The following is a 198,641-nucleotide window of genomic DNA, read 5'->3' as shown; positions in this document are numbered from 1 at the left end:
TCATAACCCGAAGGTCGCAGGTTCAAATCCTGTCCCCGCAACCAAATGGTCCCGTGGTGTAGTGGTTAACATGCCTGCCTGTCACGCAGGAGATCGCCGGTTCGACCCCGGTCGGGACCGCCATTTAATTCTGGCTCGGTAGCTCAGTCGGTAGAGCAGAGGACTGAAAATCCTCGTGTCGGCGGTTCGATTCCGTCCCGAGCCACCATTTTCAACTAAATACGCCGGCTTAGCTCAATTGGTAGAGCAACTGACTTGTAATCAGTAGGTTGGGGGTTCAAGTCCTCTAGCCGGCACCATGTAAGTTTCGGAGGGGTAGCGAAGTGGCTAAACGCGGCGGACTGTAAATCCGCTCCTTCGGGTTCGGCAGTTCGAATCTGCCCCCCTCCACCATTTACATAGGGGCATAGTTTAAAGGTAGAACTGAGGTCTCCAAAACCTCCAGTGTGGGTTCGATTCCTACTGCCCCTGCCAAAAACACAATATGGCGATTGTGGCGAAGTGGTTAACGCACCGGATTGTGGCTCCGGCATTCGTGGGTTCGATTCCCATCAGTCGCCCCATTTATTTAAAATATTTACAAATAAATTCAACTATGATAAGATATCTAATGTCTTAGTTAAATATTAATGGTAATAAAATGAATGATTCAAACATATAATGTATTAATAATTCGGTGGGCTATAGCCAAGCGGTAAGGCAACGGACTTTGACTCCGTCATGCGCTGGTTCGAATCCAGCTAGCCCAGCCATTTTTGCGGAAGTAGTTCAGTGGTAGAATACAACCTTGCCAAGGTTGGGGTCGCGGGTTCGAATCCCGTCTTCCGCTCCAAATTTAATATGGCGGCATAGCCAAGTGGTAAGGCAGAGGTCTGCAAAACCTTTACCACCGGTTCGAATCCGGTTGCCGCCTTTCTTAGCATGCCGATGTGGCGGAATTGGCAGACGCGCACGACTCAAAATCGTGTTCCTTCGGGAGTGTCGGTTCGACCCCGACCATCGGTATCAAATAACGTGATGAAATCAAGACTTTAACAGAGATGTTGGAGTCTTTTTTTTGTTTTTTCGACACGACAAAAAATAATCTAAAGATGACTTTTGACGTATTTTTAATCTACTGGCATTCCTTTGTTAACCGTTGTATTGTAATATTCATCGTACAAAATATTTAACAACTTCCATCTTTCCTCGTTGCTTAAATTTTGGATAATGTCCATAATTTTTTCCGCAGTTTTTAATTCATTCAAATTTTCTACCGCCTTTTTGAAGTTCAATTTCAATTCTAACTATTACTTGAAATAAACGGTTAATTTACCATCGTTACATATAGAATACATTTTTGGTATAATATTCTTAATATGGGGTATTAAATGAAATGTAAGATGGGGGAATAAGATACAAAAGAAAACAATAATTTGGTTGGGGTCAATCGTAGGATTAATAGCTCTTACTATCGGTATAACTTTCGGAATGCTTGAACTCGCAGACAATCCAGCAGATAAAAAGGCTAGTGCAGAGATAGACAAAGGCGAATATGCAGAAGTTCCAAGAGAAAAAGAATCGATGACTGGTGGAATACAAGGAGCAGATGAAAAACTTCGTATTACTAAAGATTCTACAGAAAATGATGTTATTGCAGCAATGCATAGTATGACTCACCAAAAAGTAGTAGCAGAACAAAAATGGGGCGCTATTCCAATGTCTAAGAAGAATGCTGAGACAGTAAAAAATATCGTAAGTCAAAGTAACTTTGAAAAGAAAGAAGAACTTTTAGCAATTGTTGAAAGATGGGTAAATAGAGATTTTAGTAAAATTGTAGATGACCATAACTACTTTTGGACATCACAAGAGGGGAATATTGGTAAAGCTACAGGAGTTATGGATCCAGTAGATGAACAAAATTTCTCTTTAAATAATTTCGGAGATGAAGTAACACGCCAGTTACACAACTCAGGAGACCTTAAGCATGTTTCAGGAAAATAAACATCCATAATTTATAGTTAGAAGCTTCCTTTTAGGGAGGCTTTTTTCATTGACACTGTCAAAGCATGTTATTTGAGTGTTAAACTCGTAATGAATTATAGAATTAAGGTATAATATAATTTGGTAAATGAACAAAATTATATCGATGTATATTATGTCAATAATGTGAGTCGATAATGAACTTTTTGTATTTCTTTTGAAAAAGTGTTGAATAAACATTATATTTCATATTAATATTTTTTATGTAGATTTTAACGTGAAAGAGAGTGGAACAGAATGGGTCGTAAATGGAATAATATTAAAGACAAAAAAGCATCAAAAGATGCAAATACAAGCCGTGTATACGCTAAATTTGGACGTGAGATTTATGTAGCAGCAAAACAAGGTGAACCAGATCCAGAATCAAACCAAGCTTTAAAAGTGGTATTAGAGCGTGCAAAAACATATAGTGTACCAAAAACAATTATTGATCGTGCAATTGAAAAAGCAAAAGGTGGTTCAGAAGAAAACTATGATGAACTTCGTTATGAAGGATTTGGACCAAACGGATCAATGGTAATTGTAGATACACTTACAAATAACGTGAATCGTACTGCAGCAGATGTACGTGCTGCATTTAGTAAAAATAGCGGTAACATGGGTGTGAATGGTTCAGTAGCATATATGTTTGATGCGACTGCTGTTATTGGACTTGAAGGAAAAACTGTGGATGAAGTGCTTGAAATTTTAATGGAAGCAGATGTAGATGCACGTGACATTTTAGAAGAAGAAGAGGCAGTTATCGTTTATGCTGAGCCTGATCAGTTCCATGCGGTACAAGCTGCGCTTAAGGATGCTGGTATCACTGAATTCACAGTTGCTGAATTAACGATGCTTGCACAAAGTGATGTAACACTTTCAGAAGATGCACAAGCACAATTTGAAAAAATGATTGATGCATTGGAAGATTTAGAAGATGTTCAACAAGTTTACCACAATGTAGATTTAGGGGAATAATATATGAAAAAGGGACCTTTTGTTATTTAGAACAAAAGGTCTTTTTTCTTAGATCATCTATAGCCTAAAGGAAAAGGACTTTTGCATCTTATATTGAATATTAATATATATTATATTTAAAATTTAATGAATGTTTCTTGGAGGCTATAAAATGGAATATAAAATACCTAAGCATATTGTCGCTGTTTCAGCATGCATAACGAATGAAAATAATGAAATTCTATTAGTAAAGGTACAGTGGAGAGCTGATACATGGGAAATGCCTGGCGGACAAGTAGAAGAGGGAGAACCTCTTGATCAGGCAGTTTGTCGAGAAGTACTTGAGGAAACAGGCCTCTTAGTGAAAACAGTTGGAATTACAGGTCTTTACTATAATGCCTCAAAGCATATTTTATCAGTGGTCTTTAAAGTGGAGTATGTGAACGGAGAAATAAAAGCCCCACCAGAAGAAATAAAAGAAGCAAAATTTATTACTTTGAATGAAGATAATATTGATGAATATATTACGCGTCCTCACATGAAATCAAGGACACTTGATGCTATAAAAGCAAAGAATTTCATTCCATATGAAACCTGGAAAGTAGATCCTTATGATTTGATAGAAAGATTATAGGATATGGTATTTATCTCGCTATTTACGGGCAGTAAGACCTTCGTCTCAAAATTCAGTGAAAGTAAAAGTTAGGTGGGGAGCGGGCTGTCCGTAAAAGCCCGATTGGTTTAATTAATAATCAGTGGAGGATGAAGAAAACCCCCATTGATTAAAGGTTCACTTTATGTAAAAGAACAAGTTATTTGAGGTATTACCAAATAACTTGTTCTTTTTTCTTATATTGTGTAAGGGAAAATGTCTAGTATGATGCGTAATCGGTGAAACTGGGTAATGTAGTAAGATAAATACATATGGTAAATAGATATTGATTGCAAGAACGTTTGTTTGGTATTATATCTATATTGTTCAAATTAAACTGTTATATTAATTTCTTTAGACATGCTGTAGAAAAAATATTAGGAGGGAAACAACTAAAACTGAAAAATATGCAGATGATATAATAGAAGAAGGGTATGTGATTTTTAAAGCAATTTATATGAATAGAAGCTTGCTACTTTTTCTGCTAGAATATGTATTTTATAGCTTACAACATTGTAAGGTAAGTGTAAGAGAAATCAATTGGAGATTGCTTTGAGAAACAGTATTCTAAATGTAAGGACTATATATGTTATAAGGAAAAGAGGTGTGTACGATGAAAGAACGAGTACTGTCTAGGGTCAACTATCATCAAAAGGTTTCATTCAATCCAATTACAAAGTTTCTTTATAAAGCTATTATTTTATTATTACTAATTACTTGTACATTATTATTGATTGGAAATGTAATGATTGAGCGAAGTGATATTAGCAAGCTACAGGTATCCGCTAAATTAGAAGTACCAGAACCTTTAGCTCATGCATTTATTGCGACAGAAGATAAAAGGTTTTATCACCATAACGGTTTAGATTATATAGCAATTGTTCGAGCCTCTATTGAAAATATAAAAGCTGGTGGTGTTGTACAGGGCGGAAGTACAATTACACAGCAGCTTTCTAAAAATGCTTTTTTATCTAATGAACGTACATTTTCCCGTAAGTGGAAAGAGATTTTCTATACAAAAAAAATTGAGCGCACATTTACGAAAGATGAGATTTTAAAATTATATGTGAGCAATATTTATTACGGAGAAGGTGCATGGGGGATTGAAAAAGCATCCCAGCTATACTTTGGGAAAAAGGTAAATCAATTAACATTAAGTGAAAGTGCAATGATGGCTGCTGTTGTGAAAGCCCCTGCTTATTATTCTCCTGCTCAAAATTATGATAAAGCAGTAGAAAGACGAAATGTTGTTTTGAAATTAATGGAAAAAGAAGGGTATATTAGTCATAACGAATATGTGCAAGCGATTAGTGAAAAATTAGTAATTCGTCATGATATTCCAACCCAGCATTCATTACAAAAAGTAGCTCGTGAAAAAGCGGTAAGCTAAAAGCGAAGTTCCATAGAGGGAACTTCGCTTTTTTTTGAATAGAATAGCCAAAGAAGAGACACAATATTGACACATTTGTCGTATTTTTGGAAATTATGTGAGCGTGTTCATTGCATGATGTATAAAAGTATTGATATCATGTGTAATGTGTACAACAATGTATACAGAATATGAATTTAAAGAGGAATGTATATGAAATCATCAAATAAAATCATGGCTCTTGGTATTGTTTTTTCTATCGCAGTATTAATTGTAATCGGGACAATTGCATACAGTATCATAAATGATAAAAAGGATAAAGGGGATGAGATGTTTGCTTATTCCACGCAGCAATCTTTAGGTAAAAAAGATGCTCCTGTTAAGGTTGTAGAATTTGGAGATTTTAAATGCCCAGCTTGCCGAACGTGGGATGCTACAGTATTACCCCGTTTAAAGGAAGAGTATATTAATAAAGGTAAAGTACAATTTTATTTTATTAACTTCCCGTTTATTGGAAAAGATTCTGATTTAGGTGCAGCGGCTGGCGAAGCGATTTATAAACAGGATCCAGAATCTTTCTGGACATTCTATGATGAAATCTATCAAAGCCAGAAGAAAGATACTGAAGAATGGATTACAGAAGAACTGCTTCTTAATATAGTGAAGGAAAAACTTCCAAAAGTTAATGTAGATCAATTTCAAAAAGATTTACATAGCAAAGAAATTCAAGATAAAGTACGCAAAGATTCAGACCGTGCACAAAAACTGAAAGTACAAGGTGCTCCTTCAGTATACGTAAACGGAAATCTTGCAAATCCAGATTATGATAGTATAAAAAAGGAAATTGATAAAGAATTGAAAAAGTGACGAGTATACTCATCACTTTTTCGACTTTTTTCGATAAAATTCTTGCTTAGGTTTTTGTGACGTGCTATACTATTTTACATAAGTTATTTGAATAGCTTCTCTTTTTTCACATTTGCGGGTGTAGTTTAGTGGTAAAACAAGAGCCTTCCAAGCTCTGGTCGAGAGTTCGATTCTCTTCACCCGCTCCAGATATTATTTATATTTTCATAATACATTGTGATCAACGCAGTGTTTCGTTTCTAAGATAAACGAGGCATTGCGTTTTTTAATGTTTGGAAATGAAGATTTTATGCGAAAATAGAATTAAGAACTATGATTACGAAGTGAATTGCTAACCATCAGTAGATGACTAAGTATATATATTCATCGTAGAAGGAGGCAAAGCGTGGATTTTGAGCAGTTAAAACAAGATGTAATTGCGTATAGTAAAACAATTGGAATAGATAAAATAGGTTTTGCAAGTGCTTCACCATTTGAAGAATTAAAGCAGCGTTTAATTCAGCAGCAACAATTAAATTATCAGTCTGGTTTTGAAGAGCCTGATATTGAAAAAAGAACAAATCCAAAGTTACTATTGCCGGGAGCAAAATCAATTATTGCAATTGCATTAGCGTACCCATCAAAATTGAAAAATGCACCGTTAAGTAAACGAGGAGAACGCCGGGGGATTTTCTGTCGTGCTTCTTGGGGACAAGATTATCATCTTGTTTTACGAGATCGTCTGCAAAAATTAGAGGCGTATTTAATTGAGCGGCTTCCAGATATAGAAGTAAAATCAATGGTGGATACAGGAGAATTAAGTGATCGTGCAGTTTCAGAGCGTGCTGGTATTGGATGGAGTGGTAAAAACTGTTCCATTATTACGCCAGAATTTGGCTCCTATGTGTATTTAGGTGAAATGATTACGAATGTACCATTTCCACCGGATCAGCCAATAGAAGATCAGTGCGGAAGCTGTACAAAGTGTATTGATATTTGTCCAACCGGTGCACTTGTACAGGGAGGACAGTTAGATTCAAAAAAGTGTATTGCTTTTTTAACACAAACAAAAGGATTTCTCCCAGAAGAATATCGAGATAAAATTGGAAATCGTATTTACGGCTGTGATACGTGCCAAACAGTTTGTCCAAAGAACAGGGGGAAGGATTTTCATAATCATCCAGAAATGGAGCCAGACCCAGAGCTTGTTAAACCACTATTAACCCCATTATTAACGATAAGTAACCGAGATTTTAAAGAAAAATACGGCATTATGTCTGGATCATGGCGCGGGAAAAAACCGTTGCAACGAAATGCGATTTTAGCCCTTGCTCATTTCAAGGAAACCACAGCAATTCCTGATTTAATTGGTGTTATGAAAGAGGATCCAAGACCTGTAATTCGAGGGACAGCCGCATGGGCTTTAGGGAAAATCGGTGGTGAAGGTGTAGGGGAAGCGATTGAAAAGGCGATGGAACGTGAAAATGACGAAGAAGTTCTTCATGAAATGAATCGCGGTCTTGAAATGTTAGCCGAGAAAAAACAGTAGATAATGTCTTCCTTTTTCATATTGTAATAATATGGGAGGGAGAGGGATGCTGGTAAAACAAAAGATTGAAAAACAGATGCAACAATTTTTAGCGTATATTACAAATAAACGTGTAGGTGTCGATGAGATTCCTGCTGATTTATTACAAGTAGTACAGCGAAAAAAAAACTTGTTTCAAAACCGTAATGCTGAAATTGTGAAGGCAACAGCAGATGTATCTTTTATAAGACAATGGAATAGTAAGCAATATCAAGAAGTAGATTATCAAGTTCATTTGAAATATTTAGTTCATCACCATGAATTATTCTATATGGAAGAAGAACAATTAGAACGACGTGTTTATTTGAAAGATGGGCATATTGTAGAAGATAAAGATATTGAAATAACAGAAGAAAGGTTCCAAGGTGAAACATTAGAGCGCGATGTAACAAAAGGAAAGTATGATTCATATCAATATAATCGCTTGGAAGCTGTCAAATATGCGGAGTATTGGTGGGATGGTCGGAATCCGGCATATCGTAATTTTCCTGATAATTGTACAAATTTTATTTCGCAGTGTCTGCATGCTGGTGAAACACCAATGACTGGGTATCCTAACATTCGTAAAGGATGGTGGCAACGGGAGAATCAGTGGAGCTGGAGTTGGGCAGTTGCTCATTCATTTTATTGGTATTTATCAGGAGCTACAACAGGACTACGTGCTAAAGCAGTAGAAAATCCAAAAGATCTTCTACTTGGTGATGTAATTGTTTATGATTTTGAAGATGATGGCAGATGGAATCATACAACAATCGTTGTAGCCAAAGATGCAGATGGTATGCCGCTTGTAAATGCCCATTCTGCTAATAGCCGCAGGCGATATTGGAATTATGAAGATTCCAGTAAATATACGCCACAAATGAAATATAAATTTTTTCATATTATTAATGGGTAGAGATTTTTCATTCAAGTGGTATAATACGTAGTAGACAAAAGATTGAGGTGAATATCACGTGGGAGTACATGTTGTTTTATATCAACCAGAAATTCCAGCAAATACAGGAAATATTGCACGTACTTGTGCAGCTACTGGGACAGAATTACATTTAATTCGACCGCTTGGATTTTCAACAGATGATAAAATGTTAAAACGTGCTGGTCTAGATTATTGGCAGCACGTAAAAATTACGTATTATGATTCAATTGAAGAGTTTTATGAAAAAAATAGTGACGGTGAATTTTTCTATTTAACAAAGTATGGTGAAAAAGCACATACAGCGTTTGATTATAGTAAGCCTGAGAAAGATTATTACTTTGTATTTGGTAGAGAAACAAATGGATTGCCAGCAAACGTAATCGAAGAAAACTTCGATCATTGCTTACGTATTCCAATGACTGACAAAGTACGTTCTTTAAATTTATCCAATACAGCAGCGATTTTAATTTATGAAGCATTCCGTCAACAAAATTATCCAGGTTTAGATTTAGAAATTGTATACTAAAGCCTGCATGTAATAAATAACAAAAATTGATGGGCCTAGGCCCATCAATTTTTGTTTGTACCTGGTTTATCATTATATCCTGAAGTGAAAATTGCAGTAAGAAATGTAAGTGATACACCTAAAATTAATAATAATTTCATATGAATCCTCCTTCTTCATATTTTATTTTAGCCAATTTGGATCTGAAGTTTATGTAGATTCTGTGGAAGTAAAGAAGAGATATCTGTAAGAATGAGGGAGAAGTTCCCTTATAACTTTATTATACCGAATTTTCTTTTAACTTTGGGATGAAATTTATAATGTTTGTAGCAGATTTCATTTGGATTTAAAGAATGTTTAAGGACATCCTCGCATACCTTTTATAATAATCCGATTGAACAAGGAGATGGGGGAGGAGCTATAATGGATATTCTAAAGAAAATTGAACAGCATCGAGAAGCAGAAGAACGTTTACAATGGGAAGGTACGTTTGCGGAATATTTGGAGCTTGTCAAAGAACGACCATGGGTGGCTCAAACTGCACACTCTCGCATTTACAATATGATTAAAGACGCTGGTATTGAAGAAGTAGAAGGGCGAAAAAAATATAATTTCTTTAGCAATCAGTTATTTGGATTAGAAGACGCATTAGAGCGTCTTGTGGAAGAATATTTTCATCCGTCTGCAAAACGTTTAGATGTTAGAAAACGGATTTTATTATTAATGGGACCAGTTAGTGGGGGGAAATCAACGTTAGTTACTATGTTAAAGCGAGGGTTAGAAACATACTCGCGTACAGATCGCGGAGCTATTTTTGCGATAAAAGGTTGCCCGATGCATGAAGACCCTCTTCATCTAATACCACATCATTTACGGGATGACTTTTACGATGAATATGACGTAAGAATTGAAGGAAACTTGTCACCATTAAATGTGATGCGTTTAGAAAAAGAATATGGTGGAAGAATTGAAGATGTAATTGTAGAAAGAATTTTCTTCTCGGAAGATCGCCGGACAGGAATTGGTACATTTAGTCCTTCAGATCCAAAATCACAGGATATTGCGGATTTAACAGGAAGTATTGATTTTTCTACAATTGCAGAATATGGTTCAGAGTCAGATCCACGTGCATACCGTTTTGATGGAGAATTAAATAAAGCAAACCGTGGCATGATGGAATTTCAAGAAATGTTAAAATGTGATGAGAAATTCTTATGGCATCTATTGTCTCTTACGCAAGAGGGGAATTTCAAAGCGGGAAGATTTGCGCTTATTTCAGCAGATGAATTAATTGTAGCCCACACGAATGAAACTGAGTATCGCTCCTTTATTTCTAATAAGAAAAATGAGGCGTTACATTCAAGAATTATTGTAATGCCGGTTCCATATAATTTACGGATTAGTGAAGAAGAACATATTTATGAAAAGATGATTCGCGAAAGTGATGTTTCAAATGTACACATTGCGCCGCACACGCTTCGCGTCGCAGCGATGTTTACAATTTTGACACGCCTGAAAGATCCGAAGCGTCCGGATATTGATCTAATTAAAAAGATGCGTTTATATGATGGAGAAATGGTCGAAGGTTATAATTCAATTGATGTGGAAGAATTGCAGCGTGAATATCAAGATGAAGGTATGAGCGGGATTGATCCGCGTTATGTTATTAATCGCATTTCTTCCACTATTATTAGAAAAGAAGTACCATCGATTAATGCGCTTGATGTGTTACGTTCGTTAAAAGATGGGCTAGACCAACATCCATCCATTAGTAATGAAGACCGCGAGCGCTATATGAATTTCATTTCATTAGCACGGAAAGAGTACGATGAGATTGCTAAGAAGGAAGTTCAAAAAGCGTTTGTGTATTCGTATGAAGAGTCAGCTAAGACGCTTATGGATAATTACCTAGATAATGTTGAGGCATATTGCAATAAGTCAAAATTACGGGATCCGTTAACAGGTGAAGAAATGAGTCCAGATGAAAAGCTTATGCGTTCTATTGAAGAACAAATTGGTATTTCAGAAAATGCGAAAAAAGCATTCCGAGAAGAAATTTTAATACGAATTTCTGCTTATGCTCGTAAAGGGAAGCGTTTTGATTACAACTCACATGAGCGTCTTCGCGAAGCGATCCAGAAAAAATTATTTGCCGATCTGAAAGATGTTGTAAAAATTACAACATCGACTAAGACACCAGACGAAAATCAGCTGAAGAAAATTAATGATGTTGTAGCACGCTTAATCGATGAACATGGCTACAATTCTTCATCAGCGAATGAATTGCTTCGCTATGTAGGTAGCTTGTTGAATCGATAGTTTGATAATAAAACGCTGTCTCTTATGAAACCAGAGGCAGCGTTTTTGTATCTATCTGATTGAAGTGAGGATAATATACCATATAAATCCATTTTTGTTTTCCAACATCTAAATTGTGACTATGAAAACAAAAAAGGAAATCCCCACTCATTTTTTCTTTTTGTTTTACATGACATGGGCTCGAAAAGGAACTGACAGCTTCTATGCTTGGCTGGATGCTCTCGCCCACCTAAAAATTAGGTTTGATGTCGGTTTTTCAAAGTGAATGTTTCATTTCATGTATGGACTTGTCCAAACAGAAGAAATTAAGATGCAATTTCATGAATTTATTGTCAATTATTTTCACAATATGCATATGATAGAGTAACCAACCATTCATACAGAAAAAGCCAACACAATACAATATGTTGCAGAGTGAAAAAGTGTGCAACAATGAATTGTGTTTCTTTCTTATCAGCGAAAGAAATTTCAAAGTAAAGTGGATATCAAAGTTTTGTTAAGGAAGTTCAGAGTAATACGTAAAAAAGCCATGGGTGCCATATGATTATGGAAAAAGTAAGTTCTAATGAACAGATACTTTTTTACTACTCTTGTTGCTACATTATAACCTCAAATTTATATATTACTGTTTATTAGAGAAAAATAAGGGAAATTACAGTAAGGAGGGAAAAGGATGGGCGAAGAAAATCAACCAAATTATACAATTTCACAGGAAAACTGGTCCCTCCATCGCAAAGGACATGACGATCAACAACGCCATCAAGAAAAGGTGCAAGAAGCAATTAAGAATAACTTACCAGACCTTGTGACAGAAGAAAGTATCGTTATGTCTAATGGTAGGGACGTTGTAAAAATACCAATTCGGTCTTTAGATGAATATAAAATTAGATATAACTACGATAAGAATAAACATGTTGGCCAAGGAAATGGTGATAGTAAAGTTGGCGATGTGGTTGCAAGAGATGGATCGGGTGGTCAAAAGCAAAAAGGACCGGGTAAAGGGCAAGGTGCGGGAGATGCAGCTGGAGAAGATTATTATGAAGCAGAAGTATCTATTTTAGAATTAGAGCAAGCGTTTTTTAAAGAGTTGGAGTTACCTAATTTAAAAAGGAAAGAAATGGATGAAAATCGTATTGAACATATTGAATTTAATGACATTAGAAAAACAGGGTTATGGGGAAATATTGACAAAAAACGGACGATGATATCAGCTTATAAACGAAATGCAATGAATGGAAAGCCTGCTTTTCATCCAATTCGTCAAGAGGATTTGAAATTCCGGACATGGAATGAAGTATTGAAGCCAGATTCAAAAGCTGTTGTATTAGCAATGATGGATACAAGCGGATCTATGGGAATTTGGGAGAAGTATATGGCGCGCAGCTTTTTCTTTTGGATGACAAGGTTTTTACGTACAAAGTATGAAACGGTAGATATAGAATTTATTGCCCATCATACAGAAGCAAAGGTCGTGACAGAAGAAGAGTTTTTCTCAAAAGGGGAAAGTGGTGGAACAATATGTTCTTCTGTTTACAGAAAAGCACTTGAGCTTATAGATGGAAAGTATTCACCAGAACGCTATAATATTTATCCATTTCATTTTTCAGATGGAGATAACTTAACATCAGATAATGCTCGTTGTGTTAAGCTTGTACAAGAATTGATGAAGGTATGTAATATGTTTGGATATGGAGAAGTAAATCAGTATAATCGTCACAGTACGCTTATGTCAGCCTATAAAAATATTAAAGATGAGAATTTCAGGTACTATATTTTAAAACAGAAAGCTGATGTATTCCACGCAATGAAGAGCTTTTTTAGAGAAGAATCAGGTGAGAAAATGGCGTAACCCCTTTTTTAAGGGGTTTTTTATATTCATTCTATTTTTCCTTTTTGGCATATAAAAAGCACCTCTATTTATTTAGAGGTGCTGAAAATTACATAACCTTTTTCATTTTTTGTGACATTTGCTTGGTTTGAACAGCAACGTCTTCCTGACGCAATTCTTTAAAGAGTGAAGTGACCATTAAAACAACAACAATAGAGAATGGTAAGGCTGCAATAATCGCCGCAATCTGTAAGGCATTTAATCCGCCAGCCTGCAAGAGAATGGCTGCGATCGCTGCAATAGTTAATCCCCAAATAAGTTTCAAATGGTTTTTGGGTGATAAATTACCATTACTTGTTTGCATAGAAACAACGAATGTTGCAGAATCCGCAGAGGTAACGAAGAACGTTGCAACTAAGATTATTCCGATAATGGTTAAGAATGTTGAGAATGGTAAATGTGAAATAACAGCGAATAATCCAATTTCTGTTCCATATTTAGCGATTTCATCAGCAATTCCAAGTGATTGGAACATTTCCATATGAATCGCAGTTCCGCCAAAAACAGCAAACCAAAATGTACAGATGAGTGTTGGAATCAAGACTACGCCAAAAATGAATTCACGGATTGTACGTCCACGGGATACGCGGGCGATAAATGTACCGACGAATGGCGACCAAGAAATCCACCAACCCCAGTAGAAAATCGTCCAATTTTCAATCCAAGAAGAGGACTCTTTACTAAAGGCTCCTAAGTTTAATCCCATACTTGGTAGTGCCCCAATGTAAGAACCTAGTGTAGAAGTAAAGTATTTCATAATAAAGACAGTTGAACCAAGAATTAAAAAGGAAACGAGTAATATTCCAGCAAGGGAGAAGTTTAAGTTACTCAAATATTTAATCCCACGATCTAAACCAGTTTGCGCACTAGTTAAATAGAGTACAGTAAAAATAGCAATGAGTACTAGCTGTGTGCTCATTGTATTGTTAATAGAAGGAAATAAGTAACTTAATCCTCCAGCAATTTGTTGTGCACCGATTCCTACGGATGGCACAATTCCGAAGACGGTTGCCAACACAGCTAAAATATCTACTGTTTTTCCAATAGAAGAATTTTTCGATTGATTAAATAAAGGAATAACTGTAGCACCAATTGTACTACCTTTTCGCTTTCTGAATGTAAAGTATGCGATTGTTAAAGCAACCATTGCATAAAGTGACCAAGGGAAGAGACCCCAGTGGAAGAAAGAATATTGCATGGCAAGTTTTGCGCTTTGCTCTGTTCCAGGTTTACCAGTAAGTGGTGCACCAAAATGTGAAATTGGTTCAGTAATTCCATAAAAGAGAAGGCCAATTCCCATTCCTGCTCCAAACAACATCGCAAGCCAAGAAAGGTAACTATACTTTGGCTGTTCATCATCTTTACCAAGACGAATAGACCCATATTTTGAAAATGCTAAATAAGCAGCTAAAACAATCATCGTGGTCATAAGTAGAGAGTAAAACCACCCAAACTTATTGAGGATAAAAGAATTTAAAGAAGAGGTAACACTTTGTAAATCATAGCCTTGTATCCAACTCGCTGGAATCACACCCCATATAATAAATAAGGTTGTGAGCAAGATGGAGATATAAAATACACTGTTTTCTTTTTTTATCATAGAATCCCACCTTTTATTTAATTTAGTTAATAATTATATTGATCATAACAATTATTGGTTTTAATGTCAAAAAATTCGATTTTTACAGAAGAGATACGTTAGTATAATTATTCATAAAACGTTCGAAATATATACAGAAATAATATGAAATATTGCATTTTATATTATTTTATCAAGATAATATGTTATTTTCTTGTTTGGAATATATAACTCAGGAGGATTTACCATGAACAAGAAGATAAAGTTTAATCCAATAATTCTTGGTATTAGTACAATAGCGCTATCGTTAGGAGGAGTTCAATTTGAAGCTTTGGCGGCAGAAAAAGATCAAAGTAACGTATTACAAATGAAGCCTATAGGTATAGAAACTTCAAAAGATGAAGTTGGACATACAACCAAAAGCGATGAAACATTATCATTTGAAAAGCGTTTAAAAGTAGGGGATTTTTCACAGCGACCAGCACCGATTGCGGAGCGGGCTGAAGTTAGACAATTCCAGCAAAGTTATTCTATGGCAGAGCTTAATAGAATGAGTGATAGTGAACTAATTGATACGCTAGCAAACATTCGTTGGAATCAAATTACAGATTTATTCCAATTCAATCAAGATGCGAAAGCTTTTTATCAAAAGAAAGAGCGAATGCAGGTTATTATTGATGAATTAGGTAGTCGTGGAAATGCGTTCACAAAAGAAGATACAAAAGGTATTGAAACATTTGTTGAAGTATTACGTTCAGCTTTTTATGTTGGATTTTATAATAAAGAGTTAAGTTATTTAAATGAGCGCAGTTTTCAGGATAGATGCTTACCAGCATTAAAGGCAATCGCAAAAAATCCAAACTTTAAACTTGGTACAGTAGAGCAAGATATAGTGATATCTGCATATGGTAAATTAATTAGCAATGCTTCTAGTGATGCTGAAACAGTGCAGTATGCGGCAAATATTTTAAAACAGTATAACGATAACTTCTTTACATATGTAAGTGACCGTATGAAGGGACAAGCTGTATATGATCTCATGCAAGGAATTGATTATGACATACAGTCTTATTTGTATGATACGCATAAAGAACCTAATGCGACAATGTGGTTTGGACAGATTGATAACTTTATAAATGAGATTAGTAGAATCGCACTCATACGAAATGTAACAACTGAAAATAGTTGGTTAATTAATAACGGTATTTATTATGTAGGACGTTTAGGGAAATTTCATAGTAATCCAAATAAAGGATTGGAAGTTATCACACAAGCAATGCATATGTATCCTCATTTAAGTGAAGCTTATTTTGGAGCAGTAGAGCAGATTACAACAAATTATGGTGGGAAAGACTCTAGTGGAAATACTGTTGATTTAGAGAAAGTACAGGAAGAAGGTAAACAGCGGTATCTACCGAAAACATACAAATTTGATGATGGATCTATCGTATTTAAAACAGGAGACAAAGTAACAGAAGAGAAGATTAAGAGATTATATTGGGCTGCCAAGGAAGTAAAAGCACAATATCATCGTGTAATTGGAAATGATAAAGCGTTAGAATCAGGGAACGCTGATGATGTATTGACAGTAGTAATTTATAATAATCCGGATGAATATCAGTTAAATAGACAGTTATATGGATATGAAACAAACAATGGTGGAATCTATATCGAAGAGAAGGGTACTTTCTTTACATATGAGCGCACACCGGAACAAAGTATTTATAGTTTAGAAGAGTTATTCCGTCATGAATTTACACATTATTTACAAGGAAGATATGAGGTTCCTGGTTTATTTGGAAGGGGAGACATGTATCAAAATGAACGATTAACTTGGTTCCAAGAAGGGAATGCGGAATTTTTTGCAGGATCTACACGTACAAATAATGTCGTGCCGCGTAAGAGTATAATTAGTGGCATAGCATCTGATACGGCGAGTCGTTATTCAGCAGAACGAACATTGTTTGCAAAGTATGGATCATGGGATTTTTATAACTATTCCTTTGCATTGCAGTCGTATTTATATAATCATCGATTTGAAACATTTGACAAGGTTCAAGATTTAATACGTGCAAATGATGTGAAAAATTATGATGCATATCGTGAAGCTTTAAGTAAGGATTTAAAGTTAAATCAAGAATATCAAGCATATATGCAGCATTTAATTGATAATCAAGATAAATATAATGTACCACAAGTATCTGATGATTATTTAGTAAAACACGCACCGAAGGCGTTAACTGAAGTGAAAAAAGAAATTGCAGATGTTGCGAATGTAAAAGATGCAAAAATTATAAAACATAAGTCTCAATTCTTTAACACATTTACAGTAGAAGGCACGTACATAGGTGGGGTATCAAAAGATGAATCAGAAGATTGGAAAGTGATGAGTAAGCAAATGAATCAGGTATTAGAACAGCTATCGCAAAAAGAATGGAGCGGCTATAAAACAGTTACAGCGTATTTTGTTAACCATCGTGTGAATGCAGCAAATCAGTTTGAATATGATATTGTATTTCATGGTGTTGCAACGGATGAAGAAGAAATTTCAACAACTAAAGTAAATATAAATGGGCCCTATCAGGGAAAAGTAAATGAAAAAATTCAGTTTCATAGTGATGGTACAGAAAGTACAGATGGAAAAATAAATTCGTATCTTTGGGATTTTGGAGATGGTAAAACAAGTACAGAAATAAATCCTACTCATGTATATGGGAAAGAAGGAAAATATACTGTGACATTAACAGTGAAAGATAGTAAAGGAAAAGAAATAAAAGAACAAACAATAGTCACAGTAAAACAGGATACACAAACAAATGCAGGCTCTGAAGAAACTAAGATACTTCCTTTTAATACGCTTATAAAAGGAAGTTTGAACACTCTAAATCAAACGGATGTTTATACGTTCGAGATCACATCACCAAAAGAAGTGGACATTGCTGTTATAAATGAACAACAAATTGGGATGACATGGGTGCTTCATCATGAAGAAGATATGCAAAATTATGTCGCTTATGGTCAAGCTGATGGAAATGTTATAAAGGAACAATATCAAGCAAGACCAGGAAAGTATTATTTATATGTATATAAATTTGATAATAAAAATGGGGCATATTCATTATTAGTAAAATAAATCCATTTCTAATGTATATACAACTTTACTTTTTATGTAAAATAGTATATTATATAAATATATAATACATCGGTTATTTTCTAGGAGGAGCCTGTCACAATAGGCTCCTCCTGTTCTTTTTTAAGCAGCCTGTTATACAGGTTTTTCTTTAAATATTAAATAACTGAAAATTATGAAAAAATAATCCTTGAAAGAGGTGAGGCATACATATAACAAAGAGAGAAGCAATAATGAGAGGGGGATAAGGCATGACATTATTTGGTTATCCGCTTGAAACAATTTATTTATATGGATTTATTATTGCTACTGTACTTACCGTTATTTATATCTTTTTTGGAGATATATTCGAATCCATATTTAGCTTCGGAGGTGGATCTACATCCATTGTAACGCTGCTGCTCAGTTTCCTTGCAATGCTTTGTGGGTTTAGTTATATAGGAGAGTATTTATTTTCTTTGAATAGTATTATTATTTTTAGTCTTTCTTTTGGCATATCCTTTATTGGTGTTTTTCTAATGAAGATATTGATTTTAAAACCAATTGCAGAAGCTGAACAAAATACAGTGCAGCGTATGGATGAATTTGTTGGCTGCAAAGGAGAAGTGATTATCACTATTCCGAAAGAAGGATTTGGAGAAGTATTAGTCTCTTCACAATTTGGAAGCAATGCGATACCAGCTAAGACAGTTGGAAAGACAGATATTACGCAAGGAACACAAGTTATGATTGAGGGAGTTCAAGATGGTGTTTTGCTTGTACAAAACATCGCTTATTCTTTAAAAAAACCAAAGTTATAAGGGGGAATTTGAATGATTCCATTAATTATCGGTGGCGTGCTACTAGCAATTTTACTTTTACTTATTTTGGTGTTTATTACAAAATACCGTACAGTTGGCCCAGATGAAGCATTGATTGTTACCGGGAACTGGCTTGGAAGCGGAAAGAACGTTGTTACAACAGATGATGGAAAGAAAATTAAAATTATTCGTGGCGGAGGTACTTTTGTAGTACCGATTATGCAACGAGCAGAACCTCTTAGTTTATTAAACTATAAACTAGAAGTTGGAACACGTGATACGTATACGAAGCAAGGGGTACCAGTTACGGTAAACGGTGTTTCCATTATTAAAGTAGGTTCAACAATTGAAGAAGTATCGACAGCAGCTGAACAATATTTAGGAAAAGAAACAGAAGAGTTAAAAGTGGAAGCGAAAGAGGTATTAGAAGGTCATTTACGTGCTATCTTGTCTTCGATGACAGTGGAGGATGCTTATAGTAATAGAGAGCAATTCGCCCAAAAGGTACATGAAGTCGCTTCAACAGATTTAAAGAAAATGGGTCTTCGAATTGTTTCGTTTACGATCAAAGAGATTATGGATAAAAATGGTTATTTAGATGCGCTTGGTCAGCCGCAAATTGCAACTGTAAAACGTGATGCACAAATAGCAAATGCAGAGCGTGAAAAAGAAGCACGTATTGAAAAAGCTCGCGCGGAAAAAGAAGCGAAAGAAGCTGAGTATCAACGTGATGCGCAAATTGCTGAAGCTGAAAAGCATAAAGAATTAAAGGTACAATCATATAAGAGAGAGCAAGAGCAAGCACGTGCAGATGCGGATCTTTCTTATGAATTACAACAAGCGAAAGCGCAACAAGGTGTTACAGAAGAGCAAATGCGAGTTAAAATCATTGAGCGTGAAAAACAAATTGAATTAGAAGAAAAAGAAATTGCGCGCCGTGAAAAACAATATGATGCGGAAGTAAAGAAAAAAGCAGATGCAGATCGTTATGCAGTTGAACAATCAGCGGAAGCGGAAAAAGTAAAACAAATGAAAAAAGCAGATGCAGATCAATATAAGATTGAAGCAGAAGCAAGGGCACGTGCAGAAGAAGTACGTGTAGAAGGTTTAGCAAAAGCTGAAATTGAAAAGGCACAAGGGGAAGCAAAAGCGGAAGTTCAAAAAGCACAAGGTACAGCAGAAGCGGATGTTATTAGGTTAAAAGGTTTAGCAGAAGCAGAAGCGAAGCAAAAAATTGCGGAAGCATTCGAATTATATGGGCAAGCGGCAATTATGGATATGGTTCTTAAAATGCTTCCAAGCTACGCAAAAGAAGTTGCAAGTCCACTTAGCAACATTGATAAAATTACTGTTGTTGATACAGGCGGCGGTGGAAAAAACAGCGGCGCTGGTAAAGTGGCAGGGTATGCGACTGATCTAATGGCAACGATGCAGGAGACATTGAAAGCCTCTTCTGGCATCGACTTGAAAGAACTATTAGAAGGATTTGCTGGGAAAGGTGCAGTGCAGCAAGCAGTGAGTGAGAAACCTGTTGTGCAAGTAGTGGAAGAAAAAGAGCAAAGTGAAAAGTAATGAAAGAAGGCCCCTTACAGTAGGGGCCTTTTGACATGCTATTTAGAATTGTATTTCATTTCTTCTAATCTATCTAACACCCTTCTTTTCTTATAAAGCATCTTACCTACTTCAGCAATTTCCTCAATTGTTTTTCGATTTAAATAAGCACCGAAAATCATTCCGGCAACAGGAATCATCTGAAAAAGTTTTTTCCAGCCGTAATTGTCACGATACACAGTAAACACTTCTCGCCATGATTTAACTTGTGACATACTGTCATCGTGATTGGCGCGAGAGTCAAAATGTTTTAATTCATGAAGAATTGTTTGTTTTCCTACAATATCAGATGAGGAAAATTGTAAGCATTTTACGATAAATAACCTCTCTTGCATATCTTCAGGATTATAACCGTAGCAAATGGAAATCTCTTGTAAAACATTTAGTGACATACTTAAAACAGCTGGAATATCAATTGCGAGGGTGAAAATACCACCAAATCCAGTTGTCGCTCCTTGGGCAGTTGCGACAGATTTTCTATTTTCAATGATTTTATCAACAATTGAATCCATCTCACTTAAAGGGAATTTTTGAACATCTGTTAAGGAAGCAGCATTTTCAAATTTCTCTATTGTTGTTTGTGGATGAATTAAATATTTACTTCCAGAATTGAGATATTGAATAAGCTCATCTAGTAAAAGATTAATTTTTTTATGAATAAACTTTGGCGTGAGCTTATCAAGAATAGCAAACGGAATTTTCCCCCACTTTTCAAAGAACCAAAGATCCTCCTGTTCCTTCTCCCATTGTTCAATCATTGCAATTTCTTTTAATAAAAGCTCCTTTGACTCCATTTTTTTACCCTACTTTCTTATAGACATATATGTTTATTTTACTTAACGGTTTTTAAATAATAAACAAAATTTAGTATATTTAGTTATAATGGATACATCATTTAAAAAAGACAATAGGTAAATTTCTTTTGAGAATGTATTGAAATCAATAATGTAATGCTTTATTTAAGAGAGCCTGTCTTATAGGGAAGTAGTCCTGTAATTCTTGTTGTTTTTTGTAAAAATATCGTAGTACGAAAGTGGTGAATGTATTGAACATATTGTTTGAAGCAATTAAAAACAAAAATCTCGATCAATTCATAGAGGCCATTCCGAGAGCTAATATAAATGAACAAGATCAGTTTGGAAGGACACCGTTGCATTATGTAATTGTCAAAAAAGCTCCTATTGAAATGTTTGAAAGATTACTAGCTGTTGGGGCAAAGACAACGATAAAAGACCGTTTACATGAGTCAGTATTTTCGAAAGCAATTAAATTTAGTAATAAACAGGCTGTGCAGTGCTTAATAAAAAATGGAGTAGAACTGAATCATCCAGCAGGGATAAAGAAAACAACTTGGTTTGCAGCAAGACATAATCCTGAAATAGCAGATTTATTATTAGAAACAAAAGGAGCGGTTCGACTGAGATTAACAGAAAGTGAACAGGAGATTATCGATGGTTGTTTATATGGAGAGGAAGTTGAAGCAGAAGCTTATTTTACTCAATTAAATACTCCTGAATTGTTACATGCGTTTGTATTAGATTTTAATTGGGATGCTGATTTACAGTCGATGAAAAGGGTATTACAAGATGCTAACTGTCAGGAAATAACTGCTATTGAAATGTTTGATTTGGTAGATGGGTATTATTGGATGAATCAGGAAAATAGCAGTGATGAGGAAAGTGAGTATGTAGATTTTGTACAACTTCTTTTAAGGAAATTTCCTAACATATTATAAGCTGCTGGAAGTATGTATTTCATAGGAAGGAAATACTTTCTTCACCTATGCTTCACAAAGTAATATGCAATGAAAGTTAGGGGAATCATTTTGAAGTTAAAAAAATTAAAATTAAAATTACAGCCAAGAATTACATTAACGATTGGTATACTTATTTTCTTTGTTATTGTTTTAACGAGTTTTCTTTTTTATTATATTGTATCTAAAACGGTGGAAGAGCAAATTGGCAAAAGAGCATTACACGTTGCGAAGACAGTCGCTGCCATACCTGAAATTCAAGAAGCATTTCAGAAGGAAGACCCATCTGCTATGATTCAACCAATTGTTGAGAAAATACGGATAGAAACAGATGCTGATTTTATCGTAGTGGGAAATAAAGATGGAATTCGTTATGCACATCCTTTACGTGAGAAAATCGGAAAAGAAATGGTTGGTGGGGATAACGAAGGGGTTTTAACGGATGGAAAATCATATATTTCTCAGGCAACCGGGACATTAGGGCCTTCTTTACGCGGGAAAGTGCCAATTCGTGATCAGACTAATCGTATTATCGGGGTTGTATCTGTTGGTTTTTCTATGGAGGATATTCATGAGGTGGCAGAAGCTTATGGTAAGAGAGTATTTTGGATTGCTCTTGTTGGATTGGTAATTGGGATATTGGGTTCTATATATTTAGCACGTAGTATAAAAAAATTAATGTTTGGCTTTGAACCAGAAGAGATTTCCTCTTTATATGAAGAGCATAGTGCTGTCATTCAATCTGTAAGGGAAGGAATTATGGTGATAGATAAAGAAGGTTGCATTCGTTTAGTCAATCAAGCGGCATATGAAATTCTTTCTCTTGAAAAACAGCAGAAGATCATTGGGGATTCTATTTTGAAAATTCTTCCGAACTCTTCGATACTAGAAGTGCTTCGAACTGGAGAAGAGCAATTTGATCGCTATTTAGATATAAGGGGACAAGCGGTTATTGTAAATCGATTACCTATTAAAGTGAATAATGAGGTAATTGGAGTTGTTTCTAGTTTTCGCTTAAAGTCAGAGATGGATCAGTTAACAGAAGAACTATCTCAAGCGAAACGTTATACAGAGGCGCTTCGGGCGCAGACACATGAGTATAACAATCTTTTGTATACGCTTTCAGGGCTGATCCAATTAGAGTCATATGATGAAGCGTTAGAGCTTATTCACAAAGAGACCGCTGTATATCAAGAGTTTGTTCAATTTATTATGAAACGTATACACAATCCGTGGTTAGGTGGAATTTTAATAGGATTTTATAATCGTGCTAGAGAATTGAAAATTGATTTTATTTTGGACCGTGAGAGTAGTTTACAAAGTTTAGGTTCGCATATTGATAGTAATCACATTGTCTCTATGTTAGGAAATTTAATCACCAATGCGTTTGAAGCAGTTGAATATAAGGAGGAGCATGAAAAGCAAGTTAGAATGTTTGTAACAGATATGGGAGGGGAATTTGTTATTGAAGTTGAAGATTCGGGTCGTGGGATTGATGATGAGGTAATTACATATATATTTGACAAAGGGTTTTCGACAAAAGAAGGAGAAAAGCGAGGTTACGGATTAGCAAAGGTAAAAGAGTTAGTTGAAGATTTAAAAGGGAGTATCGCGCTAGAAAAAGGGGATTTAGGTGGTGCACTGTTTATAGTTGCGTTGCCAAAGGAAAGAGGCGAATTGTAATGAACGAAGGGATTGAAGTACTAATTGTAGAAGATGATATTCGCATTGCAGAGATTCATCGTCGGTTTACTGAAAAGGTAGGAGGATTCAAGGTAATTGGAACTGCAACAACAGGAGAGCAAGCGAAAGAGTGGTTAGACCTTGTCTCACCACAACTTGTTTTATTGGATGTGTATTTACCTGATATGCAAGGAACGGAACTTGTGACATATATTCGGCGTAACCTACACGATACAGATATAATTATGATTACAGCGGCATCAGAAGTCGAAGTTGTCCGCCATGCATTGCGAGGTGGGGTAACGGATTATATTGTAAAGCCGCTTATGTTTGATCGATTTAAAAGAGGTTTAGAAAACTACCGAAAGAAGATACAACAATTACAGCAAAGTCAACAGTTATCATCAGAAGAAATTGAAAGTTTGTGGTTTAAGGAACGATTGGAAAATAATCAAAGCAGATATGCTCCAAAAGGTATTGATCCTTTAACATTATCAAAAATAAAAAAATACGTTTCTAAAGTAGGAAAAGAAGGAATTACAGCAGAGATGTTGGGCTTAGAAGCAGGGATAAGTCGATCAACAGCAAGGCGTTATTTAGAATATTTGATTTCTGAAAAGAGGATTTATGCGGAACTTATATATGGGAATGTGGGAAGACCAGAGCGAAGATATTTCCTAGTTTCTTCATAATTATGAGGTAGAAAAAAGTAGAGGTTCTTAGAGCCTCTACTTTTTTGTTCGAAGAAGTTGTTATCCTGTTTTATGAACATTAGATTTTTTACCATGCAAATATCCATAAAGGAATTTAAAGAAAATAGGAAGCAATCCAAGAATGGTAAGAACGCGTATTACTTGAACTGTGACTACAAATGTAGCATCTGTTTGTAAAATGATAGCGGTTGTTGTCATTTCTGCGATTCCGCCAGGTGCAAGAGCTAGTATAGAAGTAACTAGTGGAATATTTGTGACGGAAGAAACAAAGAATGCACACAATATAGAGATTCCAATCAGGCCAATAGAACTAAATAACCCTATTATGATTGTTTGTTTTACACCAATAAACATTTCTTTATTAAAACGACATCCAATGCTAGTTGCAATGAAAATTTGAGCTAAAACCATAGTCCATTGTGGCCACCAGGCTGTCGGACTATTACTAACATAGTGTGCAGATAAAGCTTGTATGAGTGCAACGCTTATCATGCTTCCGACAAGCCAAGGGGAAGGAAGTTTTAAAACTTTTCCGATTCGATAACCAATCCAAGCGATAAAAATTAAAAAGATTGTCCAAAATGGAGAGCTGGTAGGGGCGTTTTTTAGGTGAGATACAATTGGATTATGGGGAATCCAATAGACAGAAAGAAGCGGAATTGTACCAAGCACCAAAAAGACGCGAATTGTTTGAACAATACTAACTATTGCGGTATTCGCACCTATTTCTGAGGCGAGTGTAGGCATAACAGATAACCCGCCAGGAGTGGCGCTAAATAGGCTCGTAAATAAATCTACTTTCCCGAAACGCCATACAATCAAACCAGAACATAATGCAAGAGCAATGGAGCCAATAATCATCATCATAATGATTAGCCAGTATTGTTGAAACGTAACAAGAATATCAGTTGTTAATTTTTGTCCTAATTCAATACCAATGATACATTGACCAATATGTTGAAAGGAAAGAAGGATTTTTTCTTGGAGTGGTTGCTCTTCTAATGTTTGCATCCAGACTGGTTTGAAGTAAGCAAGGAGACCTGTAATACTTAGGGAACCAAGTAACCAACCAATTGACAAACCCGTTAAAGAAAGTAGGTAACCACCCAGGCTTGCGAATATTAATAATAAAAGATTGAATAATAGCATATTGTAGCCTTCTTTCTTATTTATATTGACTGAAAAAACGAAACTCCTTTCAAAGAAGTTTCGTTACGGATTATATCGGAATAATGCCAGTAATAATACCAACAAGTAACATGACCAGTGTTGTTCCAACTGCCCATAGTAATGTAAAACGTTGATGTTCACCAAAATCAACTTTTGCCATTCCGACTAATAAATAAGTGGAAGCAACGAGTGGACTTAGTAAGTGAACAGGCTGTCCGAGTAACGAAGCACGTCCCATTTCAGCGGCGCTAACTCCGTAAGCAGCAGCGGCTTTTGTCAAAATAGGTAGTACACCGAAGTAAAACGCATCATTGGACATGAAAAATGTGAACGGCATACTTAGAAGAGCTGTAATAATTGGAAGTTGTGGTCCAAGTGCATCTGGTATGAGGGTAACTACACTTTGAGCCATCGCATCTACCATTTTTGTTCCAGATAGAATACCTGTGAAAACTCCAGCAGCGAATACGAGAGAAACAACTGCTAATACATTTCCAGCGTGAGAAGCAATACGTTCTTTCTGTTGTTCTAAGTTTGGATAGTTGATCATCACGGCAATAGCAAAAGCGACTGTAAATAAAACTGGTAACGGCATAACTTCTAGTATGAGACAAACGAGTAAGGCAACTGTTAGTAAAAAGTTAATCCAGAGTAGTTTAGGACGTTTATATGATACAGCTTCGACTGTTGCAGCTTGCTCATCGATTGTTTGCATTTTCTTTAAATATTGTACATCCATAATTCCTAAACGTTTTCTTTCTTTTTTTCCGAGATAGTAGGCAACAAAAACAACCCAAATTGCACCAGCAATCATTCCTGGAATAAGAGGTGTGAAGAGTTCGGATGCATCAAGTCCAAGTGCACTCATAACTCGAGCGGTTGGTCCTCCCCAAGGTGTAAGGTTTGTCACTCCTGCTCCTAACATAACAACCCCAGCTAATATAAGTGGGTTCATTCCAAGGCGTTTATAAAGTGGATACATGGCAGAAACTGTAATCATATATGTTGTTGTGCCGTCACCATCCAAAGAAACGATAATCGTTAGAATTGCTGTACCGACAACAATTTTTAAAGGATCGCCTTTTACAAATTTCAAGATTTTACTAATGACTGGATCAAATAAGCCACTATCAATCATAATTCCGAAATATAAAATGGCGAACATAAGCATAATACCAGTTGGTGCTAATTTCTTAATTCCATCTAACATCATTGGTCCTACATTTGCATAAAATCCCCCAATTAATGCAAATATTATAGGAATTAATATTAATGCAACTAACGCTGACATACGTTTTGTCATAATTAAAAACATAAAGACAAAAACCATTGCAAATCCGAGTATCGCTAACATGCAATCTCCCCCTCAAAAAATGATTACGCTTTCAAATTATGTTGAAAATTCAGAAAAAACTTTTTTGTTTATCATAAAGGATGAAATATGGATGGTAAATAATTAGAGAAATAACGTTATTAAACGCATAATTGTCATTTTGCTCATTTTGTTCATGAGTTTTATTTTGAATTTTTAAAAACATAATGTGTTTATTACAGGAGTGGTAGAATAGATGAGAAAATAGAGAAGCGTGAAGTAGGGAGTAGATTTTGAATGAAAGCGATGTTTGAAGAGATTTATAGTTCATATAATGGGAGAGTAGAAGAGATTTTCGTTGATGAATCCTCTTACGTATATGAATGGGAAAAATTGATGGCGATTCGAAAAAACGACGGAACACTGGAGAAAGTAGCAGTGGGAATTAGTGGTCATATACGATCTGTAAATATAGAGGTTGGTCAGGAAATTAATGCGGATACATTGTTACTTAAGTTAGAAGATGATTTGTTAATTACTGGATGTGAATAAAAAAAGATGTGTAGAAATTGCTACACATCTTTTTTTATTAGTAATAGTTCTTCATATATAATGTAAACAGTTGTTTAATCATTTTTAACAGCTGTTTACATTATATACTTGTTCTCATTTTTGATAATATAGGCATAGGATAGGAAAGAAGACCGATTTGAACTATATATTATTCCTGAAAAACAGTGAGGGGAGAATAAGCATGGGGAAAGAACTGTTTGTGACGATGGAATGTGCGTATACACTTCAAGGAACTTTAACACTCCCTACATATTATTCTGAATCGTATCCAGCTATTGTAATAATTGGTGGTACTGGAAAAGGAAATCGGGATGGAAATACAAGTTGTTTACAGTTAAACTTATATAAAGAATTAGCGGATTATTTTACCTCTTTAGGTTTTGCAGTACTTCGCTATGATAAACGTGGTACGCATAAAAGTAAGGGGAATTATTATAAATCAGGGGTGACAGACTTTATTGATGATGCGGTTTTATGGATTAGGTTTTTAAAGGATCACCCACAAATAGACCCAAAACGTGTTATTATTGCTGGGCATAGTGAAGGAGCTTTACTTGCACCAGCTGTCTACGTGAGAGAATCAGTTGCGGGATTAGTATTACTTGCTGGTGCAGCAGAACCATCTAAATTACTCTTGGAAAGACAAATAGATAAAGTTGTCAACGAGTTAGAAAATAAATCAGGATTCATTGGTTGGTTATCTAAAATGTTGAAGATTCCACAGCGTATGAAAAAGCAGAATGAAGTACTTACGCAAAAAATCCAAGATTCAACACAAGCTGTTATATGGATAAAAGGGACAAAAGTGAATGCAAAATGGTTAAGAGAACAGTTACAATATAATGTAGTTACATATTTAGAGCAAGTATCATGTCCTGTTTTAGCAATTACGGGAGATAGGGATATACAAGTGCCGCCTGAGCATGCTAAACTGATTGCTTCATATGTGAATGGCGAAGCAGAATGGCATATCATTCCGAACATGAACCATATTTTAAGAAATTATGAACATAAGCATACAATGATTCGATTAATGAAGGAATATAAGGGGCTTATGGATAAATGTATTGAAGAAGAGTTGTTACATGTGATGAAGGGATGGTTAAAAAAACATTATCTTTCATAGGAGCTGTAAGTTGTGAGGAAACAAAAGTTTTTATTATTTGTGTTAGTAGGGCTTTTCATTATGATAGTGGCTTGTGAGAAGCAAGAAGAGATTGAATCTAAGCCGGTTCAAGTGAAAAATGAAAACAAACAAGAGAAGACACATAAAGAGGAAGAAGAGAACAAAGAGAAAAAAAGTATGAATTTAATGGATAAGCAATTATTACTTTCTGCGACACTAGGTGATACAGAAACAGCTATGAAATTAATAAAAGATGGAGCAAATATAAATGTATCAGGGGATAAAGGAGAAACACCTGTAATGGCAGCAACGTATCATAATCACGTTGAGACAGTAAAAGCATTGATTGACGCAGGTGCAGATATTGAATTACAAGATAAAAATAAAGAAAATCCATTCCTTTATGCGAGCAAAGAGGGTTATGTTGATATTGTGAAGCTAACAATCGATGCAGGAACGAATATTAGAGAAATAAATCATCGCGGTGGAACAGCACTCATTCCGGCAGCTGAAAGAGGACATGTGGAAGTTGTAAAAGAGCTAGTGGATCGTACTGATATTGATGTGAATTATAGAAATGACCTTGGTTGGACAGCATTACTAGAAGCAATTGTTCTTGGTAATGGCAGTGAAAATCATAAACAAATTGTTCAGTTGCTTATTGATCATGGGGCAGATGTAAATATGGCCGATCGAGAAGGTGTTACTCCACTAGAGCATGCGGAGAAGCGAGGGTTTAAAGAAATGGCCAATATGTTAAGGGTAGCAGGAGCAAATGAAACTATCGAACAAGCTACAGAATAATATAGGTTATGAAAAAAGAGATAAGCGGAAATCTTATCTCTTTTTTATGTTTAAAATTGATGTTTTTTTGCCATCGGTTCTATACATGTATTTAATATCCAACTTAATACTTTCCATACTTTTTGTTGATTAGGTGGCAAATGAGCATGATATATATAGCTGTATTCAATCTGTTGTTTTGCACCACGATTTCGTTTGAACTCTCCAGCTCCAGCACTACAATGACAAATTAAATTTTTTTCAATAGAATCCATTGTAATAAGAAGGGAAAGAATGCGATATAAGCCTTGTTGCTGATCAGAGTTTGTATCATAGCCGAGTATAGGAGTGGTCATAACTCCATTTCTAATAAAATAAGCAATGACACCATCAATCGTTCCCTCTTTTTTAATAACTTTTATCTCCAATAAATGGTGCTGAAGCGCATTCCATAAATAAGCTGGTGTAAACATTGGATTATGATCGGAATATTTCTCAATGTATAGTTGATTGTATAACTCGGAAATCTCTAAAATATCTTCTTTTGTTAATCGTTCATTCGTAATCACTTCATAATTGCTTTTCTTTAATAATCTTTTATCATTTAATAAGTCTTTTCGTTCTTTTCGGTTCATTTTCTTATAGTGTTTTGGATCAAATAAGTATATGGAACGAGACATAATTTTATTGTAACCTACTGTAGATAATGCTTGTGTAATTTCAGGATATAATTCGCTATTTAAAGAACGGAATAAAATCGTATGCTCTGGAAATCTTTCAACAAGTAAATTCGTAATCCGTTCGATTTGTTGTTGATTTATAGAATGATAAAGATTTGTTGACAGCATCCAATTATTTACTACAATTACTTTATTAATATTCGTTCGTCGTAGCCAGCTTCCGATAAGATGAATCGGATAGGTTAGTAACTTCTCTAACCACGGTTTCTTTAATTCCCATAACTCTTCTAGAGCATAGGATATGTAATGTGTATAGGGGGAACATACATAGGAGTTTTCAAACTCCTCATTATTAACAGTAACTGGCAATATAAGATCATCAATTTCTAATAGAAATAGCTGTGTGTTAACATTTTCAATAAATGCTGTAATACCATTTTGTAAAAGCGGAAGGAAGCTGTCTCTTACATATGTTCCATCTCGTTTTGTAGTCCAGTCGATGCTGTGCAAGGAATGAATATCATGTAACGTAGTCATACACTCTCACCATGCTTTATAAGGCTTTCTATTCTTTTTAATTTTTTATCGTATAATTGAATATCATAATGTGAAAAGAAAAAATGTGGCACAACACATTTTTTAGTAGACCATAGTGTATGTAGCTCCTGTATTAAGCTAGATTTACATGATTTGAAATGTTCCGGTAGTACTTTAAGTTTAATCTCAATTTTGTCTGTGCTGTGCTGAATCACTTTAAATTCTTGAATTTCATTAGATGCTAACATAATTGCTCTTCGAATGAAATCAGGAAAAATAGATATTTCGTTTTTATCCAATTCACTTATCCCGATAAATATATCATCGCATCGACCATCAATTCGTTCTAAGGCTAAGAAGGGAGAACCGCAGGCGCACGCTGTTTTTTTCTCAATTAATATGTCATTGAGACGGTAGCGGATTATAGGCTGTGTCTTCCTCATGAAATCAGTAATAATGGGAACGAATATCCCTCTTTCTTGATCTAAGTATTCTTTTTCAATATGAACAAGATCTTCATTGATATGTAATGTACCATGTTTACATGTTGTAGCAAGAAAGCCTTCTGTGCATTGGTAAACTTGGTGTACTGTCTGTTGGAAAATTGTACTGATAAACTCCCTATCAATATCTTCAAGTACTTCTGCTACAGAGATAATTTTTTTGGGAAAAATCATAATAAGTTCTTCTTGTTGCCAATGAGCGATTTTTCGCAACATAGAAGGAGGTGCAATTAAAATAGATGGATTTACTTCATTTAGTCGAGCGATATGTTGATGAAACGAATCTAGTAAATCAAAAAAATGAAACGAAATTCGCTTATTATTTGTCGCTTCATATAAATTGCTGTTCGCTCGTAGGAAAAAAGCGATAGTGTGTTTATGCAGAATGCTAGAAGGAAGGACTTTACCGATAATAGAACCGGCCCACATCGTTTGTTCTTCCTCAGAAACGAGAAAAACTCCGCGATTTCCACTAGTTCCTGATGACAGCCCAACAGTTATATTACGAATAGTTGGAGAAAAATTTCGGGTCTTTTCCGCTTCAAATGCTACATGAAAGGCTTCTTTTTTTGAAATAGAAACTGTATTTAATGTATCAAAGTTCTCCATCATTACTTCTTTATTAATGATGGGGAGTGAAGCCAAGTCCCCGTTTTCAATTTCTTTTAAAAAAGGTGTATATAATTGACGATAGAAAGGTGACTGATCTATAACAAACAAAAGGTGCTTTGTTATTTTTTGCTTATGAAATTGTTCTAATTGCTCACGAGTTGAAAATCGTAAGCGATATTTTGTTTTCAAATATTGCTGGAGAATTTGGAATTTATTCATAGTACACCCCTGCTTTAATTTGATTCCATGTACGTTCGCAATGGGTTGGAAGAATTTCAATTTCCGGTGATATTTGCGATAAATGATGTAACTTTTCAATGTTGTGGCGATAAGATTTTGCATCTCCGGTTAAAAGCCTGACAATCTTACTTGGAAAGACAAGGTTTTCATACGTTTTACTGAGCCACACTGCATCTGCACAAAGAAAGATAATTTTATCACTATGTAAATGGACGAATAAACCAAATTGTCCAATTGCATGCCCCGTTAAATCAACAGCGAGTAATGAACCATCACCAAATACATCATATCCCTCTTCAAACTTTCCATATGTAGGAGGTAAGCTAAGTGATGGAGTTTTATCAATAAATGTCATCCGTTGTTCTAAATCAATTGGTAATGTATCTTTTAAGCAACCTTTTAATAGGGCACCAAACTTACTTCTCTTTTTAATATCTTCATAAGCTTTTGCAAAGGTTAATATTTTTGCTTTTGGAAAGTCGGGCAGTCCCGCTGTATGGTCACCATGAAAATGAGAAAGAATAATATACTTGATCTCTTCTGGTTGAATACCATCAAGAAGTAGTTGCTGTTTAATAGATTGCTCTTCTGTAAAGTGAACAGGAGTAAGTTTAGCATATACAGAGTAAGGAAATTTTCTTGTTGCTTCTATAAAGTGCTGGGCATAACCGGTATCAAACAAAATATAACCTAAGCTTGGATGTTGAAGTAATCCTACTGTAGCTGGAAAGGAAATTTGTTTCCAACTGCCTTTGGAATATGCAATTTTTTCAGGATGTGTACAATATCCTGTATCGTATAGCTTTAAAGATTTGATTTTCATTGTGTTTCCCACCATTCCACAAATTTTGTGATTCCGTCTTCTATGCTAATATTTGGGATATAGCCTAGTTCTCTTTGAGCTTTATCAATACTTAAAGTCTGGCTTTTTGAAAGTACACTAACAGTATATTTTGTGAGAATAGGTTCTTTTCCGAATAAAATGTTTTTTGAAATGCTTTCTAGTATCGCAGCAATTGTAAAAGCGGTTTTGTAGGAAATCTTTTTATATTGGACCTCCTTACCAAGGCGTTTCATTACATTTTCAATGACTTCATATAAATTTACACGTTCCCCATTTGTTATATTGTATTTTTGGCCTAATGTATGTTTAGGTGAATGCATACAAAGAAGCAGGGAATCTACAACATTCTCGACATATGTAATATCGACAAGTACATCTTCTGTACCGATTCTTGGTAGGGCGCCTTTTTCACATACTTTAATAAGGCGTGGAAGAATAGCGTTATCTCCTGGACCAAATAAAGCACGTGGGCGTATCGTGATAACTGGTAAACCATGATTGAACGCTTGATCAATAGCTTGTTCGGCCATATATTTTGTTTTTGCATAATGGTTTACAAATGTATCAGGAAGCTTTGCGTTTTCTACTACATCTTGCCGTTCATCATAATAGAAATAAATACTCGGTGTTGATACATGGATAAGGCGTTTTATACCAGACTTTTGACTTCCTTCAATAATATGCTTTGTTCCTAACACATTTGCATTGTAAAAATCTTTATATTTGCCCCAAGGAGAAGAAAGGGCTCCACTATGAAAGATATAATCTTTGTCTTTACAAACTTGTAGAACACGATGTCTATCTTCAAGAGGACAATGTACAAATTCAATTCCATTTTGTTCTAATAATTTGCCGATTGTTTTATTTCTCCCGGTTGCTGTTACTTCATAGCCCATATTCGCTAATCGAAAAGCAAGTTTTTGTCCTAGAAAACCAGTTCCACCAGTTACTAGCATTTTCATAAATTTTCACCGTCCCATGATATGTCATATGTTGTTTGCTCCAAAATAGTCCGTTTATGTTTATTACTTTCACGCCATAATTTATACATGCTATAAAACTGATAAAAAAATGGTTTCCAATCAGAGTGACCATAAATGATATCTGGATAGGAACATAGAACTTTCAGCCAGCGCTTACGTGTTTGTTTATTTTTTAAGTAAGGAGGTCCATATAAAAGCATTGCTAATCGAATTGCACACTCAGAATTTGGTTTAGGAATTAGCATATGGTTCACTTTTGTATCAAAAAAAGCTGATAATATTTCCTCATCGAATAAATGTAACCCACTTGTAGTACGTGGATTACATTCAATCGGAATAACATCTCCGTCCTCTGTAAGGATAAAATCAAAGGCAATTTGCCCAGAGAAATTGAGCTCCTTTACGATATGCCCAACAAACTCGTCAATTTTTGGGAGATTAATATGCTCAAACGCAATGGTAGCGCCTAAACCTGCTGTGAATTCTGTTTTGTAGACAGAATGTGCTAACACTTTCCCTGATTTTACAATACTGTAGGAGCAATGCTGTGTTCCTTTTATAAACTCTTGCATAATATAATTTTGTTTATCTATCGTAATTCCTTTTACCACATCTTCTTTTGTAATAAACGCTACTTTATCAGAAAAACGCGAGAAAATAGGTTTTAGTACAAAAGGAGTGGATGTTGATGTTCGCTGAATCATTGCCAGTATGGATTGCTCGTTGTTTGTTCTATATGTTGCAGGAACTCGCCAACCTAATTTCGTTACGAACTGAATAAACTCCCACTTATTATGAAGTAATGAAAGTTTGTGAAATTCGTCTACTAATACATGACAAAATCGGCTTAATTTCTCTTTATACCTAGATATATAAAATACTTCTTCACAAGTAGGGATAAGTAAATCGACATCATGTTTTTGGATAATTGATTGCAGTGCATCGATACTTTCAATTGTGTTCCATTTTGGAGAAGGAATTTCATAAAAATAATCAGTGCTCGTTGAAACTTTGCTTAATGGATAAGGAGTACTATCTGCAATAATGACGGTATGGCCACTTTTCTTGAGCAGTCTACATAAATGTAATGCTGCTGGTGCGCGTGCCCCTGTAATTAATACCTTTTTCTTAGTACTCAAGAAGAATGCCTCCAATAGAAAGTCCTGCAGAAGTACCCAGTAATAATACTTTATTTCCGCGTTGCACTTTCTTTTGTTTCATTGCTTCGAAAAGAGCGACTGGAATAGATGCAGAAATCATATTCCCGTAGTCTTCAAAAATAGTCATAAAGCGATCCTCATCGACCCCTAATTTTTTACGAATCAGTTTCATAGCTGGACCACTTGCTTGATGAGGAACAATTAAATCAATATCATCTAGGGAATAACCAGTATGCATAAGTAGTTTTTCGATAAAACCTAACATATATTTAGAAGACAATTTGAAAATAGCTCTGCCATTCATATCGAACAAGAAGTCTTCTTTTCGTTCTTTGCTATATTCCCTAGGATGAATCATCGTTCCACCGCCACGAATTTCTGATAGATGGGCACCAGAGCTATATGTTTCCATATGGGAAGCTATAATAGAAGAAGTGTGATCACTTTTTGTTACCACAACAGCAGCTGCGCCATCACCGAATAAAATGCTACTTTCGTTTTGTCCCCAATTTAATCCTACAGAAGAAATTTCAGAAGAAATGATAACAACGTTTTTGTATCTCCCGCATTCAATTGCGTAAGAAATTGTATCAAGTGCTGTTACGAAACTTAAACATGTTGAGTTGATATCAAAACATGGAATACCAGAATGCTGTAGTCCAAGTTGTTCTTGAATAAGTGATGCAGTAGAAGGGATTGCCTGCTGGATTGTGCCACTTCCGCAGATGATACAATCTATATCTTTCCATGTTAGGTTAGCATCTGCTACAGCTTTTTTTGCAGCTTCAGCTCCCATATAAGAAGAGGTTTCATCATCAACAAAGTATCGTGTTTTTACCCCAGCTTTTTTTAATGTCCAGCCTTCTGGAGCACCTAACATACGATCTATTTCAAAAGAATCTACTTTTCGTTTTGGAACATATACACCAATACCTTTTATTTTAATATATCTTTTCATCCCATATCGCCTCTTAATCTTTTTGTAAATTTATCAAATTCTATTATATATATTATTATAGAAAAAATTTGGAAAAAAGTTTTTTTGTGAAATTTAGTATTTTTATAAATTATTTTTATTTCATTTGTATCGTTGTAAAAAAGGCATCACTAAATTTATCCAGCTATTTGAGGGCTAATAATCAGTGGAGGATGAAGAAAACCCCGCTGATTTATTTTATGAATAAGGTTTCGGAATTGTAATCTGAAAATTTAGATATAACTAGTTATAATATGGAGTAAATCACTCTAGAAAGAAGGGAAATAGATGAAGCGAATTCTTGTGATAAGTGATATTCATGGAGAGATAGAGAAGTTTGAAAAGCTGTTAGTAGAGGCAAAATACAATGCGAAAGAGGATCAGTTAATTTTAATGGGGGATTATGTGGATCGTGGGTCAAGTGCAAAGGCTGTACTTGAAAAAGTGATGCAATTAAAAGACGAAGGTGCTTTTGTTTTAAAAGGGAATCATGAAGATATGATGATTAAAGCATTAACGACTAACGAAGAAAGATCATGGAATCATTGGGTGAAGAGAAATGGCGGGGATAAAACGTTATATAGCTATGGTTTTTCAGAGAGCGATATTGCTGTAAATAAAGAGGTATTTGAAAAAACAGTTTTAAAGTCTGGTATATTAGAAAATCATTTAAAGTTTATACAAGAACTAGATCATTATATCGAAACAGAAGATTACATATTTGTTCACGCAGGTGTAGAACCAACAAAAACAGTTGCTGAATCTGAACCATACACGTTAATGTGGATACGGAATGAGTTTCATCATGGATATAATGGTGAAAAAACTGTTGTTTTTGGACATACAGTAACCAACACACTCCATGGCGACGAGGAGAATTGTAATGTGTATTTTGGAAGAAATCGAATTATCGGAATCGATGGGGGAGCCGTATATGGTGGTCAGTTAAACTGTTTAGAATTACCAAGTCAAAATGTATATGTGGTGAAAGAATAATATAAAAAGAGATAAGGGATCAAAACAAAGATCAAAACTTATCTCTTTTTATGAGTTTACATAATTTGTAAAATCATTACCGCGATTCATTATTGATTTAACTCCATTGCAACTTGTTTCCCATTTACGAAAACCTCTACCACCGCTACCACAACTTCAATCATTTTTTCATCTCTTATCTCTCCTTTGTTTGTTGTCTCATTTCTTACTGTAAGTATAGCGGGCAGCAAGTATTGTAACTATCGAATTAGGTAACATAAGGATTACAGTGTTGTAAGGGTACAATTTTTCTGTTTTTAAAGCTTTTTATTAAGGGGAAGTTAAGAAATAAATTTCATAATAAATCCTATATGCAGAACGTTAGATAGTGGAATAAGTGTGGAATTTATTAAGGCTATGATTACGTATGGTTTAGTAAGCAAGTCGAATTGTTTGTACACAAGACGGACAAGTATGTCGAAGGCTCTTTTTTTGTTATGATGAAAATGAATATAGGTGAATAGAAAAGATTTTTATGTTGGATGAAAGGTGAGAAAGTGGTATGCGCTTATTAGTTGTAGAAGATAATGCACCTTTATTAGAATCAATTACACAAATTTTATGTGATGAGTTTGAAGTTGATACAGCAATGAATGGAGAAGACGGCTTATTTTTGGCACTGCAAAATATTTATGATGCAATTCTTCTTGATGTCATGATGCCAGAAATGGATGGATTTGAAGTAATTCAAAGAATACGGAATGAGAAGATTGAAACTCCTGTTTTATTTTTGACTGCTAAAGATTCTTTGGAGGATCGTGTGAAAGGCTTAGATTTTGGGGGAGATGATTATTTAATAAAACCATTTCAAGCCCCTGAGTTAAAAGCAAGAATTCGTGCTTTATTAAGAAGAAGTGGTAGTTTAACAACAAAGCAAACTATTACTTACCGTGGGATCGAGTTGTTTGGAAAGGATAAGGATATTCAGGTGAATGGGGAAGCGATTAAATTAACATTAAAGCAATATGAACTTTTAGAGTATCTCGTTCAAAATAGTAGAAAGATTTTAATGCGTGAACAAATTTTTGACCGTATTTGGGGCTTTGATTCAGATACAACGGTAGCAATTGTTGAAGTGTATATTCATCATTTACGAAAAAAATTAGAGCCATTTGGTTATCAAAAAGATATTCAAACCGTTCGCGGGATTGGATATATGTTAAAAGAGCTATGAAGAGGAGAAGTATGTTTCAAAAAACACGCATTCGCCTTACAATATTAAATTCATTGGTGTTTATTATATTAATTGGAGTTCTAGGGAGTATTATCTATGGTTATACATATAATCGTATCTATAGTGGAGTAGATACTTCACTAGAAATGTTTAAAGCAAAAGAAAAGAAACATTCTAAGTCTAACCCAAAAGGATCAGTAAAGGATATTCGTATTGGAGATCCAAGGATTACTGTACTGTTATGGCATGGAAAAAAAGTAGCCCTAATAGATAAGAATCCTAAATTTGTTGATCCTACTTTTGAAGAAAATACTTTAGCTTTTTTTCCGGAAAAATTGGAGGGATTTCAGGATATTGAAATAAAAGGGAAGAGTTTCCGAGCATTGGCTTTTCAGCGTAATACTGAATTTGGAGAAATGACGGTTCAATTTGTACGTGATACAACTGCAGAAAGAGATATGTTGCATACGTTATCACTAATTCTGATAGTGGGGTGTAGTGTAGGAAGTTTATGTGCAATTGGAATGGGATTTTTCTTAGCTGGAAGAGCTCTTGTACCAATTCGAAATTCTTGGGAAAAGCAGCAACAGTTTGTTTCCGATGCATCTCATGAGTTAAGAACGCCACTAGCTGTCATTCAATCTAAAACAGATGTATTGTTTCAGTCTCCTTCCGCCACGATAGAGGAAAAGGTAATGGATATTTCTACAATTTCAAAGGAGTGTAGAAGGTTATCAAAGCTTGTTGCTAATTTATTACTATTAGCTCGTTCGGATTCGAATCAAATTGAAATGGATAAAAAGGAATTTGCATTAGACGAATTATTAACAGAAGTAGTAGAGCCTTATACGGAAATTGCTGCGTATCAAGAGAAAAAGATGACACTAGAAATAGAATCTCAAGTATCTTTTATTGGTGATAGAGAACGAATTCATCAAATGGTTGTAATTTTATTAGACAATGCAATGAAATATACTGATGTTGGTGGAACAATTCAAGTATCATGTACGCAAACAAATCATTCCATTATGATTCAGGTGAAAGATAATGGAATTGGAATAAAAGAAGAAGAGATTCCAAAGTTATTTGATCGTTTTTATCAAGGAGATAAAGCAAGAACGAAATCAGAAGGTGCAGGATTAGGGCTTTCAATTGCTAACTGGATTGTAGAGAAACATTACGGGAGAATAAAAGTAGAGAGTAAAATGAATGAAGGTTCTTGTTTTGAAGTAACTTTACCAAAAAATCAAAGAGTATAAAGAAATTAGAGGCGATCTTGTTTTTACAAGGTCGTCTTTTTTTAAGGGAAAGTTAAGAAATGTTTTTCATAATAGATTCTATACAGAATCAAAAGGACAAAAGAAAGAAAAAGTAATCACTTTATATTTTATTTAAGAATAGCTAAATCGTTATATTCATGGATGATTTTAATAGGAACCGAATAGAGCATATTTTTCACGATAATATGGAAAAAATGGAAGAGGAAGCGTCAAAAAAAATAAAGAGTAAGAAACATAAAGGGGAGATGAAATTTGGAAAAGAAAAAGATAGCATCATTATTTGTTATTGGAATGTTGAGCTTAAGTGTAATGGGAGGGGCATCCTCTTCTACGATGTCAAAAGGAAAAATTGATTTTGCTCAGCGCAGTAAAGAACAACTTAATGATGGGAACATGCATGCGGCACAGACAGAGGAAAAAGCAAGAAAACTAGGAATTGAAACAGATGGTAAAGAGCAAATTACGTTAGAAAAAGAAATTCATGAAACAGAAGTTGATCAAGAGGCGAAGCAGCTAGGGATTTCTACTGAGGGAAAAGATGTAGGGACTCTTTCAGAAGAAATCTATGAAACAAAAGTAAAACAAGAAGCAGTGAATCTAGGAATAAAAATAGATCATGCATCTATTGTGGATTTAATAAAGCAAATTAATACAATTAAAATCAATGATGAAGCAGATAAACTAGGGGTTTCAACGGAGGGAAAAGAAATAGATGAGATTGCGGCCGAGATTTATGGAACGAAAGTAAAAGAGGCAGCGGAAAAATTAGGTGTTTCTCAAAAAGGGAGAGATATAGAAGATTTGGCACAAGAAGTATATGAGAAGAAAATTCAGGAGGAAGCCAAAAAACTGCATATTGATTTATATGGTAAAGATATTTACCAAGTGCTAAGAGAAATAAATGAACAGAAAGTCATACAAATTGCAGAGGAGCTTGGTATAGATAGTGCAAATTCAAATATCCAACAGTTGAAAGAGAAAATAAAAAAAGAACAGCCTGAAAAGGGAAATGAACTTGTCTTTTTACCTATGGTTCAAACAGATGCGGATGCATTTTATTCGTATTTAACGAAGTGAAAAGGGCCGTGAAGATAAGAGAATGATGCGAAATTGGAAGTTGTATATATGTTTGATTGATTGATTGTATTAGCGATATGTATCTGTAGTGTGTATATGAAAAGGAGCGACATAATTCCTGTTACTAACCATGTAGAAAATGTAAAAAGAATTGTCTCAAACAAATGTATCCAAGAGGAAAGCGGTAAGAATCAGCTTGTCGTTCCAATGTGCAACGTTCAAATTGAACTAGGGCTGAAATTACATTTATATATCGAGTAATATAATAAGAGGAATTCAGCAGATGCTGAGTTCCTCTTATAAGGGAGATAAGGGATCAAAACAACGATGAAGCCTTATCTTTTTTTATGCGATGATACAATTCATAATGAATGTTCCTCTTTTCATTATTTGTTCAACTCCATCGCAACTTGTTTTCCGTTTACGAAAACTTCTACTACTGCCACTACAACTTCCATCACTTTTTTCATCTCTCATCTCTCCTTGTTTGTTGTTTCATTTCTTACTTTTAGTATAAAAGAGATCATGTGATACAACTATCGAAGTAGATGACATAAGAATTACATTATTGTAAGAATAAAAAAGTGGATAGAAAATTTTGTGAGAGAATGAATGAAGGTAGATGTCCTTATTTTGTGAAATTGTTGTATTTCTAAAAAAGAATAAGTAAGATAGATTTCGCATGCAGTAAAGAAGAAATAAGGGAGACAATAAAGGGATGAGGAAAAGAAAAAAGCTGTTAAGTTTATGGAAAACGATTACATTGCTAGTGTGTACTGTTATTTTACTTTCTTTACTTGTAACAGATATTTTAATTAGTCATAATGTCGAACGCACGACTGAAGAAAGCCAAGCTGAAAAAGCAAAAACAATTGCGCGTATTGTAGCGAATTCACCACTTGTCATTGATGCTTTAGCAGGAAGAAAAGATATATCTGAAATTCAAATGTATACAAACCGATTATTAAAAAATACAGATGTACAATTTATTGTAGTCATGGATATGAATGGTATTCGAAAATCTCACCCTGATCCTCAAAAAATCGGTCATCATTTTGTAGGAGGGGATGAAGGGGTAGCTTTGAAAGGGAAAGAACATGTATCGATGGCAGAAGGAACATTGGGAATCTCTATGCGCGTGTTTGTACCTATTTTTTCTGAAACGAGAGAACAAATGGGAGTTGTAGCTGTCGGTATTTCAGCTGATAATGTATATGAGAGGGTAAAAGAGAGTAGACACATTATTTATATTGGTATCAGTGTTGGAATCTTAGTTGGAATTATAGGTGCTATTTTATTAGCTAGACATATTAAGAAAATTTTATTTAATCTTGAACCTAGCGAAATCGCAAAAATTTTAGAAGAACGGAATACGATGTTACAATCTGTTAAAGAAGGAATTATTGCTGTTGATAAAAATGCGAGAGTTACTTTAATTAATAACGAAGCGAAACGGTTATTTAAGAAAAGTGGTCTCGAAGAAGATTTTATTGGCAAAGATGTTGAGAAGTATATGCCTAACTCATGTATAAAGGAAGTGTTACAAACGGGGGAAGCACAATTGTATGAGGAACAAAATCTTTATGGAATTACCATTGTTACAAACAGAGTTCCTTTATATGTTAAAGGAGAAATTGTTGGTGCGATTGCAACATTTCGTGATAAAACAGAGATTAGGCAATTAGCAGAACAATTAATGGATATTCGACTTTATGCAGAAGCGCTTCGGGCGCAATCTCATGAGTTTATGAATAAGATGCATGTTGTATTAGGGCTTACACATATGAAGCATTATGAACAATTAGAGACCTACATTAGTAACATGGTCTCGGAGCATCAATATGAAATTGGTGGTGTGATGCGAAAAATAAAAAATCCTGTATTTGCAGGATTTATGCTTGGTAAACTTAGTTACGCAAGGGAAAAGAATATACAACTTATTGTAAGCGAAAATTCTTACTTACCAGAGCCATATGATGAACATATTATTCATGAACTCATTACAATTGTAGGAAATTTAATCGACAATGCATTAGATGCGGTAGTGAATTGTGAATATAAACGAGTAGATATTTCTATTCAATATCAGGATACGTTGATTATCACAGTTAAAGATACAGGAGTTGGAATTCAGCAAGAAGAAATTGACAAAGTATTTATCAAAGGGTATTCCACAAAAGGAGAGAATCGAGGGTATGGCTTGTATCTTGTAAAGGATAGTTTAAAGCGAATAAATGGAAACATGCAGGTCGAGTCATTATTAGGGAAGGGAACGACCATAACCATTGAAATACCATACAAAAGTAGGGATGAGATAGGAACATGATCAAAGTTTTGATTGTAGAAGATGATCCGATGGTAGCGATGTTAAATAAGCATTATTTGGAGCAGGTAGGAGGATTTGAACTTGTCCAGGCAGTTAATTCTGTGAAAGAAGCAGTAGATATACTAGAGAAAGTACATATAGATTTTATCTTGCTGGATATTTTTATGCCTGGTGATACAGGATTTGAATTGTTAATGCACATTCGGAATCAGAAAAAAGAAATTGATGTTATGATGATTTCAGCTGTGCATGATATGGGGAGTATAAAAAAAGCGCTGCAATATGGAGTTGTTGATTATTTAATTAAACCGTTTACATTTGAACGGTTTAAGGAAGCATTAACGGCATATCGTGAGAAATTTATGTTCATGAAAGAACAACAAAATATTAGTCAATCTGAATTAGATACATTGATTTTACAAAAAGAAAAAGTAGAAATTCATGCAAATAAGGAACTGCCAAAAGGGCTAACAAAGCAAACATTACAGTTAATTTGGAAGCAAATAGAATTACTTCATGGACAAGTGTTTACAACAGATGAAATGGCGCAATTAGTTGGAATTTCAAGGGTTTCTATTCGAAAGTACGTCATGTTTTTAACTGAAATAGGAGTTTTAGAAAATGAAATGGTCTATCAACATGTGGGGAGACCGGTAAGTAAATTACGATGTATCGATGAAAGTAAAATACGTTTTTATGTATAAGCGGCTTATGTAAGCCGCTTATACTTTTTTTAATTACAAAATTAGTTACAAAACTTACAAAAACTATTTTTATTATTGAAAGCGTTTTAATATTGTGAATAGGAATATAAGGGGGTGCCTATATGGGGATTCAAAAAGAAGTGGAAGCGGTATCATCCGTGAAAACAACAGAGATGGAACAAAAAACTTTTGTACAGAAAATTATGAATATTAAAATTGGTGTTATACCTTTACCGTTATATATCGTATTAGCAGCTATTATTTATGGAGCATCTGTATATAACAAATTACCTGCTGATATGATTGGTGGATTTGCAGTCATTATGATTATGGGGATTTTCTTAGGTGATATTGGAATGCGGATCCCGATTTTAAAAAATATTGGTGGACCAGCAATTCTCTCATTATTTATTCCATCATTACTTGTATTTTTTAATTGGATGAATCCAGCTTCAATGGAAGCTGCTACTACATTAATGAAAAAGTCGAACTTTTTATATTTATATATTTCTTGTTTAGTAGTCGGAAGTGTTTTAGGAATGAACCGTAAAGTGTTAGTACAAGGGTTTGTTCGTATGTTTATTCCATTAGTTGTAGGAACAATCGCTTCTATTGTAGTTGGATTATTAGTTGGATCATTATTTGGATTTGAAATGAAGCGAACGTTCTTCTTTATCATTGTACCGATTGTGAGCGGTGGTATCGGAGAAGGGATTTTACCACTTTCTTTAGCCTACAGTGATATTTTAAATGAATCTTCTGCGACATTTGTATCACAGCTAATTCCAGCAGCTATTATTGGAAATATGTTTGCGATTGTAAGTGCAGGATATATGAAACGTCTAGGTGAAAAAAGACCCGAGCTTAGTGGTAATGGTGTATTAGTAAAAACAGATAATCAAGCAGAGTTATTAAAAGAACAAAATACAGAAAAACCAATTGATTTCTCATTAATGGGAGCAGGTTTATTAATCGCATGTACATTCTTTATCTTTGGCGGATTTGCTTCTAAATTTATTGGTATTCCAGGGGCAATCATTATGATCTTCTCTGCAGCGATTGTGAAGTACTTTAAACTAATGCCGGCAAAAATGGAGCAAGGAGCATATCATTTATATAAATTTATTTCGAAAAACTTAACCTGGCCATTAATGGTTGGTTTAGGATTGTTATACATTCCATTAAAAGACGTAGCAGCTGTTCTTTCAGTTGGATATGTTGTTGTATGCGCGTCAGTAGTACTTACAATGATAGCGACTGGCTTTCTTGTTGGGAAAGTAATGAAAATGTACCCAGTTGAATCTGCGATTGTAACAGGATGCCATAGTGGATTAGGTGGAACTGGAGACGTTGCGATTTTATCAGCTTCAAATCGTATGGAATTGATGCCATTTGCGCAAATTTCTACGCGTTTGGGCGGAGCTGCAATGGTCGTAACAGCAACGATTTTGTTAAAAATGTTTTCTTAAATTACTTACTATCAGACAAGCTAGCTATATAAAGATGTAGCTAGCTTGTCAAATTAAAGGGAGATTGTAACTATGTTAGAAAGTCAAATTAAAGAGCGTTCATTATTACTTCATAAAGAATTGGTAGGGAAAATTGAAATTACAAGTAAAGTAGAAGTAAATTCAGCAGATGATTTAAGTTTGACATATACACCAGGAGTGGCTGAGTCTTGTAAAGCAATCGCTGCAGATGAAGAAACAGCTTATGATTATACAGCGCGCGGTAATATGGTTGCAGTTGTTTCGGATGGAACAGCAGTACTCGGATTAGGTGATATTGGACCAAAAGCAGCTATGCCTGTTATGGAAGGGAAAAGTATTTTATTTAAAAAGTTTGCGAATGTAGATGCATTTCCGCTTTGTCTTGGAACGACTGATGTAGATGAAATCGTAACCATTGTTAAAAATTTAGAACCTACATTTGCTGGTATTAATTTAGAAGATATTGCCGCGCCGCGCTGTTTTGAAATTGAAAAGCGCTTAAAAGAAGAAATAAATATTCCAGTGTTCCATGATGATCAGCACGGAACAGCAATTGTTGTTTTAGCTGCAGTTATTAATGCTTTAAAAGTTGTAAACAAACAGATAGATGAAGTGAAGATTGTCATTAATGGTGCCGGTTCTGCAGGGATTGCAATTGGTAAATTGTTATTAAATGCAGGCGCACAGCATATTACACTAGTAAGTTTAGAAGGGATTGTTTGTGAAGGCGAATCATGGATGAATCCGGCACAAATCGAGATTGCGAAAGAAACAAATCGTGAATTTGTATGTGGAACATTAAAAGAAGCGATTGACGGTGCAGACATTTTTATCGGTGTATCTGCTCCTAACGTATTAACAAAAGAACTTGTGCAGACTATGAATGAAAAACCGATTGTGTTTGCAATGGCAAATCCAATTCCAGAAATATTCCCAGAAGATGCACTAGAGGCCGGGGCAGCGGTTGTTGGAACAGGACGTTCTGATTTTCCAAACCAGGTAAATAATGTGTTAGCGTTCCCTGGAATATTTCGCGGTGCACTAGATGTACGTGCGACAGATGTTACAGAAGAAATGAAGTTAGCTGCAGCATATGGAATTGCAAACATCATTACTGATGAGGAACGGAATGAGAACTATGTAATTCCAAATCCGCTAGATAAAAGAGTTGTACCAAGTGTGGCTGCTGCAGTAGCGAAGGCAGCAATCGAATCAGGTGTAGCACAAATAAAAAAGATACCAAGTTATTTGAAATAGTAAGAAACAGTACCTTTTTTTAGAAAAGGTACTGTTTCTCTGAGGAGATAAGGGATCAAAACAGTGATGAAGCCTTATCTCCTTTTATTGTCTTATACGATTCGTAATGAATTTTTTTTGTTTCATTATTTGTTCAACTCCATCGCAACTTGTTTTCCGTTTACGAAAACTTCTACTACTGCCACTACAACTTCCATCACTTTTTTCATCTCTCATCTCTCCTTGTTTATTGTTTCATTTCTTACTTTTAGTATAAGAGAGAGAGGGAGATACAACTATCGAAGTAGATGACACGAGAATTACATTGTTGTAAGGAAGAGATTAAGCTTTGTCACTTTTTTCTACATGAATAACAATTTGTTCATAATATTTCTCACCAATATATACATTTAATAACCATAATCCAGGAGAAGGCAGTGACATAAGGAAAGGAAGTTCTTTTATATTTGAATGAATGGGAGTAGGAGCAGTCCAAGTTTGTTCGGAAATTTCATCTTGGAAGAGTACGGGAGTGGGTGTTGTAGACCCTTGTTTTAAAGCAATAATAGATAGTTTTCCAGATGGTATTTGCGGATCGAGGAAGAACCACATCTGTTTATTTTTCTCACCAGCAATGAAAGTACTATCTGCAATTGCAATTTTTCCTTCAATGCCTCGTAACGGTGTTTTTCCATCAACAAAGGAAGGACTTTCTTCCCAGTTAACATCTTTTAAGACGCTTAAATGAAAAAATGAGGGTGCATTTGTTTGAGGGTTTGAAGTCTCTATTATTTCTTTTCTTGGTGCTTTGGAATCTTGTTCGATTGAGGTACATCCAGTGATGAGACAGGAGAAAAGTAGCGCAGTTCCAATTTTTTTCATCTTGCCACACTCCTATTTTTCGTTGTTAGTGTAATTGTATTTGTTAGAAGAGCGGCCAATTCCTTTTCATTCATAAAAAAGAGGTCATAAGTTTAGTATGACCTCTTTTGACATTTTGTACTATATTTGTTCCGGTGTGAATGTAGGCTCTGCTTCTTTTTCTGGCATTGTTAAGAAAATAACAGCGATGACGATACATACACCGCCTAGTAATTGGTATGCTCCGAAAGATTCTTTTAGCCAAGTGATGGAAATAACAGCTGCCACAAGCGGTTCAATACTAGATAAAATACTAGTCTCTGTTGCTGATAAATATTTTAGACTGCCAATGTAAAGAAGAAAAGAAAGTGTTCCACTTATAATAATTAAAATTAGCATAGAAAATGTTTGTAACGTAAAGGTTTGCGAAAGTTGTTTCCATTCAAAAGAGCGATTATAAATGAATAGTGCAATACCTCCTATTAGCATCCCCCAACCAATAATAAGAGTCGTCCCCCATTGTTTAATAAGGGAAGCTGGGTGAAGTGTGTAAAAGGCAAATCCAATTGCTGTTAAGAGACCGAATAAAATAGCTTCCTTCGATAAAACAATATTTTGAACGGATCCATTGGTAATGATAAAGTATGTGCCTGTTAGAGCAGCGACAATTGCTAATACTTGCATAGTGGAAGGAAGTTTTTTATGCCGCAGTGCAACATAAACAGTAATGAGAACTGGCCCTAAAAACTGGAATAAAGTAGCGGTAACTGCGTTGCTAATATGCACTGTTTCAATAAAAGCATACTGGGCGCCAAGCATTCCAAGAATAGAGAAAATGATCAGTTGTAAAAGATGGCGCGGGCTTTGCCAAATGCGAAATATATTTTGTTTTTTTAAAAGTAAGAACCATAAAATAAAGACCCCAGCAAGTAATAGACGAATGACTAAAAAATCGATAGATGATATTTTCGTATGTTGAAAAAGCCACTGAATCATCGGACCTGATAATCCCCATAAAGTAGCTCCTGTAATAATCATAATGAGGCCGAGTCGTCTGCTATTGTTCATCATCATGATGCTCCTTTCTAAGATTGATTTTTCAAAGTTTACATGATAAAAGGAATTATATATAACTTCTGGTACTATAAAAAGTATCAATAATTAATTTTATAAAGGGGTCAGATTTCATGTTAGAATTAACACCAAATTTGAATATGGAGGAAAAAATCCCGCTGTATGTACAGTTATACGAATATATAAAAGCAGAAATAAGAAGTGGAAAAATTCCTCCTTTGACGAAGCTCCCAGCAAAAAGAAAGTTAGCGGCGCATTTAGAAGTGAGTAAAAATACGGTGGAATCGGCATATGAACAGCTTCTTGCAGAGGGATATATTGAATCGATGTCACGCACAGGCTATTTTGTATGTGAAATAGAACAAATGATGCATACAGTGCAAAAAAGAGAAGTCGTGAAAGAAGTATTGTACAGGGAACAGAAATATAAATATGATTTTACACAAACTGGTGTAGATGCAAATTCATTTCCGTTCTCTGTATATCGAAAGATTTCAAACGAGGTATGGCAACTAGAAAATAAGGACCTACTATTTCTTGGTCATCCCCAAGGTGAATTGAGTTTACGTGAAGAGATGGCGAAATATTTATATGAATCAAGAGGTGTGAGATGTTCAGCAAGCCAAATTGTAATAGGAGCTGGCACACAGTTTTTAATAAGAATGTTGTTTCAGTTGCTAAAGAGAAGCTATTTTGCAGTTGAAAATCCAGGATATCACCGGAAATTAGTTGTCTTTGAGAAAGGTGAAGAAAATGTCCAGATGCTCTCGCTTGATAAGGATGGGATTTGTATTTCAGATTTAGAAGGTAGTAATGCAAATGTTGTGTTCGTTACCCCATCTCATCAATTTCCGTGTGGAATGATTATGCCAATTAAAAGACGGATGCAACTATTACAATGGGCACAAGGAGAGAGTGGGCGTTATATTATTGAAGATGATTATGATAGTGAGTTTCGTTACTCTGGAAAGCCGATTCCCGCATTGCAAGGACTTGATACAGAGGGAAATGTAATTTACATGGGAACACTTTCAAAAGCATTGCTCCCATCATTACGAATGAGCTATATGGTATTGCCAAAACAATTAATCGAGTTGTATCAAACACAATATTTATTTTATACACAAAGTGTTTCAAGAATCGATCAAGAAATTATTAGAAGATTTTTAAACGAAGGACATTGGGAAAAACATATTCATAAGATGCGAGTTGTTTATCGAAAAAAGAGAGATGCTCTTGTCTCAGCGATAGAAAGGTACTTTTCTAATAAGGTGGACGTGATAGGAGAAGATTCTGGCTTACATATTTTATTAAAGGTTCACAATGGGATGTTGGAAGAAGAATTAATAGAAAGAGCGGCTGAAAATAGCATAAGGGTATATCCAGTGTCTATGTATTATAAAGAAGGGACTACTTCAAAAAATACAGTTTTACTTGGGTTTGCTATTTTATCGGAGGAAGAGATTGAAGAGGCCACTCAATTGCTATATCAGGTGTGGTTTTTGGAAAAATAGGAGGAGTTTGGTGAAAGAAGTTATTGTAAAGTTACAACGGGATAAAAGAATACAAAATATCATTATTATTGCTGGATTAATAAGCATATTATTGGGACCAGAGAAGTTAAATATATACACTGGGATTTTGTATGGCATCATACTGACAATTATTGTGTATGTTTCGAGTTATGTGTACCTAGAGCCAATATGTAAAGGGGGTCTCTATTCAGTAAGCGCAGTATTAATACTAGCTGTTCTTTATGGAATATTTACTATATTTTTTCCATCTGTTCATTATATAGTGGTTATAATTATCATTGGAGTAGTGTGTTTTACATTTACATATCTTGTCGGAAAATAAAAAACATCCTCATGCATGTGAGGATGTTTTTCTTATTTCTCTTCATCTAAGAATAAAACCATATGCTCTTCATCCCAGTACTGACCGTTATATTTTAAAGAACGCTCTTGTACACCAAATGTTTTGAAGCCTAATGATTCATAAAGTTTTTTTGCACCATCATTTCCGACCACAACATCAAGCATAACTTGTTCTACTTCTAATGTTTTTGCAAGTTCAATACACTCTTTAATAAGAGATTTTCCTGCTCCAAGTCCACGTGCTTTTGGCGATACATATACCGAACCAATTTTTGCTTTATGCTCTTGTTTCACGTATGGTTTCGTTTCTAAGGTTGCAACCCCGATTAAGTTTCCGTCTTTAAACGCACCTAGCGTATAGTTTTCATCTTGCGCTAATTTTTGTGCTTTATACTCAATCGGGCATTCTTTATTAATAATATCTTCATAAGAAGAACTGAAAGCCTCAGGATTTTGCTTTAATCCTTCTACACGAAGCTCTAAGTAAATTTCTGCTTCATCCTTTGTTAATACATGGATATCCAATTATATCACCCTCCAAATCTTTGACAGATGTAATTATATTTTATATTGAAATAAGAATAATTTCAAAAAGCTAGCTTTTGTTAGTAGTATTTTATTGAGTTTGTAAATGAAATTCCAATAAATAGTAGCTATTAACATAATATCACCAGTAGATTTTTCGTAAAGATACTACTGGTGATAGACGAAAAATTATATTATTCGATTGGTAATGTAATAATAAATTCTGTTCCCATTCCAAGCTTACTTTTTACTTGAATGGAGCCGCTATGTAACTCAACAATTTCTTTTACAACAGCTAGACCGATTCCTTTACCACCCGTAGCCCGCGTTCTTGATTTATCAACCCGATAAAAACGATCAAAAATATGTGGAATCTCTTCTTGCGGAATCCCTTCTCCTTCATCTTGCACACTTATAGAAAAAGTATTCCCATTTTGATAGGCGTGTACAGTAATAACAGACTGTTCATAAGAATGCTGATAGGCGTTGTGTAATAAATTTAGCATCACTTGTTCCATGCGGCGTTCATCCATACAGACATTAGGATTATCTGCGCAGTAAAATTTAATTTTTATTTGTTTCTTAACAAACGTAGTCTTTGTTTTTTCAATCATCCGTTCCAGAAAAGGCAAGAGTGGCATTTTCTGTTTTTTAATAACAAATTGATGTTGTTCTAATTGCACAAGGTCAAATAAATCTTGAACAAGTTCTGTTACACTATCGGTTTCGTCTTCGATAATTTGCAAGTATTCTTCACGCTCCTCTTTAGATAAAGACTCTCGTTTTGCAACTTTGGCATAGCCTTTCATATAGGTGAGTGGTGTGAGAAGTTCGTGAGCAACGCTTGCAAGAAATTCATTTCGTTCTTTTTTCATATAGGTTAATTCGCTTGATAATTCTTCAATGGTTTTAGCTAAACTACCAAGTTCATCATTTCGTGTAATTCCCAATTTAATTGGTTTATTTAGCTTTAACATTTTTTCTGTTGCTCGTTTCATTTTAATAAGTGGATCAGTAATGACGCGAGAAAAAATAAATACAGAAATTGTTGTTAAAAGAAGCGTTAATATACCGATAATCATAAATTGACGTGTTAAACGAAGGATCATTTTCTCTAAGAAGGCTGTATCTAAAAACATATGTACATATCCAATAACTTGCCTGTGAACGATAATTGGAGTTGCTGTTGAAATAAACTTTGATGTTTTCCAGTTTTGTTCAACCATCGTTCCATCTGTTGAAATAGATTGTATTTTGTAGTCAAGCTGCTTTTTCATTTCGTTTGTGACAGGATCAGAGGCGGAAAGAACTTGCCCATTCGTATCTGTTATGACTAATTTTGTATCTGAATCAGAGTGGGATTCCATTGCTGCAGCATGCTCCAAAGCGCGTGTGCTATAACGTCTAGCAATAAATTTACTATAGCGCTTGCCTTTTTCTAAAAGGGCTGTTTTTTCTTCATCGATGCGCATGTTCGCAAGACTCGTATGAAAAGATAAAAAGGCAATTGTTTCAATACATAGAGCTAAGATTAAAAAGTATGTACCAACCTTGAGGGATAGTTTATTCATTTTGTCACCATACCTTTATTTCACATTAATGGCCAGCAGAAAGAAACTCACTACCGACCAGAGTTTTATTATGCTTGTTTAACGAGTTTTAAGTGGGAGAAGTCAATTCTCATTCACTTTTCCACTTATATCCCACTTTATAGATAGTCTCTAAGTATTTTTCAACAGGAAAATCTTTTTTTCGTAATTTATCACGGATATTGCGGATATGTGAGTCGACAGTACGGTATTCAATATCGGTTTGATATCCCCATATTTTTTCAATTAAATCATCACGGCTATATGCTCGATTCGTATTTTGTAAAAACAGTCCTAGTAACGAAAACTCGATAGGTGTAAGTGAAATTTTTTCGTCGTAAACAGTGACAGTATGTTTGGTTTTATCCCATTCAATACCATTGAAGCTAATAAAACCATCCTTTCTTGTTCGGCGCAGTACAGCTTCAATTCGTGCAACGAGTACTTGTTCGTCAAAAGGTTTTGTAATATAGTCATCGGCCCCCATTGTGAGTCCCTTAACCATATCGTAGTTTTGATTACGAGCTGTTAACATTATGATTGGAACATTGCAGATTTGGCGGATTTGATAACATGTATCCCATCCATCCATATTTGGCATCATGACATCTAACAAAATGATATCGAAGTTTTTTTGCTGAATTAGTTCAAGAGCTTCTATGCCAGACGTGGCTTTCATACAAAAATAACCGCGTGGACTTAAAAATAAATCTAATAATCGTAACATGCGTTCTTCGTCGTCTACTAATAAGATTTTTATCATGGTCTTGTGCACCTCAAAACATTCATTTCTACTTTGTATAGTTTACATGAAAATAATAAAAAACTCTGTTTATGTGATTGAATTGTAGTGTATTTTTTCTACTAAGGCAATTGACATAAAAAATGCACTACTTTTGCACAACTCTTTTTTATAATAAAAGGCGTAGCGACACAAAATACCCTATGTTGCGACATAACGTCATGTCATTTTATTTATAAAATGACAATTCCATTCTATTGTGTATGTGAGATAGCGAGAAATTTCGTATTCACCTCGCATCGGATAAGGAAAATTTCCTATCTCACACTTTTTTTAAAAGGGGAATATACACATGAGTAAAAAAGAAGAACGTTTCCAAAAGGATAAACAAGATCGCAATGCTGTTGTAATGTGTGTTGCCGTATCTATGCTAATCATTGTAACGTGTGCGAATAAATTTTTCGGAATTCTATAATAGATGTATAAGCTCGTTGTTTCGTTTGGAGAAACAATGAGCTTTTTTTATTTGCATAGGGAGGAATTAAAAGGTGATAGAAGTTTTATATAAACCAAGGAAGAATTGCTAATCCTGAAGTGACGATTATTGTGCCACAAATTAAAAAAATAAGATGTTTGTGCTGTTTCATATCTGTTGTTCCTCCGGTTACTGATTTTTATGCTATTACTGCTATTATTTTTTTATCTTTTATTTCTTTTGGGTGTGATTTCGTACTTTTAGTATAGGGAAGAGGAGGGAAGAGAACCATTCAATTAGATGACATGAATATTACATTGTTGTAAGAAAAAAGCACCTTTGTATCAAAAGGTACTTTTGTGAAAATCTATCATTAGCTATTTAAAAATAAAACCATATGTTCTTCATCCCAATACTGTCCATTATGTTTTAAGGAACGCTCTTGTACACCGTATGTTTGGAAACCAAGTGATTCGTACAGCTTTTTCGCAGCTACATTTCCAACGACAACATCGAGCATGAGTTGTTCTACATGTAATTTATGAGCATTTTCAATAATGGCTTTTATTAATACACGTCCAGCCCCAAGACCGCGAGCTTTTGGAGAGACGTAAACAGATCCGATTTTCGCTTTATGTTCTTGTTTAATAAATGGTTTTGTTTCTAAAGTAGCAATTCCAATCAAATCGTTATCTTTAAAGACACCAAGGGTATACTTATCAGGGTTAGCTAAACGTTTTGCCATTGCAGCAACTGGATCCTCATGTTTTAGTACATCTTCATAAGAAGAACTAAAGGCTTCTGGATTTTGTGTTAATCCTTCCATACACACTTTTAAATAAATTTTTGCATCTTCTTTTGTTAATAAACGAATTTCCATATCAGTAACCTCCTCAGTTTAGCTCACTCTATAGGAAAATGAATACGCCGCTTTAGTGTTTAAAGCAGGGGGATCCGTAAGAGTATGATGATTATATTCATAGAATATCTACTGTGTATTCATAAACATATTCTTTACGTACTCATTCTTAATTTGTAAAAGAATAAGTAGATATATGCGAGAAAAACATGTATCTTCTTTTGTTTTTTGTCTCGCTTTATGTAATGAAATTATATATTAACTTTATTAACTATTCAACAATTAAGTATGTTACATTTTTATAACTAAAAAATGATTCCCTTGCTAGGAATCATTTTTGTCTGTTATATATCCTTCAATTCGTTCTGGGTGAGTATAAATATTACAAGAATCATTACGAATAAACCCGACTACTGTAATGCCTAAATCATGAGCAAGTTGCAAAGCTAATTTTGTTGGAGCTGATTTAGAAAGAACAATTTCACAACCGATTTTAGAAACTTTTAGTAAAATCTCAGATGAAATTCGGCCACTAAATGCAATGATTTTTCCTTTGATGGGGATATGGTTACGTAGACAATGACCATATATTTTATCTAATGCGTTATGTCTACCGATATCCATTCTGGATAGGAGAATGGTATTTCGATCGCAAAGAGCAGTATTGTGAACTCCTCCGGTTTGACGAAATGTAGTAGAAGAGTGTTGCAAGGTATTCATTAAATGAAAGCACTCTTCTGGAGTAACTGTTACATGTATATCATGTAAATTTTTTGCTTTTGCTGCATCATTTACAAACACAAAACCTTGTCTACTTTTTCCGCAACAAGAAGTGACATATCGTTTGTTATATAGTGTTTGATAGAGAGGATTGATTTGTGATGTTTTTACGTGGACAACCCCTTTGTCTTTCTGTATCCATAGCTCATCAATACCTTCATAAGAAGCGATAATTCCTTCAGAAATTAAAAAACCTATTACCATATCTTCAATATAATTTGGAGTACATACAACTGTTACGTATTCTTCCCCATTTAATTTAATTGTTACAGGATGTTCTGTGACAATTTTATCTTCTTGTTCAAGGAATGTTCCAGCTTGATAACGTACCATTTTACATGTTTCTTGGACAGGCCCCATCGTATTTTCCCCTTCATATGTATTTTTCTTACTATTTATCATAAAACATAAAAAAAATAAAAGCATCTGTTATGTATATAGTGAAACTTTCATCAGTAGGTAACTTCATTCCTTAGTTCTCTCTGAATCTTGAGGTGGAGGTCTTACTGCCCAGAAATAGCGAGATAAATTTTAAGTAATCTGCACTTTTTGTTTTACTTGGAATGGGGGAGGAAAGGGGAAAAAGGAATGTGTGTCTATGCATGGCCCAATGCTCTATTCCACCTAAAAAGACAGGTTGTACGTTTGTTCTTAGTTTCTATATATTATTTGGTTATTATTGTATATGTGAGATATAATAGAGTGGTAGAATAGTGTCATTTTTATACCTTATAGCATCAAGAATCGACTTCTAAGATAGGATTTCAGCAGAGCGTTTCAAAAAATGTACAACAATAAAGTTTTGAAAGCGGATTCAAAAATTTATTGTACAGTTAGTTGTAAGGAGAGGGGAACTATGGCAGAGCAAACGGTTCGTGTAACTATAGATGGAAAAGACTTTCTTTCATCTGGTGAAAAGACGATACTGCAATTATTTAACGAAAGTGATTTAGAGCATCCACAGATTTGTCATGTACCGGAAGTAGATCCAATTCAAACTTGTGATACATGTATTGTGGAGGTAGATGGAAAATTAATGCGTGCTTGTTCAACAAAATTAGAAAATGGTATGCACATTGAAAGAAAATCAGCACGTGCAAAAGAAGCACAAACGGAAGCAATGGATCGAATATTAGAGAACCATTTATTGTACTGTACAGTATGTGATAATAATAACGGGAACTGTAAAGTTCATAATACGGTACATATGATGGGGATTGAGGAACAGAAATATCCATATGAACCGAAAGTTAGTGCAAAAGAAGTAGACATGACTCATCCATTTTATCGTTACGATCCGAATCAATGTATTGCTTGTGGGCAATGTGTAGAAGTATGTCAGAATTTACAGGTAAACGAAACATTATCAATTGATTGGAATTTAGATCGTCCGCGTGTAATTTGGGATAGCGGCGTAAGTATTAACGATTCATCTTGTGTGAGTTGCGGGCAATGTGTAACGGTGTGTCCTTGTAACGCATTAATGGAAAAATCTATGCTTGGGGAAGCTGGGTTTATGACCGGATTAAAACCGGATGTGTTAGACCCAATGATTGATTTTGTAAAGGATGTAGAACCTGGATATAGTAGTATTTTAGCAGTTTCAGAAGTTGAATCTGCAATGCGCAAAACGAAGATTAACAAGACGAAAACAGTTTGTACATTTTGCGGTGTAGGTTGTTCGTTCGAAGTTTGGACGAAAGACCGTCAAATTTTAAAAGTACAACCTGTATCAGATGCGCCAGTAAACGGAATTTCTACATGTGTGAAAGGAAAATTCGGCTGGGACTTTGTAAACAGTGAGGACCGCATTACGAAACCGTTGATTCGTCAAGGAGATATGTTCGTTGAAGCATCATGGGAAGAAGCTTTAGAGGTTGTTGCATCCAATATGCAGCACATTAAATCTGAATATGGTAGCGATGCATTTGGATTTATTTCTTCTTCAAAAGTAACAAATGAAGAAAACTATTTAATGCAAAAGCTAGCTCGTCAAATATATGGAACAAATAATGTAGATAACTGTTCCCGTTACTGTCAATCACCAGCAAGCGATGGGTTAACAAAAACTGTTGGTATAGGCGGAGACGCAGGAACAGTGAAAGATATTGCAGCAGCTGGCCTTGTCATTATTGTGGGAGCGAATCCAACGGAAGGACACCCGGTACTTGCTACTCGTGTGAAGCGTGCTCACAAATTACAGGAACAAAAGTTAATTGTGGCAGATCTTCGTAAACATGAAATGGCAGAGCGTGCTGACCTGTTTATTCATCCACGTCAAGGAACAGATTATGTCTGGCTTGCGGGTATAACAAAATATATTATTGATCAAGGCTGGCATGATAAAAAATTCTTAGACGAAAATGTGAAAAACTTTGATGAATATAGCAAGATGTTAGAGAAATACACACTTGATTATACAGAAAATATTACAGGTATTTCTAAAGATACATTAAAAGAAATAGCTCGTATGGTATATGAAGCAGACGGTACTTGTGTACTTTGGGGTATGGGTGTTACGCAAAATACAGGAGGAAGTACAACATCCGCAGCGATTTCAAACTTACTTCTTGTAACAGGTAACTATCGCCGACCGGGTGCAGGTGCATATCCACTCCGTGGGCATAATAATGTACAAGGTGCTTGTGATATGGCAACATTACCAAACTGGCTTCCGGGTTATCAAGCAGTGTCGGATGATACGCTTCGTGCGAAATTTGAAAAAGCATATGGAACTACCATTCCGAAAGAGCCAGGACTGAATAATATTGCGATGCTTGCTGCAGCAGAAGAAGGAAAACTACGTGGTATGTATGTAATGGGAGAAGAAATGGCGTTGGTCGATTCTAATGCGAATCATGTGCAACACATTTTAAGTAATCTTGATTTCCTTGTAGTTCAAGACATGTTCTTATCAAAAACAGCTCGTTTTGCTGATGTTATTTTACCAGCGGCACCAAGTCTAGAAAAAGAAGGAACATTTACGAATACAGAGCGTCGTATTCAGCGTTTATATGAAGCTATGAAACCACTTGGTGATTCTAAACCGGACTGGTGGATCCTACAAAAAGTAGCTCGTGCCCTCGGTGGTGATTGGAATTATGAAAGCCCAAGTGAAATTATGGATGAAATTGCATCACTCGCGCCGTATTATTCCCAAGCCACATACGACCGCTTAGAAGGATGGAATAGTTTATGTTGGGGTAGTCATGATGGTAGCGACACACCACTATTATATGTAGATGGCTTTAATTTCCCAGATAAAAAAGCACGTCTATCATTGGATGAATGGATTCCGCCGGTTGAAGCACCAGAAGAATACGATTTATTATTAAATAATGGTCGTTTACTCGAACATTTCCATGAAGGGAATATGACAAATAAATCAGTAGGAATTTTATCTAAAATGTCTGATGTGTTTGTTGAAATTTCACCAGAGCTTGCTGCTGAGCGGAATGTGAAAGATGGCGGACTTGTCGAGTTAGCATCACCGTTTGGGAAAATTAAAGTACAGGCACTTGTTACAGATCGTGTGACTGGAAATGAGCTATATTTACCGATGCACGCGACAGTAAATGAAGAAGCGATTAATATTTTAACAGGAACAGCGACAGACCTGTATACTTGCACACCAGCTTATAAACAAACGATGGTGAAAATGCGTGTGTTGCGCGAAAAAGGAAATCGCCCACTTCCTGCTTCGAACCCAAGAGATAAAAAACGTCATCCGCAAAATGGTGTTGAAATTCAGCAGAAATGGCAACGAAAACAATATGTATCACTTGTGGATCAGAACTAGGGGGCGAAGAAAGTGGCAAAAGAAATTACATTGATTCAAAAAAAGGTAGTTACAGAAGAAGAAAAGAAACAACAGTTATCAGATGAACTGTTAACACAATTAGTGGAAAATCGTGAGGCGGTAGAAGAAACGATGCAGTTGTTAGCAGGGTTGCAGCAAGCTGGTATTTTAGATGCGGCAATCAGTCTACTTGCTGCCAAAGAAGATGTTTCTAAAATTGCAATTGAGCAATTAAACCGTGAACCAGTCAAAAATGCATTAAATAATATGATGGGGGCAGGAGAGGCTTTATCTTCAGTCGACCCAGAAATGACAAAACAGATCACATCTAGCTTAGTTACAGGATTACAGTTTGCAACAGATGAATTGAACAAAGGAAAGAAAACAAAAGTAATGGACTTTTTTAAAGTGCTGAAAGACCCGGATATTAACAGAGCCATTACTTTTGGATTTAGCTTTTTAAAAGCGTTTGGACAAGGATTAGAGAAAAAATAAAAACAAAAAGGGTGATGAGAAAGTACTCATCACTCTTTTTTGTGAATGTATAAGAGTGTTCATGTTAAGCGGAATATATTATTATAAAAAGATGACTGTGAAATGGAATCCATTTCAAATATAGTTTTAGAATTTGGAGGAATTTATGCAACACCGTAAAAGATTATCTATACCAGGAGTTATGAGACATTCCTTTCAAACGGTACAATTTGCTTTTTGGAATGTATTATCATTTCAACTCGCATATAAATTAGTAGCGGCTATTGTGTTTATACCGCTATTCGGTATGATTTTTAACAAGTTATTATATTGGGGTGGCTATGCAAATGCAACAAATGATGAATTGTTAGCCTTTCTAAAAACGCCATATGGAATCGCGGCTATTGTCATTTTATCGATATTGGCACTCTTCCTCATTTTTACGGAATTTGCAGTTCTTATTATTATTTCATATTTTGCTCATAAACGGCAAAAGGTGAGGTTACGTCCGATTTTGTATAAAACAGTAACGTATTTACCTTCTCTTTTTACATATTGCTTGCCAGGATTCATTTTATATGCAGTTGTACTATTACCTCTTTTAAGCTTGGGATATAAATCTGCGCTAATCCCAGAAATTCAAATTCCTAATTTTATTACAGGTGAATTGTTTAAAACAACAATGGGACAAGTAGGTTATTACACGTTCTTTGCTGTAGTTGCATACTTGAATCTTCGCTGGATCTTTGTTTTACCTATTATTGTATTAGAAGAAAAACCGTTTCGCACAGCTGCACGTAAAAGTGCAAACTTGGTAAAAGAAAGCTTTTTTAAAGTTTTGTTCTTTTTAGTTGGATTTTTTATCTCGATAGGGATTGTATTTGTCTTATTTATGGGTGTATATTTCTTAATTTTATGGGGTGTGTATGAATTTACGAATCCAAAAGGGACATTTGCCCTACTAGCAGAATCTACCTTATCTGTATTTTTGACGAGTACATTGTATCTATTTAGCTTTATTATAACTCCGTTTTATATTATGGCATTGACAAGACTTTATTTACAAAAGGTCCCAGTTGGAGATGTTTTATTAGAAGAAGGCTTAGATTATTCCAAAACGAAAGCGGATAAATGTTTCTTTAAAAAACATCGCCTGAAGTTTATTGGCGTATATATTGTCGGTGTTTTTACAGTCGGTATGGTTGTAGCTTTTATTGTAACGTTTATTACGAACTCCTATAAAGAGCCGATTATTATGGCGCATCGTGGATATGTTTCCAAAGGAGTAGAGAACACGAAAGAGGCTCTGCAAGGTGCGATTGATGCGAAAGCGGATTATGCTGAAATTGATGTGTTGCAAACAAAAGATGGTGAATTGGCAGTGATACACGATTTAAAGCTAAAGCGTCTTGCGAATGCGAATGTACAAGTTTCAGATTTAACGATGGATGAGCTTCGAAAACTGACTCTTAGTCAAGATGGATTCACAGGGAAAATTAGCACACTTGATGAGATGATTAAGCTTGCAGAAAACAAGATAAAACTGAATATAGAAGTGAAATTGCACGGAAATGAAAAAGATTTTGTAAAGAAAGTATTAGACACAATTAAAGAAAATGACTTTGAAAAGCAATGTGTCATTCAAACATTGCACTATCCGCTCATTAAAGAATTTAAACGTGCAAATCCAAATATAAAAGTAGGATATATATTATATGCAAGTAGGGCTAACTTAAAATATGTGCAAGCCGATTTCTATGTAGCGGAAGAATATATGTTAAACAAACGCTTAGTAAAATCAGCCCGTAAATTAAATAAGCCGATTTATGTATGGACTGTAAATGATATGGAAAGCTTAAAAAAATATTATAAACTGAATGTCGATGGGATTATTACAGACTATCCTGTGGATGCGCAAGAAACCATTAAAATGATGAAAGAGCAAGAAGAAAGTGAAACAGATGTGTTTGATAAGATTACAGAAACAACGGAAGATTTATTTTCAAAGTTGTTTCTCAGTTATCCAGCTGCCGGTTAAATATCGGTAGCTGTTTTTTTATTATATAAATGCAAAGTGAAAAAAGATAAAAACTTTTTTTAGGTGGGAGAGAGCATCCAGCCATGGGGAGAAGAGGACAGAGCCCTTTTTGGCTTAGCCCCCTGCCGTGTGAAACCAAAAGGAGAAAACGAGTGCAAGTTACCTTTTCTTCATGGTAGCGTCGTGTATATTGAGAAAACAAAATGGATTTATATAAAAAAGAATATATCTCTAAAATATTACAGGAAAATTCGATTGTATATGTATGCGATTTATGTTGATTTTTCACATTGTTATATTATTGTCAAATAATAAAAGGGTAATATTGAATTACAAAGGTTATAATGAAAATAGAGTGTTAAATAAGCGAGATATAGGGAATCTCCCTAGGGAATAAAGTTCTTTATATTTACACTATTCTAAAAATATAAACTTTTAAAATTTGATATGTTAGCGTTTTCATAATTTCAAAGTTATGCTAGAATAAGGACATAAGTTATTAATTATTATAAAAAGAAAAAAGAATTTCTTTTTTCTGTTAATTATAAGGGGGCATTTCATTATGCGTATTGGGGTACCAACAGAAATTAAAAACAACGAAAACCGTGTGGCAATGACACCAGCTGGTGTTGTACATTTAGTTCGTAACAATCACGAAGTATTCATTCAAAAGGGTGCAGGTTTAGGATCTGGTTTTACAGATGCTGAGTATATTGAAGCAGGTGCGAAAATCGTTGACACAGCTGAAGAAGCTTGGAACATGGATATGGTAATGAAAGTTAAGGAACCAATTGAAAGCGAATACAAACACTTCAGCGAAGGTTTAATTCTATTCACATACTTACACTTAGCTCCAGAACCAGAATTAACGAAAGCTTTAATTGAAAAGAAAGTTGTAGCTATCGCTTACGAAACAGTACAATTAGAAAATCGTTCTTTACCATTACTTGCACCTATGAGTGAAGTAGCTGGTCGTATGGCAGCACAAATCGGTGCGCAATTCCTTGAGAAAAACAAAGGCGGTAAAGGTATCTTACTAGCAGGCGTTCCAGGGGTAAAACGTGGTAAAGTAACAATTATCGGTGGTGGACAAGCTGGTACAAATGCTGCTAAAATTGCAGTTGGACTAGGTGCGGATGTTACAATCATCGACTTAAGTGCAGAACGTCTTCGTCAATTAGATGACATTTTCGGTAACCAAGTGAAAACTTTAATGTCTAACCCGTACAATATTGCAGAAGCTGTAAAAGAGTCTGATCTTGTAATCGGTGCGGTATTAATTCCAGGTGCAAAAGCGCCAAAACTTGTAACAGAAGAAATGATTAAATCAATGGAACCAGGTTCTGTTGTAGTAGATATCGCAATTGACCAAGGTGGTATTTTCGAAACAACTGACCGCATTACAACTCATGACAACCCAACTTACGAAAAACACGGTGTTGTTCATTATGCAGTTGCAAACATGCCAGGTGCGGTTCCACGTACATCAACTCTTGCATTAACAAACGTAACAGTGCCATATGCAGTACAAATTGCAAACAAAGGCTACAAAGAAGCTTGCCTAAGCAACTCTGCATTATTAAAAGGTATTAATACATTAGATGGCTATGTAACATTTGAAGCAGTTGCAGAAGCTCATGGTGTAGAATACAAAGGTGCAAAAGAATTATTAGAAGCAGAAACTGTATCTTGCTAATTGAAGCATAATACAAAATAAAAATCGAACAATATTTAATACAACATGATAAGAGCTAAGAGAGAAGACCTCTTAGCTCTTCTTAGTAAAAGGGGGCATACATCGTGGCCAACCTATTTAAAAAGAAATCCGTTACGCAATTGTTAGGGGAAAGTAAAAGTAAGACTTTGTCTAAAACTTTAGGGGCATTCGACCTAACAATGCTAGGAATTGGTGCGATAATCGGTACAGGAGTTCTAGTATTAACTGGATTAGTAGCAGCAAGAGATGCTGGTCCAGCAGTTATTTTTTCATTTATGATTGCCGCAATTGTTTGTGGATTTGCAGCATTATGTTATGCCGAAGTTGCTTCTACACTTCCTGTTTCAGGTAGTGTATACACATACTCTTATGCAACAATCGGTGAGTTTGTAGCCCATTTAATGGGATGGACATTATTATCAGTATACGTTGTAACAACAGCAGCAGTAGCTGGTGGATGGACAGGTTATTTCAATAACTTGGTGAATGGATTTGGATTAGAAATTCCAAAAGAGCTGTTAACGATTCCATCACAAGGTGGTATTGTGAACTTGCCAGCAGTAATCATTACGCTCGTATTAACATGGTTGTTATCACGTGGTACGAAAGAGAGTAAACGTATAAATAACGCGATGGTATTAATCAAAATTAGTATTGTTATCTTATTTATTGCAGTTGGTGTATTCTACGTAAAACCAGAAAACTGGGTACCATTTGCACCATATGGTTTAAGTGGAGTCTTTGCCGGAGGAGCAGCAGTATTCTTTGCTTTCTTAGGTTTTGATGCATTAGCAACTTCAGCAGAAGAAGTGAAAAATCCACAGCGTGATCTTCCAATTGGTATCATCGCTTCGTTAGTTATTTGTACAATCATTTACGTTGCAGTTTGTCTTGTTATGACTGGTATGGTTTCTTACAAGGAACTAGATGTACCAGAAGCAATGGCTTATGTACTAGAAGTTGTAGGACAAGATAAAGTAGCTGGTGTAATTGCTGTCGGGGCTGTAATAGGTATCATGGCTGTAATCTTTGCTTATATTTACGCAACAACACGTGTATTCTTTGCAATGAGTCGTGACGGTTTATTGCCAGAATCTTTTGCGAAAATTAACAAAAAGACAGAAGCACCAACATTTTCAACTTGGTTAACAGGAATTGGTAGTGCTTTAATTGCTGGATTTATCGATTTAAAAGAATTGTCGAATTTAGCGAATATTGGAGCGTTACTAACATTTGCGATGGTTGGTGTATCAGTTATCATCCTTCGTAAAACACATCCGAAATTACAACGTGGATTTATGGTGCCACTTGTACCAATTTTACCGATCATTTCAATCGTATGCTGCCTATTCTTAATGGTAAACTTACCATTAACGACATGGATGTACTTCGGTGCTTGGTTAGCAATCGGAGTAGTTGTATACTTTGTTTATTCGAAAAAACATAGTCATTTAAAAGAAGATGGAAGTTCGCAAGATAGTTTAGAAAAAGCAAACTAAAGGGATATAATGAATTGTAAGCCTTGTGCGTCTAGGGAGCGCACAAGGCTTTTTCTTTTGATTAAAGGGTAGAGAAAAAAGGATGTACGAAAGGATGGAAACTTCCGTACATCCTTTTTGTATGAAGAATGTAACGGATGCGGAGAATAAGTGATGTGTTTTGAAATGTGAACAAAATGTTCGGAAAATTAATTAAGGATTTTATTGACACATATGAATAGGCGCTCATATAATAAAGGTATAAGATATATGAATGATTGTTCATATGTTCAAATAAAGAGGTGAGCTATAATGGCTGAAAATAAAGTGGAAACATGCCAAGAATCATGTTCTCAAACAATTATCCATGAAGAAGTTGTTGATCAAGTAAAACAAACAATCCCAGCAGATGAAAGTTTAAGTAAAGTAGCGGAGTTATTTAAAGTATTAGGTGACCGTACGCGGACACGGATTTTACACGCTTTATTCGAAGCGGAAATGTGCGTATGTGACTTAGCTTATTTACTCGGTATGACACAATCTTCTATTTCTCATCAACTTCGTGTATTAAAGCAAGCGAAACTTGTGAAAAACCGTAAAGAGGGAAAGGTTGTCTATTATTCATTGGCGGACCATCACGTAATCGGTATCTTTGAGCAAGCATTCGAACATGTAAACGAGGAAGAATAAAAAGAAATGCACAAGGAGGGAGAAAGATGGCAGAAGCACTAGTGAAACGGAAACTTGTGTTAGAAGGATTAGATTGTGCGAATTGTGCGATGAAAATTGAAAAAGGCGTTAGCGGATTAGACGGCGTTTCCTCTTGTTCTGTGAACTTTGCAACAAAGACGATGACTTTAGAAACAGAGCAAAATAAAGAAAATCATGTTGTTAATGAGGCGAAACAACTTGTTACGAAATTAGAACCGCATATTAAAGTACAGGAAGAACAAAAAACAAAAATTACAAAAGAAGTATTTGTATTAGAAGGATTAGATTGTGCAAATTGTGCAATGAAGATTGAGACAAAGGTAAAAGAAATGCCTACAGTTTCAAATGCGACTGTTGATTTTGTATCAAAGAAACTAAAAATAGAAGTGGCAAACGAAAAAGAGCTCGAAACGACGGTGCAAGATATAAAAAATATTGTTCAAAAGTTAGAGCCCGATGTAAAAGTTGTCCGTGAAGAAAAAACAGGACATGATCATGGTCATAGACACGATCATGGTGAAGGAAATGTGAAGAAAATGATATGGCGCTTAGCGATTGGTGGTGTCTTAACAGGAATCGCTGCACTTGCAGGATTACCACAAATGATGACTATTCCACTTTTCGTTATCGCATATTTATTAATTGGTGGAGATATCGTTTGGCGAGCTGTGAGAAATATAACACGCGGCCAGGTTTTTGATGAAAACTTTTTAATGGCGATTGCGACACTTGGTGCATTTGCAATCGGACAATACTCAGAAGCGGTTGCAGTTATGTTATTTTACCAAGTAGGAGAGTTATTCCAAAGCATTGCGGTAAACCGTTCTCGAAAATCTATTACATCGTTAATGGATATCCGCCCTGATTATGCCAACGTTAAAGTTGGAAATGAAACAAAACAAGTTTCGCCGGAAGATGTACAAATTGGAGATTACATCATTGTTAAACCAGGTGATAAGGTACCGTTAGATGGAAGAGTAGTTGAAGGAACATCAATGATAGACACTTCAGCATTAACAGGTGAATCTGTACCACGTGAAGTAGAAGTTGGGAATGATGTATTAAGTGGTTTTGTGAATCAAAATGGTGTATTAACAATTGAGGTAACAAAAGAATTTGGTGAATCCACAGTATCGAAAATTTTAGATTTAGTACAAAATGCAAGTAGTCGAAAAGCGCCGACAGAAAACTTTATTACGAAATTTGCGCGTTACTACACTCCGGTTGTCGTTATTACAGCAGCAGCATTGGCGTTTATTCCCCCTCTTATTTTAGAAGGTGCTACATTCTCAGATTGGATTTATCGTGCGTTAGTATTCCTTGTTATTTCTTGTCCGTGTGCGTTAGTAGTATCTATTCCGCTTGGATTCTTTGGTGGTATTGGCGGAGCATCGAAAAGTGGTATTTTAGTAAAAGGTAGTAACTATTTAGAAGCATTAAATGATGTGAAACATATTGTGTTTGATAAAACAGGAACATTAACAAAAGGTGTATTCAAGGTAACAAAGATGGAGCCAAACGGCAAAATAACAAAAGAAGAACTCCTTGAATATGCTGCGTTTGCAGAGGTTTATTCAAACCATCCAATTGCGCAATCTATTCGAACTGCATATGGAAAATCAATTGATGAAAATAGCATGGAAGATTACAGTGAAATTTCTGGTTACGGTACAGTTGTAAAAGTACAGGGTAAAGAAATTTTTGCGGGTAATGCAAAATTAATGAAAAAAGAAAATATCGCATTTGAGCAACCACAAACAGTAGGCACACTTGTTCATGTTGCTGTAGATGGTGCATACGCTGGTTATATTGTTATCTCAGATGAGGTAAAAGAAGATTCAAAACAAGCGATTCAAAAGTTAAAAGAACTTGGTATTAAGAAAACAGTTATGCTAACAGGCGATGCAAAGCTAGTTGGAGAAGCTGTCGGTAAAGAGCTTGGTTTAGATGAAGTTCATGCTGAATTATTGCCACAGCAAAAAGTAGAAGAAATTGAAAAAATTGATGCGGCAAAACAAGCAAAAGAAAAAGTCGCTTTCGTTGGTGATGGTATTAATGATACACCAGTATTAGCAAGAGCAGATGTTGGAATCGCAATGGGGGGGTTAGGGTCTGATGCAGCGATTGAAGCAGCAGATATCGTCATTATGACAGATGAACCTTCTAAAATTGCAACGGCTGTTAAAATTGCCAAACGTACACGCAATATTGTATGGCAAAATATTATCTTTGCACTTGGTGTAAAAGGACTTGTCTTATTACTTGGTGCATTTGGAATTGCAACAATGTGGGAAGCTGTTTTCTCCGATGTGGGTGTTACGCTACTTGCTGTATTGAATGCGATGCGTGTATTACGAGTGAAAGATTTATAAAAAACCTATACTAAGCTTTTTTATCAGAAAAATAGACGTTTTACCTTGCCTTGCGTAAAGTGTCCATTTAGCGAAAGAAATGACGTACAATTTGTATTTTGCGACGCTTTAACAGACCTTTCGATTAATAAAGCTTTGGAAACTTGTGTTACCCTGTATGAACTGCTCGTAAAAGCTTGATTGGTGAGGGCTAATAATCAGTGGGGTTTTTCTTCATCTCCCACTGATTAAAGTTTTACTTTATCGGAAGTTCACGCAACATGTCCAAACCATATGGTTTTACTTAGCATATGATATATGAGATATATATGTATAGTTTGCCTTATACGTACAAACATCTCCACTCTACATGGTATCAATATTCGAACAAGCTTCCAATCTTGGAGGCGTTAGAACCTTTCTCGTTTACGGGAAAGTTTTTTTACTTTGGTATAAAAATCAACACTATTCGAACTGTACTACTAATAAAACAAAAGACTCTAACATATTAGTCATATACAATATGTTAGAGTCTTTATTTTTTAAAAATATTTTTAAATTTAGATCTTGATAACAATTGTATTTCTTTTTATTTTTGAATATTATTTGAAACCTGATTCCGCACAGTTTGAATATAATTCATTTTATGATCCCAGCATTCTTGGCTTAAATCGACCGGGTATTCTTCAGGATTAAGAGTTCGTTTATATTCTTCCCAAAATACATGTAAACTATCATGTGCATACTGCTGAATATTTTGTATTTCAGGCAGTTTATATGTGCGTTTACCTTTTACGAAAATAGTATGGTGTAGTTCTTTTGCTTCAAAATTTGTGACAAATTTACTGATGTATGTATGGACAGGATGGAACATTTTTAAACGTTCCTCCTGCTCTGGTACTTCAGTTTCTAGCGCAATATAATCCCCTTCGGAGTGTCCGTTGACGCGATTAATAATGCGATATACACGTTTTAACCCAGGTGTTGTAATCTTTTCAGGATTGGAAGAAATTTTGATTGTATCGTTTAGTGTCCCATTCTCATCTTCAATCGCAACTAATTTATAAACAGCACCTAATGCAGGTTGTTCAAAGGAAGTGATGAGCTTTGTTCCAATGCCCCATACATCAATTTTTGCTCCTTGGGATTTTAAATGCATAATTGTATATTCATCTAAATCGCTAGAAGCGATAATTTTTGTATTGGTAAATCCAGCTGCGTCAAGTAGTTTTCGTGCCTCTTTTGATAAATAAGCCATATCACCGCTATCAAGACGAATACCATAAAAATCAATGTGGTCGCCGAATTCTTTAGCAACGCGAATCGCATTTGGTACACCGGATTTTAACGTATCATATGTATCAACGAGAAAAACACATTTCTTATGTGTTTCGGCGTATTTTGTAAATGCAACATATTCATCACGATAAGCTTGGACAAAAGAATGAGCATGCGTCCCAGCAACAGGAATACCAAATCGTTTTCCAGCACGGACGTTGCTAGTAGAAGAAAAACCACCAATAAAGGCTGCGCGTGTACCCCATAGGGCAGCGTCGAATTCGTGAGCACGACGAGTGCCAAATTCTAATAGTTCATCATTGTCTGCTGCATGTTTCATACGAGCAGCTTTTGTAGCGATTAATGTTTGGTAATTCACAATGTTTAACAAAGCGGTTTCAATAATTTGAGCTTCACCAAGAGGAGCGTCAACACGTAGTAATGGTTCGTTATTAAAAACAACCTCTCCTTCTTGCATACTGCGAATTGTTCCCGTAAACTTCATGTTTTGTAAATAATGCAGAAATTCCTCCTCGAACTCCAATTCTTTTAAATAAGTGATGTCACTATCAGTAAAAAGAAAATTCTCTATGTATTCTATAATTTTTTCAAGACCAGCAAAAACAGCATAACCATTTTTGAATGGAAGCTTCCGGAAATATAAATCAAAAACAGAGCGGCGATTATGAATACCGTCTTTCCAATATGTATAAGCCATGTTGATTTGATATAAATCTGTATGTAAGGCGTAACTATCGTCTTTATAATGATTCATTGCGAAAACACCTCCGTAATTTTGTTATAGTATAACAATTTTTACTAGTTTATGCCAAAGGAGGCGATCTTAATAAGAAGAGAATTTTTTTCGTTTATTATATTAAAAAGATAAATAATGATAATTAATGGTTATTGAATAGGGAAAACTCAAAGTTTAGGCAGTTCAGCAGATTTTTTTAGCATAAAAATTAATTGAAGAGAGGGAAATGAAGTTGATAAATGAAAAATTCTTTAGAAAATTTACATTTATTAATTTATATTTTTCTGATTTTTATGTATTATTAAAGTAGTGAGGGTAAATGAGAATGGAGGAGGGCAATGCAACAAACACTAGAGAAAATTGGCAAACAAGTTTTTTATAAGCGATTACAGCAAAAAATGACACAAGAAGAATTATGTCAGGGCATTTGTTCCGTCTCATATTTAAGTAAGATTGAAAATGGAAAGATAGAAGCATCGGAGGAAATTTTGCAGCTGCTCTGCGCGAGGTTAGAGATTGCTGTGTCGGATTTGAGAGATGTGGAAGAAGATGTGAAAGAGAAGTTAGATGATTGGCTAAACGCATTAGTCCATTTGGACAAAGGGCAGGTTGAACGCATATATAACGAATTACAGGATGAGATGCAACAAGTTTCAGATTTTGAAATTATAAATTATTATAATCTGCTGTATACACGTTATTTGATTATGAAAAGAGATCTTCCGGCGCTTGAAGAAGAACTAGAGAAATTAAAGAAGATGTATAAGAAGTATTCTCCGTTTCAGAAGTTGTTGTATACGTATAGTAAAGGTTTGCTGTATTCTTTGCAGTATAAATATAAACAGGCACTGGAGTACTTACTAAAAACAGAATCTATGGCAAAAGAACAAGGATATTATGAAACAGGAATATATTATAATTTAGCACTCACGTACAGTCAGATAGAAATTGATCATATGACATTGTATTTTGCTAATGTTGCGTTAGAAGGATTTCGAAATGAATATAAGTTTCGACATGTAATTAATTGTCAACTTTTAATAGCTTTTAGTTATATACGGAAAACACAGTACAGTGAGGCTATGGGGATTTTTAATCATATTTTGAGAGAGGCAGATTCTTTTGCAGATAAAGATAATATCATGTCGATTGCTTTAAATAATATTGGTTATTTATATTATCGTCAAAATAATTATGCAAAAGCAAAAGAATATTATTTGAAGAGTCTCCAGTATAAAGAAGAAGAAGATTTAAATTATATTGATGCCATGTATGAAATTTCTCTGCAGTGTGTTCAGTTAAAGGAGTTTGAAGAGGCGAGAGGCTGGATTGAAAAAGGTATTTCGGCTGCAAGAAAAGAAGATAGGTATAAAAGTATATTGTACCTGTTATTAATGCTACAATATAAATATTTTGAGAAAAAAGAAGTATATAAGCGGTTTTTGGAAATGGAAGCAGTGCCTTTCTTTAAAAACGAAAAGAATGTTAAGGATTTAAAGAAAGTATATTTAGAGCTAGCGGAATACTTCGAAGAATCATTGGAATTTAAAGAAAGTAATCGATATTATAAATTAGCGATTATGTTGTTAGAAGAAGAAGGAGGAGTTATAGGATGAAAAAAGTGATTTTAGGAACATTTGTAATGGTGGCGATTTTAGCGGTAGTATTCGATGTGCAGTATGCTTGGAAGCCAGATAATTATGGTCAAGAAGTTAATTCATCTCAATCAGTAAACCTATAATAACAATTGAGAAAGGCCCTTTCCAAAACGGAAAGGGCCTTTCTCAATAATTGTTCTCCAAAATTCTACAAAACTTGAGAAATGAACTTTTTGAATTTTTAGTATATTAATAATGGAAATCTAATGCTAATATAAAACTACTCTTTTTCAAAAAAAATTTTTATTAGGGGGAAGGTTATATGAAAAAGAAGAGTTTAGCATTTGCGTTAGCGGCAGGAATGGCAGTTACAACGTTTGGAGGGACAAGCTCTGCGTTTGCAGATTCTAAGAATGTGCTCTCTACGAAAAAGTACAACGAAGCAGTACAGTCACCTGAATTTATCTCTGGTGATTTAACTGGAGCAACTGGAAAGAAAGCGGAGTCTGTTGTGTTTGATTATTTAAATGCAGCAAAAGGGGAGTATAAGCTAGGGGAAAAGAGTGCAGAGGATTCTTTCAAAGTGAAGCAAGTGAAAAAGGATTCTGTAACGAATGCAACAGTGGTACGTATGCAACAAATGTATGAAGGCACACCAGTATGGGGGTCTACTCAACTAGCCCATGTTAGTAAAGATGGTTCATTGAAAGTACTATCTGGAACCGTTGTGCCTGATCTAGACAAAAAAGAAAAGTTAAAAAATAAAAATAAGATTGAAGGTAAAAAAGCGATTGAAATTGCACAGCAAGATCTAGGGTTAACACCAAAGTATGAGGTAGAGCCATCAGCAGATTTATATGTATATCAAAACGGTGAAGACACAACTTATGCATATGTTGTGAAATTAAACTTTTTAGAACCAAAACCAGGAAACTATTATTATTTCATTGAAGCAGATAGCGGTAACGTGTTAAATAAATACAACACAATTGATCACGTAACAGGTGAAGATAAATCACCGCTTAATAAAGAAGCTGTAAAGCAAGAGGGAAAAGCAGTTATAAAACCTGTAACAGGAACAAATAAAGTTGGAACAGGTAAAGGGGTATTAGGAGATACAAAATCTATTAATACAACGTTATCTGGATCTTCTTATTATTTGCAAGATAATACGCGTGGAGCGCAGATTTTCACATATGATGCGAAGAATCGTACTACGTTACCAGGAACGTTGTGGGCCGATACAGATAACGTTTTCAATGCAAGCCGTGATGCAGCAGCAGTAGATGCTCATTACTATGCGGGAGTAACATATGATTATTATAAAAAGACGTTCAATCGTAATTCATTTAATGACGCTGGAGCACCGTTAAAATCAACGGTTCATTACAGTAGTGGTTATAATAATGCATTCTGGAATGGCTCGCAAATGGTATATGGAGATGGAGATGGTTATACATTTACTGCCTTATCCGGTGGATTAGATGTAATTGGACATGAATTAACACATGCGGTTACAGAATATAGCTCAAATCTTATTTACCAAAATGAGTCAGGTGCATTAAATGAAGCGATTTCTGATGTTTTTGGTACTTTAGTAGAGTACTATGACAATCGCAATCCGGATTGGGAAGTAGGAGAAGACATTTACACACCTGGTACAGCAGGGGATGCACTTCGTTCTATGAGTAATCCGGCGAAATATGGCGATCCAGATCACTATTCTAAGCGTTACACAGGTTCAAGTGATAATGGTGGTGTTCATACGAACAGTGGAATTATTAATAAAGCGGCTTATTTACTAGCAAATGGTGGTACACATTATGGTGTAACAGTGAACGGTATTGGTAAAGATAAAGTAGGAGCAATCTATTATCGTGCAAATACGTTATATTTCACTGAATCTACTACATTTAGTCAAGCTCGTGCTGGTTTAGTACAAGCTGCAGCAGATTTATATGGTGCAAGTTCTGCTGAGGTTACAGCGGTGAAACAATCGTATGATGCAGTTGGTGTAAAATAAGATTTCTTCATAATATAAAAATAAAAAAAGGGAGCGAATGCTCCCTTTTTTTTATTTTTTCTTCCACTTTCTCCATATATACAATAACCCGATACAACCTGCAATTGTTATAATCCACTTTGCTTCATTTGTTCCATTCATAACATGATATGCCGAATACACTTCAATGAGTAAAGCTGGGATTTTTCCTAGTGTACTGGCAATACTGAAAGAGAGTAGGGACATTTTCCCTAAAGATGCGAATAAAGTAACAATACTTGATGGAATAAAGGGAACGAAGCGGAATGATAAAACGAGCAAAAAAGCTTCTTTTCCTTGAACATAAAGGAGTTTCTCTACCCTTGGGTAATGATTTATCTTGTTTTGTGCGAATTTCTGAAGACCTAACCGATAGAAATAAAAAGAAATAATGGCCCCTAATGCTTCGCCTGCGATCGAAATGATTGTTCCAGCTGTTAAACCGAAAAGTTGTATGTTGATTGCAGTTAGAAAAATACTTGGAATGAAACCAGCAAAGCTAATGATGATATTAAATAGAATACTAAGTGGAATTGCTAGCGTGTAATGTTCTGTAAGTACATCATGAATCAGTTCTTGCATATCATTATAGTCCTTTGTCTTTTTTAGCATTACACCATATTTAATCAATATAGGCAAGCGTAGATTTTTACTTAAAATGAATGCTTTTATCTCGCTATTTTAGGGCAGTAACACGCTAACTTTAAAGTGCAGTAAAAATGAAGGCATGTAAAAGCTTAATCCGTGGAGAAAATATGGATTAAATTTACATATAGTGATAAAAATGAACCTTTATACCCTTTATGGGTATATGGTATATAAAAATAGGGGTATATTTTAAGTGTGTAAATGTTATTAAAATAAGGTTTTTTTAAAATTTATTAAATATACCCCTTAAATAAAAGGTTTATTGCATAGATTATGGCTCTCAGCTAGAGAAAATGGTTCTGTGAATGGGAAGCAATATGAAAAAATAAGAAAAAGCATGTAGAATTTTAGAATGCTACATGCTTTTCTATCCAAAATTGACTTTTGATGAAGTTCCGATAATAATCATGAAAGAGGTGATTTGATGAAACGATTATGGAGTATTTTTTTGAGCAGCTTACTTGCGATGATTCTTGTTTTAAGTGGGTGTGCAGGACAAGAGCAGAAAAAAGAAAGTTCAAAAGGAAGTAATTCAACATCAGTAGAGAAAATAAATGATAATATTTTAGACGAAATGGAAGGGCCACCTAAAAATGGTCATACGATAGAACGTCATGTAGGAAAGACAGAAGAGGATCTAAAAAAACGATTACGCACAGATAAAGTATCCGCAGCAAGTACATACTACGATAAAGAAGTGGCAACCAAAGCTGTTAAAGATAGTTTAAAGCAACATGAGCAGGAAATTGAGAATTGGTTAAAGAATTCCAAAGAAAATCGTCTCGTATTAAATACGAAGCATTCATTTCCTGTTGGAAAAACAGTATTAAAGAAAGATATGAGTGTGAAAGATAAGCTGATAAATACGATCACTGTCTTAGCACGAGATAAGTCAGGAACATTAGGATTTAAAATCATTACTTCCTATCCATCTGATAAATAAGAAAGGGAGAGTAACATGTATCCGACATTTCAATATTTCCTAAAAGCATATTGTACGTTAAGTGTACATGAGGAAGAGATTATAGATGTAATGACGGAGTTTTTAGAGCAAGAGGATCAAGAAACGATTGCGAAATTACAACATGAGTTATTACATATACAAAAGGAAAATTCTTGGGAAGACGGTTGTTTATTGGCAACTAAACAAGGAAATCGTATATGGTCATTAGAAGAGACCAGAGAACATATACAGACATTTATACATGTATTGCAAAACAAAAAGGCGTGAATAATCACGCCTTTTTGTATACACTTTTTGAAATTTGGCCATTTGATATAACTTGACCGTTTTGTGTTACCTTTTTATAAGTGACAGCAGTAATTTTATTTTCCGTATTACTAATTACTTTTGATGAAACTTCTACATTCTTGCCAGTAGGTGTGCCGAAAATACGTGTAGTTATGCTACTGCCATTAGAAAATGCTTGAATATAAATATGCTTTCCGGTATTATTTTTAAATTTTAAATCTGGACCATAATCTGCTACAGCAGCATCTTGACCAAGTGGTAAATAGTTAACAGGCATAGAATGGTTACTACGAGCAACAACTCCTAAGTCAGCACGTAATGCTGCTCCATATAGAGTACTACTCACTTGGCAAACGCCGCCCCCAGCACTTTGGATCACTTTACCTTGTGAAAATACAGCAGCAGATTTATAACCATGGGCTGCATCGGTAATACCGACGCGTCCATTAAAGCTAAATGTTTCATCGGGTGCCACGATTGCACCACTTAAAGTGTTTGCAGACTTGTTTACATTAAAGGATTGGTTGCCATTTCGACCAGCCATAGGAGTAGAATATTCAGCAATAACTTCTGTAATCCCCATATTTTGTATATCTTCTGTAGAGCGTTCTGGTTTTATGGAGGCAATTGGCAGCTCAATATCTTGTGTACCAGCAGTAATTGCTTTTGCTGTTAATTGTTTTAATTTTTCTTTATCGACTTTTTCACCATTGTGACTTTGACTAATATTTACTGTTGTCCCTGAAACACTTAATTCAGCATTTACAGGTTCTTTTAAGGTTTCATTATATTTTTCTTTTATAAAGATTTCATAAGCTGTTGGATTTAGCGTTGGTGTTAATTTATATTCACGTTTCAGCTCACCATTTTCAGCTTGTTTTCGCATTTTATAGCGATCCATAATGTTCCCTTTTTGTTCTTTAAAGATTTTTTCTACAATGTCTTTTTCCTTATATTCAATACCTAAATCTTTCCACGTATAAGTTTGTGTCTTACCTTGGAATGCATAGTTAAGGGACTTTTTATTGGATTCATCAATTTTTTGTTGAATAATTTTTTGGACATCTTTTTTACTTTTACCATCAAGAGAAGTGCCTTCAAATGTAGTATGTGGTAATACATTTGTATCGAGCTGTTTATTTAATTTAGAGACGTATTGATAACCACCAATCCCACCTGCACATAGTAATATTCCACCAGTGACAGCAGAACCAATAAGTAATTTACGTAGCTTCATTTACTTCCCCCCAAAAAGTTAATGTATAAGGTCATATGTATTCGTTTTTTATGTATGAATGATAAAAATAGTATTATGTATGTACTAGTATACTATTATTTTCCTTATCGGTGTAATGTTTTTATAAAAAACGTTACAATTCTGTAACATTTGTCTCTTTTTGTCATTATTTGCGTAAGAAAATGGAAGTATTTTGTTGAAAATTATAATAAAAAGACTGCTGGAAAAATCCTAGCAGCCTTTTTATTATAATTTTTTGTGCTCTGTTTTATTCGTGACACCGAGATGTTGTTGTACTGTTGTAGTTATATCTTGTACGCTTTTTTTATCCGGAATGTAGTAGTAAGTACCACCTATATATTTATCTTCACCTTTTACTTGCAGTTTATCCATTTTTAAGTTTGAGCCCATAGTGTTCTTTGTAATTGTCATCATGTCATCAAAAGTTAAGTTTGTTTTTAAATCACGATCAACAGCATCTAATAGGCTACCAATTTTATTAATGGAGTTGATAGATAACGCTTTTTGAGCAATTGCTTCTAAAATAAGCTGTTGGCGCTGACCGCGCATATAATCGCTATCGATATGACGAGTTCTTGCTAAAGCAAGTGCTTCTTCACCATTTAAATGTTGACGTCCTTTTTTAAGGTGAATTGCACCTGGTTCGTCCTTACTATTTTGCTCTGTAAATTCAACAGGAACATCTACATCGATGCCACCCAGAGAATCGACAATTTTTATAAAGGATTTAAAGTTAAATTTAACATAATAGTCAACAGGAACATTTAAAAAGTTCTCAACTGTATCAATTGTACTATCTACGCCTCCAAATACGTGAGCGTGTGTGATTTTATCTTGTTTATCACGGGATTTAATATACACACGTGAGTCACGTGGTATGCTAACAAGCTTTACTGATTTATCATTTTTATTGATTGTGGCAAGTAATAATGCATCTGTGCGTGTTGCTTTACCATAAGATTTTTCGCGAAGATCACTTTCATCAACCCCCATAATCAGGACAGAAACATTATCGGTCATCGGCTTAACAGCTTTTTCTCGTTTATCGGATTTATCGCCTCTATCTAGTTTAGAATAGGCATTATTTATAATTGATTTTGCTTTACTGTATATGTGGAAAGAATAGCTTCCACCGCCAATTGTTACAATGAGTAACGGAATGAGAACAAACCATAGTAGGCGTCTTTTTTTAAATCGCCTCTTTGAGGTTCTATTATTGTTTTCTAAGTCTGAGTTCATTGTTTAGTTCTCCTTTAAATCATTCAATTTGTATATTTCTTATAATGTGTAAATGAGACACATAAAGGACATTGTACGCTAGATATCGTTGTACATGTATAAAAAATAGATGTCTCGATTATTTATGAGACATCTATTCGTATTGTATACAAAAAGGATGAATAAGGAAAGGATTAAATTTTACCTCCTTATAGCATAATGCTTACAATAATTGCAGATAAAATGCTGACGAGTGTTGCACCGTACAACAGTTTTAAACCGAAACGAGCAACAACATTACCTTGTTCTTCATTTAATCCTTTAACAGCACCGGAAATAATTCCGATAGAAGAGAAGTTGGCAAAGGATACAAGAAAAACGGAAATAATGCCTACCGTACGAGGAGAGAGGCTATTTGCAAGCTTGCTGAGATCCATCATGGCTACAAATTCATTCGTTACAAGCTTTGTAGCCATAATGCTTCCTGCAGTGACAATTTCGTTACCGGGCACACCAATAAGAAAAGCGATAGGAGAGAAAACATAACCAAGTAACTGTTGAAATGTAATTCCAAAAATAAGATGGAATAAATCATTAATACAGCTAATTAAGGCAACAAATCCAATCAACATGGCACCAACCACAATAGCAACGCGAAATCCATCTAGAATATATTCTCCAAGCATCTCAAAAAAGGTTTGTTTTTCGCCTTTAATTTCTAAAATATCCTCTTCTTCTTTAACCTTATATGGATTAATAATGAGTACGATAATAAAACCACTAAATAAATTTAAAACGAGAGCGGTTACTACATATTTGGGCTCAATCATTGTCATATAAGCCCCGACGATTGACATGGATACAGTTGACATAGCGGAAGCGCAAAGTGTATATAGGCGATGTTTGGGAATTTGGGCAAGCTGTTTTTTTACGGTAATAAATACTTCTGATTGACCTACAATAGCAGAGGCGACAGCGTTATAAGATTCTAGCTTGCCAAGTCCGTTTATTTTGCTGAGAAAAAAACCAATCCAGCGAATAAAGAATGGGAGTATTTTGAAGTGCTGTAAGATACCAATTAAGACAGAAATAAAGACAATTGGTAACAGTACATTGATGAAAAACGGCATTTCTCCTTTATTTGCAATCCCACCAAATACAAAGTTTATCCCAGATGCAGCGTAGTCCAATAATTTCGTAAATAAATTAGAAATCATGGTTACGAGTATGAGACCAATTTCTGTATTTAGTAGTAAATAGGTTAAAATTAACTGTATAATAAGCATAATGAAAATCGGTTTGAATTTAATATGCTTTTTATTATTACTTGCGATGTAGGCAAGAAAGAAAACAACAACAAGACCGAGAAAAAAAGTAACAAATCGCATAATTAGCCTCCTAAAAGAGATATTCTGTTACATAGGTTTTTCATTTCGAGGGAGAATATGCATGTTTGGTAAAGAGAGGAATGAAGTAGAGCGTGAATATATCTGGAATGCATCATGTTGCAATCATTTGTTCTGACTACAAAACATCTAAAAACTTCTATACTGAAATTTTAGGATTTAATGTGTTAAATGAAGTTTACAGGAAAGAAAGGGATTCTTATAAATTAGATTTATGTGTAGGAGGGCAGTATCAAATTGAGTTATTTTCATTTCCAAATCCCCCAAAGCGCCAAAGTTTTCCAGAAGCAGCTGGTCTGAGACATTTAGCATTTGCAGTTACAGATATACAAGAGGCAGTTAGACATTTAAATCAATGCGGAGTAGATACGGAACCAATACGTGTTGATGAAATAACAGGGAGACGATTTGTATTTTTCCAAGATCCGGATGGTTTACCGTTAGAATTATATGAGGATTGAAAATTGGGGAATTTTATATAGGTTTGCTTTTGGACAAATGAAGAAAATAAGAACAAAGTGAAGCTTCCATTCGTTTTCCATTCAATCAGCTACTTTGATGGAGAGAAAACTTCTTTTAAAAAGGAGGTGTAACTTTAGCTAAGAAAAAGCTAAAGGTGTTCTTTGGAAATTGCGAAATTAATCATGGTTGTTATTCTCATTGCATTAACTGGTTTTTTTGTGGCAATCGAATTTGCGATTATAAAAGTTCGTAGTAGTCGTATTGATCAACTTGTAGGAGAAAAGAAACGAGGGGCACTAGCAGCTAAGAAAGTGATTTCGAATTTGGACGAATATTTATCAGCGTGTCAGCTCGGAATTACAATTACAGCTTTAGGACTAGGATGGTTAGGTGAACCGACAATAAAGCATTTGTTAGAGCCGTTATTTTTAAAAATTGAAATTTCACCTACAATTGCGAGTACAGTTTCCTTTATTATTGCATTTGCTGTTATTACATTTTTGCATGTTGTGATTGGAGAGTTAGCACCAAAAACATTTGCTATTCAAAAAGCAGAACAAGTAAGCTTATTACTATCCAGGCCGCTCATTTATTTTTACCGGATTATGTATCCATTTATTTGGACTCTAAATGGTTCTGCTCGCCTGGTGACAGGTATATTTGGATTGTCCCCAGCTTCTGAGCATGAAGTTGCACATTCAGAAGAGGAATTAAGACTTATTTTATCAGAGAGTTATGAAAGCGGAGAAATCAATCAGGCTGAGTTTAAATATGTAAATAATATTTTTGAATTCGATAACCGGATAGCAAAAGAAATTATGGTTCCGCGTACTGAAATTGTCGGTTTATATGAAGATGAACCGTTTGAGACACATATCAAAGTGATTGGGCAAGAAAAGTATACAAGGTATCCTGTATTTGGAGAAGATAAAGATGAGATTATTGGGATGGTTAATGTAAAAGACTTATTTATTCGTTATATGGATGGTGGTCGAAATGAAGAATGCTCCATTGTTCCTTATACAAGACCTGTTATTGAAGTATTGGAAAACATCCCAATTCATGATTTATTATTGCAAATGCAAAAAAGACGCATTCCACTTGCAGTTTTATATGATGAATATGGAGGAACGGCAGGAATTGTAACGCTTGAAGATATTTTGGAGGAAATTGTTGGTGAAATTCGTGATGAATATGATGAAGATGAATACCCTCCTATTGAACATATAAGTGAAACATATAAAATCCTTGATGGAAAAGTACTCATTAGTGAAGTGAATGACTTGCTCGGTTTACATTTAATTGCTGATGATGTAGACACAATTGGTGGTTGGATTATGATGCAAAAACAAATCATTACTGAGGGAGATATTATTGAGACAAATGGTTGGATGTTCAAAGTTCTCGAAAAAGATATGCATCAAATTAAACGGGTGGAAATAAAGAAAGTTGAAGAAGAAGATCCAGCAATTGCCTAACCTTTATAAATCAGTGGGAAGGGGGAATTCCCACCGGTTCAAATTTAAATAGGTGATTTGGTAAAAAAGTAATAATGTTTGCGCTTTCAAGAAAGGTGACTATAGTGAAGAAGGATATGAAAATATATATCTCACAAAATTATATTTTCATAGAAAATGTTTTTAGGTCATCGATTAGAATGAAAAGTATAGGTGATAAAAAATGATAGCAACGAAAGACGTACGTATAGAAAAAGATTTTTTAGGTGAAAAAGAAGTGCCACATGCAGCTTATTATGGTGTTCAAACATTACGTGCTGTAGAGAATTTTCCTATTACAGGATATCGTATTCATGGGTCATTAATTCAAGCAATGGCAATGGTTAAAAAAGCTGCGGCACTTGCAAATATGGAGACAGGTTATTTGCAAGAGAATATTGGGAAAGAAATTGTAGAAGCAGCTCAGGAAATTATTGATGGAAAGTTTTATGAGCAGTTTATTGTAGATCCCATTCAAGGCGGGGCAGGAACTTCCATTAATATGAATACAAATGAAGTTATTGCAAACCGTGCATTAGAACGATTAGGTTATGAAAAGGGAAATTATGCAATAATTAGTCCAAATACACATGTGAACATGGCACAATCAACAAATGATGCTTTTCCGACAGGAATTCATATTGCGACGCTTATAATGTTAGAAGAGCTTCTTATTACAATGGATGCACTTCATCATGCGTTTGCTGATAAGGCAAAAGAATTTGATCATGTAATTAAAATGGGACGTACACATTTGCAAGATGCAGTTCCCATTCGACTTGGTCAAGAGTTTGAAGCCTATAGTCGTGTGCTTGAACGTGATATAAAGCGAATAAAACAATCTCGTCAACATTTATACGAAGTAAATATGGGAGCGACAGCTGTTGGAACAGGTTTAAATGCAAATCCAACTTATATTAAGCAGGTTGTAAAACATTTATGCAGCATTAGTGGGTTTCCGCTTGTTGGCGCCGAACATTTAGTGGATGCAACGCAAAATACAGATGCGTATACCGAAGTATCAGCAGCTTTAAAAGTATGCATGATGAATATGTCTAAAATTGCAAATGACTTGCGTATTATGGCATCTGGTCCACGTGTTGGATTAGCTGAAATTCAATTACCAGCTCGTCAACCTGGATCATCTATTATGCCGGGAAAAGTAAATCCAGTTATGGCAGAAGTTATTAACCAAGTTGCCTTCCAAGTGATCGGAAATGATCATACAATATGTTTAGCATCAGAAGCAGGACAATTAGAACTAAATGTAATGGAGCCAGTGTTAGTATTTAATTTAATTCAATCCATTAGTATAATGAATAATGCATTCCGCGTATACCGTGAGTACTGTATTAAAGGGATTACTGCAAATGAAGAGTTGTTAAAACAATATGTTGAGAAAAGTGTTGGTATTATTACGGCAGTGAACCCTCATATTGGATATGAAGCAGCTTCTAGTATTGCACGTGAGGCAATTAAAACAGGCAAATCAGTCCGTGAACTTTGCTTAGAGCATGGTGTATTAACAGCTGAAGAGTTGGATATTATTTTGGATCCATATGAAATGACACATCCTGAGATCGCAGGAGCGTCGCTATTAAAAAATAAAAAATCCTGATACTTTGTGTATCGGGATTTTTTCATACAAAGGTATGATGTATTCTCATCCTTATTGATGGTGGTTGAAATCGGAAAACTTTTTATAATGAAGGAAAGACTTCACTATAAAAGGAGGAATAAAAATGATTCAATCTATTTATGAAACGCATGTGCAGGTCAAGCAGTTAGAAAAATCAATTGAATTTTATAAAGGATTAGGAATTGTTCTTGCGTATAAAATAGAAGAAAGAAGATGCGCGTTTTTCTATGTGGGAGAAAAGAAACAGATGTTAGGGATATGGGAAGTTGCAGAGGGAGAAAAGATAAAAACAAATCATTTTGCCTTTGGAGTAACGTTAGAAGATTTAAAAAGGGCAAATGAGTGGTTACAAGAAAGAGGGATAAGACTAAGAAAAAGTTTTGAAAAAGAACCAATTGAACCAATTGTACATGATTGGATGCCGTCGGCGGCTGTTTATTTTTATGATTTAGATGGAAATAGTTTAGAGTTTAACGCAAGGTTAGATGAAGAATCAATTGGAATTAGTGAAGTACTGTATCTTAGTGAATGGTTAGAGAGAAAAATAAAAAAAGCTGATGAAATATAGAGATCTTGGTATGGGGGGTAATGATAAATAGTAAATGAAATTTTATCAGCATAAATTCAAATATATCGGCCATTTCTCATTATATATCGGCGATTCGACAAAGGATATCGACGTTCCAACAAAGAATGACATAAAAAATAGAGTGTGGAGAAGACTTTCACCACACTTTTAAAATAAAAAGGCTGATGAACGAGTCATCAGCCTTTTTATTTTAAAAGATATTAAATATAGCGTTAAGTTGAAGTAAGCTAATGATAGCTAAGAAGATTAAGCTATATTTCATTGCTGTTTTAAATAAAGCAGATTCTTTACCAACTAGTCCAACTGCTGCACATGCAACCGCTACGGATTGTGGTGAAACCATTTTTGCCATTGTACCGCCGACTACGTTTAATGCAACGAGTGTAGATGGTACGATATCTAATTGTGCTGCAGTTACTGCTTGAAGTGGTGCAAATAATGAACCACTTGATACTACAGAACCAGTTAAGAATACGCCGATCCAACCTAAGATTGGAGATAAGATTGGGAAGGCATTGCCTGTAGATGATAAAGCTAGTCCAAGAGTAGAAGACATACCAGAGTAGTTTGTTACATATGCTAATGCAATTACACTACAAATTGTATAAATTGGAGCTTTTAGCTCTTTTAATGTTTCAATAGTTAGTTCCTTAACCAATTGTCCTTTTGCACGATATACAAGTAAGGATACGATAATTGCTAGTACAATTGCAGTAGTTGTAGATGAAAATACATCTAGTTTGAAGATTGCTGCAAATGGTGTATCTGCATTTACAATTGGTGTTGTTTTAATAACGTGATTGTGTAAACCAGGAACCTGGATGTTCCATACTAAGCTCCCTAATGCGCCATCTGGAGCGAATAAACCTTTAATTGCTTTTAAATTGAAAATTGTTACGAATGCTGTTAAGAAAGCAAATGGTGACCAAGCATATAAAATTTGTTTCATTGTGTAATTATGTTTTTCAGCTTGCCCAGCGTTAGTTTCATCCGAAGATTTTGGTTGCCATATGCGTAAGAATAAAGCTAATGCAACCATGCTGACAACAGCTGCGAAAATATCAGTTAGTTCGGCACCAAGGAAATATGTTACAACAAATTGTGTGATAGCAAAAGAACCACCACTTACAAGGATACCTTGCCAAGTTTCTTTAATTCCTTTGAAACCGTCTACCATTACCACAAGTAAGAATGGTAATACAAAGCTGATGAAAGGTAATAATGTTACAGTTTGACGACCAACAATTAATGCATCCATTTGTGTTAATTGAGCAGGTACTGTAACTGGAATACCCATTGCTCCCATTGCGCCACCAGCAATATTTGCAACTAAACAAATACCCGCTGCTTTTAATGGATTAAAGCCCATACCTACAAGTAATGCTGCTGTAATTGCAACTGGTACACCAAAACCAGCTGCACCTTCTAAGAAAGCACCGAAAGAATAAGCGATTAATAAGACTTGAAGACGACGGTCATTTGTAATACTGGAGATGCTGTCACGAATAACGTTAAATTGTTCAGTTTTTACTGTTAATTTGTAAAGGAAAATTGCTGCAATAACGATTGTACAAATTGGATAAAAACCAGCAGCTACTCCAAATGCAGCCGATGATACTGCCATAGTTGCAGGCATTTTGTAAACAAATATAGAAAGAATGATTGCTAGAATTACGCTATAAAGTCCTGATAAATATCCTTTGATTTTAAATACTGTTAAACAAAGAACAAAGAATAAGATTGGAAGAGCAGCGACAAGTGCTGATAACCAAATGTTGTTTAATGGATCATAAATTTGTGTCCAAGTACTCATAATAATGACAACTCCTATCTATAATATGTGAATATATTCACATTATTTGTGAAATAATTCACAATCAATTTACATTGCTAAGTATATTCCTGTTCAACACTATTGTCAACGTAAAAAAGTATAATTATTCCATAATAGTGTCAACTGTAAAAATTCCGCTACATTTTGTTCATAAACTGGACAAAAAGAGGAACCGTGTATGTGAAAGTACACGATTCCTATATAAAACCAAACTCTTTCTATTTAGGTGGGAGAGAGGCTCCGGCCATGTATAGAAGCGGTCAGAATTTCTTCCTGTCATTACCAAGTTAGAGCGAGAACAATGCAAGTCATTTTTTTCGTAGCAGTGACTTATGTGTCGAAAGATCCAAGGGGATTTTTATTTTCCTTTATCTTTTATATAGGAAGTTTTGGATAATTATATAACCAAGTGCAATATTAATGAAACTTATGAAAAACTATCTATTTTACCAAAATTTAACTATATCCATCGTAACAAGGCGATTTTTATAGGTCAAATAACTTAAAAAGATTACATTCGCATATCATTTCAGAGTAATATTTTACAATATCATTACAGGGAGTAGTGTAAGTGAAAAAATATAACAAAAAGGTTGATAAATCAGCATTTAGAAGCAAAGTATACCTATCTGTATGTTTTGCTTTTTCACTAAACCGTGTAGTATAATATTCAAAATCAGCAGGGGTTTTGTCCTTAATTGTGTGTTGATAAAAGGAGGAAATAATTTTTTTATTTTAGGTTGATAAAGTTGTGTCGTAACAGGAAATATAAAAACAAATATATAAAGATAAATAAAGAGAAAATAAAAATGAAAAAATGAGGGGAACTTTATGAATCAAAATCAATTTGATTGTTGTATTTCAGAAGAGGATGTACAAATGCTACGAGCGTTAGCTCACCCGCTCCGCCTTCGCTTAGTAATGGAGCTGATGGGTCGTGGAACTTGTAACGTAACACAATTGCAGGAAGTATTAGAAATTCCGCAATCGACTGTTTCGCAGCATTTAACGAAATTAAAGCAAAATAAGGTTGTTCGTTTTGAAAGACGTGGCTTAGAAGTATATTATCAAGTGCATAATGAGAAAGTAAGTGAAGTTGTAAAGACATTATTTTCATAAAATTTGAATATTATGGGAAAATCTGTGTAGAAATACACGGATTTTTTTGTGGAATAGAGTTTTGAAAATATGGAAAGCTAGGAGGTGTAATATATAGAAGGAGGAATAAATAATGGATGTAAAGCGTGTGAAACAAATTTTGTCGTCTTCAAGCAGAATTGATGTTACGTATCAAGGTGTACCAGTGTGGATTGAAAGTTGTGATGAGGGAAGTGGAATTGCAAATGTACATGATATAAAAACACCACATGAAACAGTGCAAGTGGACGTTACAGCGTTAGAAGAGCAATAAAAAGCGAAAGTTAGCTTTCAGTAGCTAACTTTCGCTTTTTATTTATAAAAGTGATAAGAAGTATGCAATAGCTCATAATTTATGCATATTGGTATATTTTTTGAAATACCCGTCTTCATGTTTTTTCATCGCAAAACATGAAAAAACAAGATTTTTTCTATGTAATGACAAATTGGAACATAATTTGCATAGAGTAAGTAGCAATAAGAAGGGGGTTGAAAAGTGAAGAATGAAATGAAACTAAAACGTTCGTTGAATTTTTTTCAGTTAGTATTACTAGGTCTAGCCTACATGGCGCCATTAACTGTATTTACTACCTTTGGAGTTGTAGAATCTTTATCTAAAGGTGTAATACCAACCGCGTATATACTTGCCCTATTTGCAATGTTGTTTACGGCTTATAGTTACGGACAAATGACAAAGGCTTATCCGATTTCTGGATCTGCTTATACGTATACGCAAAAATCTTTGAGCCCAGGGTTAGGTTTTATGGTTGGTTGGATAATTTTAATGGATTATTTGTTTATTCCTATGATTAATTTCCTCATAATAGCACTCTACCTGTCTGAATATTTCCCTTCTATTCCTTCTAGCATATGGATTGTTGCAATGATTGTCATTGTTACTGTAATCAATATTATAGGGACAAAATTAACGATCACAATGAATATGATTTTTTTAGGATTCCAATATTTTGTATTGTTTCTGTTTTGCATATTATGTGTAAACTCTCTCCTCAATGGGAATGGAGAAGGAACTATATTTTCGTTAAAACCATTCATAAATTCTGAATCATCAATTTTAGCTGCATTTTCTGGCGCTGCAGTTCTTTGTTTATCTTTCTTAGGCTTTGATGCATTAACAACTTTCGCAGAAGAAACGATTAATCCCAAAAAGACGATTCCAAAAGCAATATTTTTTGTAATTGCTTGTTCGGGTATCTGCTATATTCTTGTTTCTTACCTTGCACACTTAATACATCCGGATTATGCATCTTTTAAAAATCTAGATACAGCAGCTGCTGAAATTGCGAGAATGATAGGCGGGAATTTATTTAATGCCATATTTCTTGCAGGAATGATAGTAACTTCTTTTACTTCAGCTTTGACTTCTCATGCTAGTGTTTCACGTATCTTATATGCAATGGGAAGGGATTCGGTATTGCCGAAGACATTCTTTGCCTATATACATCCACGCTTTCACACACCTATCAAGAATATTATTTTAGTGAGTATTTTTGCTCTAGCTGCGCTATTTACCGACCTTGTTACCATTACTTCTTTCATTAATTTTGGTGCACTAATTGCATTTACATTTGTAAATATCTCAGTTATTGCTCATTACTTTGTTAAAGGGCGTCAGAGATCTTTAAAATGTACAATTTTATATTTTGTGATTCCGTTTATTGGTGCGAGTATAACACTCAAGTTATGGAGCGATTTGGATAAGATGTCTATGATACTAGGAGGAATATGGGCCTTTGTTGGGATTGTTTATTTACTCTATATAACGAAATTATTTCGAGTTCAACCACCACAAATGAATTTTGATGAATCACAGAAAGAAGATGGACAAGAATTATCGATTTAGGAGGAACATGATGACGAAAAAAGCAGATGTTATTTTAAGTAGTGATGCTGTGTTTACAGGAACGAAAGAAATTTCTATTCCGGCTTCTATTGTGGTTAAAGATAATAAAATTATTGCTCTTGTTCAAAAAGATAACATTCAAGATTATGTTGATACGCACACAAGGATTTATGATTTTGGAAATCAACTTATTATGCCTGGGTTTCATGACTTTCATATTCATCTTATGCTAGGGAGCTTAGTAAATGAGGGAGTACAGCTTATTCATGCACGTTCAGCTAAGGAAGTTGCAAGGCTTGTAAAGAAACATGCTGATGAAAATAAAAATGCACCTTGTGTGATTGGAAGTAGTTGGGAACAGAATTTGTGGGAGTCGGAGGAAGAACCCCACCGGAATATATTAGATGAATGTATTGCAGACCGACCAGTATTTTTATATCATGCTGAATTTCATTGTGCATGGCTAAATAGTAAGGCTTTAGAAATGGCGGGGATTCATAGAGGAACAAAAAATCCGCCGTATGGAGAAATTGTGAAAGATCAAAATGGCGAGCCAACAGGGATTTTAAAGGAAAATGCAGTAGGGTTAGCAACAAATATATTACAGTTTACTCCCAAACGAAATAGAGCGTTGCTTCAGAGCTTTTTAATAGAAACTGCAAAATACGGTGTAACGTCTGTACATGATTTATTAAGAATACCTGAAATGGGTGTGGAAGAAGCAGAGCTATACGATGAATTTGAGAAGGAGGGGAAGTTAACAACAAGAATTCATTTTGTGGCTCCTCTGAATGGTGATTTAAAATTAGCAAAACATTTAAATGAAACATATAACTCTAATATGGTTCAATTTTGTGGGTTTAAACAATTTATAGATGGTGTTACAACAAGTTATACAGCATATTTATTAGAACCATATTGTACTCAAGAGACAAGCGGCTATACAACTTATCCTCCAGAAATAATAAAAAAGTGGACAGTCGATGCGGATAAAGAAGGATTTCGTGTAAGGTTTCATGCGATTGGAGATGGAGCTGTACGTTTAGCGTTAGATGCTTTTGAAGAGGCGCAAATGCGGAATGGTAAAAGAGATGCAAGACATGCAATTGAGCATGTTGAAATGATTCATCCAAGCGATATTGAGAGATTCCAAAAACTAGGGGCGCTTGCTTCTATTCAGCCAGAACATATTAATCTTACAAGTAGAGAAGTATATAAGAATTTAATTGGATTAGAAAGAATGCAGCACAATTATTTGATGAAAACATTAATGGATGCAGGTGCAATGCTTGTATTTGGAAGTGATTATCCGGTAGTTACATTAAATCCGTTACCGGAAATCTATAGGGCAGTAACAAGGTTAGATGATGAAGGAATAGAGTGGAATTCGCAGGAGAAAATTTCTTTGGCTGAAGCTTTATGGGCCTATACATACGCTCCCGCATATGCTTCATTTCGTGAGGATGAACTTGGAACAATAGAAGAAGGAAAGTTAGCAGATATTGTTGTATTGGATCGGAATTTATTTGATGTGCCTGTGACAGAAATTAAAGAGGCTTCAGTTATTTTCACAATGGTAGATGGAAAGGTTGTCTACCAGGCTGAAAAACAAGTTGTCCAAAATGAATACTAGGAGGAGAAAGGATAATGAGTACGATTACAATTGGTCTAGTTCAATTAGCATGTGGGGAGAATATCGAGATAAATATAGAAAAAACGATTGAGAAGATAAGAGAAGCAGCAGATAAAGGTGCCCAAATCGTTTGTTTACAAGAGCTTTATCATGCCGAGTACTTTGCTCAAAATGTCTCGGTTCATAATTATGAATTAGCTATTTCTTTTGAGCATGATGCATTACAAGTGATGCAGAAATTAGCGGAAGAATTACATGTCGTTTTAATTGTTCCTTTTTATGAAAGGGTAGCACAGGGAATTTATTTTAATAGTGCAGCAGTGTTTGATGCGGATGGTAAATATTTAGGGACAACACGTAAAAATCATATTCCAGATGGACCTAATTATCATGAAAAATATTATTTTACACCAGGAAATACGGGTTATCCCATATATAGTACAAAGTACGGGAAGATAGGAATCGGGATATGCTGGGATGAATGGTTCCCTGAAGTAGCACGAATTTTGACATTAAAAGGTGCAGAAATATTGTTTTATCCGTCAGCAATCGGTTCTGAGCCGGATCATCCAGAGTTGTCTACAAAACCAGTTTGGACAAAAGCTATTTCAGCTCATAGTATTCATAATGGTGTATTTGTTGCTGCTGTAAATCGAGTAGGGAAAGAGAAGGATATGAGTTTTTATGGAGGGAGTTTTATCAGTAATCCAATGGGAGAAATTATTTGTTCCTTAGAGGAAGAGGAAGGGGTGTTAATTCAAAAAATTGATACGAAAGAAATTAAAGCGGCACGTAATCTATTGCAGTTCTTAAGAGACCGTCGTACTGATACGTATTCACCATTGTTAGAAAAAGAAGCTTTAGGATCAGTGAAAATACAATAGGGAAAATGTTAAATAGAAAGGACCCTCATATTTGAGGGTCCTTTCGTATTGAATTTGTTATTCCATCATACGTGCAATTTTTTTAGAGAACATAAGAAGTACTAAGCCAAGTACAATTACGATAATACCAATGCTTGCGAATACTTCCAGGTATCCTAAAGATTGTGTGAAAGCAGCTAGTGCACCAGCTAGATAGTTCGCCATACCAGAACCTGCTAACCATACTCCCATTAATAGAGATGCTAATTTTACAGGAGCAATTGCACTTACCATTGATAGACCGATTGGTGATAAGAATAATTCACCAATTGTATGGAACATATATGTGAAGACGATGAATAGTAAGTTTGCTTTCGTAGCAATGTTTGCTTCATCACTTCCAGTTTTCAAAACAGCTAATGTTAAAACAAGATAACCAATTCCTAGTAAAATCATACCAAGTGCCATTTTTGTTGGAACTTTTAAGTCGCCATTTTTTGTTTTAGATAGTTTCATCCATAACATAGATACGAATGGTGCGAATAGTACGATAAATGCTGGGTTAACAGATTGGAACCAAGATGTTGGAACTTCCCATCCGAAAATTGTACGATCAACAAAAGTGTTTGTATATAGTGTTAAAGAACTACCGGCTTGTTCGAAACCTGCCCAGAAGAAAACAACGAAGCAAGTTAAAATAACGATCGCCCAAGTACGGTTCTTTTCTTGTTTTGTTAAAGGTTTCTTTTCAACTACTGCAGCGTTTTTATCTTTTGATTTTTTTCCTACAACTGTTGTTCCTGCTTTACCAAGGTAACGTGGAGCTAATAGGTTAAAGAAAATTTGACCGATAATCATACCGATACAAGCTGCAAGGAACCCGTATTTATAACCCATAACCATAACGCCATCAACGCTTGTTTTAAAGAAATCTTCTGCTAGGAAACCACAAATAAGTGGTGCAAAGAAAGCTCCTACGTTGATACCCATGTAAAAGATTGTGAAAGCACTATCACGACGTGAATCATTTTCGCCGTATAGTTCACCTAAAAGGGTAGAAATATTTGGTTTAAAGAATCCATTACCAATAACTAAGAGTGTTAATCCTAAAAAGAGTCCAGTTTTTGTATTCATTGAAAATAGTACAAAGTTACCAAGTGCCATGATAATACCGCCAAGAGTAATTGCATGACGTCTTGTAATAAAGTGGTCAGTTAACCATCCACCAATAATCGGTGTGAAATATACTAAAGCTGTGAAAATTCCGTATAATTGCACTGCGAAAGCCTTGTCAAATCCAAGTCCTCCACTTACAACAGTTGTTGTTAAATAAAGAACTAAAAGACCACGCATTCCGTAATAACTAAATCTTTCCCACATTTCTGTTAAGAACAACAAATATAATCCAGGTGGATGTTTTTTTGGTGATTGTTGCCCTCCAGCTTTTTCTACTTTTAAAGCTGCATCCATATTGTTTCCCCCTAATCCTGTATAACGGATATTTATGTAATCATTTTAATTTACAAAATATTTAGAAGTCAATAGAATTATATGGGAATAGCAAAAAAATTTCTTAAATAATCTATTGAGTGTTTATCCGTTACTGTATTTTTCCCTGAAAAATTAATAATAAGCGTTTTCAAATGTAGTATTTGAATTTCAAAAGAAACCAAAATAATGATAAATCAGAAAATTTAGATTATAAAAACTTTTCTGGTATATAGAAAATACATTTTATTTACTTTTATAATATAACATATAGGGAATAAAAATACAAAATACAAAATGAAATAATGTGACACTTTCGTGAAGGTGAAATAAAAACAGCTTCCGAAAGGGAAGCTGTTTTAGAAAAGTATTATTTTATAAAACGTTTTTCAATGTCATCTAGCATTAAGTTTGCAGCCATTACACCGCCAGCTGTATTCCAAATTATATCGTCAACTTGATATACTTTGTTGTTTTTTGCAGCATTTAAGTTTTTGAATAGAGGATCATTGATATATTCTTTCTCTAATTCAGAACCCTTTTTCTCATTTCCTTGATTGTAAGTGAAGTAGAAGATGATATCGCCATCCATTGCAGGAATGCGTTCTTTAGATACGTTACGTTCTGCAAAGTCATTTTTGTTTTGATCGCCAGGGCGTTTGAAACCAAGTTCTTTTAAAATAATCCCAGAGAATGTATCGCCATGATAAATACGAACGTCACCAGGCATAAAGCGTACCATAGAAATCTCTTGGTTTACTTTATCTCCAAGCTTACCTTTTATATCTTTGATACGTTTGTCGTAATCAGCTAATACTTTTTCGCCTTCTTTTTCTTTATTTACTGCTTTTGAATAGAATTTAAAATTATCTTTCCATTCACCACGTAATGTTTCTGCAAAGACAGTAGGAGCGATGCCATTTAGCTGCTCGTACACTTTCTCTTGACGCATTTTGTTGCCGATAATTAAATCAGGTTTTAAAGCAGCAATTGCTTCGATATTGACTTGACTTTCGTTACCGACAGATTTTACATCTTTCATTTTATCTTTCATATGTGGATACCATGAGTCGCTAGTAGGCGGATTTACAGCACCAACTGGTGTAACACCAAGAGTAAGTAAAGCTTCTGCTCCTTCATTTGTTAAAATAACAACACGTTTTGGATTTGCAGGAACTTCCGTTTTGCCCATCGCATGTTCTACAGTAACCATTTCTTTCTTTTCTTCTTTTTTCGGCTCAGCCTTGTTATCAGATTTACCACATGCCCCTAAAAGAAGTGAAAATGATAACACGAATACAAATAATACAAATGATTTTTGTTTGATGAAATTCATTATGTATCCCCCTAAATATTGAGAATAATTTTCATTGTCGAAATTGATATTACGGTTTTGAAAATATAATGTCAATAGAAATAATTGACATTAATAATTATTATCATTGACAACGTAAATTAAGTTGCAATACACTAACAACGTATCATTATACATTGAAGGAGAAACACTGCATGTTATTAAAAACAAATCAAGCAAAATGGGTTGGACTATTTGTTGGAATCATTGCAGTTATCGCTTGTATTTGGGGAAGTATTATTTTTGGATATACAAATACAAGTGGGAAATTAGCGTTGGATGCTTTTTTTCATTTTAATGGTTCGAATGAGCATATCATTATTCAAAACGTACGGTTACCTCGTGCGCTAATTGCTGCTAGTGTCGGTGCTAGTTTAGCCATCGCTGGTTGCTTAATGCAAACTTTAACAAAAAATCCACTTGCTGCTCCAGATTTTATCGGATTAAACTCAGGTGCTGCCTTTTTCATTGTTGTAGCCATTGTTGTTTTTTCGATTTCATCTTTGTCAGCGTTTACGTGGATCGCTTTTTTAGGTGCAGCAGTTGCTGCAGCACTTGTATTTGCATCTAGTTCCTTAGGTAAAGAAGGGACAACCCCACTTAAATTGACTTTGGCAGGGGTAGCCATTAGTGCTTTATTCTCGTCTTTAACACAAGGTTTGCTCGTATTAAACGAGAAAGCATTGGAAGAAGTATTATTTTGGTTAGCTGGTTCTGTGCAGGGGAGAAAGTTAGAAATATTACAGTCTGTATTTCCTTATTTATTAATAGGATGGATTGCCTCTCTTCTAATGGCAGGAAAAGTAAATACATTAATGATGGGAGAAGATGTTGCAAAAGGGTTAGGACAGCGAACCATTTTGATGAAATCACTGGTATTGCTCATTATTGTGTTACTGTCAGGTGGTTCTGTTGCAGTTGCTGGTCCAATTGGATTCGTGGGGATTATTACACCTCATTTTGCAAGGGCGCTTGTTGGCGTAGATCATCGCTGGAGAGTACCGTATAGTGGGTTGTTAGGTGCTATATTATTACTTCTTGCAGATATTGGAGCGAGATATGTGATCATGCCACAAGAAGTACCAGTAGGGGTTATGACAGCATTTATTGGTGCACCATTCTTTATTTATATCGCACGTAAGAGAGGGCTTAGCAAATGAAGAAGTATATTCCGTTTCGTATAGGAAAAGACGGCCTCTCGTTTTTAATGTATAAACGAGCTTGTCTCGTCTTATTAGGTTTATTCATTGTTTTAATTGGATTGTTTTTTGCAAGCGCAGGTATGGGGGAGATGAAGATTGCCCCATATGATGTATGGCAAGCAATTACTGGAAACGGTGATGCGATGTCTAATATGGTTGTAAATAAGTTCCGCATGCCGCGTATTTTAATTGCAATTCTTGTAGGAATAGCTCTTGCTGTAGCTGGATGTATTTTACAAGGGCTCGTTCGAAATCCGCTTGCTTCTCCTGATATCATTGGGATTACAGGTGGTGCAAGTGTAGCAGTTGTACTATTTCTTGCTTTATTTAGTGATAAAAATAATGCATTAACAGTAAGCATTCATTATATGCCGCTAGCTGCCTTTATTGGTGCAACCATCGTTGCCTTTTTTGTATATTTATTCGCATGGAGAAACGATGGATTATCGGCGATTAGTCTTGTTTTAATCGGTGTTGGATTTTGGGCACTAACAAAGGCAGCGACAACATTATTCATGCTGTTAGCACCAATTTATCAAGCGAGTCAAGCGAATGTGTGGATTACCGGTACTGTTTATGGATCTTCTTGGCAAAATGTAGGGGTGTTAGCACCTTGGGTTCTTATTTTAACAGTGATTGCATTTATAGCAGCGAGACATTTAAATGCACAAGAGCTTGGTGATGATATTGCTACCGGACTTGGTATTCGTTTAACGAAGTCACGCTTTTTCCTCTTGCTCCTTAGTACAGCATTAATTGGTGGAGCGGTTGCTTTTGCAGGTGGAATTGGATTTGTTGGTTTAATGGCACCGCATATTTCAAGAAGATTAGTTGGTTCTTTATATGGGGCACTACTTCCAGTAGCTGCTGTTGTTGGGGCAATTTTAGTACTTGCTGCTGATTTGATTGGGCGCACAGTCTTTGCTCCTCTTGAAGTTCCAGCAGGTGTATTTACATCAGCAATCGGTGCTCCGTATTTTATTTATTTACTTTATAAAAGTCGAAATTCATAAAGGTAAAGAAGTACATAAACGATTTCTTGTCTACTAAGAAAACGGAGTAAAGGGAGATGAACATGCAAAAAGCATTAGAGACGAAAACGCTAACATTGTCTTATGGTGAAACAATTATTATTAATGAGTTAAATCTAGAGATCCCAAAAGGAAAAATTTCGATTTTTATCGGCTCTAACGGTTGTGGAAAATCAACTTTATTACGCTCGCTTGCTCGTTTATTAAAACCGACATCAGGTGATATTTTATTAGATAATAAAGCAATTCAAAATATGCAAACGAAGCAAATTGCTCGGCAAATGGCAATTTTACCCCAAGGACCTCAAGCTCCAGAAGGGCTGACTGTGCTTCAACTTGTAAAACAAGGGCGTTATCCATATCAAACGTGGCTCAAGCAATGGTCAGAAAAAGATGAAGAAATGGTACAAAAAGCGCTTGCAGCAACAGGAATGACTGAATTTGCTGAACGTGATGTTCATGCCCTTTCAGGGGGACAACGTCAGCGTGCTTGGATTGCTATGACGCTTGCACAAGATACAGATATTATTTTGTTAGACGAGCCAACAACCTATTTAGATATGACACATCAAATTGAAGTACTTGATTTGTTATTCGAATTAAATGAAACAGAACAAAGAACAATCGTTATGGTATTACATGATTTAAACTTAGCTTGCCGCTATGCAGACAATATTGTAGCCATTCAAGATAAACAAATTTATGCGCAAGGTAAGCCAGAAGAGATTATTGACTGTAAGCTAGTTCGTGATGTATTCCGCATGGAGTGTCAAATTACAACAGATCCTTTATTTGGAACACCGCTGTGCATTCCGCAGGGAAGAGGAAGATGTTTACTTCCGCAGGTAGCGCAAGTAGTGAAATGAAAAAAGCGATGAAATTTCATCGCTTTTTTCATTTTTTTGCAAGAAAATAAAAGAAAGAGGGGAATGCGCAATCGGCGTGTATCTTCTTCTTCGCTTTGAAAATGTTTTCGCTGTGGTGTTGCTTCTCGCAAGTCTGTAATTATAAATCCAGCTTGTTGTAAAAGAATGAAGTATTGTTCGATGGTACGATGGTATTTGATTACTTCTTGGTCAATCCACGGTTCTACACGTTTCCCGCTCTTAAAATAATCATCAATGAGCCAACTTGTGCGTTTGCCACCAGATTGTAGGCTTTCAAAGGAAGAAGTAATAACGGGATGCTGTACACTAAATGTGAAAGTTCCATCGGTTTTTAAAGTTTGATGGATGTTTTTAAAAATCATATCGAGATCTTCAATATAGTGAAGGGCGAGTCTAGATGTAACGAGATCAAAAGTAGAAGGAGGGTATGTATAGTCTTTGAGGTTCATAAAATGGACGGTACCATTTTTATTTTCTAGTTGTTTTACAGCTTCTGTATACATAAGGTGAGAGCCTTCGATACCTGTGTAAGAAAGACATCCTTTTTGCAATAATTCCACACCAAATTTAGCATCACCGCATCCTAAATCAAGAATGTTCTTCTCTTTCATATCCCCGATGAGCTGCAATAAGGCAGGTTTTTCAATTACTTCATTTGGATTATCTTTTCGATATCTACGCTTCATGTACTGTTCAAAAAAAGAGTCATTATTATATACTTCAGATTCTGTAAATGCCATTTTCTCAGCTCCTAAAAATATTTTTTTCATTCTATCAAACAATTGAAGTAAATCATAGATTTCTTGTATGTAATCCTATATAATTAAAATTTGTAAGCGTTTTCTTTGAACTATTTTTCTATAATAAATTCTGAAAACGTGTTAAGCTAGTAGAGGGATTATTGGAATTATTAAGACAATAATTCGCTTACATGAACGATGGGGAGGCTTCACGATGTCTAGTAAAACACTTGCAAACTTTTTAGAAGAAAATTTAGAGGATTTAAAAGCAAAGGGGCTTTATAACGTAATCGATCCGCTGGAAAGTCCAAATGGACCAATCATTACAATTGGCGGGAAAGAATATATTAACTTATCTTCAAATAATTATCTTGGTTTAGCAACAGACAATCGTCTGCAAGAAGCAGCAATTGGTGCGATTCATAAGTATGGTGTTGGTGCAGGAGCGGTTCGTACAATTAACGGGACTCTTGATTTGCATATTAAATTAGAAGAAACAATTGCCAAGTTTAAACATACAGAAGCAGCAATTGCATATCAATCAGGATTTAACTGTAATATGGCAGCGATTTCAGCTGTTATGGATAAAAACGATGCAATTCTTTCTGATGAATTAAACCATGCGTCTATTATTGACGGTAGTCGTTTATCAAAAGCAAAAATTATTGTTTATAAACATTCTGATATGGAAGACTTACGCAAAAAAGCAACTGAGGCCAAGGAATCAGGCCTTTACAATAAATTGATGGTTATTACAGATGGTGTCTTCTCAATGGATGGTGATGTTGCGAAACTACCAGAAATTGTTGAAATTGCAGAAGAGTTAGATTTAATGACATATGTGGATGATGCACATGGTTCAGGTGTACTTGGAAAAGGGGCAGGTACTGTAAAACATTTCGGCCTTTCCGATAAAGTAGATTTCCAAATCGGTACATTATCAAAAGCAATTGGGGTAGTTGGCGGATATGTAGCAGGAAAGCAAAATTTAATTGATTGGCTAAAAGTTCGTTCACGTCCATTCTTATTCTCGACAGCGCTAACACCAGCAGATGCAGCGGCTTGTATGAGATCAATTGAAATTTTAATGGAAAGCACGGAATTACATGACCGCTTATGGGAAAATGGTCGCTATTTAAAACAAGGTTTAAAAGAGCTTGGCTTCAACATTGGAGAAAGCGAAACACCAATCACACCTTGTATCATTGGCGATGAAGTATTAACACAAGAGTTCAGTAAACGTCTAAATGAAGAAGGTGTTTATGCGAAATCGATCGTATTCCCGACTGTAGCAAAAGGAACAGGTCGTGTTCGTAATATGCCAACAGCGGCTCATACGAAAGAAATGCTGGATGAAGCGATTCGTACGTATGAAAAAGTGGGTAAAGAAATGGGAATTATTTAACTTACATCTTTTGAAAGCTTGCAAATGAGGAGTGGGAAAAATGAAAAAAATTCTAGTAACCGGTTCTTTAGGGCAAATTGGTTCTGAACTTGTAATGAAACTTCGTGATGTATACGGCGCATCAAACGTTATTGCAACAGATATTCGCGAGACGGATAGTGATGTCGTAAAATCTGGTCCATTTGAAACGTTAGATGTAACCGATGGTCAGAAACTACACGACATTGCGAAACGTAATGAAGTAGATACAATTATTCATTTAGCAGCTTTACTTTCAGCGACTGCAGAAAAGAATCCGCTATTTGCTTGGAATTTAAATATGGGCGGACTTGTAAATGCATTAGAAGCAGCACGTGAACTTGACTGTAAATTTTTCACGCCAAGTTCTATCGGTGCATTTGGTCCAACAACACCAAAAGATAATACACCGCAAGATACAATTCAGCGTCCGACTACAATGTATGGGGTAAACAAAGTAGCAGGAGAATTATTATGTGATTATTATCATCAAAAATTTGGTGTTGATACGCGCGGGGTTCGTTTCCCAGGTTTAATTTCTTACGTAGCTCCTCCAGGAGGCGGTACAACGGATTATGCCGTTGAAATTTATTATGAAGCAATTAAAAATGGTACTTACACCTCATACATTGCAGAAGGTACGTACATGGATATGATGTACATGCCTGATGCCTTGCAAGCGATTATTTCATTAATGGAAGCTGATTCAAGTAAACTGGTCCATCGCAATGCTTTCAACATTACAGCAATGAGCTTCGAACCAGAACAAATTTCAGCAGCAATCCGTAAGCACATTCCGACGTTTACAATGGATTACGCTGTAGATCCAGCTCGTCAAATCATTGCTGATAGTTGGCCAAACTCAATCGATGCGACAGCAGCAAAAGAAGAGTGGGGCTTTAAAGCGGAGTATGATTTAGATAAAATGACAGCAGATATGCTAGCAAAGTTAAAAAAAAAGTTAACAGCTGAGCTAGTGCTTAGTTAATGAAGGGAACCGATTCAATTGAATCGGTTCTTTTTGTCAGCATATCTAAACATAGTCTAGAGAAGAAATAAGGTTTCTCGTTATATAGATTTTACCTTATTCGTATCTACGCTTCTTGGTTCAGTGCTAGCTTCAGGATATTGCTGCTCTGTTTCTTCATATTGTTTTTCATATTCGTAACTAAATGCTTTATGTGTTTTTTGATCTTTCTCCCAAGGAGTCGATTTTCCTAACTTTCTGTTAATGGAAGAACCGTAAGGACCCTCGGGAAACTCTTCGGGAATGACATATTCATGTCTTGCTTCAGCGGCTGTAACATCCGTATATTGTTCATCCTTTTTTGTGGACAAATGAAACATCCTTTCAAATATATTTGATAGTAGAATTCTTTCTTAATATACCCAAAACGATTTCTAAAAATTTTTCATTATTCAGAGAGAGATAAGCAAGATAGGTGGGGGCGGGCTGCCCATAAAAGCTTGATTGGTGTGGGCATTAAAGTTTCACTTTATCGAAAATTGAACCAGAATTAGATACGTAAAAAATATAATAGGAGGGAATACATATGAAAAGAGTCGATGTTGTATATTCATTAATTTATAATCAAGAAAAGGACCAAGTATTAATGGTACATAATGTTGAACAAGATGCTTGGTCATTGCCAGGAGGAGCAGTGGAAAAAGGAGAAACATTAGAAGCTGCAGCTGTAAGAGAGGTAAAAGAAGAAACGGGATTAACTGTAGAGATACAAGGGATTGCTGCAATAAATGAAAAATTTTTTACTGAGGTAGGTAACCATGCATTGTTGATTACTTTTCACGCCAATGTGATAGATGGGAATATTGCTGTGCAAGATGCAGATGAGATTTCAGTAATAGAATGGGTCGATGTTAAAATAGCGAACACACGCTTTCCATATTATGATGGGGGAATTGAATCATTATTAAAAGCATCTATTCCATATACATTTCAAAAGGAAACAAAATAGTAAATAAAAATTTTATCGACGCAAATTAAAATATATCAGCGATTCCACATAGGATATCGATCGCTCGACAAATAATGATTAAAAAACAGGAGCCAAATGGGCTCCTGCTTGCTATTCAATCGTCTTCAATAATAATTTCTTCAATAGCGGCTTAATCTTTAAGCGTAAATCTTCAGCATGATTGGCAACTAAGAAATGATGGTTATAAATATTTTTCATTAATTGATATGTCGCTTCTTTTGCTTCGCCTTCTTCGATGAAAATCCCGATAACTTCCATACCGCTTTTTCGAGCGAGTTTAACAGCTTCGTGTGTATCTAAAATACCATCTTGTTGATAGTCTAAAGCAGATGGTTCACCGTCTGTAAAGACAAGTAAGAATTTGTGCTTCTCTGGTCGTTTTGCAAGCTTTTCAGAAACGATGCGAATAATGTAACCGTCGCGATTGTCTTCTTCTTCGCGAAGTTGTATAATTTCTGGTCCAACGTTTGGAAGCGTTGAGTTTTTGTATGTTACCACTTCATGAATGACGTTTGGTTTATCTTCTGGTGTCGCACTAGAAGCATCTTCCCAGAATCCACTAATTGCATGTGGAATCTTTAATGATTTTAATGCTTCATGGAATAGAACAACACTTTTCTTCGTTTCTTCCATTTTGTTATACATAGAACCAGAGCAGTCGACTAATAGTTGGAAGGCAACGTCAAGTTCTTGTGATTCTTGTCCCTTTTTATAAAACATGCGCGGCTGTTTTTCTGTATAAATACGAAGGAATTTCTTACGAAGTCTTCCGTAATATTTATCACTATTTGCGTTTGTTTTATTTTCAATTGTTTTCTCAATGATTTTCTTTAATTCTTTTACGTCTTTATTAATGAGTGACTTAATGGCTTGATAGTCCTTTTTCTCATCAGAGTTTGGCTTGCGAGCTTCTTTAAATGTATGAGAAGCACCGACATTATATTTACCATATATGCCTTCATTTTGGCTAGAAGCATGAGAGGCTCTGGAATCTTCTGCATCAGCCACATCAAAGTTAGATTGCGTACTTTTTTGAGAAGTACCTTGTACAGAACCAAGCGCTTGATCGCCATCCTCTGATTCACGAGCAGTATCACCCATCATATTTGTTTTTGTTCCGCTTTCTAATTCAAAGCGTAAAAAGTTCTCGTTTTCGTTATTTTTATTTTCACGATGCCATGTCGAGAAGCTTTCATTAATTTTATTTTTATTCTCATCATCTACGATTTGAGTATCATCATTTGCTAATTCTTCGACACGACAGTTTTTTTCATCTGCAATGACAGATAAGTAGAGTGGGGCGTGTCCGAAATAGTTATTGATCATATCATTTTGCAGAAGACCTTCTAGACGATAGCGAATTTTTTCAACGACGTACATAATATCTTCCGTATTACGTGCTTGGAATGTTTCGTGTAAAATCGTTTCAATTTGCTCGAAATATTCATTGTTGAACATTTCATATTTATCGCTCGTTAATGAAAGGTAACATAAACAAAATAGACGATCACCGTGATAATTACGAACGCGGTTTATTTCATTTTGTGAGCCGAAGTAATTACGATACATTTCTTTTCGGCGCTTAAAAATATATTTTGTGCCAGGACGTAAGCTTTTCACGATTTCCTCAACACGTAAATCTTCTAATAAAACAAATAATTGTGTTAAAAACTTTTTAAGAGGAGATTCTTGTAATTCAATTGCATAAGAGCGAATTAAAGTCATGTCCGAGTAGTGTTTATTACCAAGTGCTTTTAAAAACACTTCGCTTTTTAATCCGATTATGGTATCTTCTTCTTTTCGATCATCCCAAAAGTGACTAATGACAACCTTTTTTTCTATTTCGTCGTAGTATGCTTTATAGCCATACTCAAGGTAGGCATCGTCTTCCTTTAGAAGGGCATACATTAAGTTTTCCATTTGAAGAAACAGCGACGCATCAATTTTTTTGTCACTAAAAATTTGTCTCATGAATTATCCCTCAAAGAAGTAGCTTTCTGCTAATTCACGGACAGTCATTTGTTCTGTTTCATCATTTAATTTTGCAATAATGCTTCGCTCAATTGCGCGCATAACAGGAATATATACGCCTAAGTCACATGCGTCGATAATGCCGCGAATACTTGCTGCTTCTTCACTTACACGTCCATCACGGGCAAGTGGCATGAGGTCACTTGCGAATGCTACAAACTTTTCAATCGTTGCAACGTCATTTAATTTGGATTCAGATAGTAATAACTCTTTTAAAGTATCACCTTGAATATAAGGAACTTCAATGATAACAAAGCGGTTTTTTAATGCTTCATTTAGTTCGCTCGTTCCAACGTAACCTTCGTTAATTGCCGCAATAACGCGGTACTCTTCATCACCATATACAACTTGTTGTGTAAATGGGTTTGTGATCATTTTACGGTAATCTAATGCACCATGAAGAAGAGGAAGTGTTTCAGGTTTTGCCATATTGATTTCATCGATATATAAGAAATGTCCGTTTTTCATTGCTTTCATAAGAGGACCGTCAACGAAGGAAACTTCAGATGCTCCATCTTTTGTTTTTAAAGTATTGTATCCTAAAATACCTTCGACATCTAAATCAACAGAACAGTTAATACTGTGCATTGGTTTTTGGAATAAAGAAGATAGTGTTTCTGCAAGTACAGTTTTACCGCTTCCTGTCGGCCCTTTTAATAAAATGTTTTTGCCAAGTAGAAGTGCTGTAATCGCATCTTCAATAATACTGCTATCTGATGCTTTATACATTTTTGTACCGATTAAATGTGCATTTTCACCAGCTGCTTGCTTATTTTTGTCGTGAATTGTTGCTAATTGCTGTTTTAAATCAGCATGTATATGAAATTGTTTTAACATGTATTTCCCACCTAACATTATTTTCGTAAAGTAAACAATACATCTTATGATAACTTGTTTTAATATGGTATGCAAAGAAAAGGAAGGGAGAGGAATGTACCATTATAAAAGAAAAAGTAATCAAGTTTATCTTGATTACTTTTTAAAGCAAAGGGGAAATTAGCCGCATAAGTGATTCCAGTGTTCGCTTTCCAATAGGGCGTTTTTTGAATGAATCCCATCTAATCTCGATGGAGTCTTTAAAATCTTGTTCAAAATCACGTTTTATATCTAAAACTGTTTTTGATTCATATAGCACCGCAATAATTTCATAATTAAGCTCAAAGCTACGAATATCCATATTTGCGGTACCAATCGATGCAATCTCATCATCAACAAGTACAATTTTAGCATGCATAAATCCATCTTTATAGCGATAAATGGAAGCTCCTGCTTTTAAGAGTGGTGTAAAGTAGGATTGAGATGCTTGATCACTAATGATACTGTCACTTTTTCCTGGATATAGAATACGGACATCAATACCAGCGGTGGCGCTTAAACGCAGTAATGTTAATGTTTCTTGATCTGGAATAAAGTAGGGCGTTGCGATCCAAATTGATTTTTTGGCAGACCCTATAGCTGCTAATAAAGCATTGCGAATACTTGTATCATCGGAACTTGGACCACTTGCGACAATTTGAACAGCACCTTCTGCTTGGTGAATACCTTGTCCTGGAAAGTATCCTCTATTCATAAATGAATCCCAGGAATAGTTATTTAAACCGCTAGAAGCATATAGCCAATCTTCTAGAAAAACAGCTTGCAGTTTATATAATGCTTTTCCTTCTATTTTTAAATGACTATCGCGCCAAATAGGGAACTTTTTCGAACGGCCAAGATATTCATCCCCAACGTTAAGCCCACCAGTAAAACCAATGACTCCATCTACAATAACAATCTTACGATGGTTCCGATAATTTACTGTTTCTAGTAGCCATGGTGAAAGAATGGAATCGAATTCGACAATTTCAATTCCGGCTTCTTTCATCGGTCGTAAGAAGCGATTTCGTAGTGTATTACTTCCAAGTCCATCGAAAAGAAAACGTACGATGACACCGGATTTTGCTTTTTTTATTAATGCATCCCGAATTTTTGTACCGATTTCATCTGAACGATAAATATAGTATTGAATATGAATATGATGCTGTGCATTTTCGATAGCTTGTATGATTTCAGTAAATGTTTCCTCTCCGTTTGTTAATAGCGTTGTTGTTGTTTGATCTGCAACGGGACCACCACCAAATTTTTGTACAACTTTGGTTAAATAGGTAGACCGTTCACTTAGTGAGGAAGGAAATGCTACATCTAAACGCTTCCCTTCTAAAATCTGACGGAATACATTTCGCTGTTCCTCTGCACGATGTAAATGTTTTTTTCGTCTCCAGCGACTTCTTCCAAAAAGTGCATACAATAATACACCAATAACAGGAAGAAGTGCTAATACTAAAAACCATGCTAGTGTGCTTTGTGGAGAGCGATTTTCGATAAAAATAACGAAGGAAATTCCTATAATCGTAATCGACCATAGTACACCAATAAATTTATATAAAGATATGACCTCTTTATTTAAGAGCGTGAGGACGATCGCTACAATAGTCAACACAAATAATAGTTGAACGACACGATTTTTCATATGTATATATTTCACCTATACTTTCTTGCGTATTGCTTTATAGAAATTTAGTATAATACCCTCATTATAAAACGTTTTGTTTTATCTGCACAAATGTAGATAAAATGCTCAAGCTTTCCGCATTTTTCCTGCATATAGTGATAATACAATTCGGAAAAAAATAACAATGGGATTTTATTTGTAATCGTACACAATAGGAAAGAAGCATTTTAATATGAAATGGAGTTAGAGTTATATATATGCAAAAATATGTGCAATTGTATAAACTACTTTTTGTTTTTACAGTATTATTTGGGAGTTGTTCTCCGGCAAGTAAGAAGTCTTCTCAACCAGTAAAAATGGATGGGAAAGCAAGTCAATATAAGATTCAACAAGTGAAACAAGAAACAGCAAAACCTTTACCAGAGAAAATTGTCTTATCACATGTTCCGTTTATCAGACAGCTTCCTGAATTAAAAAGGGGTTGTGAAGTAACGAGTTTGGCGATGCTACTTCAGTCAGCCAATATTCAAGTAGATAAAATGAGGTTAGCAAAGGAAATACATAAAGTTCCGTTTTGGATTGGAAATAAACATGGGCATCCAAACGAGGGGTTTGTTGGGAATATTTACACGTATTCTTATCCTGGATATGGGGCATATCATAAGCCAATTTATAATTTGGCACAGCAATATTTAGGAGAACGAGCAATTGATTTGACGGGAGAAGATATAGAGAGCATTTATACACAAATTCGTTCGGGGATACCAGTTTTAGTCATTACAAATTCTACTTTTCGGCGTCTTTCCGATGGTCATTTTCGTAATTGGGAAACGCCGCAAGGAATGGTTCGTATTACGTACTATGAGCATAGTGTACTCGTAACCGGATATGATAAAGAAAAAGTATATCTTCATAATCCTCTTGGAACAGAACCACATATCGCTGTTTCCAAAAATGAATTTCAAGCGGCTTGGGAGCAAATGGGGAAGCAAGCGATTAGCTATCAAAAGGAGCTTAAGTAATCGTATTCACTATGTAGATTCAAGTGTCGTTGGTTTATTTAACAGTTAATTTTACATACAAGAGGAATCCACAATTGCTAAAAGTACAATTGATAAAGGGGAATCAAAGTTTCACCTTATTAGCATAGAAAGAGTTTCATGTGAAACTTTAATTAGTGGTGGTTTTCTTCATCCTCCACTGATTATTAATTGAAAGTTTCTTAGGAATACAAGAAGCTGTGAGGGAACAATCCAGTATATTTTGGAATGTAGCTCACAGCTTCTTATTGTATTAGCTAGCTTTATTATTAGGCTGTTCTGAAGGAGAAGTAGATGAATTTTTCATTAGAATTGGATAGAGAACGAGTCCTAATACAAATAATCCAATACCTAAGAAAAATGTTTTTAAATCAGTTGTTCCTGTTTTAATTACCCAAATAGAGTATAGGAGTGCAAGTACTGTAATGATTCCATCCTTTACTCGAGAGCCTGGTGTTATATCGTATGTTTCTCCTGTTACAACAAGTTTTAATTGGTATAGGGTAGAAACAAGATAGGGAATTAAATAAGCTAATGTTGCGACAACAATGGCGAAATTATAAGCTTCTGAAACAGTCCCAGATATTGTTGAGAACAAGAAAATTTGCGTCATAATATTTGTAACAAGGAGTGACTTTGAAGGACTCCCTTTTTTATTAGTTCTTCCAAAAAATTTCGGGAAAAGTCCATTCTTTGCTGCTTGATAAGGTACCTCTGAACTTACAACAATCCAGCCAACAGTAGATCCGAATAATGATACAAGTGCAAGTAGTGCCATGATATAAGCACCTTTATTACCAATGGCTAGGTTTAAAGCATCTACTAAAGGTTTTTGCGACTCTTTTAAAGCGTCTTGTGGAAGAGCACCCATTGTTAGTAGTGTAATTGCCATGTAAATAAGAAGAGCAATAATTAAACCGAAAATTGTTGCCTTTTTTACATCGCGCTGTGATTTTGCGCGATTCGATAGCATAACTGCTGACTCAATTCCTATAAATGCCCAAAGAGTTGCAATAGCAGCGGCATTAACTTGTCCACCTAATGGAATTGATTTGCCAGCCTCATTCATAAATGTTTGACCATCGCCAAAGTTAGAAGTATTGAAAATAAATAGTGTAATGACGATGAACATTGTAAATCCGATAATCTTTGCAATCGTTGCAAGCAGGTTCATGTTGCCAGCTCTATCAATGTTTTGAGAAAGAATATATTGAATGCCCCATAGTATAATGCTACATACAGCAAAAGTTAACCCTTTTCCAAGTTCTAATGAAAATCCGTTTAGTGAAAAAAGAACTTGCTTACTTTGTAAAACTGGGAAGAATGTAGATAGGTATCCTGCAAATGAAATAATAACAGAAGCAGTCGCAGCCCAGTTCGCAGCCCAGTATCCCCATGCCATACTATATCCAGCAACTTTACCTGCCTTTTGAGAAGCAAACATTGCTTGTGCGTAACTTTGTGGACCAGCTTTTAACTCCGGCTTACGTACTGCAAGGTTTCCAAATACAAGAGCAATCATAAATACGCCAAGTCCTGTAATACTCCAAGCAAGCGTAGATCCCATTGGACCCGATACTTGCGCTAAATTTGCTGGAAGCATAAACACGCCACCGCCAACCATATTTCCAACAACAAATGCTGTTAAAATCCATAAACCCCATTTTTTCGTTTCCATGTTTGTTTATCTCCTTTGTAGTAGTTTTGCTTATTCATCATCTTTTTACTAGCGTTTTTGAAAACAAAAAAAGAGCCATGTAGATAAAAAATACCTACATGGCTCTTTGCCTAACGTAGGTACAACGGGAATAACCCTTGTACCTACGCGTGAATTTTTCCGCTAGGTTTCAAGGGTTAAGTATGATGATGATGTTTTTGTGCAAATGTAACTACAGTTGTATTCGTAAGCATAGTTCTTTGCTCCCTTTCTCCTCTGATTTTGAAGTTAGTATACTACATGTTTTTTAGAATGAAAAGGGAAATATGAAAAAAATTATAAAAATTCGTATTGTTGACTAAATATTTATATAGATATTTCTTGTGCTGGAAAATTAGTAAGAGATTGGCATGATTTTCTGTCATGCTATAATACAAGTAGAAATAGAAGGTGACAAGGGGTTATTCAAAATGATGAGTAAGTATGAACAGATTTATACGGAGATAAGTAATTCAATTGATAATCGTAAGTTAACAGAAGGGTGTAAAATCCCATCTGAAACAGAATTGATGAAGCAGTATGAAGTGAGCCGTGGGACGGTAAGGAAAGCTGTCGATTTATTACAGGAACGTGGATATGTACAGAAAATACACGGTAAAGGCGTTTTCGTTTTAAAACGAAAAAACATTGAATTTAATTTTGGTGGGATTGTGAGTTTTCAAGAGGAAAATGAACGATTAGGGCGCCAATGTATAACAAATGTGGTAGAGATGGAGCAATTGTCAGCACCGAAAGAAATGGCCAAATTATTAAATGTGAAGGCGAAAACGAAGGTAGATCATATTAAACGCGTTCGAAATATTGACGGGGAAAATGTAATTTTAGATGTAAACTATTTTGTATCTGAATATATTCCTGGATTAACAAAAGAAATTGCTGAGAAGTCAATTTATAAATACATTGAGAAAGAATTAGAATTACATATTAGTTATTCACAGCGCGTTATTGAAGTGCAACCTTGTACAGGTGATGATCGGAAGTATTTAGATTTAAATGGAACAGATTATGTTGTTGTTGTGAAAAACTTTACTCATCTTTATGATGGTAGTCAGTTTGAATATACAGAATCACGACACCGACTTGATATTTTTCATTTTTCGGATGTGGCGCGGAGAAAATAAAGAGATGAAACGATAGATGTTTCATCTCTTTTTGTATTGTTTGATAAAAAATAATAACAACTCGTATATACGAGTATTGACTAACTTATATATACGAGTTAATATGTAATTGTAAACGGTATCAAAAAAGAAAAGAGGGACGGATATGGGGAAAGATTATCGTAAAACAGCAGAAGAAGTGCTGAAATATATTGGTGGTAAAGAAAATATTGAACAAGCAGCTCACTGTGTAACGAGACTTCGTATCGCTTTAAAGGATGAAAGTAAAATAGATAGTGATAAACTGCAAGAAGTTTCCTTAGTAAAAGGAGCGTTTCATAACGCTGGTATATTTCAAATTGTGATTGGTCCAGGAGATGTAGATCGAGTATATGCAGAATTGATAACGCTTGCAGGTATGAAGGAGTCGACAGTAGCAGATGTGAAGGATTCGGGAAATCAAAAATTAAATCCGATGCAAAAATTTGTAAAGATATTTTCTGATGTATTTATGCCGATTTTGCCAGCAATTGTTACAGCTGGTTTACTTATGGGGATTAATAATTTATTAGGTGCTAAAGACTTATTTTTTGAAGGGAAAAATTTATTAGAAGTATATCCAAATTTAGGCGGGCTATGGGATTTAATTAATATGATGGCAAATACGGCATTTGTATTCTTACCAGCACTTGTTGGTTGGTCTGCGACGAAACGTTTCGGCGGCAGTCCAATACTCGGGATTGTAATGGGGTTAATGCTTGTACATCCTGATTTATTAAATGCATGGAATTATGGAAAAGCATCGGCAGGACTAGATGGACAAAAAATTGAGTACTTTAATATTTTAGGATTGTTCCAAATTGAAAAAGTAGGGTATCAAGGACAAATTTTACCGATTTTAGCAGCAGCATTTGTGCTAAGTAAAGTTGAGATTTTCCTGAAAAAACGTGTACCAAATGCGATACAACTATTAGTTGTACCGATTACAACAATCGTTGTGACGGGGGTATTAGCGTTAGGTATTATTGGTCCAGTTACACGTCATATCGGAGATTTACTAACAACTGGATTAGTGGGAGTATACGAAACAGTTCCAGCAATCGGTGCGGTTCTATTTGGAGCACTATATGCACCATTAGTTATTACAGGTATGCATCATATGTTTATTGCAATTGATTTACAATTAATTTCACAAAGTGGTGGTACATTTATTTGGCCAATGATTGCACTTTCTAATATCGCGCAAGGTAGTGCAGCGCTAGCAATGTTTTGGATTTCAAAAAATCAAAATGATAAAAGTATGGCATCAACATCAGCTATTTCAGCGTACTTCGGTATTACAGAACCAGCAATGTTTGGTGTGAATTTGAGAAATAAATTTCCGTTTTATGCAGCTATTACGGGATCGGCACTTGCGGCAGTATTTATTACGTTAAATGGCGTATTAGCACCAGCGATTGGAATTGGTGGTTTACCGGCATTTATTTCTATCATTCCGAAATCGATTCCGATGTTTGTAGTTGGGATGATAATCGCAGTAGTAGTTCCATTTGTTTTAACGTGGTTATTTGCAAAGCAAGTAAAACAGAAGTAGGAGGCAATTTAGCATGAAAGATTGGCATAAAAGTGTTGTCTATCAAATTTATCCGAAAAGCTTTAATAGCTATTACAATACAGAGACAGGCGATATAAAAGGTGTAACAGAGAAATTAGATTATTTACAAAAACTTGGTGTTGATTATATTTGGCTTACGCCAATGTATCGTTCACCACAAAATGATAATGGTTATGATGTTAGTGATTATTATTCAATAGATCCATCTTATGGAACAATGGAAGAATTTGAAGAACTTTTAGCAGAAGCGAAGAAACGTGAGATGGATATTATGCTTGATATCGTTGTGAACCATAGTTCGACGGAGCATAAGTGGTTTCAGGAAGCGCGCCATGATAAAAATAGCCCGTACCGTGATTTTTATATATGGCGTGATGAAAAGAATAATTGGCAGTCTAAGTTTGGTGGTTCCGCTTGGGAATATGATGAGAAAACAAAGCAATATTATTTGCATTTGTTTGATAAAACGCAAGCTGATTTAAATTGGGAAAATGAAAAGCTTCGGGAAGAAGTATACGAAATGATGCGCTTTTGGCTTGAAAAAGGGGTCAAAGGATTCCGGCTTGATGTCATTAACTTAATTTCAAAAGATCAACGTTTTCTAGATGATGAAGGAACAACTGCTACTAGCGATGGTCGGAAATACTATACAGATGGCCCTCGTGTTCATGGATATTTACAAGAAATGAATCATGAAGTATTTGAAGGAAAAGACGTAATTACAGTTGGAGAAATGTCATCTACAACAATTGATAATTGTATTAAGTATTCAAATCCAGAGCGGAAGGAATTAAGTATGACTTTCAGCTTTCACCATTTAAAAGTAGATTATCCAAATGGAGATAAGTGGACAAAAGCTGACTTTGATTTCAGGCAGTTGAAAGAAATCATGTCAAAGTGGCAAACTGAAATGCAAGAAGGTGGGGGCTGGAACGCTCTGTTCTGGTGTAACCATGATCAGCCTCGCATTGTATCCCGTTTTGGTGATGATAAGCGGTACCGAAATGAATCGGCAAAGATGTTAGCAACGGCGATGCATATGTTGCAAGGCACACCTTATATTTATCAAGGTGAAGAAATTGGAATGACAAATCCAGGATTTGAAAGAATTGAACAGTATCGAGATGTTGAATCTTTAAATATTTATGAAATGAAGCAGGGAGAAGGGATGTCAAATGAAGAAATCATTGGTATCCTAAAACAAAAATCTCGCGATAATTCACGGACACCTATGCAGTGGAATGAAGAAGAAAATGCTGGTTTTTCAACAAATACACCTTGGATTTCAGTTGCAGAAAATTACAAAGAAATTAATGTGGAAAAAGCATTACAAGATAAAGAGTCTGTGTTTTATCATTATAAAAAGTTAATTGAACTTAGAAAAACATATGATGTGCTTACAGCTGGTAAATATGAAATTATAGATATGGATGATCCGAATGTTTGGGTATATACTCGTACGTTAAATGATGAAATGCTACTTGTGATAAATAATTTTTATGGAGAAACAATAACATATTCTGTGCCAAAAGAGATTAAAGTAAATGGGATGAAGCAAGAAATATTAATATCAAATTATGAGGATTCAGGTGAAGATATTAGAAAGCTTATCCTTAGACCGTATGAATCCATTGTGTATCGATTTACTAAATAATTGAAATAAGAGGTTGGATGCCCATAGCATTCAACCTCTTATTAATTTAAAACGCCACTATATAACATTTTTACTTCTACTTCAGGGTTAAACTGCACCTTTGGATAATCTTTTTTCAAATTTTAAATTATGTTTGTGTTAAAGATTTTATAGGGGATATATAACATCAACAGTTTCTTGCTTTACATGTACAAAGAAATTTACAAGTGAATTACAACTCTACTAGATTAACGATATTAATATACATCTTTTGTACTATAAAGATTACGTCCAATAGTATGTACAATTACATCATTTGATGAATAGGAAATTTATAAAAATCAACTTATACTAATATTGTGTCTTGCCTGTTTAGGTGTAGTACACAGCCGGTGATTGGCTAGTGGAAGTTCTTCCATTTTGCCAGTGCCGGTTTTTTGTTGGATAATAGAGAAAATATATTTTTATAAAGAAAGAAGGGGCTGTTTTGAAAGATGTAGATTCTATTTTTATGAGAGAAAAAGTTGCTAGTTATTATCTTTATTTCATTTCTTTTCTTGGTTTGATTACTATAACTATATCTTTACTTGAAATTAAAATCCCTTCTCATCCAACAATACTAATATTGTTATTAATATTTATGGGGATTGCAGAGTATTTTCCTGTACGATTTTGGAGAGGAACTAGCTCGCTTACCTTTCCGATTATTTACGCTATGAGTTGGCAGCTTGGAATACATATAACTATTATTGCAATTGTGTTTGTTACGCTAATTATTCATCTGCATCGTCGTTCGCCAGTGCAAAGAATGCTATTTAATAGTACACAGCATGCTCTTAGTTTGATCTTGGCAGAATGGTTTTCCAATGAAGGTCTGTCTTTATTTATTAGCAGGATCGACATGTCAGTCCTGTATGAGAAATTAATATTTCTGTTATTGTTTTGCGTGTTTTTTTGTTTTTTCAACAACCGTTTTTACGATTTGTTAATGGTACTCCTTCCTCAGCCGTATTCAATACATCAATGGTATAAAAAAACCACAACGGTATTTCTTTGTGAAACTTTTGGTTTATTTTACGCTGCTCTGATGCATCTCTTAGTTAGTGCATATAGTGTGGAGATAAACGAGATTACAGTATTGTTTTTCTTTTTTCCACTTGTAGCAATTTCAGTTATCAGCTCTTTTTCTGTGCGAATAAGGATCGAGAAGGAACGATTATACGAACTGTTTCTTATTACAACAGAAATAAGTCGTGGACTAACCGGAGGGAACTTGAAGCATATCAAACAAGCACTTAAAGGTTTTTTTGGAATACAAGCATATGCAATATGGACAAAAGATGATGGAAACTGGAATCTTTTATTAAAAGATGGGAAAGTGCATCCGAATTTTTCTGATCATTCTGATATATATAAGGGGTTTGAGGAAATCTCCAAAAATCTTGTTTTTAATGATTGGAAAACTGGTATGGCTCCTGGAGATGATGTATTTGATGATATCATACGCTCGCTTGTATATTTTCCCCTTATTGTAAATGATGAATTAGTTGGAATGTTTGTTGCAGGAAAAAGTAGAAATGCGGGTTTTTTTCCAGAAGATATACAGTCTTTAGCTACGTTTTCTAACCAATTAGCTAACGTAGTTAAAACAAGGATATTGATTTCTGAACAGGAAAAAAGAATGATTTTAGAAGAAAGAAATCGAATTGCACGCGAAATTCACGATGGTATCGCGCAAGCGTTAGCCGGGGTAATATTCCAACTAGAATCCGTCCAGAAAAAATATCGTGATAAACCAACCGATATGCAGCAAGTAGTGGAGAAAAGTATAAAAAAATTAAGGGGAAGCTTAGGAGAAGTTCGCTATTCTATTTATGCTTTAAAGCCATATCCAACGCAACAATTAGGACTTAAGCAAGCGATAGCAAGTAAAATAAAATCTGTAAAACAAGAATATGAAATAGACATTACATACCATGAAAGGGGTCATGCTCGTACAATCAGTTTTTCTAAAGAAAGAGTTATTTTTGATACATTTCAGGAGAGTTTGCAGAACATTGTTAAACATGCACAAGCAGAAAAAGTTGATGTGCTGTTAAGCTATCAGCGTGAGCACGTACTTTTAAAGGTGAAGGATAATGGAATTGGTTTTTCACTATTTGAGTCTATGGTTAAAACGAAGTGTGAGCCGCATTATGGTATATTACATATGAATGAACAAGCTGAACAGCTAGGGGCTACTTTACAGATTGATAGTTCTGTAGGGAAGGGGACAGAAATTACATTATTAATTCCAGATTCACAAACAAGGGGTGCGTAAAATGATTAAAATATTAGTAGTGGATGATCATGCTTTTTTACGAGACGCAATTCGCAGTATACTAGAGGTTGAATCTGATATAAGAGTAGTTGGGGAAGCGATCTCTGGGGACGAGGTATTAGAGAAAGTCGAGGAATGCAGACCGGATTGTATTTTAATGGATATTAATCTTCCTGGGAAAAATGGAATTGAAGCTACGGCGTTAGTGAAAAAACAGTATCCGACTTGCCGAGTGCTTGCTTTTACTATGTATGAGCATGACGAGTATTTAATGGATGCACTTCAGGCGGGTGCTGATGGCTATTTGTTGAAAGATTCATCATCAGAGCAAGTAGTAGCAGCAATTCGAATGTTATATCAAGGTGATTCCGTTATTCATCCGCGTATGACGAAAAAATTAATTACGTATCATCAGCAACAAATGAAAGTAGAATCAAACGAAAATGAATTGACAGAGCGTGAAAAGGAGATTCTCTTTGAATTGGTTAAGGGGCTTAGTAATAAAGAAATTGCTGAAGCTCTATATATTAGTGACAAGACAGTTAAAATTCACATCAATAAAATTTTTAAAAAGCTCAATGTAAAAAGTCGTTCGCAAGCAGTGATTTATGCAGTTCGAAATCAATTGGTTCCGTTGGACTAAATAAAAAATTCCTAAGAGAACTATCGTGTTTCTTTATTCTCTATTCCAAAGAATAAAGAGCAAGATAGTTCTTTTGTACTATTTAGGTGTAGAATCATTAGAACAAAAATTACTCCTTTTGTTTAATGTTCAGAAAAATCGGAATATGGAATAATGAAAATAGAATTATCGTTTCATTGTATTAATAATTCATTTTGTGAAAATTTGGTATTGGAAATAAGTTGTAGGGGGCGTTTATAGAAAAAATTAAAGTGGACGGTCAGCTAGATGAAATGTGGGGATGGTAGCAGTGTTGGTTATTCTCAATCATACAAAATAAAGGTTCAAGATTGATAGAATTGCCAATGCTGAACAAGGTTTTGAGAATCAATTCGTCTCGAAAAAATAACTTTGTAATTATAAGGGGATGCCATATGAAGAAAAGAAAATTTGGAAAGATTCTTATTGGAACGTTGACTGTTGGTATGTTATTGTCTCAAGGAATTCCATATAACGTATTGGCAGAAGAGGTAAATACATCTACTTTAACTGGTATTGATGATGCAAATTCTGTATTGAAAGGACTTACAAAGGAACAACGTAATGCTTTAAAAACATTAGATACAAAACCAGGTTTTGTTATTTCACCAGGTATCAATACAGCAAGTCCTGATAATGTGAATGTAATTGTAGAGTTCAAGCAAGCTCCTGCTAAAATTGAGGTGCTAAAACAAGCAGCTAAAGGGAAAAAATTAGCTCTTTCTAATGCAGAACAAAAGGTGGAAGCATCTCATAAAGGATTTAAATCTGAGCTCGAACAGCTTCGAAAAAAGAAAGATAAAGGGGAAAACTTTAAGTCTGCCAAAATAACAAGAGAATATAAGAATGCTTTTAATGGTGTGGCAATGTCGTTACCTGGGAATATGATTGAAGACTTAGTTCGCACTGGTATCGTTAAGCGCGTATGGGAAGATCAGGAGGTCAAAATTGATTTGCCGAAAGAAACAGCTAAGACTGCTGCCCAGCCAAAAATGGCAGATAGTGTACCACAAATCGGTGTGGACAAGCTTCATGATGAAAAAATAACAGGTAAAGGAATTAAGGTGGGGGTGCTGGATACAGGTATCGATTATAACCACCCTGATTTAAAAGATGCATATAAAGGATATCGTGCAACACAAGGGGAAGATCCAACAAAGGTAGATCCAAACTCTATAAAAGGATGGGACTTCGTTAATAACGATGCTGATCCAATGGAAACAACATATAAAGACTGGCAAAACTCTGGAGGTTATCCTGAGATTTATAATGGAAATGCATATTATACATCTCACGGTACACATGTAGCTGGAACTATTGCTGCAGACAAAAAAAATAACGTAGATTATGCGGTTAAGGGAGTCGCTCCTGATGTAGATTTATATTCGTATCGTGTATTAGGACCATATGGAAGCGGACAAGTAAATGGTATTCTTGCTGCGATTGATAAAGCAGTGAAAGACGATATGGATGTTATTAATCTATCACTAGGTGCCTCTATTAATGATCCTTTATACCCTACTTCTGTGGCAGTAAACAATGCTATGTTAGCTGGTGTTGTCACAGTTGTAGCGGCAGGAAATAGTGGACCAGAAGAAGGAACTCTTGGATCACCTAGTGCGGCAGCACTTCCGATTACAGTTGGAGCGAGTGACGCTGCGATGACTATCCCGACGTTTTCCGCTACTGCAGGTGATTTACATGTGGATAAGATGATGCTACTTGGAAAAAGCTTTGCTGATAAGCTTGAGGACTTAAAAGGACAATCCTTATCTGTTGTATATACAGGCCTTGGAAAATCAGATGATTTTTCAGGGAAAGATGTAAAAGGAAAGCTAGCGCTCATCCAGCGCGGTGAGATTACTTTTGATGAAAAAATTAAAAATGCGAAGGAAGCAGGCGCGAAAGCTGTCATTGTGTACAACAATGTGGATGGTGACATTACAAGTTATCTTGGAGAAAGTACTTCATCTATTCCATCTTTCCGCTTAACAAAAGCAGATGGTGAGAAATTACAAGCAAAAGCTGCCCAGGGGGATGTGTCCTTAGCATTTGGAGAACTGAGTAACACAAAAACAGAGGGAGATCACCTAGCTGATTTCAGTTCACGAGGTCCTGCAAGTAAAACAGATGATATTAAACCAGATATAGTAGCGCCAGGTGTGTCTATTTTCTCTACTGTTCCTGAATATATTAATGATCCAAAGGATGGCGAAAATTATCCAGTAGCGTATGGACGTATGTCGGGTACATCTATGGCAACTCCTCATACTGCGGGGGTAGCAGCATTAATTTTACAAGAACATCCAAACTATAGTCCATTTGAAGTAAAAGAGGCGCTTATGAATACAGCGGTAGATTTAAAAGAAGAGCGCTCCGTATTTGAGGTGGGATCAGGACGAATTGATGCTTATCGTGCAGTTCATACGGATACAGCGATTGAGGTTATCGATAAAACGACAAACGTGGTAAATGATGAAGAAGTAGAAATTGAAGAAAAAACTGGTTCTATTGCATTCGGTTATAAAACGCAATTAGCAAATGGACCAATTAAAGATAATCGAAAAGTTCTGATTAAAAACAACAATAAAACAGAAGAAAAAGAGTTCAAACTAGAAGTAGAGTTTTCACCAACAAGTGTAGGAGTGCAGGATGCAGCGAAGAATGGTGTGAAGTTGAATGTACAAGATTCTATTAAAGTAGCTCCTGGTACATCTGGGGAAATTAGTCCTGAAATTATCATTCCAGAAAACGCGGAATTCGGTAGATATGAAGGATATATTCATATTTCAAATAAAAACAATGAAAAAGAAACATATCAAGTGCCATTTGCAGTGAAATTCACAGAAAAAGGGATTGCATCTGTAGATTTGCTTAGAGATGCAATGGCGACAGATACATCTAACTTCCATCCATTTATGGGAAGACCGAGTTCACCGTTGACATTTAAATTAAATAGTCCACTTGAAACCATTGATGCGGTTGTGAAGGATCGAAAAACAGGAAAGGCATTAGGAATTGTTGGCACACTTAATGCTAGTAGTCTAACACCGAATACTGAATATATTATGTTCGATGGTATGGGAGGATACGTGTTCCCGTTTACAGGAGATCCGAATCATCCAATTGGAGATAAACGAGTTACGCTACCTGATGGAGATTACCAACTGGATTTCATTGGATATGATAAAGAAGGAAAACCTTATACAAAAGGAGATAGCGTAATTATTGATAATGTCAAACCTGAAGTGAAATTTGCTGATGTACAACCTGGTGTTCATGAGGTAAATGAATCTATGTTCACAGAAGAAGATGGTCAAAGGGCATTGTGGGTCCATGGTAATATTTATGATTCTACGATAGATGCATTAAAGGCAAAAGGCCTTCAGTATGATCAAAAGGCTAATGAAATTGTATATTACCAAAACTCTGCCTTTCCATCAGGTTGGTTGAATACAATTCAAGCCAATGGTGATTTTAAACTTGGCGTACTTCCAGAGGAAATAAATGAACCGCTTAATTTAAGATTATTTGGATATGACCTTGCAACTGCAGCGAATATGGCGAATGGGTTTAAAGATTACGTCTTTGTTAAAGAAGGAACAGAATACGCTATTCCAAGTTATGACAAAGACAAAATAAAATTAGGAGACAAAATTACGTTAACTTTAAATCTCAATAATGTAAAACAACTTATGTCAGGTACATTTGAGATTCCTTATAGTAAACAGCTATTTAAATTTACAGATGTGAAATCAAATCCAGCGCTTACGGAATATGCGAAACAACATGGATTAAATATCAAGTTAGAAGATCCGGTGATAAATGAAGAAGGCACTTGGGAAAATAAAGTAAAAGTTGGCGCATCTGTAGAAGGAGCAGAATTTAAGGGATTAGATGGAGACACACCATTTTTAGATGTTACATTCGAGATGACGAGTGATGAATATTTTAATAGTTTGGCTGTATTTGGAGTAGATAAATTCTCTTATACAAAAGCTGGTGTATCAGAAGGTGCTGAGATTCCTGTGTTTAAAGATAAATCCTTTTCTATTGTTTCAAAACATTCAATGGTTACAGGATATATTGGACCAGAAGCATTCTTGACTGAAGAGGGGTATGTAGGTAAGAACGACTACACAAAACTGGGAGCAAAAGTGTACGTGGTTGGCAAGGATGGAAAGAAATACACAGGGAAAATTGATAATAACGGCCAATTTGAAATTCACAATGTTCCTGTGAGCGATAAAGAATACGATATTTTTGTAGAAATGCCGGGTCATTTAAATAGTAAATTAACAACAAAAATAGGGAAAATGCAGGATGGGGAATTAGTAGGTCAATATTTTAGAGCTGATATGGATGATAACCTTGCTGGTGACGTCAACGGCGATAAAATGGTGGATATTCAAGATGCTAGAATAGCAGCTCTATCATATGAAAAAGGAAAAACTGTTAAAGATGGTGACATCAATCAAGACGGCGTTGTAAATGAAACAGATATACGTTTTATCGAGAAGAACTTCTTGAAAAAGGGTCCAGATGCTAAAGAGAATCAGAAACCAAAAGAAAATGTTGGACCAGTGACGTTAGAGAAAATCTTGCGCTCGATTGGATTGGAACCGAAAAAATAAGTAAGTACAAATTTGGAATGCAGTATGCCATTAAATAACTACAATAAAACGAATTAGGGATGTGCTTCCATGATTAATGAGGACCGGTAATGCTTCATTGTAACGTTACCGGTTTTTCTTAAAGTAGTTTTATAGTGAAATGTATTTTGGTACTTGAATTTTCACATTGAGTAATTAAAATTGGTTAGTTTTTAACGTGGAATAGTTTACTAGCTTGTTTATTATTTTTCGTGCAATTGATACGTGATCTATAACTTGAACTTTTAAAATAGGGGGATTATTGAAATGGGTCTTAAGAAAAAGCTTGGTATGGGTGCTATGACTGCGGTTCTTGGTTTATCTTTAATTGGGGGAGGAACGTATGCGTATTTCAGTGATAAAGAAGTGTCAAATAACACGTTTGCAGCTGGTACTTTAGACTTGAGTGTTGATCCTAAAGTCGTTATTGATGTAGATAATCTTAAACCAGGTGACGAAATGGAGCGTGGGTTTCAACTAGTTAACAAAGGTACATTAGCGATAGGAGATGTGAAGCTTCTTACTGATTACACTGTAATTGATGCCAAAGGAGATAATGGAAATACTGATTTTGGGGATCATATCCGCGTTGATTTCTTGTGGAACTTGGACAAAAATACAGTACCTATATGGTCTACTACATTATCTGAATTGAAGGAAGCTACACAAAATGGAAATATTCCTGATCTTGTGCAAAAAGGTATTGTAGATCGAGAAGAAAACGGACTTGCTCCAGGTGATGACGATACTTTCTATGTGATGTTCACATTTGTAGATAACGGGGAAGATCAAAATGTGTTCCAAGGAGATGTATTGAATTTGAATTGGACTTTCAACTCAATGCAAACAGAAGGTGAAGAAAAGTAAATGCATGTGTGGGCTCAAAGTAAAACTTGATTAAAAGGATGTTGAGAACATTCATTTCATTATGAAAAGATTCCCTTATATTTTGAATAAAGATTAATTAAAATATAAGGGATTTATAATGTATCGCTGCTTTATAGACTTAGAAATGCTATACTATTTTGTGCGAAAAGAATGGTAGTAGGTCGCCATTAATGTCATTAACATGGGAACAGTAATGACAAGTGAACATAAAAAGATTGTTGAAAATATTGTACTTAATAATCCAGAGCTTACTGAATGAACGATATAGCTTATAATAAGCAGAGCCATACTAATCGCGACTGTTAATAGAACTGGTTGTCTAAGTTTTTTTATTTTTTCCTGCTTTGTTTCTTTATCTGTATAAATTGGTTTTGTGCCAGGTTGCGCTTTAAATAGGTGCATATTATAACTTGAGCAAATATATTCCCAACCTGCCAGTTCAAACATTTCGATATATTCTTCTAATTCGTTTGCTGCTAATTCTCTTATATCAAGACTAAAAATAACATCTTCAGCAATACCTTTTTCCAATTCATATCCCATTTTTTTGAAGCGTTTCACGATCCAACCTTTTGTAGCATACTTCCTTAGCTTCTGTAAGTCCCTTTTTTCTGAAAAAGCAATTCCGTTTGACATCATGTATTTTGTTTTCCCCATTTTACTTCTCCCCCTTTAATCCATTTTCAGCGAAATCAAGCATCGTTTTACGTCTCAAAATATCTTGTTCTAACACTTCTTTCCCTTTTTCTGTTAAAACATATACTTTTCTACGTGAATTTGAATCATCAAATAACTCAATGTAAGATTCGGTTATTAACTTTTTAATAATTGTGTACAGTGATGCAGGTCCAATTACTACTTGACCTTCTGTTAATTCTTCAATCAAACTCATCACTGCATAGCCATGCCTTGGTTTTGTAAATCCTGCCATAATATAAAATACAGAATCAGTTAACTGCTCTAATGATTTCATTTTATCCCTACCTTTTATATCACTTTATGATATATCTGAAAAAAATATATCATAAAGTGATATAAACAACAAGAAAAAGATGGAATTATTATCAGATTTTAGTTTGAATTCACATTTAGGTATAGGTTTCTTATTTACAAAATGCTGAGAATCTCTAAAGAATGTTCCGGCACCTTGAACAAAAAAGTTGATTGAATAAGCAATCTTTTTATTTTTTGATCCCTTCTATTTATAAAATTTGAGCTCGTGCATTCTGTTCATAGCAGTATTTTTCACGTTCATGTCGAATTAAATAAAGGATACGTAAAGGAGGAGCTAAATATGGAAATAGCTGTAGAGAGAGTTTTCACCAATGAAATTTTGGAGGAAGCGGCAAATCTATTTAACGTTACAGTGGAAAAAAATCCACTTGGAGATTTTGAAAACTATATTTTTCATGCAAAGGATGAAAAGGGGGTATCTTACGTATTAAGATTAACGCACTCTTCTCATCGATCTGAAAAACAAGTAGAAACAGAATTAGATTTTTTACAGTATCTAGGGGAGCATGGAGCTAAGATTGCTAGACCATATTATTCAAAATCTAGAAAACTTGTAGAAGGGATACAAGCAGTAGATGGAACTTTCTTTTACGCTTCTTTATTTGCATATGCCAAAGGAGAGAGAGTAAAAGATTCAACATCTATTTATTGGGGAGATGATCTTTTTGAAGCATGGGGAAAAGCGATTGGTCAACTTCATCGTCTTACAATAAGTTATCCTAATACAGGATATCGTGATACATGGGAGATAGAAGAGAAAGCGATTATTGATCAGTTAGAGGATGAACAAGTAAAAAAGATTGCATATGTATTAATTGATAAAATAAAGATGCTTCCAATAGAAAAGAGAAATTTTGGTCTTATGCATGGTGATATTCATCAAGGGAATTTCCATTATGATGGGAAAGAATTGACGATTTTTGATTTTGATGATGCAACGTATAATTATTTTATTCATGATTTAGCAATGGTTATTTATTATTCCGTTCTTTCGAATGTATGGAAGACTGAACAAGAAAAAACATTGTTTGTGCGTAAACAATTACAAGTATTAAGAAAAGGGTATGAGTTAGAACATCAATTAGAAGAAAGTTGGTATGAATCACTACCACTATTTTTACGCCTTCGTGATATTGGTTTATATGGTACGATTCAGAAGAAGTTCAAGGGTAAAGAAATGCCAGTATATTTTCAAAAGCTAGCAGATGAACTGTATGTAAGGATTATAAAACAGGAAGCCATTGTGAATATATAATACAGATGTAATGTAACAAAGTATATATATCAAATATATACTTTGTTTTTTTATACAAAAATATGTTTGTTTTATCAAAATAATATTGTCATAGACTATAGATACATTTATACTTTTTATATATTCTGAATATTCTTTATAAAGAAAAGGAGGGGAAATAGATTGGAAGCTTTCGTTACTTGGCTAAATAGTATTGTATGGAGTCCCGCACTTGTTTATTTATGTTTAGGCGTTGGTTTATATTTTTCGATTCGAACGAGATTTTTACAAGTTAGACATGTGGGAGAAATGGTAAAGCTTACATTTCAAGGAGAAAAGTCAGAAGCCGGTGTTTCTTCTTTCCAAGCGTTAGCGCTTTCTCTATCAGGGCGCGTTGGAACAGGGAACATCGCCGGCGTTGCAACAGCAGTTGCATTTGGTGGACCAGGAGCAGTCTTTTGGATGTGGGCTGTGGCATTTTTAGGAGCGGGATCTGCTTATGTAGAATCAACACTTGCCCAAATATATAAAACAAAGCATCAAGGGCAATTTCGTGGTGGCCCAGCGTATTACATTGAAAAAGGATTAGGAATTAAGTGGTATGCACTTGTGTTTGTCGCTGCTACAATCCTTGCAACAGGGATGTTGCTTCCAGGTGTTCAAGCAAATAGTATTGCCTTAAGTTTGGAAACTGCTTTTGGCATTAATACTTCTATCTCAGGAGCAGTATTAGTCGTTGTATTAGCACTTATTATTTTTGGTGGGGTTAAGCGTATTGTTAACGTAGCACAAGTTGTTGTGCCATTTATGGCGGTTGGATATATACTTGTTGCTTGCGTAATTGTGTTTATGAATATTGAAAAGTTACCTGAAGCATTTATGTTAATTATAAAAAGTGCATTTGCATTAGAAGCGGCTTTTGGTGGAATTATTGGTTTAGCAATTTCTTGGGGAGTAAAACGTGGTATTTATTCAAATGAAGCTGGTCAAGGAACTGGACCACATGCTGCAGCAGCAGCGGAAGTATCACATCCAGCAAAGCAAGGACTTGTGCAAGCATTTTCCGTTTACATTGATACATTATTCGTTTGTTCAGCAACAGCGTTTATGATGATTATTACAGGAATGTATAACGTATTTGATGCAAGCGGAAAAAACTTCATTGTAAACAAATTGAATGGTGCAGAACCGGGTCCTGGATATACACAAGCTGCAGTAGAATCTGTATTCCCTGGATTTGGAAACGGTTTCGTTGCCATTTCTCTATTATTCTTCGCTTTTACAACAATTATGGCGTATTACTACATTGCAGAAACGAATATTGCCTATTTAAATCGTGATAAAGATCGTCCATGGATGTCACTTGTTTTAAAAATTGTTTTCTTAGGTGTTGTATTCTACGGCTGTATAAAAACAGCAGCAACCGCTTGGGCTCTTGGTGATATCGGTGTAGGGATTATGGCATGGGTGAATATCATTGCAATTTTATTCCTACAAAAACCAGCACTCCTTGCATTGAAAGACTATGAAAAACAGAAGAAAGAAGGAAAAGATCCTGTATTCGATCCTCGTGAACTAGGAATTAAAAACGCCGATTTCTGGGAGCACGAATACGGAAAAGATAAGAAAGAAGAAGTGTCATAATAGAGTATTTGTAAAACAATAACGGGCAGTATATCTGTCCGTTATTGTTCAAATAATGGGAATTTCTATTTGCGTGGTCGAATAAAATTTGAATCAGGTAAGCTTCATTTTATTAATAATTGGGCCAAGTTAAAATACGATAAAATTAGGGTGGAAAGGGGGAAAAAGATTGATTGCTTTTCGTGATGTAAATAAATTTTATGGTAACTTTCAAGTTTTGAAAAATATTAATTTACAAGTTCAAAAAGGAGAAGTAGTTGTAATCGTCGGACCATCTGGATCTGGAAAAAGTACATTACTTCGCTGCATTAACCAATTGGAAACAATTACAGAAGGAGAATTAGTAGTACAAGATGTTGAAGTACATAATCCGAAAACAGATATGAATAGATTACGCCGGAATATTGGAATGGTATTTCAACATTTTTATTTATATCCACATAAAACAGTACTTCAAAACATTACACTTGCACCAATAAAAGTAAGTAATGTCTCGAAAGAAGAAGCAGAAAAAACAGCGAGATACTATTTAGAGAAAGTAGGAATTCCAGAGAAAGCGGATGTGTATCCGCAGCAATTATCTGGAGGACAACAACAACGGGTAGCAATTGCAAGGGGATTAGCAATGAAGCCAGAAATCATGCTATTTGATGAGCCGACTTCAGCGCTCGATCCAGAGATGATTGGAGAAGTACTTGATGTAATGAAAACTTTAGCAAAAGAAGGGATGACGATGGTTGTCGTGACCCATGAGATGGGATTTGCGCGTGAAGTAGCAGACCGCATCATATTCATGGATGAAGGACAAATCATTGAAGATACAAAGCCAGTAGACTTCTTTGCAAATCCAAAGCAAGAAAGAGCACGATTGTTCTTAAGTCGGGTGTTAAACCATTAGAGGAGGGATTTCATGTTAAAAGCGAAAAAACTGTTTGTTTTAATTGTATTTTCATGTTTATTTACTCTTATCATAGCGGGTTGCGGAAGTAAGAAAGAGACGTCTAAAGAAGTGTCTAAAGAATCTTCTGGCGGGAATGTAGTAGATCAAATTAAAAAGCGTGGGAAACTAGTGGTTGGAGTTAAAAATGATACAAACTTATTTGGATTGAAAGATCCTGCAACAGGGAAGGTAGAAGGGTTTGATGTGGATGTAGCAAAAGCGCTTGCGAAAAAAATTCTAGGAGATGAGAGTAAATTAGAATTAAAAGAAGTAACTTCCAAAACGCGTATTCCAATGTTGAAAAACGGTGATATTGATGCGATTATCGCAACGATGACAATTACAGAAGAGCGTAAAAAAGAAGTTGATTTTTCAGATGTATATTTTAAAGCGGGGCAGTCGTTACTTGTGAAAAAAGGAAGCAAGATTAAGAGTATTGATGATGTGAAAAGTGGCGTGAAGGTATTGGCGGTAAAAGGGTCAACTTCTACACAAAATGTTCGTAAAAAATCACCAGAAGCAACGGTGCTAGAATTTGAAAATTATAGCGAGGCATTTACAGCGTTAAAAGCAGGAAAAGGTGATGTACTTACAACAGATAATGCCATTTTATATGGTATGGCAAAACAAGATGCAAATTATCAAGTTGTTGGAAAAATCTTTACAGATGAGCCGTATGGAATCGCTGTTCAAAAAGGAGCAACAGATTTGACAAAGGCAATTAATGATTTGTTAAAAGAAATGAAAGCAAATGGAGAATACGATAAATTATATGAAAAATGGATTGGTGAAAAGCCAGAGAAGTAAAGTATAGAAAGAGTAAGAGGATGAGAGATACTCATCCTCTTCTTGTAAAGAAAGAGGGGGGGCATTTGCCTGATTTTTCTATTCTTATAAACAATCTTGATTTGTATTTAGAAGGATTTAAATATACAGTGTTGTCCAGTATTGTTGCACTGATTGGGAGCTTTATTCTTGGCATTATTATGGCAGTGATGCGAATTGCACCCATTCGAGTTTTGAATTGGCTTGGCGCGACTTATGTAGAATTCATTCGGAATATTCCACTCGTTTTAATTGCATTTGTATTTTACTTTGCTTTTCCAGTAATGGGTGTAACATTAAATGGATTTGTTGCTGGTACAGCTGCACTTACAGTCTATACAGCAGCATTTATTGCAGAAGCAATTCGAGCTGGAATCTTGTCAGTACCGAAAGGACAGATGGAAGCAGCACGTTCTTCAGGCTTAACGTATGTGCAAGCCATGTATTATGTCGTTTTACCACAAGCTATTAAAATAGTAATTCCGCCATTAGGAAATCAATTTCTCAATTTAGTAAAGAACTCATCTATCCTTGGCATTATTGCAGGAGCAGATTTGATGTATCAAGGGGATTTAATCTCAACAAGAACATTTGTTACATTTGATGTATATATATTTGTTGGAATGTTTTATTTACTTTTAACTGTACCGCTTAGTATGCTTGTGCGTTACTTTGAGAAACGCTTAGCGAAAGGAGCGGTGTAAATGGACTTTCGAGGTGCTTATACAGGCGATCATATTTTATTTTTATTAAAAGGGCTACTTGTTACGTTAGAAATAGCTGTTATAGCAATTTTGCTTAGTTTTATTATTGGTAGTGTGGTCGGGACGTTGCGATATACAAAGATACCAGTCGTATCACAGTTACTAGGTTTTATCGTTGAAATCATTCGTAATTTACCGCTGCTTTTAATTATTTTCTTTACGTATTTTGCACTTCCAGAAGCTGGACTGAAATTAGAGATTACAACAGCAGCTATTGTTGCTTTAACGATATTTGAAGCAGCGATGATATCAGAAATTGTGCGAAGTGGCTTATTATCGATTGAAAAAGGACAAATTGAAGCAGCACGTGCCTCTGGATTATCATATGTACAAACACTGTGGCATATTATTTTGCCACAAGCATTGAGACGCATGGTACCACCACTTGTTAGTCAATTTATCTCTTTATTAAAAGATACGTCACTAGCAGTTGTTATATCTTTGCCAGAACTCATGCATAATGCCCAAATTATTAATGGACAAAACGTAAACTATATGATTCCTACGTTATTACTTGTTGCATGTATGTATTTTGTTGTTAACTACAGTTTATCGCTTGTGTCTAGAAAATTGGAAAGCCGTTAACTCTTACATGAAATAGGATGTAAGAGTTTTTTTATTTTTTACATATATAAATATAAGTTGAAAAATCGACATAAAACCTTTCTTTTTGGGTGGGAGAGAGGATCCGTCCATGGATAGAAGCGTTTTTCTGCCCCATGCCAAGTTAAAACAAAGAGAGAAAATGAGTGCAGTCCTCTTTTGTTTTCATAGCCCGCATTACCTGCCCGTAAAAGCCCGATTGGTGAGGGATGATTAAAGTTTCACTTTATATCTTGGAAAAATAAAATGGATTTATGTAGTATGGAAAATACCACTTGGAATATATTAACTTTTTAGTAGTGTAATTGTAAGAGGAATTAAAAAATATGATATTTTATCAGAAAAGTTTTAATTTTATATAGAAATTGTAACCGCTTTCGTGTATATTTTTATTATCAGAAAATTTTAAAAAGAGATAGAGGGTTTTTTATAGGGGAGGATTACGATGCAGCAAACAACGAACGAGAAATTACATCGTACGATGAAGAGTAGACATTTATTCATGATTGCACTTGGAGGTGTAATCGGAACAGGATTTTTTCTTGGATCAGGATATACCATTAACCAAGCAGGACCAGGAGGAGCGATTCTTTCTTATTTAGTGGGCGGATTTATTATGTATTTAACAATGCTTTGCCTTGGTGAGCTAACGGTTGCGATGCCAGTTTCTGGTTCCTTCCAAAAATATGCGACGAAGTTTATCGGTCCAGGGACCGGATTTATGATCGGCTGGCTGTACTGGCTTGGATGGGCAGTTACAGTTGGTTTAGAGTTAACATCGATTGGTTTAATGATGAAAAGATGGTTTCCACATGTCGATGTTTGGGTATGGTGTCTTGTATTTGGAGTTATTTTATATATGTCAAATGCTATCTCAGCAAAGAGTTATGCGGAATTAGAATTTTGGTTCTCAAGTATTAAAGTTATTACAATTGTTGCATTTGTTGTTCTTGGTGGTAGTGCGTTATTAGGATTTTTACCATATGACGGAAAAGAAGCAGCACCTCTTTTTTCTAATTTTGTAAGCGATGGAGGTTTGTTCCCAAATGGACTTGCTGCTGTACTTCTTACAATGATTACAGTTAACTTTTCATTCCAAGGTACAGAGTTAATTGGGATTGCAGCGGGGGAGAGCCAAGAGCCGGAGAAAACAATCCCGCGTGCAATTCGTAATACAGTATGGCGTATTATGTTGTTCTTTATTTTAACAATGACGATTTTAGTAGGTTTAATTTCTTGGAAAGACGCAGGAGTTATTGAAAGTCCATTCGTTGTTGTATTTGATAAAATCGGTATTCCATATGCAGCGGATATTATGAATTTCGTTATTATCACTGCGTTATTATCTGTAGCGAACTCAGGATTATATGCAGCGACACGTATACTATGGTCACTTGCAAATGAAGGAATGGCACCGGCTTCTTTCAAAAAGGTAAATAAGCGTGGGATTCCGATTACAGCATTAGTAGTTACAATTGCAGTAGCAGCATTATCTTTATTAACAAGCTTTTTAGCGGAAGATACAGTATATATGTACTTATTATCTATCGCTGGCTTATCAGCTGTCTCAAGTTGGATTATCATTGCCTTATCACAACTTCGCTTTAGAAGCCAGTATATAAAGGGTGGCGGGAAATTAGAAGATTTAAAATATAGAACACCACTATATCCAATTGTTCCAATTTTAGCGTTAATTACAAATAGTATTGTTGTAATTAGTTTAGCGTTCATTCCAGAACAGCGTATGGCACTATATTGCGGCATTCCATTTATCATTTTCTGCTATGTGTATTATTATATAAATAAGAAACGGCAGCAAATTACGAAAGTGGAGATGGGAACAACATATGAAACTAACAATCAAGCATGATGATATTGAAGCAGAATTTTCAAATGGTCGATTGTCTATTGGAAAAGAAAGTGGACATACGCCGTTAGAATTATTGGTTTCTTCTATTGCAGGATGCAGTGCAATTGTATTTCGGACAATTTTAGAAAAGAAGCGTATTACATATGATACGTTTACAATTGAAACTGAAATTGGAAGAAGTGAAGTTTTATCGAGACCGGTAGAAAGCCTTCATTTGCACTATAGGTTAAAAGCAGAGGGGATTACACAAGTACAATTAGAAAAAGCGTTAGAACTTGCGGTAAAGAATTGTACGATTGCTCAATCTGTGAAGGATAGTATAAAAATTACGGAAACAGTTGAATTAATTAATGAATAAAATTTTGTAAGTGGTATGTAAATGCGAGGGTAATGTCTTATAGACATTACCCTCGCATTTTTATTTTTTTACATACTGATTGGAAATGAAATAGTAAAGCAAGAACCTTGATTTACTTCACTTGTAACAGTAATTGTTCCGCCATGTAGTTCGACTATTTCTTTGACAATGGCAAGTCCTAATCCAGTTCCGCCAGTTGAGCGAGATCTTGCTTTATCGACGCGATAAAACCGTTCGAAAATATGCGGGATATCTTCTTTTGGAATTCCTTCTCCTGTATCTTGAATTGAGAGTTTAATGTGTGTGTTATGCTCTGTAACGGAAATTGTAATTTGAGAATGTTCAGGTGAATGTGCATACGCATTATTTAAAATATTGATGATCACTTGTTCAAATCGTTGTTCATCAAGAGTTATAGAAAGTGAAGAAGGGCATGTTGAAGAAACATTGATATGCTTTGCTTCATACATGATATTCACTTTTGTAACGATGCGAGAAAGAAAAGTTTGTAAGTGTACTTCCTTTGTTTGAATCGAAAAGTTATGCTTTTCCATTTGCGCGAGTAAAAATAAGTCTTGTACTAAATTTGTAATGTAGTCAGCTTCATCTTTTATAATCGATAAATATTTTTGGCGCTGTTCAGGAAGCGTGTCATTTTTCATAGCGATATCTGCATATCCTCTTACATAAGTTAAAGGTGTTCTTAGCTCATGGGCGACACTTGCTAGAAATTCACTGCGTTCTTTTTTCATATAATGTAAATCATTCGCAAGTGTTTGAATAGACTGTGCAAGTTCACCAATTTCATCATTTCGATTACTTGTTAAAGAAACGGATAAATCACCATGACTCATTTTTTCAGTAGCATGCTTCATACGAAGAAGCGGCTTTGTTAACAGACGCGATAGAAGAAATATCGTAATGACTGTTAAAATAAATGTAACAGCACCAACAACAAGGAATTGTTTCGTAAGACCTGCAATCATTTGTTTAATAGAACTTGTACCGAGAAACATATAAACATAACCTTGTATTTTTCCTTCTATTATTATCGGGCTAACTGTGCATATATAATTAGATGTTTTCCAGTGGTTTTCTATGATTGTTCCGTTATGATCTGCACTTGTTATCATTTCGACAATGTGCCTTTTTATAGTGGAATCTATATCATTAGATTTTGCTAATATTTCTTTATAGGAGTTTGTAATAACAACCTTTGTTTCAGCTTCTGACTCCATTAAAGCGACATGAGAGATTGTTTGGGAATCGAAATGTTTTTCAAGTACATCCCGATGGCTATTTCCTCGCTTTAATAATGCTGTCATTTCTTCATTTACTCTCGTATTGATAAGGCTGTAATAGAGCAATGCAAACAGGACGGTTTCGATTAAAAGCGTAACAATTAAAAAATAAAATCCGAGTTGAACAGAAATTCGTTTCATCGTGTAGCTCCTTGATTTTCAGTATCAATCCATCGATAGCCAACACCATACACGGTTTTTAAATGTTCATCAATTGGAAAATTAGCCTTTCGTAATTTATCACGTAAATTACGAATATGGGAATCCACTGTGCGATCCTCTGTATTTGTATCTAGCCCCCAAATTCGCTCAATAAGCTGATCACGGCTGAGTACATAGTTTACGTGACGCAAAAATAATCCAAGTAAAGAGAATTCAATTGGTGTAAGCAAAATCTCTTGTCCATGAACGGAAATAAAGTGCTTTGCTTCATCCCACAAAATCCCTCTATATTTTAGTTGTTCATGCTGATTGCTACGTCGCAATACGGCTTCAATTCGTGCTAATAGTTCATCTTCATGAAACGGTTTTGTTATATAATCATCAGCTCCGATTTTTAATCCTTGAACAACATCTATCGTTTGATCCCGAGCGGTTACCATAATGATAGGAACATTACTAAATGAACGAATCCTTTTACATGTTTCCCATCCATCCATTTTTGGCATCATAATATCGAGAAGAACAAACTTAAAACTTTGGTTTTCTATATAGGAAATGGCTTCTTGGCCTGAAGTCGCAGAAATGCAATTATATCCTCTAGGAGTAAGATAAAGTGCTAATAACTCCAGCATACGTGGTTCATCATCTACGAGTAGTATATTCATCATATAATATCCTCCGTATTTGTATTCACTATTAAAAGTGTAATGCAAAATCATGGAGAAATGGTGCAGATTATGATGCGTCTGCATAATTTCTTCAGATTTGGTTGTTATCGTATAGTTGAAATTTTCATTTTAGGTAAAGGATATAGGTTCAAACGATAAAGGTGAGGAGGCGTTTTTTTGAAAAAAACAGCTCGAATGTTAAGTGTGACAATAGTTGCTGCATTTGGACTTGCAGCGTGTGGGCAAGCCAATACAGAGCATAAAAATCACGAATCTGAAAAAGAGAAGAAAAATGAGCAGCAAAAGGAAATGAATCATGAGGCGATGACACCGAAAGAAATGAATGCAAAGGCATCTAGCGATTTATTAACAACAAGTTTAAAAAATATAACAAGATTAAATACAAATGATCCTGTGCAAATGGCAGTGTTAACATCACAAACAATCTGGCCAGCAACTCATAAAGAGAATCAACCAGGAGCGGTGATCTTAGTACCAGTTAATCAGTGGCAACTTGGGCTTGCTAGTGCGGATTTGATTCATCATCCGAACAATGGGCCTATTTTATTTACAAATAAAGAGGGAATTCCAGAGGCAACATTAAAAGAGATCAAGCGGTTAAATCCACTTGGAACAAAAGATGGAACTCAAATTATGGTAATGGGGGATGTAGGATCTTCTACATTAGATCAATTAAAAGAATTTAAAGTAAAACAAATAAAAGAAACAGATCCAGCTATATTTGCGAAAGACGTTGATAAAGAATATGCAGACATAACAGGGAAGTATCCAGAAAGTGTTATTATCGGTTCGTCTGAAGAAGAAGGGCGTTTATATACAACGCCAGCTGTAAATTGGATTGCACATATGCCAGAACCTCTTTTATATGTAACAAAAGATAAAGTACCCGAAGCTACAATTGAGGCGTTAAAAGCAAGAAAAGGGAAAGCAAATATATATATATTAGGTCCAGAAAAAATAATTTCAAAAGAAGTAGAAAAACAGTTAAGTAAGCATGGTAAAGTAACGCGTATTAGTGGGGAAAGTCCGACAGAAAACTCTATCGCTTTTGCTAATTTTAAAGATGAAAAAACGAAATTTGGTTGGGGATTCAAAAAACCGGGACATGGTGTATCATTTGTTTCAACAGAAACACCAGATTTAGCAATTGCTGGTGCACCGTTTTCTCATATGGGGAAACATGCACCTGTTCTATTATTAGATAAAGGGAAGGTTTCGCAACCAGTCTATGATTTATTGGCAACAATCCAGCCGAAGTTTAAGGATGATCCAACCTTAGGACCATATAATCATGGCTTTTTATTAGGGAATACGGAGAATATTTCATTTGAAACGCAAGGGATATTAGATGAAAGATTAGAGATTGTTCAGGAAAATGGCGGAGGTCATGCTGGACATTAAGTAGAAAAGACGCTGCATAAAAGCAAGCGTCTTTTTATTTTGGGAAACTTTTTCATAGCAAAAAATCTGACATTTATTATATAATAGCTCTCGTGCAGTCGGATCGATTTTCTTATGGAGGAAATTAAAAATAAAAAAGTAGAGGAGTGTTTTTTTGTTTCAAAAGATAAAAAACGAATGGTTTTCGAATGTAAAAGGCGATGTGTTATCAGGTATTGTTGTTGCACTAGCGCTGATTCCTGAAGCGATTGCCTTTTCCGTTATTGCAGGAGTAGATCCGATGGTTGGACTATACGCTGCATTTTGTATTGCCGTGACAATTTCATTTGTGGGCGGGAGACCGGGGATGATTTCTGCTGCGACAGGTGCGATGGCGCTGTTAATGGTGACGATTGTAAAAGATTACGGATTGCAGTATTTATTTGCAACGACGATTTTAACAGGTGTTGTACAAATTATTTTTGGAGTATTAAAGCTAAGTTCATTAATGAAATTTGTTCCGCGCTCGGTTATGAGTGGTTTTGTAAATGCATTAGGGATTTTAATTTTTACAGCACAATTGCCACATTTCAAAGGTGTAAACTGGCAAATGTATGCGTTAGTAGCATTAGGACTCGTAATTATTTATCTATTTCCACGTATTACAACAGCAGTACCGTCTACACTTGTTTCTATTATTATTGTGACAAGTATTGCGTTACTCAGCGGATTTGAATTACGAACTGTTGGCGATATGGGAAATTTACCAACCGAATTACCGTTCTTTAGTATTCCGGATGTACCATTTACGTTAGAAACATTAGCTATTATTTTACCTTATTCGATTATGTTAGCTGTGATTGGTTTATTAGAATCGCTATTAACAGCATCTCTTCTAGATGATATAACAGATACACCGAGTAATAAACATAAAGAGGCAAGTGGTCAAGGAATTGCCAATATTGTTGCTGGTTTCTTTGGTGGAATGGCAGGGTGCGCGATGATTGGACAATCTCTTATTAATATGAAATCAGGCGGACGTGGTCGATTATCAACATTCGTTGCTGGTGGCTTTTTAATTGTTCTACTGTTTGTTCTTGGTGACTATGTTGTCCATATTCCAATGGCAGCATTAGTTGCGGTTATGATTATGGTGTCTATTGGAACATTTGATTGGAATTCTGTATTTACCCTTCATAAAGTTCCAAAGGGTGACGCGTTTGTTATGGTCGTAACAGTTGCAATTGTTCTTGTAACACATAATTTAGGACTCGGTGTGATTATCGGTACGGTAATAAGTGCCGTACTATTTGCAGCGAATATGGCAAAGATTCACGTGAAACATTTTTATATTGGTGAGAAAAAGAGATACACTGTTCACGGACAACTCTTCTTTGCATCTACTACAGCATTCATAAATACGTTTCAGTTTAAAGAAGATGTAAAAGAAGTAGAAATTGATTTTACACATGCCCATATATGGGATGATTCAGCAGTAGCAGCCGTGGATAAAGTTGTGATGAAGTATGAGCAAAATGGTGTGAAAGTAAATATAACGGGATTAAACGAGCGTAGTTCGCAGCTTGTTACAAAATTGGCTACTTATAATAAAAATAAAGAACAAGCTGTTAGTTAAATAGGAAGAACCTTTTCGGGAGGCCGAAAGGGTTCTTTTTGTATTATAATACGAGTATGATGATGAAAGGGGCTTCAGCATATGTACAAGCAGATTATACTAGCATGTGATGGTTCAGAACACGCAATGCGCGCAGCAAAACATGCCGCACACATCGCTATGTTGAGTAAGGAAATAAACGTTGAAGTTGTATACGTAGTAGATAATAGAACGGCAAAATCAGATATTATACAGGGACAAACAAATATAGAAACAATTTCAGCTAGTAGAAAAGATAGATTAAAAGAAATTGAGGCTTTATTACAGCAAGAAGAGATCTCCTATAAAATTACGATTTTACATGGTGATCCAAGTGATACAATTATTCAATACGTAAATACAGGAGACATTGATCTTGTAATTGTGGGGAGTAGGGGATTAAATACATTACAAGAAATGGTGCTCGGTAGTGTAAGTCATAAAGTAGCTAAACGAGTGAAATGCCCGGTGATGATTGTAAAGTAACAGACAATAGAAATGTTGTCTGTTTTTTATCATTTCCCGACAGAAAACTCCCACCTCAAGGAATGGATAGGATATGGTCCAATGAGTAGGTGGGAGATGAATGGCGGTTAGGCAAAAGCCTAATGGTTCTTCTTGTTGAAGAGTTAGTATGAGGTATCGGAATCCGTTCGTTCCTATAGAAGGGAAATGATGCAGTAAGAAGCATTCTTACATATAAGGAATTGTTCCATCATAAAATTCCATCCATATGTATACATTTTTGAAGGGCGACAGAGGAATTTCGACAAGAAGAAATGATACGAGAGAAGTATTTTTGAGTATAATATGATATCGTTCTCATGCATATCGCGAAAAAAGCATGTAGAAAAACCAAAATAGGAAGTGAGGTGGAAAGTGGTGCTCGTCCATAAAGCGTATAAGTTCCGGATCTACCCTAGCGCAGAACAAAAAATACGTATTGCGAAAACAATTGGTTGCTCTCGTTTTGTATTCAATTACTTTTTGGCAAAATGGAATGATAGATATAAAGAAACAGGAAAAGGATTCACCTATGGCACTTGTTCTTCGCAATTACCTGCTCTCAAAAAAGAATTTGTATGGTTAAAAGAAGTGGACAGCACGGCTCTTCAATCTTCTCTTCACAACCTCACTGACTCGTATTCACGATTCTTCAACAAACAAAACAAAGCACCTCGGTTTAAGTCGAAAAACAATAAAGTCCAATCTTATACAACGAAGCACACGAATGGGAACATCGCGATTGTAGGGAATCAAATAAAGTTACCGAAACTGGGCCTTGTCACGTTTGCCAAAAGTCGTGAGGTAGAAGGCCGCATTTTGAGTGCTACTGTCAGAAAAAATCCAAGTGGAACATATTTTGTCTCGATTCTTGCCGAAGTAGAAGTGCAAGAATTGCCAGGTTCCGTTGTTGGTGTAAAAAACTTTGCGATTCTTTCAACTGGAGAGGTATTTGGCAATCCGAAATGGTTTCGGGTATTAGAGAAGAAGCTCGCTCATGCCCAGCGTATTCTGTCTCGCCGTACAAAAGGTGGAGCGAACTGGCATAAACAGCGAATCAAAGTGGCTCGTATTCATGAACGAATCACAAATGCAAGAACCGATTATTTGCAAAAACTCTCTACGATGATCATCAAAAACCACGATGTGATTGGGATAGAAGATTTGCAAGTATCCAATATGTTACAGAATCACAAGCTAGCAAAAGCGATTCAAGAAGTATCTTGGTCACAATTCAGAGCGATGCTTACGTATAAGGTAGAGTGGTATGGGAAACAAGTCGTCGTGGTATCAAAAACATTCGCCAGCTCTCAGCTTTGTTCAAATTGTGGAAACAAAAACAAAGACGTGAAAGATCTGGAATTGCGTGAATGGAAGTATCTTTCTTGTGGTATGCATCATGATAGAGATGTCAACGCAGGAAAAAATCTGAGAAAAGAGGCCTTAAGGCTTCTAACCGTAGGGACTACGGGGATTGCCTACTCATAAAGCCGAGGGATACTTTGGTGTTCGTAGAAATCCCCCACTTCAAACAGTTTGTTAGACTGTTAAGTGGGGGTAGTTCAAAGGGGGAAATCTTACAATTTTGTAAGACAGTTGTTAGCGAAATCGATGTTATAAAATTGCCTCCATGGATAAAATAAAGATATCAAATAAATACATGAGAGGATGAAAGAAATGAAAGGGTTTCAAAATCTGTCATATAGTCAAGGAGTAAGTCTTATTTGTTTAGGGGGCTTTGCTACTTCAGTGATATTGGCTATTACTGTGAAAATGTTTCAGCAGATGTTTTAATAAAAGTAATGTTGTAAATAGAAGGGAAATGATTGTTATAGTAGGCAAGACAATATCACTAGACATAAATAAAAAATAGCTCTTAGCGTGTATCTTAATGCTAAGAGCTATTTTGTTTTTTACTGAGTAAAGTTTCACTTTATGCTTGCTGTGATTTTGATGATCCTGTATTTAAAGTTAGAGCAAGGAAGACAATCGCAAGCACACAAGATGCAAGTAATAGAATGAAACCACCGTTCCACCCGAAAGCATCTACAATAAAGCCCATTGCCGCACTAGCAAATGCAGCACCGCCCAGGTAACCGAAGAAACCTGTTAAACCAGCAGCTGTTCCAGCAGCTTTTTTTGGTGCTAAGTCAAGGGCATGTAATCCAATTAACATAACTGGTCCATAAATTAAGAAGCCAATTGCAACAAGTGCGATGCTGTCAATGATTGGGTGACCAGCTGGATTTAACCAATAAACAAGAACGGCAATGAATACACCAACCATAAATAAAATACCAGCAGGTGCACGGCGTCCTTTAAATAATTTATCACTCATCCATCCACAAAGGAGTGTACCTGGAATACCAGCAAATTCATACAATGCGTATGCTGTACGAGAACTATTATGAGTAAAGCTTTTTTCTTCTACTAAATAAGTCGGTGCCCAGTCTACAACGCCGTAGCGTACGAAGTATACGAATACGTTAGCGATTGCGATGTACCATAAAAATTTGTTGTTTAATACATACGTAAATAAAATTTCTTTTACTGAAAGTTCACGTTCACGATCTTTTACTTTTTCATCTGAAGGATATTCACCTGTATATTCTTCAATAGGTGGTAATCCACAAGATTGAGGTGTATCGCGCATTACAATTAATACATAGATTCCAACTAAAATTGCAAAAATACCTGGGAAGTAGAAAATACTTTGCCAGCTACCAGCAAATAAGAATAGTCCTAATGTTACAAGTGGTCCCATAAGCCCACCACCAACATTGTGGGCAACGTTCCAAATAGACATTTTTGTACCGCGTTCACTAATAGAGAACCAATGAACCATTGTACGACCACATGGAGGCCAGCCCATACCTTGTACCCAGCCATTTAAAAACTGGAGAACAAACATTAGTAAAATACTCGTTGTAATAAAAGAGAATGAACCAAAAATAATATTAATGATACCGGATAAAAATAGCCCTGCTGCTAAGAAGTAGCGGGGGTTACAACGGTCGGATACAATCCCCATTATAAATTTACTTAAGCCATATGCAATAGATACGGCAGAAAGGATAACTCCAAGTTCTCCTTTGCTAAATCCTTGTTCAACAAGATAAGGCATTGCTAGTGAAAAGTTTTTGCGAACAAGATAGTAACCTGCATAACCAATGAAAATTCCTAAAAACACTTGTAAGCGTAGTTTGCGGTATTCGCTATCTACGCGATCAGCAGGCAAGCGTTCTGTATGCGGCGCAGGTTTAAATAAATTAGTTAGAAACATCGCCTAAAATCCTCCTCTATTATTGTAAGCGTTCAACACCATGGTAAACAAAAAAAGACCATGAAATATAGAAAGGCACTCTTTCCATGTTCCATAGTCGTATACTCTAATTCTCCATGACTTTCGCTATTAACTTCGTCACAAAGTATACAACTTTGTGACAAATTTGTAAACGTTTTTATGAAATAAAGTTGTTGACGGGATTTATTAGGTAGTTTAATATTTAAATACGTTAAATATTTTATTGTTTAAATAAGAGGTGGATAACATGCAAAATGATATAAATCATATTGATAAAATTCAGGCTCTTGCATTTTCTATAGGGAAGAAAATGCAAACGGAGTTATTAGAACAAATGCAAGCATCAGGACTTACACCACCGCAATTTTACATTTTAAAAATTTTAGATCATTACGGTGCAGCAAGGGCTACAGAGCTGGCGAAGAAAATGTACGTGAAACCAAGTGCAATTACAGTGATGATTGATCGTTTAATTGAGCAAGAATTGGTGTTACGCTATCACGACAAAAGTGATCGTCGCGTTGTCATAATTGAGTTAACAAAGAAGGGGAAAGATGTATTAGAAGAGGCAATGGCTGCTCGAAATGAACACATTGCCAAGTATTTCTCACAATTAGAATTACAGGAAAGAGAAGATTTATTACGCTTATTTGAAAAATTAGAGAAAATTATTTGCGGAGCATCCGAGAAAAAAGAGACAAACTAAAGAGAATTGAGGAGATTACATGGAGCAACAAGAAAACCAAAATAGAAAGTTGTTGTTAATTGGTCTAGTTATTGCGATGGTATTTGCTGCGTTAGATGGAACAATTGTTGGTACAGCAATGCCGCGTATCGTTGGTGAACTAGGCGGATTAAGTTTAATGACATGGTTAACAACAGCGTATATGTTAACATCAACGACAGTTGTACCAATTGCAGGGAAGTTAGCTGACTTATTAGGACGTCGTAACGTATATATAACAGGGTTAGTTATTTTCATGGTTGGTTCAGCCCTTTGTGGTATGGCAAACGGCATGACGGAGTTAATCATTTTCCGTGGTATTCAAGGCCTAGGTGGCGGTATTATGATGCCAATGGCGATGATTATTATCGGGGATATGTTTACAGGAAAAGAACGTGCGAAATGGCAAGGGATTTTCGGAGCATTATATGGTCTTGCATCTGTAATTGGACCGCAAGTAGGTGGTTGGATTGTAGATGCTGTCAACTGGAGATGGGTATTCTATATAAATTTACCAGTTGGTGTGTTAGCGACAATCTTTATTGCAATGGGATTAAAATCACATAAACAAACAGGACCAATTAAAATTGATATTGCTGGTATTTTCACGATGATTCTCGGTGTTGTAAGTTTATTACTTGCATTAACATTCGGCGGGAAAGACTATGCATGGGATTCTTGGCAAATCATTGGGTTATTTGCACTTGCAATCATCGGCATCGTAAGCTTTGTTATTGTTGAAACAAAGGCAGAAGAGCCAATTTTGCCAATGCATTTCTTTAAGAACCGTACATTTACACTACTAAATGCAATTGGTTTCTTTATGAGCATTGGAATGTTTGGAGCAATTATGTTCGTTCCATTCTTTATGCAAGGAATTGTTGGAGTAAGTGCTGCTGAATCTGGAACGATCATGACACCAATGATGATTACGATGATTGTGATGAGTATTATCGGTGGTCAGCTCGTATTAAAAGTTGGCGTGAAACCACAAATTATTACAGGGATGCTTATTATGGCTAGTGGTTTTTGGTTGTTAACGACAATGGATATGCATACAAGTAAGCTTGTTGCAACTTCTTATATGAGCATTATCGGTTTAGGAATGGGACTTGTAATGCCAACATTAACATTAGCATTGCAAGAAAGTTTCCCGAAAAAAGATCTTGGCGTTGTAACATCTTCCAGTCAATTCTTCCGTCAAATTGGGGGAACATTCGGGATTACGATTTTAGGTTCTATTATGAATAATACTTCAGGTACAGTTCTAACTGAGAAATTAGTGCCGGTATTAGATAAGTTTCCGCCACAAGCTGGAGAAATGGTAACGAAGTTTAAAGATATGATTCATACAGATCCACAAGGTTTATATTCTATGTTATTTAGTCCAGAGGCATTAAAGCAAATGCCAGAAGCATTCTCTAATAGCATCGTACCTATTTTAAAAACATCTTTAGTAGATTCACTTCACAGTGTATTCCTAACAGGATTAGTCTTTATTGTGGTCGGTGCCGTATTTACGATTTTCTTGCAGAAAATCAAGCTTTCTGATCGTAAGAAAGGTGCAGAAGAGTCTGCTGCGGTAGAAGAAAAAGAAACGAACGTATCTTACTCATAATGAGAAAAAAGCATCGCCTTAGGGCGATGCTTTTTAGTTAGAAGTGATTGACGTATTTTTAGAAATAAGTTATATTATTTTGTGTAAACGGTTACATGTGATGAGGAGGGAAGAGAATGAGTACGATAAAAGATGTTGCGAAATTAGCGGGAGTATCTGTTGCGACCGTTTCCAGGGTGTTAAATAAGAACGGGTATGTTCGCGAAGATACGCTAAAAAAAGTAGAGCGAGCAATTGAAATGTTGGATTATAAGCCTAGCACGGTAGCGCGTTCTCTATATAATAAAAAATCTCGTTTAATCGGTTTGGTCGTTCCAAATATCGTGAATCCATTCTTTCCAGAAGTTGCACGTGCCGTAGAGGATGTAGCACATAAACAAGGATACACAGTTGTACTTTGTAATTCTGATGAAAGTTTAGAAAAAGAGAAACAATATATTGATGTACTTAGACAAAACAACGTAGATGGGTTTATTGTAGCAACGAACCCGCAAAATAGTGTGAATTACATGAATCTATCTATACCAGTTGTGGCAATTGACCGCATGTTTAATGAGAGAATCCCTACAGTATACGCAGATAACTATGCGGGGATTCAAGAGGCAACGAAGTTACTATTAGAAAAGGGTTGTAAACATATTGCCCATATTCGTGGACCACGTGACGTAAGTACTGCAAATGAACGATTTGAAGGTTTTGTAGATATGATTACAGAGTATGGTCTTTCTTATATGATTGCTGAGAGTACATTTGATCCAGCAAATAGCGAACGTGTTACGATGGAATTACTAGACGAATATCCGCATATTGATGGTATTGTAGCAGGAAATGATTTGATTGCAATCGGTGTAGTCAAGGCAGCTTTGCAGAAGGGGATTGCTATTCCTAATGAATTACAAATCATTGGGTTTGATGGTATTTCTTTAACAGAAATGATGCATCCATCCATTACAACAGTGGCACAGCCTATTTATGAGATGGGGCGTATTGCAACGGAATTACTATTAGAGCAGATGGTAGGAAAACCATTAGAAACCGAACATTATCGTTTACCGATTAAAATTATAGAACGAAATACAACGAAGTAAGGAGATGAGATATATGCCAAACATTGCAGTAGTCGGCAGTATTTCAATGGATTTAGTCGCCGTTTCAAAAAAGCGACCGAAAGCAGGAGAGACGGTAATTGGTGAAGCGTTTCATACAGTGCCAGGAGGAAAAGGTGCCAACCAGGCAGTTGCTGCAGTTAGATTAGGTGCGAATGTAGCAATGGTTGGAGCTGTAGGGAATGATGATTACGGTAAAGTAGTTAAAAATAATTTAGAGAATGAACGTATTTTTATCGATTATGTGGTACCGGTTACAGGTGAAACGACAGGTATTGCCCATATCGTGTTAGCGGAAGAAGATAACAGCATTGTTGTTGTACAAGGTGCAAATCGTCTTGTAAACGAAGAAATTGTAAATCGTGCAAAAGATCTTCTCGTAAAAGCAGATATGGTTGTACTTCAGTTGGAAATACCACTAGAGACAGTAGAGTATGTTCTTAATCTTTGCGAAGAGCATAAAATTCCAGTGATGTTAAATCCAGCCCCGGCACAAGTTTTATCAGCAGATATTTTGGAAAAGGCAACATATATTACACCGAATGAGCATGAGTGCCGCATCGTATTAGATGATTTTACGTCACCAATTGAAGAATTACTTGCGAAATACCCAAATAAGTTATTGATGACAGAAGGTAGTGAAGGCGTTCGTTTCCATAATGGTGCAGAAGTTGTTCATGTTCCAGGCATTTCTGTAGAAGTAGTAGATACGACAGGAGCTGGCGATACTTTTAACGGTGCATTAGCGGTTGCACTTGCGGAAGGTGAGCTACTGGAAAAGGCAATTCGATTTGCAAATATTGCGGGTGGTCTTTCTGTAACAAAGCTAGGAGCACAAGGCGGTATGCCAACAAGAGAGAGACTCCGGGAAGTGCAGGTGATTGTCGGATGAAGAAGCACGGTGTATTAAATAGTGAAATCGCTGCTGTGCTTGCTTCACTTGGGCATACGGATACAATTGTGATTGCGGATTGTGGCTTACCAATTCCTAACGGTGTGAAACGAATTGATTTAGCTATTGAACTTGGAAAACCATCATTTTTAGATGTATTACAAGTTGTAACAGATGATATGGCAGTTGAAAAACTAACATTAGCAGAAGAAATTACTACGTATAATGCAGAGGTAAACCAAGAAGTTGAAGAACGTTTGAAAGAGGCTGCTTTTGAATATGTATCTCATGAACAGTTTAAAGAACTTACAAAACAGGCGAAGGCAATTATTCGTACAGGAGAAGCAACGCCATATGCGAACGTTATTTTACACGCAGGTGTGATTTTTTAATAAAGGGATGTGATGAGAATGCGAATTGAAATGAAAAACATTTCGAAAGCGTTCAATGGCAATCCTGTTTTGAAACATGCACAGTTTAGCATTGAAACAGGAGAAGTTCATGCACTGATGGGGGAAAATGGAGCCGGTAAATCAACGCTCATGAAAATTTTAACAGGTGTATATACAAGAGATGGTGGTCAAGTCACGATTGATGGGCAAGACCGAACTTTTAAAAACGCGAAAGAAGCAGAAGAGTACGGAATTGCTTTTATTCATCAAGAACTAAACATATTACCGAATTTAACAGTAGCTGAAAATATGTTTCTTGGAAAAGAGCTTATGTACGGAAAAACAGGTATCCTGCGTACGCGTCAAATGAATGCTATTGCGCAAGAGCAATTAGCAAGTCTTGGGCTACATGTAAAAGGGGCTATGCTTGCTGGGGAATTATCAGTTGGGCAACAGCAAATTATAGAAATTGGTAAGGCGTTAATGACAAATGCAAGCGTTATTATTATGGACGAGCCTACCGCAGCATTGACGGATCGTGAAATTGAAACGCTCTTTACAGTTATAAATAAATTACGCAAAGAAGGCGTGTCTTTTGTTTATATTTCACATCGCATGGAAGAAATTTTTTCAATCTGCGACGCTATTACTATTTTACGTGATGGAGAATATGTGGGAACACGGTTAATTCCTGAAACGTCATTTGATGAAGTGGTAAGCATGATGGTTGGCCGTAGTATTGGTGAACGTTATCCAGAGCGAGATGCTAAGATTGGCGAAGTTATTTTTGAAATGCGTAACGGCACGAAAAAAGGAAAGTTTGAAAATATTTCGTTTCAAGTGAGAAAAGGTGAAATTCTCGGTGTCGCTGGATTAATGGGAGCTGGTCGCACAGATATTATGAAAGCGATTTTTGGCTATGAACCATTAGATTCAGGGCAAATATTTATGAATGGACAAGAGGTGAAAATTGACAGTCCAATTGATGCAATAAGGCAACGAATTGCTTTTATCACTGAAGATAGAAAATCAGAAGGGCTTGTATTAGACTTTTCTATTCGTGAAAATTTAGCATTACCAAACTTAGAAAGTCTTTCAAAAGGTAGTGTAATGGATAAAGGAACGGAAGAGCAGTTTACAAGGGATATGATGAAGCTTCTGAATGTAAAGGCGGCAAATGGGGAACAGCCTGTCAAATCACTTTCTGGTGGAAATCAACAAAAGGTCGTCATTGCAAAATGGCTAGGAATCCAGCCGCAGTTGTTAATTTTAGATGAACCAACGCGTGGCGTCGATGTTGGAGCGAAAAAAGAAATTTACTCAATTATGAACAAGCTTACAAATCAAGGCGATGCCGTTATTATGGTTTCATCCGAACTACCTGAAGTATTAGGAATGAGCGATCGTGTTCTTGTTATTCATGAAGGAAAAGTAGGCGGCATTTTAGAGAAAGGTAAAGCAACACAAGAGTCCATTATGGCATTAGCTACAGGGGGAGAATAAGTTATGGCTAAAAAGGGGAATGTTTTGCAACAACTTGGTTCTTTAATTGGATTAGCGCTTATCATTGTAGTCATTACAGCACTAAATCCAGCATTTATTGAAATTCCAAACTTGTTTAATATTTTACGTCAAGTATCGATTAATGCACTAATCGCATTTGGAATGACCTTCGTTATTTTAACAGGGGGTATTGACTTATCAGTAGGTTCTATTTTAGCATTATCAAGTGCACTTGTTGCTGGAATGATGGCAAGTGGCATGGATCCATTCCTTGCAATGGCAGTTGGATTATTGGCTGGTCTTGTAATGGGGATTGTAAACGGTATCATCATTGCGAAAGGAAAAGTGGCACCATTTATTGCGACATTAGCAACAATGACCATTTTTCGTGGCCTTACGCTCGTTTATATGGATGGACGTCCGATCACTGGCCTTGGCGACCATTTAATGTTTCAAATGTTCGGTCGTGGTTACTTCATTGGTATTCCAGTACCAGCTGTAACGATGATGATCGCTTTCGCAGTTCTGTACTTTATTCTAAAGAAAACGACATTTGGACGCCGTACTTTTGCAATTGGTGGAAATGAAGAAGCAGCGGCATTATCAGGTATTAACGTAACGCGAATAAAAGTAATGATTTATGGTCTTTCTGGAATATTGGCAGCGCTTGCAGGCATTGTGTTAACATCACGTTTAGATTCTGCACAGCCAACTGCTGGTACTTCTTATGAACTAGACGCAATTGCTGCAGTTGTATTAGGAGGAACAAGCCTTTCGGGTGGAAGAGGTTGGATTGTCGGCACATTCATTGGTGTACTGATTATCGGTGTATTAAATAACGGTCTAAATTTATTAGGTGTATCTTCTTTCTTCCAACAAGTTGTAAAAGGACTTGTTATCTTACTGGCTGTATTAATTGATCGTCGAAAAGAAGCATAATGGAGGGACAATTCATGAAAAAATGGTTACTTGCGCTCGTTGCACTTATCATGATAATCACTGCTGGTTGTTCAATGGAACCACCAGAATGGGCAAAGGATTCTAGCGATAAAGGTCGAAATAAAACTATTAAAGTTGGATTTTCTGTTTCCACCTTAAATAATCCATTTTTCGTTACGTTGAAAAAAGGTGCAGAAAAGAAAGCGAAAGATAGTGGCATTGAATTGATTGCTGTTGATGCTCAAAATGATGCAGCGAAACAAACGAACGATGTCGAGGATTTAATTCAAAAAGGCGTTGATGTAGTTGTTATTAATCCAACAGATTCAGATGCGGTTGCTTCAGCTGTAAGTGCAGCGAATGCAGCAAACATCCCTGTTATTACAGTGGATCGCGTTGCAAACTCAGGAAAAGTTGTTTCACACATTGCATCAAATAATGTAGAAGGTGGCCAAATGGCTGGTGACTACATTCGTGAACTTGTTGGTGAAGGGGCAAATGTCGCTGAGCTAGAAGGGATTCCTGGATCTTCTGCTGCTCGTGAGCGCGGGAAAGGATTCCATAACGTAGCTGACAAAGGATTAAAAGTCGTTGCAAAGCAAGCTGCTGACTTTGACCGTGCCAAAGGATTATCAGTTATGGAAAACATATTACAGGCAAATAATGATATTAAAGCAGTATTTGCTCATAATGATGAAATGGCATTAGGTGCGCTTGAGGCATTAAAATCTGCTGGAAAAACAGATGTTGTGGTTGTTGGATTTGATGCAACTGATGATGCTGTGAAGGCAGTTAATGATGGGCGTATGGCAGCAACGATTGCTCAAAAACCAGAGTTAATCGGAGAGAAGGCGATGGAGACAGCAAAACAGGTGAACCAAGGTAAAAAAGTGGAAAAATTCATTCCGATTGAATTAGAGCTTATTAAGAAAAAATAAATATAAAATGAAAATTAGGAAGGAAGAATAACAAATGAAATTTTTTATTGATACAGCAAACATTGATGAAATTAAAGAGGCAAATGATTTAGGAGTATTAGCAGGTGTAACAACAAACCCATCACTTGTAGCAAAAGAAGGCGTAGACTTCCATGAACGTATTCGTGAAATTTGCAGCGTTGTAGAAGGACCTGTTAGTGCAGAAGTAATCAGCTTAGAAGCAGATAAAATGATTGAAGAAGGAAAAGAATTAGCAAAAATCGCTCCAAACGTTGTTGTTAAAGTACCAATGACAAAAGAAGGGTTAAAAGCAGTAAAAGCATTCTCTGATCTAGGAATCCGTACAAACGTTACGTTAGTGTTCTCAGCAGTACAAGCATTACTTGCAGCGCGCGCTGGTGCAACATACGTATCTCCATTCTTAGGCCGCTTAGATGATATCGGTCATAATGGTATGGATCTAATTCGCCAAATCGCTGACATCTTTGTAATTCACGACATTAAAACAGAAATTATCGCAGCATCTGTACGTCATAGCGTTCACGTAACTGATGCAGCATTAAACGGTGCACATATCGCAACAATTCCAGCGAATGTAATCGGAGCATTAGTAAAACATCCGTTAACAGATCAAGGAATTGAGAAATTCTTAGCGGATTGGGAGAAAACACAAGGAAAATAAATAATTAAAAATCACAACTCACTTGTTTGAGTTGTGATTTTTTGTTATATAGAAAAGTTTATGGAGGGATAAATCGATTAAAGATGATTCATCTTTTCTCTCACTTTTTTTCGAATTTTAAAACTTAAGCGATTATTATGTTCTTCATTTTCTACTAAAAGTTTTTCAGTTTCAGGAAACCCTTGACCATTTTCCCACTTACTAATCGCTTGCCTTGAGGTGTTTAATTTTTCAGCTAAATCCTCTTGAGAAAGGCCTTTTTCTTTTCTTAACTTAAAAAGTTTCTCACCAAAAGCCATATGTATAACCCCCTTTGTTTTGATAACTAAATTGTATATAAACATTGCTTTCTGTTCTATCATATGAGAAATGCACTTTGTCAACTTACGGTTGCAATTATGTTATATGATGCATTTTTCATATGATTTAACTGTAAAACCAATATTTAGAATTTTCAAGCGTCAAAATCACCTAATACCATGTTATAACGATTTCAAAAACAAAACCTTATCAAATACTGTAGGGAAAAGAAATATTTCCAAGGAAATTGTCGAGATATATGCAAGGGTTACCCAAATTCTATTGGAAATGATGAAAGGGACATTGCGTATAGATATAAGGTCGGCTATATTTAAAATTAAACATACAGAAAACATTGACTTATAAAGAGGAGATTGTTTTAAAAGGAGTGGGAGCAATATGTATGAAAAGGAACCTGCAGGGTTTTGGAAGAGATTCTTAGCTTGTATTGTTGATGGGTTACTGATTGTTCCTATGTATATTATGTTTTTAAGTTTAGATGTATCCAAGTCTCATACGGAAATGATAGTCAATACTTTAAACTTTTTATATTTCCTGATTGTACCTGCTATATGGCTAGAGTTTACAATAGGGAAGAGAGTGATAGAAATCCAAATTATTCGTATAGATGGGGAAAAGATTACATTATGGACTACATGTAAGCGTTATTTGCTAGCTATAATTGTATATATACTTACATTAGGAATTGGCTTTATTATAAGTGTATTTATGGTAGGGTTACGTGAGGATAGAAGAGCAATTCATGACCTTATTGCTGGGACACAAGTGATAGAAGTAGAGGAATAGAGCATAACAAACGATGAGATGTTTGTTAAATATGATAATGGTTTACAAAAATCATATTAATTGAGAGATGGTGTTTCAGTTAAAAAAATGCTGGATCCTATAATATCACATTAACAGATATCCGAGATGGACATGTTACAGTATATGTTCTTGATACAAAGTGCTTTCGGTAAAAAATTTACCTGAAAATAAAAAACAATGATGGCATTTAACCCATCATTGTTTTTTTCACTTTTCCTCTTACATAAATCATAGAAGCAAATGTGAGTAAGAATGCGGTTCCAATTACAAAGCTTACGCTCGGTGATGCCCCGATTGCCCCCACTGTAAAAGATCCTGCAACAACGCCTAATGAGAAGAATGCGTAAAATAATCCGAATGCCTTCCCGCGTTTATCTTCAGTTGTATTTTCAACGAGTAAAGCATTAATAGATGGGAAGAGGATGGCGAATCCAATTCCATAAATCATCATCACAATAAAGAGCATCCCTTTTGTTGTAAAGATGCCAAGTAATGATAAGGCAAGTGCCATGACTGCAATACCGATTAGCATCATTTTTGAACGGTCAAAGCGGTCATAAATACGATTTGTCGGTAGCAAGAAGAAGAGGATAGCAGTAATTCCAAATACACTTAGCATCATGCCTGTTGTAGATGCTTTAAGCGCTAATGCTTCTACTTTTACGGGCAACATATATGTGACGATTCCTTGTGAAAACATCAATGTAAAAGCGCCAATATATGCTTGTAATAATGGTTCGGATTTTAGTAATCCTATCATATCTTCTTTGTTCATCATTTGAGTTCGTGAAGTATCTTTTCTAGTTACATTGTTTGGTAACAAGAAAAGGGAAACGATTGTACCGAGTACCATTAAAATCGAAATCGTAATAAAGACCCATTCAACGCCTGCAGTTGCTTTCATAATTCCACTGAAAGCAGGACCAACGATAGCGGCTGTTCCGACAGCAGCACCGGATAGTGCCATTGCTTTTCCTTGTTTTGTAGATTTTGTTTGCTTAGATAGGAAAGTAAAGGCTGCAGGGATTAAGAAGCCATCACTAAATCCGTGTAAAAAACGAACGATAAGTAATTGTTCGCCGCTCTGAACAACGGTATACAATAATACTATGAAACTCGTAAGGGCCATACTTATATAAAGTACTTTCTTTGCTCCAAACTTATCAACAGATGCACCTGCGACAATATTGCCGATCATATTGGCAAACGAGTACATTCCGACAACAAGACCGATAATAAGAGGTGTTCCTCCGAGGCTTTGCGCGTAAGTACTCATAATTGGTAATTGTGAAAATGTATCTAAAAACGCTACGATAACAATAAAATAAATGAAATATTTCAAGTGATGTTCACCTCTCCTCTGCTATTATGGCATAATGCGAATTTCTCCTGCAATGAAATTGAATTAACAGATGTGGAAAAAAAGCACAAAGTGACAGAAAAATGAACTTTTCTTGTTAAAATTTGGTGAAACTCAGATTGATGTTTTGAAATATATGGATATTAGTACTATAATAGAATGGTAAACTTCACCAGGTTAAGTATATATACATAGAGAGGGATGCATAAAATGAAAGCATTACTTTGGCATAATCAACGTGATGTAAGAGTAGAAGAAGTTCCAGAACCAACTGTACGACCAGGAGCAGTAAAAATCAAGGTTAAATGGTGTGGTATTTGTGGAACAGATTTACATGAATATTTAGCAGGACCTATTTTTATTCCAACAGAAGAACATCCACTAACACATGTGAAAGCACCTGTCATTTTAGGTCATGAATTTAGTGGTGAAGTTGTTGAAATCGGTGAAGGCGTTACAACTCATAAAGTAGGGGATCGCGTTGTTGTAGAACCTATTTATTCTTGTGGTAAATGTGAAGCTTGTAAACACGGCCATTATAACGTTTGTGAACAACTTGTTTTCCACGGTCTTGGTGGAGATGGCGGTGGCTTCTCTGAATATACTGTAGTACCAGCAGATATGGTTCACCATATCCCAGATGAAATGACTTATGAACAAGGTGCACTTGTAGAACCAGCAGCAGTTGCAGTTCATGCAGTGCGTCAAAGTAAATTAAAAGAAGGAGAAGCTGTGGCTGTATTTGGCTGTGGCCCAATCGGACTTCTTGTTATCCAAGCTGCGAAAGCTGCAGGTGCAACACCTGTTATTGCAGTTGAACTTTCTAAGGAACGTCAAGAGTTAGCAAAATTAGCAGGTGCTGATTATGTATTAAATCCAGCAGAGCAAGATGTATTAGCAGAAATCCGTAACTTAACAAACGGTTTAGGTGTAAATGTTAGCTTCGAAGTAACAGGTGTTGAAGTTGTACTGCGTCAAGCAATTGAAAGTACAAGCTTTGAAGGTCAAACAGTAATTGTCAGCGTATGGGAAAAAGACGCAAAAATCACTCCGAACAACTTAGTATTAAAAGAAAAAGAACTTGTTGGTATTCTTGGATACCGTCACATTTTCCCATCTGTTATTAAATTAATTAGCTCTGGTCAAATTCAAGCAGAGAAATTAATTACGAAAAAAATTACAGTGGATCAAGTTGTCGAAGAAGGATTTGAAGCGCTTGTAAAAGATAAAAATCAAGTGAAGATTCTTGTTTCACCTAAATAATATATAATATAGAAGAAAGTAGTCTTTTTCTAGAAATAGAAGGAGGCTACTTTTTTTACGCATAGAAAGGTGATAGACTTTCCTTTGAAGAATTAGCTTGAGTATGAAGGGGGAGTCGCATGCTTTCATTTTTATTAACTTTAAAACGAATGCTAACAGCTTGTTTAAGAGCCTGGAAAGATAAAGAATTTCAAGTGTTATTTGTGTTAACCATTCTAACGTTAATATCAGGAACTATTTTCTACAGCACGGTAGAGGGATTACGTACGATTGATGCATTGTATTTTAGCGTCGTTACATTAACGACAGTTGGCTATGGAGATTTTAGCCCGCAAACAGACTTTGGGAAAATCTTTACGATATTCTATATTTTCATTGGAATTGGTTTAGTGTTTGGATTTATTCATAAGCTAGCGGTAAATGTTCAATTGCCAAGTATATTATCAGGGCGAAAAAAAGAGTAAAAGCAATCAGGTGTAATCCGGATTGCTTTATTTTTTTACAATATTTTAGTTGTTTCTTTGCAGAAGATTAATATTCGTTTACTAAAATGCAAATGAAGCATATCACCCATAAAATTATAATGATATGAAAATTTTCATAATGTATTTTCTCAATACAAATTAGTAGAAAGGTGGGATATTCTAATCATAGGTTAATCATATGATGTAAATTACACATTTAAAGTAAATGAATAATAAACGGAGGTTTCATATGAAAAAGAAAGTATTAGCTTTAGCAGCAGCGATTACATTAATGGCGCCATTACAAAGTGTAGCATTTGCTCATGAAAATGAGGGCGGAAAGCAGGTAAGGGCAATTCAATATTGGTCTGCGGAAGATAAGCATACAGAGGGTGTAAACTCTCATTTATGGATTGTTAATCGTGCAATTGATATCATGTCCCGTAACACAACGATTGTACAACAAGATCAAGTAGTGCTATTAAATGAATGGCGTACAGAATTAGAGAATGGTATTTATGCTGCTGATTATGAAAACCCTTACTATGATAATAGTACATTTGCTTCTCATTTCTATGATCCTGATACAGGGAAGACATATATTCCTTTTGCTAAGCAAGCAAAAGAAACAGGAGCTAAATATTTTAAACTTGCTGGTGAAGCGTATCAAAAACAAGATATGAAACAAGCATTCTTTTATTTAGGTTTGTCGCTTCATTACTTAGGGGATGTCAATCAACCAATGCATGCAGCAAACTTTACAAATCTTTCTTATCCACAAGGATTCCACTCTAAATATGAAAACTTTGTAGATACAATTAAAGATAATTATAAAGTGGCTGATGGAAATGGATATTGGAATTGGAAAGGAAAAAATCCTGAAGATTGGATTCATGGAGCAGCTGTAGCTGCTAAGCAAGATTATGATGGAATTGTAAATGATACTACAAAAGATTGGTTCGTTTGGGCGGCTGTATCGCAAGAATATGCTGATAAATGGCGTGCAGAAGTTACACCAGCAACAGGAAAACGTTTAGTAGAAGCGCAGCGTGTCACAGCTGGATATATTCAGCTTTGGTTTGATACATATGGGAATCGCTAGAATGATTGTTAATTTCTGATTTACAAACATACACACATAGTAGAGGTAGTAATTGCTATAAAATAGTGAGGAAGTTTCTTCGTAAAGAAGAAACTTTTTTAATTTAGATACAGGAGAATATCAGTTTTCTTCCAATATATATAAGACATATATAGAAGGGGAGAGGAAAGTGTGGAGCGTAACATATTTCAAAAGGTTCCCTTACCATGTGCATTTCTTGATGAAGAAGCGTTAGAAAAAAATATTCAATCCATTGTTCAATTATGTAGAGGGAAAAAAGTTCGTATTGCTAGTAAATCGTTACGATCTGTTCCAGTGATGAAGAAAATTTTATCTTCTAATAGTTGTTTTCAAGGCATTATGTGTTTTTCACCACGAGAAGTACCATTTTTAATAAAACAAGGATTTAATGATTTGTTGCTTGGATACCCTGTATATGATGAACAAGCACTGCAAGAAATTAGTTTGCTTACAAAACAAGGATTTATAATCACTTGTATGGTAGATTGCATCGAACATATTAGTTATTTAGAAAAAATTGCAATAGAAACAGGTGGACGTTTTCGAATTTGTGTTGATATCGATATGAGTAGCCGTTTTTTTCAATTTCATTTTGGTGTTAGACGTTCTCCGATACGTACTACTACTGATGTTTTAAAAGTTATTGAAAAAGCAATGCAATCTTCCGTTTTACAAATAGATGGTGTAATGGGATATGAGGCACAGATTGCGGGAGTTGGGGACGATGTACCAAAGCAAGGGTTTAAAAATAAAGTCGTTTCCTATTTGAAAAGAAAATCAGCATGGGAAATAGTAAAAAGAAGACAAGATATTGTGAAGGAAATAGAAGGGAAAGAAATTATGCTTCGCTTTGTAAATGGAGGCGGTACAGGAAGTATAAAAACGACAATGCAAGATGAATGTGTTACAGAGATTACAATCGGTTCTGCTTTCTACTCTCCTAAGCTCTTTGATTATTATAAAGATATTCGTTTTGAACCAGCTGTTGGCTTTGCGTTATCGATTGTTAGACAGCCAGACTTTCATATATATACTTGCCTAGGTGGTGGATATATTGCTTCAGGATCAGTTGGGAAAGACAAACAACCTGAAATTTGGGAGCCAAGTGGGGCAAAGTTGTTAGCTTTAGAAGGAGCTGGAGAAGTGCAAACACCCGTTTTTTATAATGGTTCAGAATATCTAACCGTTGGAGATGTCATGTTATTTCGACACAGTAAAGCGGGAGAACTATGCGAACGTTTTTCATCGCTGCATCGTATTGTAGGTAACAAAGTTATAGGAGAGTATTCAACATACCGGGGGGATGGTCAATGCTTTCTATAAAAGGGCAGAAATGGAGAAATTGGACAGGGAATGTAGAAGGGACTCCGCAATATATGATGTATCCCAAAAGTATAGAAGACGTAACGGAAGTAGTGAAGTTCGCAAAGGAACAGGGAAAGAGTATTCGAGTTGTTGGATCAGGACATTCATTTACACCTCTTGTTCAAACAGAGGAAATTCTAATGTCTCTAGATGAGCTACAAGGGATTGTAGATGTAGATGCACAATCATTCATAGTGGAAGTATGGGCTGGAACAAAGTTGTATAACTTAGGGAAATTACTAGAAGATAAAGGATATGCGCAGGAAAACTTAGGCGATATCGATTCGCAATCTATTGCAGGAGCTATTAGTACAGGAACGCATGGAACGGGCATTACATTTGGGAGTTTAGCGACACAGGTAGTGGAAATTACCGCTGTTCTTGCTACAGGTGAAATTATTGTTTGTTCTGAGAAAGAGCATCCTGAATTTTGGAAAGCATTTCAGTTATCACTTGGTATGCTTGGAATTATTGTAAAAGTCAAATTAAAAGTCATCCCAGCTTATTCGCTTATCTATGAAAGCAAAAAGGAATCGTTTTCTACTGTTATGAACAGACTGGAAGAATATAAAAAACATCGTCATTTTGAATTTTTTGTGTTTCCATATTCAGACGATGTTCAAGTGAAGATTACAGATGAAACGACAGTGAAAGGTATGGATTTAAAGTGGCATAAGTTCAAGACAGAACTACTTGAAAATATAGCTTTTTCATTATTGTCTAAAGGATGTAAGTTCATACCTTCTATAAGTAAAGGAGTTAGTAGACTATCAGCAAAGGCAGTGCCGAATACGAAAACAATTGGTCCTAGTTATCAAATATTTGCTACGTCTCGTAATGTTCGTTTTTATGAAATGGAGTATAGTGTCCCAGCACAGTATATGAAAGATGTAGTCCAGGAAATTTACAACCTTATTGAAAGGAAGAAATTCCAAGTTCATTTTCCAATTGAATGCCGCTATGTAAGGGGAGATGATATATGGCTAAGCCCTACGTATGGAAGAGATTCAGCATATATTGCCGTTCATATGTATAAAGGAATGAAGTATGCTGCATACTTTACAGCAATAGAACATATTTTTCAAAAGTATGAAGGACGTCCACATTGGGGAAAAATGCATGCAATGCGATATGAACAGTTGCAAGCCATTTATCCTAAGTTACATTCTTTCTTGGAAGTTAGAAAGAAAATAGATCCAACGGCGTTATTTTTAAATCCGTATTTGGCAAAAATGTTTTCTATTCATGAAAAAAGCTGACAATTATTTGTCAGCTTTTTTGAGTGTAATTGCATTTCTTGTATGGCTTATATGCTCATAAAATAATAATTTATCTCGACTAAATACATGTAATAAGACATGTAGAATGAAGAGACCATTAATTGAGAACATAAACAGTAATATAATGAACATAATTAATGGATGAGCTTGATTCAATATGGAACTACTAGAGAGAATATAGTTCATTCCACCTAAAACAAAATAGAACAGGCCGTAACGAATGCATAATTCCTTAATGGTAATTCGTTCACTTTTCCCTTTTATTTGAATACGTAGAAGTGCTTTACCAATTGTTTTTCCGTTCGTTAAATACGGAATGAAGATGAAATAAATGAAGACCGCACATATGATAAAAATAAGCTCATATAGATTCGTATAAGACTGGATACTAGAAATGAAAATAGAATTCCCTTTATTTTTTATAGCTGGTACAACAATGGATAAGAAAATCCAATCAATTTGCAGTGCGATAAGACGACGAATAAATCCGACTGGTTTCGTAGCTAAATCGACATGTGCATCTAATTCATTTGATTTAGGAAGGAAGTACGTGAATATTGGTGCAATAAAATAACCAACTGCCCCTCCTAGTGTATTTAAAAATAGATCATCAACATCAAATAAACGATACGCACAATTATATATACCGTACAATCCAGTTACTTGTGTCACTTCAAAAAATAGTGAGAGACAAAGGGAAAAGAAGATTGTTTGTAAAAAGCCAAGACGGAAATAGTAACGTAAATATATGCCAAATGGAATCGTTAACAGTGCGTTGAATACAACTTGTAAAAAGGCAGATTCTTTTAATAAGTAGAAATAGGTAGCAGGCTTTGCTAATATCGCTGCTGTATGGTTGCTAATTTCTTGAATGAAATAAAATGGCACAAGCTGAACGTGCTGTGTATTAGCAGGCTGCAGACTACATGTATCATAAGTTTGTGGCAGCGGTAAGATAACAAGAAAATAAGCGTTTAGCAAATAAAGAAGCAAAGAGTATAAAATAAATGAACGCCATTTATTTAAATAGCCATATTTCCTGTAATTAAATATTAAAAATGGAATCAATAGAATCATTGCTAAAAGGGGAAATAGAATAAATGCTGTTTTAATAGGAAATAAATAAGCTGTCAAAATGTGGCTCCTTTCGAAAAAATTCGGTTTTTATTATAGCCTTAATAAAATGTAAAATCAAATTTTATTTTTTAGAGGCCGAATTGTTTCGATAGGTAAGGGGAATGGGTAAGAGCCTTACTGCAATGTTGCAGAAGGCTTTTTTAGTGCGGATATTTAACATGTATAGCATTGGATTTTGACGAGAGAATATAACTTTGGAATTGTTGTTTCCATGGCATAGTTGTAGTTTCTTGTTTTCGAGAAATCCACTCATGATAATCTTGTTGTGTTTTCCATAATATACGAATCATATACTCGTTGCCATATTCAGTACGCTTCATACGAGAAAATTCTAGATTAATAAATCCGTATGCACCAGAGTTTGGATAGTATTCTTGTAAAGAACGAATAATTTTTTCTTCATAACCAAATTTAATATGGATAAGTTTTGTAACAATAAACATGATTGCACCCCTTTTGTATTAGTAATGAGAAATTAGAATGAATATCCTGTTTCAGTCAGAACATGTGCAATCCCTCCTGTTATTCTTCCGAAGTTAGGGTATATTTGTAGTATCGATTCATCCTGTTCGTAACGAATAGTATAATACATGATACGCTTAATATTATACTATTCTGAAAATTCAAAGTAAATAAAAGGAAGACGACAAATTTTTTATCCGTATTAATACTCCCACATCAAAATTCAATGAAAGCAAAGAAGTTAGATGGGAGATGAACTGTCCGTAAAAGCTTGATATGTCAGTTTTTTAATTTGGATTTAAATACTTTGTAGTAGGTTGTCATAAACTGTAAAAAGACTAATTTTGTATCAGCATGGTTCCTACAGGATTTGACAATGCTTTTAATGTCGTGTAATCTGTTATTTCTAATATACGAATCTATGTTTTTGTAAGATTTGTATGAAAAACAGTTATTAAAAGTTAAAAGTTTATTACATTTTATGGTTTGTTTTTGTTTTTTTGTCATTAAAAATAAAGTGTATTTAATGAGTTTGTAAACAAACTGTAAAATAAATCATGTATAACTGTATGAGAAGGGAGTCGGATTATGAACTATTTTAAGCGAATCAGTAGTCTAGTATTAGCAGGAATTATTGGTCTTTCTAGTACAGTCGCTGTCAAAGCTGAGTCAAACGACGAGAAACTGAACAACATGCAGCAGCAATTGCAGCAGAATAGCAATGATATTCAGCAAAAAGAACAAGAGAAGCAAGCTGTTAATAAAGAAATACAAGGTATTGAAAATGAACTACATAATTTAAATAATACAATTACAAAAAACAAAGAGGAACAAGCTGCTATTCAGCGTAAAATCGATGAAACACATAAGCAAATTGAACAGAAAAAGGGAGAAATTATCGTTTTGGAAAATAAAGTACTTGCTCGTAAAGATATTATGAAAAAACGTATGGTTTCTGTTCAAAATAGCTCAAATACGAGTTTAGTAGTCGAAGTTGTAGTAGAATCAAAGAACTTTGCTGATTTCTTACAACGTATGAATGCAGTATCTACAATTTTAGATGCAGATAAAGAAATTTTACGTCTGCAAGAACAAGATCTTCGTCAAATTGAAGAAGATAAAAAAGCAATTGACGAAAAAGAGGCATCTTTAGAAGTAGATAAGCAAAAATTATCAAAAGCACAAGCTGACTTACAAGAAAACTTGAAAAAGCGCCAAGAAAACTTACAAGCTGTGCAAGCAAAGTATAATCAAATCGCAAGTCAAATTAATTTAGCAGAACAAGAAAAATCAAAAATTGAAGCAAACATGAAAGAAGTACAAGAAACAATTGCGCGTGAACAAGAGGCGGCAAGATTAGCAGCGGAAGCTCAGGCGAAAGCGGAAGCAGAAGCGAAAGAACGAGAAGAAGCTTTAGCAAAAGCAAAAAAAGAGGAAGAAGCAAAAGCGAGAGAAGAAGCTTCTAAGCAAACAACTTCAGCACCAGCACCTAAACAATCCGAAAATACAACAAAAGCACCAGCTCCTCAGCCAGAATCAAAACCGGCTAAAGGTGGACGTGAGATTTATGTAGAGGCAACTGCTTATACAGCTGATCCAGCTGAGAATGGCTATAAACCAGGTGAAATTGTAAAATCTAAATTGGGTCATAACTTAACTGCAAACCCAGGAATGAAATTGATTGCTGTAGATCCAGCTGTTATTCCATTAGGATCTCGTGTGTATGTTGATGGATATGGTGAAGCAATTGCAGGAGATACTGGCGGTGCTATTAAAGGATATAGAATTGATGTATTGATGCCAGATAAAGCTTCATCTAGTACTTGGGGACGAAAAAACGTTAAAGTTACAATTTTAAGTTAAAATCAAATCCAACTTTACATTAGGTAAAGTTGGATTTTTTTGTGAGTTTAATGTTAAGTTAAGTTTACATTTTGTAAAGTCTAGCATACAGTAATGGTAATATGTGGTAAATTTGACCGTTTGTAATAGAGTAAAGGAGCTAAGAGCCCGTTTTAATTTCACGCAAAGCGTATTAGCTGAAAAAGTTGGCGTAACAAGGCAAACAATTGCAGCAATTGAAAAGGGCGATTACGTTCCATCACTGTTATTAGCACTGACGATTTTTTGATGTATTTGATTTAAAGATGGAGGATGTGTTTGTTTTAAATAAGGAAGGAGAAAAAGGTGAATAGAATCATTTTGTCCTATGTGGTGAATGTGTTGTTTATTGGGTTAGCTAGTTGGACGTTTATTGAACTCTATTATGCTGTTATTGAGCTTGCAAATGTTATTCAAAATGAGCAAGTACCATTTGAGATAACAATAAATATAGTACCGCTTTTATTGTTATTGATTGCAACAGTTATATCGAATATTTTCTATAACGTACAAAAGAAAAAATATAAGAAATTATCTTTTTGGATGTTTCCTTTATTATTTCCACAAGAAGATGAGCGTGAGGAAGAACTTACTGGAAAAGCCTTCCGTACAACATTTGTTTCATTGTGGTATGTTTTACCTTGTGCAATTGGACTCTTGACCTTTTCGCCTGTGGTACACCTATATGTCCCAGGATATCCACTATATATTATATTTTTTATTTTCTTTATTCAAATGATGATATTCCATGTTTCTCTTTATCGAAATAAAATTGCGTAAGGACGTGCCGCGTGCACGTCTTTTTTATCATATAGGTCAATAAGCTTTTTCCTTCCGTCTAACACTTGTACATAAAGCTATCTTACTTTATCATCGTATATAGAAGTAAGATTTTGTAATGGAAAGGAATTATGTATGAATAAGAGGAGAATGTATAGTATATTAGCAGTTCTGTTATTTGTTGTAGGTGGTATTTTAATTGGTAAGCCATTTTATGACGGATATATGGCAGAGAAAAAGCAAACAGAAAATGTACAAGCTGTTCAGAAGATGGAATACGAAAAGCATGAAACAAAATTTGTAGATGCATCTAAAATTGATCAGCCTGATTTATCAGAGGTAGCAAATGCATCATTAGATAAAAAACAAGTAATTGGCCGTATTGAAATTCCAAGCATTTCATTAAAATTACCTATTTTAAATGCTTCTACTGAGAAAAACTTATTATCAGGAGCAGCGACTGTAAAAGAGAAGCAAGAGATGGGCAAAGAAAATTATGCATTAGCAGGACATAACATGTCTAAAAAGGGTGTTTTGTTTAGTGATGTATCTTCGTTAAAAAAGAACGATAAAATTTATTTATATGATAATGAAAACGAGTATGAGTATGCTGTTAAGAATGTATCAGAAGTAACGCCTGATAAATGGGAAGTAGTAGAAGATCACGGGAAAACGGAAGTTACACTTATTACATGTGTGTCTGTATCAGATAACTCCAAGCGTTTTGTTGTTACAGGAGATTTTGTTCAGACTAAGAAAATAAAAAGCTGAGGGAGCAATCCCTCAGCTTTTTTAGTCCATCCATTTTACTAGTTTTTTAGAAAGTAATAATAAAACACATCCTAGAACGATGGCTACGGCTCCAATGACAGTAAATACTTCTGAATATCCAAGTGAAGTTGTAAAACTAGCGAGTTGGCCACCTAAAATGTTGGCAATACCTGAACTAGCTAGCCAAACACCCATTAGTAATGAAGCGAGTTTTACTGGTGCAAGGGAACTAACCATCGATAATCCAACAGGTGATAAGAACAATTCACCTAATGTATGGAAAAGATAAGTAAAAACAATAAATAATAGGTTTGCTTGCTCTGTAATGTTGTGTTCATCACTACCTGTTTTTAATGTAGCGATAACGAGAACGATATAACCGATTCCAAGTAAAATCATACCGAGTCCCATTTTTGTTGGGATTTTTAAATCTCCACGTTTTGTTGTAGTAAGCTTAGCCCATAGTGCTGAAATAACAGGGGCAAGCAAAATGATAAACAATGGATTGACTGATTGGAACCAAGATGTTGGGATTTCCCATCCGAATATAGAACGATCAACAAACTTGTTTGTATATAGCGTTAATGAGCTACCAGCTTGTTCAAAACCAGCCCAGAAGAAGACAACGAAGCAAGTTAGAATAACGATAACTGCTGTATGTTGTTTTTCTTTTTTTGTAAGTGGTGTATTACCAGCTGTTTCTTTGCCTGATGCTGCTTGCAAATCTCTTGTTGGTTTTTTACCGATATCACCAAGGAAGCGATTAGACAATGTTGTAAATAAAATTTGTCCGATAATCATACCGATTGAAGCGGCTAAGAATCCGTAACGGAAGCCATAATGAACAATACCATCTACTGTTGTTTTGAATAAATTTTCTGATAAAAATCCGCAAACGAGTGGAGCTAAAAATGAACCGACGTTAATACCCATATAGAAAATGGTAAATGCACTATCGCGTTTTGGGTCATTTTCTTCATACAGTTCTCCGACAAGCGTAGAAATATTTGGTTTGAAGAAACCATTACCAATAATAATAAGCGCGAGTCCAAGGTATAGGCCGACTTGGTTTTGCAGGGCAAAGAGTGTAAGGTTACCGATTGCCATTGTCACGCCACCTATCGTGATAGCTAAGCGTCTTCCAAGAAATCGGTCAGTTAAGTATCCACCAATCATTGGAGTAAAGTAACACGCTCCAGTGTAAAAGCCATAGATAGAAAGTGCCCACCCGGGACTAAACCCAAGACCACCGCTTACTAAAGTTGTTGTTAAATATAGTGTTAATAATCCTCGTAATCCATAGTAACTAAATCGTTCCCACATTTCTGTGAAGAAGAGGAGATATAAACCTGGAGGATGTTTCTTGTTTCTTTGTTGTTTTTTCTCAAGTTGTATCGCTGATTCCATATAAGTTTCCTCCTGACACAAACGAAAACAAAGTTAATAGTTTTGTATATTTAATAGTTTACTTTATTAACTATTAAATGTCAATAAAGGTCGATTTTTCAGAAGAAATTGGAAACCTTTATAGATATAGAATGGGAATTTTTTTTGTGGTAGACTATGGACTATGTTTGTTCTAGTGGAGAATAAAAAAACATATAAAACCTTTCTTTTTAAGGGGAAAAGAGGATCCGGCCATAGATAGAAGCGGTCAGGGCCTTTTTTAGCCCCGTGCCATGAAAAACAAAAGTAAGAAACGAGTGGAGGTCTGCTTTTGTTTATCTAGCTGTAACTTATATGTTGAAAAATTAGAATTGATGTATATAGGATGAGAAGGATTCCATCTTATTTAAAAGTAAAAAAGGAGAAAGAAATGAAATCATTACAGAAAAAAGAAATTTTGCTTATGAGTCTTATGCTATTCTCGATGTTTTTCGGGGCTGGGAATTTGATTTTCCCACCTTTCCTTGGATATGAAGCAGGGGAACATGTGTGGGTTGCATTGCTCGGCTTTATTATATCAGCAACTGGACTTCCAATATTAGGTGTAATAGCAATTGCTAAAGCTCGAAGTTTCCAAAGATTAGTCAATCGTGTCCATTCTTCGTTTGCAATTATTTTTCCATGTTTAATTTATTTGTTTATCGGTCCTGGACTTGGTATACCACGTGCCGGAAGTTTAGCCTTTGAAATGGGACCAGGCCAGTTCATTCCAGAGAAGAGTAGTGTATTACTACTCATCTATACGGTTGTCTTTTTTAGTATTGTATATTGGCTAAGTTTGTCACCATCGAAATTGATAGGGCTGTTTGGAAAGCTGTTAACACCTTTATTATTATGTATGATTGCTCTTATTTTTATAAAAAGTATGATTACAACCGTAGGAGAAGTTCAAGTACCGATAGGGAACTATAAACAATCTGCGGTATTTCAAGGGTTTTTAGATGGGTATTTAACGATGGATGCACTAGCAGCGTTAATCTTTGGAATTGTTGTAGCAAATGCTTTGCGCGCTAAAGGAGTACAAGATGAAAAAAGCTTAGCTAAGTATATGAGCATGGCAGGTATTGGCGCTGGTCTCTTATTATCTCTTATTTACATTATTCTCGGATATGTTGGATCAATAAGTGGTTCACTTGGAAAGTTTGATAATGGTGCTCAAGTATTAGCTCATGTGATGACTAAATTATTTGGACAAAGCGGTATGGTCTTATTAGGGATTATTTTTACTGTTGCTTGTTTATGTGTATCGATTGGTCTTGTTACATCTTGTAGCCAGTTTTTTACGGAAGTATTTCCAAAAGTCTCTTATAAAGTGTGGGCTTGTGTCTTAAGTGTTGTTAGTATGATTCTTGCTAATTTAGGGCTAACACAAATTTTAAAAGTATCCGTTCCTATTCTTGGATTTATTTATCCAATTGCTTTAACACTTATTATTTTAGGACTGTTTCATAAGTATATTAGTAGGTATACGTATATATATTCAGTAACGATTGGACTAGTAGCGGTGTTTAGTGGAATAGATATTTTAAATCGCAATGTGCTACTTTCAAAATGGACACCTATATTAGAATACATTCCTTTATATACAGAGGGAGTAGGATGGGTTATTCCAGCAATTGTAGGTGGCTGTTTAGGGGTGATTGTAAGCATTCTTACAAAAAAATAGAAGAAGTAGTAGAAAATAAAACCTCTTTTCAATTGAAAGGAGTTTTTTATTTATGAAATTGAGAAATTTACACAGAATTCCTTTAAAAAATGAATAGGCTAATAGTATGATGTAAGTAATGGATAATTTAACCAATTATATATATTACCATTTTAGCAGCATAATTAAAGGGGGGAGAGCGAGTGAAACAGGATGTAAATAAAAAAATAGAAGCGCTAGAAATAGCGATTGATACGATTCAAGAGGCACTATATGAGCTAAAGGCACAGCAAAGAAAAATAGAGGAAGAAAAAAATCAACAAGAGAGAGAGCAGAGGAAACGGGAATCTATTGAAGAAAAACCAGAAGTCAGTATTCCAAAACAAAATGTACGAAAAGAAGAAATAGTCGTTAATCAAGAAGGTGTGGAGAAGCCAGAATTAAAACAAGTAGATATATCTGCGTTTAAGCCTGAGCCATTTGATATTATAAAATTTTGTCAAACGTGGCTCCCACGTATTTTCGTTGCCATTATGCTCCTTGGGGTAATTTGGCTATTTAAAGCGGGAGTAGATGCTGGATTACTTACTCCAGCAATTCGGATTGTATTTGGCGTAGTATTATCAATTGGTTTGTACTATGTAGGTGATATGCAAATAAAACAGGAACGTCAAGCACTAGGATTAGTATTAGCTGGTGGGAGTATTACGGGGATCGTTTTAACGACATTTGCTGCCCATTATTTGTATGACTTTTTCCCGGCAAGCATTGCATTTGTACTCAATATTATTTGGATTATACTCGGTATTTATCTTGCTAAGCGATATCAATCTGAGTATCTCGCTATATTTGTATCTGTAGGAGCATTTTTTGTACCGTTCTTATTGAATAGTACAACACCAAATTCTTACATTTTCTTTGGGTATGAGATGATATTAACGATTAGTTTATTATGGTATGCGTATAAAAATCGTTATCAATATTTATATATGGTGTCTTATTGTGTTTCTGTACTTGTCACGTTTGTCTTCTTTGTCATTATGACGGCGTTACTTGGAAACTTAAATGTGCAATTAACAGTTGTTTATGAATTTATTCATCTTACACTTTTTTGGCATATGTTTACGAATCGAAGTTTTATTTATCAACCTAGAATGGCGCTGTTTAGTGCGAATGCAATCTTCTTTATTTTAGCGATTGTAAAAATTCCAAACTTTACAACAGGGGGATTATTAATTAGTACAGTTGTACACACTGTAATGTTTGCAGCTGAATATAGAAAAAATAAAAAATCATTATTTACCGATCTTTTATTTGGATTTGCAATGGGATCATTTAGTTTAGCAATTCTATATGAGTTCAGCTTAGTAAATGGATCGATTGTCTTAATGTTACAAGGGTTCTTAGGTATCATTACTTCTGTTAAATTGAAGCAAGAAATTAAGTTTCATATAAGTGCTGTCATTTATGCGATTGGTATGCTTCAAACGCTCGTTAGTCCATTTGAAACATTTATGTCAGCTGCTTTTGTAGCTCATTTCATTTTGCTTGGAACATTTTATTATGGCATGATGAGAGTGAAACCAATGTTACAACAGTTTGGAAAACATGTGTATTCGATCACACTGTACGGCTTTATGATACTTGTATTTATTACGATTACGAGAATAGGAGAGGTTCTTTCAACAAATGGAAGTATTATCAGTGTATCTGTCTCTCTTTTATGGATGATATATGCTTTAGTTGCAGTTTGGTTTGGACGTAATAGAGGAATGACTGAAATATTATATGCTGGATTAGTTGTGTTAGTTGTAACAGTTAGTAAGTTATTCTTCTTAGATTTACCAGAAGTATCAATGATGATTCGTGCCGTATTATTCTTACTTGTTGGTGGACTAGGAATTGTTATTTCTAGAATGTTTTTCTCGAAAGAAAAAGATGAGTAGTAAAAAAGCAATCCATTTAGGATTGCTTTTTTTACTATTTATTATTAATAGTGACAGTTTCATTATATTTTGTCGTTGTATTTTGACGAAGACGCAAAGTGGCTTGTCCAGTTGTATTTGGTGCGAGTTGTACATTTACTACTTTTTCAGAAAAACCTAGACTGTTTGTTATGAAAGAGAATGCATTACTATATCCAAAGTTAGAAGGCCAAGTACCATTTTCATTTTGGATTTTCGCAACTTGTGTTCCTCCAGTTGTGAAAATCCCTAGAGAATAATTATTATATGTTGTATTTGGTAATAAGTTATTTAATTGAATTTTTACTTGGAATACTGCATTGCTTGGCAGAATAGTAGGATGCGTAACTACGTAATTATTTACAGGAGTAGTTATTGTACCACTATATCCATATGAACCTGGCTTAAATGTATTTGTATTGAACCATTGATATCCTTGATTTGGAGCGCTCCAAGGTTCTGGTTGTGGCTCAGTTGATAAATTAGGGTGTTCAAATGTTTGTAAAGGTGTTGGGTTATCCAGTTGTAAGCCATTTACTTGATCTAAACTTGTATAGGTTTCTTGTTTAGATAACCAATTCACAATATTTTCTAATAAGATAGCGTCACTTTCTTCTTTATACCCATCATATGTTTTTTTTGTTTGTCCTGTATCTTCACGAACATATTTTGGCGAGGCATCTTCAACAGGAGAAGAATCGCCGATAAATGCTGCTTTTCCAAGACCAATTTTAGCGATAGCAGCATAAGGACCCTCTGCAATACCGCCACCATTATAAACACCACTATCAACAGCGTTATTCCATTTTGATGGGTTTTCTGGAAGGTATACGATTCCTTTTGCTAATTTAGGGTTTGTAATGGCAAGTGTAGAACCAGCATGCATAGCTACTGATGAAACCCCTTTTGTAATACCAAAGGATTGTTCAGGTGATACAATATTTTTGGCGGAAACATCTCCAAGTGCATTATAGCGAAAGCGAATACCAAAGTTTTGTGATAACCAATCGGAGCTTTCTACTCCTTGCATTGCTGGAGAATTTGCTTCTTCATCAGACATACCTTTTGTAGGGTTGTCCCATGCACCACGTCTGTATCCATTAAACACCTCTGAAGAATCCCAGCGGTTCTTATTTCGGTCAGCATTATAATGATCTGCGATAAAGAAAATACTACCACCATTTTTAACATATTGTAACATAGCATCTTGTTCAGATTTTTTATAAGGAATATTTGCTTCAGGAACGATAAATACATGATAATCTTTTAAATTTTCATATGTAATAGGTGTAGATTGGCGAAGCTCTTTCACAAAATATCCATTTTTAGCAATACCATTTCCGAAATCGGAAAAACCACCATCAATGACCCAATCAGCAGTACCTGCTGTTTGCCCATGTGTATTATCAAATAATACTTTCTTCCCATTGTTTTGATTCACAACTTTTGCAGTAATTTCAGGTGCTGGATCTGTAGCACCTTCAGCGAAAGCAGGTGGAATATAAGCGCTTCCGATACTGAGTGTAATTGCTGTTGCTAAAGAAAGTTTAAGCCATTTTTTGTTCTTCATAGAAGAATCCCCCTAATAATAAATATATGTGCTTTAATAATGTAATGGATTTTTTAATGAAAATAAATATAAAAAATACAAAAAATTTGTAAAAATAACGTGAATTTTGTTGATAAATATTTGTGTGAAAAATAGGAAAACCCCTTCCTCGCTATAAGGAAGGGGTAACATATTTAACTAACTTTTGAATTTGGTGCAGCATCTATCCTATGGAACCCTTTTAAGTAATATACAACTGCTAATGAAATTAACCAAATCGGCCCAACAATTAATGCAATTCGTGTATCCTCTGAATAAGCCATAATTCCTAATACTAATGCAAGGAAAGCGAGTGAGAAATAAGAGCTTAATGGATACAAAGGCATTTTGTACGTTAAATTTTGCTTCGTATTTTCTGCTAACCCTTTACGGAAACGAATTTGAGCAACTAATATGATACCCCATGTCCAAATCGCACCGAACGTTGAAATACTAGTAAGCCATGTAAATACTTTAGCAGGAACAAGGTAGTTTAATATAACACCAACTAATAAGACTAATGAAGTCGCTATAATTCCATTACTTGGAATGCCATTTTTATTTAAACGGCCGAATTTTTCAGGTGCCTTTTTTTGCGCTGCTAATGTAAATAACATACGTCCTGTACTAAATAAACCACCGTTACAAGAAGAAAGAGCTGCCGTTAAGACAACAAAGTTAATAATCCCAGCTGCTTTTGCTATACCAATTTGTTGGAATGTTAATACGAATGGGCTTCCTTTATCGCCAAGTTCATTCCATGGATAAATTGCCATCATAACAAATAAGGCACCAACATAGAACAGTAAAATACGCCAAAATACGTTATCAATTGCTTTCGCGAGTGTTTTCTTCGGGTTTTGTGCTTCACCAGCTGTAACGCCGATAAGTTCGACTCCTAAATAAGCAAATAAAACCATTTGTAAGGAAAGAAGTAACCCAGAAAAACCATTTGGGAACCAGCCGCCATGTGACCAAAGATTTGAAATTCCAGTCGCGATACCATCATTTCCAAATCCAAATAGAATAATGCCTGTCCCAATTACAATCATACAGATAATTGTGACAATTTTAATTAAAGCAAACCAAAATTCAAGTTCCCCGAATACTTTTACAGATAAAAAGTTGAATGCACTCATTAATACGAGAGCCATTAATGCCCAAATCCAGCGCGGGATATCTGGGAACCAAAACTCCATATAGATACCAGCGGCAGTAATTTCCGCCATGCAAGTAATAACCCATAAAAACCAGTAGTTCCAACCAGTGATATAACCTGCTAACGGTCCTAAATAATCATATGCATATTTACTAAAAGAACCAGCAACTGGTTGTTCAATTGCCATTTCCCCAAGAGCACGCATAATGAAGAAGATAACGAGTCCAGCAATCATATAGGCTAATAGAATAGAAGGTCCAGCTAATTTTATAGCGGAAGCAGATCCTAAAAATAGTCCTACGCCAATAGCGGATCCAAGAGACATCAATGTGATGTGTCTTTGTTTTAGACCGCGGTTTAAAGTTCCTGATTTGTTTGTTTGCTGCATAAAAAGCCTCCTTATAGGATGAAAGAATTGAATGCGCTTACTTGAAGTGCAACTATTTTAAATTATAAAATATTTCTGTCTGTTATGCTACAAAAACAATTATTTTGTGCTGTAATATATAAAACCATTTGGATTTTTCAATATATAATTGAGGATAACTTGTATTTGTGTTTTCTCTTTGTTCTAAGCGCAGCATGGAGCTAAAAAGGGCCAGGTCGCTTCTATGCATGGCCGGATACTCTCTCCCAGCTAAAAAGGGAAGTGTAAAAATGCATTTTGATTTTCTACATATAAATCACAGCTATGTAAACAAAAGGAGACCTCCACTCGTTTTCTCCTTTTGTTTAAAACGTGGCATGGGGCTAAAATAGGACCTGACCGCTTCTATGCATGGCCGGACGCTCTTTCCCACCTATAAGAAGGGTTTTTCTTTCCGTTTTTCAATTCGTCAGACCTAAACTTAAAATTCGAACTATTACTCAATATATTGACTCTTATTTTTAGTCGTTGGTAAGATTAAGTATTACATTTTCTCGCATAATAATAAGAAAAGAATGTGTGATAATAATTCATTGTGTAGGAAGGGTACCAAAGTATGTTTCAATTACAAAAGTATAGCACTTCTGTGAAGCAAGAGATTTTAGCTGGCATCACAACATTTTTTACATTTGCGTACATTCTTGTCATCAATCCGAAAATATTATCTGATGCAGGTGTACCATTTGATCAAGCATTTACGGCAACCATTATTGCAACAGTTGTCGGAACATTATGTATGGCGTTTTTAGCAAACTATCCGATTGTTATTGCTCCAGCAATGGGGATGAATGCGTATTTTGCTTATTCGGTTGTACAAAAGGCAGAAGGTATTACATATGTTATTGCGTTTTCAGCAGTATTTGTTACAGGTATTATTTTTCTTTTATTGTCTTTCACATCATTTCGTCAGAAACTTATTATCGCAATTCCAGATAGCCTAAAACAGGCAATTGCAGGTGGAATTGGGCTATTTATTGCTTTCATTGGTCTTCGTCTCTCTGGAATTATCGTGGATCACCCATCTAATTTAGTTACAATTGGAGATTTTCATTCACCAGCTGTTATTTTAACATTAGTTGGTTTAGTGTTAGCAGCGGTGTTAATGGCATTACGTGTGAGTGGTGCGTTGTTTATTAGTATGATTGTGACAGGCATTATTGCCTTTTTTACAGGGCAACTTAAATTTGGGGATAAGATTACAGCTATCCCTCATTTACCAAACGGAATCATTGTTTCAAATCCGATGACTGCATTTTCTGATGTAATTGAATATGGATTATACGGCGTTGTTTTTTCATTTTTACTTGTATTATTATTTGATACAACAGGTGCTTTGCTTGGCCTGATTAAGCAAGCGGGTTTAAATACAGATAATGCTGAAAAACGTTTTGGTAAAGCATTTATTGCGGATGCAATTGGTGGTACAACGGGAGCTGTATTTGGGACAAGCCCAACAGCAGCAACGATTGAATCGTCAGCGGGAATTGCAGCAGGTGGTAAAACTGGATTAACAGGCATTGTAGTAATTTGCTTAACGATCGTTACTGCATTTTTCAGCCCTGTTATCGCTTCTTTATCTAGTGTAGCAGCAATTACTGCTCCATCGTTAATCATTGTAGGAAGTCTAATGGCGCAAAGCATAAGAGATATTAATTGGAGTGAATTTGAAGATGCACTGCCCGCATTTTTAATTTTCGTAGGGATTCCATTAACATCTAGTATTGCGAACGGAATTGCGCTTGGATTTTTAATCTATCCAATTTTAAAAATTGTGAAAGGAAAAGGAATGGAAGTTCATCCACTTCTGTATTTCTTTGCAATTTTATTTGGATGTCATTTGTTCTTATAATCATATAGGAAAGGGTACTTCTCGTAGGAAGTACCCTTTTTTCGTGTATAATAAAGTGAAAGTTTAATTTGTAGGAACCTAATATAAGACATGAAAAAGAAGTTTAATTATTATGTAATTTATAAATTGAATAATGGAATATATATGTTGCGATTAATAGTGAGGGAGGGACAGGGATTGGCTGTAAGTAAAATAAAAGTTGCTCGTGTTCAGCTAGATTTAACACAACAACAATTAGCAGAAAAAGTAGGAGTTACAAGGCAAACGATTAGTTTAATTGAAAAAGGGAAGTATAACCCTTCTTTAGAGTTGTGTTTGAATATTTGTTATGCGTTAAACCAAACATTAAATGATTTGTTTTGGGAGGAGAGGGAGTGAAAGAGATCAATGCGAATTGTGAAAGATGAACGTTTAATGATTCAAGGATTAAAAGCATATTAGAATGGCATTCATATTATAGAACTTGTAATATTAAGTATGATTTTTTTACCGTTATGTTATAAAGTAAGCAGGATATGAAGCTGTGTCTGATTTACTACTATTATTTATGGTTGGAATCATGTCTGTAAACTTTTTAAATTTGAAACAATCAATTGAAGTGCATGAAAGCGGAGAGCCAGTAAAACGTAGCTATTTTTTCAAATTGTTACTTATTCCGATTATATTTACGGGTGCTATCATAGGAATTCATATGATTGTAACGCCTGATGCTTCTATACTAGATGCAGGAATAATTGGTATTATTGTATTTCTTTGTTCTTTCGTTCCTTTTTTGTATGTCTATTATTATAAAAAATCAATAAGAGATGAAGATAATGAATCATAATATAGCCCTCTCCATATGGAGAGGGCTATATTAGATGATTTATAACGTTTTATACATCAATTTATGAAGTCCAATCGGATCGATATCAAATATTTCACCATGTTCAAGGAATCCTAATCGTTTGTAGTAATCTGCAACGGTAATACGAGCATTACACCATAGTACTGTTGCTTGGCGTTCTTTTAGAATGGTTTCGGCATGATTAATTAATGAGCGACCAGCATGTTGCTTTCGAAAGGTGGGAATTGTAGCCATGCCTCGTAAACGATAGTGGTTATTACCTTGTAAGGAAGGCTCTGCTTCAGATGAGAAAGACGCGATACTAATGAGTTCATCATTTAAGAAGGCACCGAGATGAAAGGAATTTGTTTCATAATCAGATGGATATTTGCAATCATCTAACTGTTGATTCGGTCGCAAAATATTTTGCCGTAGTTTATATGTTTCAGAGGCATCAATATGTTTGATTGTAATCATATTATTGTCCTTTCTTATGAGGATTTCTCAATAAGTTGCAGAAAAAAATAGGCCGGCGCAACACAAAGGCCTAATATGCTACTAGTACCAATGAGAAGAGAAAGAAAGAGACAAAAGTATTTCGTGCCATTGGATTTCTTCCATCCATAGCTGCAAATTTCAATGCTAATGCCGATAAGAATAATGGCAACGAGTACCTCTGCCAATAATAAAAGAGCTAAAGTTGAAATAGACATAGTGTGATTCATCCCCATAATATGTGATAGTAATATTTTACCATTAAAAAACGATAATCTTAAGAAAAATTTTGTGAATATTATGTACTAAAAAAGTCCCCTCTCAATTTCGAAAGGGGACTTTCTGCTATTCTAGTATGTTTTTCATTGTATCAATGTGTTCTTTTGAACCTGTTACAAGGAGCGTATCACCATGTTGTAATTTTGTATCACCATGTGGTACGAGTGCTTTATTACCACGGTAAATTTGAATGATGAGCACGTCACCTAGGAATGGTAAGCGACGAAGTGGTAAACCGTTATATTTATTACTACGTAATTCAACTTCACGAACTGTTTCATTTGCTGTCGTAATTAAACGAACGAGACTCGGTCTATCGATGAGTGCACGTAATAAAATTCGTGTAGAGTTGATGGTCGAGAATACGGCAATATGTTCTTGTGTTGCTTTTTCTTGTAGAAGTGGATCTTCTACGCTTGCAATAACATGTTCAACGCCTAATTCTTTCGCATGTTCTGCTAATAATAAGTTTTGTTCATCATCGCTTGTTGCAACAACAACGCGATCTGCATCGAATGCTTTTTGTTCTTCTAATCCTTCTATAGTGATTGTATCTAGTTTTACAATCGGGAAGTCATGAGACTTTGCTTCCTCTGCATTTACTTTATTTTGACGCATCATGTATAGTGTCACATCATAATCTTCGCGTTTTAAATCAAGTGATAATGGAAGGGTGATTCGACTTGCACCAATAATAGAAACTTTTGGTTTTGGTGTTTCCACCTTTGGAAACATCTTTTTAAAGAATACAGGTGCAAAAATACATGTAATAACTGCACTCAAAATAAGTGAAGCAGATAGACTGGTACTAATGATATTTAGCTTTTCACCAATTTGTGCTGCGGCGATAACCAATGAAAGTGTCGATGTCAATAAAATGGCACTTCCTAATACAATATTACGTGGGTACCATTTTCTTAGTACGAGTGATGGTAATAATTTTGAAATAAAGAGTCCGACAATTAAAATCGGAATCATTAGCATACTAGAAGGCTCTTTAAAAATAGACCATACTTCTAAATTAACCCCGACCATAACAAAGAAAATTGGGATGAAGAAACCATATCCGATGGAATCAAGTTTTTCAACCATATCTTCATTTGGTGATAATAAGGATACGAGTACACCTGCTAAAAAGGCCCCTAAAATATTTTCTGCACCAACAGATTCAGATAATCCGACTAAGATTAAAATGAGTGCAAAAACAGCACGTGTGTCAATTTGTACACTACCAGCTTTTATATTTTCTAGGTATGGAATATTTTTAAAGCGTCTTGCCACAAAGTAAATGACAATACCTGCACCAAATAGAACGAGAAGAAGCCACATGCTTTGGCCACTTTCAGAGTTCAATCCGACAAATACAGCGAGTAGAATCATTGTAACTAGGTCAGCAATAACAGCAACTAATAAAATGATTTGGCCAATTGCTGTTTTCCCTAAGTTATTTTCTTTTAATGTTGGAACAACAACACCTAAAGAAATTGTTGAAATAATTAATGTCATAAATAAGGCACTATCTACAAATTCAAGCCATACGAATATAAGTGATATAGCGTAGGATAAGATGAAAATGAATAAAAAGATAATGCTTGCTACTTGGAACGTGTTTGGTTCGTTCGTCGTATTCTTTTTCCCTTTTTGTTTAAAGATAGAAAAATCGATTTCTAAACCGCTTAAGAACATTAAGAAGATAAATCCTAGTGTTGATAAGACCTGGAGCCACATGTCGGGCTCAATAACGTTAAATCCACTTTTTCCTACAAAAATTCCTGCGATAATTTCTGCAACAACGACAGGAAGTGCTTTTAGTTTAAAGCGTTGTAACAAAAGGGGAATGAAAAACGCGATTGCGACAACAATCATAAGTGATAAGACTGAGGAATGATGTTCCACTGCGTTCTCTCCCTTCAAATAATATAGTACTTATTTTAGTCATATTATAGGAAGAAAAGCAATGCATGTGAACTCGATTTCATAAAGAAAGAGTTTTCTTAACATTTGTCATAATAAGTATGGTTTACATGATAATGTTGTAATTTCCGTAATATGGATAAAAGGGGGGGAATAAATAAAAAGACTGCTGAGATTATCTCAGCAGTCCATTTTCTGTTCATTACATAGAGAAGAAAATCCATACAGTAAGACCGATTGTTGCGATTGCAACAAAGAAGCTGTATATCATTGTAAGGATTTGAATTGTACCTTCTCCTTCTCTTAAGTGCATGAACATAATTAATTGTAATAAACCTTGTGCAAGTGCCATTACGATAATTGTTGTTAATATCGTTGAAAGTGGCAAGTCTGTGTAAAGGGCAACATATAAAGCAAGAAACGTTAGTGCAAGCGATAAAATAAACCCAAAAACGTGTGACCATGGAAACCCGCTATGCGCGTGTCCATTTGCTTGTGTATTGTTTTGTCCCATTATTACGCCACCATCCCGTTCAAGTAAACTAGTGTGTAAATAAAGATCCAAACAAGGTCAAGGAAATGCCAGTATAAGCTGATAATAAATACTTTACGAGCTGTAACTGGTGTTAATCCGCGTTTTAAAATTTGGATGATTACACAAGTTGCCCAGATGATACCACCTGTTACGTGGGCACCGTGCGTTCCAAGAAGAACGAAGAATCCAGATAAGAATGCGCTTGTTTGGATCGTAGCGCCTTCACCAACATACATGATGAACTCTTCAATTTCAAAGAATAGGAAGCCTGCACCTAAAAGCAATGTGAAAAGGAACCATCCTAACATAGCTTTTTGGTTGTTTTTACGCATTTCATGAATTACGATACCGCACGTAAAACTACTTGTTAAAAGTAGTAATGTTTGAATTAAAAGTGTTTTCACTTCAAACAATTGTGCTGGCGTTGGGCCATCTGCCGTACGACCAGCAAGGACTAAATAAGAGGCGAAAAGTGTTGCGAATAGCATAATTTCAGCCCCTAGGAAAATCCAGAACCCTAGAATATTCAATCTGCTTTGTTCAGATTGATATTCTAAAGGTAAGCTTTTATCTAAAGCCGCCATTTCGTTTCACCTCTCATGCTACATGTTCTGTTTTTTTAATTTCATCAACACTGATATAGTAACCATCGTCATAATCAAATGAACGATAGATCATACAAGCTAGCATACCGATACCGCCAATAATTGCTAACCAGAACCAGCTAAATACTAACGCAAAACCAGCAAGACCGATAAAGCTAGACATAATGATAGGAACACCTGAATTGCTTGGCATGTGAATTGGTTTTAATTCATCAGCCTTTGGTGTAACTGTTTCTCCACGTTTCTTCATGAACCAGAAAGCATCAGCCTCTTTAATTTCAGGAAGTTTAGCAAAGTTGTAATGTTGTACAGGAGATTGAGTTGCCCATTCAAGTGTACGGCCATTCCATGGATCTCCAGTAGTGTCACGCTCACCGTGACGTGCGCTCCAAACTACGTTGTAGCAAAGGATTAGGAAGCCGATACCCATCATTACTGCACCGACAGTTGCGATTTGGTTCATCCAACCCCACCCTAAATCAGCGGAGTAAGTGTACATACGACGAGTCATACCATCTAAACCTAGGAAGTACATTGGGAAGAAACAGATGTTAAATCCAATCATAAAGATCCAGAATGTCCACTTACCAAGGCGTTCATTTAGCATATGACCAGTCATTTTTGGATACCAGAACGTAAATCCTGCAAGCATCGCGAATACTGTACCTGCGATTAATACGTAGTGGAAGTGGGCGATTAGGAAGTAGCTGTTATGGTATTGATAGTCAGCTGCTGCCATTCCAAGCATAACCCCAGTAACCCCACCGATTACGAAGTTTGGAATAAATGCCAATGACCAAAGCATTGGAACTGTAAAACGAATACGTCCTTTATACAGTGTAAACAACCAGTTAAAGATCTTAACACCGGTTGGAATCGAAATCGCCATTGTCGAAATCGAGAAGAATGAGTTAACGGCTGGACCAGATCCCATTGTAAAGAAGTGGTGAAGCCATACGACGAAACTTAATAAAGAAATTGCAATCATTGAGTATACCATTGCACTGTAACCGAATAGACGTTTACGTGAGAATGTACTAATGATTTCAGAGAAAATACCGAATGCCGGTAAGATAACAATATATACTTCAGGGTGACCCCATACCCAGAATAGGTTGGCCCAAAGCATTGGCATACCGCCGCTCGCCATCGTAAAGAAGTGAGCATCAAATAGACGATCGAATGTCATTAATGCAAGAGCAACTGTTAATACTGGGAAAGCGAAAATAATAATGATAGTTGTAATTAAGATTGACCAAGTAAACATTGGCATTTTCATTAATGTCATGCCAGGTGTACGCATTTTTAAGATTGTAACCAAGAAGTTAATACCAGTCATTAGCGTACCAAGACCGGAAATCTGTAATGCAATAGCGTAGTAGTTATTTCCTACGCCAGGAGTAAATTCTGTACCAGCCATTGGGAAGTAAGATGTCCACCCAGCGTCTGGAGACCCTCCGATAACGAAAGCGATGTTGAATAACATTGCTCCGATAAAGAATAACCAAAAACTTAATGCGTTTAAGAATGGATACGCAACGTCACGAGCACCAATTTGTAGTGGTACAACAACGTTCATTAATCCCATAACGAATGGCATCGCCATGAAAAGAATCATAACTGTACCATGTGTTGTAAAGATTCCGTTATAATGTTCTGCGTTTAAATAAGTTGTATCTGGGAATGTTAATTGTGCACGGATCATTAAACCGTCCATCCCACCACGGAATAACATTAAAACTGCCGATATAATATACATTATACCGATTTTTTTATGGTCAACAGTTGTTAACCATTCATCCCAAAGCCATTTCCATTTTTTATACTTTGTCAGTACGAAAATGATTGCTAATGTCACAAGAACGATAGATGCGTCAGCTCCGTAAATAATCGGATCACCTGTGACAAAAAATTCATCAAGCTTCACTGTGTTCACTCCAATCTGTTGGAATATTATCTGTTACTTTTTGTTTTTGTAGTAGTTGTAATCACAGTATTCAAGTGATTTTGGATCTACATACTTTAAGTGGTGACTAGAGAATGTCATACGCCCTACTACACCAGGTTTAATGATTTCGTTATATTTTTCTTCTGTCAGTGGTTTAGCAGTTTCTTTTACTTCTTTTACCCACTTGTCATAATCTTCTTTTGTTTTTGCTTCAAGCTCAAATTCCATGTGAGTAAATCCTTCACCAGAGAAGTTTGAGCTACGACCAAGGTAAGAACCTGGCTTATCAGCTTGTAGGAATAAATCCATAATCATGCCGTCCATTGTGTATTTCATACCACCAAGTTCTGGAACCCAGAAGGCGTTCATTGGACCAACAGATGTTAATTTAAATTGAATTGGTGTACCAGCTGGTACGTTTAAATAGTTAACGGTTTCAATATTTTCCTCTGGATAACTGAATAACCATTTCCAGTTGGCAGATGTAACATAAATTTCAACTGGTTTAATATGCTTAGACTCTTTTGGCACTTCTTCAGATGCATAAGTAGCTTTTACCGTTGGAATTGATAATGCAATAACGATAATAACTGGGAAGAGTGTCCAAATAATTTCTAATAATGTGTTACCGTGTTGATCAGGTGGCTCATAGCCCATGTTTTCTGGTTTTTCACGATAACGAATCAAGATGACTGTAAACAAGATGAATACAATTGCAATAATCAACAACATAAGTACGAATGACCAAACAATCAAATCATACTGTGCTTTTGCAACAGGCCCCTGTGGATTTAATACTGCAAGTTTTTTCTCACAGCCACCGAGGAACAAGAGTAGTGATAAAGGAAGAAGTGAAGCCAACTTCCAAAACGATTTCTTTAGTTGCACGATTGAAAATCTCCTTTCTCCTTGGATTGAAACTATGCCAATAAAACAATATAAACCTATTAATTTATAGAAGGCAATAGTTTTTGTTAGATTGTTAAAAAATAGACACAAATGCACACTTTTTAAGGTGAATATCATTTGTAACTTGATTACATTGTAAACCATTTTTCGGACGAAACCATGATTGTAGGAATTTTAAGATAATTAAAGTTATACCAGCATATCCAAGAAATAGAAAAAAACTATCTTATCATAAAGTAAGATAGTCGAATATTTTATATATTTAGTTTATTATTTGTTTAATATTTCGTTTCTGTTCAAATGTGACAACTTTTTTATATTTAACTTGGTACAAGATATAGCAAATAATCATAAATGGAATCCCGCAGTAAAGCGCAATGCGTTGATCCGGTATGAAAGCTAAACTAATGAATGTAATGAAATTTAAAGAAAAAGCTAAGATTGGAACAATTGGATAAAGTGGCGTACGGTATTTTAAATCTTTTATATTTCCACCATTTTTTATAAATTCTCTTCGGAAGAAAAATTGCGAAGCTGCAATCGACATCCAAACAACAACTGCTGCCATTGCGGCAATAGATGTTAATACTAAAAAGACAGTATCTGCTGCAAATACGCTTGTTAGTAGCGAAAGACTTGCAAAGATTAAACTGAAAATTAATGCATTTAGTGGCACACCTTTTTTCGTTAGCTTTGTAAATATAGGACTTGCCATGCCTTGTTTTGACATTGCCCAAAGCATACGTGAATTTGCGTATAATCCTGAATTTGCTACAGATAATACAGCGGTAATAATAACAAAGTTCATAATGTCTGCTGCATATGGAATTCCCACTGTATCAAAGACAAGTACGAAGGGACTTTCTACAAGATTTGCCTCTTGCCATGGAAGCAGTCCAACAACAACAGCAATTGCTAATACGAAAAAGAATAGCGTACGCCAAATTGTGTTTTTTATTGCTTTTGGAATTGTTTTTTCAGGTTTTTCACTTTCACCTGAAGCGATACCAATCAATTCTGTTCCTTGGAAGGAGAAGTTTACTGTAATCATCGTAAATAGAATGGCTAACACACCGTTAGGGAATAGTCCGCCATTTTCTGTGAAATTATGTAGCATTGGTGCTGGTTTTCCATTGAAATCTAGGAATCCAAACATAACGGCGCCTCCAAGTACGATGAAGACTATGATCGTAGCAACTTTAACGCTGGCAAACCAAAATTCTGCTTCTGCATATGCTTTTGCTGATAAAGCGTTTACAATAAAAAGTAATGCCGCAAATATAACGCACCAAATCCATGAGGAAACATCCGGAAACCAGCGCTTCATTAAAATACTAACAGTTGTAAGCTCTACGCCAACTGTAACAGCCCAGTTTAACCAATACATCCAGCCAACGACAAATCCAAAACCAGGTGAAATAAATCGGCTTGCATAACTTTGAAATGAGCCCGCTTCTGGCATTGCAACAGATAATTCACCAAGACAAAGCATTGTTAAATACATGACGAAACCACCAACTAAAAATGCAAGAATGGCTCCACCAGGTCCAGCATTATGGACAATTTGTCCTGATCCCATAAATAACCCTGTACCGATAACACCTCCGAGTGCAATCATAAAAAGGTGTCTGCTTTTCATTGTCCGTTGTAAACTTGTTTGTTCTGTATTTGTTTGATTCATATTCCCTTCACCCCGTGTTCTTTTCCTTGTTTGTTGTGCTCGATGCATCTCGAGCATGCTTCATTTCACTAATCATTAGTGGGGGATGAAAAACATACTGATAGTAGTTTTCTGTATATCACTATAGAAATCAATTCTGTATATTTTCTGGGTGTAAGAGTGGTGATAAAAACAACTATGATTAGTTTCTAATTTCATGTTTTGTGAATGAAAGAAAGCTCTTTTTAAAACACATAACGTTTTTGATTATAGCGAAATATTCTGAAAAAGTACATATTATTTTTCTTTTAATTACAAAAAATTAGAATTTTAAAACAGTTAAATTGAATAATAATTCATATAATCTTTCTAGCAAACAAGGCAGAAGAAAGGTACAATACAAAGAGTGGTGTTTGATGAAAATAATGATGTAATGGAGTTTTGAATATGTTAAAGAAATTCAAATATATATGTATGATAGGGATTGTACTTGTTGCTATTATTTTTATAGGGAAAAATACAATTCTTCAAAAAGTCCAAGAGTTACGAGTGAATTTTTTGTTTGATATGAAAGAAACAGCTATGATTGAAAATGTTCCATTCATAAAACAACTTCCGGAACTGCAGCGAGGTTGTGAGGTTACAAGTTTAGCAATGTTATTGCAGTATAAAGGTGTACAAGTAGATAAGATGCAACTTGCAAGTGAAATCAATAAAGTTCCATTTAAAGAAAATAACCTTCGAGGAAACCCTTATGAAGGATTCGTTGGAAATATTTATACGAAGGCTGAGCCTGGATACGGTGTGTATCATGGGCCTATTTTTAAACTTGCCGAAAAGTATATGCCTGAAAAAACCATTGATTTAACAGGAAAAGATATTCAGGATATTTATAAAGTTATTAGTTCAGGTTCACCAGTATGGGTAATTGCCAATACGACGTTTCAACCCCTAGCTGAGGGTAGTTTTGAAACATGGAATACAAATAACGGTGATATAAAAATTACATATTACGAGCATAGCGCAGTAATTGTTGGATATGATCAAAACTACGTATATATGAACGATCCGTTAGCTAACAATCCGAATAAAAAAGTATCACGTTCTGAATTTGAAAGAGCATGGGAACAAATGGGGAAACAAGCGATTACTATTCTATGAAAATAAAAAGCTACCTAATTAGGTAGCTTTTTATTTTTTTCGTTATTCAGGATTGAGAACATTTCTACCTAGAAATTCAGAGAAAATAAAGAGGTTAGATGAAGAGTGCAGAAAAAACGATGCTTAAAGATACGCTCCTCATTAAAATAAATAATATTCAGAATATTATTTATTTTAATGAGGATTCAAGTTATAATAACATTTAACTTGGTGAAGAAAGGAAGAGGATAAATGGATGAAGTAAAAGATATTGTTCTTTCTAAAGAACAATTAATAGAATGGAGAAGGCATTTTCACAGGTATCCGGAGTTATCTTTTCAAGAAGAAAAAACATCTCAGTATATATACGACATACTTCAAAAAATTCCTCATCTAGAACTCTCACGACCGACAAAGTATAGCATCATGGCAAGATTAATTGGTACACATCCCGGGAAAGTGATTGCAATCCGTGCAGATATGGATGCGCTTCCCATCCAAGAAGAAAATCAGTTTGAATTTGTTTCTACACATCCGGGAGTGATGCATGCATGTGGGCATGATGGTCACATTGCGATGCTCCTTGGTACTGTATATGCGCTAGTAGAGCAAAGAGAAAAAATTAAAGGGGAAATTCGTTTTCTATTTCAACATGCTGAAGAAAATTTTCCAGGTGGTGCACAGGAAATGGTTGCAGCAGGCGTGATGGAAAATGTGGACTATATTATTGGAGCACACCTTTGGGCGTCTTTAGAAGTGGGGAAGGTTGGTGTCATTTATGGTCCAGCGATGGCAGCGCCTGATGTGTTTAGAATTACAATAGAAGGAAAGGGCGGACATGCCGGTATTCCGCATGAAACAGTCGATAGCATTGCTATTGGTACGCAGGTAGTTACGCAGCTTCAGCAAATCGTATCACGTCTTACGAATCCGTTAGATTCTCTCGTTCTATCTGTAACGCAATTTCATGCCGGAACAACACATAATGTAATTCCAGAGCAAGCGAAGATTGAAGGTACGGTAAGAAGTTTAAAGCATGAGTTACGAGAACAAACTGCGCAGCGAATTGAAAAACTTGTTAAACATATTACAGAATCTTATGGCGCAAATTATAAATTTTCATATGAGTACGGCTATCGTCCAGTTGTAAATGATGAACAAGTTACACAACTTGTCGAAAATGCAGCGCTAGAAATTTACGGAAGGGAACGAGTCATACGGTTACAGCCGACGATGGCGGGAGAAGATTTTTCAGCCTTTTTACAAGAAGCGCCAGGTACATTTTTCTTCATTGGTGCTGGAAATAAAGAAAAAGGGATTGTATACCCGCATCACCATCCTCGTTTTACAATTGACGAAGATGCATTGCCAATTGGGGTTGAAGTTTTTGTTTCATCTGTTTTGAATTTTATGAGAAAAGGAGAATGAGATGAAAAAAATACACGTATTAGCACTTATTCCAGTTCTTTGTTTAGTTGTTGGACCAGTGTTTACAAATTCAGTTACTCCTTATGTACTTGGGATGCCATTTTTATTGTTTTGGATTTTACTCTCTGTATTTATTACATCTTTTTGTATGGGATTTCTATATTGGTTAGACCCTGCTAATAAGGGGGAAGCGGAATGATAGCACTTATTATTATTACTTTGTTTTTATGTTTGTCTTTATTTTTAGGAATTCGGGCACAGCGCGGGAAAGATATGAACTTAGAACAATGGTCTGTTGGAGGCAGAGGGTTCGGAACGATTTTCGTCTTTTTGCTTATGGCCGGAGAGATCTACACGACGTTTACATTTTTAGGAGGTAGTGGCTGGGCGTATAGCAAAGGTGCTCCTACATTTTATATTTTAGGATATGGGGCACTAGCTTATATTTTATCTTACTTTTTATTGCCGCCGGTTTGGAAGTATGCAAAACAGCATGGGCTTATTTCACAACCGGATTTCTTTACAAAAAAATATAATAGTCAGGCACTTGGGATTATCGTATCGATTATCGGTGTCGTTTCAATTATTCCGTATCTTGTACTGCAACTAAAGGGGCTTGGAATTATTGTTTCTGAAGCTTCGTATGGAAAAGTATCACCAGTTTTTGCAGTGTGGATCGGTGCGATTACAATTACAATATATGTAATGATTTCTGGTATACACGGCTCTGCTTGGACAGCTGCTTTAAAGGACATTATGATTTTATTTATCGTTATGTTTTTAGGAATATATTTACCGTATCATTATTACGGAGGATTTCAGCCGATGTTCGAGGCTGTAGAAGCGGCGAAGCCAGGGTTTTTAGCTCTACCTGAGCAGGGAATGAGTATTTCTTGGTTTGTTTCTACAATTATATTAACAGCACTAGGGTTTTATATGTGGCCACATACATTTGCTTCAGCTTTTTCGGCCAAAAGTGAAAAAGTTTTTCGGAAAAATGCGGCGATTATGCCTTTGTACTCTTTAGTATTACTCTTTGTATTTTTTGCTGGCTTCGCTGCTATTTTACAAGTGCCAGGATTACAAGGAGCGGATGCAGATCTATCGTTATTCCGCCTTGCTATTCAAACTTTTGATCCGTGGTTTATTGGTATTATCGGTAGTGCAGGATTATTAACGGCCTTGGTGCCAGGGTCTATGCTCGTAATGGCGGCTTCGACGCTACTTGCAAAAAATATTTATCAGGTTCTAACGCCGTCTGTATCAGATCAGCAGGTAGCAAGGGCTGCAAAACTATTTGTTCCTGTTGTAACACTTGTTGCTGTGTTCTTTACATTTAAAGGCGGGGAAACAATCGGTGCACTTCTTCTTATGGGATATAGCATTGTTACACAGCTTTTTCCTGCACTAGTTTGTAGTTTGTTTCATCGTCAATTTGTAACAAAGCAAGGCGCCATTGCTGGAATGGGAGTTGGTTTAATAGTAGTTGCTTATATTACATTGTCTGGTTCGACTATATCTAGTATGTTTCCATCCTTTCCACAATATATTAAGGATTTAAACGTGGGTATTGTGGCGTTAGTGGTAAATATTATTGTCATGTTTGTAGTGAGCATTGTGACTAGAAATATTGAAGTGACGCGCAATTCTACTGTGTTGGAGAAATAGGAATGGTATACAGTAAAAAAGTTATCTTTCTTTAGGGAGGTAGCTTTTTTCATTGCATACATTTTCCCTAGATGGAGAAATATAACGGTAATATCTTGAGAGGAAAGTTAGGTGAGGAAGATGACGAGTTTAGAGGCGAACGTATCTGCAATTACAAAATCTATTCGAGACACGTTACAGTCTCCAAATGATTTAACAGTACGAGAGTTTGCACTTTCTTCTTCCTCTACGCGATGTGCGGTTATTTTTCTATGCGGGCTTTCGGATAAAGATTTAGTTTATCGATTTATTATCCGTCCACTGCAACAAGAAGATATTCCAAATAAGGCATCAATTATGCAAACGTTATTAGACGGATTTATTTCTATAGGTGAAGTAAATATAGTAAAGAAATTCCCGGATATTATTAATTCTGTTCTAGTGGGAGATACCATTGTTTTAATTGATGGAATACCTAATGCATTAGTGATTAATAGTCGGGCGTGGGAACGGCGAAGTTTAGAACCACCGATTACAGAAAACATCATTCGAGGTCCGAAAGTAGGATTCACCGAGGATATTGCAACAAATAAAATGTTAATTCGACGTGACTTACGTGATCCGAAACTTCGATTTCAATCTTATATTATGGGAAAACGTTCTCAAAAAGAAGTTACATTAATTTATATTGAAGACATCATTAACCCGTACATTGTAGCAGAATTAAAACGACGATTACAATCAATTGAAACAGATATGATATTAGACTCTGGAAAAATCGAGCAGCTACTTGAGGATAATAACATGTCACCTTTTCCACAATTTTTAAATACAGAAAGACCAGATAGAGCGATAGCTTCTTTAGCGAAAGGGAAGGCGGTTCTTTTAGTCGATGGGTCTCCGTTTGCAGTTATTGCACCTATGGTACTTGTCGATATTTTTCAATCGCCAGAAGATCATTACGAAAGATGGATTATTGGCAGCTTGCTAAGAGGGCTTCGTATCATGGCTGGACTTATGGCAATCTTACTTCCAGCGGTATATGTTGCGCTTGTTTCCTATCATCAAGGACTTATTCCATCTAATCTTGCATATTCAATCGCTGGAGCAAGAGAAGGGGTGCCATTTCCTGCTTATATTGAAACCATTATTATGACATTAACGATGGAGTTAATTCGAGAAGCGGGGCTTCGTTTACCTAAGCAAATTGGACAAACCGTTGGGATTGTAGGGGGGCTTGTTATCGGAGAAGCAGCAGTAAGTGCTGGGATTGTTAATCCTTTTATGGTTATTGTGATTGCTGTCACGGCTATTGCTACCTTTTCCTTGCCTGTGTATAGTATAACGATTACATTCAGGTTTTTGTTGTTTGCATTTATTTTAGCAGCTACTATGTTTGGACTATATGGGATTACTTTAGCACTAATTGCATTAGCAATACATATTACGAATTTAAAAAGTGTTGGAATCCCATATTCTACGCCACTCGCTCCTGCTTTTTATAAAGATTGGAAAGATGAAGTGGTATTGTTGCCTAGGGCAATGTTAAAGACGAGACCAGATTATTTGCAAACGCAAGATAAAACATTACGTTCAAAGGAGAGAAAATAAATTGAAACCGTTTGAATACGGAGATGAAGAAATTGGATCTCGGGAGTTAACATTTGCAGTATCTTCAGTCATTATTGGTACAGGAGCGCTTTCGATGCCCCGGGTGATTGCGGAAAAGACGCTTTTTACAGACGGCTGGATTATATTATTGCTTGGTGGATTGATTTGTGCCTTTTTTGCTTGGGTTATTACAAAAATAGCAAATTTATTTCCAAAACAAACGTTTTTTCAATATACAAGTACATACTTATCGAAGCCAGTGGCTTTTTGCGTAACAAGTATTATGATATTAACATTCACTGGAATTACTGCGTATCAGGCGCGAGCAATTTCAATTATTTCACAAACATATTTATTCGGTAAAACGCCTATTGAACTTCTATCTTTTTTTTACTTACTTGTTGTTATCTATGGAGTAAGTGGTTCTAGAGCAGCGTTACTTCGGCTTAATTTGTTATTTTTGCCAATTGTAGCGAGTGCCATTTTTGCTTTGTCGTTATTAAATATAAATTTAATGGATACTCATAATTTGTTGCCGCTCTTTCAGACAAAATGGAGCCAGTATGCTCTTGGGATGAAGGAATCGATATTTACATTCATTGGATTTGAAATCGTTTTATTTTATTCCACAATTGTGAAGCAAAGAGACAAAGCGCCTTTAGCTGCTGCAAAGGGAGTGATGATTACGAATTTATTATATATCCTCATGTATCTTACTTGTATTACTGTTTTTTCTTATTCTACGACAAAGAGCTTGACGTATCCTGTTATTGAATTAGGGAAGGAGATTGAAATCGGTGGGGGATTTTTAGAACGTTTTGATGCTATTTTCTTTACGACTTGGATTATTACAATTTTTAACACAACGGCTATGTATTATGATATTGCTATAATAGGGTTTTGTTCAATGTTTCCTTCTATTAAAAAGAAAACATTTATTTTTGTAAGTGCACCAATTATTTATCTGTTTAACATGCTTCCTGAAAATGTTACGAAGTTAACTCAGTATGGTACCTATTTAGCTTGGGTAGATATGGCGTGCGTTATTATTGTCCCTATTCTCGTTTTTATTGTTTATAAAATAAAGGGGGGCAAAAGTAGTGAAACATCTCCATAAATATATTTGTTGTATTGTTTTGGTTATATGTATGACTGGCTGCTCAGAACGGAAAGAGATTGAAGAGAGAGGTTTTGTTGCAGGAGCAGCTTTTGATGTTGTAAAAGAAGAGGAAGAAAGTGAATCAAAGAAACCACCTCGTATGAAAGGAACATATCAACTTGTCTTACCGAGTGCGTTAGCGCAACAGGGAGGAAAAGGTGGAGGTGGAGCTGAGGATAATTATATCAATATTAGTGCAACCGCTGATAGTATTTTTGCGCAAGTTCGCGAGATATCAAAAAAAATTAGTCGGTCTTTATTTTTTCCCCATATCCAAGTTATAGTTTTTTCAAAAGATTTATTAAAGCAACAAAATCTGTTAGAACAAACTTCAGATATCTTTTTTCGTGATCATGAAATGAGGAGGAATATTAGAATTTTTATCTCTAAAGATCGAGCTGAAAAAATTCTGCAGCAAAGCTCGAAACCAGAAAAATTACCAGCAAAATATATTGATTTATTAGCAGATCATGCAGATGTTAATGCGTTTATGTTAGAGGCAGTTCGTCTTGGTGATTTACAAGAAATGATGATTGCTAAGAGAAGCTTTGTACTTCCGGTTTTACAATTAACAAAACAAGGTGTGAAAATGGAAGGAGCTGCTGTATTTAAAGGGGTTAATAATAAATTGATTGGCCTATTAACAGGGAAAGATACGCAAGGATTAAACTATATAATTGGAAAGAAAGCGACTGGTTTTATGACCATTCGAAAAGAAAAAAAAACAATCACGTATGAAATTCACAAACTAAGTCGAAAGATACATGCTTCCTTTACAAACCCTCGTCATCCGAAGTTTACAGTTGATATTTATCCTGAAGGTGTACTAGCAGAGGCGTATTTAGGTGGGAGTGGAACGATGTGGAATGAAAAGAAAATGAATACATACATCTCTAAAGAGATGGAAAATACAGCGATGAGAACGATAAAAAAAATGCAAAAAGATTTTAAAACGGATGTTCTTGAGTTAGGAGAGTATTATAAGCGGCATAATTATAAAGAATGGAAGAAGATAGAAAAAAATTGGGATCACGGAAAGAACTATTTTACTAAGAGTGACATCGTTGTTCGGGTTCATCCGGTGGTAGAACATTCAGGTTCTTTGGTGCCAGAAGGTGGTCAGTAATGTGGAGTTGAGTATCTTCTATTGATATTTTCCGTATCTTTAAATGTAAATAGGAGTGATAGTAATAATATGAAAATGCCTTCTATGTTTACGATTATAAATACGATTTTGATGGGGATTATCCCATATGCTGTTTATTTTTTGAATAAAAAAATAAAAAAATATGGTGCACAGCCGTGGGAAAATCCAAATGAAGATGAAAAAGGAAACCCGTAGATAGGTTTCCTTTTTATTCATCCCACTATTTTCGGGTAGTAAAAGCTGTATTGATGGAAGTTTCACTTTTATACAAGCCCTAACCAATGTACCAATTGTGCTGTTAGGAATGTAACAACAATGGCGATAACGGTAGGGATTGCAAATGCTAGAAATGTCCATTTCGGGCTTTTTGTTTCTTTATATATGTTAACTAGTGTGGTTCCACATGGGAAATGAAGAAGTGAGAACAGCATTGTGTTTAATGCAGTTAACCAAGTCCAGCCATGCTCTAAGAACAAGTTTTTAATTTGGTTTAAATCATCTATTTCTGTTAAAGCGCCAGTTGATAAATAAGACATTAATAAAATTGGAATGACAATTTCATTAGCGGGTAATCCAAGGATAAATGCAGCTAGAATGAATCCGTCAAGGCCTAGTAATTTAGCGAATGGATCTAAGAAATTTACAAAATACATAAGTAGGCTTGTGTCGCCTATATAAATATTTGCTAATATCCAAGTAAATACAGCCGCAGGTGCAGCTACAATTACTGCACGTTTTAAAACATATATTGACTTATCGAGTGTGGAACGCACAATTGTGTTCCAAATTTTCGGCTTACGGTATGGTGGTAATTCTAACGTATAGTGAGTTGGGACACCCTTTAAAGCAGTTTTTGATAATACCCAAGATACTGTTAAGGTGACAATAACCCCAATTACAACCATTCCGACTACAACACCTGCTGTAACAAGTGTTTGCATACTACCAGTATAGCCGGCAGCCATAAATAGTGATGCCATTAATATTAATGTAGGCCAGCGTCCATTACAAGGAACGAAGTTATTTGTTAAAATCGCTAGCATACGCTCGCGTGGTGATTCAATAATACGAGTTGACATAATGGCAGCGGCGTTACAACCAAATCCCATTGCCATTGTTAATGATTGTTTTCCGTGAGCGCCAGAACGTTTGAATAAACGATCCATGTTAAAAGCAACACGTGGTAAGTATCCGTAGTTTTCTAATAAAGCAAACATAGGGAAGAAAATAGCCATAGGTGGTAACATAACGCTAATTACAGCGCCAGTACCACGGAATAGGCCAAGAATTAAGATGCCATGTAACCATGATGGTGCGTTCATCGCTTGAAACCAAGCGGTTAAATGACCTTCTGCCCACCCGAAAAACTCAGCAATCATATCAGAAGGCACGTTAGCCCCTGCAATTGTAAGATAAAAAATAACCGATAAAATTCCGAGCATGATTGGGAATCCGAATATAGGAGAAGTGAAAATTTTATCTAGTTTCTCTGAACGGTATAACTTATCAGTATTTGTGTACTGAACAGCTTCCTTACATATACTTGCGGAAGTTCGATAAATATCACCTACAATATCATCGCGTATATCCTCTTTTGTAAGTGTCTGTGCATGTTGAACAATATAATCTAATGGAAGAGCTTTATTGGCTGAGTGAGATTCCATTTATTACGACCTCCCTTACAAGCGGTTCCTTATGATGCTTTTGGAGTGCTGCTAGAAAATTTTTATCTCCATCTAATATGCGGAGTGCCACCCAGCGTGCTGGATAAGTATCTCCGAACACTTTATAAATCTCTGGTTCTAACTCCTGAATCATATTTTCAATTTGTTCATTATAAGTAATTTGAACTGGCGTAGGAATTAGTTTTTTATTGGCTACTTTGGCGATTACACTTAGTAAATGGTCAATTCCAACTCGGTTCCGAGCAGAGACTTTAACGACAGGAACTCCGAGTGACTTTGCTAATTTTTTCTCATCGATGATAATTCCTTTTTTTTCAGCCTCATCTATTAAGTTAATACAAACTACAACGTCTTTTGTCATTTCCATAACTTGCAAAGCTAAGTTTAAATTTCTTTCCATTGCAGTTGCATCCACAACAACGACAGTTACTTCTGGTTTTTCAAAAATGATATAATCACGTGCTACTTCTTCATCTGCAGAATTTGAATACAGGGAGTACGTTCCTGGTAAGTCAATGAGAGTATATATACTTCCGTTATGTTCATATTCACCTTCTGCTTTTAATACTGTTTTTCCAGTCCAGTTTCCAGTATGCTGTTTTAATCCTGTTAATGTATTAAATAATGTACTTTTACCGGTGTTAGGGTTTCCTGCTAGCGCAATGCGATGTTTTTTCATTTTGAATCATCTCCTATTAACTTCCCGAAAATGAGGGAACTTTCTTCACTACGCAGTGCAATGGTTGTATTGCTTACTTGATATGCAGTTGGATCCCCAAGCGGGCTTTTTTGCAATACTTTAATGGTAGCACCAGGAATAAAACCTAAATCTAATAAACGACGTTTCATAGTTCCTTCTAATTGTATCTTCTCGATTTGTACAAACTGCCCTGTTTGAAAATTTGAAAGGGGTTTGAGATTAGCCGATACCATAAAAGTTACCTCTTCTCTATATTTTTAGTCTTGATTTAAAAAGTTTGCTGAGGGAAACTTTTTGCTACTAATATAGTAGACTACATTGGATGATGTTGTCAATTTGTACTTTAAAAATATTCAATTATTTTTAGAATTGTTCCAATTTATTTTATTGTACAGAAAAATATTACTAAAATTATGTGGGATCAATGCGGAGTAACATCTATAAAGTTCAAAAAATGAGGGGATTTGTAAAGGTAGTTTTAACATCGATAGTGAAAAATAAGGTTTTATTTACGTTAAATTTACATTATTAAAAGTAAATTTACAATATGGGATAATTCGTGTGGATTCTTTTGGTTTTTTAAACGCAAAAAGTTGAAATATATAGGTTTTGAGGCATGTTACCTCTATTTACTTAAAATTAAAAATTGCTTAACACTAACACAATATTATTGTCCTACAATGAATTTGTGTTCGAAAGAAGTAGATGAATATGAAAAAGCGATAATCCAAATGGGGGTACAAGACATGGTTATGAAAAAAGGTATTAAATTTTCGTTAGCGGCATTAGTGGTTGCAGGTGCTTTAGTTGGATGCGGAAAATCAGAAAGCACAGGTAGTAAAGAAACTGCTAACGGTAGTAACAATGCAAAACAAGAATCGTCAGGTACAATTGCAGCAGCTGGTTCTACAGCTCTTCAACCTCTTGCTGAAGAAGCGGGTAAAAAATTCATGGAAAAAAATCCAAACGTTTCTATTCAAGTTCAAGGTGGCGGTAGTGGAACAGGGATTAACCAAGTGGCTTCCGGTGCGGTTCAAATCGGCAACTCTGATGTTCCATCTGCAGATAAAATAAAAGATCCAGAAAAAGCGAAAGAATTAGTAGATAACAAAGTGGCAGGTATTGCATTTGCGCTTGTTGTAAATAAAGATGTGAAGGTTGATAATTTAACTGTGAAACAAGTACAAGATATCTTCACTGGAAAAGTTACAAACTGGAAAGAATTAGGCGGTAAAGATGAGAAAATTAACGTAATCAACCGTCCGGCATCTTCTGGTACACGTGCTACATTTGAAAAAACAATTATGAAAGATGCGAAGATTAACGATGGAACAGGTACAACACAAGATTCTAACGGTGCAGTAGAACAAGCGATTAACTCTACTCCTGGCTCTATTAGTTATCTTGCAATGTCTTATATGGTGGGCGATAAAAAAGGTGCATTACAAACTGTGAAGATTGATGGTGCAGAGCCGAAAGTTGAAAATATTTCTTCTGGTAAGTATCCATTCTGGTCTTATGAGTATATGGTAACAAAAGGGGAAGCAAAAGAAGCTACAAAAGATTATATCGATTATGTAAAAGGTAAGGACTTCGAAAAACAAGTTGAAGATATGGGTTATATCCCAATGTCTAAACTGAATAAGTAAACATTCAACGGGGCTGGCTGCGAGGCCAGTCTTGTTCATTTCAATCTATAAAGTGGGGTTATGTCCTGTGATGAAGGGGAAAAAACAAATTAATTATGTAAAAAGTGAATATATCGGAAGAACACTTGTTACGTTTTGCGGTATATTTATTGTTCTTGTTACATTAGCGATTATTGCATTTATTTGCGGAAAAGGAATTCAATCTTTTACGCAAAGTGGTATTTCATTTTCTGAGGTATTGACGTCAACAAAATGGAATCCGAATGCTGATAAAGGATCATTTGGTGCAGTTATCTTTATTGTGGGTTCAACGCTTGTGTCATTAGGTGCAGTCGTTATTAGCGCGCCAATCGCACTTGCCCTTGCGATATTTATGAATTTAATTTCACCAAAGTTTGGGAATAAAGTGCTAAAGCCTGTTTTAGAATTATTAGTTGGAATTCCTTCCGTAGTATACGGTTTATTAGGGGTTACAATTTTAGTTCCGCTTTTACGTGATTCATTCGGTGGTGTTGGTTTTAGTTTAATTGCTGGTATTGTTGTACTAAGTATTATGATTTTACCTACTATTGCTAGTATTGCTTCCGATGCAATACGTTCAGTTCCATTTGATTACTTGGAAGCCTCTTATGGTTTAGGTTCGACGAAATGGCAAGCGATTAGCCGTGTTATTGTTCCGGCTGCAAAAAAAGGTATTTTAACAGGAATCGTTCTAGGGTTAGCTCGTGCTTTCGGTGAAGCGTTAGCGGTTCAAATGGTAATAGGAAACACTGTTAAATTGCCTGAAGGAATATATAGCCCGACGGCGACATTAACGGGTATTTTAACAATGGATATGACGAATACGCTAAATGGAACTGCATGGAATAACGCTTTATGGACATTGGCGATGATTCTACTTGTTATTTCATTCCTATTTATTTTAGTAATTCGAGCAATTGGCCAAAGAGGTGAACGATAACGATGAATGCAAGAAAAGTAAATAATATTTGGACGGGTATTTTATATGCAGTTGCTGCGTTTGTTGTAGCTTTACTTGTTTTCTTAGTATACGAAATTTTGCAAAAGGGATGGGGATTTTGGGATCCAAGTTTCTTGTTCGGAGAACCAAGCAATACAAGGGCTGGGGGTGGAATTGGTCCGCAATTATTCAACTCTTTCTATATGCTTGTTATCACCCTGATTATTTCCATCCCACTTGGATTAGGGGCAGGGATTTATCTTGCGGAATATGCGAAGCAAGGACGTTTTTTAGGTTTTGTTCGTTTATGTATTGAAACGATGGCGTCATTGCCTTCTATCGTTGTTGGTCTATTCGGTTTGTTGGTATTTGTTACCATGACAGGCTGGGGCTATACGGTAATGGGTGGTGCACTCGCTTTAACGATTTTGAATTTACCTGGTCTAACACGTGTTTGTGAAAGTGCCATTACAGAAGTTCCGTCTAATGTAAAAGAAGCAAGTCTTGGACTTGGTGCAACAAAGTGGCAAACGATTGTGCGAATTATTATCCCAACAGCATTGCCGCAAATTATTACGGGAGTTATTTTAGCTGCGGGTCGTATATTTGGTGAGGCAGCGGCATTGATTTATACAGCGGGATTAACATCACCAATCTTAAATTCGGCAGCTGACTTTTCAAGTCCTGCACATCCATTAAATCCATTTCGACCAGCTGAAACATTAGCGGTTCATATTTGGAAATTGAACTCTGAAGGGATTATTCCGGATGCGAAGTTAATTGCAACAAAATCAGCAGCGGTATTAATTATTATGGTTTTACTCTTTAATATCATTGCTCGTTTTACTGCATCTGTACTTCATAAACGTTTTACAGGATCTAAGAAATCTCGTAAAACAACGAAAGCAAAGGCAGCTTAAATGCTTGTACCCTTAATAAACGGGAAGCTCTCTGTTTGTAAAAACAGAGGGCTTTTTTGTGGTTTTAATATGCAAGATGGATCAAGTAATTTCATCTATAGGAGGAGTATAAGGAAAAGAAATTGTATATTTAACGATATAAATAAATACTGTAATATAAATAGGGAAGGTGTTGTTTATGTTTTTTCTTCAAATGTCAGGTTTTCCGGGTTCAGGAAAATCAACTCTTGCTAGACGTATAGCCCAAAATACAGGTGCAATTGTGATTGATCATGATATTGTGAAAACGGCCTTACTAGAGTCGTTGGAAACTCGTCAGATTGAAACGATGGCCGCTGGTGGAATTTCGTACGAAATCGAATGGGCCTTAATAGATTTTCATTTATCCCGCTACTTTAGGGGCAGTAATACTCCCACCTCAAAGTTCGGCGAAGCAAAGAAGTTAGGTGGGAGTATTACTGCCCGTAACGGCCCGATTGGTGAGGGCTAATAATCAGTGGGGGATGAAGAAAACCCCCGCTGATTAAAGTTTCACTTTATCCCAGGGGCATAATGTAATACTAGATAGCCCGTGTCTCTATATAGAAATGTTAGAAAAAGGAATAAAGGTGTTGCAGAAGTATAATGTGAAATACAAATATGTTGAATGTTACCTTAATGATATAGAAGAAATTAATAATAGGTTAAAGAAGCGAAAACGAATGATAAGTCAAATTGAGAAAGTGGAATCTGAAGAAGTGTTTAAAAAGTGGTTAGATGGTAGTAAACGACCGTCTGGTTTTACATATTTTGTTGTAGATTCTGGACAAATGTTAGAAGAATATATAGATGAAGTGATGACTTATATGAATGAGTAATCATGGAATTATAATTGTATATTCATAGTAGAAATAAAAAACGTTATCTTCAGAACAGAAGATAACGTTTTTGGATGTTAGGCTTTTGGTGTATCTATAGAAGAGTCTATTTTTCTACGTGAGCTTCGTTTTTTACCGAATTTATCTAACAATTCATACATAACAGGGACAACAACTAGTGTAAGTACAGTTGAAACTGCTAAACCACCAATTACAACAACTGCTAAACTTTTAGATACCATACTGCCGGCTTGTGATTGGCTGAATAATAATGGTAACATGGCTACTATTGTTGTAATAGCGGTCATGATAATTGGTCGTAGTCTTGTAGAACCTGCTTCTAGTAAAGCTTCCCGCGTCGTCATACCATGTTCTTTATTTTGTTGAACACGTTCGATTAGTACGATGGCATTTGTAACGACAATGCCAATGAGCATTAATGCGCCAATTAGTGCATTTAAGTCGACTGGTGTTCTTGAAATGATTAACCCTAAAATACCGCCAACAGCAGCTAGTGGTAAGGAGAATAAAATTGCAAATGGAGCGCGTGCTTGCCCAAAAGTGATAACCATAATTAAGTAGACAATCCCAATTGCGATACCCATGATTTTGAATAAATCGGTGAAGTTTTCTTGCATAGATTCAGTTGCACCAGCAACTTTAACTTTCGCGCCGCTTGGTAGGTCTAATTCTGAGATCGCTTTGTTCACTTCTGTAGTTAATTTACTTAAATCTTCATTTGTTGCTTCAGCAGTTATTTGAATGGTTTCTTTCCCATCTTTATGGAAAATCTCTGTTTGTAATTGTTTTTCTGAAATGGTTGCAATTTCTTTTAAAGGAATCAGTCCATTTATAGGAGATAGAATATTTGTGTTAAGGATATCATCTTTTTTATTTATATTGTCTTTCTTATTTTCTAGCATAATAGTTGTTTTTTCATCATTAATTGTAATTTGTCCAATAGGTGATTTCTTCATAAGAAATGAAACTTGTTGTCCTGCTGTTTCTGATGTTAATCCAACTTGTTCTGCTTTCGTTTGATCGATATGAATTTGCCACTCTTTTTTTGACTCTTCCATATTTGTTTTTACTTTAGAAAGACTGTTGATACTTTTTAGTTTTGTTTCAACGACATCGGCAGCTTTTTTTAAATTTTCATCGTTATTTGCTGTTACGTTAAATTGTAAGCTGTTGCCCCCGCCAAAATTAGAAAAGCTTGTTTTAGTATATTCAAATTCGGCTGGTTTAAAGTCTGTATGCTCTTTTTTTAATGTTTTGATATATTGATCAATATCTGATCCTTTTTTAAAGGTGACAAAAATAGTTGCAAGGTTATTTTTAGTTGTAAATCCAAACTGTGCATCTTCGGCACTAGAACCCATTCGTAACATAACATCCGTTATATCACTGTTAGAAAGTAATTTTTTTTCAAAATCAAAGGCTTTTTGCTTTCTAGACTCAAGATCGTAATTTGTTGGGAATGTCATATTAATTGAAAGCATCGTGTCGTCTTCTGATTTGATATTTGCTTTTGGTAGCAATATATAAGCGGCGATTGACCCAGCAAATAATAAGAAAGAAGAGAATAAAATAATAAACTTATGCGAAAGTGCCCATTTTAAAGTAGTTATATATTTTCTTGAAGGCTTTGGACTTCGTTGTTTTGTCTTTTTGAGTAATAAAAATGCCATAAGTGGAACAACTGTTAGTGCAATAACTAATGACGAAAGTATAGAGTATACAACTGCTAGTACCATAGGTAACATAAGTTCACCGATTGTACCTGATACAAGACCGATAGGTAAAAAGACAGCGACTGTTGTTAATGTCGAAGAGGTAATGGCGACTGCTACCTCTTTTGTTGCATCTAGAATGACGTCTTTTGAAAAGGTGTCCTTTTGCAAACGACGGAAGATATTTTCAATGACAACAATACTATCGTCAACGAGACGTCCAACAGCAACTGCTAATCCCCCAAGAGTTAAAATATTTAATGTAATATTAGATTGATCTAGTAAAAATAGCGTTAGTAAAATGGATAACGGGATGCTAACAACAGCGATAAGCGTTGTTCGAATACTACGTAAAAAGATTAAAATGATAAATGTTGTAGCGATTGCTCCTAAGATTACTTCTTTCCCCATACTTATAACAGCGTTTTCGACTTGTTCGTGAGTAGAGGATAGCAACTTAATTGTGTAAGTATCTTTATATTCTTTACTTATATTTTTAATTTTTTTATCGATTTCTTTCCCGATTTCAACAGCGTTTTTGCTAGGTTCTTTCATAATAACTAATCCAGTTCCCTCTTCGCCGTTTACATGTGTAACAGTGTCATGATGTTGTTTTGCTTCTACTTGCGCTATATCTTGTAATTTTACTTGATTTCCAAGTGCTATGTTCTTCACTTCATCTACATTTTTTACATTTCCAATGATACGAAGGTTGTGATTTTCGTTATTTACAGTGACCTGCCCAGCTGGAGTGGAAGTTTCTTTGCCTTGTAAAGCAGTCAATACTTGCTGAGGTGTCACGTTTTTCTGTTTCATTTGTTCTGGGTCTAATATAATAGATAGCTCGGATGTTGATTTGCCATAATACATAACGTTAGCAACGCCGTCGATATTTTCAAGTTGTGGAATGATTTCTTCTTCAATCTGTTTTTCGTCTGCTTTTGTAAAACCATTCTGTTTTTGAACGGTAATTTGTGCAAGTGGAATCATAGAGGTATTAAGTTGACTAACGACGGGCTTTGTAATTTCTTTTGGGAAATTTACGTTGTTGGTAATTTTTTCGACCTCGCGCGCGGCATCTTTCATGTTAGCTTTAGATGTATACGCGATATCGATACGTGATAACCCTTCATGAGTAGAAGAAGTGATTGTATCGACGTGTTCTAAGTTTCGAAATTGTTTTTCGAGAGGTTCGGTTACTTCTTTTGTTAATGTTTCAGCATCTAAACCTTGAGACATTGTAGTGACAGTTATTGCGGGGTTGTCGACACTAGGTAGAAACTCCATTGGTAATTTCGAACCAGAATAAATGCCGAGTACAGAAATGAGAAAAACCATGATGATGATAGCGGCTCGGTTTTTTAATGAGAATTTTGTTAACCTATCCATAAAAGTAATTCCTCCGTTTAATTTGTTTTTTAGTCTACTTTGTTACTATATAACAAAATCTGGATATTTTTCATTGATTAAATGTAAAAAGATTCTAAATTTACTCTTACGTAGAGAAGGAATGAGATTTTGTAAGTAAGAGCTAGAGAGTTGATTGGGTATTTTAGCGTTTTTGAAGTGAGGGAGAAGAAATTCTATTTAATATGAAATAAATAGGTGGAATTATGAAACGAAAAACTTTTTTATATTATTTTAAAAAAACACTTGTGATTTTAAAATGAGGATGGTATATTAATAAACGTCGCTGATGCGAGAAACGCAGGAAGCGAAGAAAGAAATTAAAAAACTTGGTTGACATCGAAAAACGAAGGTGCTAACATAAGGGAGTCGCCAATCGGCGATGGACAAGTTCTTTGAAAACTGAACGAAACAAACAACGTGAAACGTCAATTTTTATTTATGATGCTAGACAAACTTTATTGGAGAGTTTGATCCTGGCTCAGGATGAACGCTGGCGGCGTGCCTAATACATGCAAGTCGAGCGAACCGATTAAGAGCTTGCTCTTATGAAGTTAGCGGCGGACGGGT

164 protein-coding genes, 11 tRNA genes, 1 rRNA gene and 6 pseudogenes are annotated in these 198,641 nt (G+C 35.4%); 126 read left to right on the top strand and 56 right to left on the bottom strand.

Annotated elements, in window-relative coordinates; all coding sequences use genetic code 11:
- The first annotated feature begins 47 nt into the window (after positions 1-47).
- The 10 genes from AC1M36_RS20350 (at position 48) to AC1M36_RS20305 (ending at position 1,005) form a co-directional block, all read left to right on the top strand.
- Positions 48-123, top strand: a tRNA-Asp gene (locus AC1M36_RS20350).
- A gap of 9 nt (positions 124-132) precedes the next feature.
- Positions 133-208, top strand: a tRNA-Phe gene (locus tag AC1M36_RS20345).
- A 15-nt stretch (positions 209-223) separates the two neighbouring features.
- Positions 224-299, top strand: a tRNA-Thr gene (locus AC1M36_RS20340).
- Positions 300-309: 10 nt separating this feature from the next.
- Positions 310-393, top strand: a tRNA-Tyr gene (locus AC1M36_RS20335).
- 7 nt (positions 394-400) lie between these two features.
- A tRNA-Trp gene (locus tag AC1M36_RS20330) sits at positions 401-474 on the top strand.
- A 13-nt stretch (positions 475-487) separates the two neighbouring features.
- Positions 488-563, top strand: a tRNA-His gene (locus AC1M36_RS20325).
- A gap of 114 nt (positions 564-677) precedes the next feature.
- Positions 678-752 (top strand) — tRNA-Gln (locus AC1M36_RS20320).
- Positions 753-757: 5 nt separating this feature from the next.
- Positions 758-832, top strand: a tRNA-Gly gene (locus tag AC1M36_RS20315).
- Positions 833-842: 10 nt separating this feature from the next.
- A tRNA-Cys gene (locus tag AC1M36_RS20310) sits at positions 843-913 on the top strand.
- 10 nt (positions 914-923) lie between these two features.
- Positions 924-1,005: transfer RNA gene (locus AC1M36_RS20305), tRNA-Leu, on the top strand.
- A gap of 104 nt (positions 1,006-1,109) precedes the next feature.
- Here AC1M36_RS20305 and AC1M36_RS20300 read toward each other — a convergent pair.
- Positions 1,110-1,247 (bottom strand): hypothetical protein, encoded by a 138-nt coding sequence (locus tag AC1M36_RS20300; protein ID WP_336452880.1) that lies wholly within the window; start codon positions 1,245-1,247, stop codon positions 1,110-1,112.
- Positions 1,248-1,395: 148 nt separating this feature from the next.
- On the opposite strand from AC1M36_RS20300, the gene AC1M36_RS20295 reads away from it, so the two are divergent.
- The 11 genes from AC1M36_RS20295 to yhbH all read left to right on the top strand — a co-directional run bounded on the left by AC1M36_RS20295 (position 1,396) and on the right by yhbH (position 13,002).
- On the top strand, positions 1,396-1,983 hold the full coding sequence (locus AC1M36_RS20295; protein ID WP_336452881.1) for a PRK06770 family protein: 588 nt from the start codon (positions 1,396-1,398) through the stop codon (positions 1,981-1,983).
- A gap of 276 nt (positions 1,984-2,259) precedes the next feature.
- A complete protein-coding gene (locus AC1M36_RS20290; RefSeq protein ID WP_336452882.1) occupies positions 2,260-2,979 on the top strand; it encodes a YebC/PmpR family DNA-binding transcriptional regulator in 720 nt (239 codons plus the stop codon).
- 151 nt (positions 2,980-3,130) lie between these two features.
- Entirely contained in the window at positions 3,131-3,592 is a 462-nt protein-coding gene (locus AC1M36_RS20285; protein ID WP_479846132.1) for an NUDIX hydrolase, read from the top strand.
- Positions 3,593-4,223: 631 nt separating this feature from the next.
- Positions 4,224-5,000, top strand: a complete 777-nt coding sequence (locus AC1M36_RS20280; protein WP_336452884.1) for a transglycosylase domain-containing protein — start codon at positions 4,224-4,226, stop codon at positions 4,998-5,000.
- 192 nt (positions 5,001-5,192) lie between these two features.
- Positions 5,193-5,846 (top strand): DsbA family protein, encoded by a 654-nt coding sequence (locus AC1M36_RS20275; protein ID WP_336452885.1) that lies wholly within the window; start codon positions 5,193-5,195, stop codon positions 5,844-5,846.
- A 114-nt stretch (positions 5,847-5,960) separates the two neighbouring features.
- Positions 5,961-6,034, top strand: a tRNA-Gly gene (locus tag AC1M36_RS20270).
- Positions 6,035-6,231: 197 nt separating this feature from the next.
- Complete coding sequence (gene queG / locus AC1M36_RS20265) at positions 6,232-7,374, top strand: tRNA epoxyqueuosine(34) reductase QueG (RefSeq protein WP_336452886.1); 1,143 nt, start codon at positions 6,232-6,234, stop codon at positions 7,372-7,374.
- A 46-nt stretch (positions 7,375-7,420) separates the two neighbouring features.
- Positions 7,421-8,308, top strand: a complete 888-nt coding sequence (locus AC1M36_RS20260; protein WP_336452887.1) for an amidase domain-containing protein — start codon at positions 7,421-7,423, stop codon at positions 8,306-8,308.
- Positions 8,309-8,366: 58 nt separating this feature from the next.
- The gene (gene trmL, locus AC1M36_RS20255) at positions 8,367-8,855 is read left to right on the top strand and encodes a tRNA (uridine(34)/cytosine(34)/5-carboxymethylaminomethyluridine(34)-2'-O)-methyltransferase TrmL (RefSeq protein WP_098335745.1); all 489 of its coding nucleotides are present in this window, start codon (positions 8,367-8,369) and stop codon (positions 8,853-8,855) included.
- 402 nt (positions 8,856-9,257) lie between these two features.
- Positions 9,258-11,153, top strand: a complete 1,896-nt coding sequence (locus AC1M36_RS20250) for a PrkA family serine protein kinase (protein ID WP_336452888.1) — start codon at positions 9,258-9,260, stop codon at positions 11,151-11,153.
- A gap of 673 nt (positions 11,154-11,826) precedes the next feature.
- Positions 11,827-13,002, top strand: a complete 1,176-nt coding sequence (gene yhbH, locus AC1M36_RS20245) for a sporulation protein YhbH (protein ID WP_336452889.1) — start codon at positions 11,827-11,829, stop codon at positions 13,000-13,002.
- A gap of 88 nt (positions 13,003-13,090) precedes the next feature.
- Here the strand turns inward: yhbH and opuD are convergent, their stop codons facing one another.
- Positions 13,091-14,641, bottom strand: a complete 1,551-nt coding sequence (gene opuD, locus AC1M36_RS20240) for a glycine betaine transporter OpuD (RefSeq protein ID WP_479846131.1) — start codon at positions 14,639-14,641, stop codon at positions 13,091-13,093.
- Positions 14,642-14,867: 226 nt separating this feature from the next.
- On the opposite strand from opuD, the gene colA reads away from it, so the two are divergent.
- The 3 genes from colA (at position 14,868) to AC1M36_RS20225 (ending at position 20,122) form a co-directional block, all read left to right on the top strand.
- A complete protein-coding gene (gene colA / locus AC1M36_RS20235) occupies positions 14,868-17,753 on the top strand; it encodes a collagenase ColA (protein ID WP_336452891.1) in 2,886 nt (961 codons plus the stop codon).
- Between the two features lie 248 nt (positions 17,754-18,001).
- A complete protein-coding gene (locus tag AC1M36_RS20230) occupies positions 18,002-18,550 on the top strand; it encodes an NfeD family membrane protein (protein WP_336452892.1) in 549 nt (182 codons plus the stop codon).
- Between the two features lie 12 nt (positions 18,551-18,562).
- Positions 18,563-20,122, top strand: coding sequence for a flotillin family protein (locus AC1M36_RS20225; RefSeq protein ID WP_336452893.1), 1,560 nt, complete (start codon positions 18,563-18,565; stop codon positions 20,120-20,122).
- Positions 20,123-20,160: 38 nt separating this feature from the next.
- On the opposite strand, the gene AC1M36_RS20220 is transcribed toward AC1M36_RS20225, so the two are convergent.
- Complete coding sequence (locus tag AC1M36_RS20220; protein ID WP_336452894.1) at positions 20,161-20,955, bottom strand: EcsC family protein; 795 nt, start codon at positions 20,953-20,955, stop codon at positions 20,161-20,163.
- A gap of 251 nt (positions 20,956-21,206) precedes the next feature.
- Here AC1M36_RS20220 and AC1M36_RS20215 point away from each other — a divergent pair, with 251 nt between their 5' ends.
- The 3 genes from AC1M36_RS20215 (at position 21,207) to AC1M36_RS20205 (ending at position 24,289) form a co-directional block, all read left to right on the top strand.
- A complete protein-coding gene (locus AC1M36_RS20215) occupies positions 21,207-21,896 on the top strand; it encodes a DUF4274 domain-containing protein (RefSeq protein WP_431613289.1) in 690 nt (229 codons plus the stop codon).
- Between the two features lie 69 nt (positions 21,897-21,965).
- A complete protein-coding gene (locus AC1M36_RS20210; RefSeq protein WP_420792361.1) occupies positions 21,966-23,597 on the top strand; it encodes an ATP-binding protein in 1,632 nt (543 codons plus the stop codon).
- A complete protein-coding gene (locus AC1M36_RS20205) occupies positions 23,597-24,289 on the top strand; it encodes a response regulator (protein ID WP_336452897.1) in 693 nt (230 codons plus the stop codon). Before AC1M36_RS20210 ends, AC1M36_RS20205 begins: the two co-directional genes overlap by 1 nt.
- Before the next feature lie 60 nt (positions 24,290-24,349).
- Here AC1M36_RS20205 and AC1M36_RS20200 read toward each other — a convergent pair whose 3' ends face one another.
- Entirely contained in the window at positions 24,350-25,459 is a 1,110-nt protein-coding gene (locus tag AC1M36_RS20200) for an AbrB family transcriptional regulator (protein ID WP_336452898.1), read from the bottom strand.
- A 70-nt stretch (positions 25,460-25,529) separates the two neighbouring features.
- Positions 25,530-26,834 (bottom strand): CitMHS family transporter, encoded by a 1,305-nt coding sequence (locus AC1M36_RS20195; protein WP_336452899.1) that lies wholly within the window; start codon positions 26,832-26,834, stop codon positions 25,530-25,532.
- A gap of 255 nt (positions 26,835-27,089) precedes the next feature.
- Here AC1M36_RS20195 and AC1M36_RS20190 point away from each other — a divergent pair, with 255 nt between their 5' ends.
- The 3 genes and pseudogenes from AC1M36_RS20190 (at position 27,090) to AC1M36_RS20180 (ending at position 29,295) form a co-directional block, all read left to right on the top strand.
- The gene (locus AC1M36_RS20190) at positions 27,090-27,344 is read left to right on the top strand and encodes a hypothetical protein (RefSeq protein WP_336452900.1); all 255 of its coding nucleotides are present in this window, start codon (positions 27,090-27,092) and stop codon (positions 27,342-27,344) included.
- A 202-nt stretch (positions 27,345-27,546) separates the two neighbouring features.
- A complete protein-coding gene (locus AC1M36_RS20185) occupies positions 27,547-28,491 on the top strand; it encodes an alpha/beta hydrolase family protein (RefSeq protein WP_336452901.1) in 945 nt (314 codons plus the stop codon).
- Positions 28,464-29,295: pseudogene (locus AC1M36_RS20180) on the top strand (ankyrin repeat domain-containing protein). The gene AC1M36_RS20185 and the pseudogene AC1M36_RS20180 overlap by 28 nt, the downstream one beginning before the upstream one ends.
- 50 nt (positions 29,296-29,345) lie before the next feature.
- On the opposite strand, the gene AC1M36_RS20175 reads toward AC1M36_RS20180, so the two are convergent.
- From AC1M36_RS20175 to AC1M36_RS20150, 6 genes are read right to left on the bottom strand one after another with little or no spacing between them, the layout of a single operon-like run.
- Positions 29,346-30,491, bottom strand: coding sequence for a hypothetical protein (locus tag AC1M36_RS20175; RefSeq protein ID WP_479846130.1), 1,146 nt, complete (start codon positions 30,489-30,491; stop codon positions 29,346-29,348).
- The gene (locus AC1M36_RS20170; protein WP_336452903.1) at positions 30,488-31,825 is read right to left on the bottom strand and encodes a F390 synthetase-related protein; all 1,338 of its coding nucleotides are present in this window, start codon (positions 31,823-31,825) and stop codon (positions 30,488-30,490) included. Before AC1M36_RS20170 ends, AC1M36_RS20175 begins: the two co-directional genes overlap by 4 nt.
- Complete coding sequence (locus tag AC1M36_RS20165) at positions 31,818-32,669, bottom strand: MBL fold metallo-hydrolase (protein WP_336452904.1); 852 nt, start codon at positions 32,667-32,669, stop codon at positions 31,818-31,820. Before AC1M36_RS20165 ends, AC1M36_RS20170 begins: the two co-directional genes overlap by 8 nt.
- Positions 32,666-33,652, bottom strand: coding sequence for an NAD-dependent epimerase/dehydratase family protein (locus tag AC1M36_RS20160; protein WP_336452905.1), 987 nt, complete (start codon positions 33,650-33,652; stop codon positions 32,666-32,668). The genes AC1M36_RS20165 and AC1M36_RS20160 overlap by 4 nt, the downstream gene beginning before the upstream one ends.
- Positions 33,649-34,812, bottom strand: a complete 1,164-nt coding sequence (locus tag AC1M36_RS20155; protein ID WP_431613288.1) for an ATP-grasp domain-containing protein — start codon at positions 34,810-34,812, stop codon at positions 33,649-33,651. Before AC1M36_RS20155 ends, AC1M36_RS20160 begins: the two co-directional genes overlap by 4 nt.
- Positions 34,802-35,791 (bottom strand): beta-ketoacyl-ACP synthase III, encoded by a 990-nt coding sequence (locus AC1M36_RS20150; RefSeq protein WP_336452907.1) that lies wholly within the window; start codon positions 35,789-35,791, stop codon positions 34,802-34,804. Before AC1M36_RS20150 ends, AC1M36_RS20155 begins: the two co-directional genes overlap by 11 nt.
- A 306-nt stretch (positions 35,792-36,097) precedes the next feature.
- On the opposite strand from AC1M36_RS20150, the gene AC1M36_RS20145 reads away from it, so the two are divergent.
- From AC1M36_RS20145 to AC1M36_RS20110, 8 genes are all read left to right on the top strand, one after another.
- Entirely contained in the window at positions 36,098-36,805 is a 708-nt protein-coding gene (locus AC1M36_RS20145; protein WP_336452908.1) for a metallophosphoesterase family protein, read from the top strand.
- A 541-nt stretch (positions 36,806-37,346) separates the two neighbouring features.
- Positions 37,347-38,018, top strand: a complete 672-nt coding sequence (locus tag AC1M36_RS20140; protein ID WP_336452909.1) for a response regulator transcription factor — start codon at positions 37,347-37,349, stop codon at positions 38,016-38,018.
- Positions 38,015-39,277, top strand: a complete 1,263-nt coding sequence (locus tag AC1M36_RS20135; protein WP_336452910.1) for a sensor histidine kinase — start codon at positions 38,015-38,017, stop codon at positions 39,275-39,277. Before AC1M36_RS20140 ends, AC1M36_RS20135 begins: the two co-directional genes overlap by 4 nt.
- A 312-nt stretch (positions 39,278-39,589) precedes the next feature.
- Entirely contained in the window at positions 39,590-40,375 is a 786-nt protein-coding gene (locus AC1M36_RS20130; protein WP_336453032.1) for a transporter, read from the top strand.
- Positions 40,376-41,093: 718 nt separating this feature from the next.
- Positions 41,094-42,701: a sensor histidine kinase gene (locus tag AC1M36_RS20125; RefSeq protein ID WP_336452911.1), complete on the top strand. Its 1,608-nt coding sequence runs from the start codon at positions 41,094-41,096 to the stop codon at positions 42,699-42,701.
- Positions 42,698-43,405 (top strand): response regulator, encoded by a 708-nt coding sequence (locus tag AC1M36_RS20120; protein WP_336452912.1) that lies wholly within the window; start codon positions 42,698-42,700, stop codon positions 43,403-43,405. The genes AC1M36_RS20125 and AC1M36_RS20120 overlap by 4 nt, the downstream gene beginning before the upstream one ends.
- A gap of 122 nt (positions 43,406-43,527) precedes the next feature.
- On the top strand, positions 43,528-44,874 hold the full coding sequence (locus AC1M36_RS20115) for a 2-hydroxycarboxylate transporter family protein (protein WP_336452913.1): 1,347 nt from the start codon (positions 43,528-43,530) through the stop codon (positions 44,872-44,874).
- 72 nt (positions 44,875-44,946) lie between these two features.
- Entirely contained in the window at positions 44,947-46,152 is a 1,206-nt protein-coding gene (locus AC1M36_RS20110; protein ID WP_336452914.1) for an NAD(P)-dependent malic enzyme, read from the top strand.
- Positions 46,153-46,473: 321 nt separating this feature from the next.
- Here the strand turns inward: AC1M36_RS20110 and AC1M36_RS20105 are convergent, their stop codons facing one another.
- Together AC1M36_RS20105 and AC1M36_RS20100 are read right to left on the bottom strand one after the other, a co-directional pair.
- The gene (locus AC1M36_RS20105) at positions 46,474-47,013 is read right to left on the bottom strand and encodes a DUF4871 domain-containing protein (RefSeq protein WP_336452915.1); all 540 of its coding nucleotides are present in this window, start codon (positions 47,011-47,013) and stop codon (positions 46,474-46,476) included.
- A 120-nt stretch (positions 47,014-47,133) separates the two neighbouring features.
- Positions 47,134-48,060, bottom strand: coding sequence for a DMT family transporter (locus AC1M36_RS20100; protein WP_336453033.1), 927 nt, complete (start codon positions 48,058-48,060; stop codon positions 47,134-47,136).
- A gap of 119 nt (positions 48,061-48,179) precedes the next feature.
- Here AC1M36_RS20100 and pdxR point away from each other — a divergent pair, with 119 nt between their 5' ends.
- A complete protein-coding gene (gene pdxR, locus AC1M36_RS20095) occupies positions 48,180-49,580 on the top strand; it encodes a MocR-like pyridoxine biosynthesis transcription factor PdxR (protein WP_336452916.1) in 1,401 nt (466 codons plus the stop codon).
- 10 nt (positions 49,581-49,590) lie between these two features.
- Positions 49,591-49,923, top strand: a complete 333-nt coding sequence (locus AC1M36_RS20090; protein ID WP_479846129.1) for a hypothetical protein — start codon at positions 49,591-49,593, stop codon at positions 49,921-49,923.
- Between the two features lie 32 nt (positions 49,924-49,955).
- Here the strand turns inward: AC1M36_RS20090 and AC1M36_RS20085 are convergent, their stop codons facing one another.
- From AC1M36_RS20085 to AC1M36_RS20075, 3 genes are all read right to left on the bottom strand, one after another.
- The gene (locus AC1M36_RS20085) at positions 49,956-50,468 is read right to left on the bottom strand and encodes a GNAT family N-acetyltransferase (protein WP_336452918.1); all 513 of its coding nucleotides are present in this window, start codon (positions 50,466-50,468) and stop codon (positions 49,956-49,958) included.
- A gap of 194 nt (positions 50,469-50,662) precedes the next feature.
- Positions 50,663-52,039 (bottom strand): sensor histidine kinase, encoded by a 1,377-nt coding sequence (locus tag AC1M36_RS20080; protein ID WP_336452919.1) that lies wholly within the window; start codon positions 52,037-52,039, stop codon positions 50,663-50,665.
- A gap of 109 nt (positions 52,040-52,148) precedes the next feature.
- On the bottom strand, positions 52,149-52,820 hold the full coding sequence (locus AC1M36_RS20075) for a response regulator transcription factor (protein WP_336452920.1): 672 nt from the start codon (positions 52,818-52,820) through the stop codon (positions 52,149-52,151).
- A gap of 331 nt (positions 52,821-53,151) precedes the next feature.
- On the opposite strand from AC1M36_RS20075, the gene AC1M36_RS20070 reads away from it, so the two are divergent.
- Positions 53,152-53,274 (top strand): hypothetical protein, encoded by a 123-nt coding sequence (locus AC1M36_RS20070; protein WP_098335770.1) that lies wholly within the window; start codon positions 53,152-53,154, stop codon positions 53,272-53,274.
- 373 nt (positions 53,275-53,647) lie between these two features.
- Here the strand turns inward: AC1M36_RS20070 and AC1M36_RS20065 are convergent, their stop codons facing one another.
- Both AC1M36_RS20065 and fdhD read right to left on the bottom strand, forming a co-directional pair.
- Positions 53,648-54,154: a GNAT family N-acetyltransferase gene (locus AC1M36_RS20065; RefSeq protein ID WP_336452921.1), complete on the bottom strand. Its 507-nt coding sequence runs from the start codon at positions 54,152-54,154 to the stop codon at positions 53,648-53,650.
- A gap of 303 nt (positions 54,155-54,457) precedes the next feature.
- Positions 54,458-55,273 carry a formate dehydrogenase accessory sulfurtransferase FdhD gene (fdhD, locus tag AC1M36_RS20060; RefSeq protein ID WP_336452922.1) on the bottom strand — a complete coding sequence of 272 codons (816 nt, stop codon included), beginning with the start codon at positions 55,271-55,273 and terminating at the stop codon, positions 54,458-54,460.
- 496 nt (positions 55,274-55,769) lie between these two features.
- Here fdhD and fdhF point away from each other — a divergent pair, with 496 nt between their 5' ends.
- The 7 genes from fdhF (at position 55,770) to AC1M36_RS20025 (ending at position 67,502) form a co-directional block, all read left to right on the top strand.
- Positions 55,770-58,712 carry a formate dehydrogenase subunit alpha gene (gene fdhF, locus AC1M36_RS20055; protein ID WP_336452923.1) on the top strand — a complete coding sequence of 981 codons (2,943 nt, stop codon included), beginning with the start codon at positions 55,770-55,772 and terminating at the stop codon, positions 58,710-58,712.
- Positions 58,713-58,724: 12 nt separating this feature from the next.
- Positions 58,725-59,207, top strand: a complete 483-nt coding sequence (locus AC1M36_RS20050; protein WP_336452924.1) for a helical membrane plugin domain-containing protein — start codon at positions 58,725-58,727, stop codon at positions 59,205-59,207.
- Positions 59,208-59,352: 145 nt separating this feature from the next.
- Positions 59,353-61,224 (top strand): glycerophosphodiester phosphodiesterase, encoded by a 1,872-nt coding sequence (locus AC1M36_RS20045; RefSeq protein ID WP_336452925.1) that lies wholly within the window; start codon positions 59,353-59,355, stop codon positions 61,222-61,224.
- A gap of 562 nt (positions 61,225-61,786) precedes the next feature.
- Entirely contained in the window at positions 61,787-62,920 is a 1,134-nt protein-coding gene (ald, locus tag AC1M36_RS20040; protein ID WP_336452926.1) for an alanine dehydrogenase, read from the top strand.
- 104 nt (positions 62,921-63,024) lie between these two features.
- The gene (locus AC1M36_RS20035; protein ID WP_336452927.1) at positions 63,025-64,440 is read left to right on the top strand and encodes an amino acid permease; all 1,416 of its coding nucleotides are present in this window, start codon (positions 63,025-63,027) and stop codon (positions 64,438-64,440) included.
- 291 nt (positions 64,441-64,731) lie between these two features.
- Positions 64,732-65,109: an ArsR/SmtB family transcription factor gene (locus AC1M36_RS20030; RefSeq protein WP_336452928.1), complete on the top strand. Its 378-nt coding sequence runs from the start codon at positions 64,732-64,734 to the stop codon at positions 65,107-65,109.
- 26 nt (positions 65,110-65,135) lie between these two features.
- A complete protein-coding gene (locus tag AC1M36_RS20025) occupies positions 65,136-67,502 on the top strand; it encodes a heavy metal translocating P-type ATPase (RefSeq protein ID WP_479846128.1) in 2,367 nt (788 codons plus the stop codon).
- 568 nt (positions 67,503-68,070) lie between these two features.
- Here AC1M36_RS20025 and AC1M36_RS20020 read toward each other — a convergent pair.
- Positions 68,071-69,534: a nicotinate phosphoribosyltransferase gene (locus AC1M36_RS20020; RefSeq protein WP_336452930.1), complete on the bottom strand. Its 1,464-nt coding sequence runs from the start codon at positions 69,532-69,534 to the stop codon at positions 68,071-68,073.
- 320 nt (positions 69,535-69,854) lie between these two features.
- On the opposite strand from AC1M36_RS20020, the gene AC1M36_RS20015 reads away from it, so the two are divergent.
- The 3 genes from AC1M36_RS20015 (at position 69,855) to AC1M36_RS20005 (ending at position 73,137) form a co-directional block, all read left to right on the top strand.
- A complete protein-coding gene (locus AC1M36_RS20015; RefSeq protein WP_336452931.1) occupies positions 69,855-71,132 on the top strand; it encodes a helix-turn-helix transcriptional regulator in 1,278 nt (425 codons plus the stop codon).
- A complete protein-coding gene (locus AC1M36_RS20010) occupies positions 71,129-71,257 on the top strand; it encodes an NprX family peptide pheromone (protein ID WP_336452932.1) in 129 nt (42 codons plus the stop codon). The genes AC1M36_RS20015 and AC1M36_RS20010 overlap by 4 nt, the downstream gene beginning before the upstream one ends.
- Before the next feature lie 179 nt (positions 71,258-71,436).
- Positions 71,437-73,137: a M4 family metallopeptidase gene (locus AC1M36_RS20005; RefSeq protein ID WP_336452933.1), complete on the top strand. Its 1,701-nt coding sequence runs from the start codon at positions 71,437-71,439 to the stop codon at positions 73,135-73,137.
- Positions 73,138-73,188: 51 nt separating this feature from the next.
- Here the strand turns inward: AC1M36_RS20005 and AC1M36_RS20000 are convergent, their stop codons facing one another.
- Entirely contained in the window at positions 73,189-73,737 is a 549-nt protein-coding gene (locus AC1M36_RS20000; protein WP_336452934.1) for a TVP38/TMEM64 family protein, read from the bottom strand.
- A 490-nt stretch (positions 73,738-74,227) separates the two neighbouring features.
- On the opposite strand from AC1M36_RS20000, the gene AC1M36_RS19995 reads away from it, so the two are divergent.
- Both AC1M36_RS19995 and AC1M36_RS19990 read left to right on the top strand, forming a co-directional pair.
- Complete coding sequence (locus AC1M36_RS19995) at positions 74,228-74,746, top strand: RNase A-like domain-containing lipoprotein (protein WP_336452935.1); 519 nt, start codon at positions 74,228-74,230, stop codon at positions 74,744-74,746.
- Positions 74,747-74,761: 15 nt separating this feature from the next.
- Positions 74,762-75,034, top strand: a complete 273-nt coding sequence (locus AC1M36_RS19990; protein ID WP_336452936.1) for a hypothetical protein — start codon at positions 74,762-74,764, stop codon at positions 75,032-75,034.
- A gap of 4 nt (positions 75,035-75,038) precedes the next feature.
- Here the strand turns inward: AC1M36_RS19990 and AC1M36_RS19985 are convergent, their stop codons facing one another.
- The 3 genes from AC1M36_RS19985 to AC1M36_RS19975 form a co-directional block, all read right to left on the bottom strand.
- Complete coding sequence (locus AC1M36_RS19985; RefSeq protein ID WP_336452937.1) at positions 75,039-76,292, bottom strand: VanW family protein; 1,254 nt, start codon at positions 76,290-76,292, stop codon at positions 75,039-75,041.
- A gap of 246 nt (positions 76,293-76,538) precedes the next feature.
- Complete coding sequence (locus AC1M36_RS19980) at positions 76,539-77,552, bottom strand: LCP family glycopolymer transferase (protein WP_336452938.1); 1,014 nt, start codon at positions 77,550-77,552, stop codon at positions 76,539-76,541.
- Between the two features lie 188 nt (positions 77,553-77,740).
- A complete protein-coding gene (locus AC1M36_RS19975) occupies positions 77,741-78,919 on the bottom strand; it encodes a NupC/NupG family nucleoside CNT transporter (protein ID WP_336452939.1) in 1,179 nt (392 codons plus the stop codon).
- Positions 78,920-79,011: 92 nt separating this feature from the next.
- On the opposite strand from AC1M36_RS19975, the gene gloA2 reads away from it, so the two are divergent.
- The 4 genes from gloA2 to AC1M36_RS19955 all read left to right on the top strand — a co-directional run bounded on the left by gloA2 (position 79,012) and on the right by AC1M36_RS19955 (position 83,102).
- On the top strand, positions 79,012-79,398 hold the full coding sequence (gene gloA2, locus AC1M36_RS19970) for an SMU1112c/YaeR family gloxylase I-like metalloprotein (RefSeq protein ID WP_336452940.1): 387 nt from the start codon (positions 79,012-79,014) through the stop codon (positions 79,396-79,398).
- 162 nt (positions 79,399-79,560) lie between these two features.
- Positions 79,561-80,877, top strand: a complete 1,317-nt coding sequence (locus AC1M36_RS19965; RefSeq protein ID WP_336452941.1) for a hemolysin family protein — start codon at positions 79,561-79,563, stop codon at positions 80,875-80,877.
- Positions 80,878-81,079: 202 nt separating this feature from the next.
- Positions 81,080-82,513, top strand: a complete 1,434-nt coding sequence (gene aspA, locus AC1M36_RS19960) for an aspartate ammonia-lyase (protein ID WP_336452942.1) — start codon at positions 81,080-81,082, stop codon at positions 82,511-82,513.
- A gap of 124 nt (positions 82,514-82,637) precedes the next feature.
- Positions 82,638-83,102, top strand: coding sequence for a VOC family protein (locus AC1M36_RS19955; protein ID WP_336452943.1), 465 nt, complete (start codon positions 82,638-82,640; stop codon positions 83,100-83,102).
- 211 nt (positions 83,103-83,313) lie between these two features.
- On the opposite strand, the gene AC1M36_RS19950 is transcribed toward AC1M36_RS19955, so the two are convergent.
- Positions 83,314-84,936, bottom strand: coding sequence for a lactate permease LctP family transporter (locus AC1M36_RS19950; protein ID WP_336452944.1), 1,623 nt, complete (start codon positions 84,934-84,936; stop codon positions 83,314-83,316).
- A gap of 852 nt (positions 84,937-85,788) precedes the next feature.
- Here AC1M36_RS19950 and AC1M36_RS19945 point away from each other — a divergent pair.
- The 5 genes from AC1M36_RS19945 to AC1M36_RS19925 all read left to right on the top strand — a co-directional run bounded on the left by AC1M36_RS19945 (position 85,789) and on the right by AC1M36_RS19925 (position 90,475).
- Positions 85,789-86,076 (top strand): ArsR/SmtB family transcription factor, encoded by a 288-nt coding sequence (locus tag AC1M36_RS19945; RefSeq protein ID WP_336452945.1) that lies wholly within the window; start codon positions 85,789-85,791, stop codon positions 86,074-86,076.
- Between the two features lie 112 nt (positions 86,077-86,188).
- The gene (locus AC1M36_RS19940) at positions 86,189-86,368 is read left to right on the top strand and encodes an acid-soluble spore protein H (RefSeq protein ID WP_336452946.1); all 180 of its coding nucleotides are present in this window, start codon (positions 86,189-86,191) and stop codon (positions 86,366-86,368) included.
- 222 nt (positions 86,369-86,590) lie between these two features.
- Positions 86,591-87,958 carry an APC family permease gene (locus tag AC1M36_RS19935; RefSeq protein WP_336452947.1) on the top strand — a complete coding sequence of 456 codons (1,368 nt, stop codon included), beginning with the start codon at positions 86,591-86,593 and terminating at the stop codon, positions 87,956-87,958.
- 10 nt (positions 87,959-87,968) lie between these two features.
- Positions 87,969-89,591, top strand: a complete 1,623-nt coding sequence (locus AC1M36_RS19930) for an amidohydrolase (protein ID WP_336452948.1) — start codon at positions 87,969-87,971, stop codon at positions 89,589-89,591.
- Positions 89,592-89,605: 14 nt separating this feature from the next.
- Positions 89,606-90,475, top strand: a complete 870-nt coding sequence (locus AC1M36_RS19925) for a carbon-nitrogen hydrolase (protein WP_336452949.1) — start codon at positions 89,606-89,608, stop codon at positions 90,473-90,475.
- 57 nt (positions 90,476-90,532) lie between these two features.
- Here the strand turns inward: AC1M36_RS19925 and AC1M36_RS19920 are convergent, their stop codons facing one another.
- Both AC1M36_RS19920 and AC1M36_RS19915 read right to left on the bottom strand, forming a co-directional pair.
- A complete protein-coding gene (locus AC1M36_RS19920; protein WP_336452950.1) occupies positions 90,533-91,924 on the bottom strand; it encodes a peptide MFS transporter in 1,392 nt (463 codons plus the stop codon).
- 388 nt (positions 91,925-92,312) lie between these two features.
- Positions 92,313-93,278, bottom strand: coding sequence for an ABC transporter substrate-binding protein (locus AC1M36_RS19915; RefSeq protein ID WP_336452951.1), 966 nt, complete (start codon positions 93,276-93,278; stop codon positions 92,313-92,315).
- Positions 93,279-93,451: 173 nt separating this feature from the next.
- Between AC1M36_RS19915 and AC1M36_RS19910 the strand changes: the two genes are divergently transcribed.
- Genes AC1M36_RS19910 through AC1M36_RS19900 form a run of 3 tightly spaced genes read left to right on the top strand, consistent with a single transcriptional unit; the run spans position 93,452 to position 96,395 of the window.
- Positions 93,452-94,456, top strand: coding sequence for a FecCD family ABC transporter permease (locus tag AC1M36_RS19910; RefSeq protein WP_336452952.1), 1,005 nt, complete (start codon positions 93,452-93,454; stop codon positions 94,454-94,456).
- Positions 94,453-95,511, top strand: a complete 1,059-nt coding sequence (locus AC1M36_RS19905) for a FecCD family ABC transporter permease (protein WP_336452953.1) — start codon at positions 94,453-94,455, stop codon at positions 95,509-95,511. Before AC1M36_RS19910 ends, AC1M36_RS19905 begins: the two co-directional genes overlap by 4 nt.
- A 56-nt stretch (positions 95,512-95,567) precedes the next feature.
- Positions 95,568-96,395 (top strand): ABC transporter ATP-binding protein, encoded by an 828-nt coding sequence (locus AC1M36_RS19900; protein ID WP_336452954.1) that lies wholly within the window; start codon positions 95,568-95,570, stop codon positions 96,393-96,395.
- Between the two features lie 32 nt (positions 96,396-96,427).
- On the opposite strand, the pseudogene AC1M36_RS19895 reads toward AC1M36_RS19900, so the two are convergent.
- Positions 96,428-97,156 (bottom strand): annotated as a pseudogene (locus AC1M36_RS19895) (class I SAM-dependent DNA methyltransferase); the annotation flags it as partial.
- Between the two features lie 214 nt (positions 97,157-97,370).
- Between AC1M36_RS19895 and AC1M36_RS19890 the strand changes: the two are divergent.
- Both AC1M36_RS19890 and AC1M36_RS19885 read left to right on the top strand, forming a co-directional pair.
- On the top strand, positions 97,371-98,561 hold the full coding sequence (locus AC1M36_RS19890; RefSeq protein WP_026593913.1) for a glycine C-acetyltransferase: 1,191 nt from the start codon (positions 97,371-97,373) through the stop codon (positions 98,559-98,561).
- Positions 98,562-98,601: 40 nt separating this feature from the next.
- Positions 98,602-99,567, top strand: coding sequence for an L-threonine 3-dehydrogenase (locus tag AC1M36_RS19885; protein WP_336452955.1), 966 nt, complete (start codon positions 98,602-98,604; stop codon positions 99,565-99,567).
- Positions 99,568-99,647: 80 nt separating this feature from the next.
- Here AC1M36_RS19885 and AC1M36_RS19880 read toward each other — a convergent pair whose 3' ends face one another.
- Positions 99,648-99,926 carry a hypothetical protein gene (locus AC1M36_RS19880; RefSeq protein ID WP_336452956.1) on the bottom strand — a complete coding sequence of 93 codons (279 nt, stop codon included), beginning with the start codon at positions 99,924-99,926 and terminating at the stop codon, positions 99,648-99,650.
- A gap of 206 nt (positions 99,927-100,132) precedes the next feature.
- Between AC1M36_RS19880 and AC1M36_RS19875 the strand changes: the two genes are divergently transcribed.
- Positions 100,133-100,555: an NUDIX hydrolase gene (locus AC1M36_RS19875; protein WP_336452957.1), complete on the top strand. Its 423-nt coding sequence runs from the start codon at positions 100,133-100,135 to the stop codon at positions 100,553-100,555.
- A 111-nt stretch (positions 100,556-100,666) separates the two neighbouring features.
- On the opposite strand, the gene AC1M36_RS19870 is transcribed toward AC1M36_RS19875, so the two are convergent.
- The 3 genes from AC1M36_RS19870 to AC1M36_RS19860 form a co-directional block, all read right to left on the bottom strand.
- Positions 100,667-102,547 (bottom strand): vWA domain-containing protein, encoded by a 1,881-nt coding sequence (locus AC1M36_RS19870; protein ID WP_336452958.1) that lies wholly within the window; start codon positions 102,545-102,547, stop codon positions 100,667-100,669.
- A gap of 3 nt (positions 102,548-102,550) precedes the next feature.
- Positions 102,551-103,444, bottom strand: coding sequence for an ATP-binding protein (locus AC1M36_RS19865; RefSeq protein WP_336452959.1), 894 nt, complete (start codon positions 103,442-103,444; stop codon positions 102,551-102,553).
- Positions 103,445-103,586: 142 nt separating this feature from the next.
- Positions 103,587-105,116: a cardiolipin synthase gene (locus AC1M36_RS19860; RefSeq protein WP_431613280.1), complete on the bottom strand. Its 1,530-nt coding sequence runs from the start codon at positions 105,114-105,116 to the stop codon at positions 103,587-103,589.
- A 239-nt stretch (positions 105,117-105,355) separates the two neighbouring features.
- On the opposite strand from AC1M36_RS19860, the gene AC1M36_RS19855 reads away from it, so the two are divergent.
- A complete protein-coding gene (locus tag AC1M36_RS19855) occupies positions 105,356-106,120 on the top strand; it encodes a C39 family peptidase (protein WP_336452961.1) in 765 nt (254 codons plus the stop codon).
- Positions 106,121-106,391: 271 nt separating this feature from the next.
- Here the strand turns inward: AC1M36_RS19855 and AC1M36_RS19850 are convergent, their stop codons facing one another.
- On the bottom strand, positions 106,392-107,816 hold the full coding sequence (locus AC1M36_RS19850; protein ID WP_336452962.1) for an amino acid permease: 1,425 nt from the start codon (positions 107,814-107,816) through the stop codon (positions 106,392-106,394).
- 449 nt (positions 107,817-108,265) lie between these two features.
- Between AC1M36_RS19850 and treR the strand changes: the two genes are divergently transcribed.
- The 7 genes from treR (at position 108,266) to AC1M36_RS19815 (ending at position 120,703) form a co-directional block, all read left to right on the top strand.
- Positions 108,266-108,976 (top strand): trehalose operon repressor, encoded by a 711-nt coding sequence (treR, locus tag AC1M36_RS19845; protein ID WP_336452963.1) that lies wholly within the window; start codon positions 108,266-108,268, stop codon positions 108,974-108,976.
- Positions 108,977-109,121: 145 nt separating this feature from the next.
- Complete coding sequence (gene treP, locus AC1M36_RS19840) at positions 109,122-110,549, top strand: PTS system trehalose-specific EIIBC component (RefSeq protein ID WP_336452964.1); 1,428 nt, start codon at positions 109,122-109,124, stop codon at positions 110,547-110,549.
- Positions 110,550-110,562: 13 nt separating this feature from the next.
- Positions 110,563-112,224: an alpha,alpha-phosphotrehalase gene (treC, locus tag AC1M36_RS19835; RefSeq protein ID WP_336452965.1), complete on the top strand. Its 1,662-nt coding sequence runs from the start codon at positions 110,563-110,565 to the stop codon at positions 112,222-112,224.
- Between the two features lie 466 nt (positions 112,225-112,690).
- Positions 112,691-114,523 carry a GAF domain-containing sensor histidine kinase gene (locus AC1M36_RS19830; RefSeq protein WP_336452966.1) on the top strand — a complete coding sequence of 611 codons (1,833 nt, stop codon included), beginning with the start codon at positions 112,691-112,693 and terminating at the stop codon, positions 114,521-114,523.
- A 1-nt stretch (position 114,524) separates the two neighbouring features.
- A complete protein-coding gene (locus tag AC1M36_RS19825) occupies positions 114,525-115,166 on the top strand; it encodes a response regulator transcription factor (protein WP_336452967.1) in 642 nt (213 codons plus the stop codon).
- A gap of 413 nt (positions 115,167-115,579) precedes the next feature.
- Entirely contained in the window at positions 115,580-119,818 is a 4,239-nt protein-coding gene (locus AC1M36_RS19820; protein ID WP_336452968.1) for a S8 family serine peptidase, read from the top strand.
- 285 nt (positions 119,819-120,103) lie between these two features.
- Positions 120,104-120,703, top strand: coding sequence for a TasA family protein (locus tag AC1M36_RS19815; protein ID WP_336452969.1), 600 nt, complete (start codon positions 120,104-120,106; stop codon positions 120,701-120,703).
- A 153-nt stretch (positions 120,704-120,856) separates the two neighbouring features.
- On the opposite strand, the gene AC1M36_RS19810 is transcribed toward AC1M36_RS19815, so the two are convergent.
- Complete coding sequence (locus AC1M36_RS19810; RefSeq protein WP_336452970.1) at positions 120,857-121,381, bottom strand: DUF2812 domain-containing protein; 525 nt, start codon at positions 121,379-121,381, stop codon at positions 120,857-120,859.
- A gap of 1 nt (position 121,382) precedes the next feature.
- Positions 121,383-121,697 carry a PadR family transcriptional regulator gene (locus AC1M36_RS19805; protein WP_336452971.1) on the bottom strand — a complete coding sequence of 105 codons (315 nt, stop codon included), beginning with the start codon at positions 121,695-121,697 and terminating at the stop codon, positions 121,383-121,385.
- Positions 121,698-122,018: 321 nt separating this feature from the next.
- Between AC1M36_RS19805 and AC1M36_RS19800 the strand changes: the two genes are divergently transcribed.
- From AC1M36_RS19800 to AC1M36_RS19765, 8 genes are all read left to right on the top strand, one after another.
- Entirely contained in the window at positions 122,019-122,993 is a 975-nt protein-coding gene (locus AC1M36_RS19800; protein ID WP_336452972.1) for a phosphotransferase enzyme family protein, read from the top strand.
- Between the two features lie 162 nt (positions 122,994-123,155).
- Positions 123,156-124,616, top strand: coding sequence for an alanine/glycine:cation symporter family protein (locus AC1M36_RS19795; RefSeq protein WP_336452973.1), 1,461 nt, complete (start codon positions 123,156-123,158; stop codon positions 124,614-124,616).
- Positions 124,617-124,785: 169 nt separating this feature from the next.
- Positions 124,786-125,514 (top strand): amino acid ABC transporter ATP-binding protein, encoded by a 729-nt coding sequence (locus AC1M36_RS19790; protein ID WP_336452974.1) that lies wholly within the window; start codon positions 124,786-124,788, stop codon positions 125,512-125,514.
- Between the two features lie 12 nt (positions 125,515-125,526).
- The gene (locus AC1M36_RS19785) at positions 125,527-126,363 is read left to right on the top strand and encodes a glutamate ABC transporter substrate-binding protein (protein WP_336452975.1); all 837 of its coding nucleotides are present in this window, start codon (positions 125,527-125,529) and stop codon (positions 126,361-126,363) included.
- Positions 126,364-126,428: 65 nt separating this feature from the next.
- Positions 126,429-127,085, top strand: a complete 657-nt coding sequence (locus tag AC1M36_RS19780; protein WP_336452976.1) for an amino acid ABC transporter permease — start codon at positions 126,429-126,431, stop codon at positions 127,083-127,085.
- Positions 127,086-127,730 (top strand): amino acid ABC transporter permease, encoded by a 645-nt coding sequence (locus AC1M36_RS19775; RefSeq protein ID WP_174100293.1) that lies wholly within the window; start codon positions 127,086-127,088, stop codon positions 127,728-127,730.
- Positions 127,731-128,193: 463 nt separating this feature from the next.
- A complete protein-coding gene (locus AC1M36_RS19770; protein WP_336452977.1) occupies positions 128,194-129,618 on the top strand; it encodes an amino acid permease in 1,425 nt (474 codons plus the stop codon).
- Positions 129,596-129,976: an OsmC family protein gene (locus tag AC1M36_RS19765; protein WP_336452978.1), complete on the top strand. Its 381-nt coding sequence runs from the start codon at positions 129,596-129,598 to the stop codon at positions 129,974-129,976. The genes AC1M36_RS19770 and AC1M36_RS19765 overlap by 23 nt, the downstream gene beginning before the upstream one ends.
- A 68-nt stretch (positions 129,977-130,044) precedes the next feature.
- On the opposite strand, the gene AC1M36_RS19760 is transcribed toward AC1M36_RS19765, so the two are convergent.
- Positions 130,045-131,418 (bottom strand): sensor histidine kinase, encoded by a 1,374-nt coding sequence (locus AC1M36_RS19760; RefSeq protein WP_336452979.1) that lies wholly within the window; start codon positions 131,416-131,418, stop codon positions 130,045-130,047.
- Positions 131,415-132,107, bottom strand: coding sequence for a response regulator transcription factor (locus AC1M36_RS19755; RefSeq protein WP_336452980.1), 693 nt, complete (start codon positions 132,105-132,107; stop codon positions 131,415-131,417). Before AC1M36_RS19755 ends, AC1M36_RS19760 begins: the two co-directional genes overlap by 4 nt.
- A gap of 195 nt (positions 132,108-132,302) precedes the next feature.
- Here AC1M36_RS19755 and AC1M36_RS19750 point away from each other — a divergent pair, with 195 nt between their 5' ends.
- From AC1M36_RS19750 to AC1M36_RS19730, 5 genes are all read left to right on the top strand, one after another.
- A complete protein-coding gene (locus AC1M36_RS19750) occupies positions 132,303-133,529 on the top strand; it encodes a cell wall-binding repeat-containing protein (protein ID WP_479846133.1) in 1,227 nt (408 codons plus the stop codon).
- A gap of 154 nt (positions 133,530-133,683) precedes the next feature.
- Positions 133,684-135,144, top strand: coding sequence for a SulP family inorganic anion transporter (locus AC1M36_RS19745; protein WP_336452982.1), 1,461 nt, complete (start codon positions 133,684-133,686; stop codon positions 135,142-135,144).
- An 81-nt stretch (positions 135,145-135,225) separates the two neighbouring features.
- Positions 135,226-135,648, top strand: coding sequence for a universal stress protein (locus AC1M36_RS19740; protein WP_336452983.1), 423 nt, complete (start codon positions 135,226-135,228; stop codon positions 135,646-135,648).
- Between the two features lie 396 nt (positions 135,649-136,044).
- Positions 136,045-137,154 (top strand): IS200/IS605 family element RNA-guided endonuclease TnpB, encoded by a 1,110-nt coding sequence (gene tnpB / locus AC1M36_RS19735; protein ID WP_479846127.1) that lies wholly within the window; start codon positions 136,045-136,047, stop codon positions 137,152-137,154.
- A gap of 180 nt (positions 137,155-137,334) precedes the next feature.
- Complete coding sequence (locus tag AC1M36_RS19730) at positions 137,335-137,460, top strand: DUF4027 family protein (protein WP_336452984.1); 126 nt, start codon at positions 137,335-137,337, stop codon at positions 137,458-137,460.
- A gap of 139 nt (positions 137,461-137,599) precedes the next feature.
- On the opposite strand, the gene glpT is transcribed toward AC1M36_RS19730, so the two are convergent.
- Complete coding sequence (glpT, locus tag AC1M36_RS19725; RefSeq protein WP_336452985.1) at positions 137,600-138,949, bottom strand: glycerol-3-phosphate transporter; 1,350 nt, start codon at positions 138,947-138,949, stop codon at positions 137,600-137,602.
- 268 nt (positions 138,950-139,217) lie between these two features.
- On the opposite strand from glpT, the gene AC1M36_RS19720 reads away from it, so the two are divergent.
- The 9 genes from AC1M36_RS19720 (at position 139,218) to fsa (ending at position 147,764) form a co-directional block, all read left to right on the top strand.
- On the top strand, positions 139,218-139,676 hold the full coding sequence (locus AC1M36_RS19720; protein WP_336452986.1) for a MarR family winged helix-turn-helix transcriptional regulator: 459 nt from the start codon (positions 139,218-139,220) through the stop codon (positions 139,674-139,676).
- A 19-nt stretch (positions 139,677-139,695) separates the two neighbouring features.
- Positions 139,696-141,312 carry an MDR family MFS transporter gene (locus tag AC1M36_RS19715; RefSeq protein ID WP_479846126.1) on the top strand — a complete coding sequence of 539 codons (1,617 nt, stop codon included), beginning with the start codon at positions 139,696-139,698 and terminating at the stop codon, positions 141,310-141,312.
- 116 nt (positions 141,313-141,428) lie between these two features.
- On the top strand, positions 141,429-142,400 hold the full coding sequence (locus tag AC1M36_RS19710) for a LacI family DNA-binding transcriptional regulator (protein ID WP_479846125.1): 972 nt from the start codon (positions 141,429-141,431) through the stop codon (positions 142,398-142,400).
- Between the two features lie 13 nt (positions 142,401-142,413).
- Complete coding sequence (rbsK, locus tag AC1M36_RS19705) at positions 142,414-143,310, top strand: ribokinase (protein WP_336452989.1); 897 nt, start codon at positions 142,414-142,416, stop codon at positions 143,308-143,310.
- On the top strand, positions 143,307-143,702 hold the full coding sequence (rbsD, locus tag AC1M36_RS19700; protein WP_336452990.1) for a D-ribose pyranase: 396 nt from the start codon (positions 143,307-143,309) through the stop codon (positions 143,700-143,702). Before rbsK ends, rbsD begins: the two co-directional genes overlap by 4 nt.
- 18 nt (positions 143,703-143,720) lie before the next feature.
- Positions 143,721-145,205: a sugar ABC transporter ATP-binding protein gene (locus AC1M36_RS19695; protein WP_479846124.1), complete on the top strand. Its 1,485-nt coding sequence runs from the start codon at positions 143,721-143,723 to the stop codon at positions 145,203-145,205.
- A gap of 3 nt (positions 145,206-145,208) precedes the next feature.
- On the top strand, positions 145,209-146,144 hold the full coding sequence (locus tag AC1M36_RS19690; protein ID WP_479846123.1) for an ABC transporter permease subunit: 936 nt from the start codon (positions 145,209-145,211) through the stop codon (positions 146,142-146,144).
- 14 nt (positions 146,145-146,158) lie between these two features.
- The gene (gene rbsB / locus AC1M36_RS19685; RefSeq protein WP_336452993.1) at positions 146,159-147,082 is read left to right on the top strand and encodes a ribose ABC transporter substrate-binding protein RbsB; all 924 of its coding nucleotides are present in this window, start codon (positions 146,159-146,161) and stop codon (positions 147,080-147,082) included.
- Between the two features lie 34 nt (positions 147,083-147,116).
- Positions 147,117-147,764, top strand: a complete 648-nt coding sequence (gene fsa / locus AC1M36_RS19680) for a fructose-6-phosphate aldolase (RefSeq protein WP_174100274.1) — start codon at positions 147,117-147,119, stop codon at positions 147,762-147,764.
- Positions 147,765-147,859: 95 nt separating this feature from the next.
- Here the strand turns inward: fsa and AC1M36_RS19675 are convergent.
- Positions 147,860-148,063, bottom strand: a pseudogene (locus tag AC1M36_RS19675) (helix-turn-helix domain-containing protein); the annotation flags it as partial.
- A gap of 400 nt (positions 148,064-148,463) precedes the next feature.
- Here AC1M36_RS19675 and AC1M36_RS19670 point away from each other — a divergent pair.
- A complete protein-coding gene (locus tag AC1M36_RS19670) occupies positions 148,464-148,871 on the top strand; it encodes an RDD family protein (protein WP_336452994.1) in 408 nt (135 codons plus the stop codon).
- Positions 148,872-149,079: 208 nt separating this feature from the next.
- Here the strand turns inward: AC1M36_RS19670 and AC1M36_RS19665 are convergent, their stop codons facing one another.
- A complete protein-coding gene (locus tag AC1M36_RS19665; RefSeq protein ID WP_479846122.1) occupies positions 149,080-150,234 on the bottom strand; it encodes an MFS transporter in 1,155 nt (384 codons plus the stop codon).
- Positions 150,235-150,462: 228 nt separating this feature from the next.
- On the opposite strand from AC1M36_RS19665, the gene bdhA reads away from it, so the two are divergent.
- The 5 genes from bdhA (at position 150,463) to AC1M36_RS19640 (ending at position 155,726) form a co-directional block, all read left to right on the top strand.
- Positions 150,463-151,515 carry a (R,R)-butanediol dehydrogenase gene (gene bdhA, locus AC1M36_RS19660; RefSeq protein WP_336452996.1) on the top strand — a complete coding sequence of 351 codons (1,053 nt, stop codon included), beginning with the start codon at positions 150,463-150,465 and terminating at the stop codon, positions 151,513-151,515.
- Between the two features lie 119 nt (positions 151,516-151,634).
- Positions 151,635-151,979 (top strand): potassium channel family protein, encoded by a 345-nt coding sequence (locus AC1M36_RS19655; RefSeq protein WP_479846121.1) that lies wholly within the window; start codon positions 151,635-151,637, stop codon positions 151,977-151,979.
- 250 nt (positions 151,980-152,229) lie between these two features.
- On the top strand, positions 152,230-153,081 hold the full coding sequence (gene cerA, locus AC1M36_RS19650) for a phospholipase CerA (protein ID WP_336452998.1): 852 nt from the start codon (positions 152,230-152,232) through the stop codon (positions 153,079-153,081).
- 171 nt (positions 153,082-153,252) lie between these two features.
- The gene (locus AC1M36_RS19645; protein WP_336452999.1) at positions 153,253-154,425 is read left to right on the top strand and encodes an amino acid deaminase/aldolase; all 1,173 of its coding nucleotides are present in this window, start codon (positions 153,253-153,255) and stop codon (positions 154,423-154,425) included.
- Positions 154,413-155,726 (top strand): D-arabinono-1,4-lactone oxidase, encoded by a 1,314-nt coding sequence (locus AC1M36_RS19640; protein WP_336453000.1) that lies wholly within the window; start codon positions 154,413-154,415, stop codon positions 155,724-155,726. The genes AC1M36_RS19645 and AC1M36_RS19640 overlap by 13 nt, the downstream gene beginning before the upstream one ends.
- A gap of 3 nt (positions 155,727-155,729) precedes the next feature.
- Here AC1M36_RS19640 and AC1M36_RS19635 read toward each other — a convergent pair whose 3' ends face one another.
- Both AC1M36_RS19635 and AC1M36_RS19630 read right to left on the bottom strand, forming a co-directional pair.
- Positions 155,730-156,881 carry a VanZ family protein gene (locus AC1M36_RS19635; protein ID WP_336453001.1) on the bottom strand — a complete coding sequence of 384 codons (1,152 nt, stop codon included), beginning with the start codon at positions 156,879-156,881 and terminating at the stop codon, positions 155,730-155,732.
- Between the two features lie 143 nt (positions 156,882-157,024).
- Positions 157,025-157,327, bottom strand: coding sequence for an antibiotic biosynthesis monooxygenase family protein (locus AC1M36_RS19630; RefSeq protein ID WP_336453002.1), 303 nt, complete (start codon positions 157,325-157,327; stop codon positions 157,025-157,027).
- A gap of 607 nt (positions 157,328-157,934) precedes the next feature.
- Between AC1M36_RS19630 and AC1M36_RS19625 the strand changes: the two genes are divergently transcribed.
- The 4 genes and pseudogenes from AC1M36_RS19625 (at position 157,935) to AC1M36_RS19610 (ending at position 160,778) form a co-directional block, all read left to right on the top strand.
- Complete coding sequence (locus AC1M36_RS19625) at positions 157,935-159,209, top strand: 3D domain-containing protein (protein WP_336453003.1); 1,275 nt, start codon at positions 157,935-157,937, stop codon at positions 159,207-159,209.
- Positions 159,210-159,312: 103 nt separating this feature from the next.
- Positions 159,313-159,541, top strand: a pseudogene (locus AC1M36_RS19620) (helix-turn-helix transcriptional regulator).
- Positions 159,534-160,007, top strand: coding sequence for a DUF2178 domain-containing protein (locus tag AC1M36_RS19615; protein WP_336453004.1), 474 nt, complete (start codon positions 159,534-159,536; stop codon positions 160,005-160,007). The pseudogene AC1M36_RS19620 and the gene AC1M36_RS19615 overlap by 8 nt, the downstream one beginning before the upstream one ends.
- Before the next feature lie 135 nt (positions 160,008-160,142).
- Positions 160,143-160,778, top strand: a complete 636-nt coding sequence (locus AC1M36_RS19610; RefSeq protein ID WP_431613275.1) for a class A sortase — start codon at positions 160,143-160,145, stop codon at positions 160,776-160,778.
- A 21-nt stretch (positions 160,779-160,799) separates the two neighbouring features.
- Here AC1M36_RS19610 and AC1M36_RS19605 read toward each other — a convergent pair whose 3' ends face one another.
- Positions 160,800-162,185, bottom strand: coding sequence for a peptide MFS transporter (locus AC1M36_RS19605; protein ID WP_336453006.1), 1,386 nt, complete (start codon positions 162,183-162,185; stop codon positions 160,800-160,802).
- Between the two features lie 409 nt (positions 162,186-162,594).
- Here AC1M36_RS19605 and brnQ1 point away from each other — a divergent pair, with 409 nt between their 5' ends.
- Together brnQ1 and AC1M36_RS19595 are read left to right on the top strand one after the other, a co-directional pair.
- Positions 162,595-163,890 (top strand): branched-chain amino acid transport system II carrier protein BrnQ1, encoded by a 1,296-nt coding sequence (brnQ1, locus tag AC1M36_RS19600; RefSeq protein ID WP_420792362.1) that lies wholly within the window; start codon positions 162,595-162,597, stop codon positions 163,888-163,890.
- A 182-nt stretch (positions 163,891-164,072) separates the two neighbouring features.
- Complete coding sequence (locus tag AC1M36_RS19595; RefSeq protein ID WP_479846120.1) at positions 164,073-165,815, top strand: DUF2339 domain-containing protein; 1,743 nt, start codon at positions 164,073-164,075, stop codon at positions 165,813-165,815.
- A gap of 34 nt (positions 165,816-165,849) precedes the next feature.
- Here AC1M36_RS19595 and AC1M36_RS19590 read toward each other — a convergent pair whose 3' ends face one another.
- Complete coding sequence (locus tag AC1M36_RS19590) at positions 165,850-167,403, bottom strand: DNA-binding protein (protein ID WP_336453009.1); 1,554 nt, start codon at positions 167,401-167,403, stop codon at positions 165,850-165,852.
- Positions 167,404-167,576: 173 nt separating this feature from the next.
- Entirely contained in the window at positions 167,577-168,968 is a 1,392-nt protein-coding gene (locus tag AC1M36_RS19585) for an amino acid permease (RefSeq protein ID WP_336453010.1), read from the bottom strand.
- 595 nt (positions 168,969-169,563) lie between these two features.
- Here AC1M36_RS19585 and AC1M36_RS19580 point away from each other — a divergent pair.
- The 3 genes and pseudogenes from AC1M36_RS19580 to AC1M36_RS19570 all read left to right on the top strand — a co-directional run bounded on the left by AC1M36_RS19580 (position 169,564) and on the right by AC1M36_RS19570 (position 171,682).
- Entirely contained in the window at positions 169,564-170,856 is a 1,293-nt protein-coding gene (locus tag AC1M36_RS19580; RefSeq protein ID WP_479846119.1) for an NCS2 family permease, read from the top strand.
- A gap of 177 nt (positions 170,857-171,033) precedes the next feature.
- The gene (locus AC1M36_RS19575) at positions 171,034-171,234 is read left to right on the top strand and encodes a helix-turn-helix transcriptional regulator (RefSeq protein WP_336453012.1); all 201 of its coding nucleotides are present in this window, start codon (positions 171,034-171,036) and stop codon (positions 171,232-171,234) included.
- Positions 171,235-171,243: 9 nt separating this feature from the next.
- Positions 171,244-171,682, top strand: a pseudogene (locus AC1M36_RS19570) (hypothetical protein).
- Positions 171,683-171,721: 39 nt separating this feature from the next.
- On the opposite strand, the gene AC1M36_RS19565 reads toward AC1M36_RS19570, so the two are convergent.
- From AC1M36_RS19565 to AC1M36_RS19530, 8 genes are all read right to left on the bottom strand, one after another.
- Entirely contained in the window at positions 171,722-172,159 is a 438-nt protein-coding gene (locus tag AC1M36_RS19565) for a GNAT family N-acetyltransferase (protein WP_336453013.1), read from the bottom strand.
- A 14-nt stretch (positions 172,160-172,173) separates the two neighbouring features.
- On the bottom strand, positions 172,174-172,407 hold the full coding sequence (locus tag AC1M36_RS19560; protein WP_336453014.1) for a DUF4022 family protein: 234 nt from the start codon (positions 172,405-172,407) through the stop codon (positions 172,174-172,176).
- Positions 172,408-172,522: 115 nt separating this feature from the next.
- Entirely contained in the window at positions 172,523-174,352 is a 1,830-nt protein-coding gene (locus AC1M36_RS19555; protein WP_336453015.1) for a monovalent cation:proton antiporter family protein, read from the bottom strand.
- Between the two features lie 220 nt (positions 174,353-174,572).
- Positions 174,573-174,884 (bottom strand): cytochrome aa3 quinol oxidase subunit IV, encoded by a 312-nt coding sequence (gene qoxD, locus AC1M36_RS19550; RefSeq protein WP_336453016.1) that lies wholly within the window; start codon positions 174,882-174,884, stop codon positions 174,573-174,575.
- A gap of 2 nt (positions 174,885-174,886) precedes the next feature.
- The gene (gene qoxC, locus AC1M36_RS19545; RefSeq protein ID WP_090694261.1) at positions 174,887-175,489 is read right to left on the bottom strand and encodes a cytochrome aa3 quinol oxidase subunit III; all 603 of its coding nucleotides are present in this window, start codon (positions 175,487-175,489) and stop codon (positions 174,887-174,889) included.
- Between the two features lie 13 nt (positions 175,490-175,502).
- Positions 175,503-177,437, bottom strand: a complete 1,935-nt coding sequence (gene qoxB, locus AC1M36_RS19540) for a cytochrome aa3 quinol oxidase subunit I (RefSeq protein WP_336453017.1) — start codon at positions 177,435-177,437, stop codon at positions 175,503-175,505.
- 33 nt (positions 177,438-177,470) lie between these two features.
- The gene (gene qoxA, locus AC1M36_RS19535) at positions 177,471-178,346 is read right to left on the bottom strand and encodes a cytochrome aa3 quinol oxidase subunit II (protein ID WP_336453018.1); all 876 of its coding nucleotides are present in this window, start codon (positions 178,344-178,346) and stop codon (positions 177,471-177,473) included.
- Positions 178,347-178,629: 283 nt separating this feature from the next.
- Entirely contained in the window at positions 178,630-180,048 is a 1,419-nt protein-coding gene (locus tag AC1M36_RS19530) for an amino acid permease (protein ID WP_479846118.1), read from the bottom strand.
- A gap of 426 nt (positions 180,049-180,474) precedes the next feature.
- Here AC1M36_RS19530 and AC1M36_RS19525 point away from each other — a divergent pair, with 426 nt between their 5' ends.
- From AC1M36_RS19525 to AC1M36_RS19490, 8 genes are all read left to right on the top strand, one after another.
- Positions 180,475-181,188 carry a C39 family peptidase gene (locus AC1M36_RS19525; protein ID WP_336453020.1) on the top strand — a complete coding sequence of 238 codons (714 nt, stop codon included), beginning with the start codon at positions 180,475-180,477 and terminating at the stop codon, positions 181,186-181,188.
- A gap of 231 nt (positions 181,189-181,419) precedes the next feature.
- Complete coding sequence (locus AC1M36_RS19520) at positions 181,420-182,595, top strand: M20 family metallopeptidase (RefSeq protein ID WP_336453021.1); 1,176 nt, start codon at positions 181,420-181,422, stop codon at positions 182,593-182,595.
- Position 182,596: 1 nt separating this feature from the next.
- Positions 182,597-182,794 (top strand): DUF3311 domain-containing protein, encoded by a 198-nt coding sequence (locus AC1M36_RS19515; protein ID WP_336453022.1) that lies wholly within the window; start codon positions 182,597-182,599, stop codon positions 182,792-182,794.
- A complete protein-coding gene (locus AC1M36_RS19510) occupies positions 182,791-184,263 on the top strand; it encodes a sodium:solute symporter family protein (protein WP_479846117.1) in 1,473 nt (490 codons plus the stop codon). The genes AC1M36_RS19515 and AC1M36_RS19510 overlap by 4 nt, the downstream gene beginning before the upstream one ends.
- Before the next feature lie 120 nt (positions 184,264-184,383).
- The gene (locus AC1M36_RS19505) at positions 184,384-185,853 is read left to right on the top strand and encodes a spore germination protein (RefSeq protein ID WP_336453034.1); all 1,470 of its coding nucleotides are present in this window, start codon (positions 184,384-184,386) and stop codon (positions 185,851-185,853) included.
- A gap of 1 nt (position 185,854) precedes the next feature.
- The gene (locus AC1M36_RS19500) at positions 185,855-186,970 is read left to right on the top strand and encodes a GerAB/ArcD/ProY family transporter (RefSeq protein WP_336453024.1); all 1,116 of its coding nucleotides are present in this window, start codon (positions 185,855-185,857) and stop codon (positions 186,968-186,970) included.
- Positions 186,954-188,138: a Ger(x)C family spore germination protein gene (locus AC1M36_RS19495; protein ID WP_479846116.1), complete on the top strand. Its 1,185-nt coding sequence runs from the start codon at positions 186,954-186,956 to the stop codon at positions 188,136-188,138. The genes AC1M36_RS19500 and AC1M36_RS19495 overlap by 17 nt, the downstream gene beginning before the upstream one ends.
- A gap of 69 nt (positions 188,139-188,207) precedes the next feature.
- Complete coding sequence (locus AC1M36_RS19490) at positions 188,208-188,354, top strand: hypothetical protein (RefSeq protein ID WP_174100232.1); 147 nt, start codon at positions 188,208-188,210, stop codon at positions 188,352-188,354.
- Between the two features lie 68 nt (positions 188,355-188,422).
- Here AC1M36_RS19490 and AC1M36_RS19485 read toward each other — a convergent pair whose 3' ends face one another.
- Genes AC1M36_RS19485 through AC1M36_RS19475 form a run of 3 tightly spaced genes read right to left on the bottom strand, consistent with a single transcriptional unit; the run spans position 188,423 to position 190,777 of the window.
- On the bottom strand, positions 188,423-189,823 hold the full coding sequence (locus tag AC1M36_RS19485; RefSeq protein ID WP_336453026.1) for a nucleoside recognition domain-containing protein: 1,401 nt from the start codon (positions 189,821-189,823) through the stop codon (positions 188,423-188,425).
- Entirely contained in the window at positions 189,801-190,523 is a 723-nt protein-coding gene (locus AC1M36_RS19480; RefSeq protein ID WP_336453027.1) for a FeoB small GTPase domain-containing protein, read from the bottom strand. The genes AC1M36_RS19485 and AC1M36_RS19480 overlap by 23 nt, the downstream gene beginning before the upstream one ends.
- The gene (locus tag AC1M36_RS19475; protein ID WP_336453028.1) at positions 190,520-190,777 is read right to left on the bottom strand and encodes a FeoA family protein; all 258 of its coding nucleotides are present in this window, start codon (positions 190,775-190,777) and stop codon (positions 190,520-190,522) included. Before AC1M36_RS19475 ends, AC1M36_RS19480 begins: the two co-directional genes overlap by 4 nt.
- Before the next feature lie 513 nt (positions 190,778-191,290).
- Between AC1M36_RS19475 and AC1M36_RS19470 the strand changes: the two genes are divergently transcribed.
- From AC1M36_RS19470 to AC1M36_RS19455, 4 genes and pseudogenes are all read left to right on the top strand, one after another.
- The gene (locus tag AC1M36_RS19470) at positions 191,291-192,193 is read left to right on the top strand and encodes a phosphate ABC transporter substrate-binding protein PstS family protein (RefSeq protein ID WP_336453029.1); all 903 of its coding nucleotides are present in this window, start codon (positions 191,291-191,293) and stop codon (positions 192,191-192,193) included.
- A 70-nt stretch (positions 192,194-192,263) separates the two neighbouring features.
- Positions 192,264-193,154 (top strand): phosphate ABC transporter permease subunit PstC, encoded by an 891-nt coding sequence (gene pstC, locus AC1M36_RS19465; RefSeq protein ID WP_336453035.1) that lies wholly within the window; start codon positions 192,264-192,266, stop codon positions 193,152-193,154.
- Between the two features lie 2 nt (positions 193,155-193,156).
- Entirely contained in the window at positions 193,157-194,074 is a 918-nt protein-coding gene (pstA, locus tag AC1M36_RS19460) for a phosphate ABC transporter permease PstA (protein ID WP_336453030.1), read from the top strand.
- Between the two features lie 178 nt (positions 194,075-194,252).
- A pseudogene (locus AC1M36_RS19455) lies at positions 194,253-194,931 on the top strand (P-loop nucleotide/nucleoside kinase family protein).
- 77 nt (positions 194,932-195,008) lie between these two features.
- Here the strand turns inward: AC1M36_RS19455 and AC1M36_RS19450 are convergent.
- Positions 195,009-198,053 carry an efflux RND transporter permease subunit gene (locus AC1M36_RS19450; protein WP_479846115.1) on the bottom strand — a complete coding sequence of 1,015 codons (3,045 nt, stop codon included), beginning with the start codon at positions 198,051-198,053 and terminating at the stop codon, positions 195,009-195,011.
- A gap of 476 nt (positions 198,054-198,529) precedes the next feature.
- On the opposite strand from AC1M36_RS19450, the gene AC1M36_RS19445 reads away from it, so the two are divergent.
- Positions 198,530-198,641 (top strand): 16S ribosomal RNA (locus tag AC1M36_RS19445); the annotation flags it as partial.

It is taken from the genome of Bacillus sp. Medicinal_06, assembly GCF_056711665.1.
The sequence above is the reverse complement of the archived record's forward strand: the minus strand, read 5'-3'. Positions and strand labels throughout refer to the sequence as shown.

Excerpts from the sequence above, each read along its gene's own strand:
- AC1M36_RS20045 (WP_336452925.1), top strand. The coding sequence starts at position 59,353 with ATGCAACACCGTAAAAGATTATCTATACCAGGAGTTATGAGACATTCC.
- AC1M36_RS19565 (WP_336453013.1), bottom strand. The coding sequence starts at position 172,159 with ATGATTACAATCAAACATATTGATGCCTCTGAAACATATAAACTACGG.
- AC1M36_RS20030 (WP_336452928.1), top strand. The coding sequence starts at position 64,732 with ATGGCTGAAAATAAAGTGGAAACATGCCAAGAATCATGTTCTCAAACA.
- AC1M36_RS20220 (WP_336452894.1), bottom strand. The coding sequence starts at position 20,955 with ATGGAGTCAAAGGAGCTTTTATTAAAAGAAATTGCAATGATTGAACAA.
- AC1M36_RS19605 (WP_336453006.1), bottom strand. The coding sequence starts at position 162,185 with ATGGAATCAGCGATACAACTTGAGAAAAAACAACAAAGAAACAAGAAA.
- AC1M36_RS19720 (WP_336452986.1), top strand. The coding sequence starts at position 139,218 with ATGCAAAATGATATAAATCATATTGATAAAATTCAGGCTCTTGCATTT.
- AC1M36_RS19755 (WP_336452980.1), bottom strand. The coding sequence starts at position 132,107 with ATGATGAATATACTACTCGTAGATGATGAACCACGTATGCTGGAGTTA.
- AC1M36_RS19850 (WP_336452962.1), bottom strand. The coding sequence starts at position 107,816 with ATGGAAACGAAAAAATGGGGTTTATGGATTTTAACAGCATTTGTTGTT.
- qoxD (WP_336453016.1), bottom strand. The coding sequence starts at position 174,884 with ATGGGACAAAACAATACACAAGCAAATGGACACGCGCATAGCGGGTTT.
- AC1M36_RS20185 (WP_336452901.1), top strand. The coding sequence starts at position 27,547 with ATGGGGAAAGAACTGTTTGTGACGATGGAATGTGCGTATACACTTCAA.
- AC1M36_RS19900 (WP_336452954.1), top strand. The coding sequence starts at position 95,568 with ATGAACATGCAAAAAGCATTAGAGACGAAAACGCTAACATTGTCTTAT.
- AC1M36_RS19815 (WP_336452969.1), top strand. The coding sequence starts at position 120,104 with ATGGGTCTTAAGAAAAAGCTTGGTATGGGTGCTATGACTGCGGTTCTT.
- AC1M36_RS19470 (WP_336453029.1), top strand. The coding sequence starts at position 191,291 with ATGGTTATGAAAAAAGGTATTAAATTTTCGTTAGCGGCATTAGTGGTT.
- glpT (WP_336452985.1), bottom strand. The coding sequence starts at position 138,949 with ATGTTTCTAACTAATTTATTTAAACCTGCGCCGCATACAGAACGCTTG.
- AC1M36_RS20275 (WP_336452885.1), top strand. The coding sequence starts at position 5,193 with ATGAAATCATCAAATAAAATCATGGCTCTTGGTATTGTTTTTTCTATC.
- AC1M36_RS20285 (WP_479846132.1), top strand. The coding sequence starts at position 3,131 with ATGGAATATAAAATACCTAAGCATATTGTCGCTGTTTCAGCATGCATA.
- AC1M36_RS19590 (WP_336453009.1), bottom strand. The coding sequence starts at position 167,403 with ATGAAGAACAAAAAATGGCTTAAACTTTCTTTAGCAACAGCAATTACA.
- AC1M36_RS20015 (WP_336452931.1), top strand. The coding sequence starts at position 69,855 with ATGCAACAAACACTAGAGAAAATTGGCAAACAAGTTTTTTATAAGCGA.
- colA (WP_336452891.1), top strand. The coding sequence starts at position 14,868 with ATGAACAAGAAGATAAAGTTTAATCCAATAATTCTTGGTATTAGTACA.
- AC1M36_RS19520 (WP_336453021.1), top strand. The coding sequence starts at position 181,420 with ATGGATGAAGTAAAAGATATTGTTCTTTCTAAAGAACAATTAATAGAA.
- qoxC (WP_090694261.1), bottom strand. The coding sequence starts at position 175,489 with ATGGCGGCTTTAGATAAAAGCTTACCTTTAGAATATCAATCTGAACAA.
- AC1M36_RS19515 (WP_336453022.1), top strand. The coding sequence starts at position 182,597 with ATGAAAAAAATACACGTATTAGCACTTATTCCAGTTCTTTGTTTAGTT.
- AC1M36_RS19560 (WP_336453014.1), bottom strand. The coding sequence starts at position 172,407 with ATGAATCACACTATGTCTATTTCAACTTTAGCTCTTTTATTATTGGCA.
- AC1M36_RS19820 (WP_336452968.1), top strand. The coding sequence starts at position 115,580 with ATGAAGAAAAGAAAATTTGGAAAGATTCTTATTGGAACGTTGACTGTT.
- fdhF (WP_336452923.1), top strand. The coding sequence starts at position 55,770 with ATGGCAGAGCAAACGGTTCGTGTAACTATAGATGGAAAAGACTTTCTT.
- AC1M36_RS20160 (WP_336452905.1), bottom strand. The coding sequence starts at position 33,652 with ATGAAAATGCTAGTAACTGGTGGAACTGGTTTTCTAGGACAAAAACTT.
- AC1M36_RS19655 (WP_479846121.1), top strand. The coding sequence starts at position 151,635 with ATGCTTTCATTTTTATTAACTTTAAAACGAATGCTAACAGCTTGTTTA.
- AC1M36_RS20290 (WP_336452882.1), top strand. The coding sequence starts at position 2,260 with ATGGGTCGTAAATGGAATAATATTAAAGACAAAAAAGCATCAAAAGAT.
- AC1M36_RS19990 (WP_336452936.1), top strand. The coding sequence starts at position 74,762 with ATGTATCCGACATTTCAATATTTCCTAAAAGCATATTGTACGTTAAGT.
- AC1M36_RS20250 (WP_336452888.1), top strand. The coding sequence starts at position 9,258 with ATGGATATTCTAAAGAAAATTGAACAGCATCGAGAAGCAGAAGAACGT.
- AC1M36_RS19475 (WP_336453028.1), bottom strand. The coding sequence starts at position 190,777 with ATGGTATCGGCTAATCTCAAACCCCTTTCAAATTTTCAAACAGGGCAG.
- AC1M36_RS19890 (WP_026593913.1), top strand. The coding sequence starts at position 97,371 with ATGTCTAGTAAAACACTTGCAAACTTTTTAGAAGAAAATTTAGAGGAT.
- AC1M36_RS20135 (WP_336452910.1), top strand. The coding sequence starts at position 38,015 with ATGAAGAGGAGAAGTATGTTTCAAAAAACACGCATTCGCCTTACAATA.
- AC1M36_RS20205 (WP_336452897.1), top strand. The coding sequence starts at position 23,597 with ATGAACGAAGGGATTGAAGTACTAATTGTAGAAGATGATATTCGCATT.
- pdxR (WP_336452916.1), top strand. The coding sequence starts at position 48,180 with ATGTTAGAATTAACACCAAATTTGAATATGGAGGAAAAAATCCCGCTG.
- AC1M36_RS19870 (WP_336452958.1), bottom strand. The coding sequence starts at position 102,547 with ATGAGACAAATTTTTAGTGACAAAAAAATTGATGCGTCGCTGTTTCTT.
- yhbH (WP_336452889.1), top strand. The coding sequence starts at position 11,827 with ATGGGCGAAGAAAATCAACCAAATTATACAATTTCACAGGAAAACTGG.
- fsa (WP_174100274.1), top strand. The coding sequence starts at position 147,117 with ATGAAATTTTTTATTGATACAGCAAACATTGATGAAATTAAAGAGGCA.
- AC1M36_RS20125 (WP_336452911.1), top strand. The coding sequence starts at position 41,094 with ATGAGGAAAAGAAAAAAGCTGTTAAGTTTATGGAAAACGATTACATTG.
- aspA (WP_336452942.1), top strand. The coding sequence starts at position 81,080 with ATGATAGCAACGAAAGACGTACGTATAGAAAAAGATTTTTTAGGTGAA.
- treR (WP_336452963.1), top strand. The coding sequence starts at position 108,266 with ATGATGAGTAAGTATGAACAGATTTATACGGAGATAAGTAATTCAATT.
- AC1M36_RS19510 (WP_479846117.1), top strand. The coding sequence starts at position 182,791 with ATGATAGCACTTATTATTATTACTTTGTTTTTATGTTTGTCTTTATTT.
- AC1M36_RS19580 (WP_479846119.1), top strand. The coding sequence starts at position 169,564 with ATGTTTCAATTACAAAAGTATAGCACTTCTGTGAAGCAAGAGATTTTA.
- AC1M36_RS19865 (WP_336452959.1), bottom strand. The coding sequence starts at position 103,444 with ATGTTAAAACAATTTCATATACATGCTGATTTAAAACAGCAATTAGCA.
- fdhD (WP_336452922.1), bottom strand. The coding sequence starts at position 55,273 with ATGGGGCCTGTCCAAGAAACATGTAAAATGGTACGTTATCAAGCTGGA.
- AC1M36_RS19505 (WP_336453034.1), top strand. The coding sequence starts at position 184,384 with ATGACGAGTTTAGAGGCGAACGTATCTGCAATTACAAAATCTATTCGA.
- AC1M36_RS20115 (WP_336452913.1), top strand. The coding sequence starts at position 43,528 with ATGGGGATTCAAAAAGAAGTGGAAGCGGTATCATCCGTGAAAACAACA.
- AC1M36_RS19940 (WP_336452946.1), top strand. The coding sequence starts at position 86,189 with ATGGATGTAAAGCGTGTGAAACAAATTTTGTCGTCTTCAAGCAGAATT.
- rbsK (WP_336452989.1), top strand. The coding sequence starts at position 142,414 with ATGCCAAACATTGCAGTAGTCGGCAGTATTTCAATGGATTTAGTCGCC.
- AC1M36_RS20000 (WP_336452934.1), bottom strand. The coding sequence starts at position 73,737 with ATGCAAGAACTGATTCATGATGTACTTACAGAACATTACACGCTAGCA.
- AC1M36_RS20005 (WP_336452933.1), top strand. The coding sequence starts at position 71,437 with ATGAAAAAGAAGAGTTTAGCATTTGCGTTAGCGGCAGGAATGGCAGTT.
- AC1M36_RS19885 (WP_336452955.1), top strand. The coding sequence starts at position 98,602 with ATGAAAAAAATTCTAGTAACCGGTTCTTTAGGGCAAATTGGTTCTGAA.
- AC1M36_RS19880 (WP_336452956.1), bottom strand. The coding sequence starts at position 99,926 with ATGTTTCATTTGTCCACAAAAAAGGATGAACAATATACGGATGTTACA.
- AC1M36_RS20065 (WP_336452921.1), bottom strand. The coding sequence starts at position 54,154 with ATGGAAATTCGTTTATTAACAAAAGAAGATGCAAAAATTTATTTAAAA.
- AC1M36_RS20280 (WP_336452884.1), top strand. The coding sequence starts at position 4,224 with ATGAAAGAACGAGTACTGTCTAGGGTCAACTATCATCAAAAGGTTTCA.
- AC1M36_RS19800 (WP_336452972.1), top strand. The coding sequence starts at position 122,019 with ATGGAAATAGCTGTAGAGAGAGTTTTCACCAATGAAATTTTGGAGGAA.
- AC1M36_RS19980 (WP_336452938.1), bottom strand. The coding sequence starts at position 77,552 with ATGAACTCAGACTTAGAAAACAATAATAGAACCTCAAAGAGGCGATTT.
- AC1M36_RS19490 (WP_174100232.1), top strand. The coding sequence starts at position 188,208 with ATGAAAATGCCTTCTATGTTTACGATTATAAATACGATTTTGATGGGG.
- AC1M36_RS19715 (WP_479846126.1), top strand. The coding sequence starts at position 139,696 with ATGGAGCAACAAGAAAACCAAAATAGAAAGTTGTTGTTAATTGGTCTA.
- AC1M36_RS19760 (WP_336452979.1), bottom strand. The coding sequence starts at position 131,418 with ATGAAACGAATTTCTGTTCAACTCGGATTTTATTTTTTAATTGTTACG.
- AC1M36_RS19985 (WP_336452937.1), bottom strand. The coding sequence starts at position 76,292 with ATGAAGCTACGTAAATTACTTATTGGTTCTGCTGTCACTGGTGGAATA.
- cerA (WP_336452998.1), top strand. The coding sequence starts at position 152,230 with ATGAAAAAGAAAGTATTAGCTTTAGCAGCAGCGATTACATTAATGGCG.
- AC1M36_RS19710 (WP_479846125.1), top strand. The coding sequence starts at position 141,429 with ATGAGTACGATAAAAGATGTTGCGAAATTAGCGGGAGTATCTGTTGCG.
- AC1M36_RS19875 (WP_336452957.1), top strand. The coding sequence starts at position 100,133 with ATGAAAAGAGTCGATGTTGTATATTCATTAATTTATAATCAAGAAAAG.
- AC1M36_RS20105 (WP_336452915.1), bottom strand. The coding sequence starts at position 47,013 with ATGAAAAAAATTGGAACTGCGCTACTTTTCTCCTGTCTCATCACTGGA.
- AC1M36_RS19525 (WP_336453020.1), top strand. The coding sequence starts at position 180,475 with ATGTTAAAGAAATTCAAATATATATGTATGATAGGGATTGTACTTGTT.
- AC1M36_RS19950 (WP_336452944.1), bottom strand. The coding sequence starts at position 84,936 with ATGAGTACTTGGACACAAATTTATGATCCATTAAACAACATTTGGTTA.
- AC1M36_RS20230 (WP_336452892.1), top strand. The coding sequence starts at position 18,002 with ATGACATTATTTGGTTATCCGCTTGAAACAATTTATTTATATGGATTT.
- AC1M36_RS20145 (WP_336452908.1), top strand. The coding sequence starts at position 36,098 with ATGAAGCGAATTCTTGTGATAAGTGATATTCATGGAGAGATAGAGAAG.
- AC1M36_RS19805 (WP_336452971.1), bottom strand. The coding sequence starts at position 121,697 with ATGAAATCATTAGAGCAGTTAACTGATTCTGTATTTTATATTATGGCA.
- AC1M36_RS20010 (WP_336452932.1), top strand. The coding sequence starts at position 71,129 with ATGAAAAAAGTGATTTTAGGAACATTTGTAATGGTGGCGATTTTAGCG.
- AC1M36_RS20140 (WP_336452909.1), top strand. The coding sequence starts at position 37,347 with ATGCGCTTATTAGTTGTAGAAGATAATGCACCTTTATTAGAATCAATT.
- AC1M36_RS19910 (WP_336452952.1), top strand. The coding sequence starts at position 93,452 with ATGTTATTAAAAACAAATCAAGCAAAATGGGTTGGACTATTTGTTGGA.
- AC1M36_RS20175 (WP_479846130.1), bottom strand. The coding sequence starts at position 30,491 with ATGACTACGTTACATGATATTCATTCCTTGCACAGCATCGACTGGACT.
- AC1M36_RS20025 (WP_479846128.1), top strand. The coding sequence starts at position 65,136 with ATGGCAGAAGCACTAGTGAAACGGAAACTTGTGTTAGAAGGATTAGAT.
- AC1M36_RS19775 (WP_174100293.1), top strand. The coding sequence starts at position 127,086 with ATGGACTTTCGAGGTGCTTATACAGGCGATCATATTTTATTTTTATTA.
- treC (WP_336452965.1), top strand. The coding sequence starts at position 110,563 with ATGAAAGATTGGCATAAAAGTGTTGTCTATCAAATTTATCCGAAAAGC.
- AC1M36_RS20200 (WP_336452898.1), bottom strand. The coding sequence starts at position 25,459 with ATGCTATTATTCAATCTTTTATTATTAATATTCGCAAGCCTGGGTGGT.
- rbsD (WP_336452990.1), top strand. The coding sequence starts at position 143,307 with ATGAAGAAGCACGGTGTATTAAATAGTGAAATCGCTGCTGTGCTTGCT.
- AC1M36_RS20075 (WP_336452920.1), bottom strand. The coding sequence starts at position 52,820 with ATGATAAAAATCTTATTAGTAGACGACGAAGAACGCATGTTACGATTA.
- AC1M36_RS19630 (WP_336453002.1), bottom strand. The coding sequence starts at position 157,327 with ATGTTTATTGTTACAAAACTTATCCATATTAAATTTGGTTATGAAGAA.
- AC1M36_RS19905 (WP_336452953.1), top strand. The coding sequence starts at position 94,453 with ATGAAGAAGTATATTCCGTTTCGTATAGGAAAAGACGGCCTCTCGTTT.
- AC1M36_RS19730 (WP_336452984.1), top strand. The coding sequence starts at position 137,335 with ATGAAAGAAATGAAAGGGTTTCAAAATCTGTCATATAGTCAAGGAGTA.
- AC1M36_RS20020 (WP_336452930.1), bottom strand. The coding sequence starts at position 69,534 with ATGAATCATTATAAAGACGATAGTTACGCCTTACATACAGATTTATAT.
- pstA (WP_336453030.1), top strand. The coding sequence starts at position 193,157 with ATGAATGCAAGAAAAGTAAATAATATTTGGACGGGTATTTTATATGCA.
- AC1M36_RS19860 (WP_431613280.1), bottom strand. The coding sequence starts at position 105,116 with ATGAAAAATCGTGTCGTTCAACTATTATTTGTGTTGACTATTGTAGCG.
- AC1M36_RS19485 (WP_336453026.1), bottom strand. The coding sequence starts at position 189,823 with ATGGAATCTCACTCAGCCAATAAAGCTCTTCCATTAGATTATATTGTT.
- AC1M36_RS20080 (WP_336452919.1), bottom strand. The coding sequence starts at position 52,039 with ATGAATAAACTATCCCTCAAGGTTGGTACATACTTTTTAATCTTAGCT.
- AC1M36_RS19480 (WP_336453027.1), bottom strand. The coding sequence starts at position 190,523 with ATGAAAAAACATCGCATTGCGCTAGCAGGAAACCCTAACACCGGTAAA.
- rbsB (WP_336452993.1), top strand. The coding sequence starts at position 146,159 with ATGAAAAAATGGTTACTTGCGCTCGTTGCACTTATCATGATAATCACT.
- AC1M36_RS19765 (WP_336452978.1), top strand. The coding sequence starts at position 129,596 with ATGAAACTAACAATCAAGCATGATGATATTGAAGCAGAATTTTCAAAT.
- AC1M36_RS20130 (WP_336453032.1), top strand. The coding sequence starts at position 39,590 with ATGTTGAGCTTAAGTGTAATGGGAGGGGCATCCTCTTCTACGATGTCA.
- AC1M36_RS19625 (WP_336453003.1), top strand. The coding sequence starts at position 157,935 with ATGAACTATTTTAAGCGAATCAGTAGTCTAGTATTAGCAGGAATTATT.
- AC1M36_RS19770 (WP_336452977.1), top strand. The coding sequence starts at position 128,194 with ATGCAGCAAACAACGAACGAGAAATTACATCGTACGATGAAGAGTAGA.
- AC1M36_RS19750 (WP_479846133.1), top strand. The coding sequence starts at position 132,303 with ATGTTAAGTGTGACAATAGTTGCTGCATTTGGACTTGCAGCGTGTGGG.
- AC1M36_RS19920 (WP_336452950.1), bottom strand. The coding sequence starts at position 91,924 with ATGGATGCAGCTTTAAAAGTAGAAAAAGCTGGAGGGCAACAATCACCA.
- AC1M36_RS19610 (WP_431613275.1), top strand. The coding sequence starts at position 160,143 with ATGAATAAGAGGAGAATGTATAGTATATTAGCAGTTCTGTTATTTGTT.
- AC1M36_RS19530 (WP_479846118.1), bottom strand. The coding sequence starts at position 180,048 with ATGAATCAAACAAATACAGAACAAACAAGTTTACAACGGACAATGAAA.
- AC1M36_RS20120 (WP_336452912.1), top strand. The coding sequence starts at position 42,698 with ATGATCAAAGTTTTGATTGTAGAAGATGATCCGATGGTAGCGATGTTA.
- AC1M36_RS20100 (WP_336453033.1), bottom strand. The coding sequence starts at position 48,060 with ATGAACAATAGCAGACGACTCGGCCTCATTATGATTATTACAGGAGCT.
- AC1M36_RS19995 (WP_336452935.1), top strand. The coding sequence starts at position 74,228 with ATGAAACGATTATGGAGTATTTTTTTGAGCAGCTTACTTGCGATGATT.
- AC1M36_RS20210 (WP_420792361.1), top strand. The coding sequence starts at position 21,966 with ATGAAAGTTAGGGGAATCATTTTGAAGTTAAAAAAATTAAAATTAAAA.
- AC1M36_RS19810 (WP_336452970.1), bottom strand. The coding sequence starts at position 121,381 with ATGGGGAAAACAAAATACATGATGTCAAACGGAATTGCTTTTTCAGAA.
- AC1M36_RS20190 (WP_336452900.1), top strand. The coding sequence starts at position 27,090 with ATGAAAGCGATGTTTGAAGAGATTTATAGTTCATATAATGGGAGAGTA.
- AC1M36_RS19670 (WP_336452994.1), top strand. The coding sequence starts at position 148,464 with ATGTATGAAAAGGAACCTGCAGGGTTTTGGAAGAGATTCTTAGCTTGT.
- AC1M36_RS19825 (WP_336452967.1), top strand. The coding sequence starts at position 114,525 with ATGATTAAAATATTAGTAGTGGATGATCATGCTTTTTTACGAGACGCA.
- AC1M36_RS19915 (WP_336452951.1), bottom strand. The coding sequence starts at position 93,278 with ATGAATTTCATCAAACAAAAATCATTTGTATTATTTGTATTCGTGTTA.
- AC1M36_RS19855 (WP_336452961.1), top strand. The coding sequence starts at position 105,356 with ATGCAAAAATATGTGCAATTGTATAAACTACTTTTTGTTTTTACAGTA.
- AC1M36_RS19640 (WP_336453000.1), top strand. The coding sequence starts at position 154,413 with ATGCTTTCTATAAAAGGGCAGAAATGGAGAAATTGGACAGGGAATGTA.
- AC1M36_RS19955 (WP_336452943.1), top strand. The coding sequence starts at position 82,638 with ATGATTCAATCTATTTATGAAACGCATGTGCAGGTCAAGCAGTTAGAA.
- AC1M36_RS19740 (WP_336452983.1), top strand. The coding sequence starts at position 135,226 with ATGTACAAGCAGATTATACTAGCATGTGATGGTTCAGAACACGCAATG.
- pstC (WP_336453035.1), top strand. The coding sequence starts at position 192,264 with ATGAAGGGGAAAAAACAAATTAATTATGTAAAAAGTGAATATATCGGA.
- AC1M36_RS19785 (WP_336452975.1), top strand. The coding sequence starts at position 125,527 with ATGTTAAAAGCGAAAAAACTGTTTGTTTTAATTGTATTTTCATGTTTA.
- AC1M36_RS19925 (WP_336452949.1), top strand. The coding sequence starts at position 89,606 with ATGAGTACGATTACAATTGGTCTAGTTCAATTAGCATGTGGGGAGAAT.
- AC1M36_RS20150 (WP_336452907.1), bottom strand. The coding sequence starts at position 35,791 with ATGAAAAGATATATTAAAATAAAAGGTATTGGTGTATATGTTCCAAAA.
- AC1M36_RS19930 (WP_336452948.1), top strand. The coding sequence starts at position 87,969 with ATGACGAAAAAAGCAGATGTTATTTTAAGTAGTGATGCTGTGTTTACA.
- AC1M36_RS19585 (WP_336453010.1), bottom strand. The coding sequence starts at position 168,968 with ATGCAGCAAACAAACAAATCAGGAACTTTAAACCGCGGTCTAAAACAA.
- AC1M36_RS20195 (WP_336452899.1), bottom strand. The coding sequence starts at position 26,834 with ATGTTAGCGATACTCGGATTTGCAATGGTTTTTGTCTTTATGTTTTTA.
- treP (WP_336452964.1), top strand. The coding sequence starts at position 109,122 with ATGGGGAAAGATTATCGTAAAACAGCAGAAGAAGTGCTGAAATATATT.
- opuD (WP_479846131.1), bottom strand. The coding sequence starts at position 14,641 with ATGATAAAAAAAGAAAACAGTGTATTTTATATCTCCATCTTGCTCACA.
- bdhA (WP_336452996.1), top strand. The coding sequence starts at position 150,463 with ATGAAAGCATTACTTTGGCATAATCAACGTGATGTAAGAGTAGAAGAA.
- ald (WP_336452926.1), top strand. The coding sequence starts at position 61,787 with ATGCGTATTGGGGTACCAACAGAAATTAAAAACAACGAAAACCGTGTG.
- AC1M36_RS19945 (WP_336452945.1), top strand. The coding sequence starts at position 85,789 with ATGAATCAAAATCAATTTGATTGTTGTATTTCAGAAGAGGATGTACAA.
- AC1M36_RS19975 (WP_336452939.1), bottom strand. The coding sequence starts at position 78,919 with ATGCGATTTGTTACTTTTTTTCTCGGTCTTGTTGTTGTTTTCTTTCTT.
- brnQ1 (WP_420792362.1), top strand. The coding sequence starts at position 162,595 with ATGAAATCATTACAGAAAAAAGAAATTTTGCTTATGAGTCTTATGCTA.
- AC1M36_RS20170 (WP_336452903.1), bottom strand. The coding sequence starts at position 31,825 with ATGAATAAATTCCAAATTCTCCAGCAATATTTGAAAACAAAATATCGC.
- AC1M36_RS19690 (WP_479846123.1), top strand. The coding sequence starts at position 145,209 with ATGGCTAAAAAGGGGAATGTTTTGCAACAACTTGGTTCTTTAATTGGA.
- AC1M36_RS20225 (WP_336452893.1), top strand. The coding sequence starts at position 18,563 with ATGATTCCATTAATTATCGGTGGCGTGCTACTAGCAATTTTACTTTTA.
- AC1M36_RS20260 (WP_336452887.1), top strand. The coding sequence starts at position 7,421 with ATGCTGGTAAAACAAAAGATTGAAAAACAGATGCAACAATTTTTAGCG.
- AC1M36_RS19695 (WP_479846124.1), top strand. The coding sequence starts at position 143,721 with ATGCGAATTGAAATGAAAAACATTTCGAAAGCGTTCAATGGCAATCCT.
- AC1M36_RS19450 (WP_479846115.1), bottom strand. The coding sequence starts at position 198,053 with ATGGATAGGTTAACAAAATTCTCATTAAAAAACCGAGCCGCTATCATC.
- AC1M36_RS20110 (WP_336452914.1), top strand. The coding sequence starts at position 44,947 with ATGTTAGAAAGTCAAATTAAAGAGCGTTCATTATTACTTCATAAAGAA.
- AC1M36_RS20165 (WP_336452904.1), bottom strand. The coding sequence starts at position 32,669 with ATGAAAATCAAATCTTTAAAGCTATACGATACAGGATATTGTACACAT.
- AC1M36_RS20070 (WP_098335770.1), top strand. The coding sequence starts at position 53,152 with ATGAGTAAAAAAGAAGAACGTTTCCAAAAGGATAAACAAGATCGCAAT.